This window comes from Robertkochia aurantiaca, assembly GCF_020166495.1.
Taxonomy (GTDB): Bacteria; Bacteroidota; Bacteroidia; order Flavobacteriales; family Flavobacteriaceae; genus Robertkochia; species Robertkochia aurantiaca.
Genome location: NZ_JAINZS010000005.1, coordinates 346,029 through 571,278, shown reverse-complemented (window position 1 = coordinate 571,278; position 225,250 = coordinate 346,029). Strand labels below are relative to the sequence as shown.

The following is a 225,250-nucleotide window of genomic DNA, read 5'->3' as shown; positions in this document are numbered from 1 at the left end:
CCGAACAGAGCAGTTAAGCCCGCCAGCGCCGATGGTACTACGCAAGTGGGAGAGTAGGTCGCCGCCTTCTTTGAAACCCTCATCATGAAAATGATGGGGGTTTTTTGTTTTAAGACCCCTCCGTTCTATTCCCTCCCGCCACCTGGCTCCTTCGCTAAATAGTACCACCGGCACTATTCTTAACGCTCGGCCCTCCTTTTCAAGGGGAGCTGGCCGAAGGCCTGAGGGGTTGAGCCTATGGCAGTAACTAAATTTTATAAAAGGGGAGCTGGCCGAAGGCCTGAGGGATTGTGCTTTAGGCCGGAACCAAGTTTTAATTTTAAGGGGAGCTGGCCGAAGGCCTGAGGGGTTGTGCTGATGTTTAAAGGAATGCCTATTCTTGCCTACCTGCCTACCTGCCTACCTGCCTACCTGCCTACCTGCCTACCTGCCTACCTGCCTACCTGCCTACCTGCCTACCTGCCTACCTGCCTACCTGCCTACCTGCCTACCTCACACCTCACCAAAAAAACTTATCTTCGAATCACCCTAACTATGACTCACATGAAACACTTCTTTGTTCTCTCTTTTCTGCTTGGTTTCCAATATGTATTTGCACAGGCCGGTCTTTTTACCTATCGGGCTGATGATAGAGCTAATTCCGTTAGCGGTTTGCGGGTACCCTATGAGGTGGAACGAAAGGTAGATTCCCTGGTAAATGACGCTGTACAGCAGGAGGCTTTTCCGGGAGCTCAGCTACTGGTCGCAAAAGAGGGAGAGGTGATTTTTCATAAAACATATGGATTTCATACGTACGATAGTTTGCAGCCCGTAAGTCATACCGATCTCTATGACCTGGCTTCGGTCACCAAGATCAGCGGTCCGCTTCCGGCCCTTATGAAATTGGTGGGAGAGGGGGAGATCGATCTTGATGTGCCCTTTAGTAAATACTGGAAGCCCTGGAAGCGGCGCAGCGATAAGCGTGATATCACCCTGCGAGAGATTCTGGCGCATCAGGCAGGACTCCAGCCGTATATCGTTTTTGTTAAGGAGTTGTACAAAAAGAACGGTAAATTCAAAAGAAGATTCATACGCAATGAGAGTTCAAAAAGGTTTCCTGTCAAAATAAGCGATACATTGTTTCTTCACAGAAGGTTTAAAAAGAAAGTATACCGAATTATCAATCGCTCTGAAGTGAGTGGAGAAAAGGAATACCGCTATTCAGGTCTTAGCTTTTTGATATTTCCGGAAATTATAGAGGAAGTAACCGGAGTTCCTTACGAATCGTATGTGAAAAATGAGATTTACCGGCCCATAGGAGCTGATGACCTGATCTTTAATCCGGAAGGACATTATCCAAACGACAAGATCGTGCCTACAGAAATAGACACCATTTTCAGAAAGAAACTGGTGCGGGGTTCAGTGCATGATGAAAATGCCAGTCTTATGGGTGGTGTTTCCGGAAATGCAGGACTTTTCGGAACAGCCGGAGACCTGGCAAAACTGATGCAGCTATACCTGCAGCAAGGGGTTTTCGATGGAGCACCGTTGATTGACCCGTTTGCCGTAAATGAATTCAGGGAGGTCCAGTTTCCTGATAATGATAACCGGCGTGGATTGGGCTTCGATAAGCCTTTGCTTGATAACAAAGACCGATCATTAGAAGATGCATACCCGGCTCCGGATAGCAGCATGCAAAGTTTCGGGCATGCCGGCTTTACGGGGACCTTTGTCTGGGCCGATCCTGAAGGGGATTGGGTTTTTGTTTTTCTTTCCAACCGGGTGTATCCTGACAGAGGTCATCGTTCTTTGTACACGCTCAAGATACGCGAAAAGCTGATGCAGGTATTTTATGATGGTTTCCCTGATGCAGACAGTAGGATCATACCAGCTCGTAAATAGCCTTATCCATTAACTTAACGATGCTTGAAGATGGTTCGACTCCGTAGGTTTCGGTCAATTTTTCGATTTCCTTACGAATGTCTCCCATAAATCTTTTTTCGGTGATGCTGCCCTGTTTGTACTTGATCAGCTTCGAGAACCAGTTGAAGTAGGGGTACCCGGTAAATTGGGTGAGTAGGAAGTTTTCCCGTTCCAAAAGGTTGTATTTCTTGAGAACCTTCCTTAAGGTCTGGTAATCTCTCAAATGTACAAGAGATTCAAAGTAATTTCTGAAGAATCTGTGCCAGTTGTGTTCCAGGATATCTTTTTCGTATAGCTGCAATTGATTTTCGGCATATCGCTTTGAACGCTCATACGCCTTATTTTCGTTGTATCCCCTGATCATAGAAGATATGAACAAGGTTCGGTTATACCGGTTCGACATATTTTTGATCGATGGCAAAGCATTCTGCATGATCTCCAAAGCCTTTTCGGTTTTGCCGAGACGCATCAGGTTGAAGGCATAATTCGTGAGATACATCACATAATCTGGTCCGTCTATATTGGTCGATAATTCGCCATAATGTAAAGCCAGATCGTATTTGTGCAACTTCATCAGAAGTAGTTGCTTGTTCCCGTAGTAATTGATCAGCAGTTTACGCGAGTAATAGGTGCCATTGATGATGTCTTCTTCAATTTCTCCGTAAAAATGCAGGGTTTCCTGTATCAGGCTTTCATCCATAAGGGCCAGATAGGTCAGTAGTACCAGGGATTGATATCTGTTTAGTCCGTCCAGCTGTTGGTCCTGAATATTCTTTTTAAGCCAGTTGCTCCATCTCAGGGCCTGATCAGATAATATGTTGCGATGGTAGTCATTGACGATGTCTGAACTGCATTGGGTCAGTCTGTCGTTAATGTCTTTTCCTCTCCGGTAGTCATCGTGGTACGCATGAATAAAATCATTGATGAGCTTGTAATCGTTCATGCGTACCCTGATGAGCAAAAAATTCAGATAGTCCTTAACTACTTCATAGAATCTGAGAAAATGATAATGATGCGTTTGATATTGCTTAAGGATCTTTAAGAGCTCCCTCTCTTCTTCGGTGTCGATAAGGTCTGCCTTGATCCTCGAATCAAGATAATTGAGTTTCTCATAAAAGTGATCGGTGCAGTTCTCTTCAAGTTTGCCCTGCATCCATTGCATGAGGTGAGAATACTTGCGTTTGTTGATATTCGCGCTGTATTCTTTTTTCGCATGCTGGGAAAGTGAGTTGTGATACACGGTCTGGAATATATGTTCCCTGTCCCTGTCCCTGAACTGACTTAATCGCTCCAGCAGCCTTACCTCGTGAGGAAGTAAAGATTCACTGTATTCTATGAACTTTTTCAGTTTCATTATAATACCAGTCCGCCGTCTACACTTATGGTGGTTCCTGTAATAAATGCTGCGTCGTCCGACGCAAGAAAAGCGTAAGTGTTGGCGATGTCTTCGGGTTTGCCAAGCCTTCCCAGTGGGGTTTTAGACTCGAGATTGGCAATAACCTTTTCGGGTATTGTATTGACCATATCAGTAGCGATAAAGCCCGGAGCCACAGCGTTGACCCTTATACCTTTTCTTCCAAGCTCTCTGGCCCAAACTTTAGACATCCCTATTACCCCTGATTTTGTGGCTACATAATTGGTTTGTCCGAAGTTGCCGTAAATACCCACTACCGAAGCAGCATTGAGGATTACGCCAGAACCGGCTTCTGCCATATGGGCAGCTACCACCTGAGTGCAGTTAAACACGCCGGTGAGATTCACATCGATCACCTGTTGCCAGTCTTTTTCTGTCATTTTTAGCAATGTCGAATCACGTGTGATACCTGCATTATTAATGAGTACATCGATCTTTTTGTATCGGTTGATTATTCCTGCTACCGCGCTTTCAACCTCCTGTCTGACCGTTACGTTTACCTGGAGAAATTCAAGCCTCCCCGTTTGATCATCATCCATGACCTTTTTACCCAGATCGGCATCGATGTCAAGTGCGATGACGGTTCCGCCTTTTTCAAGGAATACGTCAGTAGTTGCTTTTCCGATACCGTTAATTCCGCCGGTTATGATGATAATCTTATTGTCGAATGGTTTCATGTTAAAAGGATTTTTATCCAAATCTAAGCGTCATAATCTGTTACAATTATAGGTAAACATATTTATGCATGTCTGACAATTTTGACTTAATCTCAAATTATATTCATAATGAATTGATTTACAGTTGTTAGTGATTATGAAACAATAAGTTGACTTTTGTGTAATTGCTCTTTCTTTCCCTGAAATTTGCTATTTGTCAGTTCTCTTGTTTGTGTTTTTCAATATAATCGCATCCAAATATTTAAGTTTTAGTCGTTATTTGAGCTTTTTTTGAATTTCCGGGCTTAAAAAGTCAACCCCTATTATTGTGTTTTTTATTTCTTCGGTCTTTTATGAATATCCCTAATATTAGCCACTGAATGATCAAAATATTGATGTCAAAATTGTTGAATGCCTAAATTTTTGGTAGCTAAATTATCGTTTTAATTATATGGATGCTTTTTCTCGTAATATAATCACTGCTTCTCTGGTACTTTTTGCTTTATTCCTTATTGGAGTGGCCATAAAGTCAAGGAGTAAGTCTGACAATCTCAGATCGTATGCTGTTGGTTCTATTACCTTTACACCCCTGTCTGTAGCATTGGCTTTGGCTGCTTCTCTAACCAGTGCAGCCACTTTTATCATTAATCCCGGATTTATTTCTTTATATGGGCTGAGCGCCTATCTGGCTTTCGGGGTGGTTATGCCTCTCGCCATTTTTGTGGCACTCGCTTTTCTGATAAAGAGGTTTAGAAAATACGGTGTTAATGTTGGGTCATTGAGTATTGCAGACTGGTTGGGTAAACGTTATAATTCAAAATTCCTTCAAATCCTGTTCGGTTTTCTCAGCATTCTACTGGTGACATTTATTGTTCTTATATGTGTTGGGATTACCAAAGTAGTGGCTAAGGCATTAGATGCTAATGAGATTTATGTGCTTATTACGGTTGTGGCTATCGTTTTTGGATACATCATGCTGGGCGGGGCAAATGCCATGGTCTATACCAACTCCCTGCAGGCGGTTATCATGATCGTCGTTGCGGGAATCATGTTGACTTCCGGTGCCGAACAGCTCTTTGCCGGTGAAGGCAGCGATATGTTTTCGCAGCTGGCTGCCATCGATCCCGACCTGGTTAAACCATTTAATGAGAAAAGCCCCCTGTTCAGAGATTTCTTTGAAGTAGTGGTCTGTAATGCCATTATAGGTATTGCCATCGTTTGTCAGCCGCATATTCTTACAAAATCTTTATTGCTGAAGAAGGATGAGCAGGTGAATCGTTTTCTGATCTACTCAGTACTGATACTGATACTCTTCTTCTCTGTGGTCTTTACCGGGTTTTATGCCAGACTGCATTTTCCTGACCTGACCATGAACGGAGAGGCGCTTCAAATGGATGGTATTATCTCGGCCTATGTCGTTTCTAAGTTCTCTGTCTATGTTTCCATTTTATTGATCATAGGGCTTATAGCAGCTGGACTTTCAACACTTGAGGGTTTAATACAATCCATTCCAACCACCATAACCAATGATCTTATTCTGCCTTTGCTTGGTTCAGAGAGAGCTGACCGGTCTGCCATAACCATCAACAGATGGGTGGCAGTAGGGATTGCGGTTATGGCCGTACTCCTGTCTGTAGATCAGTTAAGATCGCCGAATTTGAGTGTTGGCATCTTCGCTCAAAACGGCGTATACGCATTCTTTAGTGCAGCTTTTGTACCGGTGCTGTTCGGGATCTTCACCAAGACGCAAAATAAATGGCTGGCCATCATTTCTTCCCTGATAGCTGTCGGAACGCATTTTTCGATCTATTACTTCGAACTGACTCCTTATATGAAAGGAGTTGATGTGAAAAACCCTGCGGTAGCTTCTGCTTTGGCTTTGATCTTATCAACGCTGGTCGGACTGGTGATCTATCTTGTTAAGCCGGCTAAATCAACTGTAAAAGTAAACAAGGACAAACCCGTAACGGCATTTTAATAAATAGTAACATGAAATATTATAGAAGCATACGATTCGCGCTGCATGCATGGATGCTGATTTTTTTCAGTTTTTCCGTGAGTCTGTGTGCACAAAATGAAGATAGCATGAAAAAGCTCAGTTTAAAGGGGCGTGATCTGGATATAGCCTACTTTGATCAAAACCCTGATAAAGAACAGGTGATTTTATTGATCCACGGCTTGGGAAGTAATGCGAAGGCTTACAAAAAAATGATGCCAAATTTCCCTGATAGCTACAGGGTAATCGCCCCGGACCTTCCCGGGTATGGTTCTTCCGAGCAGGGTGATGTTGAGCCGGGGATGCGATCATTTGCGGGCATTATCGATAGCTTCATCAACCAACTCCAATTGAGAAATGTTACCCTGGTCGGTCATTCCATGGGAGGGCAAATAGCCATGACCCTGGCTGTTTCAGACCTTCCGCAGGAAATAGAGCGATTGGTGCTGATAGCACCTGCAGGGATCGAGCAATTTGATGAAAAGGAGCGTCAATGGTTTTACAACACAGCAACCGCAGAGAATATGAAGATGCTAAGTGATGAACAGATACTGAATAATTTCAACGTCAACTTTTACGGGGCAAGAATTCCGGAAGATGCTGCTTTTATGTATAAAGACAGACTGGCGATAAAAAACGATACCGCTGCCTATGACGCTTATCTGGAATTAACCGAGGGGAGTATACGAGCCATGCTTCAAGAGCCGGTATATGATAAAATAGGAGATATTGAGATTCCTGTTTTGGTTCTATACGGCAAGGAAGACCTGTTGATCCCCAACAGATTTCTTCACGCCAATCTCACACAGGATGTTATGCTGAAAAAACTACAGGAAGACTATCCGTCTGTTGAGATTAAGACGGCAGAACGCGCGGGGCATTTTTTGCCCTGGGACAGGCCTGAATGGACCGCAGGGCAGATCATCGATTTCATGGAACCGAATAATTAATGAACAACTAAACATAACTATTTAAAACTACGTTAACCTTAAACTATAACCTTATGAGAAATAAAACTGGATTTTTATTAATGCTTGCGCTGTTTTCCTGTTTTGGGATCATGGCTCAGACCTTCAAGGTCACGGGTACTGTAAGCGACAACGAGGGAAATCCCCTTCCCGGCGCAACGGTATTCTCTCCAGACCGTAACACAGGAGCTACCACTCAGGGAGATGGTACTTATGAGATAGAAGTCTTAAAAGGGACTTTATTGCTGGAAGCCTCCTACGTAGGCTTTTCAACAGCCTCAAAAAAAATAGTCGTAACAGCTGATATGACCGGGGTAGACTTTTCGTTGAAACCCGGAGTCGATCTGGACGAGGTAGTGGTGTATTCAGGTCTGAAAAAGGCAGAGAAGCTTACTAATTCACCTTCTACCATTGTAACGGTGAGTCCGCGGGAGATAGAGCAGTTTGCCGGAAGCCCTGCTGAGCTCCTGGCTCGTAAAAAAGGGGTTGATTATTTCAGAGCCGGTATTGCAACACCTGCGTTTAACATTCGCGGTTTCAACTCCAACTTTAACTCTAAGAACCTGCAGGTGGTAGATAACAGATTTTCTTCACTGGTAGCAACAGGGCTTCCGCTGGGACCTCTCGTAACTACCATCAGGGAAGATACAGAGCAGGTAGAAGTGATACTGGGGCCAAACTCTACTCTTTATGGACCTAACGCGCATAACGGTTTGATCAACACTATCACAAAAGATCCCCGTAAATACGAAGGAACTACTATCGTTGGTAACCTCGGGGTGAATGGAGATGGAAATGCTTACTATTCCTTACGAGGTAGATATGCAGAAAAATTCAATGAGAAATGGGCATTTAAAGCCACAGCAGAATACACGCGTGCCGAGGAATTCGAATATAATGACTCTGTTTATATCGACAGGAATGCAGACGGAATCACAGAAGGATATCCTGAATTCGACCTGGATAACTCCGTGCGATTCTTTAAAACTGAGGCAAGTGCCTACTACTCCCCAAGTGTGGGAACAGACCTGATCGCCACCTACGGGCACAGTAACTCAACCTATCTGGCGCCTACCAATGTAGGTCGTAACCAGATCAAAGACTGGAAGATCAATATTTTTCAATTGCGTTTCAAAACAAAGAATTTCTTTGCCCAGGCTTACCTGACTACAAGTAAAACTGACAGTACTTACTCTATTGATGAGAGAACCAAACAATATTACAGGGGTATCGATGCAGGTTTGACACCAGAAGATGCCGCCGGTGACTTTTCGTACGCCAGTGGTGCCTTGTTTATAGATGATTCAAGAAGATGGAATGCAGAGGTGCAGTACAGCAACACTTTCTTAGATCAGAAGCTGGAAATGGTTACGGGTGCACAATGGCAGTTAGACCAGGCAAACAGTAAGGGTACCTACCTTCTTGATGAGAACGATGATGATTATATCAATGTAGGTCAGCTTGGCGGTTACTTACACCTTGATTACGAGCTTGGATCAGGATTCAGTGCCATCGGAGCGGCTCGTGTTGATAACCATGAGGTATATGGAACCAACTTCATTCCTAAGTTAGGAATTCTTAAAGAGATCGGTTCGGGAACTCTGAGACTGACCTATGGTCAGGGAATTGCAGCTCCAACCATTCTTAACCTGTATGGAAATTTGTTTTCAGGACTTATTCTGGGGAACGCCGAAGGATTTACCCTGGTCGATGGTACCGTTGTTGAGCCTCAGGATGTCGAGAAGCTTACAACCTTTGAATTGGGGTATCGTGGAAGCCTGGCCAAGAACCTGTATGCCGATGTGAATGCTTATTATAACATAAACAAGGATTTCCTTAGCCCTGTAACGGTCGTGGGTGTAGCCACCCAGCGTGGTGATACACCTATGTCTGAAGTACAGGATGGATTCGCTTTCTATAACGGTCTGGTAGCTACCTATATCAATTTTGGTGAGGTGAATACCTATGGTGCTGACTTCAGCCTGACCTATACTTTTACTCCCAAATTGAGTATGACCGCTAATTATTCTTATTTCGATTATTCTTTTGATGAAGACAATCTCGATAACGACTTCAACAATGACGGAGAGGTGAACTTCCTGGATTTTCTGGTCAATGCGCCAACACATAAGGCTAACCTTGGATTGAACTATTCAGGAGACCGATTCTACGGTTCTGTTTTTACAAGATGGGTTGAAGAATATAATTATTTCTCCAGCTTCCAGATCGCTTCTGAAACGATTCCGGGAGAGACTTACCGGGGAGTGCCTATTGTTGAAAACGCGAAAAGTGCTGATACCTGGAACTACGGTCCGCTGGGAGGCTTTGTTTCCTTCGACCTGAACGGTGGGTATCGATTCACAGATCATTTCAGTGTGGGTATCGCCATCACTAACCTATTCAATGAAGATCTTAGAGAATTTACTGCTTCGCCTCCAACCAGAGGACTCTATCTTCTTGAAACCAAGTTTACTTTCTAAGTAGTTTTCGAAGAGAACGTTTCGAAATACTGTGATTTGATTTTAGTTAAATAAAGAACCGGCGTGAAAGCAAAAAGACAGTCTTTCACGCCGGTTTAAACTCTAAATAAGCAAGGAATGACAAATGCAAAAATCATTTCCTCAGGGATGTATGTGCCTGAAAATATCGTTTCCAATCAATACTTTAATGAATTGTTGGGGGAAGACGTTGATACCTGGCTGAGGGAAAATGTACAGATATATAATCGACGATGGTGTACAGAGAATGAATCCACGGCCGACCTATGTGAAAAGGCCGCTCTAAACAGTCTTGAAAATGCAGGCATGAAAGCAGAAGATCTCGATCTGCTGATCATCGCCACTGATACACCCGAATATATTTCGCCTTCGACCTCTTCGGTTGTTCAACATCGTCTTGGCGCTAAAAATGCAGGTACCTTTGACCTGAATGCAGCCTGTGCTGGTTTCGTGACCGCAATGGAAACCGCCTCTCATTTTATACGAAGCGGTAATGTACGTAACGCAATGGTAATCGGTGCGTATGCCATGAGCAAACACCTTAACAAACACGATAAGAAAACGGTGACACTTTTTGCCGATGGTGCCGGTGCCGTTATACTGACCAAGAGTGCTGACCCTGTTAAAGGTTTCCAGGCCAGCAGCATGATCACCAAAGGTGAATATGCGACCTGGATGGGCATCTATGCCGGAGGTACACAGCAGCCGGTTAATAGGGAAGTTCTGGAGAATAACGACCATCAGTTAAAGTTTGTGAGACGGTTTCCTTCAGAGCTCAATCCTGACATGTGGAGTGATATGGCCAGGAAGCTTGCTTCAGATATGCAGATTTCCATAGATGAAGTTGATCATTTTCTTATGACTCAGATCAACATCAATGCTATTTGGGAGACCTTACGTATATTGGGTGTGCCGAAGGAAAAGGCTCATACTGTCATGCATGAGTACGGCTATACCGGGTCTGCGTGCATTCCGATAGCCTTTCACGAGGCATGGCAACAGGGCAAGGTAAAAGATGGAGACACCCTCTTTTTTATCGGTTCCGGAGGCGGTTTAGCCTTTGCAGCCAATTCATTCATTCTTTAAATTCTGATGATCCATGATCAATACGTTCGACTGGTTTTCGAAATGGTCTGAATACAATCCCGAAAGAACAGCCGTTAAGATCGGTGAAACAGGTTCGTCTTATTCGTATGCAAGCCTGAACCGGGCAGCTGCAAACCTGGTGGTATATCTTGAGAAAACCTATCAGCTCAATCGCGGTGACCGTATTGCCATTATAAGCGATAACAGCATTTACCAGATACTGCTTTTTATTGCGGCTCAAAAAAGCGGGTTCGTACTGGTTCCGCTTAATTACAGGCTGGCTTCTGAAGAGCTGGATTATATGATGCAGGACGCAGGAGTGTCTTTGATCTATTACAGGGAAGATTGTGCCGATGCCGCCAAGTTTCCTTCCGAAGTACCCGCTGTGATCATAGATGAGCTGGCAAAATTCTTTGAAATCACAGAAACACCGTCTTTGGCTGATCCCGGTCTGGATGAGAATGATCCGGTTTTCATTCTCTATACCAGCGGGACAACAGGCTTTCCCAAAGGTGCGATGTACACCCATAAAATGCTGTTCTGGAACAGCATCAATACAGCTTTAAGCCTTAATATGTCAGGCAGTACCACCACTCTTAACTGTATGCCTCTTTTTCATACGGGTGGATGGAATGTGTTCCTGACCCCCGTTCTGCATCACGGAGGTACTTTGATATTATTTAATAAATATGAGCCCAAGGAAATACTGAAACGTATTGAAGAAGAACGCCTTGATTTGTTCATGGCTGTGCCCACCATGCTGAGAATGATGACCGATCTTCCTGAATTTAACGAAACCGACCTTTCATCATTAAAATACCTGATCGTAGGAGGGGAAAGTATGCCGCTTCCGCTGATTGATCTCTTTCACAGGAAGGGAATACCGGTAAGGCAGGGTTATGGCCTGACAGAGGCCGGACCTAACCTCACTTCCCTGCATCAGGATGAGGCCAAGCGGAAGGAAGGTTCTATCGGTAAGCCAAACTTCTATGTTCAGATTCGTATAGTTAACGAGAATGATGAAGATGTCAAAGCAGATGAATCAGGAGAGCTGCTGATAGGAGGTCCCATGGTAACCCCGGGATACTGGAACAATAAGGAGGCCACAGAAAAAGCGAGACTTGACAACTGGCTCAGAACCGGAGACGTAGCTTACCGTGATGAGGAGGGCTTTATCTTTATCGTAGACCGCAAAAAAAACATGTACATCAGTGGCGGGGAAAATGTATACCCCGTAGAAGTGGAGCGTGTGCTTTTGCAACATGACGATATTAAGGAAGTCGTGGTGATCGGAGTACCTGACGAAAAATGGGGGGAGAGCGGAGCTGCATTTATTGTAAGTGATAAGAAATTTACCCCCGAAATGATCCTGGACTATTGTCGTGATAAACTGGCGAAGTTTAAGATTCCGGTTCATGTTCAAAACATTACGGAAATCCCTAAGAACGATACAGGGAAGCAGGATCGCAAAACATTGAAAAACCGCTACCTCGAGCAAACCGCATAATTTTCATGCAGTGATTTGATTTTAAGTGAACTGGAGGCTGTTAAGAAGTTGTTAGCAGCCTCCTTTTTTTATGCATGCATGGTATTTTTGGGTATCTTTGAGCCATGGAGCAGACAGTAAATGAAGAAAGGTGGAATGCGCTCTCCCATGGTTTTGGGGCTGCGCTTGGTATTTTAGGTCTTTTTGTATTGATTCATTTTGATACGGGTAAGTCTGAATTCAGCACCTTCAGTATTGTCTTGTACTCCTTTTCAATGATCGTTCTTTTTTTGTCTTCAACGATCTATCACGCGGTGAGTAACAAACATCTGAAAAATGTTTTCAGAAAGCTGGACCATATAAGCATCTACCTCCTTATAGCCGGTACGTATACACCTATTGCACTGATCACTCTGGAAAAAGGTTCCGGGTGGACCATTTTTTGGGTGGTGTGGTCGATAGCGATAGCGGGAACCGTACTTAAGATATTTTTTACGGGTCGCTTTGACAAGCTCTCCCTTCTCTTGTACCTGTTTATGGGATGGCTGATCGTTTTTGACCTGCAATCATTGCTGAGCTTCATGTCAGAGCCGGCGTTGTATCTGATGATGGCGGGCGGTGCCTTTTATACATTGGGTACCATATTTTACGCCATAGAAAGAATACCCTATAACCATGTCATCTGGCATTTCTTTGTTCTGGGGGGAGCTATTTCACACTATTTTATGGTGCTATTGGAAGTAGCTTGACAGGACTCTATTTTTTAAGGAACTCTTTAAAATCATCGAAAAATTCCTCAAACTTATTCATTGTTTCCACAAAAAAAACCATGGTCTCCTGCCAGGTGTTTTTATTGTGAATGCTAACGTTTTCTTTCAGGACGTATATCCTGGAGATCTCTTTCCCGTTCTCCAGAAAATAACTGTCGTCGTATACAGCTTCGGGCAGGTAGCTCTCCTTTAAAACGGCTTTCAAAGATTCCAGACGTTCCCAGTATTTGATTCGTTCTTCCAGGTCATTGCTTTCAACATCCAGAGCTACCAACGCCTTTTTGGTGTCGAAGTGAAACTTGAAGTTCAGGTCTCTGATGCCGGTGTTGTATAAGGTCCATTTTCTCGGAAAAGACTTTCCGAAGGCGGTCCAGAATTCCTGTCGCAGTCGTTTTGATTCTTCTTTACTGAACATATCAGATCATAAATGCGGTTATTATTCCCAGTACGATAACCATTAATTTACTGAAATTGAACTTATGCCCTTCAGAACTTTCAAAAAGGATAACGGTCGAAATATGAAGAAATATTCCCAGAACGAGGGCAGTGATAGCCCGATAGACATGCTCAGGCAGCTCGATCAGATGAGCCAGCAGGGTTCCCAGGGGAGTCATCAGGGAAAAAAGCATCATAAACAAAATGCTTTTTGTTCTGCTCATCTGTGACCTGATAAAGAAACCTGTGAGTATAATGGCTACGGGTACTTTATGAACGATGACTCCAAAAAGCACATCATGGTGCCCGTGCACAGGAAAACCTTCCAGGAATGAATGCAGCGACAGACTGATAAAGAGCAGCAGGGGAAAGGCCTTGTCTTCTGCGTGCAGATGTATGTGGCCGTGTTCGGCACCCTTTGAGAAAAATTCAAGGAAAATTTGCAGTAAGATTCCCAACATGACGAATATTCCGTAGGTCTTTCCCTGGCCGTCACTAAAAACAGCGGGCATCAGATTGAAAACCGTGATGGAAAGTAAAAAGGCGCCGCTAAAAGCAAGAAAAAGCTTGATTTTTTTCCTGTCTTCAGGCTGCAGCCACCAGCCAATCAACACCCCGGCTCCGACAGCAGCAACAGGTAACAGCAGGTCTGTTAAGAGAAAGCCACTCATCTGAAGATCATAATTAAGCGGTCACTGTCTTTCCTGTCGAATTCGTTCAACTGATAGTCTCCGAATGTCTGCAACAGGTTCATACCGGCAGTTTGAAAATATTGTTTGAAGTCTTCCAGCTCAAGAGCCCGCACCCTTTCAGTAAAATGATAGTCCTGTCCCTGGTGTTCGAAGCGTATTTCTTTATAGATGTATTTATCCTGAACGTATCTTTTCAGTCTGAAGGTAATCCCTCTGCGGGTTATTTCATTTTCAGGAATAAGATTGTTCAGCACCTTCTGTGTATTCATGAAATCGATAACGCCATACCCGTTGACGTTTAAGTTCTGCCTGATGGCCTTGATGGTTTTGAGATTGCTTTCTTCCTTTTCGAAGTACCCGAAGCTGGTAAAAAGATTAAAGACCGCATCATAGTTTTCGGTCATGGGTTCAGTCATGTCGTGTACCAGGAACCTGAGGTTTTCATTTTCTTTCTTCCGGGCATGCGTAATGGCATTTTCAGAAAGATCTATTCCGGTTACCCGGTATCCCATCTCATTGAGGTAGATACTGTGACGACCTCTTCCACAGGCCAGATCCAGAATATGTGCGCCTGGAGACAGGTTGAGATAGCCGGTAATATTATGCATGAATTCCTGTGCTTCCCGATGATTTCTGTCCTCATACAGGATAGGATAGAAGTCACTGTCGAACCAATGCAGGTACCAATTCTCGATCTGTTTGTCCATAAATTTATTTAGGCAGCTAAATTAACGTATTTTTGACTTTTCAGACGCTAACAGCTATGGCAAATAATTTTCAAATGCTGGCTAAGACCATGCATGGCTTTGAGGGAGTTCTCGCTGATGAACTCAGAAAGATGGGAGCCATCGATGTTAAAGAGGGCAAACGTAGTGTTCTTTTTAAAGGAGATGAAGGATTTATGTATAAGGCCAACCTGGGGCTGCGTACTGCTTTAAAGATTCTGAGACCGATCGCCTCTTTCAAGGTGAAAAATGAAGAAGGACTTTACCGACAGGTGAACAATATTTCCTGGGAAGATTATCTCGGTGTAAACGGTACACTGGCAGTAGATACGACGGTTTATTCAGATAATTTTACGCACTCAAAGTTTGTGGCCCTAAAGACTAAAGATGCCGTAGTTGACAGGTATAGGGATCTTTTTGGCAAACGACCTGATGTTGACGTAAAACATCCCGATCTCAGAATACATGTGCACATAAATCGTGATTATTGTACTATATCTCTTGATAGTTCCGGAAATTCATTACATCACCGGGGCTACCGGTCGGCCACGAATATCGCGCCGATCAATGAGGTAATGGCTGCCGGAATGTTGCTTTTGAGTGGTTGGGACGGAAAAAGCGATTTTATGGATCCCATGTGTGGAAGCGGAACCGTGCTTGTGGAGGCCGCCATGATCGCCTGTAACATCCCGCCCAATATCAATCGAAGAGAATTCGGCTTTGAGAAATGGAAGGATTATGATGCCGATCTTTTTGAGACCATTTTCGAAAGCCTGCTAAAAAAGAGCCGGGAATTCTCCTATAAGATTTTGGGTTACGATAAGGCACCCAGTGCAGTAAGTAAATGTCGTGAAAATATAAAGAATGCCAATCTTAGCGAGTTCATCACGGTGGAACAACGTGATTTTTTTGAAACCGAAAAGGAAACAAAAGGTCCTTTACATATGGTATTCAACCCTCCTTACGGAGAACGTCTTCGTCTTGAAGCTGAGGCGTTTTACAGTTCCATCGGCGATACCCTGAAGCAGGGTTATCCGGGAACCGAAGCCTGGTTCATCAGCTCAAATATGGAGGCGCTGAAACACGTCGGGTTACGTCCTTCCCGCAAGATCACCCTATACAACGGGAAATTGGAAAGCAAGTTCCTGAAGTACGAGATCTATGAGGGAAGTAAGAAAAATAAAAATAATCAATAGCTATGTGGACACCAAAGTTCAGAGCCCTGCTCTTCAACTTCCTTTCGTTTGTGGTGCTGTTTCTCTTTTTCAGATTTCTTCTGTTCTTTTTCTTTCCGGAGAAACTGCTTCCCGTTTTACTTGGAGCAGCCATTGTTGCAAGCCTGTTATCCCCCAAATTTGCAGCGGTTAAGCACCAGGGGAAAGAAACCGTGAAAATGAAATGGATCTTTCTTAAAGGAATAAGGGACCTTGGTTAAGATTGAGGGGTGTTCTCATCTTTCTTAGGAGGTTTATCTTTTTTAAAGATCGGAATAAGATAGCTTAGGGTGTAATTATATCCCACACCGAAACGGCTGTCGTCGGTAACCTTATTAAATCCTGGAATATACAGGTTGGGAAATTCAGAAGCTTCGGTTTGATTGACCAGATAATGAAGTCTCACACTGCCACCCAGGAAAAGATTGGTGAACAGCTCAACCTTTACTCCGACTACAACTTCTGCCCATTGTGCGCTCAGGCCGTCATATTCTCCCAGAAGCCTTGTGTTATCTGAAGTCCCGGTGTTTTCCTGCCAATACTGATTGGTGGTATAGATGGAATACTCATTCAGGGTCTGGCTAAAGGTGCTGATCCCGGCCCTCAGGCCTAAATTGATGATGTTCTGCATTCCATACCAGTTATCATACATGTTCCAGTCAGCTCCTATCTTAAGGTAGCTTCCTGATGTGGTGAAATCATACGTGTCTTCCAGGGTTGTTTTTTCTTCTGTTCCCAGTTCCCCGGCGATATACCATTTTTGTGAAATTCTGAAATCTGCCACCAGTTCCAGTCCCTGGTAATTCTCATCGAGGGTCGATCTGAGCGGTTTGCTCAGGTCAATTCCCACACGCAGGCCATACTTCTCTTTATAGTCAACGGGTAGCTGAATTGAATCACCGGTAATTTGGGCCGACAATATCATCGGCAGGCATATCAATAGGCTGTTAATGAAATATCTTAACATGTACGGTATCTTGGTTTGAGATCTGTTGTTGTTCTACCAGCAGGGCAGAGATCCAGCTGTCAGGGTCGTTCTGTCCCGGATTTTGTATAGCATCCAGACTGCTGTAATTCACAGCATAACCGCAACCACGTGAGACGAATACCTGGTTGGTTTGATACGTGAACTGAATGTTGTCGATATTCCCCGTTTCGGCTCCTGAAGAGTCTGAGGCAGATTCTCTGATGAAGAAGAACTCTGTACTTTGCTCATTGGTCTTTAAGGGGAGGTTGACCGTTCTCTGGTCTGTTCGGTCTGAAAAGGTGGGTACGGTGCTGTTCTGACCGGCTCCGACCACACGAAGTCTCGGAACAGCTTTGAGCTCATCCTGATTCTGAATATCGTAGAATCCCACTACCAGTAAAGGCGTGGTAGGTATATCAGGAGGGCAGATATCATCTCGTTCACAGGCAGATAATACCGCCAGGGCTATGGCTGAACAAAAAAAGAGGGTTAAAACTCTGTTCACAGTATTGTTTTTATGTTCTTTTTTCTAAAAGTACAACATTTTCCACATGGTGTGTTTGCGGAAACATGTCTACTGGCTGAACCCTGCTTACCCGGTAGATGTGATCCATCAGAGCCAGGTCACGCGCCTGGGTGGCGCTGTTACAACTTACATAGACCACTTTTTCAGGAGCTATATCGAGTATCTGGGCTACCACATCTTTATGCATGCCGTCTCTTGGAGGGTCTGTGATGATCACATCGGGCAATCCATGTTGCTTGATAAAAGCGGGGTTAAACACTTTCTTCATATCGCCTGCAAAGAATTGGCAATTGTCAATTCCGTTGAGTCTTGCATTTTCCTTGGCATCTTCTATGGCCTCGGGAACAGCTTCGACTCCGATGACCTTCCCGGCCTTTTTTGAAACGAACTGGGCGATGGTTCCCGTTCCTGTGTACAGGTCATAAACTGTTTCGTCACCTTTAAGTCCGGCAAAATCACGGGTAACCTTGTATAATTCATAGGCTTGCCTGGAATTTGTCTGGTAAAAGGATTTGGCATTGATCTTGAATTTCAGGCCTTCCATCTCCTCGAGAATATGATCTCTCCCCGCATAGCAGATAACCTCCTGATCGTAAATGGTATCGTTGGGTTTTTGATTTATCACATATAGTAAAGAGGTGATCTCTGGAAATTCATCCTTGAGAAAATCCAGGAGTAATCGTCTCTTTTCCTCGTCATCTTCAAAAAACTGTATAAGGACCATGATCTCACCGGTCGAACTGGTTCGTATCATCAGGGTTCTCAGCAGGCCATGTTGCTCACGTGTGTTGAAAAAGGAAAGATCGTGTTCCAGGGCAAAGTGCTTCACCGCCAATCTTATGGCGTTAGAAGGATCTTCCTGAAGATGGCAATGTTTGATGTCCAGGATCTTGTCCCACATGCCCGGGATATGAAATCCTAAAGCATTGCGATTGGAGATCTCCTTATCGCTTTCGATTTCATTTTCGGTAAGCCATCGGCTGTCTGAAAATGAAAATTCCATTTTGTTGCGATAGTAATAGATATCTTCAGACCCCAGGATAGGGCTTACTTCCGGCAGATCGACCTTACCGATTCGCATGAGATTGTTAACGACCTCTTTTTGCTTGAAATGCAACTGCGCGTCATAGGTCATGTTTTGCCATTTGCAACCTCCGCAAACGCCGAAATGCTCACATGGAGGATCGGTGCGATACTCAGATTCTTCCCGTACCTGAACAATTTTTCCTTCGAAATAGGCTTTACGTTTTTTAAAGGTTTGCACATCGATCACATCTCCCGGTACGGCAAATGGAACAAAGATCACTCTTCCGTCAGGGGCCTTGGCCACACCTTTTCCTTTCGCTCCGGCATCGATGACCTCTACCGCTTCGAAACGCTGTTTTCTGTTCTTTCTGGACATGCCGCAAAAATAATGTCTTTTTAGAGAATGCCGCATAAGACGACCTATTATTCCTCGCTTGCGATCATGTATAATTTCTATACTCTCAGTACCTTTTCACTGATCATATACGAAATCAAAAGGCGGCAAAGGAATGCTGTACGGTATGCAGGCATAAAGTCATAAGTTCTTGAGCTTCTGAAATTATCAGGATTAAGAGAGGGAAGAGTTCAAAATACCTCAAAAAATTAGTAACTTGCCGGCACTTCAAGGATGATTTCTCTCCACAAGCAGGAATTGTAAAGTATCACTTTTAAAATTCAAAAATGGCAACTTTGGAAAAATTATCATCAAAAGATGCAATCGCACTCGAAGAAAAGTATGGAGCTCACAATTATCACCCCCTTCCGGTAGTATTAAGCAAGGGAGAAGGTGTGTTTATGTGGGATGCCGAAGGGAAAAAATATTATGATTTTCTCTCTGCTTATTCTGCGGTGAACCAGGGGCACTGTCACCCCCGAATTGTAAATGCCATGAGCGAGCAAGCCAAAACGCTCACACTTACCTCAAGAGCTTTTTACAATGATATGCTTGGGAAATTTGAAAAATATGCGACCGAGTATTTTGGCTTTGACAAATTACTGCCTATGAATACCGGGGCAGAGGCTGTAGAGACAGCGATCAAGATCTGTCGTAAATGGGCTTATGAAAAGAAGGGTATTCCTGAAACCGAAGCCAAGATCGTGGTTTTCGAAAATAACTTCCACGGTCGTACCACTACGATTATTTCATTCTCTAACGACGAGAATGCCCGTAAGAACTTTGGTCCTTATACTCCCGGTTTTATCAAGGTGGCTTATAATGATCCCGCTGCTTTGGAAGAGGTGCTGAAAACCGAAAAAAATATCGCCGGGGTATTGATTGAGCCTATACAGGGTGAGGCCGGGGTGTTCCGTCCGGCTGAAGGTTATATCGCCAAGGTAAAAGAATTGTGTAATTCACACGGGGTTCTGTTTATTGCCGATGAGATTCAAACAGGTATTGCCCGAACCGGATCGCTCCTGGCAGTATGTGGTAATTGCAGTTGTGAAGGGCATTGCGAACGTCAGCAAACCTATCAGCGACCTGACATGCTTATTTTGGGGAAAGCCCTTAGCGGGGGTGCTTACCCGGTTAGCGCTGTTCTGGCAGATGATGCCGTGATGAATGTCATTAAGCCCGGACAGCACGGAAGTACTTTTGGTGGAAACCCGGTGGCAGCAGCGGTAGCCATGGAAGCACTCGAGGTGGTTCGCGACGAAAAGCTGGCTCAGAATGCAAGAAAGCTCGGTGAGCTTTTCAGAAGAAAACTGAACGATTATATCAGAAACAGTAATATTGTGACCCTCGTCAGAGGGAAAGGATTGCTCAATGCCATTGTGATCAATGACAGTGAAGACAGTTCTACTGCCTGGGATATTTGCATGGCTTTAAAAGAGAATGGTTTGCTGGCAAAGCCTACCCATGGAAATATCATTCGATTTGCGCCTCCCCTGGTAATGACCGAAGAGCAATTGCTTGATTGCGTTGATATTATTACCAAAACGCTCGAGAAGTTCGAATCGTAGGTAATTCAAGATCTCAAAATGAAAAAGCCATCTTCCATGAAGATGGCTTTTTATTTATGTTTAAATACGAAGCTTAAACTGTGAAGATTATTCGATCTCTATGCCGAGTTCTTCCATCATTCGCATCTGTTCTTCCATATAGGCATCCCAGCCTCCGTACGAAATAATCTGGAAAACCACGATAAGAATGGAGAGAACAGCCAGTGCAAGTCCGACGATAGCTACGATTCTCGCTGTTTTTAACTGGTTGTAGTTTGAGTATTGTTCCGGGTTCTCATTGTAGGTTTTCAGGTCTTTGTTGGCCAGGTAGAGTGCAATTCCTGAGAAAAGAACACCCCCTATTCCACTGGTGCAGCAACACGCCAGGAAGGAAATGATTCCCAGAACCAGGGAGGTGGTAACATTAGGTAATTTTCTTTGCTGAAGTTCTTCCATGATTAAAAGTTGATTAGTTTTAAAATGTAGTTTCCAATAATTACAATGCCGTTGACAACCAGTAAGATTACCAGGATACGGTTTCCTGAGCGTAAGCGGTAAAAGTGATTGATCACCAGAAAAGCGAAAAGCAATATAAGGGTGTAAATAGCGGGATACATATGGAAAGCCGCTGTAAATTCACCCCTGATCAACAGAGCAGCCGATCTTTGAAGCCCACACCCCATGCATTCCACCCCGAAGAATTTCTTATTCAGACAGGGTAGCATGAAGTCTTCCATGGTGATATCAGCAGTGTAAAACATGGGAACCGGTTGGTTTTACAGTAAACTTAACTAAAATCTTATTAATGAAGATACTACTCAAAACATTATTTTTGCAACTGAAAACACCGGTGGTAGCAAAAGCGCCACAGGTATAATTGTTAAAAATTTCATTCATGAAGGTCTTTTCATTTCTGTGTATCGTTCTTGGCGCGATACTCGTTTTCCTGTTTGATGACCAGGAGTCATATCATATGTATCTTAAAATTCTGGGCTTCATTCTTCTTATGTACGGACTTTTCCAATCGACCAGAATGTGGGTGAAAGATAATCCACGGGATGATGCCGATGATGTTTCTGAAAACTGATACTTATGGGCTTCAAACCGGGAACATATGTGTCTTTGATCGATGAGGCTATTTCAGGAAAGGTTGTCAGAATAGCTGACGGTCAATTGGAGATAGAAACTGAAGAGGGGTTTCTGATCAGGGTTTCTCCTGATGAGGTGATAGCTGAAGAGGGTTCCCTGGAGGTAACCAACATCGAGGCATTCAGAGCTTTTAAGGAAAAAAATAAGCACAGGCCCAAGCCCAAAAGATCTGTAAAACAGGATCGCAGTGCTCCCCCGATGGAGGTAGACCTGCATATCGATAAGCTTACCGAGTCAACCAGAGGTATGGAAAAGATCGATATGCTGAACCTGCAGATCGACACGGCAAAGCGCAAGCTTGAGTTCGCCATTGCCTCCAACATCAGAAGGGTTGTTTTTATTCATGGGGTAGGAGAAGGGGTGTTACGACAGGAGCTGGAATATCTTTTCGGCAGGTATGACAATGTGAGTTATTACGATGCCGATTACAGAAAATACGGGATGGGAGCTACCGAGGTGTATGTGCACCAGAATCCTAAATGATCATGATTAGATACCACTTTGGGTTACTTCACGGGTAACTGTTCCGAAGTCAAAGGAAGGGATGTCGTATTTGATCTCGTTCTCTCCGTTTTCCAACTGAAAACCATTGATGATAGTGATCGTACTCAGGTATATTTCAGTATACCTGTGACTTCGTCGAGATACATTGGTGTTAGCCGTTGTGAGTGAAGGGATCAGGTAATTGGGCTCTGTATTTCCCTGCTGAATATCGTTGGCAGGATTATTATCGCCGTTGAGGTCTTCCTGTATCGTAGGGATCCCGTCTCCGTCGTCATCAGGATCCAGGTAGTTGGGTATGCCATCTCCGTCGGTATCGGTATAGACGATTTCGCCGTCTACGATTTCGATCTCCTCTGAGGTGAGTACATTATCACCGTCGTCATCGAAATCAATGTAGTCAGGCAGCGCATCTCCGTCGGAATTTTGAGAAGCGGCGGCATCAATGCTGCCGTCTGCCGCTCTCACGATGCCTTCGAGTTCAGCAGGAAGGTTGTCGTTATCATCTTCTTCCAAACTTGTGCTGATCTGAACCGTTCCCCCGGTGGCGAACCATTCTTCATTTACCACAGGAGTAGTGGGAGGTATATCCCTGCAGAAATACAATGCAGAAACATTGTCGTTAAATATGCGGTATATGATCCTGTTTGAATTGTTGTTGACGGGAAATGATCTGGCGCTTCCATCGGCGGGAATGCTGCTGAATATATCCTGACTCTGACCATCGAGTTCGATCATCAGGGCTTCGGTTCCCCCTCCGCCGATCTTGAATATCAAGAGGTTTCCGCAAGGGTTTTGTACCGGCACATCATCGAAATTCAGACTTTCGACTGAGAAATCGCCATCGTCACAGCCAAGTAAAGCAAACAATAGCAGGAAGGAGCAGAATTTCTTCATAATAGGATCACTTCAATCCCAGCAAAAGTAAGATTTAGTGCCTTAACAGGAAATTTATTGCGGTTATTTTTATTTCGAGTAAATTTGACGCATGCAGAAAATTTATTTAGACAGTGCGGCTACCACCAGGTTAAGACCTGAAGTGGTACAGGTTATGAGCGAAGTTTTGGAAACTAATTTCGGTAACCCCAGTTCGACTCATGCTTTCGGACGTGAGGCCAAGTCGCGTATCGAAAGTGCCCGGAAGGCGATTGCCAAACTGCTGCATGCTTCCCCTGCAGAGATCATATTCACTTCAGGAGGTACAGAAGCCGATAATATGGTTTTACGCGCCGCAGTGAGGGACATGGGGGTAGAGCGTATCATCACTGCCGTGACTGAACACCATGCCGTACTTCATACCGTAGAACAGTTAGAGAGGGAATACGGTACAGAGATCGCCTATGTGGCACTTGATGAATGCGGAAACCCTTTGCCTGAAGACCTCGAAGGTCTGCTTCTGCGTTCTGGTAAAAAGACGCTTGTTTCTTTGATGCATATCAACAATGAGATTGGAAACATGATCGATGTGTCTCGTATCGGGGCCATATGTCACGAAAACAAGGCGCTCTTTCATACCGATGCTGTACAGTCGGTAGGGCATTGGGAATGGAATCTTAAAGATACACCTGTCGATTTTCTGGCGGCTGCAGCCCATAAGTTTCACGGGCCCAAGGGTGTGGGCTTTGCTTTCATCAGGAAGGAGCATCAGCTGAAACCCCTTATTTTCGGCGGTGAACAGGAGAGAGGGTTCAGAGCCGGTACAGAGGCCCTGCATAATATTCTGGGAATGGAAAAGGCGCTGGTTTTGGCGTATGAGAACCTGGATGAAGAGAGAGACTACATAAAAGAATTAAAGCGCTATTTTATCGAGCAGCTCGGTAGCCGGATTCCCGGCACACGGTTTAACGGGTATTGCGGAGATATGGAGCGCAGCACCTATAACCTGGTCAATGCCTGCCTGCCTGTTTCTTCAGATAAGGCTGATCTTTTATTGTTTCAGCTTGACCTTAAAGGTATCGCCTGTTCCCGTGGAAGCGCCTGCCAGAGCGGAAGTTCTCAGGGCTCTCACGTGCTGAATGCCATTCTGTCTGATGAAGACCTTAATAAGCCGTCACTGCGTTTTTCCTTTTCAAAATACAACACTAAAGAAGAGATCGATTATGTGATCGGGGTGCTGTCTGATTACGTGAACGATAACGCCTGAACGCCTTCTTATTCGTTTCCTTTGTGATACGGGAATTTACGGGTGGATTTTCGCATCATGGCTTCGATAATAGACTGGGTGTTCTTGCCTGCCTTTCGGTTAATGGTTTTCTCAAATTTCCAAAGCAGTTTTCCGGTAGCTCCGTCGCTGAGCTTTATGGCAATACGGCCATAGTCTGATTTGCCGGTAAGAAAGGAGATAAAGTCGAAATCGGTAGATACTCCCTGAGAAATCAGGGCATTCAGGGTAAGATCACCTGATATAATAGCGTCTACTCCCAGAAATTCACTCAACTCCTGAGCCGTGTAGATTCCCAGGTTTTTCAGATCGATACCGTTTTGTTCCAAAAGGGCATTGGTCTGATCGACATTCTGAAATTCGATTCGGTAATCTCTTCTTTTATCCCTTTTCAGAAAATAATTCTCCAGGGCATTCTGAACCTCATATCCTTCACGGTTTTCCAGGGCATCGAGATCGTTGTCGCTCAGAGCCTCTGAATTTTCAAGTTCCAGCCGTGCCTCAAAGGGCAAAATGGCGATTCGCTTGTGATCTGCACTGAGGCTTTCAAATGATTCACTTTGATAAACGGTTCTTTGGGAAAAAACAGACCATGTTGACCATACCCCTAAAATAAGGGTGATAAGAAGTGTTCGTTTCATTAAAATCTTGCGCTCATTTTTAAATTAAAGACTCTTTCGGTCATATAATTAGGGATGGCGTATTGTCTTTTGGTGTATACATCCCTGACCCAGGTGTTGGTAATGGCGTTTCGGATGTCAAAAATATTGAAAATATCGAACCCGACCGATAATTCGTCGAATTTATGCAGCCAGTGTCCCGGAGGTCGCGGTTGCATATTGTCTGTAAACACGTAAGAAATGCCCAGGTCCACCCGCTTGTAGTCCGGCAAACGGAACTGGAAATCGTAGGGGTCGGCATAGCTGGGAGAGCCACCGGGTAAACCGGTATTGTATACTCCGTTAAGGTAGAGTTTCAGACTGGGAATACTGGGAACATAATCCTGTAACAGTACAGCAAATTTCAGGCGCTGATCAGTGGGGCGGGAGATATAGCCCCGGTCATCGATATTCTCTTCGGTTTTCAGGTAACCGAAACTTACCCAGGAGGAGGTAGTCGGAATGAGCTCTCCATACAGCCTGCTTTCAAAGCCGTAAGCATATCCTTCAGCGTTGTTTCTGGCGCGGTATCTTATACGTACATTTTCAAGCGTGTATGGATTCAAATCATCCAGGCCTTTGTAAAACATTTCAGAAATGAGCTTAAAAGGTCTGTCCCAGAGCTTGAAACCATACTCATGACCGGCTATGAGGTGCCAGGATTTCTGAGCCTTTACCCCCGGCCGCGCAATACCTGATGAGTCGCGTAATTCCCGGTACAGAGGAGGCTGCTGGTACAGGCCGCCGGCAAGACGAAAGAGCATATCCCGCTCCCAGTTTGGTTTGAGAGCTACCTGTGCCCGCGGACTAAAAATGAAATGTCGCTCAGAACCATTCGCATCGGTTGAAACGTTCCACCATTGGCTTCGAACGCCTGCATTGGTCCATAACTGATTCTCGTTCCAGCTGTAGCTGCGGCTCCACTGAGCAAAAGCAGATAGTCGATTGGTGGTAACCTTGTTCCGGGTCTGAATATTCTGAAAAGGTTCGATGGGGGCGGTATAAGGGCTGTATGGCTGATCATTCACAAAGGCCGGTTCCGGAGGTCTGATGGAAAATCCGGCAGAGTCGATCACCTCATACTCTTCAAGCCGGTCTCTGATATCTTCGTGCGTGAATTTTACTCCCCAGGACCAGACCTGCTCGCCATCTTTTAAATTGCCGAGATGTTCCAGGTTGATGATCATGGCATCAAGGAGGTTTCTTGCGTGATTCAGTTGTGCGCCTATGCCTTCTGAGAAAGAAACATTGCCGAAGTTCTCATTCCCTATGTCGGTATTTACTTCTCCAAGCCTGTACTGCGCCAGGATATCAAAGAATTCCTGTTCGGTGGCGTGGTAAACAGAACTGATGAATTTAAGGTTGAGGTCGTCATTCACGAACCAGGTGCCTTTTAATGCACCGGTGGCAGTCTCATAGCGGTCTTCTTCCTCACCTCTGTAAAAGACCTGCAGAGCTATAGGGTCCTGAAGGGTGCCGAAGTTTGTCTGACGACTCAGCGGCTGAAAATTATAATCGTTCAGGGAGTAGTGCCCCAGCAGGTTCAGGTGAAACTTTGAAGTGAGTTTGTACGTTACAAAGCTTTGAGCGTCGATAAACCTTGGTCTGAAATTGGCCTCTGTCTGTCTGCTGTTCACCAGCAGGCTGTTATCTCTGTACCTGATACCGCTCACCGTTAATAAACGGCGGCTTTTGTTTGCAGTTTCCATAAAGGCTGATGCCCCGAGGAAGGAAGCCTGTACTCCCGCACTAAAACTTACCGGTTCGGAATAAGTGACATCGAGTACAGATGATAATTTGTCACCATATCGAGCCTGAAATCCACCGGCAGAAAACCTGACATTGCTTATCAGGTCGGTATTGATGAAGCTGAGCCCTTCCTGTTGCCCGGTACGAACAAGGAACGGGCGATAGACCTCTATGTCATTCACATAGACCAGGTTCTCATCATAATTCCCGCCACGCACCGCATATTGGGTGCTTAGTTCATTATTAGAATTGACGCCCGGAAGTGTTTTAAGCAGATTTTCAACCCCCGCGTTGGCTCCCGGAATCTTTCTGATGGTCTCGGGAGAGAGGGCCGTTATTCCCCTGACATTCAGTTGGCGGTCGGAGGTAAGTACGATCTCGCCGATCTGTTCGATTTCTTCAGAAAGAACAGGGTTGAACTCGACGGTTTCATTGACCGATGGTTGCAGGGTCAGAGTTACCGTTCGAAAGGAAATATGGGAAAAAGTGACGGTAGATTTTTTTGCTGCGGGCAGCCGTAGCAGGTAAAATCCGTTCTGATCAGATCGGGTGCCTGAATTTCCTGTGCTGATCGCGACATCTTCTATGGGGTCGTTGTTCTTGTCAAGAATCACGCCTTTCAGGGTGGCCGACTGGGAACTGGCTTTTTGAAATACCAGCAGAATAAGGATTCCTGAAAGCAATAAAAGAGACCTCAAACAGTGTTATTTTAAGTAGAATGTCGAATTAAAGATAGTACTATTCCCGACATTATCGGTCACTTCAACTTTCAGTTCGCATTTCTTTTCTTCGGTCTTGAGATCATCGAAGTTGAAAGTGATCGACTGATCTTTATATTCGTATTCCATCAATACCCATTCACCATTGATCCATGCATTGTAGGTGTTGATTCCGCTCAGATCATCTTCAATGCGCAATTTCAGGTACCTGAAATTAGAAAGATACTGCTCATCCCTGAAATTCATGGGTCTTACCGACGGGGACACGGTGTCTTTGGCAAGTGTGAAAGTGCCCTGTGCTTTTGTTCTGGTCGTATATATCTTCTCTTTTCGGTAGGTGCGGTTGTATGAAAGCCTGCCGTGATTATCGACGCCGGCGATAAAGTATTTGTCAGGATCATCACCGGGAATATCATTTGCGGTAATGCTCAGGGTATAGGAGTTTTTAATCGGAACACTGCTGTCATGAATGGTGTACTGATCTCCGTTCTGTTTCAGATCTAAAAATGTGTCGAAGTAGAGACTGTTTGAAGGAAAATAGACCCGTGCATCACCGATATCAAAAATGTTGTCCCGGTCTGCCTTCACGAAATAGGGAGTTCTGACCTGTTCTTCCTTATGCGCGATGTCGGCGTTTCGCCCTTCCACCGGGATAATAATGGTCGAGACATTGTCATGAAAATCGGCCACTCGGAGGCTTACCATATAGGTCAGGCCATTCTCTATATCGATCTTTCCGTCGTTGATATTTTCTTTGTAGATACTCAGTTTATTCCAGGGTTCCAGGAAACATTTCTGAATTCGCTCGTTACGAAAGGCGTATTTGCGGTAGTCGATAAGGGTATTTATATAAGAGGTCTCTGCAAATGAAAAAGTGGTAAAATTATATGAGAACCTCGGTTTTCCGTTTACCGCCAGGGAGATGCTGTAGGCGCCATTCTTATTATAGGCCAGGTCCTGTCGGTCGTAGGTGTCGATCCCGAACCCTATGGTGCCTGATGCATAGATCTTTTCCGCATAAAGGGTGTCGTTTTTTCTGCTGCCCAGTCGCAATTCCATCGAGCCGTTCCGACCCTGTACCTGGCTGCTGTCATCAAGGGTGTAGGCGTGTACTCCACGAACTCTGGGTGATTCGGTGTCTTCAACCTCGTAGCCGAAGAATAATGGATTGATGGGTTTTTGTTCCCGGTCTCTGATCTCAAAATGCAGATGCGGACCGGCACTGCTTCCCGTGTTTCCGCTATAAGCGATTACCTCACCTTCCTGAACACGGAGATCTGAAGGGTTGAGATAGATATCGGTTTCGTAAGACTTCTTGTCATACTGATCTTTCTTAATCAGGGCTTCTATTTCCGGTGAAAATTTCTTGAGGTGGGCATATACCGAAGTGTAGCCATTGGGGTGTTGAATGTATAAGGCTTTTCCAAACCCGTAATGCTGTACTTTGATGCGGGATATATAGCCCTCACCGATAGCTACGACTTTTAATCCTTCCCTTTGTTGTGTTTTGATATCAATACCTGAGTGAAAATGATTTGAGCGCAGTTCTCCAAAGGTTCCCGCCAGTACGATGGGTACCTCAAGAGGTGGTGAGAAGTAATCAGTGGGATAGGCGAGTTGCGCGCGTGCAACCCCGCCAAAAATCAGTAAAACAAAACAACATAGTAAATATCGCATAGGCCTTTTCATAGTAGGTGCTAAAATAAATATTTGATTTCTAAACATAAAGCCGATTAAAGTTAAAACGAAGGGATTTTTCTTTTCGTCTGCCAGAAATAATTTTAGAAGATTACCTTGCGAAGAACCTGCACGTATGTTAACTTTGTGAGCAATGTATTGAAATTAGCCGCGATGAGTAAAATGGTCGAACTTGTCGATTCACTCGAAGTAAAAGTGAGTAAACTTCTCCATCGCCTGAAAGTCCTGGAGCGAACTAACAGGAGACTGGAGCAGGAAGTGGCAGATGCGAACCAAAAGATTTCAGGTCTCGAGAAGACCGCTCAGGAATGGGAAGAGAAGTACCATTCGCTTAAAATGGCTAATTCAATGCTTGGCAGTAATGAAAATAAAACAGAAGCTAAGCTTAAAATAAATACTTTGATTCGGGAAATAGACCTGTGCATTGCACAGCTTTCCGAATAACGTTCTAAACTATATGACCAAACTGAAGATCAAGCTTTCCATAGCAGACCGGGTCTACCCGCTGAATATCGCCCCGGAACAGGAGGAAGGGTTGCGAAAAGCTGCGAAGAAGATCAATGGGATGATAAAAGGCTTTGAACAAAGTTATGCTGTGCGGGACAAACAGGATGTGCTGGCTATGTGTGCACTGCAGTTTGCCGCCCAGATCGAACAGGGGAGTTTAGACAAGCTTAATACAGATGAAGCTTTGCAGCAGCGGTTGACAGAGATCAACGAAATGCTGCAGGAGCATCTGAACACATAGAAGTTCTTTTAAATAGATATAATGTTACTGCCTACATTGGTTAATTTTTTGACAAACTCAACAAGTATTATTTAAAAAAGGTGAGTTCGGGCTGTAAAAGCATGCCGTTTCCCTAACAGGAACGACGGATCCTTGATCAGTTCGGTAGCCTTAAACCTGTCTTAAGGAGTTTGATACAAAACTTCACAACCGATGTAGGCTTTTTTTTTAAATAAACCAAAGATGGATGCACTAACAATAGGAATAATTGCAGTCGTGATCGGAGCGGTCATTGGCTTTGTGATTGCCAAGTCCCTTGAAAAAGGAAAGGGATCAAAACTTATTGCCGCCGCCCGAAAGGAAGCTGATGCGATCGTTAAGGAGGCAAAAAGTGAGGCAGAGGGAATTAAGAAAGATAAAATACTACAGGCGAAGGAGAAGTTTCTCGAACTCAAGGCAGAGCATGAGAAGGTGATCATAGCCAAAGACAAAAAGATCGCTGATGCTGAGAAAAGAACCCGTGATAAAGAGTCACAGGTTTCTTCAGAATTGTCGAAAAACAAAAAGCTTAACGCCGAAATTGAAGCTAAGATCAAAGACTACGATCACAGGCTGAATCTGCTGGAAAAGAAACAAAATGAGGTAGACAGATTGCATAAAAGCCAGGTGGAGCAACTGGAGGTGATCTCCGGACTTTCGGCCGAAGATGCGAAGGCTCAGCTGGTCGAATCGCTTAAAGGCGATGCGAAGAGCGATGCGATGACCTTCATTCAGAATACCATGGAAGAGGCCAAGCTTACCGCTCAGCAGGAAGCTAAAAAGGTGATCATCAATACCATTCAACGTATCGGTACTGAAGAAGCTATAGATAACTGCGTTTCGGTTTTCAACCTGGAGTCTGATGATGTTAAAGGTCGTATAATTGGAAGGGAAGGAAGAAATATTCGTGCTCTTGAAGCCGCTACAGGCGTAGAGATCATCGTTGATGATACCCCTGAGGCCATTATTCTTTCATGTTTTGATTCTGTGCGCCGTGAAGTCGCACGTCTTTCACTTCACAGACTGGTGACAGACGGAAGAATTCACCCTGCACGTATCGAAGAAGTCGTTAAGAAGACCACCAAGAAGATCGAAGAAGAGATCATTGAGGTAGGTAAGAGAACCGTTATCGATCTTGGTATTCACGGATTGCATCCGGAATTGATCAAAGCGGTAGGTAGAATGAAATACCGTTCCTCTTATGGTCAGAACCTTTTACAACACTCACGTGAGGTTGCCAAATTGTGCAGCCTGATGGCTGCTGAGCTCGGCCTGAACGCCAAGCTCGCCAAAAGAGCCGGCTTACTGCACGATATCGGGAAAGTTCCTGAAACCGAGACAGAAATACCTCACGCCATATTAGGGATGCAATGGGCAGAGAAATATGGTGAAAAACCGGAGGTTTGCAATGCAATCGGGGCGCACCATGATGAGATCGAGATGACTTCGTTGTTGTCTCCTGTGGTTCAGGTGTGTGATGCCATTAGCGGTGCGAGACCGGGGGCAAGACGACAGGTGCTCGATTCATATATTCAGCGTCTTAAAGACCTGGAGGAGATCGCCTTTGGATTTGGAGGTGTCAAGAATGCTTATGCGATACAGGCCGGCCGTGAACTTCGGGTGATCGTCGAAAGCGAAAAGGTCAATGATGACAGAGCTTCTCAGCTCTCATTTGAGATCTCTCAAAAGATACAGACAGATATGACCTACCCGGGACAGGTAAAAGTTACCGTTATCAGGGAAACAAGAGCGGTCAATATCGCCAAATAATAAGATTTCACAATTCTTACGTTTAAAAAGCCGGGTCTTCCCGGCTTTTTCTTTAACGATATGCTAACGCTGTAACAGGCATATTTTACGTATCTTTTTAATCTCTTGATTCCTGTTACCCCGGGATATTTAATACCTGCTGCTGATTAATAGCGACATCTATGAATACTACAGCAGTCGGGTTTTCCTTGAGAGCCTGTTTCCTTCTTACGTGTTTACTTGTGATTTCATGCAGTTCTGAAGATAATTTTTCCCAGGAGCAGCAACCACCCGTCTTACAGGAAGAGTCTCCTCCTGTGGAAGAAGATGAAGATCCACCTGAAAACAACGATCAGACTACAGATGAAACCAGCGACAACAGCAATGCTCCCATAAGCAGTGACTGTGAATGGAGAGAGCACAGCTCTTCACAAATGGAGCGGCTGGAATCTCAGACCGCCCTTATCGGTAGTCGCCTTTACACCTTTTCCGGTTTCACCCATGACCTTAAAATTACCGCTGAAACCGAGATCTATGATATAGCCACCGACAGCTGGAGCCTCGGGGCTCCCATGCCATTGCCTGTCACTCACATGGGGGCAGCCATAGCCTATGGTAAGGTGTGGATCGTCGGGGGTTTTGAGGGAGACCATCCCGGGAAGGCCACAGCAATGGTTCAGATTTATGATCCTGTGACCGATTCCTGGGAGGAAGGGCCGCCCCTGCCTGGTGCACGGGCCAGCGGGGCTTTGGTTTATAATGAAGGTTTGTTGCATTATTTCGGGGGGTTGGAACCTGACAGAAGAACTGATAAGAATGAACACCTGGTTATCGATCCTTCTGCGATCGATATGAACTGGCAGCAGCGTTCCGTACTTCCTGAAGGGCGTAACCATCTCAGCGCTGCCAGTATCGATGGATTGGTCTATGCCATTGGCGGGCAATTCGGTCATGATGGCGGTAAGGATGATCTGAACTATCTACACAGGTATGATCCGGTTACCGATACATGGGAGCGACTGGCAGACCTTCCAACCGACCGGTCGCATTTTGAACCGGGCACCCTTGTTTACAGAGACCAGGTCCTGATAGTCGGAGGAAGGAACCAAAATGTGTTTTACAGTGAGGTGCTGGTGTATAATCCTGAATCTGATGAATGGTCGATGCTTTGTGATCTGCCTGATAACCTGCTGGCCCCTGCAGCCGTGGTTTATGATGACAGGTTGATAGTGGCCAATGGTGGAATAGACGGAACCTGTTGTCCGATAAGTACGGTGCGATCGGTTAACCTGGAATAATTCCTGTCTGTTGTCAGGATGAACGAACTACGTTGTCACTGCTCTTTCCTTTCATAAAATCTTCGATATTTCCAATGGTGGTGGTTGCGATCTCGGTAAGGGCTTCTGCAGTCAGGAACCCCTGGTGAGCGGTAATAAGCACATTGGGGAAGCTGATCAGTCTGGTTATCTGGTCATCCTGAATAACACTCTCAGAAAGATCCTGGAAAAATAACTGCTCCTCCTGTTCGTAAACATCGATGCCGAGGTAACCCACCTTCCCGCTTTTTAAAGCTTCTATAACCGCAGAAGTGTCTATAAGACCACCCCGGCTGGTATTAATTAACATAACCCCGTCTTTCATGACCGACAACGTATCTTCATTGATCAGGTGATGTGTGTGTTCGTTCAGCGGACAATGCAATGAAATGATATCGGCCTGTTTAACCAGTTCAGATTGCTCAACATATTGAATGCCGTAACTTTTCAGTTCTTCTGAAGGGTAAAAATCGGTTGCCAGCACTTTGCAACCCAGTCCCTTTGTGATACGGCAGAAATGGGCGCCGATCTTTCCGGTGCCGATCACACCGACAGTTTTTTTGTGTACATCAAAGCCGATCAGTCTTTCCAGGGAGAAATTTCCTTCCCTGATACGGTTGTAGGCTTTATGAGTTTTTCTGTTAAGGGTGAGTATCAGTGCAAGGGCATGTTCTGCCACTGCTTCGGGTGAATAGGCCGGGACGCGTACTACTGTGATATCGTTCTTTTCGGCAGCCTTCAGGTCCACATTGTTAAAGCCGGCGCACCTGAGCGCGATCAGTCTTATGTTGTAAGAAGCCAGGGCATCAATAACCTCCCTGTCGAGGTGGTCGTTAACAAAAACACAGACGCCTTCGTATCCTTCAGCCAGGCTAACCGTATCTTTTTTCAAAGGAACATCAAAAAATTTGAGTTTAATGGCGTCTCTTCTTTCCACCTTGCTGAAATATTGCCTGTCGTAATCTTTCGTACTGAATACCGCTATTTTCATTTTAAATTATTTAAAAGGTTTTGAAGGCAGATCTGCGGGATGTAAAGTTACACAATGAGGGGTATGATTCCTCGTTGTGCAGGTTTTTAAACTGTTTTAAAAGGTTGTATTTTCACTGAAATTTATCGAATCATGGATCTCAAAGACTTTATAAGGGAAATTCCTGATTTTCCGAAACCGGGAATCTCCTTTAAAGATATCACCCCGCTTTTGCTGGATCCACAGGCTACCCAATATGCTTTGCAGGAATTGCTTTCGGAAGTGGAGGGACCCGTTGACAAGGTGGTAGCTATGGAGAGCCGCGGCTTTTTCTTCGGATTACTGCTGGCCAAAGAGCTGGGTGCCGGCTTCGTACCGGTTCGAAAACCCAATAAATTGCCGTTTCAAACCATCAGTAAGGGTTATGAACTCGAATACGGAATGGATACCCTCGAAATGCACATCGATGCCGTGAAGGCGGGTGAGAGGGTTCTTGTGCATGATGATGTGTTGGCAACAGGAGGTACAGCAGCAGCGGTCAGGCAGATGCTGGAGGAGCAGGAAGCACAAATAGTGCAGTTTAATTTCTTAATGGAACTCAGCTTTTTGAAGGGTAGGGACTACCTGGGAGATCATACCACTCATGCTGTGTTGAGATATTAGTCGAGAGCTCTTTTTGTTACCCAAGTTCTCCAGCCAATCAGTGCCATTTGCCATTTTGAAGCCTTGGCCAGATCGACCTCCTTTTTTGACAAAGAAGGAAGTAAGGCCCGGTTTATTTTTGCAAGGAGTTTGAAAAATTTCTTCTTCATGGTTGGTGTTTCCTACAAATGTATGAAATCTGTAGAGAAATAGCCTCTAATAAGAAAACCCTCCTATCGGAGGGCTTCTGTATCATATTTATGGTATTCCTTATTGGTTTATTTAGTGTATATGAGAATGGCAGAAGGCTTACCATATTTCTCCTGAGCCTCTTCGCCTTTAAGCACCTTCATTTTATCGATCTGATCAGGTTGAAGGGCCTTGAGTTCTTCCGGTCCGGCCTTTTTGTCGTCGATGTAAACCGCTGTTTCATCCCAGTCTACTAAGGATATATTTGGAAGTGCCGGGGGTGGGGCTACATCTGTTGAGCCTGATTTAATGGTTTTTGTGTGAACCTCTATCACTCCGTCACTACCTTTTTCTCCATACTTGTCTGTGGCCTGCTTCCCTTTTAATACAGTGACACTTTCTATTTGGTCAGGGTCAATGCTCTTAACTGTTACTGTAGTGCTTTCATTTTCATCAACTATAACAATGGGTTTTTTGCCACGGGACGTAGTACCTGTTATTTCATTTAAAACCACGTATTCTTTCTTTTCTACCCGATCACCTGACATTATGAATATACCACCGTCTGCTTTAACGCCAAAGCTGAAGGGTTCGATCCCGTTTTTATTGTCGTGAGTGGCAGAGGCGGTGCCGCTGGCATGAGTGAACGTGACCTGCATCTTGGTAATGACCCCCTGCTTATTACGGCTGAGTTGGTTCCAGACCAGTTTTCCGCCTTTTTCTGCGACCTGCTCTTTCAGTTCCTTTAATTCTGAATCGCTCATTTCATTGGTAATGATAAAATTGAATTCCTCCTGAGCTTCTGCGGCCGGGTTGATTTGAGAGCTTGGCTGAGGGCCTTTGGCAGATTCTGAAACCTGGTACTGTGCTACAGTTTTCAGATTGAATAAGAAAACAAATGCCGTTAAAAATGGCAGGGCCAGAGAGAGTTTCCAGATGTTCGTCTTCTTAGAAGGGTTTTGATGTAACATAACTATTCGTTTTTTGATTAATGAATTGATAAATGGATTGATGATTGATAATTGTTGTGTATTCAAATTTTGCTTGACCAGGATGTACTGATATTCCTTACTGCAAAGTTTTCGGGTGCTGGCTTCACGGTCTGCCAGATATTCGAGATTTTGCGCCACATCTTTACGGTACAGCCAGGCTATAGGGTTGATCCAGGCAAAGATGGTGAGCAGGTGATTGAGCATGATATCTGCTGAATGCCATTGTTTGACATGCACGAATTCATGAGAAAGTACTGCCACTTGCTCCTTTTGTTCGCTTTGGCGGTAAGGAAGTACGATGTAGTTAAAAAATGAGAAGGGTGCTTCGGCTTCTTTCGAACGAATAATCTTCATGCCTTTGATCACCCGTGCAGACCCCTTTCTTAATATTCTTCTGAGGGAAGCCAGCTGTATAAGTAGTTTAGTGCTGAATAACACGGTCCCACCCAGATAGATATAAAACAGTGCAGTTCCCAGGCTGGTCGCTAAATCCTGGGTCTCGGCCACAGAGGTACCACCTGAGGCGCTGATCTCCCGGGAACCCACAGCTATTTCAATGATTTCGGTTCTTTCTATGATGCATAACGGGAGTAAGATTGATATCACGATACCCGAAAGCAGGAAAAAACGGTTATGAGTGAAAAATGTTTCTTTCGAAAGCACCCATCGATACAGTAACCAGAAAACCGCCAGTAAGGCATTGGCTTTAAGAAAGTAGGGGAAGAATTCGGTATAACTCATGATTTCTCAATTTTGTCCAGGATTTCCCGGAGTTCATCTGCACTGATCTTTTCTTCTTTGGCAAAGAAAGATACCAGGTTTTTATAGGAGTTATTGAAGTAATCTCCCACGGCTGAAGAGATAAACCGCTTGCGGTAATCTTCCAGGCTGACAATTGGATAGTACTGATGGGTTTTTCCAAAAGCCTTGTGATCGACATATCCTTTTTCTTCCAGATTTCTTACGATAGTGGAAAGGGTGTTGTAATGAGGCTTTGGTTCAGGGATCTCCTCGAGTACTTCTTTGACGAAGGCTTTATTCATTCGCCAGAGAATCTTCATTACTTCCTCTTCTTTGTTGGTTAATTTTTCCATGATTTCTCGGTCTTGCTGATACAAATATAAACTAAAAAAATAGTTATACAACTAAATTTGTAGTTATTTAACTAAAAAGGTAGTTTTCGAAGGGCTGATCTCCCGGCTTCATCGTCTGGCCTGCTTTAGCTATCTTCGCCAAAAAATATTGTATGAACCTGCTTTTAATCATTTTGGGCCTTTCATTGCTGGTAGTTGGAGGTAATTGGTTGCTGAAGGCGGCAGTGGGACTGTCCTTGAGGCTGGAAATTCCAAAGATCGTTGTCGGAATGACCGTGGTCTCATTTGCTACCTCGGCTCCGGAGCTTATAGTAAGTGTTCAGGCGGCTTTAGATGGATTTCCTGATATCGCCATGGGTAATGTGGTAGGTTCCAATCTGGCAAATCTCGGTTTGGTACTGGGTATTACGCTTATGCTGGGAACAATAGAGGTGGAGCGCACCTTCTATAAAACCGACTGGCCGGTTATGATGGCGGCCTCGGTGCTGTTATACTTATTTGTGATCTTCGACGGCCGGCTGGTACGTTATGAGGGAATCATTTTTGTTGTGTTGCTGGTGGTGTTTTTGGTCTATTTGCTGAGATTTCAAAAGCCGGCAGTGATAGATGAAATGCCTGAGGATGATGAGTTACTTCCTCTGTATAAAACCGTTATTTACCTGTCGCTTGGCGGGGTTGCACTTTGGGGCGGCTCTGAGCTTCTGATCAATGGAGCGGTGGGCATGGCAGAGTATTACGGGGTAAGTGAAAGGGTCATAGCGGTAACAGTGGTTTCAGTAGGAACCAGTATTCCGGAGCTGGCCGCTTCTGTAGTCGCAGTGCTCAAAAAGGAAAAAGCCATCTCCATAGGAAACCTGCTGGGTTCTAACGTGTTCAATATTTTTGCCGTGCTTGGGATCACAGCCATCATTACCCCGATAGGGGTGAATGATCCCGGACTGCTGAATACAGACATCTACTGGATGTTACTGGTGAGCTTTATGGTTCTGCCATTAGTATTTATTCCTAAAGGGCTCAGGCTCGGATGGCGTGACGGAATAGTACTGCTGGGCCTCTATGCCGGTTTTGTTTATTTCGTGATCATATAATCTGAAATAAGAAAGCCACCCGGTGAACCGGATGGCTTTACTTGGTGAAACCTTAAATCTTCAATCTTATGGCGGTTTCTATTTGTCGGCCATTACGGCATTGTCTACTCCCTTAACGGTTTTGATGATTCTTCCTGCTACCTTGTATGGGTCAGCATTTGAAGCCGGACGGCGATCTTCCAGCCAACCTTTCCAGCCGCTTTCAACTGTAGCGATCGGAATTCTTATCGATGCACCACGGTCTGATATTCCGTATGAGAACTCATCGATAGACTGGGTCTCGTGATTTCCGGTAAGTCTTTCGTCATTGTGAGCTCCGTACACATCGATATGATGGGAAGCCACAGGTCTGAAAGCTTCACAGATCTCATCATAAACCTCTTTACTTCCTGCATTTCTCAGAGTGGAGTTCGAGAAATTGGCGTGCATACCTGAACCGTTCCAGTCGCCACGTACCGGTTTCGGGTGCAGTTCTATATAGTAACCATACTTTTCGGTAAGACGGTTTAAAAGGTAGCGTGCGATCCAGATCTCATCTCCTGCTTTCTTGGCTCCTTTGGCAAAGTTTTGGAATTCCCATTGTCCGGGTGCCACTTCCTGATTGATGCCTTCAATATTCAATCCTGCTTCCAGGCAAATATCAAGATGCTCCTCTACCAGGTTACGTCCCCAGGTGTAACGACCACCTACTGAACAATAGTATTGTCCCTGTGGTCCGGGAAAGCCTCCTCTTGGGAACCCAAGGGGAAGATCGGTCTTCGTATCCATGATGAAGTATTCCTGCTCGAACCCGAACCAGAAATCGTTATCATCATCATCGATCTGTGCTCTGGCGTTTGAAGGGTGCGGTGTTCCGTCAGGACTCAGAACCTCATTCATGACCAGCCACCCGTTCTTGCGTTCCGGGTCGGGATAGATAGCTACCGGTTTCAGCAGGCAGTCTGAGGAGTTTCCTTCGGCCTGCATGGTTGAACTTCCGTCGAAAGACCAGATAGGGCAGCTTGAAAGCTTGCCGTCAAAATCATCTACGATCTTTGTTTTGCTGCGTAATTCCTGCGTTGGAGTGTAACCATCCAGCCAGATGTACTCAAGTTTCGCCTTACTCATAATAGTGTCTTATTTTTAAGAAGAAATAATTTCTGGGGCAAAAATAAAATAATTTTCATTTTAGGGGTGTTAAAACAGGGGTGATTGATCAATAATTATCAAATGATTATTAACAACCCTGTTTTAATTAGGGGTGTTCAAAAATTATTGCAAATTTTGAACAACAAAGTATTATTTTTACTGCGGTATTTTTCTTTTTATGGTAATACCGATGAGTTTTAGTAAATTCAAAGCTGTAATCCAATCATTTTAAAACGTAAGAAATGTCAAGAATTCGATTCGACGCCTTAAGTGAGACCTTTTCCAGGAAGCCTGTGGAAGTGGTGTCAAGAGGCATGCGCTCTGAGGTTTTCGGGAGCAATGTTTTCAGTGAAATAGTAATGAGGCAGTATATGTCTAAGGAGGCCCTCAAAAACGTACTTGAGGTGACCCAGGGGAGAGGTACTATTGACCGAAAACTGGCCGATGAAATAGCGGCAGCCATGAAAAACTGGGCAATATCTAAAGGGGCCACGCATTATACGCACTGGTTTCAGCCATTGACGGGCTCAACAGCAGAAAAACATGATGCTTTTTTTGAGCCTGTGTCTAATTCACAGGCAGTCGAAAAATTCGGAGGCGATCAGCTGGTGCAGCAGGAGCCCGATGCTTCAAGTTTTCCGCACGGAGGAATAAGGAATACATTCGAAGCCAGGGGCTACACCGCCTGGGATCCGACCTCTCCTGCATTTATTTACGGGACCACCTTATGTATCCCCACGGTTTTTGTTTCCTATACGGGAGAAGCGCTTGATAACAAAGCTCCTTTATTGAGGGCTCTTCAGGCTGTCGATACTCATGCGACGGCTGTAGCCAAGTATTTTGATAAGAATGTAAGTAAGGTATATGCAACTCTGGGATGGGAACAGGAATACTTCCTGGTAGATAAGGCGCTCGCCTATTCCCGCCCTGATATTGTGCAGGCCGGAAGAACGTTATTAGGTCACGCTGCCGCCAAAGGGCAACAGCTGGATGACCATTATTTCGGATCTATTCCCGGACGTGTACTGAATTATATGCGGGATCTGGAGCAGGAATGTATGGCTTTGGGAATTCCAGTCAAAACAAGACACAACGAGGTGGCTCCCAATCAGTTCGAGCTGGCTCCGATCTTTGAGGAGGCGAACCTGGCAGTCGATCACAATTCGTTGCTGATGGATGTGATGGATAAAGTGGCAGACCGTCATAACTTCAAGGTGTTATTTCATGAAAAGCCTTTTGCCGGCATCAACGGATCCGGGAAACATAATAACTGGTCGCTGTCGACAGATACGGGCAGCAACCTGTTAAGCCCTGGTAAAACACCGATGAAGAACCTGCAGTTTCTTACCTTTTTCATCAATACCATCAAGGCTGTAAACGACAATGAAGAGCTTCTTCGTGCCTCCATCGCTTCGGCTACCAACGATCACAGGCTGGGTGCCAATGAGGCTCCTCCTGCCATTATTTCGGTCTTCATAGGTTCACAGCTCACCAAAGTGCTTGACGAACTCGAAGATGTGTCGAAAGGTAAGTTGTCGCCTAAGGAAAAAACAGAGCTTAAATTAAATGTAGTAGGGAAGATTCCTGAAATTTTACTTGACAATACCGACAGGAACAGAACCTCACCTTTTGCCTTTACCGGTAATAAATTCGAGCTTCGTGCGGTAGGTTCGAAATCGAACTGTGCCAAACCTATGACTGTACTTAATACGGTTATGGCTAAACAATTGAAAGAATTCAAGCAGGAGGTCGATGCGCTGATTAAAGGAAAAGGACTGAAGAAAGATGAAGCGATCTTCAATGTGCTTCGCGAATACATCAAGTCTTCCAAGCGTATACGTTTCGAGGGAGATGGGTACAGTGAAGAATGGGAAAAAGAGGCAGAGAAACGCGGACTAAGCAATAACAAAACAACGCCGGTAGCGCTTAAAGCCGGAGTTTCGAAGAAAGCCATCGATTTGTATGAAGAGATGAAAGTCATGAGCGAAACTGAGGTTAAAGCCCGTCACGAGATAGAGCTTGAAGAATACGCCATGAAGGTGCAGATCGAAGGTCGTGTGTTGGGTGACATCGCAAGAAACCATGTGATCCCGACAGCTATTAAGTACCAGAACACCCTCATCGATAATGTGGAGGGTCTGAAAGAGATCTTCAGCGACCGTTTCAAAGAACTGGCCGGAGAGCAGCTCGATCTGATCGAGGCGATCTCAACCCATATCGCTGAGATCAATTCACGCATCAATAAGATGATCAATGAGCGTCGAGAAGCCAATAAGATAGAAGAGGCTCAGGAGCGAGCCGATGCTTATTGCACTAAGGTGTTGCCTTACTTCGATGAGATACGTTACCACTGTGACAAGCTGGAACTGCTGGTAGACGATGATATATGGCCGCTCACCAAGTACAGGGAATTGTTGTTCACTCGATAAAATACCGCTTATTTCGGTATAGAAATTAAGGCAATTGTTCTTGGTCTGATTTTTTATCGAATTTGTCGAAATGTGAATAAAACTACCTGTAAATCAGCGGTTGAGCTCTATCTGTTTCGATCTAATAGCTATATTTGAAATGCTATTAATCAATTTAATCGTGTGATTTTGATCAGCTTAAAGCGGGATTCGTGAGAGCTGTAAAGATCACCAAAGGGGTAAGAGAGGTAAAACTCTCGGAGGCGCACAAACTTTTGTTTGTGCGCTTTTCTTTTATGGCTATTTTTGTGCAAACTTTCATTTTATGGGTTCTGAGATCAGCAAAAGGTATGCGCAGCGTGGAGTGTCTGCCTCTAAAGAAGATGTTCACAAAGCGATAGAAAATGTCGATAAAGGCTTGTTTCCGAAGGCTTTTTGCAAGATCGTTCCGGACTACCTTACCGGAGACCAGGACCATTGTATCATCATGCATGCCGATGGAGCCGGTACCAAGTCATCTTTGGCCTATATGTACTGGAAGGAAACCGGAGATCTTTCGGTTTGGAAAGGAATTGCTCAGGATGCCCTGATCATGAATATCGATGATCTTTTGTGCGTGGGAGCTGTAGACAATATCATGTTGTCTTCGACTATCGGCCGCAATAAGAATCTGATCCCGGGAGAAGTGATCGCGGCGATCATCAACGGTACAGAGGAGCTCATCGCAGAGCTCAGAGAGTTTGGAGTGAATATCTATTCGACCGGAGGTGAAACTGCCGATGTGGGGGACCTGGTTCGTACTATTATCGTTGATTCCACAGTGACCGCGCGAATGCCCCGGAAGAAAGTGATCGATAACGCCCGTATCAAACCGGGTAATGTAATCGTCGGGCTGGCTTCTTTCGGACAGGCTACCTATGAGAATGGTTATAACGGAGGAATGGGTAGTAATGGTCTGACTTCTGCCAGGCATGATGTGTTTCATAAAGAACTGGCCTCAAAATATCCTGAAAGTTATGACCATAGCGTACCCGGCGACCTGATCTACTCAGGCAGCATGTCTCTGACCGGGAAGGTTGAGGATGCCCCGATCGATGCCGGAAAACTGGTGCTTTCGCCCACCCGAACCTATGCCCCTGTAATAAAGGCGGTTCTTGACAAGGTAGGTGTGGAAAAGATCGACGGGATGGTGCATTGCAGTGGTGGTGCTCAGACCAAGATTCTACATTTCATAGGTGACCATCACGTGGTGAAAGACCAGATGTTCGAAGTTCCCCCGCTTTTCAGACTGATCCAAAATGAATCGGGTACCGGATGGAAAGAAATGTACCAGGTATTCAATTGCGGTCACCGTATGGAGATCTATACAGACCCGAAGACCGCAGAGGAGATAATCGGGATTTCAGAATCTTTTAATGTGCCGGCGAAAATAGTGGGTCGTGTTGAAGCAGCTGATCAAAAGGGGCTTACCATAGACAGCGAGTTTGGTACTTTCGAATATGCCTGATTTTTGTTGATTTTTCTTTTTTGTTTACAGCACTTTTCTAACTACTGAAAAATTGCAATTGTTGCAAGTTTCTGTAAACTTTTCATTTTTCTTGGAATTTTAATTAATTGCAAATCAGTTAATTAACAAGTTGTTATTGATAACTTTTTTTATTTTAACAGCTACCGGTTTGCTGATTTATTTACTTTTATTTCCGATTGTGAAGCTTACTACTAATTCTTAAAATTTATTACTGCTATGCCATCTGTCACTACAGTTATACCTGAAAAAACGTATACGCCTGATGAGGTGTACCAGGCAGCCCTGGAATACTTCAAAGGCGATGACCTGGCCGCACGGGTCTGGATGAATAAGTACGCTCTGAAAGATTCTGACGGGAATCTTTACGAGTTAACCCCCGACGATATGCACAGGCGAATCGCTGGTGAGATCGCACGAATCGAAGCGCGGTATGCGAACCCGATGAGCGAAGATGAGGTGTATGACCTCATAAAAGGATTTACCTATATCGTTCCGCAGGGAAGTCCCATGGCTGGAATAGGAAATCCGTTTCAGATCGCCTCGCTTTCGAACTGTTTTGTTATCGGTAATGCAGGGGATTCAGATTCTTACGGAGGCATTATGAAGATCGACCAGGAGCAGGTGCAGCTTATGAAACGAAGGGGAGGCGTGGGGCATGACCTTTCACACATTCGTCCGAAAGGCTCTGCCGTGAAAAACTCCGCTCTCACCTCAACCGGGCTGGTTCCTTTTATGGAGCGTTTCTCCAATTCAACCAGGGAGGTTGCTCAAGACGGGAGAAGGGGAGCTCTGATGCTCTCGGTATCTATTAATCACCCCGATGCCGAAGATTTCATCGATGCTAAAATGGAACAGGGTAAGGTAACCGGAGCCAACGTTTCGGTAAGGATCGACGATGGCTTTATGCAGGCGGTAGACAAAGGGGTAGACTATACTCAGAAATTCCCTGTTTTGAGCGATAATCCAAAGGTCAGCAAAGATATCAATGCCCGGAAGCTATGGGATAAGATCGTGCACAATGCCTGGAAATCTGCCGAGCCGGGTATCCTGTTCTGGGATACCATTATACGCGAATCGGTGCCGGATTGCTATGCCGATCTTGGTTATACTACAGTTTCGACCAATCCTTGTGGAGAAATCCCTCTGTGTCCGTACGACTCCTGTCGTCTGCTGGCTATCAACCTGTTCTCTTATGTGAGAAATCCGTTTACGAAAAAGGCCAGCTTTGATTTTGAGCTTTTCAAAAAGCACGCTCGTGCTGCTCAGCGAATCATGGATGATATCATTGACCTGGAGCTGGAGAAGATCGATAACATTCTGAAGAAGATCAATGATGATCCTGAAGGAGATGAGGTCAAAGGTGTAGAGCGCAGACTGTGGGAGAATATTCGTGAAAAAGCGTTAAACGGTCGTCGTACAGGAATAGGAATTACCGCCGAAGGAGATATGCTGGCCGCTTTGAATATGCAATACGGAAGCGAGGAAGCCACTGCTTTCTCAGTTGAGGTTCATAAAACCCTGGCTCTTCAGGCTTATGGCGGGTCGGTTGATCTGGCCGCTGAACGCGGACCATTTGAGATCTTTGACGCCGAGCGTGAAAAGAATAATCCGTTCATTCTGCGACTCAAGGAAGCAGACAGTGAACTTTATTATAAAATGCTGGAGCACGGAAGAAGAAATATCGCACTTCTTACGATCGCCCCAACCGGAACCACCAGTCTGATGACTCAGACCACCTCGGGTATTGAGCCTGTTTTCCTTCCAGTTTATAAACGAAGAAGAAAGGTAAATCCCAACGATAAAGATGTACATGTGGATTTTGTAGATGAGGTTGGTGACAGCTGGGAAGAATACGTGGTTTTCCATCACAAGTTCAAGGAATGGATGACCGTGAACGGGTATGATCCTGATAAGAAATACAGCAGCCAGGAACTCGATAAGATCGTAAAGGCTTCTCCCTATTATAAAGCTACATCAAATGATGTTGACTGGCTGAGTAAGGTTCGTCTTCAGGGGCAGGTGCAAAAATGGGTTGATCATTCGATCAGTGTAACCATCAACCTGCCGAATGATGTAAATGAAGAGTTGGTAGGCAAACTTTACCTTGAAGCCTGGAAAGCAGGATGTAAAGGAGTGACGGTTTATCGTGACGGTTCGCGCAGTGGTGTACTGATTTCAAACAAGAAGGAAGAAAAGGAAGAGCAGGAAATGCTAACCGAATTCCCGACCAAGAGACCTCAGGGCCTGGAGGCAGACGTGGTTCGTTTCCAGAATAATAAGGAAAAATGGATCGCCTTTATCGGATTGATCGATAACAAGCCTTATGAAGTGTTCACAGGACTTTCTGATGATGAAGACGGGATACTATTACCTCGTTCTGTTGAAAAAGGCTGGATTATCAAGAATAGAAATGAAGACGGAAGCAGCCGTTATGATTTTCAGTTTGCCAATAAGAGAGGGTACAAGACCACCATCGAAGGCCTTTCGCATAAATTCGATCCGGAGTACTGGAACTACGCGAAACTGATATCAAGTACTCTGAGACACGGGATGCCTATTGAGAAGATCGTTGATCTCATAAACAGCCTGCAGCTTGACAGCGAGTCTATCAATACCTGGAAGAACGGGGTTGTAAGAGCGCTTAAGAGGTACGTTCCTGATGGCACAGCCATCAAAGGGCAGCAGTGCTCGAATTGTAAGGGGCAGAACCTGGTTTATCAGGAGGGATGTCTGACCTGTAAAGATTGCGGTTCATCCAAATGCGGCTAAATCACTGAATATATATGAATATAAGGCCTTTCCATCGGGAAGGCCTTTTTTAATGCCTTCAAAAACCATAAATCACTATATTTAAAAAACTTTAACCCCAAGCAACTCTTTTAGTTAACCTCTTATGGAAAGGAAAGATTTTTTACGTTCACTGGGTTCTGCAGCCGCGCTGGCTCTGATTCTTCCCTGTGCTGCCTGCAGTTCGCCTGCAGGTGATACATCCGGACAGCCGGAAGACCAGGTTGAGGATCCGACATCTGAAAATGAATTAGATTTTACAATCGATCTGTCTTCTCAGGATGCCGAGCCTCTTCAGGAACCCGGAGGGTACATCATCATGAATGAAACCGTAGTAGTGCGTAATCTGGCAGGTGATTTTGTTGCTGCTACACGAAGATGTCCTCATGAGGGTAATTACCAGATCGTTTATGATCGCGTCAATAACACAGAACGTTTTTGGTGTGATGTGCATGGTTCCCGTTTTGATCTGCAGGGGAAACCGGTCAATGACATAACCACAAATACCTTACTGATCTACCAGACAGAACTCAGCGGTAATACTCTTCGCGTATTTAATCCCTGATGCAGCCCCTGTAAATCTGCTTATCTTTCTGAACATGAATAATGTTCAAGAATGTACGGGTGCTATAGTGATGTGTTCAAATTATCGTAAATTTGGGTCCTTATTCAGATCAAGATTATGATTGATAAACTTAATATAGTAAAACAGCGTTTCGACGAGATTTCAGACCTGATCATTCAACCAGATATCATTGCAGACCAAAAGCGTTACGTAGCCCTTAATAAAGAGTACAAAGAGCTGAAGGAGCTGGTAGATAAGCGGGAGGAATATGTGTTGCTGAAAGATAATATCGCCGAAGCGGAAGAAATCATCGCAGATGGTTCTGACGATGAGATGGTGGAAATGGCGAAAATGCAGCTTGAGGAGGCCAAGGAGCAGCTGCCCGCCCTGGAGGAAGAGATCAAATATCTTCTCATCCCGAAAGATCCGGAAGATGCCAAGAACGTGGTGATGGAAATACGTGCAGGAACCGGAGGTGATGAGGCGAGTATTTTTGCCGGAGACCTTCATCGTATGTATACCAAATATTGCGAGAGCAAGGGATGGAAGGTGAATGTGGTGGATTTCAACGAAGGTACAGCCGGGGGGTATAAGGAGGTCATCTTTGAAGTCAATGGTCAGGATGTCTACGGAACCATGAAATTTGAGGCCGGAGTTCACAGGGTTCAGCGGGTGCCGCAGACCGAAACTCAGGGGAGGGTACATACCTCCGCAGCTACGGTCATGGTTTTGCCAGAAGCAGAGGAGTTTGATGTTGAGCTTGATATGAGCGATGTCAAGATCATCAGAACCACATCTACAGGTCCTGGGGGGCAGTCGGTGAATACCACGTATTCAGCCATACAGCTGCAACACCTTCCTACGGGAATCGAAGTGCGTTGCCAGGATGAAAAGTCACAACATAAGAACCTTGAAAAGGCGATCAAAGTCTTACGCTCGAGGTTATATGAGAGAGAGCTGGCTAAAAAGCAGGAAGAAGATGCGGCCCGAAGAAAAAGCATGGTATCCAGTGGTGACCGAAGTGCGAAAATTCGAACCTACAACTACCCGCAGGGGCGTGTGACCGATCACCGTATCGGGCTGACCCTGTATGATCTTTCAAATATCGTCAACGGAGACCTGGATAAGATCATAGAAGAATTGAAACTGGCAGAGAACACCGAAAAGCTGAAGGAAGCCAGCGAGACCATTTAATATGCCTTAAACATTTCGCTGTTCAGGCGACTGTAAATACATTGAACAATGACCAACGATCAGCTTACCGCTGCTATCAGGAAAAAATCTTCTTTTTTATGTATCGGACTGGATACAGATCCGGAAAAAATTCCCGGTTTTCTGCTGAAGGAAGACGATCCTGTTTTTTCATTCAATAAACGCATTATCGATGCTACCCATGACCTGGCTGTGGCTTACAAACCCAATATGGCTTTTTATGAAGCTTTGGGACTGAAAGGCTGGGAGTCTTTAAAAAAGACTATCGACTACCTGAATGAAAGATATCCTGAGATATTTACCATAGCTGATGCAAAGAGGGGTGATATCGGAAATACGGCAAATATGTACGCCCGCGCTTTCCTGGAAGATCTGAATTTTGATTCCATTACGGTAGCACCCTATATGGGCAGAGACTCGGTTGAGCCTTTTCTGGAATTTGAAAACAAGCATACTATTCTTCTGGCCCTGACATCTAACCCCGGGGCTTTCGACCTGCAGACCGAAAGTGTCGAAGGGGTTCCTCTCTATCAAAAGGTATTGGAAACTTCCCAAACGTATAAGCACAGCGAACGACTGATGTATGTCGTTGGCGCGACCAAAGCAGACTATTTCAGGAAGATCAGAAAGGTCGTTCCCGACAGCTTTTTACTGGTGCCCGGAGTGGGGGCTCAGGGAGGAAGCCTGGAAGATGTTTGCCGGTATGGCCTGAATGAAAAGGTTGGATTGCTGGTGAATTCATCCAGAGGGATCATTTATGCCGGGCAGGGAGATGATTTTGATAGCAAAGCCAGGGAAGCTGCCCAGCAACTGCAACGCCAAATGGCAGAATTTCTTTAGAAGATGATCCTGACTGATCAGGTTGGCCGAGAAGTATCGCTACCCGGAACTCCCGGGAGAATCATTTCGCTGGTGCCTTCACTGACCGAAGCCCTATGTGACCTGAAGCTGGCAGACCAGATCGTAGGGAGAACCAGGTTTTGTCTGCATCCCCGCGCTATGCTGAGCCATGTGCCGGTGATGGGAGGTACCAAAAAGATCAATCCTGAGAAAATACGCCGGGCGAGGCCTGACATTATTCTTTGCAATAAAGAAGAGAATACGTTTAAAATGGTGGGTGAACTGGAGAAGATCGCCCCCGTTCATGTATCAGATGTCTCCACCGTTGACGATGCACTGGAACTTTTCAGGCATTATGGTGATATCTTCAAAAAGGAGGAAGAGGCAGAAAATCTCATTGAAAGGATCAGCAATAAACGGTCAAAGCTGCTGGATGACAACGGTCAAAAAAGCAAAAGAGCTGCCTACCTGATATGGAAAGAGCCATGGATGTTGGCAGGAAAGGGTACCTTTATAGATCATATGATGGGACTTTGCGGATTGCATAATGTGATTCAACAGCAGCGATACCCGGCAATTGATATTCATGAAATAAAGGCCACAGCACCTGAGGTCGTTCTGCTATCGTCAGAACCTTATCCGTTTCGAACCAGGCATCTGCATGAGTTAAAAAAATATTTTCCTGATTCAAGAATATTGCTGGTAGATGGCAGTTACTTCTCCTGGTACAGCGGGCGAATCGCAGATGCTTTTAATTATTTCACCCAAATTCAGTCTGTCTTATACAGATAAAGACTCTTAATCATTAACTTTAGGCCTTCGATTATGTTGAATTACCAGATATATAAAAAATCAGAAAACGCTCCATGGGTCACTTTTGTGCATGGAGCAGGAGGCAGTTCTGCTATTTGGTTCAAGCAGGTGCGCCCCTTCAGCAAGCATTTCAATCTGTTGTTGGTCGACCTTCGGGGGCACGGTTCTACAGGAAGGATCAAAGATGCTTTTGATAAGAAGTATACCTTTCCTTCCATAGCTAATGATATACTGGAGGTATTGCGTCATTTGCGTATAGAATCATCCCATTTTGTAGGTATCTCCCTGGGAACCATACTGATCAGGAAAATAGCCTGTGAACAGCCGGGGATCGTAAAGAGCATGATACTCGGAGGGGCAATCATGAAGCTGAACATGCGGTCTCAGTTGCTTATGCGGGTGGGAATGATCTGTAAGAATGTGGTGCCATACCTGTGGCTTTATAAGCTCTATGCTTTTATCATCATGCCGCGCGAAAGTCATAAGGAATCCCGGAACCTGTTTATAAGAGAAGCCAAGAAGTTGTATAAAAAGGAATTTGTAAAGTGGTTTCGGCTTACCTCAGAGATCAATCCTTTACTGCGTTACCTTCGTGATTTTGACTTTGATGTACCCACCTTGTTCGTAATGGGTGAGGAAGATTATATGTTTTTACCGGCTATCAGAAAAAGCATTGAGAATTCATCACTTTCTCAATTAAAGGTTATTCCGGAATGTGGTCACGTGGTAAACGTCGAAAAGCCCGCAAACTTCAATGCGGCTTCCATAGATTTCATACGTCGCTGGGCGTAAAAAAACCGATCTGATGACAAATCGGTTTTTCAAAACTAGCTAACTCAAACAATTCAAAGTATGAAAAATATTCTCCGCAAATATCTGTCAGCTTGATGTAATTAATGTTAAGGTCAAATTACCAAAGTATTAATTATGAACTTCGCTTGATGGAGCGGAGAACTTCGATGAATCCTAAATTGGTCCAGTAGAGAGGTGCTAATCTAAGTGTCTTAAAATTAATTAATTAGTTTTAATGATGCAACAGAATTAGGAAAATATTCACCATTAAATAACCTGTTTTCTATATACGGGCAGAAAAGCTCTTTTTATGGTATATCGTAACTGCTTCTTTTCCAAGAAATGCAAAAATAATTCCCGTATTCCGAGTCTGTTTGTATGCATGTCAATTCAGCGAAACTCCCAAGGTCAGGAAATTTTTATAAAACACCCTGATTGTCGTGGGTCAAAGGTAGACCGACTTTCTGAGAGCTTCGGTTTCCTTACGGTCTTTAAAGACGCTGAAGTCTTTTCCCTGAGTTCGCAGGGCACCTAGAATATTGGCGTATTGGGCTGCGATCACCGGGTCAGCATGAACCGCATGGCCGTAAGCGAGTCCGCCTGCGAATGAATCACCGCATCCTGTGGTATCGACCACATGATCGACCTTCATAGAGGGTATAAAGGTCTTTTCGGTCTTCCCGTTGTCTTTCCAGTAGACCACACAACCTCTTGAGTCAAGCGTCACATAAACGTACCGGGTTCCCAGTTCGAGGCAGGCATCGGCAAATGAATCAAGGTGGTCGGTGAGTTCCTCGTTGTATTCGGTGAGTATGTTCTCATCTTCAAACCAGCTGAATTGTGATTCTTCCAGGTTCATTTTTAAGACATCTATATAGGGAAGCCAGTCTTTTTTATCTTTCCAGATCTTTCTTAGACGCGTACCTTCCTCATCTACCCAGGTGGTGGGGCCATGTGCATCAAAGATGATCTGTGCCTTGCTGTTTTCCTTCAGATATTTCAGGGTGTCAAGGGCGATCTCAAAATCGGTTATGGGTACAAAAACAAAAACATCGGCATCCAGAAAGGGCTCCACATCTTCGGGAAGTATGGGAGACATGCTCGAACGCTGTTTTTCCATTCGGTTGTTCTGGTCAAGAAACCTGAGTTCGATAACCGTTCCCTTATCGTGATGGGTGTGTATCCCCTCAGTTCGTATATTCCCGTACTGACTGAACAACTTCTTAACGGGGGCTTCATCGACTTTGTTGATATGCGTTACAGGAAATACTTCTCCCCGGTCATCCAGTAGCTTGGCCAAAGCGATTGCCGGATGGGTCACACAACCATACTTTTCAATCGTTTCTCCCTTATGGGTAATAATGGTATCGCGGGGAATGGGACCCGCTACTGCAATCTTAACTTTTGACATATCTGTTACACTAACTTAGATGTTCTGAATGTCATGAATTTACAAAAAAATAAGCGCAAATCCCGTCAAGTTGCTTGCCTCAGGAGCAGAAGATTGCTTACAACTGACTTAAACAAAACTTTAACAAGGCGATTCTTTTCAATTATTCTGAATTCAGAAGCTCTTTTTTTGCATTTTCTGTAAATTGCACGCACTAAAAACAGAATCGATTAGCGATGAAGCAAACAGCTCCTTATATACCTGAAAACAAGATCAGAATCGTAACGGCGGCCTCCCTCTTTGACGGTCATGATGCCGCTATCAATATCATGCGTCGTATCATACAGTCGACCGGGGTGGAGGTGATCCACCTGGGGCATGACCGCAGTGTGGAAGAGGTTGTGAATACAGCCATACAGGAAGACGTGAATGCTATAGCGATGACCTCCTACCAGGGCGGACACATGGAATATTTCAAATACATGTATGACCTGCTGAAAGAGCGGGGAGCATCTCATATTAAGATCTTCGGTGGGGGAGGAGGAGTGATCCTTCCGGAAGAAATAGAAGAATTGATGGAGTACGGTATCACCAGGATCTATTCTCCTGACGATGGCCGGGAACTCGGATTACAAGGTATGATCAATGACCTGGTCAGGCAATCTGATTATCCTATCGGGAAAGAGCTAAATGGCGAGGCAGACAAGCTGGAAGAGAAGAATCCGGGGGCTATTGCCCGGCTGATCAGTTCGGCCGAGAACTTTAAAGAGCAGGCCAACGGGGTTTTTGAAGCCATCAGTGAAAAGGCCGGAAAGAAAAAGACCCCTGTTTTGGGTATCACCGGTACCGGCGGATCCGGGAAAAGCAGCCTGGTCGATGAGATCGTAAGACGTTTTCTGAATGATTTTGAAGATAAGACTATCGGAATTATTTCTGTAGACCCGTCGAAGCGTAAGACCGGGGGGGCATTGCTGGGTGACAGGATACGTATGAATGCGATCAATAACGAGAGGGTTTATATGCGCAGTCTGGCTACCCGCCAATCGAACCTGGCCTTGTCAAAACACGTGGCTGATGCGGTAGATATACTGAAAGCGGCAGACTATGACCTGATCATACTTGAAACTTCAGGGATCGGACAAAGCGATACTGAGATACTTGATCATTCAGATGTTTCTCTCTACGTCATGACTCCTGAATTCGGGGCAGCCACCCAGCTTGAAAAGATCGATATGCTTGATTTTGCAGACCTGGTGGCTATTAACAAATTCGATAAGCGGGGTGCACAGGATGCGCTCAGGGATGTAAAAAAACAGTATCAACGCAATCACGGGGCATGGGATACCAATGTTGATGACCTGCCTGTATTTGGCACTATTGCCTCTCAGTTTAACGACCCCGGTATGAATACCCTGTATCGGGCTATTATGAATACCATAGCTGAGAAAACCGAGGCAGACCTTTCTTCCTCTTTTGAGATCAGTGATGAGATGAGTGAAAAGATCTATGTGATCCCTCCCAAGCGTACCCGTTATCTTTCAGAAATAGCCGAAAATAACCGGTCTTACGATCAGAAGGCACAGGAGCAGGCAGAGATCGCGCAAAAGCTGTACGGTATTTTCAAAACGCTGGAATCGCTTACAGGTTCTGTACCCAAACTTGAAAAGAGCGGATTGGATACAGAGAGCATTCCTGAGAATGATGCCGTTAATAAAGAGTTGGTTTCCTTGCTGATAAAGGAATTTGACCGGGTAAAGATGAACCTGGATCCGTTCAACTGGGAAGTTATTCAAAACTGGGACGAGAAAGTAAACCGTTATAAGGAACCGGTTTACAGTTTTAAGGTCAGGGATAAAGAGATCCGTATTCAGACCCATACAGAATCTCTTTCTCATACCCAGATACCTAAAGTTGTGCTGCCGAAATACCAGGCCTGGGGTGATATACTGACCTGGGTTTTGCAGGAAAACGTACCCGGAGAGTTCCCTTACACCGCCGGTTTGTATCCGTTCAAGCGTACCGGGGAAGACCCCACACGTATGTTCGCGGGTGAAGGAGGTCCCGAAAGAACGAATAAGCGGTTTCATTATGTAAGTCTCGATATGCCTGCAAAAAGGCTGTCGACAGCTTTTGATTCGGTAACGCTTTATGGTAACGACCCTGATCTGCGCCCCGATATATACGGGAAGATCGGAAATTCAGGAGTCTCTGTATGTTGCCTTGATGACGCTAAAAAACTGTACTCGGGCTTTAACCTCGCCGATCCTATGACCTCGGTGAGTATGACCATCAATGGTCCGGCACCCATGTTACTTGGGTTCTTTATGAACGCAGCCATCGACCAGCAATGCGAACTGTATATCAGGGAGCACGGCCTGGAAGCTGAGGTTGATAAAAAGATCGAGGCCATTTATAAGGAAAAGGGAGTGGAGCGGCCTGCTTACCACGGATTTGACCGCGAAAAGGGAATGCAGAAAGGAAAGCTCCCTGAAGGGAATGACGGTCTTGGGCTAATGCTGCTTGGGGTAACCGGGGATCAGGTGTTGCCGGCTGATGTGTATGAAGAAATCAAGGCCCGAACGCTTACCCAGGTAAGGGGAACGGTGCAGGCTGATATATTGAAGGAAGACCAGGCACAGAACACCTGTATATTCTCTACTGAATTCGCCCTACGACTGATGGGTGATGTTCAGTCGTACTTTATCGAGCAAAATGTCAGGAATTTTTATTCGGTATCGATTTCAGGATATCACATTGCCGAAGCCGGGGCTAACCCTATAACCCAGCTGGCATTTACCCTGGCCAATGGTTTCACCTATGTTGAATACTATCTGAGCCGTGGAATGGATATCAATAAGTTCGGACCCAACCTGTCTTTCTTCTTTTCCAACGGGGTGGATCCTGAATACGCTGTAATCGGCCGGGTAGCCAGACGTATCTGGTCAAAAGCCCTGAAGCATAAATACGGAGCCAACAGCAGAGCGCAGATGCTTAAATATCATATTCAAACCTCCGGAAGGTCACTGCATGCGCAGGAAATAGATTTTAATGATATAAGAACCACTCTTCAGGCACTTTATGCCATTTATGACAACTGTAATTCCCTTCATACCAATGCGTATGACGAGGCGATCACCACGCCAACCGAAGAGTCGGTACGCAGAGCGATGGCTATTCAGTTGATCATCAACAAGGAGCTGGGTCTCGCCAAGAATGAGAATCCTCTCCAGGGAAGTTTTATCATAGAAGAGTTGACTGATCTTGTGGAAGAGGCCGTGCTCAGCGAATTTGACAGGCTCACCGAAAGAGGAGGGGTGCTGGGAGCCATGGAAACCATGTACCAGCGTTCGAAGATACAGGAGGAAAGCCTGCATTATGAAACCCTTAAGCATACAGGAGAATATCCTATAGTCGGGGTGAATACCTTTTTAAGCAGTAAAGGCTCGCCTACGATCATCCCCGAGGAGGTGATCAGGGCTACTGAGGAAGAAAAGAAGCTGCAGTTGAATTCTCTTGAGAATCTCCATAAGGTATACGAGCAAGAAGCGAAAGAGGCTTTGCAAAAAGTACAGTCAGCAGCTGTTCATAACCAAAATATCTTCGAAACCCTGATGGAGGCTACCAAAGTATGTTCTCTGGGGCAGATCACCCAGGCGCTTTTCGAAGTCGGGGGCCAGTACCGAAGGAATATGTAGCACCCTATAATTTACAAACTCCGGGATCACTTGTGATCGCGGTCCATAAAAAAACCGGCTTCATGATGGTATGTTCCATGAAGCCGGTTTTTTATGTTATGCTTTTTATCAGTTAACTGCAGAAATACGGATTGCCCATTTTTGCTGCAATTTTCCGAATTTATTGAGCTCCTTTTTGAGCAGCCGGGTAAATTCTTTTCGTGTTACACCCTGTTGTTCCAGTCTTTCACAGCAGTTCATCAGGTAATCGGTCGACTGGCGAATGGCCTCTATAGAATGAAACTTGACGTTCGGGTCTTTGGTGCTTTCGGCCATGGCGATTTTAGGAGCCAGCCCCAGGGAGGTCATGATCAGGTGATCTGACAATCTCACATCTGCATTTTCATGCCGGTATTGGTCCATGATATCAAGGCCTGAAAGGTTGGCAGAAGCTGTAATGCTCCGGCTTAGGCGAAAGATCTCCAGAGCCTTCTGGTAGACAGCCAGGCGTTTTACACTTTTTGATCTTATCTGAGAACCGAAACCTTTCATAAATGAGTGATGATTACTGTAGAATCAAATTTAATCTGTTTAAAGCCATTTCGTCTTTAACTATTTAAGTATATTAGCTACTTTCATTAAAAATTAAAGCTTTTAATTCTTTTTTCATTAAAATGAAGGTTGATAAGTTAAATTGGCAGATCCTGGAGCTCTTGCAGAAGAATGCCAGGCTGAGTAATGCCGAGATCGGACGTAAGGTCGGACTCTCGTCTCCGGCGGTGGCAGAGCGTATACGAAAAATGGAAGATACGGGACTGATCAAAGGATATACCACCAGTATCGATTATTCCCAGTCAGGCTACCAGCTTTTCGCAATCATCACCTTGCGTGCCTTTATGGGAAAATTGAAGCCTTTTCTCGATACGGTGAAACAGTTCGATGAAGTGATCAATTGTTACCGTATTACCGGTAATGAAAATATCATTATGGAAGTTGTTTTTACCGATCACTTTCACCTGGAGGAATTCATTGATAAGATGATCACCTATGGTGAAACCCGTACCCATATCGTGCTTTCTAATGTGGTCGAAGACCGGCCTATTATAAAGAGGTGATTCTATGGTCGTTTTTCGAGCAGAGCCAGCTTGAGATAACCGATATGCAAAAGGTCATCTTCCTGCTCTCCTTTTGACGGTGTTATTTCTATGGCATATTCAGATTTGGTCTCCTCGTTCAGAATGTCTTCGATTTCATAGATGTCGTCGACATCAATGCCATATTTATCATCGATATGTGAAGTAGCCCCTTCAAAACCACAATGCTTGTAGAAGCTGGTATTCATGGATGTTTTGATGGCTTTTGATCGCGTATCTGCAACCGTGACCACTTTATAATGATATTCTTCGAACTCTCCTCTCTTATAACCTCCGAGGTTGATAAAGAACAGTCGCTTTGCCGGCGATGCCTTTTGCTGGTTATCCTTTCTTTTTACAATACTGATCGAATGACCATCGATCTGGGTGATCTCCCGCCAGGCATCGATATGAATTTGCCCTTTGGCCTCCGGCCAGAAAGCTTTCATTTCGGGTATGAGGGCTTTCAGGCTTGGAGCGATCCCGAAAAAAATGTCGTGTTGTTCGGTCAGGCGGCCCTCCGGTTTGCATCCGAGCATGACCATAAAAAGTTTTTCCATCTTAACTGCCCGGTTGTTTGATTTCAAAATTTTCTGCATCCTTAGCCTTGTCTACCATAGCCTTAACTTCTTCAAGCAATAGTTTTGCATCGTAAATGATCCCGTCTTTAATGGTGTATTTTACGCCGCCTACACGTACGACTTCATTGTCTTCGGTAAGTTTTACGGCCCCGGTACCGTAAAGGACCTTCAGGTTTTCAAGTGGGTTTTCACCAACCAGTACCATGTCTGCCTTTTTACCGATACTGATGGTACCCAGCTGATCTGCCACTCCCAGGGCTTCGGCACCATTAAGCGTGGCGGCTCTTATGATCTCCAGCGGATGAAAGCCCGCTTCCCGTAAGAGTTCCATTTCCCTGATATAGGCAAATCCGTAGAGTTGAAAGATAAAACCGGAATCAGAGCCTACCGTTACCCTTCCACCGCGATTCTTGTATTCGTTAATAAATGTCATCCAGAGATCATAGTTGCGTTTCCATGCCACTTCCTGCTCGGTACCCCAGTAATGCCAGTAGGATCCATGGGAGACTTTGCTGGGCTGATAAAATTTCCAGAGTGATGGCAGGGTGTAGTCTTCATGCCATTCGGCCCTGCGTGCCCGGTGAAGGTCACGACTCGCCTCGTAAATATTGAATGTGGGATCTATGGTAAAATCCAGTTCGATGAGTTCGTTCATAACATTGTTCCAGTGCTCAGAGTAGGGTTCTGCAGCCTGTTCCCAAAGTTTTCCGGCTTCCTCGAACCGATGCTGTTCGTTATTGTAATTGTAATTCAGAGGGTAGTTCTGTACCGTTCTGTCTGTAAAGAGCGCTTCAGGAAGTCCGTACCAGTGCTCCATGCTGGTAAGTCCGGCACGAGCCGAATTCAGCACATTCCACCGGGCCACATCCATCTGGGCGTGATGACAGGCTGACCCGAGCCCAAGCTTATTGTTCTCGTCAAGTGCGGCAGTCATGATCTCGGGGTCTGCCCCAAAGAATTTGATACCGTCTGCTCCGCCTTTCGCATTCATTCGTACCCACTCACGGGCTTGTTCTGTGGTGCTGATCGGTTTATCGCTGCCCTGACCAAAAATAGTATAAGCGAAAATACGCGGAGCTACAATTTCATTGCTTTCGCTTTTCCTTTTCAGGTCAAGGGTATATTCAAGTCCCCGGCCTCCGGGCTCCCTGACGGAGGTGATACCATGGGCCATCCACAGGCGGAATACATAATCCGGGTCAGCCCCCTGAGCATCTCCGCCTATATGTCCGTGCATATTGATAAAACCAGGAAGCAGATACATACCTGAGGCATCGATCTCCTTTCCGTTTTCTTTGAGTTTGGGGCGATCCTTTGGTTTAATGGCAACCCCCGGATAACCTACCGTATGTATTCCGGTTATAATATCGTTCTCAATCACTACATCTACCGGCCCTGTCGGAGGTGCACCGTTCCCATTGATCAGCGTGGCTCCTCTGATGATCAGCTGGGAATAGGGTCCTTCAGATACCGCTTGCGCGTTCAGTGCGATAAAAGAAATTAAAAACAGAAAATTTACTACGGTTCTTATCATTATATTTTCTTTTTTTGTGGCCTAATCTTTGCCCAAGATACCATATCTGATTTTATTTTAATAACTTTTGAAAGAAAACGCTTAGTAACTTCATGAGGTACTCTTTCGTCACTATTTTTTTGTTGGTACTGTCTATGGTCAGGGCTCAGGGTGAAGACCCCAAAGCGGGACAGGTCACTGATTCCATCGCTATAGCAGGAACAGAGAATACGCTTTGTCTTTATCTGCCTGTTGCTTACGACGCCACCAAATCCTGGCCGGTGATCTATATTTTCGACCCTGCGGGGGAAGGAATCAAAGCGGTTGAAGCCTTTAAGGAAGGGGCCGATCGTTATGGATACGTGTTAGTGTCGTCGAATGGAATAAAAAATGATTATTACCAGGTCAATTTCAACAAGATAAGACTCTTGTTCGATCAGGTTGAAGGGATGGTGAATACGCGCAAAGAGTTAAAAGTTACTGCCGGATTTTCCGGGGGAGCCCGTTTGGCTGTCGCGGCAGCAGTGCTTGAACCTGCCATCAAAGGGGTGCTGGCCTTTGGCAGTTCCTTTTCAATAAGCGATACCTATACCCCAAAGGAAAACCGGTTCGTTTATGTGAGCGCGGTGGGTGATCAGGATTTTAATTACCGGCCCATGCAGGTAGCTGAACAATATCTGAACAAGCTCAAGTTCGAGACCTATAACCTGGTGTTTCCCGGGGCGCATCACTGGCCTCCGAAAGAAGCGGTCGACAGGTCAATGCGGTCATTGCATATGAAGCTGATGAATAAGGGGTTCTTTAAACCGGAAGAAACCGATATCGAGGGTTTTTATGATATGGAGTACCGGTACAGTGAAGAACAGTTAAGCAATACACAACATTATCATGCTTATGCTAACTGGCTGGACGTCATGGAAGATTATAGATTTTACATCGACCAGGATCGTTTGAAAGACAGGAGAAATGAGATCAAACGAAACAAAACCTACAGGCAGCAACGATCGAATCATGAGTATATCAGCTCGGTCGAAGGTTTTTACCTCGATGATTATGTGAAATATCTTCCTGAAGATATCAAGAAAGGAGAGTTGGAGGCCCTGGGATATTGGGAGGACGAGATCACGGGCCTGAAGAAGAACTTCGAAAAGAGCAACAAAAAGGCATACCGCAATATGTACATGCGTCTGATGAACCTGTTGAGTGCGGTTTCAGACGCCATGGCCCTGAATATGACAATGGAAGAGCATACCGAACAATTGTTGTTCATCAACATCCTTAAAACACTGATCAATCCAAAAGATTACGAGGCTTATCTCAATATACTGCCCCTTACGGTGAGGGAGGGGGAATACGGGATGTCGTATTATTATCTCGAGCAATTGCTTGAGAACGGATTCAGAGACAGCGACCGGCTACGTGACCTGGAAGGGATAGCCCTGCTTAGAATTCAGCCTGATTACGGGGCTCTTTTGGAAGAATACGGGATGAAGACCTTGTATTAGCACTTAAAAAAGGAAGCCTTCATGGAACCACCCCTGAACCACTTTTCTGATGAACCTGAAAAATATCGCTCTTCCCGTCCCTTTTTTCCGGAAGCCCTGATACAGGAAGTCATGAGTATGGCAAAGGGTCACGCACTGGCCCTTGATGCCGGCACAGGCAACGGTCAGTTAGCTGGCAGGCTGGTGCCGGGTTTTGACAAGGTCATAGGTTTGGATATCAGCCTGGAGCAAATCTCTGTCGCTTTTGAAAGAAACCGGGTAGAATACCGGCAGGGAAGGGCAGAAGACACCGGGTTACCGGAAGAGTCGGTTGACCTGATCACCTGCGCACAATCATTTCACTGGTTTGATCGGGATGCCTTCTATAAGGAGGTTCTTCGAATATTAAAGCCGAACGGTCTGCTTGCCCTTTTAGGATACGGACTGATTCAGGGTGATGACAGGTTCAATGCGATGATGGATGATTTTTATCATCAACAGATCTATGATTACTGGCCGGAGAGAAGAAGGTGGATCGAAGCCGCCTATCAAAATTTTTCCTTTCCTTTTGATGAGGTACAGCTTACAGATGATTATCAGATAGAGGTTAACTGGGATAAAGCCTCACTGATGAACTATCTCAGCAGCTGGTCGGCGGTAAAATGCTTTCAGAAGGCAAATTCTTTTGATCCGGTAAGAGCATACTGGGAGGGATATCAGATGAAGGGAAGTCGTAGGTTTACCTTTCCTGTTTTTTACAGGATCGGTTACAGACCTATTCGACCCTGAGATGCGGTACCGTCTCCAGATTCCAGTCTATAACCAATCCGCCGGCAAGGTCCCTGGCGATCTCAGGACCATAAAGCACCTCACATAAATACAAAGCGGCTTCGAAACTTTTCGCTCCTCCTGCGGAAGTGATAAATTTTCCGTCATGAACAAATAATACATCACTGACCACCTCCAGATCAGGAAACCTGGCCTTGTAGGTTTCGATGTCAGAGGGGAAGGTGGTAGATGTAACCGAATCTAAAAGGCCTGCCTGTGCCAGCACGAAAGCACCGTCGCAGTGCGAAGTGACCCATTGCGCTTTTTCAGCCGTATTCCTGACGAAATTGATCATGGTACTGTCCTGAAGATCGGTATCCAGGTGATGTTCGGCACTTGGAACCACCAGGATGTCAATCTTTGGCAGGCTGTCTTTGGTATAGTCGAAATCAGGAAGTATTCGTACTCCCTCAAAAGTAGTTACCGGATCAAGGGTATTGGCGACGGTAAAAACATTCATCGCTTTTATACTGTCTCTGAAAACAGTGTGTTGGAAAATGTCGTACGGGGCAGTAAATTCGGTATTGAAAGTCCCGTCCATGATCAGAAAGGCGACGTTGTAGCGACCGGGTTTCAGGTCGGGGTGAGCATACTTTCCGGTGAGATTATCTCCTTCGGTATTCTCCTTACCATCGCTGTTGCAGGAAATAAGCGGGAATAACAGAAAAAGGCTAAAAGCAATATTGATAATGGTTCTCATGGGTGATAATTTTAGGCTTTATACAGTAGTTTAGTTTTTCATCTGGTTCTGCAGATTCTGAAATCGTGCAAGCAATCCTTTGTCGTCAGGATTTCTTTCGATAGCCTCTTGATAGTAAGAGGCGGCCAGGGCAAGTTGCTGCAGTTTTTCAAGATTTTGAGCTTTGAGGTCGTATACTTCCCAGTCATCGGGTAAGGCCTCTATCATGATATCGCAGAGCTGGTTGCTTATTTGGTAGTGACCTTTTCCAAAGTGAAATCTTTCCAGCCAATAGATATCTACAATATCGTCAGCTTCCCCTGATTGTTTTAGTTCGTGGTACTGTTTCACCAGATCGTGCCCTTGATCCTGTTCAATAGACTGGGCAAGAGTATAAGCGATCGTTCTTTCAGGGTGTCTCAATTTAAAGCCGGGATACAGCAAATGAAGACCTAAATCATCTGAAAGACTGAGGGAGTTTGAAAGCACAACAATGCCTGTTTCAGAAGATTTATTGTAGCCTATGAAGGAGGAAAAACCACCCGTTCCACCATTGTGTATAAGGATCTCAGTGTTCGTGTCGGGCTTCCAGACAAACCAACCCTTTTTGTAAAAAAGTGTGTTCTTACCCAGGTCATCAATTCCGGTAGGAATGACATCACCTGTATCACCCGTGAATAGTGTATGGTGTTCTTTTAAAAATCTGAGATAGCAGGTAAGATCCCTGGTATTGCTGATCAGTCCGCCGGCATAATGACTGGGACCATCGAAATGCCAGTAACTGTTAGCGATTCCAAGATGTGTAGGGATCGCTATTTCAGCGGCTACCGATTCATGCGAAAGGCAGGTATGTTCCATTCCGATCCCTTTCAGAAAGGGACCCATGAGTTCCTCGTAGTTTTTTCCTGATTTTACCTCCAGAGTCTTTCCAAGTATGGCATATCCCAGGTTGGAGTAGCTCCACGCGGCCTCGTTTTCAGGATCAAGCGCTATCAATTCTTCGTAAAATTTATCTTCGGTGTAACCTTTAAAGGGATCTGCCCAGTTTTCCGGCTGGAATAATGGAGAAAGCCTTGGTATTCCTGCTTTGTGGTTTAAAAGATCCCCGATCGCGATCCTTTTCCAGGGTAACTCTGTTTTTCCTTCCGTCAAAAGAAACGTTTCTAACTCCTGGTCTGATTCCTCATTAAAATATTGGAGTACCTGATAGGCGGTGAAGGTTTTTGTCAGTGAACCAATTTCGAAAAGCGTAAGACTGTCGGGCGCCAGGTTGTTTGTTTCTCCAAAGTTGTGATAGGTCACCCTGTCATCGGGATGTAAAATTGCCATCGCAATAGCCGGATTGATATCTTTTTCAGTTCTTCTGTTGATCTCCGCGAGCATATCGGCAGGCAGATCCTGAGCCAGGGAGCACCCGGCAGAGTTCATAAAAATCAGTATAAAGAGAAAAAACAGGCGCTTAATAAGAAACGGGAGTTTGATATCAGGGGTTCCCTGTGAAGAAGGTTTTTGGTTCATCAGTTCTGAAGGTATAAAAGCATCAGGATATGTAGGAAGACAAATATAGTAATGAAGTGTTTGTCTTCAAAGCAACCATATGCAAGGTTGAAAACATAATGATCTTTTGATTTTTATAGTGTTCAAATAAGAATAGGAAAGGATGTTTGCTCACTCAGATACGACCAGAAGGTGTACCCTGGCCACACCCTTATCTATAATGCCCAATTCCCGGGCAGCGGCTTTAGAGAGGTCGATGATGCGGTTTTTAACATAGGGTCCGCGATCGTTAATCCTGACAACCACCGACCTGTTGTTGCTGAGATTGGTGACCTCCACCTCGGTACCAAAATCAAGGCTGGGATGGGCAGCCGTCATTTTCTCCGGGTCATAGATCTCACCGCTGGCAGTGGGGTTCCCGGCCAGGGAATCGCTGTAATAGGAAGCCATACCTTCCTCTACATACTGAAGGTTCATAGGTGCTGGAAATACCGAATAAAACAGGATGAAAAACGGTAAAATGGTTTTTGCTATCATGGGCTTCAGCCGGGAGTTTCAGTTTTTCCGGAATGAATTATTTTCTAAGATAGCGAATCCTGTTGAAAATAAAAGCAGGAGAGCAGGTAGATGGCAGATTTTAAGCATGATATAAATTCTTATAGATACAGGGCATCATTGCATCGAGATTTTCGATTTCCAGGGCGTAAGGGAGCTATGCACATGACGTACAGAATTAAGGCTACCCCTTAAACCCAAAAAAGGATTGGATTTCTTTTGAACAGTGTAGCCAGAACTTACTAATCATAAAAAAAGCTATATGAGCAAACAGAATTTGTTAGAGTCTTACGATATGAACGGACTTGAATTATCTAACCGGGTGGTAATGGCTCCTATGACACGAAGTCGGGCCGATAATCCTGATAATGCACCTACAGATGATCTTCATGGTTTGTATTACGAGCAACGGGCCGGTGCCGGATTGATCATCACAGAAGGATCACAGGTTTCGCCCGAAGCTGTAGGATATGTGAATACGCCCGGGATCTATACCGAAGCACAGGTTGAAGGCTGGAAAAAGGTTACTAAAAGAGTGCATGACCGAGGCGGGAAGATCTTTATACAACTGTGGCACGTAGGTCGCATGTCACATCCTGACTTTCACGGGGGAGCGCTTCCGGTCGCGCCATCAGCGATTAACCCAAATGCTCAGTCATATACTCCCGAGGGTTTTAAGGATACGGTTACCCCAAGAGAAATGACCGGTGATGATATCAAAAGAACCGTGAATGACTTTAAGAAAGCAGCAGCAAATGCCATGGAAGCAGGGTTCGACGGAGTTGAAATTCACTCTTCTAACGGGTATTTGTTTCACCAGTTCTTTAACGCGACTTCTAACAAAAGAACCGATGAGTACGGGGGGAATAAGGAGAATCGTGCCCGTTTCTTCTTCGAGGTCCTGGATGCGGTTAGGGAAGTAATGCCTGAGAATCGTATCGGGGTGCGTTTCAATCCGTCGCTGCACGGGATCTTCGGGATGGAAATGGATGAGGAGACGATTCCCACTTTCGATTATATCATCGGTAAACTGAATGATTACGACCTGGCTTATGTGCATCTTTCAGAACCCTTTAATGATGTTTCTGATGTGCCTATTGCCGTGCAGGAGATCGCCAGGCATTACCGGCCTATCTATAAAGGAACGCTTATGATCAACACAGGTTTTGACAGGGAAAAAGGAAACGCTGTGCTGGAAACCGGAGAAGCTGACCTGGTAGCCTATGGGAAACCGTTTATTTCTAATCCCGACCTGGTACATCGCTTTGAAAAGAAGGCTGAGATCGCTCCATGGGATGAAGATACCTTCTATGTGCCCGGAAAGAAGGGATATACCGATTACCCAACCCTCTAAGAGGTGAATGCCTGATGGGAGTTTTACTTTTGTTGCAATCAAATGCCGTGAGAGATCACGGCATTTTTTTTAGAAATGCGGCCCTTATGATAAGTGGAAATAAACCTGAAGTCAGACAAAATGATTGTTTTCGCAATGGAGCCTTCCTTTCAGGAAATTTATCCCTTCACGAATATCATGCAGTGCTGCCAGGGGAGGTTCCCGATATTTTCCTTGAGTTTAAATCCGGCTGCTTTCATTTCTCTGACAGCCTGTTTCTCGGTCATTTTATGCAGCTTCTTTATCGGGACGCTCTGATCTTCACCCCGGTATTCGATCAGGAAAACCTCTCCGTTTTTCTTTAAGGCTTTTTTTACCGAGGCCATCATTTCCACCGGAAACTCCAGTTCGTGATACACATCGACCATCAGGACCTTATCCAGAGTCGATGCAGGAATATTGATATCCTGGTCGCTGCCCTTGACCACCTCTACATTTTCTACCCCCAGCTCCTTTTTCTTTCTTCTCAGCGCCACGAGCATCTCGTCTTGTATATCTACTGCATATACGGTTCCCTCCGGAACCCTGGGTGCCATTCTGAACACATGATAGCCTGATCCTGCGCCGATATCGGCTACTACATCATCGGCCTGTAAATCCATGTTGTTAATGAGTTTCTGGGTGTTTTCCTCTTCCTGCCGGCTGCTTCGTTCCAGCCACCTGATGCCGAGATAGCTCATCACCCGGGCGATCTCCCTTCCCTGGTACCATTTGCCGATCCCGTTGGGATCATCACTTTTATACGAATAGGGGTTTTGGGTAACAGGGTCCTGTGCGGAAAGCGGCGAAATGAGTAGTAAACACCCCAAAAGGAGAATCAGCTTTACAAAGCGGTCGGGCATAACGAAAAATTTATTCATTTGGCTATTCTGCCGGAAAGTTCCGGTTAAACTTAATTATAAATTATTAGTATTTCGATCCATAAGCCGTTTTTCATGAGAACATGAAGCTGTTTTTTAAGCCACAAAGATCACACCAGTTCTGATTGCTGAAAAGAAAAAATGATGGCTACGCTTTATCAGCTGCCTGCAAAGGGGGTCCCGAAGATCCCGACGGCGAGTTCGGCCCATATCAGGAAAGAAAGAAATAGAATTAACAGGCAAAGTCCAAGACGAAATCGCAGCGATGTTACTCGTCTTAAAATAAATTCACAGAGCGGGCCTGTTGTCAAAAGGAGAATGCCCATAATGATGAAGTCTGAAGTTGTCCAGTTTACCTCATTGGTGAACTGCATGGCTACAAGAGGAAGTAATAAGATACATCCTATGGTCACCAGGATTCCCGTTAATCTTTGATTGGGTGTCATATTGATTTAGTTTAATGAATTAATATTTCAGTTGATGATAGGTGTTTTCTTTTTCATAGTCCGGCCAACTCAGCAAGATCTCCTACCGCAAGGGTTGCCCAGAGCAGTAATAGAGCAAAGATGAAACGCAACCAAAATGGAAAGGGCACTCCGAGTTTGTTGCAGATCATGTTGGTGAGCGGGGGCATGTATAACAGGCTGAAGACCAGATAAAAAATACCTGGTCTTGGGTCGATCAAAATCCAGTTCAGAATTCCCAAACAAACAAAAAGCACAAATAATATGTGATCAGTAAGTTTACTAATACCAGTGCCTGTTTTCATGATCTTCGGTTTTCAGCGATAAGTTGTTCAATGGCATTCAAATGGTCTTCAAAGGCTTTCTTACCTGCGTGGGTCTTGAAATACTTGGTGTGGGGCTTTCGGTCTACGAATTCTTTCTCCAGGGTGATATAGTTGTTCTTTTCCAGGTATTTGAGATGACTGGCCAGGTTGCCGTCTGTGACCTCCAGAAGCGCCTTTAGGGTATTGAAATCAAGGTGATCATTAACCATAAGCGCTGCCATGATACCCAGCCGTATCCTGTTCTCAAAAGCTTTGTCAAGATCTTTCAGAATGGCTTTCACGAACGACGCTTCTTGTAAATGATTATTCCGTAAATGAGATGCATTAATCCAAACCCGATTCCCCAGAGATAGACACTGAAAGAAATGAAATAAAAGGCCAGTAAGCCGGTTAGAATTTCGATCAGTCCCAACGTTCGTATTTCGTCGACCGTGTATTTACTGCCGTTGACCAGGGCACAACCATAAAAGATCAGGGTCAAAGCGGGTAACCATCCTATGTATCCTTTATCCAGTACCATCAGGCAGAATATACCTCCGCTCACTAAAGGGATTCCCAGGTTGATCAGTAGCCGTTTGCTTTGAAGGTCCCAGACCTTCTCCCCGTTTTTCTTTGTCTCTTTCCAGGTGAAGAATAGCACGAGACCTATTGCTGTAAACAGGGCAGCCAGTGCTGTTACCACTAACAGCAGTCGCTGTTCAGCATTTATGCTGACAGCCTGATATACCAGCCAATTTTCTGTGGTTAAAAAGTATTGCTCAAAAAACCATGCTGCGGCGATTCCGACTATTCCGGCAGCCACTCCTGAAATTCCGCTGAGAGACAGGAATCGGGAGGAGCGATTCATCAGTTGCCTGATCGTTTTCAGATCATCAAGATAATTTTCTTCCATTTAAAAGTACTTTGTGATTCAAAGTAAGTAATAATTCTTGTAATAAAGAAATAAAATTCAGGAAGTTATATCAATTCGGTAATGGAGCAGCCACCGGGATTACTTTTGTGCCTATTATTTATGAAGGTCACTTCTGCCGTCTTTGATCAATAACCAAACCGCCAGCGACATTTCTCCTAAAACACCGGGTATTGCCACGAGCATAAGGAATACCGATTCATAATCGGCGTAATTTTCCATTAGAAAATGCGCCGTTGTATCGGTGATGTAGGCAATCCCGGCCAGTGTTAACAATACGGTTATAAATAGCGGTTTTTTCATGACCCTGGCCAGGAGAATCAGGTGGATACCAAAAAAGAACAAGCCGATGAGCCAGATGTTATTAAAGAGCGTTATCTGATCCAGGATCTCTTTTGCTCCTTCAGCTTCAAAAACCGGAGGTAAGGCAAAAACGGCAGCCCCCATTACTATCGCATGAATAAGCCTGAAGCAGCTGCTTAGCAATGACAGAAAGCGGTCTTTGAAAAGTTCATAGAGTCCCCAGGCAACCACCACATCCAGAACTGCGGTGATCAGAAAAGCCATGATTCCCCACCGTACCACCATAGGGTGGTCTTCCAGGGTGGGCACCGGTGCCTGGATAAGCGATTCAAGTACGAAAAAGTTTGCGAAGATCGCCGCAAGGAAAATAATGATATAGCTGATTCCGGCTATCCGGGCAAAAGGGGGTGAACTTGTTTGTTTCATGCTGACTATTATAAGCCAATTTTCCAATAAATAAAGAAAGGTCAAAAAAAAGACGGGTATTTATCTTATTATAACGATTTCATACAGCAAATCAGATGGCTGTTACCTGCAATTTATTCAGGTATTTACGTATAGTTTTCCGAAGTGGGGTGTTCCATCCCGATAATAAAATAACCAGAAAAAGTATTGCCTCTTAACAGATCCTTTCCATGAGATCTGATGAAAAAACAGCCTCCTTTCTGATAAATTTGTGAGGAAAATAATTGAGAGCTGAAGTAGAAAAGGGTAAAACCGAAACCTCTGTTTTGTTACGGCTTTACCCATCATCCACCATCAAAATATCAATTTTGAACATTTGGGTCGTAGCGCTGGTAAAAGTCATGTTGTTCTTCCAGGAAATCCATGTATGACTTGCCTTCAGCAAAATCAATATTATCTCCGAACAATATTACGATTCCTTCGAGAGGTTCACTGTGGGGATTATAAATAACATGCTTCATGTAGGGGGGGACAAACACGCTCATTCCCGGTTTCAGCTCCACCGGGCCGTTGCCAAAATCAGCTTCTCCACGACCTTTGGTTATGATGAACAAATTGGGAACCTGGCCTTTATCGAGCCCGCGTTCTGCATTAGCAGCCTGCTCGGGTCCGATGCTGAACCAGCCGATTCGTTTGTCTTTCATGGTATACAATCCTACATGGTCTACACCATGGGTTGGTAAAGATCCGTCTCTGGAAAAATAGGTGATCTCTACCGGATCCTTTTTCCAGAAATGTTCCATGACTTCATAGACTATGGCATCTTCTTTAATCCCGGCGTCAAACCCTTCCATGTTTTTCACTTGCAGGGGAACCATATCATCTGCTGTTGACCTGGCTGAGGCGGTGGCGGCATTCCATTTTCCACTGTGAAGATTGGATAATGTATTCTCATCAGCAAGCTCAAAATACCATGTGGGTCTCTCTGGCTTTCCCTGTGCCAGACTTACTTTATGAGGCCCATAGCTGTGAAAGGTGTATTCCTTATTTTTGCCGACTTTATAGTCTTCTTGTTTTCTTTCCGACCACACATGCCACCATTGGTCTCCGATCTTAATTCCGAAGTAGGCAGAGTGTGCCATCGGATCGGTTTTATAGCTATCGACAAATTCCTGCAGCATTGAGGTTGAAGAAGGTTGTTGAGCGTAAAAGGTCATAATACTTCCCATTAGTAATAAAGTGACTAAAACAGAAGTTTTTCTTTTCAGGTGAATTAGAGTTCTCATAGGATTAAAATTTTTGTTTTTGATTAGAAATTGATCACATCTTAAAGACGCGGGGTATTCCCTGCAGTTACGGGAATAATGCGGCTTTGTGGTGAAAAATGTCTATTTGTGGTGAAAGGGTAAGAGAACTATCTATCGACGTTTCAACAACGACATAATGTCTGCTGTGTAGGAAGGAGAAACAGGTACTTCTGAGTCGAAAGGGGCTAATATCAAACGCATATTTTGATGATTTCCTTTAATGGTACGAACCTGTTCCAAATTGACCATAAATGATCTGTGACATCTGCGGATGGCAGGATCATTCAAAGAAGTTACCAGTTGGCCGAGGGTAGCCCGAATCACAAATTTTTGCTTTTCATTTTTCTCGATATAAAATAACTCTATATAATTATTCTGGGCCCTTCCGTATAAAAAACGGGAAGCAGCCAGGGAGATCCGGTCTTTGCTTCCACTGCCTATAAATGTCAGTAATCGTTCTGAATCCTTATAATTATGCTGTTCTTTTAAAATATAATTCACCCGGTCTTGTAATGAACGATACCTGAAAAAGAAAAATACAGCGATCAGGGGGAAGATCAATACAGCCGGGCAGTCCCTTAAGAATTCGAAATAACTGCTCAGATGAAAGTCATGCCAGTTTCCCAGAAAATTATAAGTGAAATAAACTGCTGTACTTAAGAAAAACAAAGTCCATAAGCTCCAAAGGATCACGTTTTTGGGTGAATTGCTCCTGATTATCAGCGGTTTTAAGAGAAACTCGTTAGCTGCGCACGTCAATAAAAGGATGATGAAAAAATAAAGCATCTCCAGCAGGAATTCAGTAGTATACTTATGATCAGGATCATAATTATCTACTCCAAAGGGAAGAAAAAAGACGATAAACAAGTAAAAGAATATGGCAAGTGAAAAGCACAGGGTTAGTTTATATGCTTTTGAGCTGAAAAAGGAAAGATCATTCTTCTTCATCGGTGTATAATAGAATTCTGAGGATATGCCTCTAACAGTATAAAGACAACTAAATATAGATAAAATTCGAATGGCAATACGATCGCGGCAGAATAGCCTGTTTTAAGATATCTCAGTGCCTACACGTACTGACTACTTACCCTGAACCGGTTTTTATATGAAATATTTAAGGGGTCATGTGACTTTTGTCACTTTTACTTTTTACAAAAGCTTTTATTTTTGCCATCGCAAAATTCAGAGCTATGACCGAGTCAGGAAAGATCGAACTAATGGCCCCCGCCGGGAATTTTGAATCTCTTCAGGCGGCGCTTGATAACGGGGCCGATTCTGTGTATTTCGGAGTGGAACAACTCAATATGCGCGCCAGAGCCAGCATTAATTTCACCATAGACGATCTGGCGGAGATCACCCGAAGATGCCGGGAAAAGCAGGTACGTACCTATCTCACCCTGAATACCATCATTTACGATCACGATCTGACCCTAATAAAGGTTTTGCTTGACAAGGCTAAAGAGGCAGAAATTACCGCTGTGATCGCGATGGATCAGGCTGTGATCGCTTACGCACGACAGATCGGGATGGAGGTGCATATCTCAACCCAGATCAACATTACCAATATCGAAACGGTGCGTTTCTATGCCATGTTTGCCGATACCATGGTTTTAAGCCGGGAACTGAGTCTGAGGCAGGTAAAAAAGATCTGTGATCAGATCGAAAAGGAGCAGATAAAAGGTCCGTCAGGGAATTTGGTGGAAATCGAAATCTTTGGTCATGGTGCCCTTTGCATGGCTGTGTCTGGTAAGTGCTACCTGAGTTTACATTCTCATAACTCTTCGGCCAACAGGGGAGCCTGCAAACAGAACTGCCGGAAGAAGTATACCGTGATCGACCAGGAGAGCGGTTTTGAGATTGAACTCGATAACGAATATATGATGTCACCCAAAGATCTTTGCACCCTGGATATTCTTGATCAGGTGATCGATTCGGGGGCTAAGGTACTTAAGATCGAAGGCCGGGGGCGTGCCCCGGAATATGTGGCCAGGGTAATCAAAACGTACCGGGAAGCGATCGATGCCTATGAAGCAGGAACCTACTCCAAAGAAAAGGTAGGGAAGTGGATGGAAGAGCTGAAAAAGGTTTACAACCGCGGATTCTGGAATGGCTACTACCTGGGGCAGAAACTCGGGGAATGGAGCGATGGTCCGGGTTCACAGGCCACTCAGAAGAAGGTATATATCGGAAAAGGCGAGCATTTCTTTCCGAAAGCCGGTATTGCCCAGTTCAAGATTGAGGCTTATGATATAAAGGTGGGCGACAAACTTTTGGTGACAGGTCCGACCACCGGAGTACAGGAATTCCAGCTTACCGAAATGATGGTCGATGATCAGAAGGCCGAACAGGCTAAAAAAGGAGATTCCTGCACTTTTAAAACAGACTTCAGAGTACGGCTTTCTGATAAACTGTATAAAATCGTTGCTGCCTGATGGTCGTGGTCACCCTGCAACGCGAAAAATGCATCGGCTGTAATTACTGCGTGGAGCTGGCGCCGCTGCAATTCCAGATGTCGAAGAAAGACGGGAAAAGCGTATTGCTGCATTCCAAAGAGAAAAAGGGCTTCCATACCCTGAAATCACATGATAATACCATCTTTGATGCGTGTAGTGAAGCCCAAAAGGCCTGTCCGGTGAAAATAATTACCACAAAAATGCTGTAGGTCCTTATCTACCATTCTTTTTTCTATTAAAAAGATTCGTTCAGCTTGGTTATCTTTAAGGGATTGAACCTTAAGCTAACGTTCCATGAATAAATTCTTCAGGATCTTCCTGATCGCAACAGGGTCTGTACTACTTATCCTTTTGGTTGGCGGACTTATAGGTTGGTTTTATCTGAAAGCAACCTTTATCGATTTTGAATCAGAATATCAGGAAATAAACGTTCCCGGGAAATTAACCGTGAACGGGCGTGAGTTCATTGACCGCAATCGTAATGGAGAGCTGGATGTTTATGAAGATGACCGATTGACTGTAGAGGCCAGAGCTGCTGATCTTCTGGATAAAATGACGGTGGAAGAAAAAATACATTTGCTCAAGGGATCAGGGTTGGCATCAGCTATGGGAAGAACCGAACCCGGGGAAGGCATTCCCGGTGCTGTAGGAACCATTGTACCCACTCCAAGACTGGGCCTGCCCACTCTTTATTTGTCAGATGGCCCCGCAGGCCTGCGAATCGAACCTACCAGGGAAGGCGAAAAACGCACCTATTACTGTACGGCTTTTCCCGTAGCCACTCAGCTGGCATCAACCTGGAATACGCCGCTGGTAAAAAGTGTCGGTAAAGCCATGGGAGAGGAGGCACTGGCATATGGAATCGATGTTATATTGGGACCCGGAGCCAATATTCACCGACATCCCTTTTGCGGAAGAAATTTCGAATATTACTCTGAAGACCCGGTACTGAGTGGCAAGACAGGGGCCGCGATGGTCAGTGGCATAGAAATAAACGGGGTAGGATCATCGGTTAAGCACTTTGTAGCCAACAACCAGGAGACCAACCGCAATTTTAACAACAGCATGGTATCAGAACGTGCCCTTAGGGAGATTTACCTGAAAGGTTTCCGGATTATCGTCGAAGAGGCGAACCCCAGTACGATCATGTCTTCCTATAATAAAGTAAACGGTACTTATACTGCTGAAAATGGAACGCTGCTGACAGGAATATTAAGAGATGAATGGGGTTTTGACGGACTGGTCATGTCAGATTGGTTTGGAGGCAATGATGCTCCCGCCATGATCAGAGCAGGGAACGATCTTCTGGAACCCGGTACCAAAAAGCAATGGGATGCCTTGACTGAAGCATATGAACAGGGCAATCTTGATCAGAAGCATATCGATACAGCAGCTGAAAGAATATTGAAACTGATCCTGCGGTCTCCTAAAATGAAGGGTCTGAAGCCTTCCAATAATCCTGATCTGAAGGCTCATGCCAGGGTGGCGCGTGAGTCAGCAGCCGAGGGGATGGTGTTGCTGAAGAATGAATCGACACTTCCATTGAAAGGATCAGAGAACGTGGCGCTTTTAGGAGTCACCTCGTATGACTTCATAGCCGGAGGTACCGGGTCGGGAGATGTCAATGAGGCTTATACCGTTTCACTGCGGGAAGGACTGGCTTCAACCGGTTTCACCATTAACAGGGAAGGTGTGGAAATCTTTGAACGGCACCGGGAATCGCATCAGGATGAGTTTATTAAACCGGAAGGCATCGAAGCCATGTTCACCCCATATGATCCGCCGGAGATCTACTACAGCAATGAGGTCCTATCGAATCTGGCCGAGACCTCTGATCTAGCCGTTTTAACAATAGGAAGGAACTCAGGAGAGGGAGGAGACAGGAGAGAGAAAGATGATTTTAATCTTACGGTTGAGGAATCTGACCTCTTGCAACGGGCATCTGAAATCTTTCACAATTATGGGAAGAGGCTTATCGTGGTACTAAATATCGGAGGGGTAATCGAAACTTCCTCATGGAAAGACCTTCCTGATGCCATTCTTCTGGCCTGGCAGGGCGGACAGGAAGGAGGGAATGCCGTGGCTGATGTGCTCAGCGGAAAAGTCAATCCAAGTGGAAAACTGCCCATGACCTTCCCGGTAAAGGTTGGTGACCACGCCTCACATCGCAATTTTCCTTTGGAAGGAGAGCCCATGAAAATCACCGATATGATATTCGCAGGAGAGGTCGAGCCGGAGAAACAGGTGAGAAACCGTGATTATACCCTTTACGAAGAAGGAATTTATGTAGGGTACCGGCATTTTGACAAGAATGACCTGCCCGTTTCTTACCCCTTCGGATATGGACTTTCATATACCGATTTTACCTACGGTAAGCCTGAGGTTACTTTTAACAAGGATACGATCAGTTTGAATCTGGAAATAACCAATACGGGCAGCCATACCGGCAAGGAAGTGGTGCAACTTTACGTTTCGAAGCCTGAAACCCGTATCGATCGCCCCGAAAAAGAACTCAGAGATTTTGTCAAGACGCCCGATCTTTCTCCGGGGGAGACCTTTAGGGTGCGCTTCAACCTCCCGGTAAGTGAACTGAGTTATTGGGATGAAATGAAGGGCAGATGGAGTCTGGAACATGGAGGTTACTTTCTGCGTGCAGGGGCTTCTTCAAGAGACATAAGGGCTGAGGTCAATCTGGATTTATGATCATTGAACCTGCGGATAAGGAAGTTAGAGGCGAAGCTTTTAAATGATTCTTGTTCAACAAAAGTTCCAACCAATCGATCGACCCGTTTCTACGGGCAATGAAGCCATCTAAAGAGGTGGCGATATACAAGATAATTTCTGCCATGACTTTCGTTCAAAATATTTACTCCTACTGAAATCCTCGGGACTTACCTTTTATTTGAGCTGAACGATCAGGGCCTGGTAGGGTTGCAGTTTCAATGAGCTGTCGTCATGGAAGGGAAGGGTTTGGTAATTATTTATAAGTACTTTTCCCGTCTTCAATCCATCGGGCAAAGCTGCTTCTGCCTGCTTATCAGAAAAATTCAATATAACCAGCATCTTATCGGCATTCAGCGTACGGGTATAGGCATAGATCTGCTGGTGGTCGTCTAAAATCATCTGGTAATCTCCGTAGATCAACACCTCATTTTCATTTCGCAGACGGGTCATATTCCTGAAATGGTTGAGCACACTGTTAGGGTCTCCTTCCTGAACGGCTACATTTATTTCCTTATAATTCTCATTGACCTGTTTCCAGGGCGTCCCGTCGGTAAAACCGGCATGTGCTGTTGTGTCCCACTGCATAGGGGTACGGCTGTTCTCCCGCGAACTGTAATTTAGTACCTGCATAAAGGCATCCATGTCTTCACCGGCCTTTTGCGCGGTTTTATATTTGCCTATTGCATCTATATCCACATATTCTTCGATGGTGGGCATATCGATATTGGTCATACCGAGCTCATCACCATAGTAGGTGTAGGGGGTCCCGCGCATCGACAGAAGAAAGGTATTGAGCATTTGCGTCGATACCCGCCTGAATTCGGGAGAGGGGTTGCCAAAGCGGTTGACCAGCCTGGCGTTATCGTGATTCGACAGGAATACTGCCAGCCAGCCTTCTTTGGCAAAAGCGCTGTCCCATTTGGAAAACACTTCCTTGAATTCAGACAGTTTAAAACTTTCAGGTGTTCTTGCCATGTCAACATATTCGAAATGATAGGCGGTCTGAAGTTCTTCCCGGTCTGCATCGACCAGATCATGGGCATCCTGCAGGGTACTTCCCGCACCTTCAGCCACAGCGAACACCTCATAAGGTTCTATTACTTCTTTATACATCTCTTTCAGGTACTCGTGCAGCTGAGGTCGCATTCCGTACCATTTGATAAATTCCTTTTCGTGCCCTTCAGGAAATTCAGGATAGGTAGTGTCTTTACTGGCAAACTGAAAAGCATCCATGCGGAAGCCGTCGACCCCTTTCTCAGCCCAGAACTTCATAATATCGTATACCTCCTGTCGCAGTTCGGGGTTTTCCCAGTTCAGATCGGGTTGTTGCTCTGCAAAAGTGTGCAGGTAATAAGCATCAACTGCTTCGACATAGTCCCAACCTCCCTCGGGATCAAAGAGACTGTGCCGGTAGGGCGGCTCGCCCTTTTCGGCCGGCCACCAGTGATAATAATCGAAGTATTTGCTTTCTCTTGAACTGCTAGCTTCTTTAAACCAGGGATGCTGATCACTGCTGTGATTCACCACCACATCAAGCACAAAGCGTATGTCGCGTTCTTTCATTCCGGACAGCATGGTTTCAAAATCTTCCATGGTACCATACCTGGGGTGGATGGCCCGGTAATCTGACACGTCATAACCATTATCTACCAAAGGGGATTCAAAGAAGGGGTTCATCCATACCATGCCTATTCCCAGACTCTCCAGGTAATCCAGCTTTTCAATAACACCCTGAAAGTCACCGAAGCCATCACCGTTTGTATCTTTAAAACTTTGCGGATAGATCTGGTATAATACTTTTTCCTTCCACCAGTTGCGATCGGTCATTTCTGTTTCTGTTTGAGCGGGTTTTTCCTCTTTACAGCCCAGGGTTAGAAGAGTCATCAAAAGTAATAGTGAGGTTCTTTTCATAAACGGGATTTTAAGTTGGTAATAATATGGAAGTCAGGTTTTATTTTCTATGATTTCATTCATTCTCCAGTCGCTCGATATATTTTTTCATCTCGGCGATCTCCTTTTCCTGGGCCCTGATGATCTCCTGAGCAAGCTCTTTCACTTTTGGATCTTTAATGTCAGCTCGCTTACTTGTAAGGATCGCAATGGAATGGTGGGGGATCATGGCCTTCATATAGCGCACATCTCCAATAGGAATTTGCCGGCGTACCAGGTAAGTTGAAAGCCCCATTAATAAGATGCTTCCTAAAACGATAGCGATGTTCTTCGTTTTGTTCTTGTACATCTGTTTCATAAAAAGGAACATGATGATCGCCATGGCACTGATTCCGATAAAAGTCATATACATTCGGGTCCAGCTGAAAAAGATATGATCGACCTGGTAGGTATGAAAATACATGGTGATGTACATGGCTATAGCAGAACAACCCAACATGAGGATATAGGTAGTGTAATTTGATTTATTCATTTCAGTCGTTTTTCAAGCGGGCTGAGACATGAAATCACTTATTGATATGAGTTAAGCGAAATTAAGAAATGAGGCTTATTATATTAAAGATACAAATTATAAGCGGAGTCAGTTTTCATTTTCAGCTGCTTGCATAAACAGAAAAATTTACGGTTCTGGTTTTTGCCTTGCCGGGAAGAGGTTGATTATCGATATACCAGCGAAAAACAGCTGGGAAAGGGTGAAGACTGCTAATGAGATACATATAGCCGGATTGATATAACCGGCATATGCTGATCGTGTTGAAAGCTCCAAATCCCGCTGCAGGTGACCCATGGCCAGGAGTAATACAACGGCAATCATAGACAGGTATATAAGGAGGTTGCCGGAAATTTTTTTACATGATTTTCCTTTTTTTTGAACTGTGATGTAGAACAGGAGGCTTAAAAAAAGTACGAAAGCAAGCAGCAGATTCAGGAAAAACTGATCCATGACGTAATAGGTGTCCAGCAGGTTTAAGAAAATCAACTCCTCTTTGAACAACCATCCGTGTACCAGAAGTAAGAAAAGCACAAGGAAGAAAAGAAAGGCAGGTTGTAACAGTCGTTTCATCATCAGTAAGGCTACTAGGATCCGGATTCTATTTGTTTTCCTATAAGTGCCAGAATAGCCTCGATTTCCTGTAAAAGTGGCTGGTAATGGTAGGTTTCTGTAGCAAAGCTGGTCAGCAGGAAATAGAGCACATTGTTTTCGAATGCCGGTGACTCCAGCATGGCCAGGTTAGTTCTCACTGAATTTGAAGGAGACAGCTGCAGTTGCTCACTGATACCTGTATCATCAAAGATCTGTCGTATGCTGCTGTTGTCATCTCGAAACATATCTAAAACATTTTCGCGCTGGAGGGCGAGATCTCTTTCTTGTTTGGCAATGTCTTCCAGGGTGGCGAACCAATTGGTAAGCCGGATACGCAATTCAGGGTTTGACAGGTCTTTGAGGCTTCCGGAACTTACCATTTCATTCAATAGAGAATTATTGGCATTGAAGGAGATGTCATAGGCGAATGTGGTATACAATAACTCAGAAAACCGGGTTTCTGATGGCTTGTTATTTCTGTTGTTGGTATAGTTCAGGATTTCCCTGGCTCCCTTCATGTTTTCGCGGTTTACCCCGATCAGCTCCCGAAGTTTGTTTTTGCTCATCTTAAATTCGGTTTCCAGACCGGAGAGGTAGGTGTTCTCTGTTTTTTTCAGGCTGTTTTTCGCGCTGGCATTGTTGATGGCCAGGGCGATCAGGATTCCGATCACGACAAGGGCGATCTCACCCAGGGCATAGAGCAGGTATCGTCTTAGCTTTTTGCTTTCAACCAGTTGTAACCGAATATTTCTGAAAAATCTGAGCATGAATGAATGACAAGTGGAAAATAAGTGAAATATAGTTTGGAAGCATATTTACAGGCTGACCAGAAAAAAATCAGCTTACAAATCCATCAGAAGCCATGAAAATTATAATTGGTTACCGGGTAGGTTTTCAGGTTTGAACATCTCTTCCATTTCTTCGAGAGTATACACACGGTATTCCATATCCATGCGGCTGGCATATTCTTCAATTGTACCGTTGAATCCCGCCTGTCGCCTTCTTTCATTTACTTTATCAGGATCTTTGATGGGCCAGATCACAAAAACCTGCTCTTCTTTTCCTTTGGGTTTTGCACCCCATACCTGGGTTCCGTAAAGTTGTTCCTTACCCTGGTCCATGAGGTACCGGTCTTCCATCTGCGCCACATATCGCATGGGTAATTCGCCCTTTTCGCCGGCTTCCCTGATCAAGGGGAGGTACTTTTCAATGCTTTCTGAGTGCTGCACAACATACCATGCTGCTCTGTTGGCGGGCTCACCGACCATGGATTTTCCGGGATACCCGTAAGTATCCAGTATTTCAAATACTTGTTGCTGGTTTATCGAGTCCTGTTTCACAGAGATCCCCCAGGGATTGCTGGTAAATTCTTTTTCAGAATATCCGATCAGCGCGAGCAACTCGTTCTTGCGTTCATCGGTAATGGAAGGATTCATCAATTCGCGAACCGCCTGGTCGCGTTTCAATATGGATTCAAGCTCCAGTTTTAAGGAGTCATTGACAGATTGAGCATTCATGCTGAAAGTCAGCAAGACAAACATTAGGGCGAAATGGTTAAATCTCATCAGGCAAAAAGTTGATTAAACATAGATATCATTAATGCTGTTTTGATAACAAAACGTTTGTTAAGATAAACAATTCAGGCGGTATCTTTTAAGAGTTTGCTTTTACCGATAAAAAAATCCCTTAAATGGTAACCCGGTTTTTTCAGGGGGCATCATGCCTTAAAGAATCGAGGTACGAATCGAAACTTTGTGTTTCCCTGTATATGGTTTCAGCATATTCAGGCAGGTGTTTTTCCAGGATCATGGCGATATTATAACCCAGCGGATAGTAATATCGATCATTATAGATGTTGTATAAGTTTTTGTCTTCCGCGACTTCATAGTCCTGAAACATTCCGGTGATCAGACCGTTATCGGTGTCAGCTAAAATAGAAGTGTCTGTTTGTTGCTCTGACAGATATCGTTTACATAAAGATTCAAAGTACCGCGCGTGCCCTTCTGTCAGGATCTCGTAATCTTCTATTTTTCGAATGTCGATACCATATTCTTTTTTGATCCTATCGATGCGAGCCGCTCGAATCGAGTCATATTTTTTTAATCCTTCTTTGAGATTCCTGTTTTCTCTCCAGATCCCTTTCAGCAACTCATTTTCCAATCGAACACTTTCTTTAAACCATTCCAGATCCCGGTGATAAGCACCGAGAAACTCATCCGGACCTCCCGGGATTTCAAGGTTTACGTAGTAGGCTTTGTGTTCGGGAATAGCACGCTGATAGCCATGAAAGAGTTCATGAATCACCATGATAGACCAATCCTGGATATCGGTAATGTCAGGGATAAATTTTTGGGTAAGATCGAAGCTTTGAAACAGCAGTACATTTTCACGATAATGCAATTGGGTACGGTCTTCATCACTGTAACTGGATGCAAATTGAAATGAGGTTGTATCGGTATAGGATGCCGACAGCCTGATGCGTGCCACTTCTTCCTGAAAGGGAGGTAGTTCACTGTGTTGGGTAATTGACCGTATGTGCTCATTGGGGTTTAAGACGAAGGTTCCGCTTCTGGTATAATATACGATCGGCTGATGAAAATTTTTATCCGCGAATTCGGGCCAGTGCTTCTTACCCACTTCATTCTTGATACTAAGCAGGTACTCCAGGTGACTGAAATCCCGGTGGTTACTTGACAAGGAATCAATTCCTGAATTTTCCTGAGCTGAACAAGTTAAACCCGGAAGAAAAAACACCATCAGAATTGATCTGTACAGAGCGTTTTTGATTTTTGAACCAGTCATCAATTATGCTTTTAGTGAATTAAATATAAGTCATTTATTATGAGGGCTTTCCATAGCCTTTAAGGGATTGCCATAAGCAACTTTCTTGCTTATGGATTTATCAGTAATCACTTTTAGCAAACGGGATGGCCTTCAGATAGCTGATAGCTTTCTCTAACTCCGGATCCCGGTCTTTCATGAAATCAGCGACCGTTTTTGTGACGTATATATCCGGTTGTATGCCCACCCCAACGAACTCCCGGCCATCGGGATACGTGTCTTTCTTGGTGCAGACCCGTGCAGCTCCGCCTCCCGGCAATTCAAAGATCATAGGCTGTCCGGTACTGCCATAGGTAGGTTCTCCGATCAGCGTCATATGTTCCTGGTTATCGGCGGCAATCAGAAAATCTTCGGCCGCTGAAGCGGTATGGTTTCCAATAAGTAAAACGGTGGGGATAACGAGACGTTCGCTTTGTAATGGCTCTGTAGGGGTGGGGTCGTTAGCGAATTCATGCATGTATTGATCCTGATAGGAAAGGAGTGCCTGTTTTTCCCAATTCCTGTCTTCACCCTTTACGGAGATGGTGTCGGCAGGCTTCACCCACATTCCCCAGGCTTTGTATGCAGGGATATGCAACCTACTTTGGGAAACCGAGCTCTGCAGCTGATCATCGTTGGTGAGGTATTGCAGGATAAAGGTTCCGATATCGGTGTTTCCACCTCCGTTTCTGCGCAGGTCGATCACCATTTTCTTTGCTTTTTTAAGTTCAGGTAGCTTTTCTAAAAACAGGGAATCTATTTCCGGATACCCGAAGCTGTTCAAAGCCAAATAAGCTGTTTCGCTATCGATCCATTTCAATTCCAGCAATTCTTGTTTTGCTACCGGGGGATGCATCTGATCATCTTCAGATTTCTGTCGGGTCAGGTGCAGATCGTATATACTATTGTCGGGTCTTTTGAGTGTCAGTTCAAACGAAGTGCCCAGCGGTGACTGTAGCAATCGGGAAAAGATCTTGTCTTCCAGTATGTAGTCGGTGGAAGATGAAATATAGGGCCTCACAAATTCCTCAGCATATTTCGGTACTGGAATACCGTTAACCGAAAGTATCTCTGATCCAATGGGAACTTCCTCTTTTTTATTTGTGTTAATACCCGTAACGATCGCCTTTCCATCGATGTTTTCCAGCCGTAGCCGATAGTTGCCAAACGAATTGGAATCGATCAGACTATCAATGCTTTCAGGCAGATATATTCCGGTGTGTCCATCTTTTAATATGGCACAGAACTTTTGTAACAGGCGATAGTATTCATAGTCATTTTCAGTTTCCTGAACCGCATCGATAAGGCGTATATATTCACTTTCCCAATGTTTTCGGTCTACTTTATCGAGATAAACAAAATTGTAGTTCACCTCCTGCCAGAATTTGGAGAGACCATAGACCTTTTCGGTTTTACTGAGGGTATTGGGTAACCGGACCTGCGCAAATAAGGTGGTCGATAAAACTGTGGTCAGGAGGGTCAGAAGTATTTTTTTCATAATTTTTCAAGTATGCCGCAGTGTTTTAAACAGCTATTTATTCATAGACTTGATATGCAGATTTTTGTTACATCGAAAAGGTTGATTTTAAATTCCAACCATTCTATTCGGCAACAAGGTTTTGGAGGAGAAGAGGCCGGGAGGTAAAATGCTGATTTTGAAATTGGTAACTTTACAAAAGGAGATATATGTCCAACTTAAAGACAGATCAAAATATTTGAAATTATGGCTATTACAATTGAGACGTCGCATACTGAAAAACTGAAGCAACACCTGAAAGAGGCCTTGTCAGGTAAGAACGCTCATATTACGCTGGAGGAAGTGGTGCGTGATTTCCCTTTGGATACTATTAATGAAAAATCTGCAGGCCTCCCTTATTCCCCCTGGGAGATTTTGGAGCATATGCGTTTTGCCCAGCACGATATATTGGAGTTTATCAGGAACCCGGATTATAAAGAGCCGGTTTGGCCTGATGATTACTGGCCTGAAGTGAACGGAGATCGTGAGAGATGGGAAGCGACGGTTAAGAGATTTCAGGCTGACCGTAATGAATTAACACGCATGATAGAGAAGGGAGATCCTGATCTCTTCGAACCCCTGCCTTTTGCTTCTGACTACACATTATTTCGGGAGATAACACTGATGGTGAACCATAATTCGTATCATACCGGTCAACTGATGCTTCTGAAACGAATATTGTCAGGGAATGAAGCTTAGCCTGCGATTTAAAATCGAATAGACAATTTACGAACTCACTATTTCTGCAGCATGCCTGTCTTTTGCAATGGGCAACATTCTTTTGTAAGTAAAGCATCTCCAGATCCATTCCAGGGGACCATATTTAAAGAATCTCAACCATAATTTACTGAACCCGATCTGGAACAGAAAAACCGTCACAGCGGTTGCCAGGGCTGCAGAAGGACTTAAAGTTTCATACATGCTGAACCCTACTGAAGAAAAAAGTATCAAGCCGACAACACTCTGCATGATGTAATTGGTCAGGGCCATACGTCCCGGGTATTGCAATACCCTTAGAATTTTCTGTGCTTTGGTATAGTGCCACAGCCAGCCGATCACCCACAGGTAGAAAAGACCCATTGCTATATCTGATAAAACCATCAGTTTTATGAAAACTGGTCGAAGTGTTTCATCACGGTAGATGTCAAAGTCAGGGAGGATGAAAAGAAATATTATGCGATACAAATTGGTGATGACAGCAATCGAAATAGCGGGCTTTTTTATAGTATCAATAAAGGTATCCAGCGATTCATAAATCCGGTTTTTCCCAAGGTAAAGTCCCAGTAAGAACATGGATACAGCTACAGGCGCAAGGAATCCGAACAGCATTGGGGTATTTGCAAGATACTCCTGAACCCTCAGTTGCATCCCCTGGAGATAAGACCCGTTTTTGATCACCTGGTTAACGGTTTCCCCGGTATGATCCCCCAGGTAGGAGTAGGGGGCAAAGCCTGTCAGGTTAAACAGAGCTTCCAGGAGCTGATCGTAAAATGGAAATACTAAAAAAACAACAGCCAGTGACAAAATGAGTCGGTCAGATTTCATGATCAGCAGGCTTGTAAACAGGCCGATGATAGCATAAAGATGAACGACATCTCCTGACCAGAGAAAAAGAATGTGAGCAGCACCGATCAGAAAAAGAAAAAACATGCGTCTGCCGAAAAAGGCGAATGATAATTGATCGTTCTGATATAGTTTCAGGGCCTGCATCGAGATTCCCAGACCAAAAAGCAGGGAAAATATGGGGAAGAATTTCGTATAGAAAAAGAGCTGTAGAATCTTTTGTGAAAGAATATCGATATCATCGGTGAATCCCTGCAGGAATTGGTCCTGGTTAAGATAAGTCGAGTTCATCACGGTGATATTGACCACGAAAATTCCCAAAATGGCAAATCCGCGATAGACATCTAACAGTTCAATTCTTTTTTTGGCTTTGGTAGGTTGCGTGTTCAAGATTTTTGATGCTTAAAGAAGTCGTTTTATCAGTTCCCGGCTTATCAGGCAAACAAATTTAAGTCCATTAAATGTAGTGGCAAACGAAAAAGACAGAATTTACTCACACAGACTCTTTTCCCAACGCCTACTTTTGATCGCTTTTCTTTTTGAGTATCATAATGATAGGTGAAGAAGTATCAATGCTTTCTTTTTCGAGTATGTTATTTAAGAATACCTGTCTTTCTCCGGGATCTGCTTCCGGCCATATCACCAGGTCGGTTCTGTCTGAAATTTTTTGTACCAGCGCTTCCGGCGTCGATTTTTCGTTATGAAAAATCTCGTAATCATCAACCCGGGCATGTATTAGTCCTAGCTGCTGCTCCAGGGCTTTTTTAAGCTGGGTTTCGTTAGAAGCGCCATCTTCTTTTTCCTCAGGGAAAAGCAGAACTTTGATCGTCATGGTTTTGTTTTCCTGCAGGTTATGTACTATGGTATTCAACTGATTGTTGATCTGAGTTTGGTTATAAATGGGGATGACGATCTGCTGAAGTTCTGACAACGGTTTCAGGGTTAAAATGAAGTTTGGGTCTTCGGTTTCGATCACCTGTTCGATCTGTGATTTAATATCGTTACTGAAGATCAGTTCTGATTCAAAATCATAATCGGCATCTTCCAGGTGTTTGGTGACACTTTTCAGCTTTTCTTTTCCTTCTTCACCATATTCTTCCTCTGATTGTTCTGACTCACTTTGCTCAGGAGTTTCTTTAAAACCCAGCAGCAGGAGCCTGGATTCGGGCATAGCTTTTAAAACAGGGTAGGGGAGGTCTTTCTTTTCGGCGGTGATATCTATCGGGACAAGTATATTCGGACTGAACAGACCGGGGTCGATATGAGGGGGGACAGGGGTATGCAGTTCCAAATTTATTTTTCTCACATAAACGAGATAATATATGGATGCCAGAACCAGGATACCGAGGCTGATGAGAATAGAGGTCTTTTGCATGAAAAAAACAAGTGAGAAGCAGCTTACCGCCCCAAATCCGGCTATGAACTCAGATCCCGGAACTTTGAAAGCGGGTACGTACCAGGTAGGGTTCTCCCTTCGCAACTTCAGGACCGAGAGGCATATGGCACCGTAGATCATTAAATGCAGAAAAGAAGCCACTTCGGCGAAAACCGCGAGATCGCTTCTCATGAGCATAACCGCCACCGGTAAACAAACCAGCAGGAGTGAAATGTGAGGAGTCCCGAAGCGTTTATTGATCTTACTTGCCTTTTTGCTGATCAACCGGTCTTTGCTTAACGCAAAAACACCCCTGGAAGCACTGATCACAGAGGCATTAGCACTGGAGAGGGCCGCAAGAAGCCCTCCGATAAGAATCACCACGGCCCCCCAGTTTCCCAGGATCTCACGTGCTACCTCAATGGTTGCCGTCTCCCCGAAATTTTTAAGTTCTTCCCGGGTAAAAGTGAACGTACATACGGTCATAACGAAGGCATAAAGAGCGGTGGCTATAAGAACACTACCTATAAGTGACCTGGGAAGATTTTTTGCCGGCTGCCTGATCTCAGCACTTATGTTGGCGATCTGAACAAAGCCAAGATATGAGGTGAATATGAGGGCAGTAGTAGTGAAGATAGTGAGTTTGGAATCCGGGAGGATATTATCAAAAGCGGCAGTTCGCTCATTGATCAGGAACAGATCTACGATACCGTACGAGAGCATGGTCACCAATATGGCGGTAAGTGAGATGATCATGATGTTTTGAATCCGGCCCACTTTTTTTGTTCCGAGTATATTCAGCAAGAGCAGAAGCAGGGTGAAACAAAAAGCCCATAGTTTTTTAAAACCAAGGCCGTTGATCCCCAGTTCTTCGAACAGGGTAACTGCATACTCTCCAAAACTAACCAGGTAAAAAGCGCATGCGAAGATCAGGCCTACCCATTGACCAATTCCGGTCAGGGTGCCCCAAAACCTTCCGAAAGATCTGGAAATAAAAAAATAACCCCCGCCGCTTTGCGGCATGGCCGTTGATAATTCGGCCGTACAGATCGCTGCTGCCAAAGCAATAGCGCCTCCGATAAGAAAAGAAATGATTGCCGCAAAACCCGCCTTTCCTCCAGCCAGACCGGGAAAAACAAATATTCCTGCCCCCAGCATGGCACCCAGGCCGATAGCAGTGGCAGCACTGAATCCGACGGTACGCTTTAAATTTTCAGTATTCAAAATGCAAGGTCATTTTTGAGTTGAATAGTGATCATCCCTAAATAAATACGGGTAACCAGGCGATTCATTTTAAATGTAAGCATGTTTCGGTAATTGTTAAAATAATGGATCATCGTATCATTGAGGGAAATATCTTTACTGGTGGATTTCAGAATATAAAATGGGCGGCAGACCATTTCACCATTCGTACGGAGTTAGTGTGACCCGGGGACGGCTGGATAAACCGTGATTCCTAAGCATTATTTGTCACGCTCTTACGTCTTCAGAGTCTAAAGGAATCTGCTTTTTAAAGTTGAGGTTTTGGTTTACAGATCGGATAGTTGTTAAAAAAGAAAACCCGGCCGTGGCCGGGTGGATAACATTAATTACCAAATTTTTCATTTTCTCCGATGTCAGGGACCGCTTCATCTTTCAGGTTCGCCTTTGCTATTTCAAATAGTTGTATTAGTTTGTTCTCATCGGCATTCCAGTGCTCCCCTTTGTTTATTTTTACCACAAGCATGGCTACCTCGGGATCTTCCTTGCCTTCTTCAAACCACGCGCTCACCCATGAATTCCAATATCGGTCGATCAGTTCCTGATCATGACTCAGCCGGGCTTTGCCGGTCAGTGAAACATACACCTGTTCATCGGGGTCGGAGAAGGTGATGCATACATCCCTGTCATTTTTGATCTCATAGACTTTGGCGTCTTTCTTAGAAGTATAAAAATACAAGGTGCCGTCATAGGCATCCTGTACCAGTGACATGGGGCGTGCCCGTAAGCGGTCACTCTCGTTATTTTCCTGAGTGACGAGCATTCCCGTTTTGATATCTTTTATTAAGTTCCACACTTTTTGTTTGTGTTCCGGACTAGACATAATTTTAATTTTTTTTTGATTATACATTTTTGAAAAACAGTACCAGATCATCACAATCGTACATTTATCATCACCAGAAGATTATAAATGAGTTATTGGGGATTGCATTTTGGGTACCGCAGTTTGAGATGGAAAAGCGTTCATTTCCAGAAATAAGTTCTTTGCGGGATCAGGGCCTCCATCCCTTTGAAGTCAGTGCTTCAGATGACAGGAAAGATTACTGGTCAATATTTCCTGAAGATATTCTCCTTAAAATAGCAAAAAATAGAGGAGTATTTCTCAAAGCTTTCTTAAAGTTCTGAAACTTACATAGTAAAGTTTTTTTATGACGATTTTAATGCGGCGAAGTAAAATTAAGGCATCACCTTCCTATGAAGGCATTATATTGATCATTCATGATTTTATCGGTGGTCATAACGCTGTAATAACGTTTCAGTAAATTACCTGCAAGTGGAATCAGGCTGCCGTACTTTCTAAACGATTGATCGTTCTGGGAATAGAGTTGATAATCGATGATGTTCATAACCGGATCATCCCGGAAATAGGACTTTGAGAATTGGTTTAAAGCCAGGGCCTGGTCAAATCCCTTTTCATTCAGTATTTGATAGATTCTGGATTGGAAAAAGGGTCTGTCGAGGAAGTAGGAAAGTTCTTCCTGAAGGATCAGATTGTTTATAATGTCTTCAGATTTTTTGAATTCATTATTTTGCAAAGCCAGCTCCAGACTATTTGCTGATGGAGGTAATTTTCTGAGAATAAGATCTGAATTATGGATTGTTAATTTGATATTTTCGCCTTTGCTGTCTTCCGGGATTAATTCGATCTGATATTTTCTGCTGTAAATTATGCTGTCATTTTGATATAAAGGGGTCGAGAGAAGCCCATCTATAGTCAACCACCAGATTTTGTCTTTTTTTACCAGGTTCAAATGACGCAGGGGTGAAAAATTGTATTTTCCCCGGAAGGAGTCCGGTAAATCAGCGTAACGATCAGAAGATGCTGCAAGGGTTATTTTATTGATCGAGTCAAGTACACGGTCTTTGAAATACCCTTCATTCATATAATCCTGGTTAATGGTAATTTGTGGTTCTAAGGCAGGCCTTTTATCGTGAAGATGCGTATGGAGAGAAAACAGGCTGGGTACGACCATTTTTATCCCAGAGTGTGTCAAGGTAAAATAGGTTGGGTCTGAGGTGGTGTTGGGTTTATCCATAGTCATTTCCCCTACCAGAATAGCTTCTGTAAGCCGTTCTGTATCTGCCGCGAATTTTATGGCAGCAGATCCGGTTCCGCGATCGATTAATGTAAAGAGTTTTCCGTAATTGTTAGATACCTTGTTGTTCTGAAGGCTGTTCAGAAAACGAATGTGGTTTTGGGTATCACCGCCAGGATTTCCCCGAACATCGATTATAGTTCTTAGCGGACGAAGCGAATCAATACCTCTGAGAACCTCGTCCCAAAAAGGCTGCAGGTCGCCCTGGTCGATACATAGTGCATAGCGAATATAAAATGTACTATCTTCTTTGAACCAGCGATGCCAATAGTTCTTATCAGTTTCCTGCACATAGAGAAGAGGGGTGGTTTTTGGAAATTTATCCTTCATTTGCAGATATCCCGGAGGTGGGTTTGCAGTGATATCATATGATTTGAAATTTAAAGAGGTGGTATCCCCGTTAATAGCTACCCGAAGGCGAATTTCGTTGCCCTTTTTTATAACGTCTTCAGCAAAGAGAATATCTGCTGAATTTATGATTGACTTCATAAAATAGGCTTCCCCTGCCTGGTTTGGTGCATTGGTATACTTACGTAAACGGTTAAATACTTCAATGCCGGGAATACCTTCAAAATCGATTATCTCAGCTCCAAGCCATTTAGGTTTCACCAGTCCACCTGTGAGGTAAAAGTTCCCGTCGTTCCAGGTAATCGATACCGGAAAGCGCTCCCTCAAAAAATCACTTTTATTAGCAATTGCCGTATGAGGATCCTTGAATGAAGCAACCAGTTTGAGCACGGTCAGATTGAAATCCTGATCAGATAGAGAAGGGTTTTTTTGAAGATCTGATTTTAACTTTTCCAGATGTTTTTCAAATTCTTCACTCCCTGATCTGTAGGTATGCTGAGGAAACTCATTTCTAAAAACATATTCGAGCCTATCCAAATCTTCCAGCTTTTTCTGTTGTTCACTCAGGAAGGGAGCCCGAATCTTTTCAAATAGTTTGGTTAGGCCGACAGGAATTATCACGACCAGGATCAGAACAATAAATGAAATGAAGATATATTTGATGATTTTAAAAAGTCGTTTCATACCGGAGAGTTATTCAGTTGTTACCAAGCATCACCTATGCTGAAGCAGGAAACAGTATAGGTTGAAGTGTTATAATTTAAGTCTCTTTAAGTGAGACGACTATGCTTGTGAAATGTTACTGGGGATGAAGTTTTTCAGGAAAAAGTAAACCTGCATTTTCGATCCTGTCAAAGGACCTGATGCACCTCCGTTTTAAGAATTAATCAGTAATTATACGCTCAAAGTATGTTATATAACTTCAAGGATTGGACCTGATATTGGCTGTTGAAATTTATAGCGGCATCTTTAAATTTTGGTTTTCCGAAGGGTTTGAAGTTATTTCCAAAGGCTATCGGTTCTTTCGGTATTCCCATGAAATTGGTGTCAAGTTCACCATTGCCATTTACATCCTGGTAGACAGAGATGGCATAGGTCCCATAAGGCACTTCGAAGGAAACCGTCTCAGCATCTTTATCCGTTTTTAATGTCTTTGTTTTAAAGGGTGTATCCATCCAGCCTGATTCGCTGTCATAAACAGCGATGTTAACCTGCCCTCCTTTGTTCTGGATATTGGTGATTTCAAATTCGAATTTTTTCTCTGGAGAATAATTTTCTTCAGCAGGATTCGAAATGTTAAGCAAAACGATCAGGATGAAAGGTATTTTCATTTTTTAGTTATTTATAATAAACGTTGCTGAATATGCAGATCGCTTATCATTCCTAATATCAGAAAAATTTACTTAACGCAAGAAAATTATTCAATAAACAAGACGCATATATGATCACGTATCCGATTTGTGGATAGCGTATTTTACCAATGCACCAAGGTGCTACTGTTCTGCAGGATCAATCATTTTTAATAACTCTGATAAAATTTCGTCTTCTTCATCGAGTAAAAAGTCCTTGATGTAAATTTCAGGTATTACCCCTTCTTCTGCAGTGCTTCCGTTGACTCTGATTATGTAACCTTTGGAAACACTGACCCGGATTCCCGTATTGGGCAGGGAGTAGTGATAAATGGAGGCATACAAGGAAGGAAAATCCCCGGTTTCTTCCCCTGCAATGGTGGCAAAACCATAATCCTGGATCTGGGCAGCGGCGACAGCCGACTGGGAATGCGACTGACGGTTGACCAAAACATAGACCCTTCCTTTGAATCTTTTATGCTCAGGCTGTGGTTGATAAGGTTCGAAGGCATACTCATAGATCTCTCCGTTCTTCCGATTTAATGCCTCCTTCCAGTAGGCATCGGTGGTGTCTTTTTCCTTTATGACATGATCTTTCAGAAACTGACTCGTCTTAAGGGTGAAACGTGAATTCCATGTAAAAGGCCGGTCAGCAAAATAGGAGATCAGATAGTTGCTGAATGAATCATCTCCACCCTGGTTATTCCTGAAATCGATTATGAGATCCTTGCTTTTTCTTTCTCTGATCACCGCAAATGAGGAGTCGATAAATGCCTGGTATTTTTGCTCGTCTCCTGAAAAGTTCCCGGGATTCAGGTAAGCAGTATCTTCGAAAAACCGCAGAGTCATTTTTGCGTTCAAAACTTCTTCCCGCTTCATTTCGTAACCTTCTAACGCATCGATCGCTTCGATTTGAAATCTTTCGATACGCTCACCTTGTCGAATCGCCACATCAAAGTTGTCTACCCGGCCAAAAACCTGCCAGTAATACCTTGGAAAGGAGAAGGCTTCGATCTTGGCATTTTTAAAATAGGGGCGTTCGGCAGAGACCAGTGGATAAATGCGTGATACGACCTCATTCATAGTCATACCATTGATACTTACGATCTCATCACCCGGAGTGATGCTGTCATTGGCAGACCAGTTTTTCCTGATAAGCGGGGTGCCCTTTTCGAAGGCAATCTCTAAAGGAAAAACAGTACCTCCGTTCCTGACATAGGCTATGTAAGAAGTTCCGGGGAAACCGATTTCGGTGTGGCCGTTATTGACCTTTGAGATAATATGTTGGAATAAAGAAGTGGCTTCGAGCAGGTCAAAACTGTCTTTTACCACAGTTGCTTTCAGTCGTTCATAGTTGTTATTGAAATCTTCTTTTGAGGTATAGGCATATAAGTTGTAATGCGCATCTGTCAGAGAAGATCTCAGGAAAGCCATGTCTTCAAGAATCTCTGCTTTTGAAAACGACGTCTGAGCCGAAACTTCAGACACATAAAACAGACTTATCAGAAGGCCGAATTTCAGTATGTCACCAAAGGCTCTTTGAAAATGTAACCACATAATAATCTTTAATGATTTCGCCGGCAAATGTAGTATTCGAAAGCGGTATGAGCGACCGAATGCTTCTATTCGGACTCCTTTTCCAGTTGATTGACATACTGAGTGGGGGTTTGACCGGTCATTTTTTTAAAGACATGGTTAAAAGTGGATTTCGACTTGAATCCACATTCATAAGCATGTCCTAAAAATGTCAGGCGGTCACTGTCGGTTTCCAGCATTCTTTCTTTAAATGCCTCTACCCGGTAGCCGTTCACAAATTCATAAAAGTTCTTGTGGAAACTTTGGTTGATGGTATGAGACACCTGTTTTTGATTGCATTTCAGCATTTCCGAGAGCCTTGCCAGATCCAGTTCAGGATCGAGATAGGGTCTTTGTTCTTTCATCAGAACCTCCAATTGCCGTGTGAGTTCAGGGTCGGTTGCTTTCTCTTCAGGGATCATCTTTTTCATACTCAGGGGAGTTTTCTGAGTGCGGGACATAAGATATCCCTTAAAACCGATCCAGCAGGTAACGACGGCAAGGCCTGTAAATGCGGGTAGGAAGTAGATCTCCCGGAGAGTCCGATCGAACAGAAACCGGTCGATTTCAGTGAGCAGGGTCCATCCGATCCAGAAGAGAGCAAAGATGATCACGGGAATTTTCAGCCAGTTCAATGAACGGTTTTCCAGTTCTGAATAGTGCTGTCTCAGGCTGTGCTGATAGGTAAAAAGCAGACGCAGTGAAAGCAGGGTATAAACTGTAATGGAGAAAATTCCCAGCCATTGTTCGGCCAGGTAGAGAGGGGTGTAGGGATGTGACGATTCCAGGTACATTCCCGATGCTCCCAGGCGGTAAAAGGCTGTACGGTAGAAAAAGAATTCAAGAACGACCGGAATAAAATGAAGAAGGTCTTTCCTTGAAAACCTGAACTCAGGATCGGTAATGCTTTTGGTATAGAAATAAAGGGCAGGTCCTATGCCGAATAACAATTCCAATTGTACATACCTGAAGACGTACATCAGGTCATAACTGGCCAGCACATTTACCAGGGCGATATTAAAGGCCATCAGGGCAAAGAAGAAAACGAGCAGAGCCAGAAAGATCTTCGCCTGTGTTCTGGGTTTGCTGAAGAGCAGCAAAGCACTTAACAAGATAGCCTGCAGGGCAAACACAAAAATGATGGTGGTCAAGATGGGATTAGGTGCTGACATATGCCTGGTTGCTTCCTTTTATTTAGGCTACTAACAGTTTAATTTTTCTATTCATCGCAGCGACAAAAGCCTTTACAAGACTTAGGTTTCGGTCGTCTAATCTATACATTATTCTTAAGAATCACAGGTTGAAAAGTTTTTAAAGACCCTGATACCTGATTTCCAAACCGAAGATTTGCTTATATGACAGAAGGAGGGAGTTCCGGTCTTACCCCATCATGATGATCATCTCCTTTTGTTCGAGTATTTTTTCAAGTTCCATGCTTCGAAAAAAGCCATTCAGAGAGTCTGCAGAGGTATCGACATTGATGACTGTTAATGAGTGCTGATGATCATTGATAATATTTGCCACTAGCGTAGCAGCAATTTTTTGCCTCCTGAAATCCTTTTTCACTCCGATCTGTTGCAGCCGACAACTTTCAGGGTCATAGATTAAATACCCAACCAGGGTATCTCCATACCATGCTCCCAGTCTCACTTTTTGTCCTGATTGGTCTTTTAATACAGCAGATGAATTTTGCCAGGTGGGTATCGTATCCCAAAACGAGTAGAGGTACTCCCAGTCAGCATCTATCAGGTCACCAATCCTGATATTTTCATTCAGTTGTTCCAATGAAACCTCACCCCGGTAGCAATTCAATGCCCTGGAGGTTTTAAAGCCACAGCTTTCATATGATCTGATCGCCGGGATATTGTCTGAAATAACCTCAAGGCGAATGCTGTAAACCCCTCTCTCTAACAATTGGGGCTTCAGGTAATCATACATGCGGCAGCTGAGATTTTCACCTCTGTATTCAGGAATAACCCCGGTACCGCCGTTGTACAAGACCGTTTTTCCGTTGACGTCATCTGCTCCATGTAGTATAAAGCCAACGAGTTGCGTACCGTCGAATGCGCCTACAGAAACCTCGGGGCGATACATATCAGTCTGTATTTTAGCAAGCAATTGTTCCTTTGATAACTGCAAGGGAATGGAATAGTCCCTGAATGAAAGGTTGAAACATTCCAGGAGTTGTTCTGTAGTAACCAAATCTAAAGGGCGAAAAAACATAACTATAAATCAGGATGTCTAAATTCTATATTTTGGTATGTATATACAAATCACAATATCCTTTCGTAAAGAAACTGCGCGCCCGCCCGGTATGAGCACCGGCACTTTTTCCATTAGTGGCTAAAGTGAATAATATGTTACGGCATTTTGCGTAAAATAAGACTCGTTTCCTAATTCAGATAACGGGTCTTGCCGCACTGCGCAAAAGGTTCCTCTCTTTTTATTCCGATCGAATGGTTTTGTGCGAAGGAAGCGATCAAATGGGCTAATTCTTCTTTTTTCTCTTCGGTTACCTCATTATTTATGACCCTGAAGAAATAGGTATTGATCTTCCCCTCAGGATTAAAGTAGATCTTCTGTACAATGGTGATCGTACTGTCTTTAACGCCCCAGTTGAAATCATTTTGAGATAGGTATTGCTCGAGGTCGTGATGCAGACCTTTCCACGATTGTACCACGGTATCATATTCAGATCTGGATATTTGAGGATTCAACAGGTTCGGATGAGTGCTGTCCAGGTTCATTTGGGTATAGGCAGCCAGCTCTTTTTTATTATCAAAATTAACAACCTTCACTGTTTCTACGGATTCCGAATTTTTCTTTTGTTCCCGATTCTCCCTGCAGCTTATTGTGATGAGGATTAAAATAATCAATACGAACGGGCTTAGCTTTTTCAGATATTTTGTCATAGAAAGGTGGTTTAATCAATGCTAATATAACTAAATAATTAGTTCAAACTAAGTTTTTAGTTTAAATGTCAGCAGAGAAGGGGTTTCATTAAAAAGGGGAGACCCGGAGTTTTGCCCGGCCCGGGATAATTGATTCTTTCTATGTCTTAAGATCTAAAACTGGTCGTTGATCCATTCAGATATGATATTCAGAGCCTCAGGCGAAAATGTCTGTTCGATCTTGTCATATTCATTCGGGAGTCCGGTTTGGCTGTTTTGAAACAAGTGATTCAGATTCTCCAGCTGAATGACTCTGATGTGATCATTATTGATCTCTTCCAGACAAACTGTGTTCAATTCTGCCGGAACCTGCAGATCTTTTTTCCCGAAGAGGGCAAGGGTTGGTATTTCAGTATTTTCCAGGGCTGTTCGGGGGTCGTACGACAAATAGTAGCGCATCCACGGGGAATTTACATATTGAACGATGCCGGTTATCTGTGGGTCTTCAGGGTTGGTATTGAAACTTTTACTGAAATAAGCAGTCAGAGTGTCACTCAGTGCCTTATCGTCCCCATCATACGAATCGATCAGGGCATAGGCCTTTTTAAAGATTTCCTGGCTTTGAGCTACCACAGTCTGACTAAAACCACTCTTCAATTCGATCAATTTCTTCTGGGCGAGCATTATTTCATCACCGCGCAGGCAGGGTCCGGCCAGCAGCACCATAAAATCTACATTCTTGTTCTTTGATGCCACTAAGGGTGCAATGATACCTCCTTCGCTGTGACCGATGAGTCCGATCTTATCCGCATCGATCTCCTGATTCGACCTCAGGTATTCTACAGCAGCAATCACATCACGAGAGAGGTCTTCAGTTGTGGCTTCGGAATAATTGCCCTCTGAAGCTCCTGTGCCCCGGTCATCAAATCTGAGTACTGCAATTCCTGATCTTGTGAGATGATCTGCAAGGACCAGGAAGGGTTTGTGCCCGGCGATCTCTTCATCGCGGTTTTGGGCGCCACTGCCGCTGATCAGTATCACCGTAGGAAAATCTGTGCTGTTTTCAGGGAAGGTCAGGGTACCTGCCAGAAGGATATTATCGTTTTGATTTTTGAAAGTAACATCTAATGAGCGATAGGGGTAGGGTTGATTAGGTTCCTGAGGTCTTATGACCTTTTTCTCGATCTTTTCTCTCGATAGATTCAGGGGAAAGCGCATGCCGTTCTGCTCGAAAGTACCGGATATCATCTTCTTGTCGTCTTCATAAGTGCCGGTATAGGTAACTCCTAATTGGGGTAATTTCAGGGTCAAAGAGGAATTTATATAGCTGGTTTCTTCAACCTCAATACCGAAAGCTCCTTGTTTCGGGCTGTCCATTGTTGAGATTAGTTCATCTCCTGTCTTTTCAATATGAAAAACCAATGGTAAATCTGTGCCCTGCACCTCCAGGCTCCCGTACCAGTCGCCCTGAATTTCCTGAGATACCAACGATGAGGTCATCAGGATGCTTAAAAGAAAACATGGAAGTATTTTCATATGATTTAAATGTGCTTAATTATGCATAGATATTAGAAAGATAAAAATATTTTGGATTGATGAGGATCAGGTCTGAAATATTTCAGGAACCGAATACTCACTATCCTTATGTCTTATTACGAGCCTGCTTTACATTGTTCTTTCACTTAAAGGAACTATGAAAACTGCTTGCATTCATGGAGTTTTATTATTTGTTCTACAGATGCTTTCAAATTCTTTGCGCTCCTTTAAATTATCAGAGACATTTCGATACCTTAAAGGTTTTAAGCACCTGTGTTGCAATGCGAACCTGTTCTAGGGGAATTTTGAAGGTCAGCCATGGAGACGTGCAGGTATTGCTTCCTGCCAATAGTTATGAAATATACCAGCACCATTATAAATGCCGGCCACAGGTATAAAAACGGATTGAATGCTGTGCTAATAAGGAATTTATACAGTATTAGGGGTATGAGACTGAGCAGAGTGATTTGCACACTGTACTTCAATGGCGTTAGTTCTGATCTTTAATTCGACGGGATTATATGAACCAATTTAAAGAGTCAGGCTGTAGGAGATTCAGGCTCCCTTTCCCCAGGCAAGAAATATGTATACAATCGGTTCTTCATTCTCATTCCAAAATACATGATCATGATGGGGAGGAATATAATAAGCCTCATTTTTTTTCACATTAATTGTATCTCTACCGATTTTCGCATATCCCTCACCTTGAGTGATTATGAAATACTGGGGAAAAGGATTGGTGTCACCGGGTTCATTTACCTGTTCTCCCTTATTTATCTGATACCAGGCACTTCTCACACCGATGTCATCGGTTTTTTGGTAAAAGATAGGAATCGCAAGTCCTCCGTGAACGATTCTAGCGTGTTCTTCACCAAGCCTCACAAGGTCATATGGATATCGGTTAAAAAAGCGCTGTGCGATAAACAGAAAATCATTGGTGGTATTGCCAGTGACCGAACTCTGAATATCAAAATTTAGAGGAATGGGATCAGTGGAGGTGGCCTGCCCCATAGAGGTCATGGCGGTAATATCCCCTCTGAATATCCTGTTATAATGATCTTTTGTAGCTGAAAAGGAGATATTGTATGAATCGGTTTCTCCTTCAATTATTTCAAATACATTATTCTTAACCTCTACCTGATAGACTTCTGACGAATCAGCAAGATAAAAGCTGAGCGATACCTGGTAGGTTGAATCAGTTTTTTCAATAAAAGATTCAGACCATTTTTCAAGCATGTATTTTAGCTCATAGTTTTTATTGTCTTCCTTTACACTGATTGAACTATCTACCCTCTTTTTTTCATTGGAGGAGCAGCTAATGATCAGGAACGATAACAGGCTGTAAAAAAATACCCTTTGGAAGGTGACAAACGCTGATTCAGATGGTTTTATGAGTATTGTATTCATCGGTGGTTGATTTAATAGGCTTTTTGATCGCCTTGTATTATACAGACGTTTCAGGGAATAAAATGTTACATTTATCAAGGGTTATATATCTGTAATTCAGAAAATTGAATCTGCTGTTCACCTTTGAAGAGTACATTGATAGTATTAGATAAACAGGCCATAAATGGAGATCAATTCTATAAGGCTTTCTCCTTATGGAAAATCCTGCTTTTAATTAAGAAGCCATATGAAACTCAGTTTTACTGATTTGCAGGTATCGTTTCCTGCCAATGGTAATAAAATATCCCGGCACCAGCATTAATACCGGCCACAGGTATAAAAACGGATTGAACGCTGTATTGACGAAAAAATTATACAGTAGTAAGGGGATGAGACTGAGTAATGCGATCTGCACACTGTACTTCAATAAGGCATTACTCCTGACTTCTATCTCCAGGGTTTCACCTTCGGCTATTTCGAAGCTCAGCCTGTTGCTTTGGCACCAGTCGATGGCAGCTTGTATTTCATGCAAACCCGGCTCCACATCGATAACAAGAGTTTCGCCACCGGCTATTTTATCGGTCTTATTGTTATTCAGATAAATACGGTATTTTCTAAGGAGATTGATATACTCTGTTTTCCGCTGGATGATTATTTGAGACATGATTTTTGTGCTGTTTCCTAATTGTTAATTGCTTTGAACTGATATACGATGCGATTAAAATAATGATTATTTTCTAAACTCCAGGTCGGTGCAATCTTTTACAAGTATTATAAGAACAGATAACAGTTAACTTTATTTTTTGCGCATTAATCAGGTTTATAAACTTCCATCTCGATCTCGATCATAAACTCCGGCAAGGCGAGTTCCTTAACCCCCAGCCATGAGCCGGCAGGGTATTGCCTGGTATAGATCGAATCGCGATAGGTCGAGATCTCCAAAAACTGCGGCATATGGGTCGTAAAGATATTTTCAACCACGACATCATCGAAAGTGCAGTCAAAATGTTGTAAGATCTGTTCGAGGTCGGCGTAGCAGTTTTTCATCTGTTGTTCCAGGTCACCAACCGCGGTGGGATTTCCCTGGTCATCCATACTCACGGCTCCGGAGATCTTGATGTCGTTGCCTATTTTTACAGCATGGGTATAACCATAGGCTTTTTCTACCTCCGGACGAAGCTGGAAATACTCCGGTTTTTCTGTTTCAACGCTTACCTCACGGTTTATGGGAGTAGCTTGTTCTTTCTCCTGATTTTGACAGGAAGAGAAATAAAGCACAGGGATGATAAAAGCAGCCATTGCCAACAGCTGCTTTAAACGTTTAATGGACTTTTTCATTGAATGAAAGGTTGGTTATAAGATTACAGTTATTAACTCAGTTGTTGCCTGACTATCTTCAATCCCAAAACAATAAAAAGACATTCTTGGGTTATCGGGGCGGTAAATATTTTTAAATCAGAGAGTTATAGTTTTAAAAATACAACTTATTTCCGTCGTTTATGAAGTAAAAACAGATTGTTGACAAAGAATTTACCGGCCGGTATCCTAGTTTCCATAGCTGATGTCAGTGATTTTCAGCTTCAGCCAGGTCCAGGTACTATCGTTCATTTTCCAGCTCGCTTCACACTCTACCGGTATTTTTACTCCGTTTCTTGTATCGGTTTTGGTGGCGGTGACGATCCATTCGGTAGGTTCCGCCTTTTCTGAATCCTGGAATCGCATGGCTGTAAATTTTTTAAAACGACCGCTATGGTCAAAATGAAATATACCTTCACCCCGGGTACCTTCATAGGTCATGATGGCTTTGGCTGAATACTCGTTCAGCGCTTCCCACTTGATATAATCGCTTAAAGCGGCCGAAGGGAACCATACGATCTCTGCCAGGTAACGTTGCAGGGTCGCCTGATTCACCTTCTCGTGATCTCTGGCGTTGGCCACGGGTATGAGAGAAAGCAGCTTTATGAGCATTTCTCCTTTCCCTGCTTCAAATTTATCTCTTCCGGCGACAGGCATAATCGGATTCATTTTCATGTCGATCGTCCATATGAAAGCCGGTGGCCTGACAGAAAAGAACTGTTCAGCTGATCCCCGGTACCAGGACTCCTGATCGGGTTTCATCTTCAGCAGCAATTCCTGGGTGAGATAAACCGTCGGTACCCTTTGTTTCCCGATCACCTCGCTGTTGGTAAGCCATTTTTTAACCACATTCGGTAAATGCGAAATGTCTTCCGCAGTGATAATTTCATCAGAAAATGTTTCAGAGTTTTGAATGATACCGGCTTTTTCCTTTTCGACTTTGGAAAGAAAAGCATGGTTCGACCAGGCCACCACCGAAGCGATGAGAATGATCAGGTTGATAAGGGTTCCGAATTTTGCATCAGACCAGAAAACCAGGATCAGAACCTGTGAGAGAATCACAGAGAATATTCCTGAGAGCCACCAGAAATCGGAGTGAGTAGCAAAGAGTACGAGTGTAAAGGCGAGCAGAAGAAATGCCAGCAGCCAAAGAAATCCGTATGTTTTTGAGACCGGTTGCGATAGTCCCTCAAATTCAGATATTCCAAAGCCTTTCAGAAATCCCATCAGGTGGATCAAAGCGTGAAGAGCGATGATAATGATAAAAGCTGTTCGCATGATTGTTTGTTTTCCGGTTTCGTCAGATGGTTCTTCCCTTTTATGTCTGAAGGACAGAAAAGCGGCAGTTCAAACGTCTGCTTTTCTGTATTCATCAATGAAACAGAAAGATAAAGGTCATACTGCCAGAACGTGCCGATCTTTATTTTACCGGTTGGTTGTTAGTACGTTCACACTTTAAATTTATTGCAAAAGAATGATTCAAGTTTACGCAACAGCAATTTTTTGTCTCATGAATGCAGGAGGTAAATGATATCGGTATATGTTCAGTAAATTGAAAGCGCTTTGCCCTTTAGAGGAATGAGGATGAGAATCAATTAATCATTAACCCTGCTTATGATCTCGAGTACGTTCCCTTCGGGATCGGTAAGATGTAACAGGTCAATCCCGAGTTCCTGATCCCTGAATATCCTGCCGGCTTTGCCGCTATTATTGTTCAGACAGTCTTTCAGATCGGTAAGCGATGCATCGGTAAATAACCCGATCTTCATAATGCCACCACCCGGTTTAGACCTTGTGTTATCCTTCTTTTCGTGTAATTCAGCTGTGTGATTCCTGAAGAATATTTCAACGATAAAATCGTCTTTTCTCATGATGATTCCGGTGGCGCTTCCGTCAGGAACTTCAAATTCTTTAACAACTTCCAGTCCGAAGGTGTTTTTATACCATTTGTCAAGTTCACTGTTTTTATGTGTATTAAAAGCGATAAAGGCCGGTTCCAGGGCCACGTTATAAAAACAACTATGCTGTTCCTGTGCGCTTGCCTTTAAACTTAGAGTCAGTGCTGCAAGCAGTAATACTATTTTTTTCATACGACGTTTTTCAGTACAGACAAATTTTCAAAAGCGAGTGAATCATTCTTCTGAAGTTGATTCAATTTTTTCTACTCGCAAATCAGTTTCTTTTTTAAGAACCTAAGTTCTGCTTTGTTTGGTTAACTGTTGTTTTCACCGGTGGCTGTTTGTGACCTGGACCCTCATGAAAGCAGGTATTACCTTTTCAGGGAGTGCCAGGTTTGGTTGATAGCCATTTGGCCGCGTTTACTGACATCGTTTTGTAATCATGGCCTACCTTGCTCACTGTATCGATTGCCCAGTTGAATTTCCAGTGATGCTTTTTTGTCAGCGCTTCATTTTCGATATAGAAATTGGAACCTCGGTCTAACCTGTTGCCTCCCTGTTTCATGGCCAAGTCGGTTGTTCTGAAAGTTCCTAATGCCGGATCGTTATCTAATTCTCCCAACAGTATGATCAGCTTTTTATTGTAAGACAATTGAAGATCGGGCAATGATTCGATACCGGAATTCTTTATTCCGTAAGGATACTCCAGGTCTTCATCAGGAAACGTATAAAAACCTGCATTCGCGGCGATAGCTGTTTCAATTCTTGATTCAGGCATAAGCATGATCATTCTGTGAACAAATTGCCCGCCTGCCGAATGCCCGAATATATCATAGGTTTCATTTGTAATATTATTCACCGACCTGATATGGTCGAAAATATTTTCAATAACTGTGTATGCCCATTCGCTTTTTGGGTTTTTGGTACCGAAAAAGGTAAACAGATTCCCTTCCTGATAGTCGTTGGTGGTATAATCAGAAAACTTGTTCCCGAATTCAGGTGCAATGATCAGTAGGTTGTTCTCGTCGGCTAATTGCGTCCAGGTGTTCAGGTAGTCTTCTGCGTTGCGTCCTCCTCCGTGCATGACGAACACGATTTTGTTTTGGTCGCGCCAGTTTTCAGGTTTGTAGGTCCATACCCTCACAGATTTTTTCTCACTTTCTTTATAGGCATACATGACAAAGGAGTCTTTACCGGTGGTAATTTTATCTGTTTCCGTGATGGCAGGTCCCTTTGGAAGGACGTAGAGGTAAACATAACCGGTCACAGTGAGCAGTAAAAGGGTTGTGAAAGTATACAAAAATACTTTCTTGATGACTTTAAGGGTTTTACTCATTAAGGTGATTAATTTGGGCCAAATATAATTCCGCTGACAGGATTTATGCAGAAAATAAGAGATGAGTCATCAATATTTTATGACGAATCGTGAATTTAGTGGGATCACTTTACTATAACAGCTGTTGTTCAGCACGGATTACGAGCTGTACTTTCCGGCCCCGGTCATTTTATAAATCGTCCAGAAATTCGAATATTCTCAGGTAGGCAGCTTCCAGTTCTTCCCCGGTCGGACTATGCTCTCCTTCCGGCACATAAACAAGTACATCTTTGCCTTCTCGAAACCTGGAAGTGAAATATGTAAATGTTTCAGGGGGGATTTGATCGTCCTTTCCTCCATGCCATAAAAAAACAGGCGGGTCATTCCCGTCGAAATAGGTGATGGGTTCGTAAACAGAAACGACATCTTTCTTTTCATAACCTTCCGAAGGGAAAAGCGCTTTACCGCCCAGGCTGAAGAGTTCATTTTCATGATCTACAAAGATCTTCTCTATAACGTCGAGGTCGTCTACCGGGCCTGAAAAATTAATGATACCTCTGATGATGAGTCCGCGTTTTAACTCATCGGGAAATGAAGGATTATTCTGGGCTAATGCCACATTGGTCGCTATTTGTGCTCCGGCCGAGAACCCTGTGACGATGATGTTGTCTAACCTCAGATCATATTCATTATTCCGGTTTTTTAAATAATTGAGGGCAAGGGTAAGGTCACTGGTAGCCGGGGCAATTCCTCGTTTAAGCCGATAGTTCATATTGATAACATTCAGTTCTTTTTTAAGGTAGGGATCAATATATCTTTCTTCTGCGGTCTTATCGCTTAGATAATAGGCTCCGCCGTGAATGAAAACAACCGTGTAATTATTCCTTCCGAAAGTTGCTGCATCTTTCGAAAGATAAATGTCCATTTTTTGCTCGGCATCTGTGCCATAAGGAACATTTTTCAGAACGGTATAAGTTTCAGCGATCTGATCAGTTTCCTTGTCCTGAACTGAAGTCAGTTTTTTAGAGCATGATGTAAAAATCAAAAAGCAAAGGAGGCTGAATAAGAGATGTTTATTCTTCATATAGGTTCATCTTGAACCCCGACTGCAGCATCCGGCATGAATACCCGGTATAACTCCACATTGTTGTCATATCCAAAGGTATAATGCCCCCTGGAATTGGTACGGCGTATAGCTGAGGTTCTCGGAATATTTAATGGATTATACAGGAGAAAATTCAGTTTCCGGCCTCTGCCAGCTTTTTGGTATCGACAAATTGCTGAAAGGCAGTGATCTTCCCCTCATCATCAAGTGTCCAAAGATGTGCCGCCTGCGCGTTATAGGCTTTGCCGGTGGCTTTTACCTTGCCATCATACCTCAAGGTAGCTAAGATCATGTTGTCATTCATACCGTGGATTTTAACATCCTGCAGCCCGAAATACTCATGATTGGCACCCAAAGGAGCGAAGACACCCTGGAGTACGGCATCCGGCCCGATGTACGGATTACCATCGGCAAGCGAATTACTTTCTGCTTCATTCCATTCTATTTTCGGATGCATTAATCCGAGAACAACCGGCATATCACCGGTTGAGAAAGCATTGTACAAGGAGTTAATAACCTGAATGTTCTGTTCTGTAGTCATTTTAGATAGAATTAATTGCCTACTCTGGTCGGTTTTCGGCTTTCCCTTTTTTTTCTTGATAAATACTGACCGGGGCGGTGAGCTTAAAGGCCGGTTATGAAACGATATGATATGGGGTGCACTGCGCGATATGTTATCTTCTCAGACCGATCTTTATAAGCGGTATGAGATTTTTTCAGAGTGCTTAAGAAATGGAGATCCAAACACAGCGTATGTCTAAGTTAGGGAATAAAATCGTAACGTGAAGGTGCCTGCTGTGGTTTAAATGCTTTTAAACCAGGACTATTGCTGTTTTATTTCAATTGGTCTCATGAACCTTACTCGCCGATCTTCAGAAAGCTTGGGCTAAGCGCTCGTTTAATTCTTTTTATAAAAGCAGTTTCCCTTCTTTCTGTCAACCAATTGACGCTCCGGATAAAAAGGTCAAAACGCTAAGGACTGATTGTTCTGCATGTTTCAATGCTCGGAACAGCTGTGTCGTTCGTCTGTTTTACGCTGATGATCCTGGAGAGTTGGTTATCTTTAATTATAACACTTTTTCATTTTATTCGTATGATACGTTGTCTTTTAGGCACATTGCTACTGCTGCTCTCGCCGGGTGTAAGTGCTTCTGACCGTGATACAGAAAAGCCTCCTGTCTGGGTATATCCTGAACACAGGGAGATCACAGCTATGGCTATTCAGCAATTAAGTCCGGAGTACAAAAGTATTTTGGAAAATATGTGGACTCAGGCTCGAAAGGGATATGAAAGCAGGCTCTCAGCTTTCATGGTAGACCCTGAGTATGGTTCTGATGCTGGAACCCTGGACCTGGCATCGTGGCCGGCTATTGCCGGGGACCACAGCTGCTCCCCTCAGCAGATGATGGAAATCATACTCAGCAGTGACTGGATCTTAAAGGTTGACCAGGTGGCAGAGCGTTTACGAAATGATCTGGCTGAGGCTGAAAGGCCTGATCAGATAATTAATGCGATCAGAAATTCAGACATACGGTTGCAACGTGCTGATCTGGAATATGCCACCCGTGCAGGAGCCAATAATGTACATTTTTTACTGGCAAGAAATTCTGTGGATGAGACGGCAGAAGCGTATTTTATGCGCTGTCTCAGGGAAGGGGCTCCACTGAATGCTTTAGGGGCTTATTCTTTTTTTCATACACAGGCCTTGGAAATGGTAGTCCAGTCAAAAAAGCCAGACCTGAGGGAAGAACAACGATCATCGATACTGAGGGCAGCCCTGGCCAATGAAACTTTTGCGCTCCATTTCATCGAAGACGTATATGCAGCCGGGCATGTTGCCGGCACCTGGGGATCGGCGGCCCAGCGCAAGGGTACTCATGATCACTATAACGAAGCAGGATTAGAGATCGAAACCTGGGATGATCAGTCTGCGGTGCTTACCGGGGATGCCTATATGCGAGTGGAAGATGCCGACCTGGCAGCCAGGGCAGTACAGACAAGCCTGGAACAATTTTGTTCGGTGATGCTGCAGGAAATGAATTCTAAAGTAAATTCTGCGACAGACAAAGAGATTTCACCGAGCACATTCGATGTCTGTTCTAATACTGACATGCCTGAAGCGGAATTTGACCTTAATTTATTGCATGAGGTGCTAAAGGGCACTCCGAAACCGGGATTGAAGGAAGGATTGGGAGAATTGGAACGATTCAGGGCAGAATTGGGTCCCTTCATCGGAGTATCATCTTCCCTTGAGGGAGGTTCCCTGAACGGCGGTTTCGGTCCTGATCAAAATCAGACCACTTTTATAGGAAGCATTGAAGCCAACCTGATCATCGGTCTCGGACTGGATGGAGTGATGAATAAGGCCGGAGACGGACTAACATTCGTTCAGTTAGGCTGGAGGCAGGATTCACCCACGACCAGCCAGTTTACTGATCCTGAATTAAACTACCAGGGAAGTTCTGTAACGTCAACCATTCCGGGCCGGTCTGCTTTCAACTTTCGAATGCGAATGCCTTTCTGGCTCATTCCCGGCGACTTAATTCTTGTCGCGCCCATTCTGGCCTGGGCTTCCCCTCAGACGTATCAGCGAATGGCGGTCACCGCTGGTAACGGAGGGCTTATTCCATGGCAATCAGGAATATCAACTCCGATAGGTCGGTTTCAATTTGTGCTGGGAAGAGAAGTAGGGGTTTCTCTGTATGGCAGAGGCAGGGTAAGGGAGTCTCTCATTGTACCGGTAACAAGTTTCACGGATCCTTACCTGCTTGCATACCGATCTACCAAATGGGATTTTCCGTTCCTGGAATATCAGCCCACCCGCATTTTTTCAAATACCCAAAGTGCCACCCTGAAATTTCAGTTCTCATTTGGGGTTGATGTGCCCTCTAAAGTAGAGGTGCTGTCTCCCGAAATTGCCGAAGAAGTGGTTTTAGAGAATGTCTGGTATATGGGATTGAGAATGGTGTTCAACTGGAGACGGTATTTGTGAACGTCCCCCTGTGAGAGGTGGAAGATACCTCTAAGGTTTAATAATTGAATTGATTTCTTTTCTTGTTTCACCAAAAACGGAGAAATAGTTCAGGCAATGAGGAGAAGACTATTGATGCCCGGAACCTGGTTTCAGCCAGCATAATTTTAGCGATTGTTATTCAGTTATTTATTGACCCGTTCCAAAATCAATGAAGAAAATGCCTTTACACCTGTTCTTATACATTCTTCATCAACCCTAAAGTCAGGTGCGTGATTCATGGCAATCAATCCTTTCTCCGTATTTGATCCCCCCAGCAGGAAATACACTCCGGGTATTTTTTGCTGAAAATAAATGAAGTCATCGTTGAAATAGGGAATTTGCCCGTAAGCCCTGAGAACCGAGTTACTTCCATAAAGATCTTTCAGTATACTAATGGCATCATTTGTTAATGATTCATCATTTAAAACCGTTGGATTTCCCTGAATAAATGATGTTGAGATGAAGTGATCTTTATAGGTAGACCTGCTTATTACCTGCTCTATTTTTGGTAATATATCAGTCAAATTTGACTTATTGGTTTCGTAGGCATACGCTTTTATTTTAAGCTGAGCGCTGTCTTCTTCGATGACAAAATTTTCCTCCGGAAAAAAATAATCGCTGAAAGCAGTATTGGGGAACAAAATGAATTTCACTTATTGACGGTTCCCCCATTTGAGTAATGAGAAGCTGGCTATAGCGTTTGTATCCATTCAGCAATCAGACCCAAAGCTTCTTTAGAAAAAGTTTCCTTATTAAAGTATACATTTTCGATCTTGTCGTCTTCACTGCTTTGGAAGAAATGATTGACATCTCTTAATTTTATTGTTTTAAAGCTCTTATTCCCGGATCGATTCAATGTTCTCTCTATACCATTTAAATTAAAATCAGCTTCCACTGAAATATCTCTATCTCCGTTTAAAGCTAAAATTGGAATTTTCAACTGCTCCAGGTATTTGGTAACGTCAAATTGAAGATAATAATGGTACCACTCACTAGTGTGAGCTTCTATCTGACCATTTACAAAGCTGTCGATCCCTCCGTACATGGAAACTTCCTCCTCATCAAGCACGTTAGCGTATCTTCGGAATTTTGAGGTCAGACTGTCTTTTAAAATTTCTTTTTTACTGATCTCTGACATGTCTTTATATACCGATTTATAAAGCTCAAAATCCCGATCATAGGTCTCGGGATAATCTTTTAGCAATAAATCTAACGACACTAAATATGATTCATAATTTGAAGTGCCGGGCGCTGCTAATAAAACTATAAACTCAATATCTTTTCGATTAGCAGCCACCATGGGAGCAATATTTCCCCCTTCACTATGGCCAATAAGACCAATAGAGCCAATCGAAACCTTATCGTATTTTTTTAGAAAATTAATTGCACCAATTACATCATCGGCATAATCTTCAGTTGTTGCCGGTCGAAATTTCCCTTCCGATTTAGCATAGCCCCTGTCATCATATCTCAGTACGGTAATTCCTTTTCTTGTTAAGTGATCTGCCAGGATCTTAAAGGGTTTATGGCCTAAAATTTCACTGTCTCTGTTCTGCGGCCCGCTTCCTGAAATTAGTATAACAGCTTTTTGGGAGTTATTTTCGATTGGATAAGTAATTGTCCCTGTTAGTTTAGTGTGGTCTGAATTATAAAAAGAGATCTCTTCACTTCTGTAAGGAATGGGTTTTTTAATAGTTTGTATCCTCTCTGCGGCTGGGTTTCGGCTAAGAATAATTGAATCCTGAAATGTATCTCTCTTTAAAACAGCATGAATCTGATCTGTATTATGAGTATAAATACCCGTGATTGCGAGATTCATACCCTTGTGAGCGAGATAAATCTCCTGGTCTTGAAAAATAATGCTATCTAATTCTAATCTGAAGATTTTGTCGGAAGGAAGATCTAAGTACGCACTGGATTCTTTCTGCTTGGGGAGGTCCAGAATATAATGCTTTTCGCTCCCATTACTATGAGTTTTAAAATACCATTTTCCAGTAGGTTCTTGACTGAAAGCATTTTGAAAGTAAAATGTAATAATTACGAGAAGTAATATTCTTATCATTTTTAATGGGCAGGTATTTGGAATTCCGATGAAAAATTGCGCTAAAATAATTCTTTTATCAGAGTTAAATAATTTCCATTAGCATTATTAATGAAGATGTTGAAACTGTAATTGATTTTAAGTAAAGATTTGACTGCGGTAATACAAATAATATTGTAGCCATGGGTCTGTGCCATGATCTGTAGCTTCCCAAAAGCTATCGGGATGGTGGCGGGAAGCTTGAGTCACTGGAACCAAAGGGTCAATTTTTAGATCTGGTCTATTCCATGGGAAAGTTTGGAAACCTGACAGATCCTGGAGAAGGCTTTTTAGAACCTAATTTATCTTCATTATGTTAAAGTTCTATACATCACCATGATGAGCCCAACGATAAAAATGGAAGTAAAGATTAATTTGTTATGCCTGGCCAACCAATTTGGTAAAAAAATGTCAAAGTTATCTTTCTGTGAGTCAGAGTATTTGCGGGCAACAACAGTTAACGGGCAGGACATTTTAAACAATAATAAAATGAGACCCTCAATAATAATTAAGCTGATCCCTATCCATGTGTAAATCGTTACCGTATCTGTAAACCCTGTATATACGATGTAAAATATTACGGCAACGAAGAAGGCCCAGATTAAGGTATGAATGAATTTGATGGTATAGAGCTTATTGGCTTGGGTCATTCTTTAATTTCCTGATATATCGTTTTGAAATAGACTGCACATGGGTTCAGTATAAATTGAATGGTAGCTACCTTGAAAATAGATTGAAAAAATGTTCTGTGTCTTTAATGTCGTCTAAACCCAGAATCCAGCACACTTCTGAAAGGTCTGAGAAGTCCAGTCCGCCTGATGAAATCGCTTCATTGTGATATCGGCCTTCTTTTCCATTATACCTGTTTGACAGATCGATGGCTAACTGCCAGATCCCAATCAATTCGGGGTCATTTAATTTCTCTTTCAAATTGGTGAATTCAGGAGATCGAAATCCGGGAGTGCCATTTCCAACGGCATTGCCATCAGGAATCTTGTGATAATCAGTGTTGATCTTTACAAATTCCAGAGACGCGGGAGATGTAACTTCTTCATTCCAGTCGCTGTGCTGTACGAGGTGAATGCGCTGAGAAGTATTAATTTCAGGTAAATCGGTCTGTATTGATTTTATCAGCCCGGCAGAAAAATCAGATTGACCGGCATCTGCAATCCAAATATCACCATTATTCTCGAGCGTTCTTATTGCAATCTTTTTAACAAGGGCAACGGCGTTTTCAAAATTTTCATGAGCATCTGACAAGTTATTTTCAAAAGCCAGTTCAAATAATTCGTTGGGGGGTACATATAATCCCTCCTGAATGCCATAAGTACCGGCAACGGCATGATAATTTATTTTAGAAAATCTGGGATCAGACAGGAGTGTTGCAAAAGCAGCCACCGATTGGAGATCATCTACATCGGTTTTACAATCGTACTGAACCAGTAACAGATCTTTCTGCATATTGAACTTTCCGTACTTTAAAGATTCCTGGGCTTTACCGGAGGAAAAGAAAAGTATGGAAGCCGTTATAATGGAAACTAAGGTTTTTGATCTCATACGGCAAGTGTGTCGAAGATTTCTTATCAATTTAATGAAATCTTTTGGGTTTTTCTGTTGTATTAATTGTAGCCTAAATTCGGACAGTACGATATCGTGGAAGGCGATTCCGGAGTAAGATTGCATTTTTCAATCAATACAATCGTCAGAAGTCAATGCTTGTAACGATCAGGCTGTGCATACCTGCCTGCCTGACGCCAGGTTGACAGGGGGGCGGTAAGGGCCGCTGACTGCCCTTTTGAACTTTGACTTTCCTGCTTTGCGGAAGGCAGGGAAGGAGGCCGAAAACCTGGAAGGAATCTTTTCTTTATTGTTTTATACTGGAGTTCAATATATGAAAACGGGCTAATTCTCGTAGAAAAGACTACTAGGGTAAAGTCATTGTTGGGGGATGTTTTTTTATTCGTAATCTGGAATGTTCAGTCCCAAAATTATATCTCTGTTTGCTGTCCAAATACCGTTTTTCATTTCGAGTTTTACAATACCGTTTCCACCACGATTTTTTAGGTTTTGTATTTTTTCTTCTGTCAAATTCGGGTCGCTTTCAAAAAGGTAGCTATCCAGATAATATGGAATGGTATTCGGCTCTTTTACATAGATATGGATGTGTTCAGGTTCTTCTGCTTCAGGATATGATGCCGGTCGGAAAGTGAAAAAGGTAAATTTTCCATCTGTTCCTGTTTTTAGCCAGCTACGATGTTGTCCGTGGGTTTTTTCCCAACCAACAGGTTTTTCGCTTGGTTGGTAGATTCCATTTCGGTCAACGTGATAAACGTAGAGGATTATATCTTTCGCCGGTGTTTTTCCGTCATTCTGAAAAACAGTACCAGTAATTTTAATTTTAGGTTCATTGTCTTGAAATCCAGGTAAGGTGTCGATGACCTTCGGCTCAATGTTGAGTTTTTGATAATCCAAAGTTGCCTCGCAATCTTGGCAAGGCCCGCCAACAGATCTTTCCGTTTCTGCATTCGCTTGTCCTTTGCAAGAGGTCGCAATTAAGCTAATCAGGAGTATTGCTAAGTGTTTTTTCACGATTCTGGTTTAAATGTTGCACAACGGCAGGGTTATGCGCAGTTGTGGTTGGTTGGCCTGAGGCTTTGGAAAGGGCCAGGGAAGCATGTATGGTACCTAAAGGATAGTTTATAGATTCATGAAAGCATCCCGAATTTTTCTGGTATCGATTGAATGTTGATATTTTTTGAAGCAATTAAAAGTTGCCTTTTTTTAATTTTTACTGAGTTCGAATAATTTTAATACAGTTTTCCAATTCCTTGTGGTCGCACCGACTTTGAGCTTCTTCTCAAAAAAGTTGTTTGTCAGTTTCGATTGGTGATATTTCCCTTCGCAGTAGATAAATATATCTCTTCCTTTTATTTTAAATCTATCCGGTTCGTAATTGTATGATTTTGCCTTATCCTGATTTTCATCAGTTGGTTCTTCCTTCAGGAAGGTCAGGTGTAAATGGCCAATATCACTATCATTCCTGTAAAAGGGATTTTGACTAATTGCGGTCTCTATTTCTTTGGGTGTTCTTACAATTACCGGAACTTCTAATCCAAACGCCTCCTTTAACGCTTCCTCTATATTTTTCGACAATTCTATGTTATCAATGTCGTTTTTCGATTCAAAAAACACATTTCCGCTTTGGATATAGGTGTGAACATTCGAAAACTTCATTTTCTCAAACATTGATTTTAAATCGGCCATCAGGATTTTTCGTTTTCCTCCGACATTGATACCTCTTAAAATTGCAATTCTTTTGTGCATTTTTCAGTTTTTTCTTGATTACCGCCAACGCTCAGGCTATGAGCCCCCTGCATACCAGGCCTTAGGCAGGGTGTACGGAGCTGGCAGAACTGGGGGCTACTGAGTAGGCCAGGCTCAACTTTTACAATTGGTCTAAAGTAATGAAAATATGCTAAGCTTGTAAGAAACGAACTATGGCTTATGCACGATGTGGTAGCCAGTTTATTTTTTCCAGGTGATTTTTACAGCGGAAATTTTACCAAGCTCAAACCTTTCACCGGAAATAATTTGGAAGTTATTTTTCAAATAAAATTGTAATGGAGACTTATAAACCGCCCCATTCTTTTTTCGATCTTTATCATGGTCAATGACCCAGCCATTTAATACAGGCTTATTTTCTTTAGCGAGGTTAAGAATTATTCGTCCAAGACCTTTTCCTTGAATTTTTGAGTCAAGGATAATTACAAACCACTTTTCGTTGTCTCGGTCGAAATCGACATACCAGCCTTTTATCGACCGATTATTATCAATTAAGAGGATATATGATGGATTCTCTAAACTTTCAAGCCATGTTTCAAAATCAGAAATGGAGCCGTGAAATAATTTCTCGGGATATTCATTGTTCCAGAGATTAAGAACTTCGTATTTCTGAAGAGAAGTTAATTTTTTCGTGCGGATAGATTTCAAGTAAAAAGGATGATTTTTAAAATTGGTTGCAACGGTATGGCTATGAAGCGTTGTGATGAGTTGTTCTGAGCCAGTGGCGTGGACCTTAAACTCTGGCTAAGGCTCAAAAAAACAGTGAAAACGAAATGCTTCATGCGGGTTCTTTGACGTTCAATTTAAGGATATTTTCTAAACGGTGTAAGATGCTGAAATGCTTTATAGCCCTTTGCTGGCAACATTTTTTACTTCGTATGTGATTTAAGCGTTTTCATCTTTTTCTATCCTAAGTTGGAATAATCGGGGCCTTTTAATCTTTACCTCTGTTCACCTGCCAAAAAGAAACCAAACCACATTTACTTACATTTGCTGTTGGCAAAAAATCAATAATTATTTTCTTTGCTTTTCATGCAAAAAGTTCAATTCTTTCTTACAATATTGTTAAAAAGCAATTCTAGCGTTGACAATTTGCATCTAACCTGGCTCTTAAGAGTGCTATCAACCTGAATTAACTCTAATCAAATGAGAATAATACCACTACTATTGTTTCTGACATTTTTTTCCTTTCATTCTCCCGCAATCAGTCAAACACTGATTGATAATTACAGCCCTCCCAATAAACTCGGGGTGTTTATCGATGGTTGTGAACGAAGAGATGGAGGCTGTGATTTGGATTTTATTCGAACGGAAATTACGGCCGTTGACTTCTATAGGGATAATCAAAAGGCTGATGTCTTTCTGCTGATTAACACGAACAGATCTGGTGGAGGTGGAAGACAATATCAACTGATTTTTATTGGTCAACAAAACATTCATGCTGGAAGATCAGACACTCTTTATGTAAATAATAAACAGACAGATACCGACTTTGAAGTGCGGGAAAAACTAACTCGGTTTATCAAATTGGGATTAGCACCGTTTGTTGCAAAAACCAAGGTTGGAGAGGAGATCGAAATCAATATGAAGACTGACTCTGATATTCCGGAAGATACAATACAGGAAAACGTTGATCCCTGGAATTTCTGGGTTTTTAATGTGGGGAGTGATGCGAACATTGAATTAGAGGAATTGAGCAGTGAAATCAATTTTGGCGGAGACATCAATATTAACCGTATCACCGATGAATGGAAAATATCCATATCCGGGAGAATAGATGAAAGGCTGAGAAGAACGATTCAAAAGGTACCTAGAGTTGATGATAATGGCAATCCGGTTCTTGATGAAGACGGTAACCAGTTCATCGATGAAGTTGAGAATAATTTTGATATTTCAGAATTTGGCTTTAGTCACCAGCTTGTAAAGTCACTCACCCCCCAATGGTCTTATGGATATGATATTGCCGGTCGTCAGAACACCCGCCTTAATTATAAGTTTCAAAGCAGCTTCAGACCAGCTGTAGAGTACAATTTTTTTCCGGAATCAGTGCAGAATTCCAGATTTCTAAGAGTGAACTATGGGGTTGAAGTCAGAAATAATAATTATGTCGACGAAACGATTTACGGTGCTATTGAAGAAACCAGGGTCCTCCATAGTTTGAGAGCTAGTCTGGGACTAAATAAACGTTGGGGAAACCTGGAGCTGGGATATCGTCTTAGAAATTATCTGGATGATTTTAGCTTTTGGTCCACAGGTTTGAATATCAGGGCAGAAGTCCGTGTCACCGGGAATTTTTCTTTTTATGTAAGGGCAGAAGGCAACTACGTAAAGGACCAGATTTACCTCGCATCCGGAGATTTCACCGAACAGGATATTTTGAGCGGGAGAGTCAACCTACCCTCAGCTTATAACATCGATACGAGATTTGGATTTAATTACCGGTTTGGTTCGAATCTCAATAACTTCGTGAATCGAAGATTTTTTGGAAGGGCCAATTTTGTTGGGAATGATTAAGGTGTCATTCCTTGCTTTATAGGATCAAACTAACTGAAATCCTACTCGAATTAGGATTTGAATGTATTCATTTCTTTTTGGGGATCAGGTTACCATGCAGAGCTTTTTCAGCTCAATGTTCCTGTCAAAGCTCAAAATCCACCTGCAGTAATTGAGGTATCTTCCGGATCTGGAGCAGATGCAACTACCGGGCCTGCCAATATGGTAACATTCCAATCAAAAAGTTTTTCTTTGTTTACTTTGATTGAAAACCTGTTGGTAACACCAATTCGATATATATGGGAAAGTGGTCAGAGTCAATATCAGACTGTCGCTCTAATTTTACTACTCGAAATTCTTTGGTAACCAATATGTGGTCCAAAGGCCAGCGCATCAAAGCATTCTCTGCATTATAACTATTGAAAAAACCTCTCCCAACTCTTACATCATTTAGCAAGTCATTTGTTTCTGTGAGTTCGTCGGTTGCCCCCCAACTTACATCATTAAAGTCTCCGGCGACTATTATGGGTAAATTACTGTTTTTGATTTTTTTGCCGAGTGTTTTCATTGCGGTCTCTTGTTGACCTTCATTGTCCGGGAAATATTCAGAATGCTTAGGAGGTACCGGATGCATTGAATATAAAAGTATGTCCTCTCCGTTTTTAAGCTGAATAGTACATTCAAAAGAGGGTACTTTCTCGTTATTTAAATAATTTACGTCAACGTCTTTCAAAGGGGATTTGCTATATAGGGTCATCCCATACGCTACATTATTGATGGTTTCTTGTGTATACGGGTAGTCTGTCTCAATCTGTTCCAATTGTTGATCCCACCAATCATCAATTTCCATAGCAATAATTATATCGGGATTTTTAAGTTGGATTAAATTTAAAAATGGTTGGGCATTCCGATTAGTCATCTTTACGTTTGCCAATAAAATACTGATTTGGTTATCAGGTGATACATCTTCTTCTGATGCTGTAGGAACTGTTTTGGAAACTATAGTTGTATAATTCACCAGATAGCTACCGTTAATGATCAGTCCTCCGGCTAAACCTAAGACCAGAAGATAATCGTGCCATTGCCATCTTTTTGCAACTATTAAAAACAGGATCAGGCTGATAATAGAGGCAATAAAGAATTGTATTCTGGAAAAATCGAGCATTTTTAAGAATCGACTTTCTGTATTTCTTAATATGGAGAGGAGGGAGCATACCGCTAGAATTATTGTGGCTGTGGCTACAATATAATATATTGTTTTTCTGAGTTTTTCCATGTTATAATGTTTATCAAAATTGGTTGTTATATGCTTCTTTAATTTAGCAGCATACAACAAAAACTTCGCAGCCAATTCTGTGATTGAAAAGTTCGTTTAATGGATGTTTTTCTCACTGGAGAGAACGAGCTTAATAATATGAACAGGTGTTTTTTCATCATTGCCACTAACGGTTGGTGCACGAGCCTCAGCCTACCTGGCGTTAGGCAGGCAGTGTTGAGAGTAAGTGGATTAAGTTTTGTGGTAATACCGTCCGTAGGGCAGGGGCTTTTGACGGCTGTTAGCTTGAGCCACTGGAACACTGGACTCATTTTTTACGTATTGTCTAATTTAGGGATTATTTTCGAAACTTGTAGGAGGGAAGCAATGGCTTATACACGGTGTTGTGGTTAGTTGTTTAAGTTTGAACAAAATATAAGATTTCGATTATTTTGTTGGTATTTGAATCAACTTTGATGGAGATGGGGCAACAATCAGCGTTACCTAATGTAAATTTATAATAATTATAACCGTCATATTGATTGCCAATAACCAAATTTGGGCCCAATGTTTCAATATTATCTCCAATTTTAGCCCGTTTCCCATCTATAGATATCGACTTTGATTCTAACCTGCCTATTTCGGGAGTTTGATTCTCTGATAAGCCATTGAAGAATATTATCAAGCCATCACTGGTATAGAAGGATCTCCATTTTTCACCAATTTCAATGCCACCCTCACATACTTTATCAATTGCTAAAAGCTTTTGCATTTCATTAATTACTCCATTTGTTGCTTTTAATTCAGAGAGTTTAACTCCATGAAATTCAATTGCATGGTATTGATTGGGTGGCAGCTCATTTGACTTTACTTGGGCATTGACTTCGATTTGTATGGATATGCTGAGGAAAAGGAGGATCCCGGTGTAAAGTTTTGATATTCTCATTTTTGAAGAAGAGTTTTTGCAATTACTCACGACGGTAAGGCTCTAAGTCCATGCCTACCTGGCGTTAGGCAGGCATCGTTGCAGGTGAGTGGATCGAGCCAAGCGTTCCTGCCTGCGGGCAGGCAGGGGTTATTACCTCTGGCCGGGCTCGAGCCACTGTGTTGCCAGGCTCATATTAGTTATGATTTTAAATATAGGAAAATAGTCAAAACTTGTAGGAGCCAAGCATTGGCTTATAGCCATTGTTACAAGCAGTATTTATCTTTTAATTTTTTTCTTTCTTAATCTTAATTTCCTTTTTCGGTTTTTCTCCAACCTGAATTGTTCCAAAATTTCCACTTTTCATCATTTCTTTAAATTGCTCAAAAGCACTCCAAAAATTTCTACTTAATTTTCCTTCTTCAATTTCTTTATCGATTACAGGTTTAAAATAATTCCATACGTAATTATCTTCTCCGTATGTTCCTCTTTGATGCCATAATATAATCCAAGCTCTTTCTTGCCAACCGTGTTGTTCGGTTATTTCCATCAATCTTGCAACGTTCAAAGAGTCAACTCTTTTCATTAGGTCAGAAGTTGTTTTCTTGTATTCTTCTTTTGTTTTGTGAAATAAAATTTTCTTTAATTCTTTTACCTTTATTGTATCATTTTCTTTTTGTGCTTTAAAAAAAGCATCTCCGGCATTTTGATAATCAATTTCGCTATAGCCATCCAAATACATTCCTGTTTTTCTTACGAATTGGTCTCTTGCTGTTAATTCTTCTATTTCCAAATACAAATCAATATCTTCAATTGACGAGAAGTATTTTTGACGTAGTTTGTTATAATCTGAAATTATCTGTTTGTAAAATTCTTTTTCTTGAATATCGGTAAAGCCTTTGTAATCCTTTAAATAACTTTTCGGAGCTCCGCCAACTGAAACACCTTTTCTAATCCATTCGTCAGCAAGAGTTAAATTATTCAGGTTTAGCGCACATTCTGCCAAATTAAAAAATGGCGTGCTTGAATTTGGTATTAAAATTTCAAGCGCATTCTTATATTTTTCGATTGCCTGTTCACAATTTCCATTTTTTCTCAAAGTATTCGCTTCGGAAATAAGCCTATCGTGTTTATCGTATTCCGTCTGTCCATAACTGAAAGATGAAATCATTAATAGAAGTAATAGCATTTTTCTCATATTGATTGTAACGGTTGGTGTATGAGCCGTTGCGGGTGAGTGGATCAAGCTGAGCGTTGGCCTTTGGCGGTTGGTAGCTTGAGCCACTGAAACGCCAGGCTCAACTTTTAAGATTTGTCTAATCTAGGGAATATTTTCGAAACTTGTAGGAACCTAGCAATGGCTTATACACGATCTTGTAAGATCGTTGTATTAATTTCTGCTTTTGATGGAGTAGCTTTTATTTTCTTTCACTTAATCGATGGTTCAATTTTTCAATTAACTCATTCTTTTCCCGAACCTCAATCTGATAATATCTCATTGATATGAATAGATATGATAAAACCAGAACAAGCCTTACATCAGCATTATCAAAAATACTTATGCTTGTTGTTTTACTGAGTATCCATAGTAAAAAGAACAGTGAGATGGATAGTATGGAAGTAATTCTAAATACTCTTTTCATCAGGTTTTTTTATTGATGTTGATTTTAACAATGAACCACAGCTGTCAGGCTAAGAAGCGGAGTTATGTGGCTTAGAACAGCGCTGAAACGCAACATCGTATATTATTCTTCGAAGCTTAATATATGAATATTTTCTAAATTCTGTAAGTTCATAGTCATAGTTTAACACGGGTTTTTATAGAAGCTAGCATTAAGACTGTATGGTCGGTATCCCGGTAAGATTTGCGTCGGGTTTTGCAAAATCACATGGGGTAGTAATGGGATTACCTGAGGAGCATAGTACAGAAGGGTAGCCCAGGTCGTAGTCGTTTTTGAATGACCGGTAAACTACCTGTTGATGATTTTCAATTTTATCTTTTTAAGGTGAAATGACCGGAAAAAATCGTGCCTTCACCAAGATTGGCCTTAAACCAGTAATCATTAGAAAGCATTTCCCTTCCATTGAAAAATCCGTCCCAACCAACATCATTATATCTTAATTGAGCTAACAATTTACCATATCTGTCATAGATAAAAACTTGTGAATTTGGGAATTCTTCAATTCCATAAATGTGCCAGTAATCGTGTTTCCCATCTTGGTTGGGGGTAAAGAATTTCGGGTAGTCTACCAAATTGATTTGCCTGCTATCTTCACCGCAGCCTTTCCGGTCCCGCACTATCACCACATAATTACCTCCGCGAAGGTCATGAAAATAATTGCTCTCCTGAAATGTGATTCCATCAACGGAATATTCAAATTCTCCGTCACCGGTAGCAATGATCTCAATGAAATTATTATCAGATAATTCACCTTTTCGAATCTCAAGAATATTTGGTGGTTCAGACCGGATTAATTCAAATTCATACCTGTTTTCACAATACAATCCATTTAAGGTTTTACCAATGGTAAGAGAATAAGTTCCGGCTTCGACTAACTCTGCTTTGAAGCTGGTTGAGATGACCTCATTGTTCTCGTACACCCATTGGTAGTGGTCGAAATCTTTCTCTATTTCAACAGATTTGGAAGGCTCAAGATCACATATTACATATTTCGATTCCAGAAGAGCAGAGGAAGGCGCTTCATTGACAAACAGATCAAAGCTTGTTTCAGCATAGCAAATGTCGTTTAATTCATTTTCTACCCGTACAAAGATGGTTTGACTCCAGGGAGTGGTGTTTTCGAAATTTTCAGGAAGGGGTTGGGGTAATTCTAAACCGTCGTCGGTGAACAAACGAACTTTTAAACCCGTTTGATCAGCAATGATCTGATTTTTGATGTGAGAAATGTCAAAGCTGGAATATCCTTCCCCTGCATTACAGGCATAAACGGGAAGAGGTTCGTTGATTTGGGGCTGTTCGGATGTACGCAATACCAGTTGGGTTTCAGCAAAACAGTACGTTTGTTCGTTGGTTACTCTTACCGTTATAGTCTCTTGATATGTTTTGCTATTCGTATAAGGATTTGGAAGCGGACTGGGCAGTTCGTTACCGTATTCATCAAAATAAGATACTGTCATTCCCATTTGACCATTCAGAACCTGAGATTCAATTTCTGAGGTGTCGAAATACTCAGATATGCCGTCATTGTTATCATCACAACCAATTAATGCTACTGGTTCATGAGCAAGCGGAAGCGGGTTGACCACCAACTTAAACGAAGACTCAGTGTAACAGGCATTCAGATCGTTGAAGACTTGTACTCTAATCACCTCTTCGTTGGCAATTTTGTTTTCAACCGAATGTAAAGGAGGCTGTATAAGATTCCCATTGGTTCGAATAAACCGGACAGAGGCCGCATTACTTTCCGTCAGGATGTTTTTCTGTACTTGTTGGAGATCGAAAGTGGAAAATCCGTCAGTCTCATTGCTGCACGAATAAAGATCGGGAACGGCAGAAATCGATGGAGTGGACTGGACAATCAGATCAAAGGTCGTTTCAGAATAACAGCAGGGCTGATCCCTGTGGGCTACCCTGACAATGATGGTCTCTCGGTCGGTTACTTTATTGGTATAGGGATTGGGCAGGCTATCATATTGATTCCCCAGACCATCAATATAAGTGACTTTCATATTATTTTGACCCCCCAGGACCCTTTCGGTTACTTCAGAAATATCAAAACCAGAGGAAATCCCTGTATCTGATATATCTTCACACGCATAAATGTTATCGATGACATAGGCATTGGGGGGTTCAATGACGTCAATTATTTCTGATAGCACCTCTGTACTGCCATCTTGTGCGGTAATTGTAGCGGTAATGGTATAGGTGCCATTGGCAGTAAAATCGTGAAAAGGAGAAAGATCTTCAGAAAAATTGTTTATGCCTGAGGCATTATCTCCGAAATCCCATACCACGGAAGCAACATTTGCGATAGGCTCCAGCGTAAATTCTTTTAAGAATTCTGAACAAATATTCGAAGTGTTAATCTCGAAATTGTTTGTTACGTGACGGGTATTCCCCGTTACGTTGATATAATAGTTAATGTCAGGATCTTCAACCGAAATATATTCTTTATAGGGGGTGCATCCTCCTGATTCTGAACGCAGCCAGGACTCACCGGTATTCTGAACCCCTCCTGCGATAAAAATATATCCGGAGGAACTTGCGCTTCCCAGATTAAATACCTCCACAAGAATTTTATCAACATGTGCAGGCACAACAACAGGGGTTCCGAATACGATGTCAAATACTTTGGGTTTCGAGTGGTTTCCGGAACCGAAATACGGTATGGAGATCACCTGACTGCTTCCGATTAAATCATCTTCTGAATATGAATCAGGAAAGTTGTCATCAATACTATAAATATTAAATTGAATCTTCGCATCCCAGACCCCGACACTAGAAAGGGCTACCTGTGCTCTGTCTATGATAAATTCTTCATTGTTTGAAACACCAAAATCTTCCAGGACGAAAGTTCTGCCAAATTTTAATCCTCCCCCGCTACAGGTATACTGTCGGGTTTTGATAACGTCATCGCAGGCGTTATGCGTCAAAAGAATTTCAGGGCCCAGGTGGTTTGTGTCTATTGCCGTTCCCGTAATATTGATAAAAAAGTTGGCGTTTGGTACGGGGGTACTGAGTTCTGCGGTATTGGTATAGGCGTATACGTCATGACAACCCCAGTACCAGGAAATATCATTGTCGTTTTCTGTTCCGGAAATGTACGCAATAGATTCGTCGTGATTATTGATATCGTAAAACTTTCTGACCTCCACCATGATCCGTTCTGTTCCGTCAGGAATCACTATCGGATTCTGAAATGCGACATCAATAATTTCCGGAACGTCGCCAATAACAGGAAGTTTTACTTTTTGACTACTGCCAATCAGGGTCGTTATTGAAAAAGAGTCAGGGAAATTTGAGTCTATTTGGTAAACACGAAATTGTATGCTTGCTCCGCCCCCGGAATTATAAATGGCAACCTGACCGGAGTTGATGGAAAATTTTTGGGTCTCAGAAATATTAAATTCAGAAAGCGTGAAGGTTCTTGCCCAGGATTGAGCATACTCGCATGAAGACATGTTGGTTCTTACCGCATTTCCGCCGACGTTATGGGTTAAAGTGATTTGTGCTGAAGTCAGGGTGCACAATAAAAAAGACAATACAATCAGGAAGCTTCTATGCATACGGTAATCAGGTTATTCAGGGCAACGGTTTTAGCTATCATGAGGAGTAAGATCCGGGCTTTTTATTCCAATAGGAATACTTGATACTTCGTGATTATACTGCTATAAATGGCGATTAAGCTTTATTTCATTAACAGGATAAAAATTTTACTTTCGGCTAATCTAGGGAATATTTTCGAAACTTGTAGGAGCCGGGCAATGGCTTATACACGGTGTTAGTATTCGTGATTTTACTTTCTAAGAAGAGTATTTATCTATTAATGATTTATAGAATTTTATAATAGGATCTATAAAATGTTGCCAATCATCCATTTGAAGATGATAGGTCGTTTTCACTACGAATGAATTTTCTTCAGGCTTTCCGGTTATGGTAGGTTCGAACCTGGTAGTTTTAACCAATTTTTCGATATGCCTGAAAGTCGGAAGACTCATAATTTCTTCTATTGTTTTTTTATCATCTCCCTTGGTTTTAAAATACCTGTCTCTCATAGATATTAATCGGAAAATATCCTCTCTGGCATTGATTTCGAACGATTGCATTAGGGTGCAATTTTTAAGTTCACAAAAGGTATTTGCTGCATATGCAGTACCCACCGTATTCTTGATTGATATCAAACAGTTTTTATAAACTATTTTTAGATAGAAAATGGTATGAGGGCTTCGGATAGCTAAGTCGACATTGGGAATATCTCGATCTGTCAGGGAGAAACTTCCACCCTCCTGGTTGGCTATCTTTTCGAAATGCTTGATTATATGGTTCATGAATGCTAATGGTTGGTTAATGAAGTATTGTGGTGTGTGGGTCTGATCCCGTGGCGTTGGCCATTATCCCGGAGCTTCGGGAGCAAGAACCAAGGCAGCAAGTACAATAATTTTGGTTTTTAATGCTGATCAAGATACAGAAAATAGTCTAATCCTTATTGGAATGTAGCGCTCCTGCCTGCCGGCAGGTGGGTGGGGATAGCAATGTTGGCAAATAGCTTTATTTTACCACTTTCAGTCCATTAATGTTTATTTTTAGTATTACATCCTTGCGACTGCTATAACTGCCATATTCAATTTGAACTTCTCTTTCATATTCTTTTATATCATTCCATTTTATAAACTTTGGATTGTAGAATGGACCGACTTCGAAAAGATTTTGATTCGGTTCTTCATCAAATTCGGAAACTGCAATGAGTAAATTATGAGAAACCTCGTGTCCCTCCGGGATTCCAGCGCTTCCACTTCCATTATCAATTTTGTAAATTCTAACAGACAAATAACTCGCTCTATTCTCTCCGATTAGTTCAGAACTATTCAAGACCTCAACTAGTCTCTCGTTTTCAGATTTCTCTATTTTCAACTCATTTTGTCCAAAAGCTGCTGGGATAAAACATATGGTAAAAATTAGAAGGAATGTTGATTTTATGTTCATTTTTTCAGCTTTTGCCTAACGGTTAGTGTATTAAGCTTTGTGTGAGGGTGTTCCAAGCCTTTGGCGTTGGCAGTTATCCCGATCCTTAGGGAGCAAGGGCCAGGGCAACAAGCATGATAGCTTTGGTTTTTAATATTTATCAAGATACAGAAAATAGTATAATTTTAATAGGAATGTAGTGCTCCTGCCTGCCGGCAGGTGTGTGGGTATAACCAGTTTTACCTGCTGACTTTTTTAATTCAACAGTTTATTCAATCCTTCTTTTTCAAATAAAATTCGACCAACTTTTATCTCCGACCATCCTTTTTTAAGTTGATATTTAAAAGTTGGCTTATTTTCAGTCAATTCACAATCGATATAATAGTTTTCTATTTGACCGTTTGAAAAATGTTTCAGGTCTTGAATGTGAGTAGAAATAAAGAAGTATGAATTAACGAATTTACTCAATCCATTTATTGTTGTCTTACAAATTTCTAAGCCATCCTCTACATTAGTCCCGCTAAATAGCTCATCAAAAACTGCAAAGCATTTTCTTCCATTTGTTGCTTGTACAGCTACGTTTTTTAGATTCAGAATTTCAGTCATGAAGTGGCTATAACCATTTAAAATATCATCTCTTCTGTTTATTTCTATGGAAAAATAATCGCAAAAAGGAATTTCTGCTTCGGATGCAGGTATACCAACCCCTAAATGACCAAAATAAATACAAAGGCTAATAGCCTTAAGGCAGGTTGATTTTCCGGACATATTCGGACCATTTAATACGATTACGTTACTACTGGTTTCAAGATTGTTTTTGACCGGATTTTCTAGTAATGGATGATAAAAATTATGAAGCTTAATATGACCTTCAGTAAAGGTCGGATAGGAAAAATTATGCTTAGTTATTCCGGAACTAATTGATAGGTAAGCCTCGAATAGAAAAAAATCTTCCCAAAAAGGTTTCAATAATTTCTTTTGTCTTAACGAATTGATTATTTGAGTCAGCTCAATTATGTGGTTATTCTTTAATCTTTTTTCTCGGATTAAGCCTTCATATTTATGAAGGTTGAATTTTGAAAAGAACTGTATTATTCTTCTAATATTTGAAGCATACTCCTTTGGGAAAGACGCTAATTTTAGCCTGGTGAAATACCTGGACTCCAATCGATGGAAAAACAGAATCAATTGATTGAACTTACTTATATATCTTGCTTTTTCTTGTTTGGATCCAAACAATTTGTATTTAAGTCGGTTTTGAGATAAGTCATCTATTTTTCCATCATTCAGGAAATAGTAGACTTCGTTTAGATATAAAACCGTGTAAGAATAGTCATTTAATATTTTACTATTAAGGGAGTAGCCTTTTAATATATTTTGACGTTCAGATATTTCTTCTGTTGACTTTAATGGGTTTTTAAGAATCTCAAGAATTTTATTTTTTGTGAATATATTCAAGGAATAATCGAATAAAGGCAAAATTTCTTGATCAATATTTAGGTCATTCAGATTATTCATTGTCTTATTCAGGCTTGTGTTTTTCAAGATTACAGGTGATGGTCTAGCTATGAAGGTTTATGGAAGCTTGTTCTGAGTCCGTGGCGTTGGCCTTTATCCCGACGCTTCGGGAGCCGGGGCTCAGAGCTACATTGAAAACTTGACGCTTCATTTTTGTTATAGGAGTTCAATATAAGAAAATAGTCTGATTCTTACAGGGATGTAGCCCTCCTGCATGCCGGCAGGCAGGTGGGTATGGTCAGTGTTGTAGCACGTTTTTTTATTCAGTTAAGTTTATTTCAGATATAATTCTAAAAAATGCTCTAATCGATTTCCCGGAATTATCATTTTCCAAATATCTTTTTTGGAAATTATTTTTTATCAGCAAGTCTTTTTCCGTCAGTATAAGTGCGGTAGATTAATGAGTAAAAAACTAAAAGTCCAACAAATAAATCTCCATTAATCAAGTCGAATTTATACAACCATAATAAAATTCCCAGCGGTGCTAAAATAAAGATGTAAAAGGTTAATAGATTTTTCATTTGCATTCTGTTTTTATTGCTTACGGTTGGGCTATGGCCCGTTGCCGGCGGGTTGATTGATGCGTCCGATGGAAACTAATAAACTGGTTGAGTTCATGATTTCTTTTTCTTTTTTAGAAGTATTGCACTAGGCATGAGCTATAGCCGATGTGAGTCCAAGTTTTGTTTATCAGTAATGTCATGGTGAAATTCATATAGTGCTTTTCCGTTTTCTACTTTTCGCCATTGTTTTCGGATTAATCGAGATTCCAGTGTCATTTTTTCAGAGTTAAACATTCGACTTTTATAAATTCGTTCAATTAATTCTTGTTCCGATAATATTATCCATCTTCCATTAAATTTATACCCTCCGTGATTGCCCAGTCTCGCTTTAAATTCAGTTTTGTCTTTACGAACTTCTGTAAATGCTCCTGAATCCCCAAGAGTTACAGGTAATTGATTAGGCTGTAATCCAAAATAAGCATCATAAAATTTCAAAACACAACGATTATCAAGTTCGGAAACGATAGTTTTCAATCTGTTGAAAGTCGTTTCATTGTTCAATTCCAAATCCACAATAGTTTTTTTGCCGTATTTCACGCCTTTAATTTTGTCACATATGACTTCAATGAAGTTTTTAAAAGAATTGATTTTCGTATTCATTTTCAAATTTGTGCTAACGGTTGGTGTATGAGACCCTGTCTACTTGCCGGCAGGCAGGGGCCTTGACGGCTGAAAGCTTGAGTCACTGGAACGCAAGGCTCAACTTTTACGTTTAGTCTAATCTAATGAATATTTTCGATAGTTCTAGGAGAGAAGCAATGTCTTATACATGTTGTTATGCACGGGCTTTTACTTTTCTCTTTTCATTTTTTCAGGATTTTGACGGGTATCGAAGACATCATTTATTTCAATTCTATTTCTCGATAAATCAATTCTGTAAATGATATTATAGTTCTTGTGAACGAGGTATCTGAAGTTTAAAATCCGGTCTTTAAGTAGAGGTTCCTCAGGGCCAATTTCTGGTTGACCTTCTAATTTAGTAGTCTCTTCGAAAATGCCGTTCACAATTTTCCGGGCAACCTTAAGGCCTGCTTTTTCCTTATGATAGTCGAAAATAGATTTGAGTTCGTCTGTAGCGAAGGGGGTCCATTAAATTTCTAAGCCCATTTATCGATTTCAGATTTGAGGTCTTTGCTTGATTTTACACGACCTTCTTTTGAGTCTTTTAAAGACTGGTCAATCCTTTTGTTGAACTCTTCGATGGACATAGGAGACATTTCATTCTCTTCAGCTGAGTTCCTTTCTTTTTTCAAAAGTTTTTCCAACTTAGAAATTGCTTCTTCACTTTGAAGTTTAAGGAACTCCTGGATAAATTCTATTTTTCGAGATTGAAGATCCATCATATTGGGCTTTATTCAAAGATAAGGATATTATGTTTTTTGGTAAACGTGTCTTTTTCTCGCTTGTGCATAACGGTAAGTGTATGACCCGTGGTGGGTGAGTGGATCGAGCCGAGCGTTGGCTCCCGATCCTTCGGGATACCTCTGGCAAGGCTCAGAACAACAATGAATGCGGTACGCTTCATGTTAGTTCTTAGACGCTCAATTTAAGAATATTTTCTAAACGGTGTAGGATGCAGCAATGCTTTATAGCTGATGTTAGCCATTGTCATTATTTTTTAGCCAAGTATTCTTTGGATGTCAGAACAGGAAGTTTTGAGCCTTTAAAGTCTTTTTTATTACGTGTTATGATAAGCTCAATATCGTTTTCTATTGCTGAATAATATTGCAAACCATCTTCAAAATCTTTGAAATTCGTATCGCTTAAAGCGAGTTCAATTATTTTGTCATCAAGATTTAGGATCTCAATAAGGACTTTAAATTTTCTTAAAATTTCACGTGATTTTTTAACAGAGGTCAGTTTAGCAAGAATGTAATTCGTATTAGCGAAAGTTAAAGAAGAAATAGCCAGTGTGATTTTGTTTTCATCGGCGAGAGTAAATAATGTCGCAGCGTCTTTGTAATAAGGCTCCCTTTTTGCCAATAAGTCAATTATAACATTGGTGTCTATCGAAATGCGACTCATTTATATTTCTCGATTAAGTAGTCGGTATAATCATTTTGCTCGTCGAAGTCTTGGTCTAAATTAATGACACCGCTTAAGCTTTTAACTAAAGGAGAGATTTCTTCTTTTTTTGAAGATGGTTTGGTTAGTGAGGACAAATAAGATTCAATCAACTTTGAAAGGCTGATATTATTTTCTTTTGCGTAAGATTTAGCTCTTTCAATAATTGATTTATCCAGACTTAAAGTTAGTTTCTTATCCATGATAAAAAGGTATTACGTGTAAAATTAATAATAATATACGTAATAAAAAAGAGGGAGGATTTAAAGCTTGTTGCTAACGTTCGGTGTATGAGCCGTTGCGGGGGAGGGGATCAAGCTGCGTGGTGGCCTTTACCTCTGGCCGGGGCCAGGGCAGCGAGTCACATAGCGTTGGTTTTGTTATGGGGGTTAATATAGAGGAAATAGTTGAAACTTTTCAGAATTTTAGCGCTTGCGTATAGCCTGATGTTGTAGCCAGTTCTTTAATTTTTCTTTTCTTAATTCAAAAGGTTGTCTCCTATTTATTGAATATTGGGAACTGGGGACATTTCCTTCTGACTTCTCTTCTTCCTCATGCCATTGCTTATTATTTTCGAAAAACTCATAGGCTTCTTTCCATTTCTCTTGAAGGATATAGAAGTCCACTATTAGTTCAAGGTTTTTTATCGGATACTCTTTTAGTTTTTCTATTGCCGAATTGAGCGAAGTATAGTTTTGGAAAAAGTTAAAGCCTGCCTTTTTGGTATTCTCAACGACTTTTTCCATCAGTTTGATATTGTCATATTTTACTAAATCATACCAACCTAAATTGTAGAATTCTTTATCCCATCCATCAATATAATCTACTCTTGTTCCGTCAATAGCATTTCCCCAATTTTTTTCAAGTTTATAATATTCGGTCTCCCACTTTCGGTATTTCGGAGAAAATGAATTAATGAATATATCGAACTCGACGCTTCTATTTCCTTCGTTATATTTCCTTCCAAACCAGCTAAGATGAAAATCAAAGAACTCTCCTTTTTTCTTGAACTTTCTTTTTGACTTCAAGTATTTAAACCCTTTCGGTTCAAGAACGGGAGTTAAAAACTCAACCATTAAAGCGTCGATTCGAGGTCCTGGTTTGAGATCATCATAAAGATGAACAGTTTTCTTATTGAATAGATTAAGTTTCATTTGCTCAATTGGCTACAACGGTAAGGCTATGCACAGGCGTGGGTAGCTGGCCTGGCCCGTGGCGTTGGCCTTTACCTCTGGCCGGGCTCGAGCCACCAAAACCCCAGGCTCAATTTTTTCGTTTGGTCTAATCTAGGGAATATTTTCGAAACTTGTAAGAACCAAGCAATGGCTTATACAAGATGTTAGGCATTAGTATCTTTTTGTTTTTACAGGATTTGGTTTAAATCTTGTCTTCCTATTATTGCCATTATTTCCACATAGTCCTCATTTATTTTGTAGTAAATAGAGTCAACACCGCAAACACATCTTCGGTATCCTTTCCTGATGTAACTAACGGATTCAAATGAGAATGGTTGTTCTGCGATCAATTCAAAATGTTCGAAAAGTGCGTCAAAGTATTTGTCAGCCTGGTTTACTCCGAATTTTTTTACGCCATATTGATGGATACAAATCAAATCCTCTTTGGCAACATTACTCAATTTGAATTTAGCCATTAAGCAAAGCCTTTGATTGTTTTAGAATATCCTCTTTGCTATCCGAGGTAAATCCACTTTGTTCGGCTTTTTCTAATTTGGCATTGATCCAATCAATTCGGATTTGTTGTTTTCTAGCCTGACGAATTAAATCGTTAACCAATTCACTCTTGCTTGAATACTCTTTTTTATCAATTTGAGCTTTCAACCATTCGTCATTTGGTTCGGTAAATGAAATGCTTTGTCTTGCCATGATAATTGTATTTGATGTAAATTTACACCAAAAATGAATCAAAGGCAATATTTTCAGATATTATTGCTAACGGTTGGTGTATGAGCCGTAGCGGGTGGGTGGGTCAAGCTGCGTGTTGGCCTTTGGCGGTTGGTAGCTTGAGCCACTGAAACGCCAGGCTCAACTTTTACGTTTTGTCTAATCTAGGGAATATTTTCGAAACTTGTAAGAACCGAGCAATGGCTTATACACGATGTTATGCTGCGTTATTTTCTATGGGTTTAATATTATTAAGCTCTTTTTGCTTTAATTCTTTTTCTTCTTCAATGTCATAATCGTCTTGAAGACCTAGCCAGAATTTGGCAGAAGTACCAAAGTATTTGGCTAGCCTTAAGGCAGTATCTGCAGTTATTCTTCTTTTCCCTTTAATGATTTCACTTATTCTGGTTTGAGGAATAAAGGTTTCTTTGGAAAGTCTGTAGGCAGATATTTCCATAGGATCAAGAAATTCTTCTTTGAGAACTTCCCCTGGGTGTATGTTTTTTAGCTTACTCATCCTTCCTTATTTAATGGTAATCAACAATTTCTACGTTAAAGGCGTTGTCGTTTTCCCAATTAAAAATAATTCTCCATTGTTTATTTACTCTTATACTGTAAAAGTTCTCTAAATCACCAGATAGTTTTTCAAGCCTATTTGCCGGAGGGATTCGCAGATCATCTATGTTTTGAGCATTGTTGATCATTCTTAATTTTCTACGAGCAACATTCTGAATATCAGCCGGCAATTTTCTGGACTGAATACCATTCCAGATTTTTTCTGTTTCCTTGCCGGAAAAGGTCTTAATCATTTATATAACGCTTTACGTTACTAACGCCAAAGATAAGTAATGTTTTTAAATGTGACAAGAACGCTTTCAATGCAGCATAACGGTTGGTGTATGAGCCGTTGCGGGTGAGTGGATCAAGCTGAGCGTTGGCCTTTACCTCTGGCAGGGCTCGAGCCGCTGTGTTGCCTGGCTCATTTTGGTTACGATTTTAAATATAAGTAAATAGTTGAAACTCATAAGAATCAAACCATGGCTTATAGCCCTTTGTTATGTGCTGTTAGCTTTCTCTTCAATTTTTGCTAATAAATTATTATACACTTTTCTAACCTCAGGAAGGTTGTCTAATGTAAATTGATAATCTTCCGTATCAATATAATTTTTTCGGAAAATAAGATTTCTCCACTCAAACTTATCTTTTGGGTCCTTCTCCCATAATTTATCATATTCTCCAAGAATGATGAACCCAGAATTATATGCATTTTCTCTCAATACCATTCTCGGGAAACTTTTAAAAGGAAAGCTTTTAATTATTTGATCTCTACGATTGTCATAAATGATTAATCTTTTATTGGTGATGAAGTATTCGGTTCTAAAGTTTCGAACCCAACGTTTTATGAGAGAATAAATTGAATTTAAAATCATTAATAAACCACTGAGAAGTGGCCATGCTAAATCCTGATTTCCGTTTTTAAATGCAGGTATAATTTTGGTAAGCACGAATGCGGCAAATAGGATTAAAAAAAGGTGCAAAAAGTCTTCATTTCTTAGCTGGAGTCCTATTTTTTTATGGATCTTATCTTCTATTACTTCATCGGGTTCTAGTTCTTGGTTTAGGACATGAGTTTGAGATACCATGATTAAAAAGTTTAGAAGATGGCCTTTGCTAATTGCACATAACGGTTGGTGTATGAGCCGTTGCGGGTGAGTGGATCAAGCTGCGTGGTGGCCTTTAGTGGCTGGGAGCTTGAGCCACTGAAACGCCAGGCTCAACTTTTACGATTTGTCTAATCTAGGGAATATTTTCGAAACATGTAGGGATCTAGCAATGGCTTATACACGTTGTTGTGTGCTGGCTTTGTATTTTTTAATGTCGTGCTTCATGACATTGTTTGCAAATGGATACTAGCCATTTAATGGGTTCCCTTCCGATATTACGTTTGGCATATCTCTTATGATGGATTTGCGTAGCCCTCGCTCCGCAGTATACGCATTTGTAGTTGTCTCGCTTTAATACCACATGTCTTTTCCTTTTCCAATCGTTAGATTTAAGGTAGACATTCCTATAGTAATTTCTGCGGTGTTTTCGCTTTGCTTCAAAAATTAGACGCTTAAGGCCGAACTTAGCTAAGAATAGAATTCCTAAGATTATGATTAATTCCATTTCTAACATGGATTAGCTTGCTCACAACGGTCGGGCTATGCACCGGTGCGGTATGGGGTAGCTGGGCGACCTTTTGGCCTTTGGCGTTGGCGGAGACCAGCAACCTTAACGAGGTGCATTTTTTCTTTTTTGTTCAGGAGATTAATCTAAAGAAAATAGTCTAATTCTTGTAGGATCTAGCACTGGGGTATAGCCGATGTTAGAGAGTGTTATTAATTAATTCTTTAACATCTATCGGTAATTCATCAAATTTGCCAACCATGAGTTCTTTAATCTGAATACTATCATTGATATAAATATTTTGTTCAAATTTGATTGTCCAGAAATCTTTATTAGGTTCAGTATTCACGAAACTATATTTAATATTAATGAATACGACTTTTTCCTCCTCAAAATATGAAGATATTGCCGTGTGTGAAATAGGTTGCAAGGTATCAGAATTATTGTTGATTGGATAATAGAACAATATGCTCTTTATTTTTCGGTCAGTTGAATCGTGAATTAATTCATGTGAGAATTTAGTGCCACATGAAATTCCACCAAAAGTTTTATTCTTTTTTATTAGTGAATCTATCCTGTTTTTAATGCGTAATGATTCTTCTTTGATTGCTGTCGTATCAATCGATTGACTTATATTCATCGAAGGCTTAATCTCCGGTCTACAAGAGTATATTGTCAATACAATTGATATTATAAGAAGGCAATTTTTCATAATACTCTCTAACGGTCAGGCTATGGCTCGTGGCGGGCGGTTTTAATGCTGGATCCGACAGTGATGGAAGGCCTGGTTGGGTTCATGAATTTATTATTTTTTGAAGTGCGAAACTAGCCATGAGATATAGCCAGTGTTAGCACGTGTTATTTAGAGTTGCAGTAATTCAATTACAACAATTCTTTTGACGAAATAGTTTTCTAGATCAAAGCCATTGAATAATGATCTTTTTGACTTTTCAAGTATCCAACCTGCCATAGTGGTATAGAATATCTGTCTTCCATCTGCCTCTGCCAGTTCATTAATGGTCTTTAAATATCCTGTTATAAAATCATTATCACTTGAAATGTCCTCCAATGCTTCAAAAAATTCACTTTCCAAATTAATAAGAGTTGTATTTTCAGCAGTGCTGAATCTGTTTTCATAACCACTGTATTTCAGAAAGTGCTTTCTAAGGGTTCTTTTTTCTGTTGCAATTAATTCTCTTTTATTATAAAAGTTATATGTTAAGTTTAATGTACTGTCCACTTCCTTAATGTGAGTTGGAGGGGTTCTCAACATTCTTTCTAAGCCTGGCGACTTAATTTCATTAATTACTTTAAAAAAGCCATTTGGATAAAATTCATGAGCATTACCTTCTCTAGATATAATAATCAAATTCCTATAGGCCTCATTTAATTTAACTGAAGGGTATTTCACTTTTAATAAAGAATCTAACTCTTTGACTATGTTTGTCAAACTTTCTGCATTTTCTACTCCAATAGAAGTTTCGAATTTTTCTATTTGATTTTTTTCTTGAGTTTTTGAAATATTGTTACAGGATAAAATTATTAAGCAAAGTAAGAGAGTTAGGAATTTTTTCATAATACGTGCTAACGGTAAGGCTATGCACAGGCGCGGTTGGGGCCGCTGGCCGACCTTTGGGCCTTTGGCGTGGGCGGAGGCCAGCAACCTGGGCGGGACCTTTTCTTTATTATTTAGTACTGGAGTCCAATATAAGAAAATAGTCGAAATCTTGTAGGATGTGAGCGCTTGGGTATAGGCAGTGTTATGTGCAATTAATTAGTGTATTTTAACTTAACACTTTTTCTGTTTTTACCAGTTCAGACAATTTTTCCGCAACTATTGACATGGAATCTTCTATTGTGCTTAATCCACTTCTTGAACCAAGTAACGGACTTACTTCACGCAAGTCTTCAAAAGTGGTGTTATGAACAATTGGAACAAGTAAGTCACGTGCTAATAAAGCAGATAGCTCTTTGTCCGCTATTCCCTCATTTTTAATACGCTTTAGAAATAAGGGGGTAACTAAAACAATGCCTACTCGTGATTTTGCTAATCCTTTGTCAATTTCACGAAGGAGAGGAGAACCCAGCAATACGTCCTTTTCACTAAACCAAACTGAAACACCTTTAGATTCAAGTAAATCATGTAATTCTTTAGCACAATCCTTTCGGTCATCCCAAGAATGGCAAAGAAAAACATCTCTTAAATCTGGTAGATCTGCACGTTTCTCAACATTTTCACGAATAGGTGTTAGGGTTCGAATTTCAGAGGGGGTGTATAAGACCGTAGAATTTATTGAAGACCATCTGGCTTTTCTTTTGGAGCCTCCTCCACTACTAGAACTACTTCTTGTATTGTAAGAGGAATATGGATAGGGTGAGGTATATGTTGGATAAGAGCTATATCCTCGGTTTCTTCCTCCACAAGCTGGGCAGTTGGCTCTCCCGCTTGCTGTACGGTGGCCATTTCTTGGGGCTGTGCATCTTGCCATTTTCTTATTTTTAAAGAATTAATAATATAATTCCAAAATTATGGAAATATTCCAATTATTAATTTGTCCCACCTAAGTACTTATTAACTAATTTGTTAACAGTCGTCCATTAGCAATTGCACATAACGGTTTCGGCTATGAACAGTTGCGTGGGTTAGCGCGGACTTTTGCAAGTACACGACAAGCTGAAAATTCCGTAGGAATTTTCAGGATAAGCCTGCAATAGCAACTGTTTATAGCCATTGTTGTGGTTAGTACTTATTTCAATTCGTTTTTTAGTTTATTTTTAATATCCTCATCTTGAATAGCTTCTATGCATTTTTCTACGATTCCTTTGAGTTGCTTATAGTTTTTTTCCAATTGGTCGTTAGTAAATGATTCATAACCGTGAAGCATTTGATTCCTGACTTTTCTTAATTGATGAATTTGATTTATTTCCTTTTGTGTCAAATGAGAAACTTCTCTTACAATGTCCAAGTTTGGAATGAAATTCTTTCTGTTTTTATTTCCGTTTTCTTGGTTGAGTTGGGCAATAACTTTTTCGAAAACAATCCAGGTTTTTGTAAATAATTCAAAGCCAGAAACTTTCTTTTTATCTGTTGTTATTTGACTATAATATTTTTTCAAATTGTCATTATTCTCATTGAGAGACATAATGTTTAATAAAAGTTGGTCAGAAAACGATTCTTTAATGTTCAAATTAATTTTACTTATCGCTTCGGTCAATTTTTTGGTGTCGATTTTGTCAATTGCTTTTAAGTAGTTATTTAAGTATTCAGTATTTCCAAAATTCATTTTTTTGAAATTGTTCTTGTAGTTATAGAACATAAGATTAGTTAAATCATACTTATCCGTAATTTCCGATTGTTGTTTTGTTCTCTCGGTAATTGCTTTTTGTAATCTCTCTAATGCTATTTCGCCCGTTAAGACCAATCCATTAATTTCATCTAGTATAGAAAGTTCTTCTTCTGTTAAGTTTCCAGAAAAAGGTTTATAAACAAGGTCGTGTTCAACTTCTGACCAAGCGTGCATAAGAACACTGGCTACTTGAATTTCGAAAACGGTTGATGTAAATCTTTTATCTATTTCTTCCGATTTCTTTAGTCGAACTCTATAATGGGTTGCCCAATAGCCACTAAATCTCTTGTTGTGCTTGGGTTTGTGAGGATTTTCAGGAAATGTTTTAGTTTCTTCAATGTCAAAAAGCTCTTCTATTACTTGTCCTACTATTTCACGTTCAGACGGGAAATATAGAGCGACTCTAATACCTGCTAAATCGACAATATCTTTTTCAATCGCACGCTTTGATTTGTAGTTTTTCTTTTGATTTCGCTGAATTACCTTTTCTTTCAGTCTATCAATTCGTTTTGCTCGATTGGATATGATTGCTTTTATACCACGATTTATAATTTCATCTTCCAATACATCGTGTCCTATTCTCGCAAGTTGCTTATAGAAATCGTATTCTTTTTCGTATTGTTTTATGAAATTATCAATTATACTCATTTAGTGTTTTTGTATTAACCACAACGGTTGGTGTATGAGCCGTTGCGGGTGGGTGGATCAAGCTGGGTGTTGGCCTTTGGCGGCTGGTAGCTTGAGCCACTGGAACGCCAGGCTCAACTTTTACGAATGGTCTAATCTAAGGAATATATTCGAAACTTGTAGGAACCGAGCAATGGCTTATACACGATGTTAGCGGTATGTTTCACTTTGAGCTTACAGTTATGGCTTTATTTTTACGCGTCCAGAAAATAAAAGTTTTAGGTAGTTGACAAAGCCATGGTTTTTATTCTTAACCTCTTTTAAATCGATTCCTGCCATTAGTTCATCAAAATTGGAATAGAACTGGCCGTTTATTTTTCCAGCTGTTGTCCATTTTTTATCGATTAAATATAGAGATGTGGTTTCTCCTGAAAGACTGTATTCCGTTGTTTTCATCACGCCTCTATAATTTTCGAGATTGATTTCTTTACCTAATGGTGCTAGAATGGAGAACCAAATCAATTTTCGACTATTAGTAATGATTCTGATGTATTTAAAATCTTTTAAAACACCTAGAATTATGATGAACATAAAAAGGAAGAATAGACTAATTAATGAGGTTGTTATCTCCGTTTTTTCATAAAACAAAGAGTAAATCATTTCTGCTAAACCGAGATAGAAGAGTATTAATAAGCCTAGCATTAATAAAAACCATGGGATGTATTGGAGTTTAAATTTACTATAAATCATGCTCTTCGAAATTACCGCTAACGGTTCGGCTATGAGCCGTGGTGGGTGAGTGGATCGAGCAGAGCGTTGGCCATTACCTCTGGCCGGGCTCGAGCCACTGTGTTGCCAGGCTCATATTAGTTATGAATTTAAATATAGGAAAATAGTCGAAACTTGTAAGAAGTAAGCCATGGCTTATAGCCTCTTGTTAGCCACAGTACTTTTAAATTTCTGGTTTTAAAATATCTATATGAGATTTCGAATTATGTATTTTTCCAATCCATTTCATTGTAAACTCATCTGCCTCTAATTCGTTTACTCTGTCCAATACAAACTCTTTTAATTCCTTTAATTCCATGGTTTTTGTTGTAGGGGTGAAGATTATTTCCCCTTTTTTAGAGCCGGGTAGAAAGGATAAAATTGATTTCCAAAATCCACCAATTGGATTTAATCGATTTGCTACAAAAATATTCCCGTTAGAATCACAGTATCGTTGATTTAGAAAGTAAGTTTTTAAAACCTTTTTATTGTTTGTACAGTAGTACGGATCTTCTAGGATAAAGGTTAAAACATCCTCAAAATCTTGCCAGTTATTATTTGAAATATTTATAATTGGGTATTTCATTTTTTATAATTGTGGCTAACGGTCAGGCTATGGCTCGTGGCGGGCGATTTTAATGCTGGATCCGACAGCGATGGAAAGCCTGGTTGAGTTCATGAATTTATTATTTTTTGATGTAAGAAACTAGCCATGAGCTATAGCCAGTGTTGTGCTTTCGTGCTTTTTTTATTCAATTTCAATTCCTTCTTTTTCAGCCGCAATTATTAACGATTCTAATATCTTTTTTTGAATCTCGGTTGAAGTAGTGTTGTCTGATATTTTATTGAAGATTGATTGATAATTAAATCCATCATGTACTGGATTTTGAATATTAATTAATATCAAATCATGGTCAGGTATTTTTTCAAGAACACTTAGGACCAAGGCAGGATTTCTTTCCAAAATCGTGTACAACGTTTCATTGCTCCATTCTGAATATTCAACCACTGTTTTACATGCTTCATCAAATGTGCATAGAAAGTCTGAAACTAATTTAAAGTCCAGTTGATCCAAATTATTATTTATCACTTTTGCTTTTTCAATTTCACATTTCTCACAATCGTTTTGCGAGAATACGTTTGAAAGGTTAAAGATCAATATTAAAGTTAATAAAGCTTGTTTCATTATCGGTTTTAGCATGAAGCACAACGGTTGGTGTATGAGCCGCTGCGGGTGAGTGGATCAAGCTGTGTGGTGGCCTTTACCTCTGGCCGAGCTTGAGCCACTTGAACGCCAGGCTCAATTATTACGAATGGTCTAATCTAGGGAATATTTTCGAAACTTGTAAGAGCCGAGCAATGGCTTATACACGATGTTGTAGTGCGTTTTTTTATTTTTTATTCTTTCCGAATGCAATTTCAAAAGAAGAATAACCTTTAGCTTTCAATTTCATTTTTTTCAAAAGTTCTTTATTTTCATTCCTATACTTATTGTAAGAAATATGATCGTAAATTTTAATCAGGTCATTATAATCCCATTCTTTTCTTTTATTAATGACATGAGTTCTTTCAGAAAGATAGATTTTTAGATAATACTCGACATTTCCTCTTCCAAATCCCTGCGATTTAATTCTGATTGAAGTGTTTTCAATTTTGTCTGAATCGCTCCATTTTGTGTCAGTTTTTGTGCCATAAATTGAAATATCACCATTATTTATTTCAATCCGATTTACAGTATTCCTTACAATAAAATGAGTGATAATTCCCCAAATAATTGAAAAGCCAAGAATTGTAAAGAGAATAATATTCAAGTCAGTTAGTATATAGCTAATCAAGGCTATAATCGTAACTGCAATAAGTGTTGGGAAGAATTCGCTATTGAATCTTGCAGAATAATCCTTGTCTTTTATTGGTTTATATTCTACTTCCATTTTTTCTCGAATGCACTACAACGGTCAGTGTATGAACCGTTGCGGTTGGGCGGATCAAGCTTTTGCGCGTTGGCCTTTGGCGCTGGCAGAGCTTGAGCCGCTGTGACGGGTTGGTTCATTTTAGTTCTTGAGACTAATCTAAGAAAATATTCTAAATGAAGTAGGATGGGAGCAATGGCTTTATACACATATGTTATACGGCGTTTACTGCTGGACTCCCTGGGAAATGGCAAGTACACCCCCGCAAGGCGTGGAGATTTTTAAGGTTGTAAAGGAGTAGAAGCCTTGCGGTTTTAACCTGGTAAGCTTTGCCCAAGCAATGGCTATTTTTATTTTTTGAGTAACCAAAGAAGCACTTGCCATTTTCCAAACATACCAAACTTTTCTGATCATGTTTTTTTCTGTAAATGACGTATAACGGTTGGTGTATGAGCCGTTGCGGGTGAGTGGATCAAGCTGTGTGGTGGCCTTTGGCGGCTGGTAGCTTGAGCCACTGAAACGCCAGGCTCAATTTTTACGATTGGTCTAATCTAGGGAATATTTTCGAAATCTGTAGGAATCTAGCAATGGCTTATACACGATGTTATGCGGCGTATTTTTTTATTATTTTGGTTTTCTCTGTAAAAAGTAAGGCCAAAAATCTTTTTCGGTTATTCTTTGATTTACCAAGTCTCCTAATTTAGGTTCATTGCTATTATTTCTGATGAATCTAAAGATCTTACCTGACATCTCTTCTACTAATGTATGGAACTCCAAAGTATCGTTCTCTAACTGTATTATTGCTAGTTCAGGTGATTTTTCACCGGTGTAATTGTTATAGTAATATAATTTATTAGTGATGGGATCAATCTCATATATAATAGGTTCTGTTAACCCTAGAGCCTCATGAAAAACCCACATTAGAGAATCTGTTATGTGAAACTCCTTATATGCTTGATTATCTTCATACTCTACCCTTAACCAATCCCCATTGATTTGAGAATTGATATTTTGACTATAACAATTAACAGATAGAAGCAATAAGATTGAAATAAATTTTAATTTCATCAAGTTTCGGGTTTTATGACGCATAACGGTTGGTGTATGAGCCGTTGCGGGTGAGTGGATCAAGCTGTGCGTTGGCCTTTACCTCTGGCCGAGCTTGAGCCACTGAAACGCCAGGCTCAAATTATATGGTTTGTCTAATCTAGGAATATTTTCGAAACTTGTAAGAACCGAGCTATGGCTTATACACGATGTTGTAAGTCGTTTTTATTTTATTTCTGAGATAACTCGTGCATTTTTTATTGCACCGCTCCATTGATTCATATTTTGCATATCGAATGTTCCTTCGACAGTAATAACTGCAGATTTCTCATTTAGTTCATTTAAACTTTGACCTTCTGAATACTCAATCCACAAACCATTTTTATAAATATAATTTTCACAATCATCTTGTTGAAAGAAGATGGTTTCAATACTGTCTCCAACACATCGATAACCCCTGATGGTTACTTTTTTACCATGGTATCTTTCAGGTGTCGAAATAAGATTCAGTATAGAAACCAGGTTGTCCTTAGCTGGTTCAACTGTCAGGATTTTGTCTTGGGATTGAGCATTTAAATATAAAGTGAAAAAGAAGGTGGAAAGAATTAGTACATTTCTCATAAGACGTGATTTCTTTTAAATGACTTACAACGGTTGGTGTATGAGCCGTTGCGGGTGAGTGGATCAAGCTGAGCGTTGGCCTTTGGCGGTTGGTAGCTTGAGTCACTGAAACGCCAGGCTCAATTTTTACGATTAGTCTAATCTAGGGATTATTTTCGAAATTTGTAGGATCTAAGCTATGGCTTATACATAATGTTGTGGGTAGTTGTTTTTATGTTTGGACGAAGTATATGATTTTAATGATATTATTTGTGTTACTACTCACTTCAATCGATACCAGGCAGCAATCTGAATCTTCTGAAGTAAATGAATAGAAAACAGATTTATCATTTTTATTGCTAATAACAATATTTTGCCCCAGAGAGTTAATACCATCCCCAAGTTTTACTTTTTTATTCTTTATGGTTATTGAATTGGCTTCTATCTTGGTAATATGGGGTTTTTGGCTTTTTGAAAGGCCACTGAAATAGACACTTAGTCCATCATTATAATGGAAAGACCTCCATTTTTCTCCAATTTCTTTACCACCTTCACAAACTCTATCCGCTTGTCTTAACTTTTGCATTTCCAATTCATCTCCCTTTGTCTTTTTTAATTCAGAAAATTTGAGATCATTAAAAGTAATTGAATTGAAATGAGCAGGTGTTAAACGATTGGATTTCCACTGTGCCCTTGCATTAGTAGAAATGAACAAAAAGAGCAGTATAGCCGCAGAAATATTTATGAATTTTATTCTCATCTTAAGGTTAGTATGGTTTTTCTCCAATTACCCACAACGGTAAGGCTATGGCTCGTGGCGGGCGGTTGCAATGCTGTGTCCGACGGAGATGGAAGGCCTGGTTGAGTTCATGAATTTATTATTTTTTGGAGTAAGAAACTAGCCATGAGATATAGCCAGTGTTGTGCTACGTTATTTTTTTTATAAGCTTATCATATTCATATTCAATTTCCTCTCTATTAATAGCCTTCCCTTTGATTAGCCCGTAAACTGTGTTGGATTCCGGTTTGTATTCTATCGAAGTTTCTGAGCATCCCCACATAAAGAAATCATCTTCTTTTTCATTTGAAAATCTGTCAAAAGAGTACTTAGATAATGTTGGTGCAATCAAATAACTGTTACCCTTTTCAAAGTGTTCAATTCCTGATCTGCAAACAGCACCTCCGAATGAACCAAATAGTCGTATTTTTTTCTTTTTCAGGACACCTTTAATAACAGATAAAATTTCTAAATCTACAGATTTCCAAATTTCTGCAGATCCCTTATAATCTAATTTCAATGTTTCATTAATTGATTCTTTAAGCGAAGGAAACGTTTTACCATTGTCAAGATGGAAATTTTCTTCAATAACTTTTACTAGAATTACTAATTCCGCATTTTTACCAGTTCGAATAAAATTCCCTCCCCATTCACAAGTACAAGCAAGTCCGTTTAGGGAATTAAGCATTACAAAAAGTATGAGAATCTGTTTTTTCATAATGGAGCACAACGGTAAGGCTATGCACAGGCGTGGGTGGCTGGCCTGGCCCCGTGGCGCTGGCCGTTACCTCTGGCCGGGGCCAGGGCAGCAAGTACGATAGCTCTGGTTTTTAATGCTGATCAAGATAAAGAAAATTGTCTAATTCTTACAGAAATGTAGCGCTTGGGTATAGCCAGTGTTAGCATTCGTGATTTTATTTTTCTTATCCGACCTTTAATTTTTTTGTTTTTAATTTTTTCAAAGATTGTATTTGATTATCACAGTTGCCAATATGAAGAAGAATATACCACCAATTATGGAGTTATTTGTTCGATGTGCAAAATCATCATAATAGTCGGATGATTTCTTTGGGCCATATAAATATTCTTGAAAAGTGAATTTTGGTTTTCTTTTTATTGTTCTTACGATACTTCCGTAGATTCAACGTAATGATGCCCCAATAAAATTAAAGATTGTGTGAATTATAATTATTCCAATGAATTCTTCCATTTCAATGTGGTTCTTGTGGTGCCTCAAAGTTTATCCATGAATGCTAACGGTAAGGCTATGGCTCGTGGCGGGCAGTTTTAATGCTGGATCCGACGGAGACGGAAAGCCTGGTTGGGTTCATGAATTTATTATTTTTTGGTGTAGGAACCTAGCCATGAGCTATAGCCAGTGTTGTAGTGCGTTTTTTATTTTTTCTCGGATAATAGTTTTACCATATTCACTCGATATTCTTGGTCCTTTTCATTCAATTCAACTGTTCCGTTTTTTAAGTCAGGATTTAGAAATATTTCCGCGTATAAATTTCGTTCATCGTTTTTATCAAAAAACAGCTTGAAATGAAATCGACCATTTTCCAAAATAGCCTTTTCTTTATTTAATGGAAAGGCTGTAAAAGTCAGTTTTTCTCTTGTAAACTCAGTTGTTTTCGGTTGACCATAAAGTTTAGAAATGATTTCGATTAGTTTATCACTTTCTTTTCCAATTGATTGTATTTCCACTGCGTTAGGTGCGAAACTTGTACGGTCAATCTCTTCGTTTACAATTCCTGGTGGTAAACCGTCAGCGATAATGATTTTTAGTCCGACAATTTGATTTTCGTATTTTGCTTTACAAGTCAATCTCCAAAATCCGGTTTCTAATTTTTCTTTTTCCGTTATTGAGAAAATCAAATCTTGCCAACCTTCTGCATCTTCTTGTTGGGATGTCAATTCAATTAGATTATTACCTTGACTAAAACTGAAAAGGCTACTTAAAAATCCCATTATTAGTATTATCCTTTTAATTATCAATGATTGTTTTGAAATGCACTACAACGGTCTAGCTATGAAGCGTTGTGTGAGGTTGTTCTGAGCCTGTGGCGTTGGCCTTTACCTCTGGCAAGGCTCAGAACAACACTGAAAACGGGACGCTTCATTTTAGTTCTTCGACGCTCAATTTAAGAATATTTTCTAAACCTTGTAGGATGCAGCAATGCTTTATAGCTTTTTGTTATGTGGCGTGCCTTTTTCATGGCTGCATGGCCCAGGCCGTAGCAAACACACCGCCGCAAAGCGACATTTTTTTACTAGAGAAGGAGTGAGGTCGCTTTGGGGACTTATTGCTGCAGGGCAGGGGAGGCCTTGGCCATTTTAAGGATGACTTTTAAACATCGAGACCCTTTAGGCGACTAAAAAAAGTCCCGGAGGGACTATTTCTTTGCATGACACATAACGGTTGGTGTATGAGCCGTTGCGGGTGGGTGGATCAAGCTGTGTGGTGGCCTTTGGCGGTTGGTAGCTTGAGCCACTGGAACGCCAGGCTCAATTTTTACGTTTGGTCTAATGTAATGAAAATATTCTAAGCTTGTAGGAATCTAGCTATGGCTTATACACGTTGTTAGCCAACGTTTATTTTTATAATGGCCAAGAGCAGGATTAAAATTACAATCGAAGCGAAGATGATTAATTTCTTGTTTTGAGCCTTTCTTTCTTTAATTGACTTTTCAATTATTTGTTTTGCTTTTTTTGGATCCTTGATGGGGTATGTACCACCTTGAATTAAATTTTTATTAGATCTAGCCCTTGAAAGCTTTTCTCTGCTCTTGGTGATTAAACTTCGGTTTTGTTTGGTGCGATTCATTGCATCGCGGGAAAATCCAGCTCCTCCTGTCATGATTTTTCTAAATGGTGGCTAACGGTTGGTGTATGAGCCGTTGCGGGTGGGTGGATCAAGCTGCGTGGTGGCCTTTGGCGGTTGGAAGCTTGAGCCACTGAAACGCCAGGCTCAACTTTTACGATTTGTCTAATCTAAGGAATATTTTCGAAACTTGTAAGAACCAAGCAATGGCTTATACACGATGTTAGGCATAGTTTTGAATATTCTTTTCTATTTGATTCAAAATGTAAATTATCGTATTTCCTTTATTTGATGCATTGGAGTAAAGCTTTTTACCGGTTTCTGTTAGGCCATATTTATTTTGATTACCCGTTATCAGCTTTTTATCAATTAGCCAATTTATAGAAGATTGCATTTCTTCTTGGGTAGGGATGGAATGATTAATATAATCTGCAGCATCGGAAATAGCTTTGACATTTGCCAGCTCAATTTTAGAGGAAAATGCGATTGCTAAAAAGATCCATGATTTTGTTTGTAAATCAGCCATTACAAATTATGCCTAACGGTCAGTGTATGAGCCGTTGCGGGTGAGTGGATCAAGCTGAGCGTTGGCCTTTGGCGGTTGGTAGCTTGAGCCACTGGAATGACAGGCTCAACTTTAACTATTTGTCTAATCTAGGGAATATTTTCGAAACTTGTAGGAGTCAAGCAATGGCTTATACACGTTGTTACATACTGGTTTCACGATTGTATACTTCTCAGGTGTAAAGTCAAATTAGATTTATCAACTCTTTTATGCCTTTAAAAAAGTCCTGATTTCACCCTACCCAGGAAGCTTTAAGAGAAATAGATGTTCAACTTGTATATAATTGGGTGGTAATACTTACCAATCGAAGCGTTTATGATCAAACCATGTATAAAGCTTTTGTTTTATTCTTGCTTTATGCATTTATTGAGTACTTAAATATTGTAGAAGGCTAGGAAACTTGTATGTAACGGTAAGGCTATGAGCCGTGGTGGATGAGTGGGTCGAGCCGAGCGTTGGCCTTTACCTCTGGCCGGGATCGAGCCACTGAGTTGTCAGGCTCATTTTAGTTAGGATTTTAAATATAAGTAATTAGTCTAAACTTGTACGAATCAAGCCATGGCTTATAGCCATTGTTACCACACGTTTTTTATTCCCAAAATTCATATTTAAAATATCTTGGCACGTATCCACTAATACTTTTCAAAAGTCCATTGTCAAAATATTTATACGTCAGTTGGTATTCGTTTATTCTATCATTCATAAATATTGAATAGGTTTCAGATCTTATTAATTGACCATTTTCGTTGAAGAAATTCCTAATGGTCTTGTCGTCTTGAAATTTTTCCAGATCCTTGTAGTCTTTGTAAGCGGTTGTATTAGGAATCCCGTTAATTGTATCAATCACTTTTTTAAGTTTTGGCTCAAGATAATATCCGTAGGATCTTTTCACGTAGAAGTTTTTGTCGTATTCTTTAGTCTTATGGTATAGAATTATAGAATCGTTTCTCCTTATTGTCAATGCTTCAAGAGGTTTATGACTAAACGATGTTTCATAGATAAAACTTCCCAAATTCTTTCTTGAAGAAATTAATTCCCCATTTGGATTGTATTTAAAAGTGATAGAATCTTGACCAATAGAGTCTACTATTTTAGTCAGCAAGTTTTTATTGTTATACTCAAAGAAATTGATCTTGTCTATAATTTTATACTTCCGAGTTCTCCGGTTATATGATGCGCTATATTTTCTTGATCGTATTCTTTTTCCAGTTCTGTCAAATTCGATGATTTCTGACAAGTCCTTTGGCGTATTCAGATAGACAAATATTTTTTTCACTTTTCGATGAACATAAATGCTATCCGGTTGCCATCTATTTTCAATTTGCCCAAATCCATGTAATGGAATAGAAATAAATATTACTATAAGAAATCTATTGACTTTATTTAATCTCATTTTCTTAAAATGTGTGGTAACGGTTGGTGTATGAGCAGTTGCGGGTGAGTGGATCAAGCTGCGTGGTGGCCTTTGGCGGCTGAAAGCTTGAGTCACTGGAACGCCAGGCTCAACTTTTACGATTGGTCTAATCTAGGGAATATTTTCGAAACTTGTAAGAACCAAGCAATGGCTTATACACGATGTTATGTGCTGTTCTATTTTATTTTTCTTTAAATATTTGTTCCAATAAGCTCTCAAGTTCAACTGCCTCTTTTTCAGATGTTATAAAGAACTTTAATCGATAGCTTTTGTTATCATGCTCAAAAGTAATCAAACCAGTGGGTAGCCAGCCATTTTTGAAGGTTACTATGTTAGAAATAATATTTCTGTACCATTTATTTGAATTTGGAATCTGCACTTTTCTGTTGGACATATCTTTAAAGTATAGATGCTTTGTAGTACTAGATTTTGGGAGCGTTATTTTCTCTTTATCAATACCAAGTATCAAGGATTTAGGTTTAAATCTGAAATAGGATAGAAAGATATATTCGGAGTAATGAAAGATAAGGATTAAGAGCATATAGGGTAAAGCCAATAGAAAAGGATTGACTTCTTCTGTACTAAAGTTTGAAGTCATACTCACTATATAAATGAAGAACCCAAAATAAAGCATCACAAATATTGCTATGTGAAGGAGAAGATAATTCTTAGGCAGATAAATTAGATTCATTTGGAGCAGAACGGATTACAAGAATTGCACATAACGGTTGGTGTATGAGCCGTTGCGGGTGAGTGGATCAAGCTGCGTGTTGGCCTTTGGCGGCTGGTAGCTTGAGCCACTGAAATGCCAGGCTCAACTTTTACGATTGGACTAATCTAAGGATTATTTTCGAAACTTGTAAGAACCGAGCAATGGCTTATACACGTTGTTACATACTGGTTTCACGATTGTATACTTCTCAGGTGTAAAGTCAAATTAGATTTATCAACTCTTTTATGCCTTAAAAAAGTTCTGATTTCACCCTACCCAAGAAGCTTTAAGAGAAATAGATGTTCAACTTGTATATAATTGGGTGGTAATACTTACCAATCGAAGCGTTTATGATCAAACCATGTATAAAGCTTTTGTTTTATTCTTGCTTTATGCCTCTATTGGGTACTTAAATATTGTAGAAGGCTAGGAAACTTGTATGTAACGGTTGGTGTATGAGCCGTTGCGGGTGGGTGGGTCAAGCTGAGCGTTGGCCTTTGGCGGTTGGTAGCTTGAGTCACTGAAACGCCAGGCTCAATTTTTACGATATGTCTAATCTAGGGAATATTTTCGAAACATGTAGGAATCTAGCAATGGCTTATACACGGTGTTGGCTATAGTTTTCTTTCGAATTCTTCTATGGAAAGGATAGACTCAACTTTGTAATTAACTTCTTTTCCGTTTTCCATATTTTTCATTGATATAAAGCCTATACCATCGCCGAAATAGGTTTTACCTGATAAATGGTTTTGTTGTAATACCGATTGATTACCAATGTCTTCGATTTTTATATCGGTTTCTACGATATACTTAATGCAAGCAACCTTTCTATTTCGAAATTCCACTTTTTCTTTCCCCACCATCTGAGCATCCGTTTTAATGGAAACGGAAATATTTTCCCCTGGACTATACGTTACCTCAGATGTTAATTGAGTGTCCTGTGGATTGAAAGACAGTACGTCAGGCTCTATTATATCCACAGCCATTAATTCTTTTTTACTGTTCAGTAATTCTTGTTTTTTTAAAAGCCATTTATCAGGCTTAATTACCATTACGTCTTTGCGGACAATATTCAGATCTTGATCGTATCGAATTAAAGTAATTTCTTTTCCATCTTTTTTAATCATGTCATAAATGATGGTTTTATCAGAGCCCGAACTAACAGAAATTTCTTTAACAAAACCTTCATCCAATAAGTTCATTGAGGGATTTGATTCTCTTAAGTCTTTTTCGGTAATTCTGTTAGTAGGAGAGGAGCAGCTAACGACAGATAGAAGTAAAAGGATAATCGTTTTGTTCATTTTTTTAAAATTATAGCCAACGGTCAGGCTATGAGCCGTGGTGGGTGAGTGGATCGAGCCGAGCGTTGGCCTTTACCTCCGGCCGGGCTCGAGCCACTGTGTTGCCAGGCTAATTTTAGTTCTGATTTTAAATATAGGTAAATAGTCGAAACTTGTACGAATCAAGCCATGGCTTATAGCCATTGTTAGCCTTAGTAAGTTCCTTTTTATGTCAATTTTTCGATTAATGATTCTTTAAATTATTCCAGTATAAATTTGATAAGCGTAATAAAAATTAATTGCTGTGCCTAATAGTGTTATTACCCATCTGTATTTGACAGTATATTTAAAAGAGATAAAATAGGCAATCAAGGTAAGTATACCGAAAAAAGTTGGAGATAACAGGTTTATAAATCCCGCTTGTGCTGCGGCATTAATACCCGGAGCGGACATTGTCCAATAGGTTAAACCTATTATTGTGATGATAACAACCACAACCGTAATTTCATAACTATTAATTTCTTCAATTATTTTTTTCATCCTTATTAAGGCTAACGGTTGGTGTATGAGCCGTTGCGGGTGAGTGGATCAAGCTGCGTGTTGGCCTTTGGCGGCTGGGAGCTTGAGCCACTGAATTGCCAGGCTCAACTTTTACGAATGGTCTAATCTAGGGATTATTTTCGAAACTTGTAAGAACCGAGCAATGGCTTATACACGATGTTATCTGTAGCTTTTGTCATTCAGACTGAAATTCTGCTTTAATTTTTTTAGAGTTTAATTTAAATATGATCCAAACAAAAAGGCTACATAAGCCAATGATGAGTATTAAGCTTAAAATCATAAACGCACGTGCAAATGAATCCAGATTTCGAATGTCAAATATTTCATTGAGTGAATAGAATGAAATAAAAGAATAAAAGTTATAAGCTACAGCTAGAGCTAGTAAGCCAATAATAGAAATTCGAGCCCAATTTTTTCTCTTCAATAAACCAATGGAACTGATGAAAGAATAGACTATTAAAACAAGCGTAATTGTGAGGATGAGACCGAAGTTTGAAAAGAAAAAATTTTCAAATGAAGTGTCTGAATTTAGTGAGGCTTCCGAGTTGAATTCATTTTTAATCAAGAAGTGATAAATTATATTTTGAATAACACTTATCAGTGAGGCAAATCCTGATAGCACAATGAATATCCAGGATAATACAGTAATAAAAGTAGATTTTTGCATCTATAGATTAGGTTTGTTTAAGTTACAGATAACGGTTGGTGTATGAGCCGTTGCGGGTGAGTGGATCAAGCTGTGTGGTGGCCTTTGGCGGTTGGTAGCTTGAGCCCCTGAAACGCCAGGCTCAACATTTACGATTGGTCTAATGTAATGAAAATATTCTAAGCTTGTAGGAATCAAGCTATGGCTTATACACGTTGTTAGCGGTAGGTTTCACTTTAAGCTTATAATCATGGTTTTATTTTCATTCGGCCAGAATATAAAAGTTTTAGGTAGTTGATAAAGCCATGGTTTTTATTCTTAACCTCTTCCAAATCTATCCCAGCCATTAGTTCATTAAAATTGGAATAAAATTGGCCGTTAATTTTTCCCGCAGTTCTCCATTCTTTGTCGATTAAATAAAGCGAAGTAGTTTCTCCTGATAGGCTGTATTCAGTTATTTTCATTACACCTACATAATTTTTGAGATTGATTGTTTTACCAAATGGGGCTAGAATTGAGAACCAAATCAATTTTTGACTGTTCATATGGACTTTGATGTATTTAAATTCTTTTAAAACACCTAGAATTATGAGGAAAATTAAAAGGAAGAATAGACTAATCAATGAAGTTGTTATGTCAATTTCTTCATAAATCAAAGAGTAAATTCTTTCAGCTAACCCGAGATAGAAAATTATTAGTAAAACTACCATTAATAAAAACCATGGGATGTATTGGAGTTTGAATTTGCTCTTGATCATGCTCTTCGAAATTACCGCTAACGGTTGGTGTATGAGCCGTTGCGGGTGAGTGGATCAAGCTGTGTGGTGGCCTTTGGCGGCTGAAAGCTTGAGCCACTGAAACGCCAGGCTCAACTTTAACGATTTGTCTAATCTAGGGAATATTTTCGAAACTTGTAGGATTTAAGCTATGGCTTATACACGTTGTTACATACTGGTTTCACGATTGTATACTTCTCAGGTGTAAAGTCAAATTAGATTTATCAACTCTTTTATGCCTTTAAAAAAGTTCTGATTTCACCCTACCCAAGAAGCTTTAAGAGGAATAGATGTTCAACTTGTATATAATTGGATGGTAATACTTACCAATCGAAGCGTTTATGATCAAACCATCTATAAAGCTTTTGTTTTATTCTTGCTTTATGCATCTATTGGGTACTTAAATATTGTAGAAGGCTAGGAAACTTGTATGTAACGGTTGGTGTATGAGCCGTTGCGGGTGAGTGGATCAAGCTGGTGGTGGCCTTTGGCGGCTGGGAGCTTGAGCCACTGAATTGCCAGGCTCAACTTTTTACGATTGGTCTAATCTAGGGAATATTTTCGAAACTTGTAAGAGCCGAGCAATGGCTTATACACGTTGTTACATACTGGTTTCACGATTGTATACTTCTCAGGTGTAAAGTCAAATTAGATTTATCAACTCTTTTATGCCTTTAAAAAGTTCTGATTTCACCCTGCCCAAGAAGCTTTAAGAGAAATAGATGTTCAACTTGTATATTATTGGGTGGTAATACTTACCAATCGAAGCGTTTATGATCGAACCATGTATAAAGCTTTTGTTTTATTCTTGCTTTATGCATTTATTGAGTACTTAAATATTGTAGAAGGCTAGGAAACTTGTATGTAACGGTTGGTGTATGAGCCGTTGCGGGTGGGTGGATCAAGCTGTGTGGTGGCCTTTGGCGGTTGGTAGCTTGAGCCACTGGAACGCCAGGCTCAATTTTTACGTTTGGTCTAATGTAATGAAAATATTCTAAGCTTGTAGGAATCTAGCTATGGCTTATACACGTTGTTAGCCAACGTTTATTTTTATAATGGCCAAGAGCAGGATTAAAATTACAATCGAAGCGAAGATGATTAATTTCTTGTTTTGAGCCTTTCTTTCTTTAATTGACTTTTCAATTATTTGTTTTGCTTTTTCTGGATCTTTGATGGGGTAGGTACCACCTTGAATTAAATTTTTATTAGATCTTGCCCTTGAAAGCTTTTCTCTGCTCTTGGTGATTAAACTACGGTTTTGTTTGGTGCGATTCATTGCATCGCGGGAAAATCCAGCTCCTCCTGTCATGATTTTTCTAAATGGTGGCTAACGGTTGGTGTATGAGCCGTTGCGGGTGGGTGGATCAAGCTGCGTGGTGGCCTTTGGCGGCTGGTAGCTTGAGCCACTGGAACGGCAGGCTCATCTTTTACGGCGTGTCTAATCTAGGGAATATTTTCGAAATTTTTAGGTACCGAGCAATGGCTTATACACGTTGTTGTAATGCGTTTTTATTTTTGCCAAATCTTACGGAAAATCAAACCCGCAGTTAAAATGGGTAATGCAATGCACCATAACCATTCAAGACTATTATTAAAAGCAGAATGAGACTTATGAAAAGTACAATCTTAATAAAGATTTTAAGGCCAGCTCTCAGCATTGAATATTCCTCTTTTATTCCTTAATAAATTTTTCAATTCTGGACATTGTTGTTGTATTCTTTAAGGTAGATTCTGAGCTTTTTGAAAAGTCCTTTTTCCTGAATTCGATAAACCCACCAAAACCATAAAAGTCCAAGAGGGAAAAGTGCAAAAGTCCATGCGGGCCACGATTCATTTGAAAAAAGTCCAATCGCTATAAGTATTATTGAATTGACTAAGAAAAAATACAATTCGATTCGGATTTTTGTCCACATCTCCACAATTGTTTTTCCGTTTTCCAGTTCAGTCATCTTAGCAAACCCTTTTATTCCCTCAACGGGAAAGTAGTTTACGATTAGTGTTCCAAGAGAAGATTCTGATATAAACTTGAATGTCGAATCATCAATCCATTCCAAACGAAATCCACGGTCTCTTTTAATCCGAATCAATTCTTTCAACTCAGATTTAGTTCCATTAAATTCCAGAGAATCTTTAAGAATTAATTTATCCAGCAAATTCAGTTTGGTTTAAATGCATTACAACGGTCTAGCTATGAAGCGTTGTGTGAGGTTGTTGTGAGCCTGTGGCGTTGGCCTTTACCTCTGGCTGGGCTCAGAACAACACTGAATACGGTACGCTTCATGTTAGTTCTTCGACGCTCAATTTAAGAATATTTTCTAAACGGTGTAGGATGCAGCAATGCTTTATAGCTGTTGTTAGCAGTAGTTTTACGTATGAATGATTATTTTATTTTGTTTAATCTGAATGTGACCTTCTCTATTTTGGTTTTCAAAAAGAATATATTTTTCACCGTTATTACTCTCAAGTACATCGTATCTGAAATCTTTATTATCAAACAGAGTATGTATTGATTGAAAAGTTTCATTCTTTATTTCTGCCAGTTGAATCTTTTTATTCCTTAAAATAATATGGTATAAACTATTTTTATAAATGAAAGAAGTGATCACTCTGGTTTCGCTGGCATAAATAATTCTTCTTGTTCCCTTTTTTGATTTAGATTCAAGATCACCAGGGAAATATCTAGGAATATTTGAATCTAATTCAATTGAATCAAGTTCTAAATCTTCATCAATAAAATAAACTGGATTTCTAGGAGAGGGCTTTTTGAAGACTTCCATATCTTCTGGGTCTTTAATTTCAAATATCTCTGAGCTCCAATCTAGGTTCCAATTCACCGCAGTCACATAATAATTTTGGTTTAGTTTATTGATTTCTCTTGGATAGAGCTGACTTTCACAGGAATATGTTATTCCAGTTTCTTTATTTTTAAACCACAGTGATGAGCCCCATTCGCCAGAATTTGTTCTTTTTACCGTATAGTTTTCATCTTCAAAAAAGGGAGCATTTTTTACTTTAGAATATTCTTCTTTTAAACTGAGATTACTCTTTTTCTTCTTTTCTGTGGAGATTTTAAATTCAGGTTCAACTTGAAAGATACCGAAACTAAGACACAAGAAGAGTAAGATGAAAGTTGTGGATATGTTCATTTAAAATTACTGCTAACGGTTGGTGTATGAGCCGTTGCGGGTGGGTGGATCAAGCTGCGTGGTGGCCTTTGGCGGTTGGAAGCTTGAGCCACTGAAACGCCAGGCTCAACTTTTACGATTTGTCTAATCTAAGGAATATTTTCGAAACTTGTAAGAACCAAGCAATGGCTTATACACGATGTTAGGCATAGTTTTGAATATTCTTTTCTATTTGATTCAAAATGTAAATTATCGTATTTCCTTTATTTGATGCATTGGAGTAAAGCTTTTTACCGGTTTCTGTTAGGCCATATTTATTTTGATTACCCGTTATCAGCTTTTTATCAATTAGCCAATTTATAGAAGATTGCATTTCTTCTTGGGTAGGGATGGAATGATTAATATAATCTGCAGCATCGGAAATAGCTTTGACATTTGCCAGCTCAATTTTAGAGGAAAATGCGATTGCTAAAAAGATCCATGATTTTGTTTGTAAATCAGCCATTACAAATTATGCCTAACGGTCGGTGTATGAGCCGTTGTGGGTGAGTGGATCAAGCTGCGAGCGGGCCTTTACCTCTGGCCGAGCTTGAGCCACTGTAATGCCAGGCTCAACTTTTGCGATTGGTCTAATCTAGGGAATATTTTCGAAACTTGTAAGAACCGAGCAATGGCTTATACACGATGTTGTACACTGTACTTTAGGTCCATTTTTTTATTAACTCATTTAAACCAAGAAGGACTCCATCATAATAATTTTGATTTTTGAATTCAGGAATCATGTACTCATCAATAACTTTTTTACAAAATTCGTCAGACAAAAAAAGTTCTCTTGTTCTATCAGTTGTTGTTATTCTTATTCTTTTTAAGCTCTTGCTTAAAACCACGGTAAGGCCATTCCCGTTATTGTTACTACCAACTTTCCAGTTATCAGAAAGTTCAATTGCAAATTGGTTAAATTCCAAATCTTTTGGGATTGAATCTATTGTAATAACCGCAATGTCATGGTTCATTGTAGTTTTATAATACTCAAGTAAATTTTCCAGAAATTGAATTTCTTTCTTGGTAAAAATTTCTTCAAAATCGTTAACGTAACCAATTTGCTTTGGAAACTTACCCTTACTTAATTCTAATTCTTGCAGTCCAATTTGAGTTTCCAAATTGGAACTCTTACAGGAAACTAAAATTAAAACTACAATTATAATTACTTTACGGAATGTCATTTTCGTATAGTGTACAACGGTCTAGCTATGAAGCGTTGTGTGAGGTTGTTCTGAGCCTGTGGCGTGGGCCTTTACCTCTGGCGAGGCTCAGAAGAACAGTGAATACGGGACGCTTCATGTTAGTTCTTCGACGTTCAATTTAAGAATATTTTCTAAACGGTGTAGGATGTAGCAATGCTTTATAGCTCTTTGTTATGTGGCGTGCCTTTTTCATGGCTGCATGGCCCAGGCCATGGCAAACACACCGCCGCAAAGCGACAAATTTTCTCCAGCAAGAGTGAGGTCGCTTTGGGGACTTATTGCTGCAGGGCAGGGGAGGCCTTGGCCATTTTCGGAACACCTGTTAAACATCGATACCCTTTAGGCGACCAAAAAAAAAGTCCTGGAGGGACTATTTCTTTACATGACACATAACGGTTGGTGTATGAGCGGTTGCGGGTGGGTGGATCAAGCTGCGTGGTGGCCTTTGGCGGCTGGTAGCTTGAGCCACTGAAACGCCAGGCTCAACATTTACGATTGGTCTAATCTAAGGATTATTTTCGAAATTTGTAAGAGCCGAGCAATGGCTTATACACGTTGTTACATACTGGTTTCACGATTGTATACTTCTCAGGTGTAAAGTCAAATTAGATTTATCAACTCTTTTATGTCTTTAAAAAAGTTCTGATTTCATCCTACCCAAGAAGCTTTAAGAGGAATAGATGTTCAACTTGTATATAATTGGATGGTAATACTTACCAATCGAAGCGTTTATGATCAAACCATCTATAAAGCTTTTGTTTTATTCTTGCTTTATGCATCTATTGGGTACTTAAATATTGTAGAAGGCTAGGAAACTTGTATGTAACGGTCTAGCTATGAAGCGTTGTGTGAGGTTGTTCTGAGCCTGTGGCGTTGGCCTTTACCTCTGGCTGGGCTCAGAACAACACTGAAAACGGGACGCTTCATTTTAGTTCTTCGACGCTCAATTTAAGAATATTTTCTAAACCTTGTAGGATGCAGCAATGCTTTATAGCTTTTTGTTATGTGGCGTGCCTTTTTCATGGCTGCATGGCCCAGGCCGTAGCAAACACACCGCCGCAAAGCGACATTTTTTACTAGAGAAGGAGTGAGGTCGCTTTGGGGACTTATTGCTGCAGGGCAGGGGAGGCCTTGGCCATTTTCAGGATGACTTTTAAACATCGATACCCTTTAGGCGACCAAAAACAAAATCCCGGAGGGACTATTTCTTTGCATGACACATAACGGTTGGTGTATGAGCCGTTGCGGGTGAGTGGATCAAGCTGCGTGGTGGCCTTTGGCGGCTGAAAGCTTGAGCCACTGGAACGCCAGGCTCAACTTTTACGATTGGTCTAATCTAGGGAATATTTTCGAAACTTGTAAGAGCCAAGCAATGGCTTATACACGATGTTATGTGCTGTTCTATTTTATTTTTCTTTAAATATTTGTTCCAATAAGCTCTCAAGTTCAACTGCCTCTTTTTCAGATGTTATAAAGAACTTTAATCGATAGCTTTTGTTATCATGCTCAAAAGTAATCAAACCAGTGGGTAGCCAGCCATTTTTGAAGGTTACTATGTTAGAAATAATATTTCTGTACCATTTATTTGAATTTGGAATCTGCACTTTTCTGTTGGACATATCTTTAAAGTATAGATGCTTTGTAGTACTAGATTTTGGGAGCGTTATTTTCTCTTTATCAATACCAAGTATCAAGGATTTAGGTTTAAATCTGAAATAGGATAGAAAGATATATTCGGAGTAATGAAAGATAAGGATTAAGAGCATATAGGGTAAAGCCAATAGAAAAGGATTGACTTCTTCTGTACTAAAGTTTGAAGTCATACTCACTATATAAATGAAGAACCCAAAATAAAGCATCACAAATATTGCTATGTGAAGGAGACGATAATTCTTAGGCAGATAAATTAGATTCATTTGGAGCAGAACGGATTACAAGAATTGCACATAACGGTAGGTGTATGAGCCGTTGCGGGTGAGTGGATCAAGCTGTGTGGTGGCCTTTGGCGGCTGGAAGCTTGAGCCACTGGAACCCCAGGCTCAACTTTTACGATTGGTCTAATGTAATGAAAATATTCTAAGCTTGTAGGAATCTAGCAATGGCTTATACACGTTGTTGTAAAGCGTTCATTCTTTACTTTTTAAAATAATTAAGCCATTTTTTGCTCTGGTTCCATACAGCGCCATGGCTATTGTATCATTTTTAAGGTAAACTCTTTTAACATCGACATTTGAAAGATTATACTTGTTCAATTCTTTCAGTTCAATACTATTTGAATCAAGTAAAATTAAAGTCATTGGATTCGGCGGGAGAGAACTAACTGTTGGAGGCATTCCATTACGCTCTTCCGGATCCCATTTATGGATAGGAATTTTGTTTGTAGTTGAATCAACTTCATATCCAATTTGATATTTTAATATTGAATCCACTTTAACCATTAAATCAGATTTTTCAGTATTCGATTGACCTGAAAGACTATGCACAGATATTAGTGAAATTAATATGATTAAGACTCTCATTTTTTTTAGGAATGCTTTACAACGGTTGGTGTATGAGCCGTTGCGGGTGAGTGGATCAAGCTGCGTGGTGGCCTTTAGTGGCTGGGAGCTTGAGCCACTGAAACGCCAGGCTCAACTTTTACGATTTGTCTAATCTAGGGAATATTTTCGAAACATGTAGGGATCTAGCAATGGCTTATACACGTTGTTGTGTGCTGGCTTTGTATTTTTTAATGTCGTGCTTCATGACATTGTTTGCAAATGGATACTAGCCATTTAATGGGTTCCCTTCCGATATTACGTTTGGCATATCTCTTATGATGGATTTGCGTAGCCCTCGCTCCGCAGTATACGCATTTGTAGTTGTCTCGCTTTAATACCACATGTCTTTTCCTTTTCCAATCGTTAGATTTAAGGTAGACATTCCTATAGTAATTTCTGCGGTGTTTTCGCTTTGCTTCAAAAATTAGACGCTTAAGGCCGAACTTAGCTAAGAATAGAATTCCTAAGATTATGATTAATTCCATTTCTAACATGGATTAGCTTGCTCACAACGGTAAGGCTATGAGCCGTGGTGGGTGAGTGGATCGAGCCGAGCGTTGGCCTTTACCTCTGGCCGGGCTCGAGCCACCGTGTTGCCGGGCTCATATTAGTTGTGGATTTAAATATAGGAAAATAGTCGAAACTTGTAAGAACCAATCCATGGCTTATAGCCATTGTTAGCCACAGTACTTTTAAATTTCTGGTCTTAAAATATCTATATGAGATTTCGAATTATGTATTTCTCCAATCCATTTCATTGTAAACTCATCTGCCTCTAATTCGTTTACTCTGTCTAAAACAAACTCTTTTAATTCCTTTAATTCCATGGTTTTTGTTGTAGGGGTGAAGATTATTTCCCCTTTTTTGGAGCCTGGCAGAAAGGATAATATTGATTTCCAAAAGCCACCAATTGGATTTAATCGATTTGCAACAAAAATATTCCCGTTAGAATCACAGTATCGTTGATTTAGAAAGTAAGTTTTTAAAACCTTTTTATTGTTTGTATAGTAGTACGGATCTTCTAGGATAAAGGTTAAAACATCCTCAAAATCTTGCCAGTTATTATTTGAAATATTTATAATTGGGTATTTCATTTTTTATAATTGTGGCTAACGGTTGGTGTATGAGCCGTTGCGGGTGAGTGGATCAAGCTGCGTGGTGGCCTTTTGCGGTTGGTAGCTTGAGCCACTGAAACGCCAGGCTCAATTTTTACGATTTGTCTAATCTAGGGAATATTTTCGAAACTTGTAAGAACTGAGCAATGGCTTATACACGTTGTTACATACTGGTTTCACGATTGTATACTTCTCAGGTGTAAAGTCAAATTAGATTTATCAACTCTTTTATGCCTTAAAAAAGTTCTGATTTCACCCTACCCAGGAAGCTTTAAGAGAAATAGATGTTCAACTTGTATATAATTGGGTGGTAATACTTACCAATCGAAGCGTTTATGATCAAACCATGTATAAAGCTTTTGTTTTATTCTTGCTTTATGCCTCTATTGGGTACTTAAATATTGTAGAAGGCTAGGAAACTTGTATGTAACGGTTGGTGTATGAGCCGTTGCGGGTAGGTGGATCAAGCTGTGTGTTGGCCTTTGGCGGCTGGTAGCTTGAGCCACTGGATCGTCAGGCTCAATTTTTACGATTTGTCTAATCTAGGGAATATTTTCGAAACTTGTAGGAGGGAAGCAATGGCTTATACACGTTGTTGGCAGCTGTGTGTTTTTTTAAGGAATTGTTAGAATTAGATAAAGCCAAATTGTAGACCAACAAATACCAATTGAGTTTATGATTAAGAAATCTAAGCTTTGACTTAAACTCTGCTTGAATGACAGTAGAGCAGGAATTATAAAAATAATTATAGAAAGTGAAATAGGAACGAACAATAGACCAGTTCCCATCGGCCCTCCACCTTGCCATAGAGTGATTATCGTGGTTGGTATAAAATAAATATTAATTAAAATTAATAATCCAGAAATTATTCGGTTTGAAATTTTCATTTACGCGAATATCGTTTTCACATTGATGCCAACGGTAAGGCTATGCACTGGCGTGGGTAGCTGGCCTGGCCCGTGGCGTTGGCCTTTACCTCTGGCCGGGGCCAGGACAGCAAGTACGATAGCTTTAGTTTTTAATGCTGATCAAGATACAGAAAATAGTCTAATTCTTACAAGAGTCTAGCGCTTGTGTATAGCCGAAGTTGGCTACCGTTTTTCTTTTATTACTCTGTTACTTTCTTTAAATAATATTTTGTTTTATGCCTTCCGTTTTCATCATCATAATGATCAACCTTTTTAACTAATTTTCCGTTGTCAATTCTATATACAAATAGTTTGTTTGCATCAATGAGATATTTGTAATGGTAAGCAATCCCGTCTTCTTTTTTTAATTCATATGACTCGAATGCCTTTTTCTCAGTCCAAGTCAAGGCTTCTAAAATTGAGTCATTTATTATTGTATTTCTTGGTTCTATAAATCTTATGTACAAATTATTCTTTCTAATTTGATAGGTGCCGACTAACTCGACAGAGCCCGATAAATGAGTTGAGATTTTGAATGTACATGAGTCATTCTCTTTGAAATTCACTTCATAGGATGACAACCCAAATGGGGAAATATTGTTTTTATATTTACCAGTAATAAATTTATTCGAAGTACAGGAAGTGACTATTGTTAATACTAATAGCAGTAGATAATATATTTGTTTCTCTGTCATTTCAAATGGTAGCCAACTTGTTTATATGCAGATCAATATTGCTTATAGGCGGCTTCATCCGGTGGGGAATCAGCAGATCGCTATGTTGGTTTGATCCGGTAGCAATATAGATTAAATGTTCAATTTGTCAAAAGGATTCTGAACCTTTCGCAAACTGCTGCTGCTGACATGTGTGTAGATCATGGTGGTTTTCGGACTGTTATGCCCCAGTAATTCCTGTATTAACCGTATGTCTGTGCCGTTCTCCAGCAAATGCGTGGCGTAACTGTGCCGCAAGGTGTGCAGGGTTACCTGTTTCCGAATCGAAGTGCGCGAAAGTGCCTTGTTCAATACCGCCCGTGCACTCGAGGCGGAATAAGGCTGCCCCGGACTGCCTTCAAAAACGAATCGCTGCGGACAGTAGATTCCCATATAATGCTCCAGCATCACGATCGTTCTTGTGCTCAAGGGAAGAAACCGGTCCTTCGCTCCCTTGGCATGCCTGATATGCACAAAGCCCCGGCCGGTGTCGACATCAGGCAGCTCCAGGCTCAATGCTTCCCCGACCCGCAAACCGCAGGCATAGATGAGCGAGAGCAGGCTCCGGTGTTTTTCATTCCGAAGGCTTCGCAATAGTGACTGCACCTCCTGCATCGATAAAACCACTGGCAAACGTTTTGCCTTTCGCGGACGCTCCAGCTGTTCCATATACGTATCACTTCCCCCGAAAACACGGTGATAAAGCTTTAAAGCGCTGATCAGCTGGTTCTGGTATACCCGGCTGAAGCCCTGTTTCAAGATGTGCTCCCTGTTGAATGCTTCGAGATCGTCTGTAGTAAGCAGGGCAGGGTCCTTAGCGGGAAAATGACGCCAGTATACCCTTAAAAGACCTGTGTAGGTGTTGATGGTATTCCTGCTGTAACGCTGCTGCTCCATCCATTGTTCCAGCCTCCCCAGGTGTAAGTGGTCATCGCTGGGAATATCCTTTGGGTGGTCCGCTCTTAAAGGCGGCAGATTGACGGGGTCAGGAATTCCCCTGAAGGCCGAGTAATCCACATAATACCTCTGCTCCCGCAAATACCTGAATATGGCATCCATGTTGCGACTGGAAAAAGGAAGGGTGTACTCCTGATTTGCAGGATTAAAGAATATAAAAGGGAATCGTGAAAGAATATCCGACAGTTTCCTGTCACCATCTACCCTGATGCAGATATAAAGCTCTTCGCTCATCATCTTTCGTTCCAGAACAATCGTTTTCATTTCAGCAAAATACGATAAATAATAGAAAATATTCTACAACTGTATCTGATTCTTTTGATGTATTGCAGTAGGGAATATGTTATTGGTCACCACCTTTCAGTGAAAGTTACTCGTTATTTCAGCCGTGAGGGGCCATAACGTAAATATCTTACTGTGAGACAGCTTCAGGCGTGCTCAGTACTTTGTCTGATCGTTTTTGCACGACATACAATCTGATCAGCAGGGCGCAACACACCAGCCCCAGTATCGTGAGGGCGTACCATAAGTTGCGATATCCGAAGATACCCGCCGTCTGCATTCCGGCATTATGACCGAATACATGAGACAGTGAAAAGGCGATGCTGTACAGCGCCATATAGGCTCCCTGTTTGCCTCTCCGGGAGCGTTTCAATGCATAGGCGTTAGAGAAGGGAAATACGAGCATTTCACCAACCGACATCAGCAAAATACCTACGATCACCATACCTGTCCAGGTCGAAAGGTTCAGTACCAGAAAGCTCAGCAGGGTGAGAAGACATCCGATAGTGGTATTGATAAGGCCCGACCAGGGCTTGGTCTCGAAATAGCGTATCAGCGGCATCTCCAGAACAAAGATCAGCAGTCCGTTCAGGCCGAAAATGAGCCCGATGCTTCCTTCTCCCAGCAGGTGTATCTCTTTGTAATAAATTGGAATGGTCGAGAAATACTGTAAAAAGATAAAGCCGTAAAGTACCATGGCTGCAATGAAAAGCAGGTACTGACGATCTTTGTATGGGGAGATATTGGCTGCTTCATCATGCAGGTCGATAATACGGGCTTTTTTAGGGTTCAGCCTCCAAAGCAACAACAGCCCGGCTATACCACAGGTCAGACCATCGGTCCAGAACAAGCCACTGTAGCTCATCTGACTGATGATGAAACCGCCGGCTGCAGGACCAAAGGCAAATCCCAGGTTTATGGCCAGCCTGATAAGGGTTACCGAGCGCGTTTTATTTTCGGGTTTGCTGTAAGCGCTTAAGGCTACGAACACTGCAGGCCGAAACAGGTCTGCCATCAGCATGACCAGGAATATACCCCCTGCCAGCATCCAGAAGCCTTCTGCAAATTGTAAAAGCACGAACAACAGGCCCGAGCCCAGCAAGCTGACAACCATTACCTTGTAATACCCGATGCGGTCGGTTAATTTGCCGCCGAGCCACGATCCGATCAATGAACCGAGACCAAACGAAGTCATGATCCAGCCGACCTCCTTCAGGTCAAAACCCATGCTTTGGGTCAGGTAGAGCGACAGGAAAGGGATCACCATGGTGCCCGCACGGTTGATCAGCGTGATCCACGCCAGCCACCAAACCTCTGCCGATAACCCGGAGAAGGAGTGAATATAACTTTTGAAAAATGATTTCATAAGGTTCGATCTATACCCAATTCTCAGTCCTCAGTGGCCCGTTCAATAATTCCGGCTCATGTATCAGGAACGAATTCAGGAGCACGAATTTAGCTGAAAATCTGATATGTATTATTTTTGTCTTGAAAATTCAACGGCTTTGAAACAAATACCCTCTTTATGCCTTTCGGTTGTCTTATTTATTTTTCTTTTTGCCTGTAACGACGGGAAGCGCTATCATGATAAACAGACAGACCGTGCTGATCTCAATATGGAGAAGGGCACCTCTGCTCAAAGTGTTATGGAAAGAAGGAAGGAAAAGGATAAACGCTTTCGCGATCCGGCCCTGAGTCCACTGAAAACTGAAGATCTTTCTGATTTTGAAGGCTTGTCTTATTACGAAGTGGACTCTGCTTACATTGTTCCGGCAGTTTTTGAGAGAACGCCTGATACCGACCCTTTCTACATGCCCACAACTACCGACAGGTATTCGAGGGAAAAATTATACGGAAAACTTCATTTTCAATTACAAGGGAAAGACCTTACTCTCAACCTCTACCAGAACGAAGAGCTCAAAAATACCGAAGGCTACGAAAATTACCTGTTTCTGCCGTTTGCAGATCTTACCAATACCACCGAGACCTACGCCGGTGGAAGGTATCTCGATATGAGCATCCCGGAAGGGGATACGGTTATGCTTGATTTTAACAGGGCCTACAATCCGCTTTGTGTGTATAACGAAAAATTCTCATGCCCCCTGGTCCCGCAATCCAATATGTTGAATGTTGCTGTCGAAGCGGGAGAGAAGCGTTTTGAAAAATAAATGCAGCCCCGTTACGGAGCTGCATCTGCTTATAGTTGGAAAGGAAAAAATATCTTAGTGTTCTACGCTGAAGTCTGCATAGGCTTCCAATTCATGGTCATAGGCTTCCATGCCGTGTTCGTGGGTATCAAGCCCCTCAAGTTCTTCTTTTTTGCTGACCCTGATGCCCATGAGTTTTTTCAATGAGTAAATGATCACAAAAGAACTGCTCAGGCAAAAGAATGCGTATACGGCTACGCCGCCGAGTTGCGCCAGAAATTGCTCCCAACCGGCCAGGCTTCCGAAGATACCTACAGCCAGGGTTCCCCAGATCCCGCAAAATAAGTGAACGGCTACCGCCCCTACAGGATCATCGAGTTTAATTCTGTCGATCAGTGTCACCCCGAGAACCACGATTCCTCCGGCTACGGCACCAACAGCTATGGCATCGACAGGTGACATTACATCGGCACCGGCAGTAATACCTACCAGCCCGGCGAGTATTCCGTTGAGAAACATGGTTAGATCCATATTTTTATATATCACCGTAGAAACTATAGAAGCGGTTACGCCTCCTGCCGCAGCAGCAAGACAGGTGGTTACCAGTACCAGGGAAGTGGCTGCAGGGTCTGCTGAAAGTACCGACCCGCCATTAAAGCCGAACCACCCCAGCCAAAGAATGATCACCCCTGCCATGGCCAGGGGGATATTATGTCCGGGAATCGCTCCGGAAGAACCGTCTTCCTTGAACTTTCCGATTCGTGCTCCCAGGAGCGCGATGGCTACCAAAGCGGCCCATCCGCCAACCGAATGTACCAGTGTAGATCCGGCAAAGTCATAGAAGCCGAGATCTTGCAGAAACCCGCCTCCCCATTTCCAGGAACCTGCGATCGGGTAGACCAGCCCCACGTAGATAATGGTGAAGATCATAAAAGGCAATAACTTCATGCGTTCAGCCACAGCCCCGGAGACAATGGTTGCTGCCGTGGCGGCAAACATGCCCTGGAAAAGAAAATCGGTCCAGTAGGTATACCCGCTGTTGTATGAAAGGTCCAGGCTTCCGTTAGCCAATGGTGCTTCCAGCCCAAAACCGGCAAAACCGAGGAATCCGTTGAAAGAACCCGGATACATCAGGTTAAAGCCGATCAGAGCATACAGCAATAAACCCGAAGTGATAATGAATACGTTTTTGAAAAGAATGTTGATGGCATTCTTTTTTCGGGTAAGCCCGATTTCCAGAAAGGCAAACCCGAGGTGCATGAAAAATACCAGGCCGGTACAGATCATCATCCACACATTGTTCGTTGTTAAAATTGGATCCATGTTTTAATGTTTAATTCAGTGAAGTGGTTCCGGTTTCCCGTGTTCTGATACGGTAAGCTTCTTCGATAGGTGAGACAAAGATCTTTCCGTCTCCTACATTTCCGGTATGTGCTGCTTCCAGTATGGCTTCAATGGTCTTTTCAGCAAAGTCATCTGAGACCACTATCGACAGGTAACGGCGCTGAATATCGGCAGTACTGTAGCTAACCCCCCTGTAGACATGCCCCTTTTTTTCATTTCCGACGCCTGTCACATCCCAGTAACTAAAGAAATTCACCCCTATATGATGAAGAGCATCTCTGACCTCTTCAAACTTTGATTTTCTGATAATCGCTTCAATTTTTTTCATTTTAATATAGGTGTTATGGTTGTAAATCTACTTATTATTGAAATATACCCCAAAATTACATGGGTGCATCTGTTTATTTTTACTAATCTAGCAAATATACCCCTTGTTTTTAGGGGGTCATTGTGAATTTATTAAATATTTTTCATCAGGAATGTTGAAAAGACGGCTTAAGCCAATTCGGGCTGAGGGGAGAGGAGGAATAGAGCAATAATTTGAATTACCTGGCGAGCCAGAAACCAAAGGCAGCTACAGAAAGTGCAATGATGAGGCTGGAGAGGCTGTATAACAGAAATAACTGTATTTGTCCGTTTTTGAGAAACATCATGTTCTCATAACTAAAGGTAGAGAAAGTGGTAAAGCCACCACAGAATCCGGTAGCCAGAAAGAGTACCTGTCCGTGAGTGAGCGTATTTGATTTCATGCTCAGTCCAAGAATAAGGCCGATCAGAAAACTGCCCGTGACATTGGCCAGGAAAGTGCCCAGGGCGAACTGTTCAAGAGAACGCTGAAACAACACGCCAAGGCCGTAGCGGCAAATACTGCCGAGACCGCCACCGAGAAATATCAAGATGAGACTTTTGAGCATATATCTGTGAAGCGCTTATGTTTGATCTTCCATACCGGCATCAGGTGCCTTTTTAACCGGGACATAGATCTCGGTTTTCCATTCTGCCGGATTGGGCAACTGATCTGAATCATTCAGATACACTTCAAAGGGTTTGGCGCCGGGGTCGATCATATAGCCTGCCGCTTTAAGGGCTTCTTCGGTTTTGGTCCAGGCTTCTTCCAGGTTGTCATAATGTCCTGTTAATCGTGATTTGAAATACATGCCAGACTCCTGAAAACCACATAAGATCTCACTGCCCGGGGTAGTGATCACCCTGTCAGTGACAGGAATGCTCGCCGATATAATGGCGCTCATGTTTTCTTCGTCCCACTTTTCGATCAGCAGAAAGGGGTTTCCGGAAGATGAAATATTGTTGTTTTCCATATAAGCTTCGACATCTTCGAACAGGGGTGCAGCCACTTCATCAACCTGCTGGGTGCTGCTTCCCGCGGTCTTATACATATAATAACCACCTCCGTAAGTGGTTTCACCAATGATCTCGATCGAATAGGCCTGCATATCGGCGGTCACAAGGCTGTCCAGGTTGTTTAGGCCTCGCTCATAATCGGGACCTATCAGGGTGTTCATATCGCCCTGGAACACCATAAAGGCGCGTTCTGTAAAAGAAAGGTCGCCTTCCATTCCCCAGGTCACCTCGGTTCCTTCAGCAACAGAATCAAGAGTCCAGAAAACATCTGCTCGCGACTCATAGGGTTCGATGAATTTGATTTCCTGCAGTATGGAGTCGGGTGAAATAAACAGCGTTTTCATGCTGCCCTTTCCCAGAACTTCTCCGTTCCAGGAATAACTGCCCTCAGGCCCTGATGCAGGATCGCCATATTCAATGGCCGCATTGGGATCCTGAGATTCCCAGGGAGACCATTGCGTCCATTTCCTGTAATCGGTGATGTAATTGTCAATAACGGAAGGGGGTGCCTGAATGGTTTGTGAACGGGTCACCTTGTAGTGATCGGGTTCAAGAGCGACGTAAAGCGCAAATCCGATCAGGATGATGGCGATCAGTATCAGGATGTATTTCAATATTTTCATACCCGGTGCAGTTTGTTTTTAACAAACTAAATGTACAAAAATAATTACAAAATTATCCCGGTAAAGAAACGTATAGCCTTTGCTTTCAGATCGCTTTCTTGTAAACCGAAGGGAAAGCTGTTTCCTCAGAATTCTCTTTCTCCACACGGTACACTTCACGCTCTGAAGCATATTTTCTACGCGTTGATTTTGCTTTGGGAAGTTTGTTTACACTGAACAGTAATAGTAAAATATTGACTATCAGTAAACTGATTAGTATTGAAAAAAAGGTCATCATTGCTTATGGTTGCTTGCTTACCGCAAATGTATGAGATTTTATATAAAATTTCCTATATAAACAGGAGAAAATAAATTTTAATATGCAGTAAAACAGCAAAAAGTAGCACCCGCTACTGGCTGAGAAGAAACTTAATAATAACCAGGAGGGTAACGAAAATAAGGAATCCGAGCAGAATCTTCAGACTGCCCTTGTATTGCTTGAGATGAATTCCCTTGTCCTGGCGGTAACTGTAAACCATGATGATGATAAAGCCGATCGCGAAAAGGACGGCGAAAATTAGTTGCCCCTTTGAAAGCATATGCTATTTTTACGCGAAAATAAATAAAAAGATCGGTTTCTGATCTTTTCAGCTTTCATTAAACTACCAGCTTATGACCGATAAACTCGATGCGGTAAAAGAATTTCACAAGGCCTTCGGATTGGGGGTCGCTGATCGCCCCGTGGCCGGCCTGCCGGAACGTGTGATCGATCTCAGACACCGGCTGATGGCCGAAGAAAATGATGAATATCTCGAAGCTGCCAAAAACGGTGATCTTGTTGAGGTGGCTGATGCGCTGGGCGATATGCTCTATATTTTATGCGGAACCATACTCGAACATGGTATGCAGCATGTTATCGAAGAGGTTTTCGAAGAGATTCAGCACAGCAATATGAGCAAGCTCGGAGACGATGGAAAACCCGTCTACCGGGAAGATGGAAAGGTACTGAAAGGACCGGGCTATTTTAAACCCGACATCAGCGCAATTCTCAAGCAAAAAAAATCCCGGAATAACCGGGATTAACTATTGTCAGGCGACCCTGTATCGCCAGCCGTGCTTGTCTTCTGATTTGTTGTACTGAATATCGGTGATCGCCTTTTTCAGCGTAGTCGCATAGGGTGCGTCGAGCTCCGGCAGTTCCCATCGCTCTCCCTTATATCCAAAGCCTTTTACCGGGTTGATCACTGTGGCGGTTCCGCTGCCGAAGATCTCCTTCAGGGCACCTTTGTTGGCAGCATCGATGATCTCCTGAACTTTTATAGGTCTCACCTCCACCTTAATGCCATGGTCTTCGGCTACCTGAATAACGCTTTTGCGGGTAACACCGTCGAGTATGCGGTCGCTTACCGGACAGGTGATGAGCGTGTCATCGATCCTGAAAAAGATATTCATGGTACCGGCTTCTTCTAAATATTCATGAGTATTGGCGTCGGTCCAGATCACCTGTTGAAAGCCTTCTTTCTGGGCCAGGCGTGTCGGGTAGAACTGTCCGGCGTAATTACCGGCTGCTTTGGCATATCCAAAGCCTCCGCTGGCCGCCCTGCTGTAATGGTCGGCAATTTTCACCCTGACCTCTCCGCTGTAATAAGCCTGGGCGGGTGAACATATGATCATGAATTTATACTGGGTAGCAGGAGCTGCAGAAACACTCGGTTCTGTTGCGATCACAAACGGTCGAATGTACAGGGAATTTCCATCGCCCGCCTTGATCCATTCACTGTCGATCTTAAGGAGTTGGGTGAGCCCGTCGAAAAAATATCTTTCGGGAAACTCGGGCATGGCCAAACGCTCACTTGACTTGTTGATACGGTGAAAGTTCTGTTCCGGCCTGAAAAGCCAGATACCGTCCTGATCATCCCTGTAGGCTTTCATTCCTTCAAAAACCGCCTGTCCGTAATGAAATACCCTGGCCGAAGGTTCGAGGGTAAGCGGCTGATAAGGAACAATGCGCGGGTTTTCCCATTTCCCGTCTTTATAATCACATTCGAACATGTGATCGGTGAAAACGGTTCCGAAAACCAGGTTGTTGAAATCTACCTGGTCGATTTTTGAAGACGTGGCCGTTTTTATGGTTAGATCTGTCAGTGTTTCGTTACTCATGATATGCGTATATTTTCGGTAAAATTAAGAATAATGAAGCAGTGGGTATAATCTCACGGCTAAAAAACTTTAAATTTGTTTGATAACCGAAAATTGTGAATTTCATGATACCAAACTGGAAAACCTCGTTGCTTCTTATCGCTGTGCTGGCGGTTTCCTGTAAGAGCAAGACAACCGATAAATCCGATGATCAAATGGCTGCTGCCACAGTGGTGGGTGAGACGTTCGACCGTGCCGGAGCCGAAGATGTTGAGAGCCTTGCCCTGATCTTTGAAGATGCCCGGATGGGAGATACCCTGCAGGGAACGTTTAAGGTGAAAGTGAAGGATGTTTGTCAGATGAAGGGCTGCTGGATGACCGTGGAACTGCCCGGAGGAGAAGAAGCACGCATTACCTTTAAAGATTATGGTTTCTTTGTTCCGAAAGATCTCGGTGGAAAAGAAGTGATCATCAATGGTAAAGCATTTGTTGAAACGACTACCGTTGAAGACCGCAAACACCTGGCCGCCGACGCAGGTAAATCTGAAGAAGAGATAGCCCTCATCGATTCACCGGTCAAAACCTTCGCTTTTGAAGCCGAGGGGGTGGCAATACCCGAGTAGATGATACGCAGGATCGTAAAAACGGCCGATGGTTCTTCCACCATTTTTCTCGAGGAATGGGATGAACACTACCATTCGAAACACGGAGCGGTACAGGAGGCCTATCATGTTTTTATAAAAAGCGGTTTTTTTGAGAGCTTCCCCGGTATCAAGAACCGAAGGCTGCGAATACTGGAGATAGGCTTCGGAACCGGACTTAATGCGTTTATCACCTTGCTGGAATCAGATAAATTAAAGGTTCCTATTCATTATGAGGGGGTGGAGGCTTACCCGGTTACCGAACAGGAGTGGGAGCTTTTGGAATATCCTGAGCAACTGCAAAGGCCGGCCATGAAGCCGCTCTTTGAGCATATGCACCGTCAGGAATGGGATCAGACCCTTGAACTGACTCCGTATTTCTCCCTTCGGAAGCGGAAGCAGTTTTTTAATGAAATTACAGATGAAGCAAGGTTCGACCTGATCTATTTCGATGCTTTTGGTGCCCGGGTGCAACCCGACCTGTGGGAAGAAGATATCTTTGCCGCTATGTACCGGGCCCTCGATCATGACGGCATACTCACTACGTACTCCTCGAAAGGAAGTGTCAGGCGAGCCATGATGCATGTGGGCTTTGAAGTGGAGAAACTTCCGGGGCCACCGGGGAAACGCGAAATGTTAAGAGCACGCAAAAATTCCTGAAACCGCTCCTCTCACTGTTAAACCTTAATTAAATTCCATCGTTCAGGCGTTCAAATTCCCTAAATTTAAGGTAAATACCTAACAGAACGGAAAATGAAACTTTTGATAACCGGGGCAACCGGAATGGTAGGATCAGCACTGGTGGAGCTTTGTCATAAAAATGATATTGGCGTTCACTATCTGACAACCTCCAAAGGAAAGATCGAACAACAACCCGGATATACCGGATTTTACTGGAACCCTGCAGAAGGGGTGATCGATCCTGCATGTCTCGATGGTGTCGATGGTATTATCAACCTGGCAGGGGCCAGTATTGCTCAGCGATGGACCGATGAGGCCAAAAAGGAGATTCTGCAAAGCAGAACCCGTTCTCTATCCCTCTTAAAACAATTGCTTGAAGATAACGATCACGGAGTGAAGGCGCTGGTAAGCGCTTCTGCTGTAGGGATCTATCCGTCTTCAAAAACCCGATTCTATGAAGAAGACTTTTCAGGATCTGCAGATACGTTCACTGCTACGGTGGTTAATGCCTGGGAACAAAGCGCAGACGAAATAGCCTCTCTTGGCATTCCGGTGGCAAAATTGAGAATAGGTTTGGTGTTAAGCGATGAGGGGGGTGCCCTGGTGAAAATGGCCAAGCCGGTGCGCTATTATGCAGGGGCTGCTTTCGGCGACGGAGAGCAATGGCAAAGCTGGATTCATATAGACGACCTGGCAGAAATGTTCCTTCATGCCGTAAAACTGAGACTTGAAGGGGTGTACAATGCGGTGGCACCGAACCCGGTAACCAATCAGAAACTGACCCAGGAGATCGCAGCAGTGCTCAAAAAGCCGCTCATACTGCCAAATATCCCCGAGGCGGCCATGAAGCTTGTGCTCGGTGAAATGGCATCCATATTATTTGTAAGTCATCGCGTGTGTTCGCGAAAAATAGAAGACACAGGCTTTTTCTTTCATTACGTAAATATTATCCCCGCTTTACAGGATCTGCTGAAAGAAAAAAGCCAGCTCAAAGAAGAGCTGGCCTGATAAATTCTTAAATCTGTTCCTGGATTGATTAGGCAGAAGCCTTCTCAGCCTTAACATGAACAGTTAGTTCCATGTCATCGTAGATGAATTTGTCACCAAGATTATCGAAAACCGATTTTGAACCATAGTTCACGTCCCATTTGGTACGGTCAATAGTAAATGGCTCACTGTCGATAGAGATCATATCACCTTCTTCACTTACAGTAACAGGGAAAGAAATGTTATTGGTCTTACCCTTGATGGTCAGGTTACCCTGCATCATGGTTTTGCCGTTCTCTTCGGTAATTCCGGTCATCTCGAAAGTCGCATCAGGATATTCGGTCACATTAAAGAAGTCACCTTCTTTTCCTTCAACGGTTCCTTTCAGGTGTGCTTCAAGATCTTCTTTTCCATCACCTGCTTCCAGGTCCTGAACAGTGATCGAAGTCATGTCGATTACGAAGTCTCCGCTTTGTGGAGTACCGGCCTCGACCATGATCTCACCAGATTCAACCATTACAATACCGTGGTGGGTACCGGTTGGTTTTTCACCTTTCCATTCGATCATGCTGCTGTCTGCCACCACATATTTCATGGCGGTTTCATTAGCAACGGCTACTTCCTGCGCTTCTTCTGCAGTTGTTTCGTTCTTTTTTTCTGATTTACATGAGGTGGCAAAGATCGCCAGAGCCACTATACTCACTTTAAAAAGATTCTTTTTCATGATATTTGCAAATTGATTTATGATTTTACTGCCAAATGTAATACATAATTAAGGCTCGAATATTAAAATTTTATTAAATCATTTTGATGACATTTTGACATTTTAACCGAAATGGCAGTAATTTTGCCGATTCTATAAAGATTTTAAAACCTAAAGCTTAATGGCGAAGAAAATGAAAGACGAAGAACTAAAAGATACCGTTTCAGAAGAGCAGCAAGCAGAACAAAAAGCGGCAGATACAGAGAACGACCAGAAGCAGGAAAATACTCAGAACGAACAGGGTATTGAAGAAGAGCTTAAGAAGGAAAGAGATAAATTCTTGAGGCTTTTCGCCGAATTCGAAAACTATAAAAAGCGAACCTCCAAAGAAAGAGTTGAATTGTTTAAGACAGCAGGTCAGGACATCATGGTGGCCATGCTGCCGATCCTGGATGATTTCGACCGTGCCCTGACAGAACTTTCTAAAAAGGAAGAAGGTGAAACTCTTACCGGGGTAACGCTTATCAGCAATAAATTAAAAGATACCCTGCGTTCCAAAGGGCTGGGCGTGCTTGAGGTGAATGAAGGTGATGCCTTTGATGCCGAGATTCACGAAGCCGTAACGCAGATTCCGGCTCCTTCAGATGACCTGAAAGGAAAGGTGATCGATGTGATCGAAAAGGGGTATAAACTGGGAGACCGTATCATAAGACACCCGAAAGTGGTGGTAGGGAAGTAAGATTCCTGCATGGTATAATAATTGCAACCAACCTTCAAAGAAACAAACGATACCTTTAACAGGCAGGCGAAGGCCTTAAATTATACTATTTAATGAAGCAAGACTATTACGAAATACTGGGAGTTGATAAAGGAGCCTCTACCGCAGAGATCAAAAAGGCATATCGAAAAATGGCCATAAAGTACCACCCTGACAAGAACCCGGGTGACAAAGAGGCTGAAGAAATGTTCAAGAAATCTGCTGAGGCCTATGAAGTGTTGAGCAATCCTGACAAAAGGTCGCGTTATGACCAGTTCGGTCATGCCGCCTTCGATGGAGCAGGAGGCCCCGGAGCCGGAGGTATGAATATGGATGATATATTCAGTCAGTTCGGTGATATCTTCGGAAGTGCTTTCGGAGGTGGTTTCGGAGGTTTTGGTGGCTTTGGCGGCGGAAGAGCCCGTGTAAAAGGCGGAAACCTTCGCATACGGGTCAGACTGAACCTGGAAGAGGTCGCCAACGGAGTCGAGAAAAAGGTGAAGGTGCGAAGGAAGGTGCAGGCAGAAGGGGTGACCTATAAGACCTGCGGTACCTGTAACGGAACCGGGCAGGTGACACGGGTGACCAATACCATCCTGGGTCGCATGCAAACAGCTACGGCTTGTACAACCTGTGGGGGTACCGGGCAGATGATCGATAAACGTCCCGCTGATGCTGACGCGCAAGGTCTTAAAGTTCAGGAAGAGACGGTTTCGATTAAAATTCCGGCTGGAGTTGTAGACGGTATGCAGTTGAAAGTTACCGGAAAAGGTAATGAGGCGCCCGGAGACGGGATAGCAGGTGACCTGCTGGTACTCATCGAAGAGCTTGATCACCCTACCCTCAAAAGAGAAGGGGATAACCTGCACTATGACCTGTATGTAAGTGTTGCAGAAGCCGTGCTGGGAACCTCCAAAGAGATCGATACCGTGAGCGGAAAAGTGCGTATCAAACTGGAAGAAGGCCTGCAGTCAGGTAAAATTCTCAGATTGCGCAATAAGGGTATTCCAAGCATAAACGGTTATGGTAACGGAGACCTGCTGGTTCACGTGAACGTATGGACTCCGAAAACCCTCAACAAGGAACAACGGGAGTTTTTTGAGCGCATGCTCGACGATGAGAATTTCATCCCCAAACCTGAGAACAGTGACAAATCGTTTTTTGAAAAGGTAAAAGACATGTTTTCTTAATTTAAGAAACAGTTAAACGAAAAATATATATCTTTGTATAGCGCTAGTATCTGGCTAGTGTTAATTTTTTCTTTTTCATAGCAATTTTTTCCCATCCTTGATTCCTTATTAAGGGTGGGTTTTTATTTTACAGGGTTCCAATTTCCGGAACCATCATTTTTATATACCTACTTGCCTGATTCCTTCCTCCTAAATCAATATATTTGAGAAAAGTACATTCAGAATGGAGGAACTGCTGGTAGCAGAACATGTGTCAAAGAAGTATGGGCAGCACCTGGCTCTTGATGACGTAAGTATACGAATCCCTAAAAATTCGATCTTTGGGTTGCTCGGTCCGAACGGTGCCGGGAAAACCACCCTGATACGTATTATCAACCAGATCACCTATCCCGACCATGGTAAGGTGCTTTTCGACGGAGAGCCGCTGGAACGAAAACATATCGCACAGATCGGCTACCTCCCTGAAGAACGCGGACTCTACAAGAATATGAAGGTAGGGGAGCAGGCCATCTATCTCGCCAGGCTGAAAGGCTTGTCTAAAAGCGATGCCAAAAAGGAACTGGAATACTGGTTCGACCGCTTCGGAATCGTAGATTGGTGGCACCGGAAAGTACAGGAGCTTTCAAAGGGAATGGCTCAGAAGATTCAGTTCATCGTTACCGTACTCCATAAACCGAAACTGCTCATCTTTGATGAGCCCTTCAGCGGTTTTGACCCGATCAATGCCAATCTGATCAAAGATGAGATACTCAACCTTCAGAAACAGGGTGCCACGGTGATCTTTTCAACCCACCGGATGGAATCTGTGGAAGAGCTATGCGAATATATAGCCCTGATCAATAAATCCCGAAAGATCCTTGACGGTAAACTGATCGATATCAAACGAAAACACAAGAGCAATACCTTCGATATAGGGCTGGAACTGGCAGATAAGGATAAGCTTCGGGCCGATCTTGACGAACGGTTTACGGTCAGTGATGCTTTTTTCAGGTCGGTTGGTGATGAGCTGAAGGTGCGTGTGCAATTGCATAACGGTGCCACAGCAAATGATCTGCTGGAGTACCTCTCTAAAAGAGCCCTGATCACTCATTTCGTAGAGGTGATTCCTACGGCCAATGATATTTTTATACAGACCATCAACGAAGATTAAATGGAGAAATTACTGCTCATTATAAAAAGGGAATACCTGGCGAAGGTTCGCAATAAGTCCTTTATCGTGCTTACCATCCTGAGCCCTTTGCTCATCGTGGGAATGATCGCCCTTATCGTATTTCTTACCCAGATCAACAATGATGAAAAACGCACCGTTGTCGTTCTTGATGAAAGTGAATTCTTCACAAACGAATTCATAACCACACCTGAACTGTCGTTTGTGGATTTCGAAGGAATCGGTGTCGAAAGCGCGAAAGATTCAGTAGCCGGCCTGGGTTATTACGGCCTGTTGCATATACCGGGGGGAAACAGTATCGATGAGGTGGCAGAACAGATCAGGTTCTATTCAAAAGGTTCTCCCAGTTTCAGTGTATTGGGGCCTCTCGAAGCCCGTATAGAAAATAAGGTGCGGGAAGAGAAGCTTAGAAACCTTGGGGTAAAACCCGAAAGCATCGATGACATATCTTCTTCGTATGAGATAAGCACCTCCAGCTTTACGGGAGAAAGAAGCCTGAAAGGGGTGAATGAGATCAAGGCGGCCATCGGTGGAGGCTTGGGATATCTGATCATGATGTTCATTATTATATACGGGGCTTTTGTCATGCGAAGCGTAATAGAAGAAAAGACCAGCCGTATCATCGAAGTGATTATCTCGTCGGTGAAGCCCTTTCAGCTTATGCTGGGAAAGATCATCGGCACCTCTCTGGCAGGTATCACCCAGTTTATCATCTGGATACTTTCGGCCGGGGTATTGCTTTTGGTGGTATTCACCATGATGGGGGTTGACCCGCAGGCGCTGCAGGCAGGTACACCCGTAAGCAGCGAAGCGATGGAAACCCTCGAGGCCACCACAGCTTCTGCCGAAACCGTGAACCTGTATTTCAGAGAATTTATGAAGATTCCCTGGATCACCCTCTTTGTTTCCTTTATTCTGTATTTTACCCTTGGGTACCTGATCTATAGTTCGATCTATGCAGCTATCGGCGCAGCGGTAGATAACGAGACAGACACCCAGCAGTTTATGTTCCCGGTTATTATGCCCTTGATGCTGGCCATTTACGTGGGGTTCTTCTCGGTCTTTGATAACCCTCACGGGCCCATAGCGGTTGGCTTTTCTCTCTTTCCGCTCACTTCTCCCATAGTGATGCTTATGCGTCTTCCGGCAGGAGTCGGGCCAGACGGTGTACCCTGGTGGCAATTGATCACCTCTGTTCTGATACTTGCTGCTTCTTTTCTGGCGGTGGTATGGCTGGCGGCCCGTATCTATCGTGTAGGTATTTTGATGTACGGTAAAAAGGCGAGTTACAAAGAGATCTATAAATGGCTTAAATATCAATAATTACCAAACATGAAGATAATTAAAGATCTACTGGAAGATATCAGGAGGTTCTTCAGCATCCCTTTATACGAAGGGAATGATGTGAGTATTCAGATCGGCACCATTCTGACCATCCTGGTCGGCTGTTTGGTGGCCTATTATTTGCTGCGCCTCATACGCAAGCTGATAACGGCCAAGCTTCCGGCCACCGACAAGAATAAGTTCATAAGTATTTTTAAGTTTATACAGTACCTGGTATATCTGCTGGTGGTGATCACCGTGCTCAATACTTCAGGAGTTGACCTTACCGTACTGCTTACGGCTTCTGCAGCCTTGTTCGTCGGTTTGGGTTTTGCCCTGCAATACCTGTTTCAGGATATTATCTCAGGTATCATGATCATTCTGGACCAGTCGTTACACATCGGTGATATCATCGAGATCGAAAATAAGGTGGGGAAGGTGACCGATATCAAACTGCGAACCACCCGGGCCATAACCCGTGATGATAAAATACTGGTGATTCCCAATCATAAATTTTTAACCGACAGCGTTTTTAATTATACTCAAAATCACCGAACGACAAGAGAATTGGTCAGGGTGGGTGTGGCCTATGGCAGCGACACCAAACTGGTGACGCGGTTGCTGCTGGAGGCTGCCTCTGAAAGCCCGGGCGTATTGAGTGACCCTGAACCTTTTGTGATGTTCGAAGACTTTGGCGATTCTGCCCTTATCTTTTCGGTGAATTTCTTTATCAGAGACAGCTTTGTCGATCCGCGAATTAAAAGTGATATTCGATATAGTATCGATGCGAAGTTCAGAGAGAATAATGTGACCATACCATTCCCTCAGCGCGATGTGCATCTTTTTAATAAGACCTCATGAAAATACCGGTGTACGATCATATACGCATACTGTTTATTTTACTGGCCGGCATCTGTTTTTTAATGCCGGTGCAGGCTCAGTTAACCGATATAGCCAGGGTTGAGTACACCTATTTTCCGCAGTCTTCTTCAGAGAATTCCTTTAAACGGTTTCGAACCCTTTTTAATTATCCCATAAAGGTAGGGAGTGATAAGTATATCGTAACGGGGGTTGAATACAGCAACGTAAATATGGAGCTCAATGACCCATATCCTTTTCAAACCGGTGAATTCGACAGGTTGCAACGGGTGCAGTTCTCAGTGGGCTATACCTTTGTGATGAAGAACGGATGGCGATTCGGAGCGGTGCTGGCTCCACAGGTGGCTTCAAACTTTCAGGGCGGTATCGTACCTGATGACTGGCTGCTGAACGCTTCGGTCTACTTTTTACGGCGAAAAGATACCATTGGAGATTTCGACCGCAGCGGACAGCTGGTACTCGGTATAGAATACAATACCAATTCAGGAATACCCTTTCCGTTGCCTTATGTGAACTTTCATAAAGATGTAGGGCAACGCTGGGCTTATACCCTGGGGGTGCCTAAGACCAACCTCAAGTATAAGCTCGACCAGAAGAATGTATTACAGGCTTTTGTTACCCTCGATGGTTTTTTTGCCAATATCCAGCAAAATTTTGCAGTCGATGACCGAACCGCCCACAATATCTCTATGACCACCGTGCTTTCGGGCGTGGGGTATGAGCACTTTTTTTCAGAACATATTTTGTTTTACCTCTATACCGGATATACGTTCATAAATGATATCGAACTCAGGGATAAGAACTTTAACAGGGTATTCACCATCAATGATTCAAATACATTATATTTAAGAACAGGACTAAAATTAAAATATTAAATGCCTAAAATTCTAGTGATTGAAGATGAGGACGCAATAAGGCGGGTGCTCGTAAAAATTTTAACCGAAGAGAGTAAGGACTATGAAGTGAGTGAGGCCGGCGACGGCTTGAACGGGATCAATATGATCAGGGAGGAAGACTATGACCTGGTGCTATGCGATATAAAAATGCCGAAGATGGATGGTGTTGAAGTCCTGGAGGCAGCACGTAAGATCAAGCCTGAAATTCCGTTTGTGATGATCTCCGGTCATGGTGATCTCGATACCGCTGTGAACACTATGCGTATGGGGGCATTCGATTACATTTCGAAGCCACCTGATCTTAACCGCTTACTGGGAACGGTGCGAAATGCGCTTGACCGGAAAAGCCTGGTTACCGAAAATAAGATTCTTAAGAAAAAGGTCAGTAAGAACTACCAGATGATCGGTGATAGCGAGGCTATTACCAATATCAAGGACATTATAGAGAAAGTTGCCCCCACCGATGCGCGGGTGATGATCACCGGTCCGAATGGAACAGGAAAAGAACTGGTGGCACACTGGATTCATCAAAAGAGCGAACGGTCAAAAGGCCCCATGGTAGAGGTTAATTGCGCAGCCATTCCTTCAGAATTGATAGAAAGTGAGCTTTTCGGGCATGTGAAAGGAGCTTTTACTTCAGCCGTAAAAGACCGGGCCGGTAAGTTCGAGACTGCCAATAAGGGCACTATCTTTCTGGATGAGATAGGAGATATGAGCCTTTCTGCCCAGGCCAAAGTGCTTAGGGCGCTGCAGGAGAACCGGATATCAAGAGTGGGTAGCGATAAAGACATTAAGATCGATGTAAGAGTGATCGCTGCAACCAACAAAGATCTTCAGAAAGAGATTGAAGAGGGAAAATTCAGGGAAGATCTTTACCACCGACTTGCCGTGATCCTCATTAAGGTGCCCCCTTTAAATGAAAGGCGTGAAGATATCCCTTTACTCATCGATCATTTCGCAAAAAAGATAGCAGGGGAACAAGGCAATGCCGAAAAGAAATTTTCAGATAAAGCGATAGGTCTTTTACAGCAATACGACTGGACAGGGAATATCAGGGAGCTGCGCAATGTAGTGGAACGTCTGATCATTCTGAGCGATAAGGAAGTGACCGAAGATGACGTGAAGCTTTTTGCCAGTAAATAATAAAAAAGCGGCCTTTGATCAAAGGCCGCTTTTAACTTTTATAAGGGATGATATCTTTATTTCGCCGCGTGACAATTCTGTAACGACTTTATTGCTGCCTGCTGAATTTCGATAAAACTATTCATATAATATTCCCGGGTCTGATTCAGGTTTTCCTGCTCCAGAACCTGCGGACTTCGAGATGGTGCAGCGGGGATATGACGACTTGCTTCTTCGCATCCCAGGGTGATGGCCATATTTTTGAGGGTACGGTGTAATTCGCGAATCTGACTCTCTGCTAACTGCTGCAGCTTACGCTGCTCTTCCAACTCCAGCTCCCGTTGTACTCTGGCCTGTTCGGCTTTGCGCTTCTGTTCAGCGATCTTTTTCTGTAGTTCCTGCTGTTGTGCCAAAAGCTTTTGCTGTTCGGCCTCCAGTTGCTTTTGTTTTGCGATCAGATCACTATCACCCGCATTTCCCGCAGAAGATGAGTTGTTTACCTGATAATCGGGCTGATCAGAAGCCGGTATATCTGTTGTATTGCTGGCGGTATCATAACTTACCTGTGAAGTGCCTTGTGTTGTACAGATGTCCATGATATTGATCAGGGACCGGGCTTCTGCCAGTGCTTTTTTTACGTAAAATCTCCCGGTATCCCAATCGGCCGGGTCAACGGCATTGTTCAGATTGATCAGGCCTTCCTGTATAGGCACCAGGGCATCATCACAGCCACAAGCCGTAACCAGGTCCCGGGTCTTTTCAAAGGCCTCGATCGCTCTTCCGGCGTAATATTTTTGATGGTCGAAATTATCAGACTCCATCGATCGCTTGGTGTGTGAAAGGGCGTAGGTTGCCGACGAATAGGCTGCGGTACAATTCGCGAATATGCCTTGTTGAAATAGGCATCCAATCAATAAGAGAATGGTACTTATTTTCATAATAGGGTAGCTTATGGTTTATTAATTTGGGTAAAGCAATATTACAACTTAAATTGTGTAAACAAAAAAAAAATGTGGTGACCCCCGATATTACTGTGGTTTAGATCGACTGTCATAAGGTGAATTCGAATGAAAAAAATCAAAGATTCAGATTACAGAGTAGTGTCAGGTGTCGACCTGGCTTCTTTTCCAACCCTGGCCGGGCTGGAGGCAGATGAAGAGACGCTTAAGTCCCGGCTGGAAGAAACACGTGTTAAATTAGGCGAGTTTCAGGATGTGTTGTATGCCCATGGTAAATACGGGGTTTTGGTATGTCTGCAGGGTATTGATACAGCAGGCAAAGACAGCCTCATCAGGGAGGTGTTTAAAGATTTTAACTCCCGTGGCGTGGTCGTGCACAGCTTTAAGAAACCTTCTGAAAGGGAATTGCGGCATGACTATCTGTGGCGCCATTGGCTGGCGTTACCGGAACGGGGTAAATTTTCGGTCTTCAACAGAACACATTATGAAAATGTGATCGTAACCAGAGTGCACCCCGAGTTCATTCTTAATGAAAGGCTTCCCGGTATCGATACCGTAGCCGATATAGATGGTGCCTTCTGGCACCGGCGATTTGAACAGATCAGGAACTTTGAAAAGCATTTGGTAGAGAACGGGTTTATCATTTTTAAGTTCTTCCTGCATCTCTCGAGGAAGGAACAGAAAAACCGACTTTTACGACGTATTGAAAAGAAGGAAAAGAACTGGAAGTTCTCACCCGGAGATCTGGAAGAGCGCAAACACTGGGATGCCTACCAGCATTTTTTTGAAGATGCCATCAATCGCACCTCCACTCATGAGGCACCCTGGTATGTCATTCCTTCAGACAGTAAAGATGAAGCCAGATGTATCGTGGCCGATATCATGTATGACCAGCTGAAAAAGTATAAAGATATAAAGGAGCCTGAACTTTCACCCGAGATCAGAAAAAACCTTGATGATTACATCAGACAACTTGAAGGAGAGTGATATTTAGTGATCTTTTAACATAATTAGACATGATATTTAAGCAACTTAGCCAACAAATCTTACTTATGAAATCATTTTTAGCCTTACTGTTTTTATTTCCCCTGGCAATAATCGCCCAGGTTTCTGATGAGGAACAACTCAAAAGTTTCTATGATACTTCTCTATTGGAAGGGCAGAGCTATGAATGGCTCGACCACCTGTCTAATCAGATAGGAGGAAGGCTTTCAGGCTCGTACAATGCAGAGCGTGCGGTACGGTACACCGAGAGCGAACTGAAGAATATGGGGCTTGATCGTGTCTGGCTGCAGCCGGTGATGGTACCGAAATGGACGAGGGGGCCGAAAGAGTATGCCTATATAGAAAGTAAGCCGGGAGCGGTAAACGCTGTTAATATCTGCGCACTGGGCGGTTCGGTGGCAACCCCTGACGGCGGACTGAAAACAGGAGTGATCGAAGTGAAAGGTATCGAAGAGCTTGAAAAATTGGGCCGTGAGGCTATTCAGGGAAAGATCGTCTTTTACAACAGGCCCATGCAGGCGAACCTGATCAATACTTTTGAAGCCTATGGAGGCTGCGTTGACCAGCGATATTCAGGGGCTGCGGAAGCTGCCAAATACGGTGCCGCAGGCGTGATCGTGCGCTCGATGAACCTGAGAATAGATGATCTTCCACATACAGGGAGTATGAGTTATGGCGATCTGCCCGCTGAAAAGCGAATTCCTGCGGCTGCGATCAGCACACAGGATGCAGAACTTCTCAGCAGTATGCTCGCCCTCGATGATTCGATCAAATTTTATTTCAATCAGAAATGCCAGGTATTTCCCGATGTACAGTCTTATAATGTGATCGGAGAGATCACCGGTTCAGAGTTTCCCGGTCAGATCATTACGGTGGGTGGTCACCTTGACTCCTGGGATCTCGGCGATGGGGCGCACGACGACGGCGCCGGATGCGTGCAAAGCATGGAGGTACTGAGGTTGTTCAAAGAAACAGGATATCGCCCTAAGCGCACTATCAGGGTCGTACTGTTCATGAACGAAGAGAACGGTCTCAGAGGTGGTCGCAAGTATGCAGAGGTGGCAAAAGAAAAAGGCGAGCAGCATATTTTCGCTCTTGAAAGCGATGCCGGTGGTTTTACCCCCAGGGGATTCTCATTCGATTGCAGCGATGCCGATTTTGAACGTATACAATCATGGAAGTCGCTGTTTGAACCCTACCTGATCCATTATTTCGAGCAAGGCGGCAGCGGTGCCGATATCGGTCCGCTTAAGGGTGAAGGAGTGGTACTGGCCGGTCTGCGTCCCGATACCCAACGATATTTCGACCACCATCATGCGGCAAATGACACCTTTGAACATGTGAACCGAAGAGAACTAGAGTTAGGGGCGGCAACCATGGCTTCTCTCGTTTATCTGATCGATAAATACGGTACGGCCTCCCTTCAGAAGATCAAGGGGTAAAAAGGGATTAACAAAACTTTATAGCCATGGCGACCTCCCGTTTCTGGGGTTTGCTCAAAAAAATAGTATTTTTATAAGGCTATGAAGAACAGAAAGAGTAAAGGATTCGTATTTACCGGGTACCAGGCTCCCGATCAATCTCCCTTTGAAAAGCTTTTCGATATTTTCAAGGAACTCATCACCCATACGTCGGGAGATTTCGATGAGGCTATCGATTGGTTGCGTGAACTTGATAAGGAATACAGCCTGACCGACGAAGATTACACTATAGAAGATTTTATTGAAGACCTGAAGCGAAAAGGGTATATAAGGGAAGAGATCGATCCCGATGGTGAGGGTGATGGTGAGGGCGACGGAAGTGGCCGTATTTCGATCACCGCCAAGACCGAACAGATGATTCGTAAACATGCCCTGGATCAGATTTTCGGAAAGCTGAAGAAAAGTGCCGCAGGAAATCACCGTACCAACTATACGGGCCGGGGCGATGAGCATACAGGAGATTACCGCGAGTACCGTTTCGGAGATCCTCTTGAACGGATTTCCATGACAGAAAGTATGCGAAACGCCTATATCAATCACGGAGTGGATGGTTTTTCCTTGCGCGAAGATGACCTGGTGGTTGAAGAAACGCACCTAAAGGCCCAAATGAGTACGGTACTCATGATCGATATCAGTCACTCCATGATACTCTATGGGGAAGATCGTATCACTCCGGCAAAGAAAGTTGCCATGGCCCTGGCCGAACTCATCACGACGCGCTACCCGAAAGATTCACTCGATATCCTGGTATTTGGAAACGATGCCTGGCCTATCGCCATTAAAGACCTGCCTTATCTCAAGGTCGGGCCGTATCATACCAATACCGTTGCCGGTCTGCAGCTGGCCATGGATATGCTCAGGCGTAAGAGGAATTCCAATAAACAGATCTTTATGATCACAGACGGAAAGCCCAGTTGTATCAGGAAACCTGACGGAGAGTATTATATGAACAGCGCCGGTCTTGATCCGTATATAGTTGATAAGTGTTATACCATGGCCAGACAGGCCAGGAAGCTTCATATTCCCATAACCACCTTTATGATCGCCCAGGATCCATACCTGATGCGATTCGTAAGAGAGTTCACCGAAGCGAACCGTGGAAAGGCATTCTTTACCGGTCTGAAAGGACTGGGGGAAATGATCTTCGAAGATTACGAAAATAACCGAAAGAGAAGAATCAAAGGTTGATTAAAAAAAAATGCTAAAATGAAACATCAGGAAATAACCACACTCGGGGCGTTGAAGCGTTCCGGCTATACACCCAGGTCAATAAAGGAAGAACTTCGTCAGAACCTCGTTCGCTCCATCAGGAACGCAGAGGCGCCTTTCGAAGGAATTCACGGATACGACAATTCGGTCATTCCCGAACTGGAAAGAGCGATCTTATCAGGACATAATATCAATCTTCTGGGGTTACGTGGGCAGGCGAAAACAAGGCTGGCACGCCTTATGGTTAATCTGCTTGATGAGTGGGTTCCGGTTGTCGAAGGCTCTGAAATGAACGATGATCCCATGCAGCCACTGTCGCGCTATGCCCGCGAACTGATCAAAGAGAAGGGAGACGATACCCCGATATACTGGATGCACCGACAGGAACGCTTTTACGAAAAGCTGGCTACACCCGATGTAACGGTAGCCGACCTGATAGGCGATGTGGATCCCATCAAGGCTGCGAACCTGAAATTGTCTTACGCCGATGACAGGGTGATACATTTTGGGATGATACCCAGGGCCAATCGAAGCATTTTTGTGATTAATGAGCTGCCCGATCTGCAGCCACGCATACAGGTGGCCTTGTTTAATATACTGCAGGAAGGCGATATTCAGATTCGTGGATTTAAACTGAGACTGCCGCTGGATATTCAGTTTATTTTCACTGCGAATCCGGAAGATTATACCAATCGAGGCAGTATAGTAACGCCTTTGAAAGACCGTATTGGGTCCCAGATATTAACGCATTATCCTGAAGACATCGCCGTGGCACGAAAAATCACGGAACAGGAAGCACGGGTTACTGAAGAACAGAAAGATCATATCTATGTTCCCGACCTGGCCAGAGACCTGCTCGAACAGATCGGATTCGAGGCCAGAAACAGTGAATACATCGATCAGAAGAGTGGAATCAGTGCTCGTATGAGTATTACTGCCTTTGAAAACCTGCTCAGTACTGCAGAGCGAAGAATTCTCAGAACGGGAGCAGAGACCACTTCCTTGCGTCTGAGTGATTTTATGGGCGTCATTCCGGCTATTACAGGAAAGGTGGAGCTCGTTTATGAAGGAGAACAGGAAGGAGCTGCCTTCGTGGCGGAGCACTTGATAGGGGAAGCTGTGAAATCGTTGTTTTCTGCTTATTTCCCTGCGATTGAAAAGTTACAGAGACCTGATGAACCCTCTCCATACGATGAATTGGTAGGATGGTTTTTTGAAGGAAGCGGGTTTGAACTACTCGATGAAACAGATGACGAGTCGTATAAATCCAAATTAGATGCCATTGCACCCCTGGAAAAGTTGATACAGGAGTATCAGCCTGATGCCGATAAGCGGGATCGTCACTTCTTAAAAGAATTCCTGTTGTGGGGGCTGGTCGAGTTTAAAAAGCTCAGCAAGAAAAGGTTTACCGAAGGTTATCAGTTTAAAGATCTCTATGGTAGCTATATAAGCAGGTTGTAGGTTTTTAGCAGAACTCACATGTTTTGCGCCATCAGAACAATGTTGCTTACCGGCGCCTGAAACAGCGTATTTTTAAAGGTGTTCAAAACGAAGACCGACAGGTATGCCAGTACGGTGCCGACTACAAAGGCTGAGAATACGTAAGAAACAGCGATGGCCAATTGGTACAGTTGCTTTTGTTTTACTGAAGTTTTCATAATATCGATGGTTAATGGTTGTTGTTTTACAGACAGGTTCTAACCGCTTGAAAGGTAAACGCATTGTAATATCATCGGGATGGGAGAAAAAGACCTGGAGTTTTTAAAGGCCGGGAGATATGCTAACAAAAGCAAGATATGAAAACATAAAGAGCTGATAAAGAGGATATTTCCCCTTTTCAGGAGGGTTTAGAAAGATGCCCTGGCGATCGTTCGAAAGCCTGAACGCCCGGGATCAGGGAGTGCTGACATACGCTGTAAGCTCGAGGTTTCCGAAAGCTTCTGTCAGAACATCATAGATCATTGCGGCGATCAGTAAAAATAGAAATAGAACGATACCGGTTAAAAGAATGGTTGCCAGTGCTGAGAACCACTCTCTTGCTTCATTAAAAGTGCCTGCAGTTTCCATCTTGGTTAGTGTTTAATTAACATAAAGTTAACAAATATTAACCAAAATTCAAAAAAATTAACACTCAATGAGGCCTTTTAAAAATTGTTGTTACTGCCTGTTAATAGCTAATTACCTTATCGATTGTAAATACAGGCATGGCCTCACCTGGAGACAGTTTGTACTGTAACTGTGTGGTCTCTCCCGTCTGTGTTTTTTCAGAGCCATTAAGATTGTATCGGGGAAATCGCCTGACAAGAGTCGTTTCAACAATAGCAAATTCATCACCTCCTGCGTAGCCATATTCCTTTCGTTCTTCTTCGCTGAACTGAGGCCAGTTGATCATGGTTGCTGATTTTCCATTTAACACAGAATAACCGATAACACGTCCTTCCGGTAATTCTCCGCTGTCTGTAGTGTAGATAACTATCTCGGGCCAGCTGTCACCATTAAGGTCTCCGATCTCGGCACCTGAGATCTCCCCACGAAATTCCGCAACATAGTTTTGCTGTTTGTTTTCAAAGCCGGGAAATTCGACCTCCACCATATTCTCCGAGTTTGTTCTTATTATGGCGGTAACCGGATTCGGACTGTATTCCCATTCAAGTGTTTTCTTGAAGTCAGAAGCTGCAGTGTCGTCCATTCGGTAATATTTGCCTGCGAGATTGCCTCCCCCTGAACAATAAAACATAAGTTTATCGCTTTCCTCTTCGTTTTCGGTCTTCAGGGTAAGTTCTCCGTTCTTGTGCACTTCCAGCAGAAAGGGAGCCAGGGTGTCTGCTACCCTGAGCGTGGAATCGTTTACGATCACAGCAACGGAATTATAAGTGCAGGTAGGTCTTTTTTTATCTTCCCGTGAAGTAATCTGAACGTGGGCAGTGCCCTCTTCCTTTTCAGTCAGCGATACCTTCACCCAATCGTATCCCTGTTCTCTTTTTTCATTACTCTCGGTAAAATAGGAGCCGTAGTGATCAAAGCTCACGGCATCCTTTGGTTTCCCTTCAGCGTTGTAATTGGCATCACTTTTATTTTCTTTACAGCTTATAAAAGCAATAAGAAGGAGCCATACCGGCAAATGGTTTTTCATTTATTTACTTTTTATCTACTGCGTTAATATTCAAGATATTGGTATGATACAGCGAAGCAGAAAAGGTGGTTCTCATATGTTTTTGTAGCTTTCTTTTCAGTCGTCTGCGAAGGGGTAGTCGGTATATCCTTTTTTGCCCGGGGTGTAAAAGGTTTCCGGATCCGGTTCGTTCAAGGCAATTCCTTCCTTGAATCGGTAGACCAGGTCAGGATTGGCAAGGAAAGGTCTCGCAAAGGAGATGAGTTCTGCCTTTTCTTCTTCGAGAAAGCGCTCAGCTTTTTCCTTATCAAATCCGCCACTGGCAATGACAGGTCTTCCAAAGGCATTTCTGATGAGCGATTTGATGCGCCAGGGTACTTCAGGAGCTCCCATCGAAGAATGATCGACTATATGGATATAACATAATCCCAGACTTCCCAGCTCTTCCGCCAGGTAAACATAAGTGTTCTCTATATCTTCAAAGCTTTCCATATCATTAAAAACCCCGTAGGGAGAAAGTCTGATCCCCAGTTTATCAAATCCGATTTCTTCACCTATAGCCTTAGCTACTTCAAGGGCAAACCTGCAGCGGTTTTCCGTGCTCCCTCCGTAGGAGTCATCCCGTTTATTGGTGCAGGGATTAAGGAACTGATCAACTAGGTAACCATTGGCACCGTGAATCTCAACCCCGTCAAATCCTGCAATCATGGCATTGGCGGAAGCGACCCTGTATTCTCTGATGGTATGTTCGATATCGTTCATGGTCATGGGAGTGGCTGTGGGGTAGGGCTGCTCTCCATTCTCATCGGTATACATGGTACCACTTAACGGAACCGATGAAGGAGCGAGAACCCTTGCCCCTTCAGGCATGTTATCGGGATGTGCGACCCTTCCCGTATGCATGAGCTGAACAAAGATCTTGCAGCGGCTCTTATGAACTTCATCGGTAATTCTTTTCCAGCCGTTGGTTTGCTCTTTATTGAAGATGCCCGGTATGCGGGGGTAGCCGAGGGCATTTGGAGAGGGTGCGGTACCTTCGGTAATGATCAGCCCGGCTCCGTTTCGCTGTCTGTAATAAACGGCCATCAAGTCGTTGGGAATATTATTCAGGGCCCTGGAACGGGTCATGGGAGCCATCACCATCCTGTTTTCCAGAACCTGGAACCCCAACTGAAATCGCTCTGTTAACTTCATACGATATCTTATAGTTGGTTGATTATCTGTCTGTTATAAAAATATGGTAATAAATACAAAAACCTAAAATCTGATGGGGATTATTTGACAAATCAGCATTTTAAAGAATTCTCAGAGAATATTTTCCATGATCTTCCAGTCAGTTTTCATGGCAGGACGGCAGCAGATAATTATCTTTATGTCAAAAATCACGATATGCCGAAAAAATACCGAACCAGGGTCAACGATGAGCATTCCTTTGACTTTGACGAAAAGGAGATCGACGACCTCGATCTGAGTCGTCTCGGGGAGAACGATTATCACATTCTTGAGAAGCACAGATCTGTAACCGCGCGATTGGAAAAATCTGATTTTCCCCGTAAAACCTATACGGTAAGTATCAATAACAATCCTTACGAAGTTTCTATTTTTAATGACCTTGACCTGCAGATCGAAGGGCTTGGCTTTTCTCTTTCTCAGGCAGCAGAGGTAACAGAGATCAAGGCTCCCATGCCGGGTATGTTGCTGGAAATGTATGTGAAACCGGGTGATTCGGTTGAAGAAGATCAGCCTCTGCTCGTTCTTGAAGCCATGAAAATGGAAAACGTTATTGTTTCACCTCGTACAGGAACCATAGCAACTGTAACCGGAAAAAAGGGTAAATCTGTTGATAAAGGTTCCATTCTTATAACATTTGAATAACATGAAGAAATTATTGATAGCTAATCGCGGAGAGATCGCGGTACGTGTAATTCAGAGCGCCAGGAAAATGGGCATTCAGACAGTGGCTGTTTATTCGACAGCAGACAGGAATTCCCCTCATGTGAAAATAGCCGATGAGGCCTACTGCCTTGGCGGACCGGAGTCTTCCACATCATACCTGGCACAGGATAAGATCATCGCGGTAGCGAAGGAATCCGGAGCGGAAGCCATTCATCCGGGATATGGATTTCTCAGTGAGAATGCCGGCTTTGCGAAGAAGGTGACCGATAATGGTTTGGTGTTCGTCGGTCCTTCTCCCACTTCGATAGAAACCATGGGAAGCAAACTGGCGGCGAAAGCAGCGGTCTTAAAATATGATATTCCACTGGTACCGGGTACCGAGGAGGCGGTAAAAGATGCAAAGCAGGCGATGGATATCGCCCGGGAGATCGGATTTCCTGTTCTGATCAAGGCATCAGCCGGAGGAGGTGGAAAGGGAATGCGTATCGTTGAAAAGGAAAAGGATCTGGAATCTCAGATGTCACGTGCCATCAGTGAGGCGGAAGCTGCTTTTGGTGACGGTTCTGTTTTCATCGAGAAGTATGTGACATCTCCGCGTCATATCGAAATTCAGGTGCTGGCAGATCAGCATGGTAACCGCGTACACCTTTTTGAAAGAGAGTGCAGTATTCAAAGAAGACATCAGAAGGTGGTTGAGGAAGCACCCTCCAGTGTGCTCACTCCCGCCCTAAGGGATCGTATGGGGCAGGCTGCCCTCAGGGTGGCAGAATCATGTGATTATGTGGGAGCAGGTACCGTTGAGTTTCTTCTCGATGCCGATCACAGTTTCTACTTCCTGGAAATGAATACCCGATTGCAGGTGGAGCATCCGGTTACTGAAATGATCACCGGACTCGACCTTGTAAAACTGCAGCTGGAGGTTGCTATGGGAAAAGAACTGCCATTTAAACAGGAAGATCTGACTATTGATGGTCACGCCATCGAACTAAGGGTGTATGCTGAAGATCCGGTAGACGGATTCTTGCCCAGCACGGGAACCCTGGAGACCTACCGCTTGCCGGAAGGCCCCGGGATCAGGGTTGACAACGGTTTTGAAGAGGGAATGGAAGTGCCTATTTATTACGATCCTATGTTGGCTAAACTGGTTTGTCACGGAAAGAGTCGTGATGAAGCCATTCAGTTGTTACTGGAGGCCATCAGGCAATACCGTGTGAAAGGAGTGGCTACGACCCTGCCTTTCGGAACCTTTGTTCTGAAGCATGAGGCTTTTGTAACAGGTGATTTCGATACGCATTTTGTTAAAGATCACTACAGGGGAGAATTGCTGGAGGAACAGCACCGGGAAGAAGCAAGGCTGGCAGCCCTGCTCGCACTCAGACAATATCGGGAAGACCAGAAAAAATTACGTTTACCAATAGCTTAGATCATGCAGGAAAAAATAGAAGAATTAAATAAAAGAATAGCTGAAGCAAAACTAGGCGGTGGTGAAGAACGCATCGCCAAGCAGCATAAAAAGAAAAAATTAACAGCACGGGAACGAATCGAATACCTGCTCGACGAAGGATCTTTCGAGGAGATGGGGATCCTGGTCACTCACCGTACCACAGACTTCGGAATGGAAAATGAGCAGTATTACGGCGATGGTGTCGTGACCGGTTACGGTACTGTCGAAGGGAGGCTCATTTATATTTATGCCCAGGACTTTACGGTATTTGGTGGTGCTCTTTCAGAGACCCATGCAGAAAAGATCTGTAAGGTCATGGATATGGCTGTAAAAGTGGGTGCGCCCCTCATCGGGCTGAATGACTCAGGGGGTGCCCGTATTCAGGAAGGAGTGCGCTCTTTAGGAGGATATGCAGATATCTTTCACCGCAACGTGCAGGCCTCGGGTGTGATACCTCAGATCTCAGCCATCATGGGGCCTTGTGCGGGAGGAGCGGTATATTCACCGGCTATGACCGATTTCACTATTATGGTCGAAAACTCGAGTTATATGTTCGTAACCGGGCCCAATGTGGTAAAGACGGTGACCAACGAGACGGTCACAGCCGAAGAACTGGGTGGTGCCCAAACCCACGCTAGTAAATCAGGGGTGGCACATCTAACGGCCACCAACGATGTGGATTGCCTGGAAAAGATTAAAAGACTGATCTCTTACATGCCACAGAGCAATAAGGAGAAGCCGGAAAAATATCCGTTCGAACCTGCGGAGGAAATACGTGAAAAGCTTACTGAACTCATACCTGATAATCCGAACAAGCCATATGATATGCATTCGGTGATCAGCGAGATCATCGACCGGGAAAGCTTTTATGAGATCCATAAGGATTTTGCCCAGAATATCATTACCGGATTTGCACGCCTGGGTGGCCGCAGCATCGGTATTATTGCCAATCAGCCCATGCACCTGGCGGGTGTACTGGATGTTGAAAGCTCTGTGAAGGGAGCGCGTTTCGCCCGTTTTTGCGATTGCTTTAATATTCCTTTACTGGTACTGGTTGATGTTCCGGGGTTTCTGCCCGGTACCGACCAGGAATGGAACGGGATTATCGTTCATGGAGCAAAATTGTTATATGCCCTTAGTGAAGCTACGGTTCCCAAGGTCACCGTCATTACTAGAAAGGCATACGGAGGGGCTTATGATGTGATGAATTCAAAACATATAGGAGCTGATCTGAACTTTGCCTGGCCTTCAGCCGAGATCGCCGTGATGGGAGCAAAGGGTGCCAGTGAGATCATTTTCAGAAAAGAGATCAAGGCTGCCGATGATGCAGAGGCGAAACTGGCCGAAAAGGAAAAGGAATATGCCGAAAAATTCGCAAATCCCTACCGGGCTGCTCGCCGGGGCTTCATAGATGAGGTGATCCACCCGAAAGATACCCGCCGTAAGTTATTGAAGGGTTTTAGCATGCTTGAAAATAAAAAGGTAGACAGACCCGACAGAAAACACGGTAACATCCCCCTGTAATAACAAAAGGTCCGGAATGCGCTCAGGCGTTCCGGACCTTCCTTTATAAAAAAGTGGTTGGTTACTGTATTATTCCATGATCACGCCACCACAACTTACACGGGCACCTGCAGCGCCACTTGGTTGCGAAGTGAAGTCATCGGTTCCCTGGTGAACGATCACGGCCTTACCAAGAATATCCTTGTTGGTGTCGCCGCATCCGATACACCATTCATCTGTTTCAAAGGTGATGGTTCCGTTTCCGTTCTCATCTGCTGTAAAGTTTCCGATGTCACCTTTGTGGTAACCTTCGGCATCACCCCATTTTCCGTGCTGAGCATAGGTCGGATTCCAGTGGCCACCTGTCGAGGTAGCGTCGTCTGCTGAACAGTCGGCTTCCTCATGCAGGTGAATGGCATGTTCCCCGGGCTCAAGACCGTCAAAAACAGCGGTCATATTAACCTCTCCGTTTTCCTGGGTGAATACCACATTACCCTTGACATCACTACCGCTCTTAGACATCATTTCAACGGTCACCTTTTTGGTATCCTCCATTCCCATCTTGCCTTCGGTGGCTGCAGATTCGGTGGTCATGGTGTCTTCAGCGGGTAATTCGTCTTTCTTTTCTTCTTTTCCCTTGCAGGATGTCATTGCTAACATCGCTGCAATGGCTGTTATTCCTATGATTCTTTTCATGTTGGTGTTTTAATTGTTTCATACTAAGATAGTAAGTCTGCCAATACCTGCAAAATATCAATCTTCGACAAGTCTTGTTTTTACAGCATTATCTGAGTGCAACGTGCGGTGAACCGGACATTTATCGGCGATCTCCAGGATTTTATCAAGCTGTGCTTTGTCGGTGATGCCCTTTACAATGATCTCCCTTTCGAACACATCGATCTGAGGGTTTTTTCCCGATTCTGCTTCCTGAGAATCTTTTTTATGCTCCCTGGAATAACTCACATGCACTTCGATGCTTTCCAGCGGCCACTTCTTTCGGTCGGTATACATTTTAACGGTCATGGCCGTACAGGAGGCAAGACTCGCCGAGAGGAAGTCATAGGGGGTAGGGCCGAAATCATTTCCACCCACCGATACAGGCTCATCGGCTGTGATATAATGTCGTCCCAGCTTCATGGTGGTCGTGAATTTGTTCTCGGCTTCAAGGCGGGCCACTACCTCATGCCTGGAACTGATCTCCGGTTCTTTAGGATAATCTATGTACCTGGCCGCCCATTCAGCGATCACGTTCCCGGTATAGGCTGAGTCCTCAATATCGGTAAGTAAGTGATCAGCTCCGTCTAAAGAGATGAAGCTTTTCGGGTGAAAGGCAGCTTCATAGATCGCTTTTGCATTTTCAATGCTTACAATGGTATCCTGAGGGGAGTGAAGCAATAATAAAGGCTTTCTCAATTTCTTCAATACATCAGGCATGGAAACCGACCTGAGATCTTCAAGAAATTCTTTTTTGATCGTAAAATTCCGTCCTCCGATATTCACATCGGCCTTTCCTTTTTTTTCGATCTCACCGAGGTCTTCCCTGAAGAGATTTATAACGTGATCAGGACTTGAAGGAGCGGCGATACTTGCGACGGCTTCGATATTATCCAGTTTTGCAGCGGCATAAATGGCGGCTGCACCACCAAGGGAATGGCCTATCAGCAGTCTGGGCGCCATAAATTCTTTTTGAAGAAAGTCTGAGGCCGCTATAAGGTCTGAGATGTTTCCTGAGAAATCGCTTTCGCTGAAATCACCCTCGCTGTCACCTAGACCGGTGAAATCAAATCGTAAGACACCAAAACCAAAAGAGTTGAGTGCCCTACTGATATTTCTTACGGCTGTAAGGTTCTTTGTACAGGTGAAGCAATGTGCGAAAATGGCGTAACTGTGCGGGTGACGGTCTGCAGGCAACTCGAGTCTGCCGGAGAGTTCAGCACCGTTCCTGTTTTTGAACCTGATGACTTTAGGAGGCATAGACTTTAATTTTTGGTGAAATCGGTATTGAAAAATACGGCCAGCTGAAGGCGATCAAAATCGATACCTGAGAAGTGATTTTTCAAATAACCCAACTGCACATTCAGGTTGTCTTTAATTTTGTATCCCAGTGCAGCAAACAGACGATTCTGATTGAAAATGGGATCCTGTAAGTTAATAAATATTTCATCATATGCCGACAGGAACCATTGATCATCAAGCGGATATGTCAAAAGGAGCCGGTATCTCGCACGATGCTGTGTCTCGTTGACCTCGTTCAGGTGCAGGAAGCGTTGTTCCAGCCGGTAGCGGTGTTCAAAAGCGAAATTCCCAACTTCATTCTTAAGAATGAACTGTTCAAAAATCCTGTTTTCAAGACTGTTGGGTTCTCCCTGAAATTCTTCAAAAAGCAGGTCGGTTTCGATAAACGCATAACCCAGGGTGGCAATGGCGTTGTCAGAGATATGATAGTTCATTCCCGTACGAAGCAGCATCTGATTGAAATTGGTGGTGACTTCGTAATAGCGAAACTGGGCTTCGGTATGAATACTCCATTTTTCAGCGATCTTATTCGTTCCGAAATACATGTACCAGGCGCCCCAGTTCTCATCGCCCCGTTCCTGGGCAAACAGCGTCGAAGACAAGCAGGTTATGGCTATCAGGGTAATAAGAGTGATGGTGAAATTTTGTTGCATAAATGAGGTGTTTAAAAAAAATTCCTGTCCGCAAAAGCTGAACAGGAATTTATGAAATACTATAATTGTTGATCAATTGGCTGATACATCCTTTTGTTCGGTCATATCAGGATCATCGCTTTCTTTTTTCAAATGGGTGTTCAGGAATTTCAAGATGCTCTCATAGGCTTTGATTTGATTTTCCTTCTTGGCAAAACCATGACCTTCATCTTCGAAAAGCACATATTCTACAGGTACCCCATTAGCTCTGACTCCTTCAACGATCTCATCTGATTCAACCTGTAGTACCCGTGGATCTTTTGCTCCCTGAAGTACGATAAGCGGTTTTTTCACCTTATCGGTATGAAAGAGGGGAGATATTTCCCGCAGTCTCACTGAATCGGCACTATACGGGTCACCGAGTTCTTTATACAGGGCGTCTTTAAATGATTCCCACCATGGCGGGATGCTTTTCAGGGTTCTGATCCAATTGGTTACGCCGAAAAGATTGACCCCTGCCTCGAACTCGTCAGGTGCATAGGTCAGTGCCGCCATGGTCATATACCCTCCGTACGATCCACCAATGATTCCGATCTGATCAGGGTTTATAACGTCCTGCTGGGCCAGCCAGTCTTTACCGGCGATACAGTCTTTCAGATCCTTGTCGCCATGATTCTGATCATCCATCTGATAGAAGGTCTTTCCGTATCCGCTGCTGCCACGATTATTAACGGCAAGCACGGCATAACCGTGATTGACAAGGTACTGAATGAATGCGCTGAAGTTCTGTCTCGATTGTCCGCCGGGGCCTCCGTGAACCCATACCAGGGCAGGAACCTTATTTTCTACTGAAGCCTGTTTGGGCTCATAGTAGATGGCAGGGATTTCAAGAGAATCGAATGATCGGAATCGAACCACTTCTGAACGAACCAGATCATCTGCCTCAATTTCAGGATTAAGTACCTCGGTTAATTTGTGTAGTTCCCGGTTTTCCAGCGAATACGAGTATGCATTGGTCGGAGTATGCGAACCTCCTACGCTAAGAAGCGCTTTGCTTTCATCTCTGGAGAACGAGATATTTGCCACGTATGCGTTTTGAAATTCAGGAAAGGCTATTTGATCTCCTGTTTTATTATCGGTGACCTCCAGGGTGTTTTTTGCATCTTCATTGATCATCATCACCCGGTACTTTCCGTCGTGGGTGAAATAAAAGTTCATGATATCCCAGTCTTTTTCGGCTACCTTCTCCTTTTCGCCGGTCTTCAGGTTGTACCGCATCAGGTAGCTGAATTCAGCACCTTCGTCGGTGGTGTAATAGAACCACTCACCTTCAGGCCCGAAGTCCTGAGAATAATTCCCTGACAGGGACTCGTTGATCTGCTTTTGCTCTCCGGTTTCCAGGTTCAGAATGAAGAGGTCTGTATCGTTGGTGTTAACCGGCTTGACCAATGAAAGGAACTGCTTGTCTGGTGAAAGATCGGCAGCCTCGAAACCATCTTTAACTTCGTAGATCAAACGACTTTCAAATGTTTGGGCATCCATTTCGTACAGGTCCATGTACCTGCTGTCTCTTTCATTGCTTTGGTAAAAGAATGAATCGCCGTCCTGTGACCAGCCGTAGAAGGTGGTACGCACATTTTCTGCAGGAGTGAGGCGTTTAATGCCCGAACTGTCTTTAACAAAGAGTTTGTATACTTCATCTCCGTTGTCATCCATTCTGAACAGTATCCTTTTGTCATTCGGGAAATATGAAATTCCCCATACTGAGGCACTGTCTGACTGGGTTACAGGCTGTAATTCTCCTCCTTCGGCAGGAACCGTGTACATGTTAAAGATACCGGAGCGATTGCTGGTGACAAGTACGGTCGAGAGATCAGGTGAATAGCCGTTAGGCCAGGCATTCTCGTTATCCATGAACTGCTCTATGGAATATTTTGCGACTTCAGCATCTTCCGGCACTGAATTGTCTTTATCAGAACGGCAGCCGCCCAGAAGGGTGGCTGCCATTATGAAAATTGCGGTGTTTTTGATCATTTTAATCGGTTTTTGGTTGGTTTCGGCCTTCTATTCAGCCGTAAATGTTTTGGTTTCTTTGAACGGTGAAATTTCAACCGCCTTCATCGCCTTTTCATAAGCCGGCCATTCGTTTTGGTAGAAGGCATTGGTTTTTTCCAGAGCCGCATCAAGTTCATTTTTGGCTTGTTGCATAAGCTGCTCTTCAGTGGCGGTTACTCCGGTCTTTCTGCTTTGTACATAACGGCTTGCCAGACTCAGACGGTTGGTAACGTTAGGCTCCTGACTTCTGGTGATACCTTGTCTCTCATCCACTTCACCGAGATAGATGGCCAGCAGCTTGTCGATCTCCTTCACGATCGCCTCTGAGCTGTCTATCTGAGCTTTGAACGCTTCTTTGTCTTTTGCTTTAAATCTTGATTTCAGCGTATTGGCGGCCTGTTTGCTTTCTGCCAGTTGTCTTACGGCATCTGCCGCGGTCTGAGTCCACCCTTCTATCTTTTTACCTGCATTATAAACCTCGATGAGGTCTTCTTTGCGGTACTCGATTCTGGGGTCTGATTTCACAGTGATGCTACTGGTAGCAGTCTGATCTCCATAGATCATTTCCAGGCGATAGGTTCCGGGAAGTACGTCAACACCTGAAGGCTCTCTTCTGCGTTCTCTGAGACTTCTGGAAGGATAATCAGCTCCTTTTTCATTCATGTACCAGTACGTACGATGAAAACCGTTCTCTTTCGGAGCTTTCTCTTTAAGGGTTCTTATGAGTCGCTCTCCGTCATAGATATTAAGGGTCAGCGAGTCCCATTTCACCTCTTTTTCTTTCATTTCTTCTTCAGATTCATCCCCTGAGGTTTCGTCCTCTGCTTTATCAGTATCTGCCTTTTTCTTATTAAGCAGGTAAGTGATCATGGCTCCGCGTCGCTTATTTTCACCCTGGAACAAGGCATCAGCTCCGAAACGGCTTCCCGTGGGTTGCTGGTAGGAAGCCTGGTAGGCTGTCGGCGGATCAAAGAGAGCCAGAGTTGAGCTTAAGAGTTCTTTGTCTGCTGCAATGGTGCGTAAAGGGTTAAGATCATCAAGTACCCATGCGGCACGACCGAAGGTTCCTATAACCAGATCACCTTCTCTTTCCTGTACGGCCAGGTCTTTGGTTGAAACGGTAGGATATCCGTTGGTCCACTTTTGCCAGTTTTCAGCACGGTCGAATGATACATACAGCCCGTCGTCGGTTCCGAGGAACATCAGGTTTGGCTCTGCCGGGTCCTGTATGATCGACAATGCATACCCATGAACATCTTCTTCATCGACGATGCGTTCCCACGATTTCCCGTAATTGGTGGTTCTGTAGGCATAGGGTGTGTAGTTGTATCTTCTGTAGTCATTGGCTACGAGCAGGGCTTCGCCCTTGTTGTATTTACTGGCCCTGATCTGAACGATCCAGCTTCCCTCCGGCAATCCTTTGATGTTCTTCGAAACATCGGTCCAGTTTTCACCACCATCAGTGGTGTAATGTACGCGACCGTCGTCAGAACCGGTCCAAAGCATGTCTTTCTCCAGGGGAGAGGGTTCGATCACCAGTATGGTGGTATAATTTTCAGCACCCGTAGCATCGATCGTCAGTCCGCCACTCTCGCTTTGCTTTTGTTTTTCCGGATCATTTGTGGTCAGATCGGGAGAGATCACTTCCCAGGTGAGTCCCAGGTCAGTGCTTTTGTGTACGAACTGGCTTCCGAAATATATGGTATTGGGATCAAAGGGATCCTGCCCGATAGCAGCGTTCCAGTTAAAACGCAGTCTCACATCAGGATCGGGGTGAGTAGGTCTCACGGTATAATTATTTCCGGTTTCGGCATCATAACGTGAAACATAACCCTGCTGGCTCATTGCAAATCCGAACCTTGGATCTTTTTGGTCAGGCACCACATCAAATCCATCACCAAAGGCGATCTCCTGCCAGTAAGAGTTGCGAATTCCCTGGTCTTTCCAGACATAGGCGGGACCTTTCCAGGAACCATTATCCTGCATACCTCCATATACGTGGTACGGATAATCGTTATCGGTGCTGATGTGATAGAACTGGGCTACCGGCAGGTTGCCTACGAAACGCCAGGTCTTACCTCCGTCGCGCGTGATGTTTAAGCCCCCGTCATTCCCGTCTATCATGAAGCTTCCGTCTTCAGGGTGGATCCACCAGGCATGGTGGTCAGGGTGAACCCCGTTATCAACACCATAGGCGGGCATCAATTCTTCGAAATTCTTTCCTCCGTCTTGTGAAACGTTCACGTAGGTGAAAATCGAAAATACACGGTTTTCATTCTCCGGGTCTACGTAAATTTCAGAATAGTAGAACGGGCGGTTTCCGATGTCAGACTTGTCGTTGATTTTCTTCCAGTTGAACCCACCGTCTTCGCTTTTATACAGCGCATTTTTTTTCGACTCGATGAGCGCATAAACAATGTTGGGCTTGTTTTTGGAGACCGCAATACCTATTCTTCCCAGGTCTCCCTTTGGCAGGCCGTCTTTTTCGGTGAGTTCTTTCCAGGTCTCACCGCCGTCATGAGTCACATACAGACCGCTGCCTTCACCTCCTGATTTGAAAAACCACGGATCACGCTTGTGTTCCCACATGGCAGCAAATAATTTATTCGGATTTGTCGGGTCCATAACCAGATCGGCCGCACCTGTTCTTTCATTGACATAGAGTACTTTTTTCCAGGTTTTACCCCCATCGGTGGTTTTGTAAACCCCACGCTGCTCATGCTCTCCCCAGGGAGAACCGATAGCACCTACGTATACTGTATTCGGATCGGTGGGGTCGATGATCACCCGGTGAATATGACGGGTTTCTTCAAGTCCCATAGATGTCCATGATTTACCGCCATCCAGGGATTTGTAGACTCCGTAACCGCCGTTAAGGCTGTTTCTCGGGTTACCTTCACCGGTACCCACCCAGATTACGGAAGGATTCGATTGCTGAACGGCCACCGCTCCGATCGAGGCAGTAGGCTGCTCATCGAAAATCGGTTTCCAGTCAACCCCTCCTGAGGTGCTTTTCCACAATCCGCCCGAAGCAGTACCTACGTACATCACATCGGGGTCATCGGTTACCACATCGATAGCAGTAACCCGGCCACTCATTCCCCCGGGGCCTATGTTACGGGGTTTCAGATCCTGAAACAGTTCTTTGTTGATTTCCTGTGAAAAGGTAAAAAGGGACGACAGGAGCATCCCCAACACAAGTAGATTTTTCATTACGGTTTGAAAGTTAGCTTAGAATTAGGTCTAAAATTAAATAAAACTGACAGACGAACTCTTAAAGGCTTGTTAATAACGTCACTCCGGGTTTATTCCACCTTACTGCTTCGTATATAGAAATCAGGATCGACCTGAAGGGTTTTTATATCATTTTCGCTATTAAGCTTTTGCCAGGTCGAATCAGGATAGAGCCATTTTTCTTCTTCGTCGATCTTCACCATTACCGGCATGTCGAAATCTTTTACCACATCGGTATAGCGGTAGAACAGGCGGTTGCCTTCTATTCTGTATTGGAGCATCGGTATTCTGGTATCACGCAGGTACTGATCGAAAAATGCGCTGAGATCCTTTCCTGCTTTTTCACTGATATAGTTCTCGATCTGTCTGCTGGTGACCGTCTGATGATAGAATTCTTCATTGAGACCTCTGAGAATCGCCCTCCATTTTTCATCATCATCGATGAGCTGCCTGAGCGTATGTAACATATTAGCACCCTTAGGATACATGTCTGACGATCCCTCTTTATTCACTCCGTAGGGCCCGATGATCGGACGGTTATTCGCTATGTTTGCACGGGTGCCGATAAGATATTCTGCACCAGCCTGTTTGCCGAAGTGGTATTCCAGGTAGAGCCCTTCTGAATAGGCGGTAAAACTTTCGTGGATCCACATATCAGCGATGTCTTTGTAGGTGATATTGTTGGCGAACCACTCATGGCCCGTTTCATGAACGATGATAAAATCAAATTTCAGTCCCCATCCGGTACCTGAAAGATCAGAACCTAGGTATCCGTTCTGGTAGCCATTACCATAGGTCACCGAGCTCTGGTGTTCCATACCCAGATAGGGAACTTCGACCAGTTTGAATCCATCTTCATAAAAGGGGTAGGGGCCAAACCAGTGTTCGAAAGCTTCAATGGTCATGGGAGCCTGCTTGAATTGTTCTCTGGCCTTTTCAAGGTTATAGCTGAGTACATAATACTGCATATCAAGCGCTCCCTTTTCGCCCTGGTAGGTTTCACCAAAAGTCACATAATCACCGACGTTCGCATTAACCCCATAGTTGTTGATGGGGTTGTCAACATACCAGCTCCATGTTTTGGTATCGTCGGAGTGTTCGGTGACTTTCGTTAATCTTCCGTTGGAAACATTCATAAGCTTATCGGGAACCCTGACACTGATCTTCATGCTGTCAACTTCATCATACATATGATCCTTATTGGGCCACCAGACGCTGGCACCCAGTCCCTGGCAGGAAGTGGCGATGAAATGATTCCCGTTCTTATCTTCCTCCCAGGAAATACCTCCGTCCCATGGAGCCCGTACGGCTTCTTTCGGTTTTCCGGAATAATGCACGATCACCTCATGAACCTTATCGGCTTCGGGTATTTCATCGAAATAGAAAAACCAGGCATTGCCATCCCTTTTGAAGGTTAATTCATCATCCTGGAAGGTGACTTTATTGATCTTCATAGGTCGTTGCAGATCGACCTGCATGACCTTGCCGGGATTAACCGGGGTGAACCTGATCGCATTAGTGCCTTTAATGGTGCGTGCCTGAGGATCGATCTGAATATCGAGATGGTAATAATTCAGGTCCCACCAGGCCCTTTCAGGAGTGATGCTTCCTCTCAGCGTATCTTGCCGGGTAAATTTCTGGGCATGCAGGTTGGCAGCCAGAAGGATCAGCAGGAGAACGAAAGTTTTCTTCATGGATTCAAATTTTACCAAAAATAAGAAAACCTCTGTTTTGTATAAAGTGTCCGGCTACGGCTCATTCAGGCTTCAGAATTGATAGCAGCCTGTCCCATGCCTTGTCATGGGCTTCCTTATTAGCCGGCTCGGCATCACTCTGGGCACCGCGTCTCATAAAGGCATGACCGGCTCCCTCGTAGATCACATATTCATAGGTGAGACCGAATTCTTTCATCGCTTCTTCGGTGGCTGGAATCGTACTGTTTACACGGTTGTCATCGCCGCCGTAAAATCCGTATACCGGGCATTTGATGGTTTGCAGCTCACTTTTATCATCAGGAGCGGTACCATAGAATACCAGGGCTTCCTTGATATCATCGTTGTTGGTGGCATAGCGGAATGTCTGGGAACCTCCCCAGCAAAAACCTATAACAAAAACAGTTCCGCTTGAAGCAGGATCGTTCTTGATATAATTATAAGCTGCGTTCAGGTCTTTGGTCACCTGGTCAGGGTCAAGGGCATAGATCGCTTCCCGCGCCTTATCAGAGTTTTCGAAATCAGTGGTTTTTTCGATGCCTTCGACCGTATTTGAAATAAGATCGGGAGCGATCACCAGGTAGCCTTTTGCAGCAAGTTGGTCGGCAAAGGAACGGGCCCAGTCATTAAGACCGCGATTTTCATGTATTACCACGGCTGCTTTTGCAGGCTGGTCGGTTTCAGGGTATACCACAAAGGCTTTAAATGTGCCGTTCTCGCGTTCGAGATCTATCCATTCATGGTGACGGGGTGATTGAGAGAGCTGATCGCTCTCTGCCGATGCCATCGATGATTTCTCTTTCGGCTCTTCCTGTTTTTTTGATTCCTGCTTGCAGGAAAAGGTGAAAAGCAATGTTACCAGGAGTAGGGTGAAGGTTGGTTTCATATCGAGAAGGTTGGTTTCATATCGAATTGATTTCTTTAAAAATACGAAAAGTATTTCACGGAAATAGCAGAAAAAAAATGCCGGATCGTTAATCGTCCGGCATTTTTCAATGTTATAAATGGTTCAAAATCTTAATCTCTGATGATCCCGGAGGGAAAGCTCACCACGCTTTCGTGTCCCTGTTCGTCTACGGCTACCACTCCGAAAAAATAATTATCGATAACAATACCTTCGAGGGTATAGGCATCGACATCTCCCACATATCGGGAATGGTCCCAGGTAGGGGAGGTGGTATCTCTCCAGTAGATCTTATATCCGGCAGCTCCATCCACCTTTTTCCAGGATAGTTTAGCAGAGGGCTCTACGATACCACCGATCTTAACTTCCTCGGGGGCAGGAGGGGCCCAGGCGATCCCGGCCAGGGTAATGGCATTTACGGCCGTGAGCTTGGCTGCGTAATCGAAATTCACGTGATCGATCACATCACCATAGTCAATACCATCTTCGGTACGTATGTCCTGATGTTGCTGAGTGTAATTCTCATGAGCCTCCATGATACGTACCCCTGCAAAACCGGCATCGTTGAACGGACGGTGGTGACCGCCACGCCCGAATCGGTCTAAACGATAGATAAGCATCGGATTCATTTCAGGCATGTAAGTACGGGTCATTTTATGTACGTAACGCGCAAGCTGACGGGATATGCCGTCGACTTCCCCGCCATAAAAACGGCGGGCTCTTCGTTCGCCTTCTGTTTCGGTGGGAGGAACCGGCTCAGAGAAAATCCTGAAATCGCGATTGCTGATCACCCCGTCGACACCTCTGATATTACCGATCATATCGTTGTTGAGAATGCCAATGATCTCCCAGCCCTGTTCTTTAGCGTATGCGGCAAGACCCTGGCCTCCGAAAAGGCCTTGTTCCTCTCCCGAAAGTCCGGTGTAGATAATGCTGTTCTCAAACTCGTATTCGCTGAGTACCCGGGCCGCTTCAATCGTACCTGCCATTCCGCTGGCATTGTCATTGGCACCGGGAGAATCTGAGGTGAAATCGTTAGGGTCTGAAACCCTTGAATCGATATCACCACTCATAATGATAAAGCGGTTGGGGTATTTGGTCCCCCGCTGTATGGCTACTACATTGACCACCTCGACATCTTTGACGATGCGGCTGTTTGCTCCTTTTTCAACTGAATTTCGCTGGTAAAATACTTCCAGGCAATTTTCACAGCCGGCAGAAATACGATCGAACTCACTCTTGATCCACCGTCGGGCAGCACCGATACCTCTTGTTTCAGACAGGGTGTCACTCAGGGTATGTCGGGTGCCGAAATCGGCCAGGGTTTGAATATCATTTTCGATGCGGTCTGCAGATACACCGGCTATAATCTCATACATTCTGGGGTCTGTTTGCGAAAACCCGAATTGCATGATCGCTAAAGTTAAAAGGAGTAGGTATTTTTTCATTTTTCAAAATTTGTAGCTAAAGGTACCAAAATATAAAAAACCCGGAAACAGCTTTTTATTCCCGGGTGGTTAGTCATTTTAAGTGAGACTCCCTATTCCAGCTCGTTAAATGAGCTAAGCATCTCTCTCACTTCTTCATTGCTGTTCACATAGAACCTCGCTTTGGTCTTTTTAAACCCGACCTTTACGGTGTAAGCATCTGATGGCATTTCTTCAAACATGTATTCGTCGGTCCAGTCATCACCGATACAAAAAATGAAATCATAGTGTTTTTCAGCTAAAACACGGGAAACAGCGGTTCCTTTATTGACCCGGCTGCTTTTGATCTCCATGACCTTATTGCCGTCTAATACGCTGAGATCGTCGTTGGCAATAAGCCCGGTGAGCACGGTCTGTAATTCCATGGTCCTGATCTGGGCCAGTTCGGGATCTGCCTTGCGGTAATGCCATGCGAGTGAATATTTTTTTTCTTCGATAAATGTACCGGGGGTGCGGTCAACGAAGGTTTCCAGGATCGGCCTGATGTTGTCCATCCATTCTGTTTTCAACCTTTCCAGGGGTTCCCAGTCTTTGTGGTGACGCTTCAGCCATACCCCGTGATCGGTGATCAATGAATAATTTTTATCGCCGAACCATTTTTCGAAAGTTTCCTTATCCCTTCCGCTAACGATGATAATATCGGTATTGTCATGGTCATAAAGACTGTCGAGCAAGGTGAAGAGATCTTCATCGGGAAAGGCGCTCTGCGGATTGTCTTTAAAGCCTGTAAGGGTTCCGTCATAGTCAAGAAGCAAAAGCCTTGAGCTGGCATTTTTATAAGCCTTGAACATCTTTTCCTTTCTTTTTTTGGTAAGTCTTTTGGAAACGATGCGTTTTTTGATCTTTTTGGTTTCCTGCAGTGATCGCATGAATTCAGAGGCCCATTTTTCGACGCTGTACCTTCTGAGTCGTTTTTGCAGAATGGCATTCCTGCTTTGTTGCTCAGCTACCGGCATCTCTATGGCCCGTTTCAGGGTGTCGGCGATCTCCTCAAAATTATTAGGGTTTATGAGCAGCGCCTCGTTCATTTCTTTCGAAGCTCCGGCCATTTCACTGAGAATGAGTACTCCATCCTGTTTGGTGCGGGTAGCCACATATTCTTTGGCGACCAGGTTCATCCCGTCTCTTACCGGGGTGATCAGTGCAACATCGGCAGAAGTGTAGAGATCTATCAGGTTGTCAAAAGGCAGAGAGCGGTAAAAATACCAGATGGGGGTCCAGCTAACCGTAGCGAACTCACCATTTACCCGGCCCACAAGCTCATCGGTTTCCCGCTTAAGCCTCTGGTACTGCGGAACATTTGAGCGTGAGGGAACAGCAAGCATGACTAGGCGAACCCGTTGTTTGAATTCCGGATATTTATTCAGAAAGTATTCGAAGGCTCTGATGCGGTTTGGAATGCCCTTGGTATAGTCCAGCCTGTCGATCGAAAGCACCAGCGTACTTTTTGCGCCTTCCTCAATATGGTCGTCCAGTCGTTTTTGCAGGTCAGACTTCTCTTTTTCAGTCTGCTCCATATGTTTTTTGGCGGCATTTTCGAACTTGGCATAATCGATACCCATGGGGAAAGAGTCGACCTTGATGATTCGGTCGTGATAAGTGATCTGATTAAACTTCACGTCCAGACGCAGTATACGTTTTACCGAACTCAGAAAATGACGTTCGTAATCGTAGGTGTGAAAACCGAGCAGATCGGCACCCAGCATTCCTTCGAGTATTTCTTCCCTCCACGGAAAACTTCTGAATATCTCGTAAGACGGGAAAGGGATGTGTAGAAAGAAACCTATTGAGGTTTCCGGATGTTTGTCTTTGATCAGTTTTGGCAGTAATAACAATTGGTAGTCGTGAATCCATACGTTGTCACCTTCTTCGATATTTTCAAGCACCACCTCAGCAAATTTTTCATTGACCCTTTTGTAGGCTTCCCAATAGGTGTTTTCGAATTCGGTGAATTCCATAAAATAGTGGAACAACGGCCAAAGGGTTCGGTTGCTGAAACCATAGTAATAATTATCGATATCATCTGAATTAAGGTTTACGGCCGCACAGCCTTCCCTGGCTACGGCTTCATCTACCCTTTTTTCCAACGATTCGTCCAGTTCCTCTTCCGTTAGTCCGGACCAACCGATCCACACCCCGTCTCCCTCTTTATGCACAGAGCGCATTCCGGTAGCGAGACCTCCTACACTGGGAACAACCTCCAGTTCGTTATTATCAAGCTTTACCTGCAGGGGCAGACGGTTGGATACGATAATGGTTTTATTCATAGAGCTATCTTGGTTTACCTCAGTTATTTTCGTTAATTTAATGAAATATTGACGGTTAAAAGTTATTAAATCTATATTAATGAATAATTTGGATTATGGAATCATTGGAAATTGTCGCAGTGCAGCACTGATTTCCAAGACGGGATCTATAGATTGGTGTTGTTTGCCACAGTTTGATTCATCTTCGGTTTTTGCGAGGATCTTAGATAAGGATATCGGGGGAAGTTTCTCCTTTATGGTGGCCGACAACTATCGCATCAGCCAGCATTATCTCTGGAATACGAATATTTTGGTGACACAGTTCAGCAATGGGGAAGACACTTTTGAGGTGTATGACTTCATGCCGAGATATAAAAAGGAAGGGGCAGACGGTCACCATTCGCCACCCGACATCATACGCTATATAAAGTATATATCAGGGAAACCAAAGTTTCGTGTGCATTACGATCCGAGGCTCGAAAATGCCAGGGATATCACTCACACCTATGTCAAGGAAGATTTTATCGTTAGTCTCACCCGAACCGATCGTTTCGATACAGTATTTCTTTATACCGATTTCGATAAACAAAAAGTGGTTGACGGAGAAGAGATAGAACTCGAAAAAGACGGTTTTTTCAGCCTGGGATATAATGAAAAGATCATGAGGATTGATACAGAAAGGGCCCACCTGGAGTTAAACCGTACCATGGTCTACTGGATGAACTGGACCGAACGCACCCCCAGCTACCGCAAGTATCAGGAAGAGATCAAGCGCAGCGCGCTGACCCTTAAGTTATTGAGTTACGACAAGACCGGGGCCGTTTTGGCTGCGGCCACGACCTCACTTCCGGAGACCATAGGAGAGGTTCGTAACTGGGATTACCGTTTTTGCTGGATTCGCGATGCTTCGATGGTGATCAAGGTGGTCACCGAACTGGGGCATAAGAATATGGCGATGCGGTTTCTACGTTTTATCATAGACCTGGTGCCCGATAAAGATGAGAAGATACAGATCATGTATGGTATCAATAAGGAAAAGGAACTCACAGAATATACCCTCGATCACCTTTCGGGCTATGAGAATTCCTCCCCGGTTCGTATCGGAAATGCCGCCTATAAACAACAACAGAATGATATCTACGGTATTCTGATGGATGTGATCTATCAGCAATTCGTGAAGTTTCCCAATGATATCGAAAATGCGGAAGACCTGTGGACCATTACCAAGGGCATTGTTTGGGTAGTGGGACGTCACTGGAAGGAACCCGATAAAGGGATCTGGGAATTCAGAACCGAAGAGCGGCACTTTACCTTTTCAAAGGTACTTTGCTGGGTGGCAGTTGATAAGGCCTTGCGGGTGGCTCAGATACTGGGGAAATATAAAAAGCTTGAAAAATGGAGGCCGCTCGAACGCGAGATCAAGGAAGATATTATGGAACATGCCTGGAGTGAGAAAGTGCAGGCTTTCACCCAGTCTTACGGTTCAGAAGACCTTGACGCTTCTGTATTGCTGATGGAAGATTACGGATTCATCTCGGCTAAAGATCCGAAATACGTCAGTACGGTAAAGGCTGTTGAAAAAGAACTGAGTTATGACGGATTGCTGTTCAGGTATAAGAACAAGGACGATTTCGGGCTGCCTTCCTCCTCATTTACCATCTGTACGTTCTGGTTTATCAACGCTCTTAACAAGATAGGTGAAAGGGAAAAAGCGGTAGATCTGTTTGACAGGTTACTTTCCTACAGTAACCACCTGGGCTTATTCAGTGAAGACATCGATTTTAAGACCAAGCGTTTGCTGGGTAATTTTCCGCAGGCATACTCCCATCTGGCCCTTATCGAAACAGCCATTAATCTTTCCAATTTCATCACTGATGAAGAGAGGGTGCTGGAAAACGTGCAGCACAGGTAAAGCGTGCGTTTTATTTGTAGCGCTTCCCGTGTTTGATGACCAGATCAACATCGCTGAGCAATGAAATATGCCGTAACACATCACCTTTTACCGCTATGATATCGGCATACTTCCCTGGAGTGATGGTTCCGGTTTCATGGTCAACCCCCATCCATTTTGCAGGCCAGTAAGTGGCACTTTTGATGGCATACATGGGAGAAATGCCGAATTCATTGACCCATACATCTAATTCGTGCCAGGTAGACTGACTGTGGAATTTCATGGGAATACCGCTGTCTGTACCGATCATGAGCACCACTCCGGCATTTAAAAGTTGCTTGATCTTTCGTTCCAGGGTAGGTTTGCGGGAGGGGGTGAGCTGAAAATAAGGCAGACGTTCAGGATGTTGTATGCTTTGTTTGATATCTGTGATAATACTGTCAGGGAGTCCCAGATGCCAGCTGTCATTGTCGAGCATTTCCGGGTTATCACGGGTGTATTCATAATTGTAAAGGCCTTCTACAGTCGGGCACCAGAATAGCGGACCCAGATCCATCTTCGCTGTTCTTGCCTTGATCAGGTTCATGATCTGATCGGGATATTCAGGCGCAGAGGAAAGCCCTGTATGTTCGAAAGAATCTGCTCCTGCCATAAGTCCGTATTCGATCTCCTCTGGTCTGTGGGCATGTGCCACCACTTTCAGGTTTCTTTTATGCGCCTGCTCAACCAGGGCCTTAAAAACTTCATAGGGCATTTGATCCTGATCGACTACTTTGATCATGTCGACGCCTGCATCTGCCAATTTGTTCACTTTATCCCTTGCCTCTTTTTCTGAGGCAACACCCCATCTGAAGTGATCGGTTCCGGGATAAGGCTCGTGCTGAAGAAAAGGACCGGAAACATATAAGGTGGCTCCGGGAATTTCCCCGGAATTGATCTTATCCCTTACTGCAATACTCGGTTCAAGGGGGGCACCAAGATCCCTGGCACTGGTAACACCTGCCAGTAGCAACTGCTGAGCCGAGGCCGGCATGATCACTTCTTCAAACAGAGGCGGATAGGTCTGATCCCAGTAAGTGTAATCAGCATGCCCATTGATCATGGTATGCACATGCATATCCCAGAGCCCGGGTAATACACTCATCCCTTCAGTTGAAATAATCTCCGCATTTTCAGGAATGACGACACTTTGCTGGTTTCCCACTTCCAGGATTTTATCATTTTTAATGAGAATAACACTGTTCTGTATCGGTTTCCCGCCGAATCCATCGATCAGGGTAACGCCGACCAGAGCCGTAATGGTATCATTTTGACTGTAGCTTAAAAGAGGGAAGCAAGTAACTAAGACGAGAAGGAGTCGGTAAAGCATAGGAAAAACTTTACTGACTAAGTTACTGAATAGTTTTATCAGGTTCAAGATAAAATACGGATGAAAAAAACCCGGGACCTTTCAACATAACGTTTAAAAAATCCTAAGCAACCAACGACCCCGGGTTTCACCCTATTTTAATGATTCTCAAACTGATCTGAATTATATAAAACCTGCATCCCTGCTTAGGTAGGGATACAGGTTTTTTAATATTCTAATAATATTGACCTCCTGTTCTCTATTGAATTCCGGATCCGGAGTTATCCAGCGTTACATAGCCAACCCAGGTGTGATTTTGTGAACTTTGATCCGGTGAGAAAAAGTTTTGTGTAAACATTTCGCCAATAGCATTCGAGTATTTTCCGGTTCCTCCCTGAATAAGAAGTTTGTTCCTGGAGAATTGCTTTAAACCATCGTCCGAATCTTTAACTTCGTCTATAACGGTATTTTCATTATCAAGTGCGAAAAAAAGTTGGTGACCATCTATATCAGTGATGGAACCTGATAGCAATGATATTTCAAGGTTTACAGGATTATAACACAGACTCATATCTATAGTAAAGTTTCCAATAGCATTGCTGGATCCCTTTCCTCTTAATGTGGTAAATGTATTTCCTGCTACAGGACAATCTATACTGGAGTTAGTACTTGAGATCACGTCGGTGCTAAAGTTGGTTGTTAAGTCTAAATCTTCAGAAGATGAATTATTTCCATTGTCAAATACACGAGGCTGAGGTGTCTGCTGTATGTCGTTAAAATCGTCGTCGTTGCTACAAGCGACTAAGAATAACAACAATAAGGGCGTGATGAGTTTAATCTTTAAAGTTTTCATGATTTTAGGATTTTTTGATTAATGAATGATTAAAGAACCCGTATACGAGTTCCAACTTTGATTACCATAAAATTCTGTAAAAACAACGACTGAAGGTGGCAATCATGTTGAAAATCAATGCAATTATGGAGTGCAACTATGTTGTATGTGCACTTATGTTGTTTATTTAAGAAGGGTTTAAGAAGAATTAAGAATTCGTTGAGGTTTGACCTGATTTGGCCTCCTCCAGCAATTGTTCAAGGCGTACTTTTCCGATCGTTTTCAGCAGGAAGTGATCGGCTAAAAAATCAGGTCGCAGGGTGCCTGAACGCAAGGCTTCATTCAAAAAAGTAAAGGTGTTTTCAGGATCATCGATCATGGCATAGCAAAGTGCTTTTTCGTAGGCTTGGTCACTCAGGGAGATTTTCTTTTGAAGTAGTCCCTCAATCCCTGAACGTTGAAAGATCGAATCTGCCTCTTCGGGAAAAAATTCACCGGTGATCAATCCATAATCCTTAAATGCTTCCAGTGCCCTGTTTTCTTTGTCTAAGGCATAATTAATACGAAATTCCAGCCAGGCAGTGAGCGGATGGTCAGCGATCAGTCCTGCCGCTTTGTGGTTTTCATTCAGGGCCTGCTCGAATTCACCGTGATTAAAATAGGTTTCTGCGCTGTAGTTGTTAATGACGAAAGACAGAGGATCCAGTTCCTGCGCTTTGTTCAGATGGTGACGCGCCTGCTCAGACCGGCCTGAGGCGTTGAGCAATGCTGCATAGTGATGATGCACCACTGAATAACTGGGATTGAAATCGATTGCCTGAAGGAAAGCATTTTCTGCCTTTTCCCAATCCCAGTCCAGGCGAAAATAAATATTTCCCAGAACGGTGTAAGCCTCAGACAGAGATTGGTCAAATGAAAGAGCATTCAAAGCAAGTTCGTGCGCCTGCTCTCTGCCAACCCTTCTGTCTATATAACCCTGGCAAGCCATAATACGATAAACACTGGCCATACCGGCATAAGCCAGACTGAACGACGAATCGGCCTCGATCGCATTTTCAAAATGGTTGATAGCACTTACGTAACCTTCTCCCGTTCCCTTCTTTAAAGCAATGGTTCCCAGTTGATAATATTCCAAGGCCTCGAGATTTGTGGTCCGGTTTTGTCTCAGGGAAACGGTCTCTGCTTCAGTGAGCACTTTCTTGAGTTCTGAAGCGATATCGACCGCTATTTCTGATTGAGCACTGAACAGATCGTTCACATCACGGTCATAGGTGCTTCCCCATACCTGACTGTCTGTTCCTGCATCGACAAGTTGAATGTTGATGCGAACCTTCTCAGCGTTGCGCTGAACACTGCCTTCCACGATATAGTTCACACCCAGTTCACCGGCTATCTGGGCGAGACTCTGATCTTTGCGGTCCCTGAAACGGTCTGAAGAGGTACGTGAAATCACGGTAAAACTGTCTACTCCCGATAAACGGTTGATCAGGTCTTCAGCCAGGCCATCGGCAAAATACCGGTTTTCCACCTCGTTGCTGAGATTGGTAAGGGGCAGCACTGCAATGGAGTTATCTTTAGTTGCATCTTTCTTTCCGAAATAGAACAGCCCGGCTGTGATGATGATGGCGAGCAGTAAAAGAACGGTCAGAAACATGCGCATGGCTGCAGCTGAAAAACGTTTCCGGGAAATTTTATCTGCCAGTGGACCAGGTGTACCTTCTTTTTCAGTTTGCTGAATCTCAGCAACAATATCTTTTAGGTCGAGCGTGGTGCCCAGTATGTGATCGTGAATCAGCTGGGGACGAGTACGGTACATTTCTTTCATCTCCCCGGGAGTATACCCGAAATAGTCGTGAAAACATTTGTGAAAATACGAAGGGCTGCTAAATCCTACCTTATAAGCGATTTCTGAAGTGGTCAGGCTGTCGTCGAGCAATAACTCAAGCGATTGTTTTAATCTGATCTCTCTGATAAAACGACTGACTGACTGACCCTTTAATTGCTTTAATTTTCGGTGCAGGTACGAGCGGCTAATGCCGGCCTCTTCCGATAGCTCTGTTACAGAGAAATCTTCGTTGTCCAGATTTGACAGCACGATCTCCCGCAGTTTGCGTAATAATGATTCATCCTTACTTTCCGGCATGGATATGTGCATGGATTTTCTGATTGATGATGATACTCATAAAGATACTAATTACTCTGCGGTTTACATCTTTTATAATTCTGTTTATCAGGCTGTTAACATAATTCCTGCCAATCGATGCCAAAGGGATGTCCTGATAAAGCCACTAGTATATGGACGTGATTTTCACACTATTGTTACAATTTTAAGCCTCCTTATGTAATTATTATAAATTAAAACTGTAATAATATAGATTATATTCTATATATTGAAGGTTCTTTTGAATCTAATTGAAACGCTTAATGATATACCTGGGGTTAACAGCCTTGTTTCTTGCACAGTTACGGGCACAATCTATCCGGCTCGATGAGCTGGGAGAAGATCGCCAATGGTTTCAATATAAAGGAATGCTTCGCGCGGGAGCTGTAATTTATGAGGGCACAGCCATGCGCCAAGCGTTCACTTACCTCTTACAAGGTAGCCTGAACATTACTCTGGGAGAGCTGTATCAGATTCCGCTTTCCTTCAGCTATTCGCAACAAAAATTTCAGACTCCGAACCCTTTCAGATTTAACCGTTTTAGTCTGAATCCGTCTTATAAATGGGTAAGTCTTCACCTGGGTGACGCCGTTATGAACTATTCCCCTTATACCCTTGGAGGGCACCGATTCACAGGGGTGGGTATAGATCTGGCACCTGTTGAAAAATGGAAGTTCAGTGCTATGTACGGCAGGTTGCTGGAAGGCGTTTCACCAACGAAAGTACAGCCGGGAGTATTTGAAAGAAAGGGATATGCCATGATGGGGCAATATGCCGACGCCGGAAATGAAATTAAGATCACCTATTTCCATGCATGGGATGTAACAGAGCCTCATTACAGGCAGGAAGCTTACATCGACCGTGCGAAATCGAATAAGGCGATCAGCCTTCTTGCGGCGACCCGTGTTTTAAAGAATATCGACCTGCAGCTGGAATACGGCGTATCGGCCCTCCGCAGAATGGAAAGTCTGATGGTTACCCAATCAGACCGTAATGATTCGATCGCAGAACGGCAGGGAGTTTCGTATTTCAAAGCATTGAACAGTCGCATTTCCTATGCCCTCGACAAGGGAGCTGTCGCACTTGCTTATGAACGGGTTGATCCGGAATATGAGAGCCTTGGAGCGTATTATTTTAATAATGATTTAGAGAACATCACTCTTAATTTCTCCCGTCAGCTTTTCGGAGATCGTCTCCGGTTTTCAGGTTCTGCGGGACTTCAGCGGGATAATCTGAAGGACCAAAAAAGCAGTCGCATGAACAGACTCGTTTCAGCGGTAAATACATCATTTACGATCTCCGATAAACTCAGCCTGACAGCCGGATACAGTAATTTCAAAGCCTACACCAACCTGAGAAAACCCGAAGAATATGCCGGGCAGGCGAGTCGCTTCGAGTCTCTGGACACCTTAAACTATTACCAGATCTCTCAGAACGGGCAGGTAAGTATCAATCGTTTATGGACTGATAAGGCAAAGCATGCCCATAATCTGTCGTATCAGTTCAGCATGCAGTCTTCTGCTAACCAACAGCAGGGAAGAAACATTGAAAATGGCGAAGCCTCTTTTTATAATCACAGTATCGCCTATGGAATTACCTATCCTGAAGTTGCAGTCTCCGCCGGGCTTACCGGCAATCTGACAATTGACAGAAGTCAGATCGGGGGAGGAACGGTCTATGGCCCTGCCTTTCATGCTGCAAAAAGGTTTCTGAAGACCATCAACAGCCGACTCTCCTTAGCCTGGAATCATACTCGCCGGTCAACTCAATCCGGCAGCAATATAAGTCTGTGTTGGTCGAATGACTGGACTTACAGGGAACGTCATCAGATCTCTTTGAACCTGTCAAGCCTTTTCAGGCGGTCGGCAGTTGTTCAAAATGACATTACCCTGGCGCTGAACTATGCCTACAGTTTTGATAATCTTAAACTACCGTCTGTTGATTTACCACCAACAGCCCGGGAGACATCAGCGACCGAAACGCCTGAAATTCGCATAGTTTACCGAGGGCTTCTTTTCGAAGGTTTACTGCCTGATGTCAGTCTTCAGTTGACAGTATTGAGAGACAGTACCGTGTTCAGGGAATTGTCGTTTTCGAGACTCAGCAGCGTTAACCTGAAGCTTGCATTGGTAAAAGAGCAGAAAGAACGGGAGTCTTATAGAATCAGGGCTTTGGATTATCTCGATGAGCTTTTCGGATATCTTGATTTCAGGGAAGCCTACGAAGGGTGGTATCTCGATGCCATCAGCCGTATCGTTGAAGCCATGCCGAGAACAGACAGGGTATTGGAATCGAGATTTGTTAACAGCCGCTCCGATCTGAACCTTGTCAGTAAGGAGTTGCAACCTGAAGAACAAACGGCCTTGCTGCGTTATCAGGAAGCTCGCTTGCGACTTGTAGCACACCGGTGGTTAGAGTCTGAGATCGGAGGTTTATCTGATGTGAAAGATTTCAGAAAACAGCAATTATTATTTGAATTTTTCCGGCTTGCTGAGCCGGAAATACTGGAAATGGTATCAAATGACGTCGACTCCGGAAAAATAATTTCCTATCTCGAAACGTCGCTGATCGACCATTTCTACCGCTGGTTCCGAACCGCCAAAGATTTTCCGGATCCTGTCCTGCGATATCATAAACTAACCCATTAGCATATGTCGATAAAGCGATCATTGATAGTATTCATTTGTTTCCTGAACATGCTCCCGGGCTTATCACAGATATACCCGGTGCGTACCACCGCCATTTTCAAACAGCCTGTACCCATCTATTTGTCGGCCTTTGCTGATCCAGTAAGGGCTGATCAGCTTCGATTACAGATCCTGCTCACTGATCTGGGTATAGAAAGTCGTGAAATACGAATTAAAATGTTTTTTCAGGGCAATGGCATTCGATTTCAGTCATACGAAGCGCTCCCTCTCACCTATGAGATACAAGGAGGGATACCCCTGATGCTCGATGCCTTCCAACTCGCACCCTATTTCAACCCTGAGAACACAGAGGGATTGATACAAGAGCACCTGGGAAAATCTGTTCCGGAAGGTCCCTATCAGGTATGTTTTGAAGTTTACGACCATGCCACCGGAAAACGAATTTCAGGCAAAGACTGTCAGAACCTGATGGTATTTCATAATGAACCACCGTTTCTGGTTCATCCTCAGCGCAATGCCATCGTACAGGTGCAGGATCTTCAGAATATTCTTTTTCAGTGGACTCCGCGTCAAATAAATGTGAGTAAGGTTTTATATGAATTGAGTATCGTTGAAGTATGGGATCACGGGATAGATCCTCAGACGGCGTTTTTGGGATCTGTTCCTGTATTCAGAACGGTAACCGACCGGCCATTTTATAATTACGGTCCATCTGATCCCTTGTTGCTTCCTGATAGAAGGTATGCCTGGCGCGTGCGCGTATTTCCCCGGGAAGGGGCGGAAGAGATCGGATTCTTCAAAAACGAAGGATACAGTGAGATCAACTGGTTTGATCATGTGAGCCCCTGCGAACCGGCACTCAATTCCTCCCATGAGGTAAAAGGTCAGCGGGAGGTTAATGTTTACTGGGAGAATCCCTTATCTGCACCTTCGGTACATATCGTTCGTTACCGGGAGCCCGGAGAGGGAAATCATTGGTTCTATGCCCGGTCAGCAGCCTCTTTTGTTACTCTTTGGGATCTTCGCCCGGGCACCGTATATGAATACCAGGTTTCCAGGAAATGTGAATTTTCTGAAAGTCGCTTCAGTGAACCAAGACATTTCACCACAGCGATCAATACTGTCAGTGACCTTTCTGACTGCGGTTTTTCTCCTGCCATAAAGGTAGCTACCCAGGTGCCGGTGAGCAATCTCAGGGCTCATGACGTATTTCATGCGGGAGATTTCCCTGTAAAGATTTTAGAGATTAGTGAGAGCGGTGGGCGTTATACAGGTCATGGTTATGCCACCATTCCGTACCTCGGCAACCTGAAGGTTCCGGTGAGATTTTCGAGGATAAAGGTGAATAAGGAATTTCAGCTCTACGACGGAATGGTCGTGACCGGATATGATAAGAACTGGACGAATGTGGCCGATATCGATGCTATTGCAGACGGAATCGAAGATCTTTCAGATATTCTTACCGGTGATGATCACCATGCGCTTCCTGTACTCCCCGGAGATATCTCAACAGAAGATATTCAGATCGATGAAGGTTCGATAATTATTCGTCTTAATGATGGTAAAGAGATACGGCTGGATCACGATGAAGGTGACACCTACCTCGTAACCGATGCTTCAGGCGACCAGTGGGAGATCGATGAAGAAGGAAATATCACCCAGGTCGGAGAAGGTGCGGAAGGCGGACCTGTGAGCGATTCCAATACAGAAGGGGTCTTTGAGGCCGATGGAGAAACCGAGATTGCTACGATCTTTGAAGATCAGGTTACGTTCCGGTTTCAAACAGACGAACGTTCACATTTTGCTTTTGATCCGGCTGAGAGTCTGAGAAATCCTTCAGCTTATCGGTATGTGCAAGATCAGAAGGGGGATAAGGTGTTTCCGCCGCATAAAGCCCTGGTCAGCGGAAAGGAAGAAGTGTTTTATGCTGATTATACCCTTAAGGATAGCACATTTTCCACGGAAAATTTGGTGGTCAAGACCAAAAGCGGGCGTGCAGTTGATATTACCATCGATACGATCAGATCAAGGATAAGCTTTAGAATGAGAGGACTTAATTCCCTTCTCAGCGAAGAACTCCTGATAACTTCCGGGTCTGACTCTATCAGCAAAAACAGGATCCATGCTGTATGTTTTCTTCACCATCTGAAGCAGCACAGACCGGTCAAAGTGCAGATGGTTTATGTGAATCAGCCTCATGGTCTTACCGGCCTAGAACCTGCACTCAATACGATTTTTTCCCCGGTCGGGGTGAATCTGCAGCTTGAGGAAGACAAAAGAATGCAGCTGTCTCCGTCTCAGTGGGATACTGAAGACCCCAATGGTATTATCGATCTTGGTAACAGTGGCCCTTTGGCCGATTATGCTCCTGAGCTCAGAAACTTCTTCAGGCTGTTCAAAGAATCCCATCCCGATTATGAAAGCGATGCATACCACATTTTTGTTCTCGGAAAGGACTTCAGAAACTCAAAAGCCCTGAAAGGATATATGCCCGTAGGCCGCCGATGGGGTTTCATTTTTCAGGAATCGTTACGGGATACTGATCAGGCGGATATCTCTAAAATGATCGCTCATGAACTGGGCCATGGAGTATTCGGTTTGGAACACAGCTTCTCAGGTCCCGGGGAGGCCGAAAGCGGACAGCATCTTATGGACTACGGGAAGGGGATATTTATCACACAGCAAGAGTGGGGGAAGATCAGTGAGGCAGAGCAGGTGATCAGTCTTTTTGAAGATGATACCAGTCAGGAGATCGGAAAGAAGATCTGGTTCACACCAAACTGGGAACCTTTTACCATTGAAGGAACAAGAACCATTTCTTCTGGCAGCATGGAAGGCGTTCCTCCAGGTACTATTCCGGGATTCAGGTACCGGGGCACTTATTATAATGCCCGTTTTGAAGAGGGCGTATTCACGGGTTACTGGTCAGACGATGATGATCTGTTTGAATACGAGGTGTTTAGTGGGCTTGCAGAAGATCAGAAGGTGTATCTTTTTGAGAACAGAGGCGGTTGCGGATTTAACCGTTACTACCAGTCTGAATACCGCCATTTGGAGATTTTCAGGGATTTGGATGATTTTGCGCAGACTGCAGAACTCCGGTTTATAGATGTGATTCCCTGCGCTGATAAGGAAGGAGCGCGCCTGATGCTTTTTGATACCCCGGTTTGTGATCTTACGGGAGAATCGGTGACCCTGGATTCGTTGGGCATCCGAAGGTCTTCAGAAATGATACGTGCTCACCTGAAGGCTCAGCCTGAGATACCTCAGTCCGTCGAAAGAAAACCAGGGGAGTACTACCATCTTGTCGGAACCCGGGAACATAATCTGGATGGAAAAGCCGACATCCTGGAAGATAAGTTCAGATTGCTTTATGAAAAAACCGGTGTCAGGGTGCTGGTGGTATTCTCTGAAGTGGATCAGAAAATGCATCCGGGTATCCGGGACAACTTTGCCGAGAGGGTACTGGAATCGGTCAGAGAGGAAATTACCGGCGACCTGCTGCTCATAACGGTACCGTATTTTAATCTGTATGGAAATTTCACAGAACAGCAATGCCTGCAACCCGGTTTTGCCCAGAGTAATGCAGAGGTAATTCCTGCCGAATTCATGAGCTTCAGGAAGGCTGCAGATCTGTACACCTATCTACTGGGTATTTTTGCAGCCGCTGAAAAACCGATGATGCTCAAGCGCTATTTTCTGAAGGCCGATGGGAGTCTTATCGATATGATCAGTCAGACAGACGAGGTAAGAGGTTTTCCCTTTATCAGTAAGATGGAGTTTTACGAGAGTCAGCGCCTGCAGGAAGCCGAGAAGCTCCGGGAAACCATCAGGTTGTGGAAGCAACGGGAAGAAGATTTTGCCGAAAACCCGCTTTATTTCAGTGAATTTATGCGTCTGAGAAATCAGTGGACGGCTCAGTACAATGCGATTTTGTTGAAAGCAGAGGAAGAGGAAACCGCCTCCTTTCGAAACAATGACCTGGCGTGGTGGAGTACAGGCGATTTCAAGCTGGGAAAACTGCGGGAAGTATTCATCGAAGACAGCCTGCTGGCTAATACCTATGTGGCGGCGCAGGTAAAAGGCGATTACCTTGAACGCTGGAAGGTTCTTTTTGCAAGATCCAGCCTGGAGGAAGATCATTTCTATGATTATGATCCGTGGATCCTGGTAGATACCCATTTATACCCGCTTTTCGATCTGGCCTCGCTGATCCCCGTGCTGGAAAGACCTGTGGAAGTGTTCGGACTGACCTATGCCAGTTACAGGAATGACCTGGAAGCCCAGGCCTTATATGCCACCTCCCTGGTGATTCCTTTCGGCGGATCGGCAGTGGTGCGCAACGGGGTAAAGAAGTTGGCAGACACTCCCGCTTCCTATGCAGCCGTGGGTTACAGAAACACCGATGAGGTGGTGATCGATCTTAAGAGTATCAGGAAAATCGGAGCAGGGGAGGTGCAGCTCACCCCTGTACTTACCTCTAATGCAGAAGCGGTTCCGTATGTCAGACAGAAGGTTGTTAATGATGAAGCGCTCAAAAAGCTGACCGCTTCATTGTTGAGAGAAACCGATATCCTGACCGAACGGGCCGCTTTCTGGAAACGAATAAAGGATGAACATTTTCCGAATGAAGACTGGAGTCAGACCGTTTTTGAGACGCATGGGCTTGTTTATGAGGAAATTGAAGTAAATAATTTTGACCTGATTAATGAAATGAGAGTTGTTGCGTCTAATGATTTTATTTTGAAAAAATTACCTGAAATAATAGAATCAGGATCAACGCTACCCGTTAAGACAAATGTTGAAGTTGGAAAGGAATTTTATAAATTAGTTCCTAAGGGTAATGAATTTAATTATTATTCACCTTATTACCTGGACCAAGAAACACTGGAATATTTACAGCATAATCCTTCTCAAATAGAATCGGTATTGGGGTTGCCTTTGAGTTCAGTATCATCACATTACGATGTTTATCGTGTAATATCTATTGGAGAAAGTTATTTTTATAGATCAAAGATAGCTTCAACCTCTCAATCAAGAATGACACCAAAAACAGACCCTTATAGGACTAAAGGGGGTGCTATTCAAAATATCATTTTGAATATAGACAACGATAATCTTTGGAAAAAGGAGTTTGAAAGTCCTCTATTTGTACTTGAACCTAGTGAGCTGCCAAATACATTTTAAAATGGGTAAAATAATAAAAATAGAAGAAAAAGCTTGGGAGTATGGACTATTCAAAGTTGATGAGAAATACTTGATTCATGTACCGATAGGTTCTCCAAGCCCGGGCTTTGACATAGTACATGAATTAAATACCGAAGAGATAGAATTGTACAATAAAGTAGGGATTAACGGTCTTATGAAGAGAATCGAAGATATGAAAGTCAACTACTATGATTATGAGATGCGATCCTGGAGATAGATATTTCGATTTCCCGTATTACGTTCCGGTATTGATCTTTCTCACCTCTTTATTTCACTTACCGGAAAGTTTGTGAACCTTATCAGCTTTTTTCACCAAAGAAAATCTCCCGAAACAGCTGGTTTTAATTTCTTTTCATTCGATTACTTCCCTGCTTTGTTGTAATTTTGCCCTTCGGTAAAAAAAATCAGGTATGAGAACGAAGTCGCTGAAAAAGAATAAGATCAATGTAGTTACCCTGGGCTGTTCCAAGAACGTGTATGACAGTGAGGTGCTCATGGGGCAGCTCAAGGCCAGCGGTAAAGAAGTGGTGCATGAAGAAGAAGGGAATGTGGTGGTGATCAATACCTGCGGCTTTATCAACAATGCCAAAGAAGAAAGCGTCAATACCATTTTGGAGTTCGTGGAAAAGAAAGAACAGGGACTGGTCGATAAGGTTTTTGTGACCGGCTGCCTGAGTAAACGTTACAAACCCGACCTGGAAAAGGAAATTCCTGACGTTGATCAGTATTTCGGAACTACCGATCTGCCGGTACTTCTCAAAGCTCTCGGCGCTGATTACCGCCATGAGCTGATCGGTGAACGGCTTACCACCACCCCCAAGAATTACGCTTACCTCAAGATCGCTGAAGGTTGTGACCGGCCCTGCAGTTTTTGTGCCATTCCCCTTATGCGCGGGAAACACCGCAGCACGCCGATCGAAGACCTGGTGACCGAAGCAGAAAAACTGGCTGCCAAAGGGGTAAAGGAACTCATCCTTATCGCACAGGACCTGACCTATTACGGGCTCGACCTGTATAAGAAAAGACGCCTGGCCGATCTCCTGAAAGCGCTCGTTAAGGTAGAAGGTATTGAATGGATCCGTTTGCATTATGCCTTCCCTACCGGATTTCCCATGGATGTGCTGGATGTGATCAAAGAGGAGCCTAAGGTTTGTAATTATATAGATATTCCCCTGCAGCATATCTCAGATAGTGTTCTCAAGTCGATGAGACGGGGTACGACTTATGAAAAAACCACCAACCTGCTCAAAGAATTCAGAAAAGCGGTACCCGGAATGGCCATACGTACAACTCTTATCGTGGGATATCCCGGAGAGACCGAAGAAGATTTTCAGTTACTGAAAGACTGGGTAACCGAAATGCGCTTTGAGCGTCTGGGATGTTTCGCGTACAGCCACGAAGAGAATACTCATGCCTATACGCTTGAAGACGATGTTCCGGAAGAGGTAAAACAACAACGGGCTTCAGAAATAATGGATATTCAATCCCAGATCTCCTGGGAACTGAACCAGGAAAAGACAGGAAAAACATTTCGTTGCCTGATCGATCGTAAGGAGGGTAATTATTTCGTGGGAAGAACCGAATACGATTCTCCGGATGTCGATAATGAGGTCCTGATAGATGCTGAGAAATACTATGTGAAGATCGGTGAATTTACCGACGTGATCGTGGAAGAGGCCGGAGACTTCGACCTGTTTGCGAAACCGGTTAACGCATAACATTCTGTAGTTCAGTTTTTTACGTATTAATAATGGAATTTGGTGTATCTTAGGTTTAACAACCAACCAATTTCCATTTATGTATTCCACCTCAGAAATTAAGGCTGCCCCGGTACGGCAACAGAAGCGTATCATTACCCTTGATGTCGTCAGGGGAGTGGCCCTTTTGGGTATATTACTGATGAATATTGCAGGTGTGGGTCTGGTCTATGCCTATGGAGACCCTTCTGTGTCAGGAGGTGATCAGGGACTGAATCTGCTGGTCTACAACATCTCAGATCTTTTATTTGAAGGAACCATGAGAGGCCTGTTTACCATGCTCTTTGGTACGGGTTTCATACTGCTGGTGAGTCGTATCGAAGCAAAAGGTCTTGGTGTGGTCAGTGCCGATATTTATTACCGGCGGGTGATCTGGCTGTTTTTATTCGGACTCTTTCATGCATGGGTAATACTTTGGTCAGGCGATATACTTTATCATTACGGTTTGTTTGGATTGTTTCTTTTTCCCCTGAGGAATACAAAACCGTTATACCTGTTTGCAGGAGGATTATTCCTGCTTTTTGTAGGGGTGTTTAATGATATTAGCCATTACCGGGATGCGGTTGATCTGCAGAAAGAGATCTCGGAAATCCAACAGGTGAAAGCTGCCGGTACCACCTCCTTAAACTACCAACAGGAGACCTCTGTAGCAAAATGGGAGGCCTTAAACCGGAAACCCACAGAACAGGAAATCAATTCGGCCCTTGAAAACCTGCGGGGTGATTATTTTTCTGCGCGTAAGCAGACAGCAAAACTGACCACCAAGCTGGAATCAACCTTTACGTATAATTTCTTTGTTTGGGATGTGATGAGCTTTCTGCTGATAGGGATGGCCTTCTTTAAGTGGGGAATTATTCAGGGGAGAAAAAAACACCGTTTCTACCTGATAATGATGCTGGCCGGATATCTAATAGGCTTATCCCTGAATTACTACGAACTGCAGGTCAAAACCGATAATAACTTTGATTCGTTGGCTATGTTGGAAGCTAACCGTACTTACCAGATTGGCCGGTTCTTTGTAACCATGGGCCACATAGGTCTTATCATACTTGTCATCAAATCAGGATTTCTTGGGTGGATCCAGCGATCCCTGGCTGCGGTGGGAAGAATGGCGCTGACCAATTATCTCATGCAGTCGATTCTGTGTACCTTCTTTTTTTATGGGTATGGCCTTGGTATGGTGGGAAGGCTGGAGCGTTATGAATTATATTACGTGGTCTTTGCAGTATGGATCCTACAGATGATTTACAGCCCTGTATGGTTGAAGTATTTCCGTTACGGGCCTGCAGAATGGCTGTGGCGCAGCCTTACCTATAAAGAAAAACAACCCTTCAGGAAAGCTGCCTGATCAAAGCTGCATTTTATAGTTTGTGTTTTGATGAAGATCGTTCCGGAATTGCTCGGCCAGCTCTTCATCACCTGCTTTTTCGGCAGCGTTTAACGCTCCCTTCAATGCATTGGTGCGGCCCGGAGCACGCTTTAAGGCCTTTTTATATTGTTTAAGTGCTTCGGTGTATCTGCCCCGGCTCATCAGCCAGTCTGCATATAATTCATGAGGGGGTTTTTGAACCACCGGCGGACCGTAACTGTAGCTCATGCTTTCGGCTACCAATATCGATCGTTTCAGTCTGTCTTCCGTTTCTTCCTGATCTCCTTTGGTCCAAGCCAGAAGACCCTGTAGCTGGTATAACATTACTTTGCTGAGATTCAGGCTGCTTTCATCTGTTGCTTCTCTGGTTATGTTGGAGCAGGAAACAAAACCTTTGCTCTCGTTTTCAAGCTGAAGGGATTCTTTCTGATAATCTTTTTCCTGAGACCTGATTACTTTCGCCAGCGTATTCTCATCCTTTCTTATAAAGGCTTTCATTCCTTCCAGAAAGCGATATTGAGATCGCACCGCCACATTGAGATCGGCAGTTTTAACATTGATATCGGCCACAGGATTTTCCCAGTCGTTGGTTTCGACCAAATAGGTGCCTTTCAGGAAGACCATATGGCTGCGCGCTCTTTTTGAAGGGGTGCTCGACATATAACCTTTCATGTCACGAACCATTTCTTCAGCTTCCCCGAAACGGCCTTGTTGCAGCAAACCGTATTCCAGCCAGTGGAAGGCGTGATAACCCCTTGCATCATCACCCAGAGACTTATCATTCATTCGTGTAAGACTGGCCTGATACGAATCCTCATTCGAATTAACCACTTGCTCCCACATACCCATGGCGACATAGATATGAGAAGGCATATGAAGGGCATGACTGGCATCGGGAGCTACCCGTGCATAGGCGTCTGCGGCATCGAGTGCTAAATGGGCGTGACCGGGATCATCATATGAGTGGATCAGGTAATGCAGTGCTCCCGGATGCTCAGGATTCTCTTCTAATATCTCTGAAGCGATATTCGCACCCTGTTCATACACTTCAACATCTCTTCCGTTCTCAACAGAACCCAGTAATGAGAGTGCATAGAACGCGCCCACTTCATGATTATCAGGATACTTATCATAAAGTTCCTTCATGAACGCGGCATAGTTTTTATCTCTTTCCGCCTTGGTTCGATCTTCTTCATACAAAACAGACAAAGATCGGATCAGGTCTTTTTCTAAGGGATGTTCGGCTTTAATCTTGTCATTTCCATAGAGCTTACTGAGCACTTCACGGGCCTTTTCCGTTTCCTGTTCTGACCATAAAGGATGATTGTAAGTCATTGCTTCACCCCAGTAGGCCATTCCCATCAAAGGGTCTTCTTCGATGGCTTGCCTGAAAGCTTGCCTGGCATCTTCATACTCAAAACTATGCAGCAAAAGCAGCCCTTCTTCAAAAGTTTCAGCAGCCATTTCATCACCGCTCACCTCGAAGGAAACGGAGCCCAGGAAAATCGTTTTCATATTATTTTCCTGTTTACAGGATGTCGCTATACATAAAATAGCGAACAGAAGAAGGGGGAATTTCATTTTCGTATGTGATTTTTGTCAACCAGATCTTACAAGGTTCAGTAAGGTGCTTGGGGAAAGTTTTACAGGCTGTATAACTATAACAAAAATATAATAAAAGTTTCGGTAATTGAAAACTTTAAGGCCTGGAAATCAGGTTGGTTGACTCATTCACAGGCCGAAAGCTTTTTCCACGGCTTCTTCGATGTCTTTGGGAATGTTTTTTTGGTTTTCTGTGATGACTCTTGACACACTTCTTTGCCAGACAAGCTCCCCGATCCGGGTATCAACCAAATGAATATCAAGCGTACCTTTTTTATAGGTTCCAACCGGGATCTCTTCACTTTCCCATTTGTAGTTCCGCTGCCCGATATACCTGGGTGCGTCGGTGATGAAGTCGGTTTGACGTGTTTGTACCTGCTCAGAAACTGCGATTCCAAGGTTTACCAGAAGTTCGGGATTGTCGTTTACCCGGCTTAGTCCCTTAGATTCCAGGGCTTTGGTGATCTGGCTTTTGATCAGCTCGATCTTCGGGTCGATGGTTTCAGCTACGATATCACCGGAGGTCTGCGTATCTGCGAAAGCAAAGGTCTCATACTGCTCAAAAGAGAAGTTGCGTTCTGTATAGCTATGAGTTATCTCTGAACCACTTGCGCATGACTGGAGAACCAGTATTATTAAAAACAGTTGGCAGAGAAACAGATGATGAGCGAATCGTTTCATTTACAGATGATTTTATTATGTTGATATTAAGTCTTTCTCAAATGTTGGGTTCTCTGTTTAAAGTTAAATTTTTTAGTGTTTACTCAGTTAACATGGAGTGTCTTTTTTGATGTGTGTTTCAAATGAGATATATATCTTTTTTTGTTTTTTCGGGAAATTAGTCGACCGTTCGTCACAATTATTTGTTTGGTTTAACATAATTTTTCATTTTTAGACAATGAATCAGAAGCGTCTCCCTCCTCAGCCACATTTTTTCATATCCTATCTCAGGGTTGGGCGTTTACTGTACTATTCCCTGGTGCTTTTTATTCTGGAGTCACTGGTATACTGGTTCTTTTTAAAAAAATCCTATCTGAGCGGCGGATGGAATATCATCACGGTATTCTGGTTTTGTTGTTTTCTCTTTTCATTCGTACACATATTTCTGGTTATGGCCGATGGCTGGTCGCGTTATCAGAACTATAAACGCGCCAAAGACCAGTTTTTCGAACACGGTTTTAAAACGCGAATCGCATCCTTGTATCTTGAGTCAAAGTGCCAGCGGAATGCTTGTATCGAAGCCGCTCGCGAACTGGGTCTCCATAATGAGGTCATCAGCTTCTATCACTCCAGGGGGGTGAGATGGTATCACTATATACCCTATTTCATGTTGAAGGATCCGTTCTTCATTATTCGTAAGAAATTTTGGGACCGTACCTTTCTTGAAAAAAATTACACCTCAAAATATGATTACCGGAAAATACAAATCGACCTCGCCCTATGATTATTGAGGGGATTGATCTTTCCAAATCTTACGGAAAAACAACTGCATTGAAGGGGGCTTCACTTCGATGTGAAAGAGGAAAGGTCTATGGTATTCTCGGCGTAAACGGAGCGGGAAAAACCACCTTGTTTAAGATTTTGCTGGGATTGCTCACCCCTGATACGGGGAAGGTTATCTACGACCAAAGCCACGTAAAACCATTGGGCGGGATCATTGAGAAGCCGGCCTTTTATGATTACCTGAGTGCCGGTGAAAACCTGAAGCTTTTTGCAAGGATACAGGGGGCCGCCTCATCAGAAGGGCATCTCGATGGTTTGTTGGAACAGGTGGGACTTCCTGTTACCCGAAAAGATCCTGTTCGTAACTTTTCAATGGGAATGAAACAGCGGCTGGGTATCGCCATCGCGTTGCTGAACGATCCCGGAGCTTTGATCCTGGATGAGCCTTTTTCAGGGTTGGATCCCAGGGGTATTAAAGAGCTCACTGTACTGGTCAGGAAACTGGCGGTTGAAAAGGGCTTGGCAGTACTGATATCCTCCCATATGGTTGAACAGATTCAACAGGTCAGTGATGAATTATATGTGATCAATGACGGAGAGATCATTAAATCAGGTAAAACGGCTCAATTGATAGAAGAGAGTATCAGGAGTTATAGAATTTGCGCGCCTCATCTCGAGATTTCAGCTTTGTTAAAATCTTATCAGCATGAATTTCGAAGTGAAGATTGCG

General features: G+C 43.0%; 206 protein-coding genes, 1 rRNA gene, 1 other RNA gene and 1 pseudogene (1 of these 209 running past the window's edge). 67 read left to right on the top strand and 142 right to left on the bottom strand.

What is annotated here, in order from left to right; all coding sequences use genetic code 11:
* Window positions 1-70 (top strand): 5S ribosomal RNA (gene rrf / locus K7R10_RS15370); the annotation flags it as partial.
* A 473-nt stretch (window positions 71-543) separates the two neighbouring features.
* Complete coding sequence (locus K7R10_RS11260) at window positions 544-1,881, top strand: serine hydrolase domain-containing protein (protein WP_224484813.1); 1,338 nt, start codon at window positions 544-546, stop codon at window positions 1,879-1,881.
* On the opposite strand, the gene K7R10_RS11255 is transcribed toward K7R10_RS11260, so the two are convergent.
* Together K7R10_RS11255 and fabG are read right to left on the bottom strand one after the other, a co-directional pair.
* Window positions 1,862-3,256 (bottom strand): tetratricopeptide repeat protein, encoded by a 1,395-nt coding sequence (locus tag K7R10_RS11255; RefSeq protein WP_224484812.1) that lies wholly within the window; start codon window positions 3,254-3,256, stop codon window positions 1,862-1,864. The genes K7R10_RS11260 and K7R10_RS11255 overlap by 20 nt on opposite strands.
* Complete coding sequence (gene fabG / locus K7R10_RS11250) at window positions 3,256-3,993, bottom strand: 3-oxoacyl-ACP reductase FabG (RefSeq protein WP_224484811.1); 738 nt, start codon at window positions 3,991-3,993, stop codon at window positions 3,256-3,258. Before fabG ends, K7R10_RS11255 begins: the two co-directional genes overlap by 1 nt.
* Before the next feature lie 430 nt (window positions 3,994-4,423).
* Between fabG and K7R10_RS11245 the strand changes: the two genes are divergently transcribed.
* From K7R10_RS11245 to trhA, 6 genes are all read left to right on the top strand, one after another.
* Window positions 4,424-5,950: a sodium:solute symporter family transporter gene (locus K7R10_RS11245; RefSeq protein WP_224484810.1), complete on the top strand. Its 1,527-nt coding sequence runs from the start codon at window positions 4,424-4,426 to the stop codon at window positions 5,948-5,950.
* Window positions 5,951-6,057: 107 nt separating this feature from the next.
* Window positions 6,058-6,918 (top strand): alpha/beta fold hydrolase, encoded by an 861-nt coding sequence (locus K7R10_RS11240; RefSeq protein WP_224484809.1) that lies wholly within the window; start codon window positions 6,058-6,060, stop codon window positions 6,916-6,918.
* A 53-nt stretch (window positions 6,919-6,971) separates the two neighbouring features.
* Window positions 6,972-9,416: a TonB-dependent receptor gene (locus K7R10_RS11235; protein WP_224484808.1), complete on the top strand. Its 2,445-nt coding sequence runs from the start codon at window positions 6,972-6,974 to the stop codon at window positions 9,414-9,416.
* A gap of 117 nt (window positions 9,417-9,533) precedes the next feature.
* A complete protein-coding gene (locus K7R10_RS11230) occupies window positions 9,534-10,520 on the top strand; it encodes a 3-oxoacyl-ACP synthase III family protein (protein ID WP_224484807.1) in 987 nt (328 codons plus the stop codon).
* 13 nt (window positions 10,521-10,533) lie between these two features.
* The gene (locus K7R10_RS11225) at window positions 10,534-12,027 is read left to right on the top strand and encodes a class I adenylate-forming enzyme family protein (RefSeq protein ID WP_224484806.1); all 1,494 of its coding nucleotides are present in this window, start codon (window positions 10,534-10,536) and stop codon (window positions 12,025-12,027) included.
* Window positions 12,028-12,131: 104 nt separating this feature from the next.
* Window positions 12,132-12,755, top strand: a complete 624-nt coding sequence (gene trhA / locus K7R10_RS11220; RefSeq protein WP_224484805.1) for a PAQR family membrane homeostasis protein TrhA — start codon at window positions 12,132-12,134, stop codon at window positions 12,753-12,755.
* 7 nt (window positions 12,756-12,762) lie between these two features.
* Here trhA and K7R10_RS11215 read toward each other — a convergent pair whose 3' ends face one another.
* From K7R10_RS11215 to K7R10_RS11205, 3 genes are read right to left on the bottom strand one after another with little or no spacing between them, the layout of a single operon-like run.
* Window positions 12,763-13,191 carry a DUF4268 domain-containing protein gene (locus tag K7R10_RS11215; protein WP_224484804.1) on the bottom strand — a complete coding sequence of 143 codons (429 nt, stop codon included), beginning with the start codon at window positions 13,189-13,191 and terminating at the stop codon, window positions 12,763-12,765.
* Between the two features lies 1 nt (window position 13,192).
* A complete protein-coding gene (locus tag K7R10_RS11210) occupies window positions 13,193-13,882 on the bottom strand; it encodes a ZIP family metal transporter (protein ID WP_224484803.1) in 690 nt (229 codons plus the stop codon).
* Window positions 13,879-14,610 (bottom strand): class I SAM-dependent methyltransferase, encoded by a 732-nt coding sequence (locus tag K7R10_RS11205; RefSeq protein WP_224484802.1) that lies wholly within the window; start codon window positions 14,608-14,610, stop codon window positions 13,879-13,881. Before K7R10_RS11205 ends, K7R10_RS11210 begins: the two co-directional genes overlap by 4 nt.
* A gap of 56 nt (window positions 14,611-14,666) precedes the next feature.
* Here K7R10_RS11205 and K7R10_RS11200 point away from each other — a divergent pair, with 56 nt between their 5' ends.
* Both K7R10_RS11200 and K7R10_RS11195 read left to right on the top strand, forming a co-directional pair.
* Window positions 14,667-15,824 carry a THUMP domain-containing class I SAM-dependent RNA methyltransferase gene (locus K7R10_RS11200; protein ID WP_224484801.1) on the top strand — a complete coding sequence of 386 codons (1,158 nt, stop codon included), beginning with the start codon at window positions 14,667-14,669 and terminating at the stop codon, window positions 15,822-15,824.
* A 2-nt stretch (window positions 15,825-15,826) separates the two neighbouring features.
* A complete protein-coding gene (locus tag K7R10_RS11195; RefSeq protein WP_224484800.1) occupies window positions 15,827-16,063 on the top strand; it encodes a hypothetical protein in 237 nt (78 codons plus the stop codon).
* On the opposite strand, the gene K7R10_RS11190 is transcribed toward K7R10_RS11195, so the two are convergent.
* From K7R10_RS11190 to rlmD, 3 genes are read right to left on the bottom strand one after another with little or no spacing between them, the layout of a single operon-like run.
* Entirely contained in the window at window positions 16,060-16,809 is a 750-nt protein-coding gene (locus K7R10_RS11190; RefSeq protein WP_224484799.1) for a DUF6048 family protein, read from the bottom strand. The two genes, K7R10_RS11195 and K7R10_RS11190, sit on opposite strands and share 4 nt — an antisense overlap.
* Entirely contained in the window at window positions 16,790-17,314 is a 525-nt protein-coding gene (locus K7R10_RS11185; RefSeq protein ID WP_224484798.1) for a DUF6452 family protein, read from the bottom strand. Before K7R10_RS11185 ends, K7R10_RS11190 begins: the two co-directional genes overlap by 20 nt.
* Window positions 17,315-17,324: 10 nt before the next feature.
* Window positions 17,325-18,737: a 23S rRNA (uracil(1939)-C(5))-methyltransferase RlmD gene (rlmD, locus tag K7R10_RS11180; protein ID WP_224484797.1), complete on the bottom strand. Its 1,413-nt coding sequence runs from the start codon at window positions 18,735-18,737 to the stop codon at window positions 17,325-17,327.
* A 305-nt stretch (window positions 18,738-19,042) separates the two neighbouring features.
* Between rlmD and rocD the strand changes: the two genes are divergently transcribed.
* Window positions 19,043-20,323, top strand: a complete 1,281-nt coding sequence (gene rocD / locus K7R10_RS11175; RefSeq protein WP_224484796.1) for an ornithine--oxo-acid transaminase — start codon at window positions 19,043-19,045, stop codon at window positions 20,321-20,323.
* A gap of 87 nt (window positions 20,324-20,410) precedes the next feature.
* Here rocD and K7R10_RS11170 read toward each other — a convergent pair whose 3' ends face one another.
* Both K7R10_RS11170 and K7R10_RS11165 read right to left on the bottom strand, forming a co-directional pair.
* Window positions 20,411-20,758: a CCC motif membrane protein gene (locus K7R10_RS11170; RefSeq protein ID WP_224484795.1), complete on the bottom strand. Its 348-nt coding sequence runs from the start codon at window positions 20,756-20,758 to the stop codon at window positions 20,411-20,413.
* A gap of 2 nt (window positions 20,759-20,760) precedes the next feature.
* Window positions 20,761-21,063: a DUF2752 domain-containing protein gene (locus K7R10_RS11165; RefSeq protein ID WP_224484794.1), complete on the bottom strand. Its 303-nt coding sequence runs from the start codon at window positions 21,061-21,063 to the stop codon at window positions 20,761-20,763.
* A 134-nt stretch (window positions 21,064-21,197) separates the two neighbouring features.
* On the opposite strand from K7R10_RS11165, the gene K7R10_RS11160 reads away from it, so the two are divergent.
* Both K7R10_RS11160 and K7R10_RS11155 read left to right on the top strand, forming a co-directional pair.
* Complete coding sequence (locus K7R10_RS11160; RefSeq protein ID WP_224484793.1) at window positions 21,198-21,389, top strand: hypothetical protein; 192 nt, start codon at window positions 21,198-21,200, stop codon at window positions 21,387-21,389.
* Between the two features lie 5 nt (window positions 21,390-21,394).
* Window positions 21,395-21,934 (top strand): DUF8465 domain-containing protein, encoded by a 540-nt coding sequence (locus K7R10_RS11155; RefSeq protein ID WP_224484792.1) that lies wholly within the window; start codon window positions 21,395-21,397, stop codon window positions 21,932-21,934.
* Window positions 21,935-21,940: 6 nt separating this feature from the next.
* Here K7R10_RS11155 and K7R10_RS11150 read toward each other — a convergent pair whose 3' ends face one another.
* On the bottom strand, window positions 21,941-22,849 hold the full coding sequence (locus K7R10_RS11150; protein WP_224484791.1) for a hypothetical protein: 909 nt from the start codon (window positions 22,847-22,849) through the stop codon (window positions 21,941-21,943).
* Window positions 22,850-22,940: 91 nt separating this feature from the next.
* On the opposite strand from K7R10_RS11150, the gene K7R10_RS11145 reads away from it, so the two are divergent.
* Window positions 22,941-24,095 carry a cysteine desulfurase family protein gene (locus tag K7R10_RS11145; protein ID WP_224484790.1) on the top strand — a complete coding sequence of 385 codons (1,155 nt, stop codon included), beginning with the start codon at window positions 22,941-22,943 and terminating at the stop codon, window positions 24,093-24,095.
* 8 nt (window positions 24,096-24,103) lie between these two features.
* Here K7R10_RS11145 and K7R10_RS11140 read toward each other — a convergent pair whose 3' ends face one another.
* From K7R10_RS11140 to K7R10_RS11130, 3 genes are read right to left on the bottom strand one after another with little or no spacing between them, the layout of a single operon-like run.
* Complete coding sequence (locus tag K7R10_RS11140; RefSeq protein WP_224484789.1) at window positions 24,104-24,754, bottom strand: hypothetical protein; 651 nt, start codon at window positions 24,752-24,754, stop codon at window positions 24,104-24,106.
* On the bottom strand, window positions 24,754-27,219 hold the full coding sequence (locus K7R10_RS11135) for a TonB-dependent receptor (protein WP_224484788.1): 2,466 nt from the start codon (window positions 27,217-27,219) through the stop codon (window positions 24,754-24,756). The genes K7R10_RS11140 and K7R10_RS11135 overlap by 1 nt, the downstream gene beginning before the upstream one ends.
* A gap of 6 nt (window positions 27,220-27,225) precedes the next feature.
* Window positions 27,226-28,917, bottom strand: coding sequence for a M23 family metallopeptidase (locus K7R10_RS11130; RefSeq protein WP_224484787.1), 1,692 nt, complete (start codon window positions 28,915-28,917; stop codon window positions 27,226-27,228).
* 174 nt (window positions 28,918-29,091) lie between these two features.
* Here K7R10_RS11130 and K7R10_RS11125 point away from each other — a divergent pair, with 174 nt between their 5' ends.
* The 5 genes from K7R10_RS11125 (at window position 29,092) to K7R10_RS11105 (ending at window position 32,751) form a co-directional block, all read left to right on the top strand.
* The gene (locus K7R10_RS11125; RefSeq protein WP_224484786.1) at window positions 29,092-29,382 is read left to right on the top strand and encodes a coiled-coil domain-containing protein; all 291 of its coding nucleotides are present in this window, start codon (window positions 29,092-29,094) and stop codon (window positions 29,380-29,382) included.
* Between the two features lie 13 nt (window positions 29,383-29,395).
* Complete coding sequence (locus K7R10_RS11120) at window positions 29,396-29,686, top strand: cell division protein ZapA (protein ID WP_224484785.1); 291 nt, start codon at window positions 29,396-29,398, stop codon at window positions 29,684-29,686.
* A 55-nt stretch (window positions 29,687-29,741) separates the two neighbouring features.
* A non-coding RNA gene (gene ssrS / locus K7R10_RS11115) (6S RNA) lies at window positions 29,742-29,858 on the top strand.
* A gap of 50 nt (window positions 29,859-29,908) precedes the next feature.
* Window positions 29,909-31,474 (top strand): ribonuclease Y, encoded by a 1,566-nt coding sequence (gene rny / locus K7R10_RS11110; protein WP_224484784.1) that lies wholly within the window; start codon window positions 29,909-29,911, stop codon window positions 31,472-31,474.
* Between the two features lie 161 nt (window positions 31,475-31,635).
* Entirely contained in the window at window positions 31,636-32,751 is a 1,116-nt protein-coding gene (locus K7R10_RS11105; RefSeq protein ID WP_224484783.1) for a Kelch repeat-containing protein, read from the top strand.
* Between the two features lie 13 nt (window positions 32,752-32,764).
* On the opposite strand, the gene K7R10_RS11100 is transcribed toward K7R10_RS11105, so the two are convergent.
* Window positions 32,765-33,760, bottom strand: a complete 996-nt coding sequence (locus K7R10_RS11100) for a 2-hydroxyacid dehydrogenase (RefSeq protein WP_224484782.1) — start codon at window positions 33,758-33,760, stop codon at window positions 32,765-32,767.
* A 132-nt stretch (window positions 33,761-33,892) separates the two neighbouring features.
* Here K7R10_RS11100 and K7R10_RS11095 point away from each other — a divergent pair, with 132 nt between their 5' ends.
* Entirely contained in the window at window positions 33,893-34,402 is a 510-nt protein-coding gene (locus K7R10_RS11095) for an adenine phosphoribosyltransferase (protein WP_224484781.1), read from the top strand.
* On the opposite strand, the gene K7R10_RS11090 is transcribed toward K7R10_RS11095, so the two are convergent.
* The 3 genes from K7R10_RS11090 to K7R10_RS11080 all read right to left on the bottom strand — a co-directional run bounded on the left by K7R10_RS11090 (window position 34,399) and on the right by K7R10_RS11080 (window position 36,656).
* Window positions 34,399-34,551: an SsrA-binding protein gene (locus K7R10_RS11090; protein WP_224484780.1), complete on the bottom strand. Its 153-nt coding sequence runs from the start codon at window positions 34,549-34,551 to the stop codon at window positions 34,399-34,401. The two genes, K7R10_RS11095 and K7R10_RS11090, sit on opposite strands and share 4 nt — an antisense overlap.
* Window positions 34,552-34,659: 108 nt before the next feature.
* On the bottom strand, window positions 34,660-36,303 hold the full coding sequence (locus K7R10_RS11085; protein WP_224484779.1) for a M56 family metallopeptidase: 1,644 nt from the start codon (window positions 36,301-36,303) through the stop codon (window positions 34,660-34,662).
* Window positions 36,300-36,656: a BlaI/MecI/CopY family transcriptional regulator gene (locus K7R10_RS11080; RefSeq protein ID WP_224484778.1), complete on the bottom strand. Its 357-nt coding sequence runs from the start codon at window positions 36,654-36,656 to the stop codon at window positions 36,300-36,302. Before K7R10_RS11080 ends, K7R10_RS11085 begins: the two co-directional genes overlap by 4 nt.
* Before the next feature lie 152 nt (window positions 36,657-36,808).
* On the opposite strand from K7R10_RS11080, the gene K7R10_RS11075 reads away from it, so the two are divergent.
* A complete protein-coding gene (locus K7R10_RS11075; protein ID WP_224484777.1) occupies window positions 36,809-37,744 on the top strand; it encodes a calcium/sodium antiporter in 936 nt (311 codons plus the stop codon).
* A gap of 78 nt (window positions 37,745-37,822) precedes the next feature.
* On the opposite strand, the gene K7R10_RS11070 is transcribed toward K7R10_RS11075, so the two are convergent.
* Window positions 37,823-38,851 carry a glutamine synthetase beta-grasp domain-containing protein gene (locus K7R10_RS11070; protein ID WP_224484776.1) on the bottom strand — a complete coding sequence of 343 codons (1,029 nt, stop codon included), beginning with the start codon at window positions 38,849-38,851 and terminating at the stop codon, window positions 37,823-37,825.
* 263 nt (window positions 38,852-39,114) lie between these two features.
* Between K7R10_RS11070 and K7R10_RS11065 the strand changes: the two genes are divergently transcribed.
* From K7R10_RS11065 to K7R10_RS11030, 8 genes are all read left to right on the top strand, one after another.
* The gene (locus tag K7R10_RS11065; RefSeq protein WP_224484775.1) at window positions 39,115-41,301 is read left to right on the top strand and encodes a glutamine synthetase III family protein; all 2,187 of its coding nucleotides are present in this window, start codon (window positions 39,115-39,117) and stop codon (window positions 41,299-41,301) included.
* A gap of 304 nt (window positions 41,302-41,605) precedes the next feature.
* A complete protein-coding gene (locus K7R10_RS11060) occupies window positions 41,606-42,787 on the top strand; it encodes an AIR synthase related protein (protein ID WP_224484774.1) in 1,182 nt (393 codons plus the stop codon).
* A gap of 237 nt (window positions 42,788-43,024) precedes the next feature.
* Complete coding sequence (locus K7R10_RS11055) at window positions 43,025-45,577, top strand: adenosylcobalamin-dependent ribonucleoside-diphosphate reductase (RefSeq protein ID WP_224484773.1); 2,553 nt, start codon at window positions 43,025-43,027, stop codon at window positions 45,575-45,577.
* A gap of 124 nt (window positions 45,578-45,701) precedes the next feature.
* A complete protein-coding gene (locus K7R10_RS11050; RefSeq protein ID WP_224484772.1) occupies window positions 45,702-46,160 on the top strand; it encodes a QcrA and Rieske domain-containing protein in 459 nt (152 codons plus the stop codon).
* 117 nt (window positions 46,161-46,277) lie between these two features.
* Window positions 46,278-47,354 carry a peptide chain release factor 1 gene (gene prfA, locus K7R10_RS11045; RefSeq protein ID WP_224484771.1) on the top strand — a complete coding sequence of 359 codons (1,077 nt, stop codon included), beginning with the start codon at window positions 46,278-46,280 and terminating at the stop codon, window positions 47,352-47,354.
* A gap of 48 nt (window positions 47,355-47,402) precedes the next feature.
* Complete coding sequence (gene pyrF, locus K7R10_RS11040; protein WP_224484770.1) at window positions 47,403-48,212, top strand: orotidine-5'-phosphate decarboxylase; 810 nt, start codon at window positions 47,403-47,405, stop codon at window positions 48,210-48,212.
* A gap of 3 nt (window positions 48,213-48,215) precedes the next feature.
* Window positions 48,216-49,004 (top strand): ABC transporter substrate-binding protein, encoded by a 789-nt coding sequence (locus K7R10_RS11035; RefSeq protein ID WP_224484769.1) that lies wholly within the window; start codon window positions 48,216-48,218, stop codon window positions 49,002-49,004.
* Window positions 49,005-49,037: 33 nt separating this feature from the next.
* The gene (locus tag K7R10_RS11030; RefSeq protein ID WP_224484768.1) at window positions 49,038-49,817 is read left to right on the top strand and encodes an alpha/beta fold hydrolase; all 780 of its coding nucleotides are present in this window, start codon (window positions 49,038-49,040) and stop codon (window positions 49,815-49,817) included.
* Between the two features lie 445 nt (window positions 49,818-50,262).
* On the opposite strand, the gene K7R10_RS11025 is transcribed toward K7R10_RS11030, so the two are convergent.
* Window positions 50,263-51,228: a carbohydrate kinase family protein gene (locus K7R10_RS11025; protein WP_224484767.1), complete on the bottom strand. Its 966-nt coding sequence runs from the start codon at window positions 51,226-51,228 to the stop codon at window positions 50,263-50,265.
* A gap of 215 nt (window positions 51,229-51,443) precedes the next feature.
* Between K7R10_RS11025 and K7R10_RS11020 the strand changes: the two genes are divergently transcribed.
* Window positions 51,444-54,902 (top strand): methylmalonyl-CoA mutase family protein, encoded by a 3,459-nt coding sequence (locus K7R10_RS11020; protein ID WP_224484766.1) that lies wholly within the window; start codon window positions 51,444-51,446, stop codon window positions 54,900-54,902.
* A 108-nt stretch (window positions 54,903-55,010) separates the two neighbouring features.
* On the opposite strand, the gene K7R10_RS11015 is transcribed toward K7R10_RS11020, so the two are convergent.
* On the bottom strand, window positions 55,011-55,433 hold the full coding sequence (locus K7R10_RS11015; RefSeq protein WP_224484765.1) for a hypothetical protein: 423 nt from the start codon (window positions 55,431-55,433) through the stop codon (window positions 55,011-55,013).
* A gap of 122 nt (window positions 55,434-55,555) precedes the next feature.
* Between K7R10_RS11015 and K7R10_RS11010 the strand changes: the two genes are divergently transcribed.
* Window positions 55,556-55,996, top strand: a complete 441-nt coding sequence (locus K7R10_RS11010) for an Lrp/AsnC family transcriptional regulator (RefSeq protein ID WP_224484764.1) — start codon at window positions 55,556-55,558, stop codon at window positions 55,994-55,996.
* Window positions 55,997-55,998: 2 nt separating this feature from the next.
* Here K7R10_RS11010 and K7R10_RS11005 read toward each other — a convergent pair whose 3' ends face one another.
* Window positions 55,999-56,574: a DUF1543 domain-containing protein gene (locus K7R10_RS11005; protein ID WP_224484763.1), complete on the bottom strand. Its 576-nt coding sequence runs from the start codon at window positions 56,572-56,574 to the stop codon at window positions 55,999-56,001.
* Window position 56,575: 1 nt separating this feature from the next.
* The gene (locus K7R10_RS11000; RefSeq protein WP_224484762.1) at window positions 56,576-58,129 is read right to left on the bottom strand and encodes an amidohydrolase family protein; all 1,554 of its coding nucleotides are present in this window, start codon (window positions 58,127-58,129) and stop codon (window positions 56,576-56,578) included.
* 92 nt (window positions 58,130-58,221) lie between these two features.
* Here K7R10_RS11000 and K7R10_RS10995 point away from each other — a divergent pair, with 92 nt between their 5' ends.
* Window positions 58,222-59,613, top strand: a complete 1,392-nt coding sequence (locus K7R10_RS10995) for an alpha/beta hydrolase (protein WP_224484761.1) — start codon at window positions 58,222-58,224, stop codon at window positions 59,611-59,613.
* 21 nt (window positions 59,614-59,634) lie between these two features.
* Window positions 59,635-60,381 (top strand): class I SAM-dependent methyltransferase, encoded by a 747-nt coding sequence (locus tag K7R10_RS10990; RefSeq protein WP_224484760.1) that lies wholly within the window; start codon window positions 59,635-59,637, stop codon window positions 60,379-60,381.
* Here the strand turns inward: K7R10_RS10990 and K7R10_RS10985 are convergent.
* From K7R10_RS10985 to K7R10_RS10975, 3 genes are all read right to left on the bottom strand, one after another.
* A complete protein-coding gene (locus K7R10_RS10985; protein ID WP_224484759.1) occupies window positions 60,368-61,120 on the bottom strand; it encodes a DJ-1/PfpI family protein in 753 nt (250 codons plus the stop codon). The genes K7R10_RS10990 and K7R10_RS10985 overlap by 14 nt on opposite strands.
* 30 nt (window positions 61,121-61,150) lie before the next feature.
* Complete coding sequence (locus K7R10_RS10980; RefSeq protein WP_224484758.1) at window positions 61,151-62,617, bottom strand: serine hydrolase domain-containing protein; 1,467 nt, start codon at window positions 62,615-62,617, stop codon at window positions 61,151-61,153.
* Window positions 62,618-62,767: 150 nt separating this feature from the next.
* Window positions 62,768-63,073: a septal ring lytic transglycosylase RlpA family protein gene (locus tag K7R10_RS10975; protein WP_224484757.1), complete on the bottom strand. Its 306-nt coding sequence runs from the start codon at window positions 63,071-63,073 to the stop codon at window positions 62,768-62,770.
* A 340-nt stretch (window positions 63,074-63,413) separates the two neighbouring features.
* Between K7R10_RS10975 and K7R10_RS10970 the strand changes: the two genes are divergently transcribed.
* The gene (locus K7R10_RS10970) at window positions 63,414-64,505 is read left to right on the top strand and encodes an alkene reductase (protein WP_224484756.1); all 1,092 of its coding nucleotides are present in this window, start codon (window positions 63,414-63,416) and stop codon (window positions 64,503-64,505) included.
* Window positions 64,506-64,663: 158 nt separating this feature from the next.
* On the opposite strand, the gene K7R10_RS10965 is transcribed toward K7R10_RS10970, so the two are convergent.
* The 8 genes from K7R10_RS10965 to K7R10_RS10930 form a co-directional block, all read right to left on the bottom strand.
* Entirely contained in the window at window positions 64,664-65,404 is a 741-nt protein-coding gene (locus K7R10_RS10965) for a class I SAM-dependent methyltransferase (RefSeq protein ID WP_224484755.1), read from the bottom strand.
* Window positions 65,405-65,562: 158 nt separating this feature from the next.
* Entirely contained in the window at window positions 65,563-65,850 is a 288-nt protein-coding gene (locus tag K7R10_RS10960; protein WP_224484754.1) for a hypothetical protein, read from the bottom strand.
* A 53-nt stretch (window positions 65,851-65,903) separates the two neighbouring features.
* The gene (locus K7R10_RS10955) at window positions 65,904-66,173 is read right to left on the bottom strand and encodes a hypothetical protein (RefSeq protein ID WP_224484753.1); all 270 of its coding nucleotides are present in this window, start codon (window positions 66,171-66,173) and stop codon (window positions 65,904-65,906) included.
* Window positions 66,170-66,475: a winged helix-turn-helix domain-containing protein gene (locus K7R10_RS10950; protein WP_224484752.1), complete on the bottom strand. Its 306-nt coding sequence runs from the start codon at window positions 66,473-66,475 to the stop codon at window positions 66,170-66,172. The genes K7R10_RS10955 and K7R10_RS10950 overlap by 4 nt, the downstream gene beginning before the upstream one ends.
* Entirely contained in the window at window positions 66,472-67,086 is a 615-nt protein-coding gene (locus K7R10_RS10945; RefSeq protein ID WP_224484751.1) for a hypothetical protein, read from the bottom strand. The genes K7R10_RS10950 and K7R10_RS10945 overlap by 4 nt, the downstream gene beginning before the upstream one ends.
* 114 nt (window positions 67,087-67,200) lie before the next feature.
* Window positions 67,201-67,833 carry a DUF4386 domain-containing protein gene (locus tag K7R10_RS10940; RefSeq protein WP_224484750.1) on the bottom strand — a complete coding sequence of 211 codons (633 nt, stop codon included), beginning with the start codon at window positions 67,831-67,833 and terminating at the stop codon, window positions 67,201-67,203.
* 341 nt (window positions 67,834-68,174) lie between these two features.
* Window positions 68,175-69,098 (bottom strand): cupin domain-containing protein, encoded by a 924-nt coding sequence (locus K7R10_RS10935; RefSeq protein WP_224484749.1) that lies wholly within the window; start codon window positions 69,096-69,098, stop codon window positions 68,175-68,177.
* A gap of 132 nt (window positions 69,099-69,230) precedes the next feature.
* On the bottom strand, window positions 69,231-70,067 hold the full coding sequence (locus K7R10_RS10930) for a LytTR family DNA-binding domain-containing protein (RefSeq protein WP_224484748.1): 837 nt from the start codon (window positions 70,065-70,067) through the stop codon (window positions 69,231-69,233).
* Between the two features lie 242 nt (window positions 70,068-70,309).
* Between K7R10_RS10930 and K7R10_RS10925 the strand changes: the two genes are divergently transcribed.
* The 3 genes from K7R10_RS10925 (at window position 70,310) to K7R10_RS10915 (ending at window position 74,275) form a co-directional block, all read left to right on the top strand.
* Complete coding sequence (locus K7R10_RS10925) at window positions 70,310-71,551, top strand: peptidase U32 family protein (RefSeq protein ID WP_224484747.1); 1,242 nt, start codon at window positions 70,310-70,312, stop codon at window positions 71,549-71,551.
* A complete protein-coding gene (locus K7R10_RS10920) occupies window positions 71,551-71,781 on the top strand; it encodes a ferredoxin (protein WP_224484746.1) in 231 nt (76 codons plus the stop codon). Before K7R10_RS10925 ends, K7R10_RS10920 begins: the two co-directional genes overlap by 1 nt.
* A gap of 85 nt (window positions 71,782-71,866) precedes the next feature.
* Window positions 71,867-74,275: a beta-glucosidase gene (locus K7R10_RS10915; protein ID WP_224484745.1), complete on the top strand. Its 2,409-nt coding sequence runs from the start codon at window positions 71,867-71,869 to the stop codon at window positions 74,273-74,275.
* Between the two features lie 195 nt (window positions 74,276-74,470).
* Here K7R10_RS10915 and K7R10_RS10910 read toward each other — a convergent pair whose 3' ends face one another.
* From K7R10_RS10910 to K7R10_RS10880, 7 genes are all read right to left on the bottom strand, one after another.
* Window positions 74,471-76,207, bottom strand: coding sequence for a glycoside hydrolase family 13 protein (locus K7R10_RS10910; protein WP_224484744.1), 1,737 nt, complete (start codon window positions 76,205-76,207; stop codon window positions 74,471-74,473).
* Between the two features lie 55 nt (window positions 76,208-76,262).
* Window positions 76,263-76,718 carry a DUF305 domain-containing protein gene (locus K7R10_RS10905; protein WP_224484743.1) on the bottom strand — a complete coding sequence of 152 codons (456 nt, stop codon included), beginning with the start codon at window positions 76,716-76,718 and terminating at the stop codon, window positions 76,263-76,265.
* 147 nt (window positions 76,719-76,865) lie between these two features.
* Window positions 76,866-77,312, bottom strand: coding sequence for a hypothetical protein (locus K7R10_RS10900; protein WP_224484742.1), 447 nt, complete (start codon window positions 77,310-77,312; stop codon window positions 76,866-76,868).
* Between the two features lie 11 nt (window positions 77,313-77,323).
* A complete protein-coding gene (locus tag K7R10_RS10895; protein ID WP_224484741.1) occupies window positions 77,324-78,097 on the bottom strand; it encodes a DUF6090 family protein in 774 nt (257 codons plus the stop codon).
* A gap of 102 nt (window positions 78,098-78,199) precedes the next feature.
* Complete coding sequence (locus K7R10_RS10890; protein ID WP_224484740.1) at window positions 78,200-78,871, bottom strand: DUF6624 domain-containing protein; 672 nt, start codon at window positions 78,869-78,871, stop codon at window positions 78,200-78,202.
* Between the two features lie 166 nt (window positions 78,872-79,037).
* A complete protein-coding gene (locus K7R10_RS10885; protein ID WP_224484739.1) occupies window positions 79,038-80,027 on the bottom strand; it encodes a hypothetical protein in 990 nt (329 codons plus the stop codon).
* A 205-nt stretch (window positions 80,028-80,232) separates the two neighbouring features.
* Complete coding sequence (locus K7R10_RS10880; protein ID WP_224484738.1) at window positions 80,233-81,648, bottom strand: S41 family peptidase; 1,416 nt, start codon at window positions 81,646-81,648, stop codon at window positions 80,233-80,235.
* A gap of 225 nt (window positions 81,649-81,873) precedes the next feature.
* Here K7R10_RS10880 and K7R10_RS10875 point away from each other — a divergent pair, with 225 nt between their 5' ends.
* Window positions 81,874-82,365 (top strand): DinB family protein, encoded by a 492-nt coding sequence (locus K7R10_RS10875; protein ID WP_224484737.1) that lies wholly within the window; start codon window positions 81,874-81,876, stop codon window positions 82,363-82,365.
* Between the two features lie 27 nt (window positions 82,366-82,392).
* Here the strand turns inward: K7R10_RS10875 and K7R10_RS10870 are convergent, their stop codons facing one another.
* The 18 genes from K7R10_RS10870 to K7R10_RS10785 form a co-directional block, all read right to left on the bottom strand.
* Window positions 82,393-83,619, bottom strand: coding sequence for a DUF418 domain-containing protein (locus K7R10_RS10870; RefSeq protein ID WP_224484736.1), 1,227 nt, complete (start codon window positions 83,617-83,619; stop codon window positions 82,393-82,395).
* Between the two features lie 127 nt (window positions 83,620-83,746).
* On the bottom strand, window positions 83,747-85,828 hold the full coding sequence (locus tag K7R10_RS10865) for an APC family permease (RefSeq protein WP_224484735.1): 2,082 nt from the start codon (window positions 85,826-85,828) through the stop codon (window positions 83,747-83,749).
* 361 nt (window positions 85,829-86,189) lie between these two features.
* Window positions 86,190-86,687: a pyridoxamine 5'-phosphate oxidase family protein gene (locus K7R10_RS10860; protein WP_224484734.1), complete on the bottom strand. Its 498-nt coding sequence runs from the start codon at window positions 86,685-86,687 to the stop codon at window positions 86,190-86,192.
* Window positions 86,688-87,048: 361 nt separating this feature from the next.
* Window positions 87,049-88,992, bottom strand: coding sequence for a S41 family peptidase (locus K7R10_RS10855; RefSeq protein ID WP_224484733.1), 1,944 nt, complete (start codon window positions 88,990-88,992; stop codon window positions 87,049-87,051).
* A 218-nt stretch (window positions 88,993-89,210) separates the two neighbouring features.
* A complete protein-coding gene (locus K7R10_RS10850) occupies window positions 89,211-89,639 on the bottom strand; it encodes a DUF2141 domain-containing protein (protein ID WP_224484732.1) in 429 nt (142 codons plus the stop codon).
* A gap of 162 nt (window positions 89,640-89,801) precedes the next feature.
* Window positions 89,802-91,214 carry a S41 family peptidase gene (locus tag K7R10_RS10845; RefSeq protein ID WP_224484731.1) on the bottom strand — a complete coding sequence of 471 codons (1,413 nt, stop codon included), beginning with the start codon at window positions 91,212-91,214 and terminating at the stop codon, window positions 89,802-89,804.
* 65 nt (window positions 91,215-91,279) lie between these two features.
* A complete protein-coding gene (locus tag K7R10_RS10840; protein ID WP_224484730.1) occupies window positions 91,280-92,404 on the bottom strand; it encodes an AraC family transcriptional regulator in 1,125 nt (374 codons plus the stop codon).
* A gap of 208 nt (window positions 92,405-92,612) precedes the next feature.
* Window positions 92,613-93,455: a GNAT family N-acetyltransferase gene (locus tag K7R10_RS10835; RefSeq protein WP_224484729.1), complete on the bottom strand. Its 843-nt coding sequence runs from the start codon at window positions 93,453-93,455 to the stop codon at window positions 92,613-92,615.
* A 170-nt stretch (window positions 93,456-93,625) separates the two neighbouring features.
* Window positions 93,626-94,144, bottom strand: a complete 519-nt coding sequence (locus tag K7R10_RS10830; protein ID WP_224484728.1) for a hypothetical protein — start codon at window positions 94,142-94,144, stop codon at window positions 93,626-93,628.
* A 153-nt stretch (window positions 94,145-94,297) separates the two neighbouring features.
* Window positions 94,298-95,659 carry an alpha/beta hydrolase family protein gene (locus tag K7R10_RS10825; protein WP_224484727.1) on the bottom strand — a complete coding sequence of 454 codons (1,362 nt, stop codon included), beginning with the start codon at window positions 95,657-95,659 and terminating at the stop codon, window positions 94,298-94,300.
* A 555-nt stretch (window positions 95,660-96,214) separates the two neighbouring features.
* Window positions 96,215-97,066, bottom strand: a complete 852-nt coding sequence (locus K7R10_RS10820) for a cupin domain-containing protein (protein WP_224484726.1) — start codon at window positions 97,064-97,066, stop codon at window positions 96,215-96,217.
* Window positions 97,067-97,280: 214 nt separating this feature from the next.
* Window positions 97,281-97,709, bottom strand: coding sequence for a hypothetical protein (locus K7R10_RS10815; RefSeq protein WP_224484725.1), 429 nt, complete (start codon window positions 97,707-97,709; stop codon window positions 97,281-97,283).
* Between the two features lie 146 nt (window positions 97,710-97,855).
* Window positions 97,856-98,383 carry a RidA family protein gene (locus tag K7R10_RS10810; protein WP_370631311.1) on the bottom strand — a complete coding sequence of 176 codons (528 nt, stop codon included), beginning with the start codon at window positions 98,381-98,383 and terminating at the stop codon, window positions 97,856-97,858.
* 207 nt (window positions 98,384-98,590) lie between these two features.
* The gene (locus tag K7R10_RS10805) at window positions 98,591-99,679 is read right to left on the bottom strand and encodes a DUF6920 family protein (protein WP_224484724.1); all 1,089 of its coding nucleotides are present in this window, start codon (window positions 99,677-99,679) and stop codon (window positions 98,591-98,593) included.
* A gap of 317 nt (window positions 99,680-99,996) precedes the next feature.
* The gene (locus K7R10_RS10800) at window positions 99,997-100,491 is read right to left on the bottom strand and encodes a VOC family protein (protein WP_224484723.1); all 495 of its coding nucleotides are present in this window, start codon (window positions 100,489-100,491) and stop codon (window positions 99,997-99,999) included.
* A 187-nt stretch (window positions 100,492-100,678) separates the two neighbouring features.
* The gene (locus tag K7R10_RS10795; protein WP_224484722.1) at window positions 100,679-101,635 is read right to left on the bottom strand and encodes an alpha/beta hydrolase family protein; all 957 of its coding nucleotides are present in this window, start codon (window positions 101,633-101,635) and stop codon (window positions 100,679-100,681) included.
* A gap of 169 nt (window positions 101,636-101,804) precedes the next feature.
* The gene (locus tag K7R10_RS10790) at window positions 101,805-102,698 is read right to left on the bottom strand and encodes an alpha/beta hydrolase (protein ID WP_224484721.1); all 894 of its coding nucleotides are present in this window, start codon (window positions 102,696-102,698) and stop codon (window positions 101,805-101,807) included.
* 154 nt (window positions 102,699-102,852) lie between these two features.
* On the bottom strand, window positions 102,853-103,260 hold the full coding sequence (locus tag K7R10_RS10785) for a nuclear transport factor 2 family protein (RefSeq protein WP_224484720.1): 408 nt from the start codon (window positions 103,258-103,260) through the stop codon (window positions 102,853-102,855).
* A 552-nt stretch (window positions 103,261-103,812) separates the two neighbouring features.
* On the opposite strand from K7R10_RS10785, the gene K7R10_RS10780 reads away from it, so the two are divergent.
* Window positions 103,813-105,711 carry a hypothetical protein gene (locus K7R10_RS10780; protein ID WP_224484719.1) on the top strand — a complete coding sequence of 633 codons (1,899 nt, stop codon included), beginning with the start codon at window positions 103,813-103,815 and terminating at the stop codon, window positions 105,709-105,711.
* 164 nt (window positions 105,712-105,875) lie between these two features.
* On the opposite strand, the gene K7R10_RS10775 is transcribed toward K7R10_RS10780, so the two are convergent.
* The 6 genes from K7R10_RS10775 to K7R10_RS10750 form a co-directional block, all read right to left on the bottom strand.
* Window positions 105,876-106,385, bottom strand: coding sequence for a M20/M25/M40 family metallo-hydrolase (locus K7R10_RS10775; RefSeq protein ID WP_224484718.1), 510 nt, complete (start codon window positions 106,383-106,385; stop codon window positions 105,876-105,878).
* Between the two features lie 38 nt (window positions 106,386-106,423).
* The gene (locus tag K7R10_RS10770; protein WP_224484717.1) at window positions 106,424-107,794 is read right to left on the bottom strand and encodes an alpha/beta hydrolase family protein; all 1,371 of its coding nucleotides are present in this window, start codon (window positions 107,792-107,794) and stop codon (window positions 106,424-106,426) included.
* A gap of 735 nt (window positions 107,795-108,529) precedes the next feature.
* Window positions 108,530-109,369 (bottom strand): hypothetical protein, encoded by an 840-nt coding sequence (locus K7R10_RS10765; protein ID WP_224484716.1) that lies wholly within the window; start codon window positions 109,367-109,369, stop codon window positions 108,530-108,532.
* Window positions 109,370-109,768: 399 nt separating this feature from the next.
* Window positions 109,769-110,401 (bottom strand): peptidase associated/transthyretin-like domain-containing protein, encoded by a 633-nt coding sequence (locus K7R10_RS10760; protein WP_224484715.1) that lies wholly within the window; start codon window positions 110,399-110,401, stop codon window positions 109,769-109,771.
* A 192-nt stretch (window positions 110,402-110,593) separates the two neighbouring features.
* Window positions 110,594-111,136: a DUF1697 domain-containing protein gene (locus tag K7R10_RS10755; protein WP_224484714.1), complete on the bottom strand. Its 543-nt coding sequence runs from the start codon at window positions 111,134-111,136 to the stop codon at window positions 110,594-110,596.
* 201 nt (window positions 111,137-111,337) lie between these two features.
* Window positions 111,338-111,802, bottom strand: a complete 465-nt coding sequence (locus K7R10_RS10750; protein ID WP_224484713.1) for an N-acetyltransferase — start codon at window positions 111,800-111,802, stop codon at window positions 111,338-111,340.
* A gap of 498 nt (window positions 111,803-112,300) precedes the next feature.
* Between K7R10_RS10750 and K7R10_RS10745 the strand changes: the two genes are divergently transcribed.
* The gene (locus K7R10_RS10745; protein ID WP_224484712.1) at window positions 112,301-113,668 is read left to right on the top strand and encodes a hypothetical protein; all 1,368 of its coding nucleotides are present in this window, start codon (window positions 112,301-112,303) and stop codon (window positions 113,666-113,668) included.
* Between the two features lie 235 nt (window positions 113,669-113,903).
* Here the strand turns inward: K7R10_RS10745 and K7R10_RS10740 are convergent, their stop codons facing one another.
* From K7R10_RS10740 to K7R10_RS10495, 50 genes and pseudogenes are all read right to left on the bottom strand, one after another.
* Complete coding sequence (locus K7R10_RS10740; protein ID WP_224484711.1) at window positions 113,904-114,923, bottom strand: endonuclease/exonuclease/phosphatase family protein; 1,020 nt, start codon at window positions 114,921-114,923, stop codon at window positions 113,904-113,906.
* A 397-nt stretch (window positions 114,924-115,320) separates the two neighbouring features.
* Window positions 115,321-115,848 carry a hypothetical protein gene (locus tag K7R10_RS10735; RefSeq protein ID WP_224484710.1) on the bottom strand — a complete coding sequence of 176 codons (528 nt, stop codon included), beginning with the start codon at window positions 115,846-115,848 and terminating at the stop codon, window positions 115,321-115,323.
* 265 nt (window positions 115,849-116,113) lie between these two features.
* The gene (locus K7R10_RS10730) at window positions 116,114-117,112 is read right to left on the bottom strand and encodes a tetratricopeptide repeat protein (protein ID WP_224484709.1); all 999 of its coding nucleotides are present in this window, start codon (window positions 117,110-117,112) and stop codon (window positions 116,114-116,116) included.
* A 708-nt stretch (window positions 117,113-117,820) separates the two neighbouring features.
* On the bottom strand, window positions 117,821-121,075 hold the full coding sequence (locus tag K7R10_RS10725) for a T9SS type B sorting domain-containing protein (protein WP_224484708.1): 3,255 nt from the start codon (window positions 121,073-121,075) through the stop codon (window positions 117,821-117,823).
* 237 nt (window positions 121,076-121,312) lie between these two features.
* Window positions 121,313-121,615, bottom strand: a complete 303-nt coding sequence (locus K7R10_RS10720) for a hypothetical protein (RefSeq protein ID WP_224484707.1) — start codon at window positions 121,613-121,615, stop codon at window positions 121,313-121,315.
* 442 nt (window positions 121,616-122,057) lie between these two features.
* Window positions 122,058-122,492 (bottom strand): hypothetical protein, encoded by a 435-nt coding sequence (locus K7R10_RS10715; RefSeq protein WP_224484706.1) that lies wholly within the window; start codon window positions 122,490-122,492, stop codon window positions 122,058-122,060.
* Window positions 122,493-122,726: 234 nt separating this feature from the next.
* Window positions 122,727-123,989, bottom strand: a complete 1,263-nt coding sequence (locus K7R10_RS10710) for a MutS-related protein (RefSeq protein WP_224484705.1) — start codon at window positions 123,987-123,989, stop codon at window positions 122,727-122,729.
* A 659-nt stretch (window positions 123,990-124,648) separates the two neighbouring features.
* A complete protein-coding gene (locus K7R10_RS10705) occupies window positions 124,649-125,152 on the bottom strand; it encodes a hypothetical protein (RefSeq protein ID WP_224484704.1) in 504 nt (167 codons plus the stop codon).
* 189 nt (window positions 125,153-125,341) lie between these two features.
* Window positions 125,342-125,629 (bottom strand): annotated as a pseudogene (locus tag K7R10_RS15350) (type II toxin-antitoxin system RelE/ParE family toxin); the annotation flags it as partial.
* Between the two features lie 20 nt (window positions 125,630-125,649).
* On the bottom strand, window positions 125,650-125,895 hold the full coding sequence (locus K7R10_RS10695; protein ID WP_224484703.1) for a hypothetical protein: 246 nt from the start codon (window positions 125,893-125,895) through the stop codon (window positions 125,650-125,652).
* A 268-nt stretch (window positions 125,896-126,163) separates the two neighbouring features.
* Window positions 126,164-126,577 carry a type II toxin-antitoxin system VapC family toxin gene (locus K7R10_RS10690; protein WP_224484702.1) on the bottom strand — a complete coding sequence of 138 codons (414 nt, stop codon included), beginning with the start codon at window positions 126,575-126,577 and terminating at the stop codon, window positions 126,164-126,166.
* A complete protein-coding gene (locus K7R10_RS10685) occupies window positions 126,574-126,819 on the bottom strand; it encodes a DUF6364 family protein (protein ID WP_224484701.1) in 246 nt (81 codons plus the stop codon). Before K7R10_RS10685 ends, K7R10_RS10690 begins: the two co-directional genes overlap by 4 nt.
* Window positions 126,820-127,041: 222 nt before the next feature.
* Window positions 127,042-127,770, bottom strand: coding sequence for a hypothetical protein (locus tag K7R10_RS10680; RefSeq protein ID WP_224484700.1), 729 nt, complete (start codon window positions 127,768-127,770; stop codon window positions 127,042-127,044).
* A gap of 209 nt (window positions 127,771-127,979) precedes the next feature.
* A complete protein-coding gene (locus K7R10_RS10675; protein WP_224484699.1) occupies window positions 127,980-128,267 on the bottom strand; it encodes a type II toxin-antitoxin system RelE/ParE family toxin in 288 nt (95 codons plus the stop codon).
* Entirely contained in the window at window positions 128,260-128,499 is a 240-nt protein-coding gene (locus K7R10_RS10670) for a ribbon-helix-helix domain-containing protein (protein WP_224484698.1), read from the bottom strand. Before K7R10_RS10670 ends, K7R10_RS10675 begins: the two co-directional genes overlap by 8 nt.
* Window positions 128,500-128,734: 235 nt before the next feature.
* On the bottom strand, window positions 128,735-129,034 hold the full coding sequence (locus K7R10_RS10665) for a HigA family addiction module antitoxin (protein WP_224484697.1): 300 nt from the start codon (window positions 129,032-129,034) through the stop codon (window positions 128,735-128,737).
* A 10-nt stretch (window positions 129,035-129,044) separates the two neighbouring features.
* A complete protein-coding gene (locus K7R10_RS10660) occupies window positions 129,045-129,326 on the bottom strand; it encodes a type II toxin-antitoxin system RelE/ParE family toxin (RefSeq protein ID WP_224484696.1) in 282 nt (93 codons plus the stop codon).
* 246 nt (window positions 129,327-129,572) lie between these two features.
* Window positions 129,573-130,160 carry a hypothetical protein gene (locus K7R10_RS10655; RefSeq protein WP_224484695.1) on the bottom strand — a complete coding sequence of 196 codons (588 nt, stop codon included), beginning with the start codon at window positions 130,158-130,160 and terminating at the stop codon, window positions 129,573-129,575.
* 725 nt (window positions 130,161-130,885) lie between these two features.
* Window positions 130,886-131,326 carry a hypothetical protein gene (locus K7R10_RS10650; protein WP_224484694.1) on the bottom strand — a complete coding sequence of 147 codons (441 nt, stop codon included), beginning with the start codon at window positions 131,324-131,326 and terminating at the stop codon, window positions 130,886-130,888.
* Between the two features lie 222 nt (window positions 131,327-131,548).
* Window positions 131,549-132,262: a hypothetical protein gene (locus K7R10_RS10645; RefSeq protein WP_224484693.1), complete on the bottom strand. Its 714-nt coding sequence runs from the start codon at window positions 132,260-132,262 to the stop codon at window positions 131,549-131,551.
* Window positions 132,263-132,470: 208 nt separating this feature from the next.
* Window positions 132,471-133,175 carry a toll/interleukin-1 receptor domain-containing protein gene (locus K7R10_RS10640; protein ID WP_224484692.1) on the bottom strand — a complete coding sequence of 235 codons (705 nt, stop codon included), beginning with the start codon at window positions 133,173-133,175 and terminating at the stop codon, window positions 132,471-132,473.
* Between the two features lie 258 nt (window positions 133,176-133,433).
* Entirely contained in the window at window positions 133,434-134,681 is a 1,248-nt protein-coding gene (locus K7R10_RS10635) for a GTP pyrophosphokinase (protein ID WP_224484691.1), read from the bottom strand.
* A gap of 219 nt (window positions 134,682-134,900) precedes the next feature.
* Window positions 134,901-135,116, bottom strand: a complete 216-nt coding sequence (locus K7R10_RS10630; protein WP_224484690.1) for a hypothetical protein — start codon at window positions 135,114-135,116, stop codon at window positions 134,901-134,903.
* A gap of 496 nt (window positions 135,117-135,612) precedes the next feature.
* Window positions 135,613-136,014 (bottom strand): hypothetical protein, encoded by a 402-nt coding sequence (locus K7R10_RS10625; protein WP_224484689.1) that lies wholly within the window; start codon window positions 136,012-136,014, stop codon window positions 135,613-135,615.
* A 162-nt stretch (window positions 136,015-136,176) separates the two neighbouring features.
* Window positions 136,177-136,614 (bottom strand): hypothetical protein, encoded by a 438-nt coding sequence (locus K7R10_RS10620; RefSeq protein WP_224484688.1) that lies wholly within the window; start codon window positions 136,612-136,614, stop codon window positions 136,177-136,179.
* A gap of 205 nt (window positions 136,615-136,819) precedes the next feature.
* On the bottom strand, window positions 136,820-137,359 hold the full coding sequence (locus K7R10_RS10615; RefSeq protein ID WP_224484687.1) for a hypothetical protein: 540 nt from the start codon (window positions 137,357-137,359) through the stop codon (window positions 136,820-136,822).
* A 204-nt stretch (window positions 137,360-137,563) separates the two neighbouring features.
* The gene (locus K7R10_RS10610; RefSeq protein ID WP_224484686.1) at window positions 137,564-137,752 is read right to left on the bottom strand and encodes a hypothetical protein; all 189 of its coding nucleotides are present in this window, start codon (window positions 137,750-137,752) and stop codon (window positions 137,564-137,566) included.
* A 210-nt stretch (window positions 137,753-137,962) separates the two neighbouring features.
* Entirely contained in the window at window positions 137,963-138,406 is a 444-nt protein-coding gene (locus tag K7R10_RS10605; RefSeq protein WP_224484685.1) for a tudor domain-containing protein, read from the bottom strand.
* Between the two features lie 204 nt (window positions 138,407-138,610).
* Complete coding sequence (locus tag K7R10_RS10600; protein WP_224484684.1) at window positions 138,611-139,006, bottom strand: hypothetical protein; 396 nt, start codon at window positions 139,004-139,006, stop codon at window positions 138,611-138,613.
* 211 nt (window positions 139,007-139,217) lie between these two features.
* Window positions 139,218-139,745, bottom strand: a complete 528-nt coding sequence (locus tag K7R10_RS10595) for a hypothetical protein (RefSeq protein ID WP_224484683.1) — start codon at window positions 139,743-139,745, stop codon at window positions 139,218-139,220.
* Window positions 139,746-139,911: 166 nt separating this feature from the next.
* Window positions 139,912-140,481, bottom strand: coding sequence for a hypothetical protein (locus K7R10_RS10590; protein WP_224484682.1), 570 nt, complete (start codon window positions 140,479-140,481; stop codon window positions 139,912-139,914).
* Between the two features lie 677 nt (window positions 140,482-141,158).
* On the bottom strand, window positions 141,159-141,734 hold the full coding sequence (locus K7R10_RS10585; protein ID WP_224484681.1) for a hypothetical protein: 576 nt from the start codon (window positions 141,732-141,734) through the stop codon (window positions 141,159-141,161).
* Window positions 141,735-142,347: 613 nt separating this feature from the next.
* Window positions 142,348-142,623, bottom strand: a complete 276-nt coding sequence (locus tag K7R10_RS10580) for a hypothetical protein (RefSeq protein WP_224484680.1) — start codon at window positions 142,621-142,623, stop codon at window positions 142,348-142,350.
* Window positions 142,624-142,810: 187 nt separating this feature from the next.
* The gene (locus K7R10_RS10575; protein WP_224484672.1) at window positions 142,811-143,113 is read right to left on the bottom strand and encodes a hypothetical protein; all 303 of its coding nucleotides are present in this window, start codon (window positions 143,111-143,113) and stop codon (window positions 142,811-142,813) included.
* Between the two features lie 628 nt (window positions 143,114-143,741).
* Window positions 143,742-144,545, bottom strand: coding sequence for a hypothetical protein (locus tag K7R10_RS10570; protein ID WP_224484679.1), 804 nt, complete (start codon window positions 144,543-144,545; stop codon window positions 143,742-143,744).
* A 202-nt stretch (window positions 144,546-144,747) separates the two neighbouring features.
* Window positions 144,748-144,960, bottom strand: coding sequence for a hypothetical protein (locus K7R10_RS10565; RefSeq protein ID WP_224484670.1), 213 nt, complete (start codon window positions 144,958-144,960; stop codon window positions 144,748-144,750).
* 932 nt (window positions 144,961-145,892) lie between these two features.
* Window positions 145,893-146,579, bottom strand: a complete 687-nt coding sequence (locus K7R10_RS10560; protein ID WP_224484678.1) for a hypothetical protein — start codon at window positions 146,577-146,579, stop codon at window positions 145,893-145,895.
* A gap of 234 nt (window positions 146,580-146,813) precedes the next feature.
* Window positions 146,814-147,098 (bottom strand): hypothetical protein, encoded by a 285-nt coding sequence (locus K7R10_RS10555; protein ID WP_224484677.1) that lies wholly within the window; start codon window positions 147,096-147,098, stop codon window positions 146,814-146,816.
* Window positions 147,099-148,013: 915 nt separating this feature from the next.
* Entirely contained in the window at window positions 148,014-148,523 is a 510-nt protein-coding gene (locus tag K7R10_RS10550; protein WP_224484676.1) for a hypothetical protein, read from the bottom strand.
* A 1,051-nt stretch (window positions 148,524-149,574) separates the two neighbouring features.
* Entirely contained in the window at window positions 149,575-149,850 is a 276-nt protein-coding gene (locus K7R10_RS10545; RefSeq protein ID WP_224484675.1) for a hypothetical protein, read from the bottom strand.
* 382 nt (window positions 149,851-150,232) lie between these two features.
* Window positions 150,233-150,694 (bottom strand): hypothetical protein, encoded by a 462-nt coding sequence (locus K7R10_RS10540; RefSeq protein WP_224484674.1) that lies wholly within the window; start codon window positions 150,692-150,694, stop codon window positions 150,233-150,235.
* A gap of 213 nt (window positions 150,695-150,907) precedes the next feature.
* Window positions 150,908-151,687 carry a hypothetical protein gene (locus tag K7R10_RS10535; RefSeq protein WP_224484673.1) on the bottom strand — a complete coding sequence of 260 codons (780 nt, stop codon included), beginning with the start codon at window positions 151,685-151,687 and terminating at the stop codon, window positions 150,908-150,910.
* A 181-nt stretch (window positions 151,688-151,868) separates the two neighbouring features.
* Entirely contained in the window at window positions 151,869-152,171 is a 303-nt protein-coding gene (locus K7R10_RS10530; protein WP_224484672.1) for a hypothetical protein, read from the bottom strand.
* Window positions 152,172-152,367: 196 nt separating this feature from the next.
* Window positions 152,368-152,889 (bottom strand): TPM domain-containing protein, encoded by a 522-nt coding sequence (locus tag K7R10_RS10525; RefSeq protein ID WP_224484671.1) that lies wholly within the window; start codon window positions 152,887-152,889, stop codon window positions 152,368-152,370.
* Window positions 152,890-154,316: 1,427 nt separating this feature from the next.
* On the bottom strand, window positions 154,317-154,529 hold the full coding sequence (locus K7R10_RS10520) for a hypothetical protein (protein WP_224484670.1): 213 nt from the start codon (window positions 154,527-154,529) through the stop codon (window positions 154,317-154,319).
* Window positions 154,530-155,036: 507 nt separating this feature from the next.
* Window positions 155,037-155,429: a hypothetical protein gene (locus K7R10_RS10515; RefSeq protein ID WP_224484669.1), complete on the bottom strand. Its 393-nt coding sequence runs from the start codon at window positions 155,427-155,429 to the stop codon at window positions 155,037-155,039.
* Window positions 155,430-156,142: 713 nt separating this feature from the next.
* Window positions 156,143-156,544, bottom strand: a complete 402-nt coding sequence (locus tag K7R10_RS10510; RefSeq protein ID WP_224484668.1) for a hypothetical protein — start codon at window positions 156,542-156,544, stop codon at window positions 156,143-156,145.
* Between the two features lie 1,129 nt (window positions 156,545-157,673).
* Window positions 157,674-158,168 (bottom strand): hypothetical protein, encoded by a 495-nt coding sequence (locus K7R10_RS10505; protein WP_224484667.1) that lies wholly within the window; start codon window positions 158,166-158,168, stop codon window positions 157,674-157,676.
* A 111-nt stretch (window positions 158,169-158,279) separates the two neighbouring features.
* Window positions 158,280-159,407, bottom strand: coding sequence for a tyrosine-type recombinase/integrase (locus tag K7R10_RS10500; RefSeq protein WP_224484666.1), 1,128 nt, complete (start codon window positions 159,405-159,407; stop codon window positions 158,280-158,282).
* A gap of 148 nt (window positions 159,408-159,555) precedes the next feature.
* Window positions 159,556-160,791, bottom strand: a complete 1,236-nt coding sequence (locus K7R10_RS10495; protein ID WP_224484665.1) for an MDR family MFS transporter — start codon at window positions 160,789-160,791, stop codon at window positions 159,556-159,558.
* Between the two features lie 139 nt (window positions 160,792-160,930).
* On the opposite strand from K7R10_RS10495, the gene K7R10_RS10490 reads away from it, so the two are divergent.
* Complete coding sequence (locus tag K7R10_RS10490; RefSeq protein WP_224484664.1) at window positions 160,931-161,593, top strand: DUF1684 domain-containing protein; 663 nt, start codon at window positions 160,931-160,933, stop codon at window positions 161,591-161,593.
* A gap of 54 nt (window positions 161,594-161,647) precedes the next feature.
* Here the strand turns inward: K7R10_RS10490 and K7R10_RS10485 are convergent, their stop codons facing one another.
* The 6 genes from K7R10_RS10485 to K7R10_RS10460 form a co-directional block, all read right to left on the bottom strand.
* Window positions 161,648-162,895 carry an ammonium transporter gene (locus K7R10_RS10485; protein WP_224484663.1) on the bottom strand — a complete coding sequence of 416 codons (1,248 nt, stop codon included), beginning with the start codon at window positions 162,893-162,895 and terminating at the stop codon, window positions 161,648-161,650.
* A gap of 10 nt (window positions 162,896-162,905) precedes the next feature.
* Window positions 162,906-163,244: a P-II family nitrogen regulator gene (locus K7R10_RS10480; RefSeq protein ID WP_224484662.1), complete on the bottom strand. Its 339-nt coding sequence runs from the start codon at window positions 163,242-163,244 to the stop codon at window positions 162,906-162,908.
* Window positions 163,245-163,461: 217 nt separating this feature from the next.
* Window positions 163,462-163,812 (bottom strand): fluoride efflux transporter CrcB, encoded by a 351-nt coding sequence (gene crcB, locus K7R10_RS10475; RefSeq protein ID WP_224484661.1) that lies wholly within the window; start codon window positions 163,810-163,812, stop codon window positions 163,462-163,464.
* A 33-nt stretch (window positions 163,813-163,845) separates the two neighbouring features.
* Window positions 163,846-164,901, bottom strand: a complete 1,056-nt coding sequence (locus K7R10_RS10470) for an SRPBCC family protein (RefSeq protein WP_224484660.1) — start codon at window positions 164,899-164,901, stop codon at window positions 163,846-163,848.
* 85 nt (window positions 164,902-164,986) lie between these two features.
* The gene (locus tag K7R10_RS10465; protein ID WP_224484659.1) at window positions 164,987-165,178 is read right to left on the bottom strand and encodes a hypothetical protein; all 192 of its coding nucleotides are present in this window, start codon (window positions 165,176-165,178) and stop codon (window positions 164,987-164,989) included.
* Window positions 165,179-165,290: 112 nt separating this feature from the next.
* Window positions 165,291-165,479 (bottom strand): hypothetical protein, encoded by a 189-nt coding sequence (locus tag K7R10_RS10460; RefSeq protein ID WP_224484658.1) that lies wholly within the window; start codon window positions 165,477-165,479, stop codon window positions 165,291-165,293.
* Between the two features lie 73 nt (window positions 165,480-165,552).
* Here K7R10_RS10460 and K7R10_RS10455 point away from each other — a divergent pair, with 73 nt between their 5' ends.
* Complete coding sequence (locus tag K7R10_RS10455) at window positions 165,553-165,963, top strand: pyrophosphohydrolase domain-containing protein (protein ID WP_224484657.1); 411 nt, start codon at window positions 165,553-165,555, stop codon at window positions 165,961-165,963.
* A gap of 6 nt (window positions 165,964-165,969) precedes the next feature.
* On the opposite strand, the gene K7R10_RS10450 is transcribed toward K7R10_RS10455, so the two are convergent.
* A complete protein-coding gene (locus K7R10_RS10450) occupies window positions 165,970-167,040 on the bottom strand; it encodes a branched-chain amino acid aminotransferase (protein WP_224484656.1) in 1,071 nt (356 codons plus the stop codon).
* A 104-nt stretch (window positions 167,041-167,144) separates the two neighbouring features.
* On the opposite strand from K7R10_RS10450, the gene K7R10_RS10445 reads away from it, so the two are divergent.
* The 3 genes from K7R10_RS10445 (at window position 167,145) to K7R10_RS10435 (ending at window position 169,349) form a co-directional block, all read left to right on the top strand.
* The gene (locus K7R10_RS10445) at window positions 167,145-167,642 is read left to right on the top strand and encodes a DUF4920 domain-containing protein (RefSeq protein ID WP_224484655.1); all 498 of its coding nucleotides are present in this window, start codon (window positions 167,145-167,147) and stop codon (window positions 167,640-167,642) included.
* Entirely contained in the window at window positions 167,643-168,320 is a 678-nt protein-coding gene (gene mnmC2 / locus K7R10_RS10440; RefSeq protein WP_224484654.1) for a tRNA (5-methylaminomethyl-2-thiouridine)(34)-methyltransferase MnmC2, read from the top strand.
* A 93-nt stretch (window positions 168,321-168,413) separates the two neighbouring features.
* Complete coding sequence (locus tag K7R10_RS10435; RefSeq protein ID WP_224484653.1) at window positions 168,414-169,349, top strand: TIGR01777 family oxidoreductase; 936 nt, start codon at window positions 168,414-168,416, stop codon at window positions 169,347-169,349.
* A 28-nt stretch (window positions 169,350-169,377) separates the two neighbouring features.
* On the opposite strand, the gene K7R10_RS10430 is transcribed toward K7R10_RS10435, so the two are convergent.
* Window positions 169,378-170,052, bottom strand: a complete 675-nt coding sequence (locus K7R10_RS10430; RefSeq protein WP_224484652.1) for a YceI family protein — start codon at window positions 170,050-170,052, stop codon at window positions 169,378-169,380.
* 160 nt (window positions 170,053-170,212) lie between these two features.
* Between K7R10_RS10430 and K7R10_RS10425 the strand changes: the two genes are divergently transcribed.
* From K7R10_RS10425 to K7R10_RS10395, 7 genes are all read left to right on the top strand, one after another.
* Entirely contained in the window at window positions 170,213-170,770 is a 558-nt protein-coding gene (locus tag K7R10_RS10425) for a nucleotide exchange factor GrpE (protein ID WP_224484651.1), read from the top strand.
* Window positions 170,771-170,862: 92 nt separating this feature from the next.
* A complete protein-coding gene (dnaJ, locus tag K7R10_RS10420) occupies window positions 170,863-171,978 on the top strand; it encodes a molecular chaperone DnaJ (RefSeq protein WP_224484650.1) in 1,116 nt (371 codons plus the stop codon).
* A gap of 232 nt (window positions 171,979-172,210) precedes the next feature.
* Window positions 172,211-173,128 (top strand): ABC transporter ATP-binding protein, encoded by a 918-nt coding sequence (locus K7R10_RS10415; protein ID WP_224484817.1) that lies wholly within the window; start codon window positions 172,211-172,213, stop codon window positions 173,126-173,128.
* Window positions 173,129-174,469, top strand: coding sequence for an ABC transporter permease (locus tag K7R10_RS10410; protein ID WP_224484649.1), 1,341 nt, complete (start codon window positions 173,129-173,131; stop codon window positions 174,467-174,469). It begins immediately after the preceding gene.
* Window positions 174,470-174,478: 9 nt separating this feature from the next.
* Window positions 174,479-175,330, top strand: coding sequence for a mechanosensitive ion channel family protein (locus K7R10_RS10405; protein WP_224484648.1), 852 nt, complete (start codon window positions 174,479-174,481; stop codon window positions 175,328-175,330).
* Window positions 175,327-176,223 carry a DUF6268 family outer membrane beta-barrel protein gene (locus K7R10_RS10400; RefSeq protein WP_224484647.1) on the top strand — a complete coding sequence of 299 codons (897 nt, stop codon included), beginning with the start codon at window positions 175,327-175,329 and terminating at the stop codon, window positions 176,221-176,223. Before K7R10_RS10405 ends, K7R10_RS10400 begins: the two co-directional genes overlap by 4 nt.
* Window positions 176,224-177,387: a sigma-54-dependent transcriptional regulator gene (locus K7R10_RS10395; protein WP_224484646.1), complete on the top strand. Its 1,164-nt coding sequence runs from the start codon at window positions 176,224-176,226 to the stop codon at window positions 177,385-177,387. It abuts the gene before it with no gap.
* A gap of 56 nt (window positions 177,388-177,443) precedes the next feature.
* Here K7R10_RS10395 and K7R10_RS10390 read toward each other — a convergent pair whose 3' ends face one another.
* Window positions 177,444-178,304, bottom strand: a complete 861-nt coding sequence (locus tag K7R10_RS10390; protein WP_224484645.1) for a hypothetical protein — start codon at window positions 178,302-178,304, stop codon at window positions 177,444-177,446.
* 129 nt (window positions 178,305-178,433) lie between these two features.
* Between K7R10_RS10390 and K7R10_RS10385 the strand changes: the two genes are divergently transcribed.
* From K7R10_RS10385 to K7R10_RS10370, 4 genes are all read left to right on the top strand, one after another.
* Window positions 178,434-179,312, top strand: a complete 879-nt coding sequence (locus K7R10_RS10385; RefSeq protein ID WP_224484644.1) for a PPK2 family polyphosphate kinase — start codon at window positions 178,434-178,436, stop codon at window positions 179,310-179,312.
* A gap of 65 nt (window positions 179,313-179,377) precedes the next feature.
* The gene (locus K7R10_RS10380; protein WP_224484643.1) at window positions 179,378-180,772 is read left to right on the top strand and encodes a M20/M25/M40 family metallo-hydrolase; all 1,395 of its coding nucleotides are present in this window, start codon (window positions 179,378-179,380) and stop codon (window positions 180,770-180,772) included.
* Window positions 180,773-180,853: 81 nt separating this feature from the next.
* Window positions 180,854-181,999, top strand: coding sequence for a vWA domain-containing protein (locus tag K7R10_RS10375; RefSeq protein WP_224484642.1), 1,146 nt, complete (start codon window positions 180,854-180,856; stop codon window positions 181,997-181,999).
* An 18-nt stretch (window positions 182,000-182,017) separates the two neighbouring features.
* Entirely contained in the window at window positions 182,018-183,481 is a 1,464-nt protein-coding gene (locus K7R10_RS10370; protein ID WP_224484641.1) for an AAA family ATPase, read from the top strand.
* Between the two features lie 14 nt (window positions 183,482-183,495).
* On the opposite strand, the gene K7R10_RS10365 is transcribed toward K7R10_RS10370, so the two are convergent.
* The 4 genes from K7R10_RS10365 to K7R10_RS10350 form a co-directional block, all read right to left on the bottom strand.
* Window positions 183,496-183,678 carry a hypothetical protein gene (locus K7R10_RS10365; RefSeq protein ID WP_224484640.1) on the bottom strand — a complete coding sequence of 61 codons (183 nt, stop codon included), beginning with the start codon at window positions 183,676-183,678 and terminating at the stop codon, window positions 183,496-183,498.
* Window positions 183,679-183,913: 235 nt separating this feature from the next.
* Window positions 183,914-184,087 carry a hypothetical protein gene (locus K7R10_RS10360; RefSeq protein ID WP_224484639.1) on the bottom strand — a complete coding sequence of 58 codons (174 nt, stop codon included), beginning with the start codon at window positions 184,085-184,087 and terminating at the stop codon, window positions 183,914-183,916.
* Between the two features lie 100 nt (window positions 184,088-184,187).
* Entirely contained in the window at window positions 184,188-185,153 is a 966-nt protein-coding gene (locus K7R10_RS10355) for a hypothetical protein (protein WP_224484638.1), read from the bottom strand.
* Window positions 185,154-185,249: 96 nt separating this feature from the next.
* Entirely contained in the window at window positions 185,250-186,326 is a 1,077-nt protein-coding gene (locus tag K7R10_RS10350; protein WP_224484637.1) for an alkene reductase, read from the bottom strand.
* A 195-nt stretch (window positions 186,327-186,521) separates the two neighbouring features.
* Between K7R10_RS10350 and K7R10_RS10345 the strand changes: the two genes are divergently transcribed.
* From K7R10_RS10345 to K7R10_RS10335, 3 genes are read left to right on the top strand one after another with little or no spacing between them, the layout of a single operon-like run.
* Window positions 186,522-187,007 carry an acyl-CoA carboxylase biotin carboxyl carrier protein subunit gene (locus K7R10_RS10345; protein WP_224484636.1) on the top strand — a complete coding sequence of 162 codons (486 nt, stop codon included), beginning with the start codon at window positions 186,522-186,524 and terminating at the stop codon, window positions 187,005-187,007.
* A gap of 1 nt (window position 187,008) precedes the next feature.
* Entirely contained in the window at window positions 187,009-188,451 is a 1,443-nt protein-coding gene (locus K7R10_RS10340; protein ID WP_224484635.1) for an acetyl-CoA carboxylase biotin carboxylase subunit, read from the top strand.
* Window positions 188,452-188,454: 3 nt separating this feature from the next.
* Window positions 188,455-189,996 carry an acyl-CoA carboxylase subunit beta gene (locus tag K7R10_RS10335; protein ID WP_224484634.1) on the top strand — a complete coding sequence of 514 codons (1,542 nt, stop codon included), beginning with the start codon at window positions 188,455-188,457 and terminating at the stop codon, window positions 189,994-189,996.
* Window positions 189,997-190,065: 69 nt separating this feature from the next.
* Here the strand turns inward: K7R10_RS10335 and K7R10_RS10330 are convergent, their stop codons facing one another.
* From K7R10_RS10330 to K7R10_RS10290, 9 genes are all read right to left on the bottom strand, one after another.
* Window positions 190,066-190,671 carry a superoxide dismutase family protein gene (locus K7R10_RS10330; RefSeq protein ID WP_224484633.1) on the bottom strand — a complete coding sequence of 202 codons (606 nt, stop codon included), beginning with the start codon at window positions 190,669-190,671 and terminating at the stop codon, window positions 190,066-190,068.
* 57 nt (window positions 190,672-190,728) lie between these two features.
* Window positions 190,729-191,949: a bifunctional alpha/beta hydrolase/OsmC family protein gene (locus tag K7R10_RS10325; protein WP_224484632.1), complete on the bottom strand. Its 1,221-nt coding sequence runs from the start codon at window positions 191,947-191,949 to the stop codon at window positions 190,729-190,731.
* 5 nt (window positions 191,950-191,954) lie between these two features.
* The gene (locus K7R10_RS10320) at window positions 191,955-192,644 is read right to left on the bottom strand and encodes a DUF2490 domain-containing protein (RefSeq protein ID WP_224484631.1); all 690 of its coding nucleotides are present in this window, start codon (window positions 192,642-192,644) and stop codon (window positions 191,955-191,957) included.
* A gap of 72 nt (window positions 192,645-192,716) precedes the next feature.
* On the bottom strand, window positions 192,717-194,657 hold the full coding sequence (locus K7R10_RS10315) for a S9 family peptidase (protein WP_224484630.1): 1,941 nt from the start codon (window positions 194,655-194,657) through the stop codon (window positions 192,717-192,719).
* 30 nt (window positions 194,658-194,687) lie between these two features.
* Window positions 194,688-197,891: a VPS10 domain-containing protein gene (locus K7R10_RS10310; protein WP_224484629.1), complete on the bottom strand. Its 3,204-nt coding sequence runs from the start codon at window positions 197,889-197,891 to the stop codon at window positions 194,688-194,690.
* Between the two features lie 92 nt (window positions 197,892-197,983).
* Window positions 197,984-199,606 carry a M1 family metallopeptidase gene (locus K7R10_RS10305; protein WP_224484628.1) on the bottom strand — a complete coding sequence of 541 codons (1,623 nt, stop codon included), beginning with the start codon at window positions 199,604-199,606 and terminating at the stop codon, window positions 197,984-197,986.
* Window positions 199,607-199,667: 61 nt separating this feature from the next.
* Window positions 199,668-200,510: a dienelactone hydrolase family protein gene (locus K7R10_RS10300; RefSeq protein WP_224484627.1), complete on the bottom strand. Its 843-nt coding sequence runs from the start codon at window positions 200,508-200,510 to the stop codon at window positions 199,668-199,670.
* A 131-nt stretch (window positions 200,511-200,641) separates the two neighbouring features.
* On the bottom strand, window positions 200,642-201,976 hold the full coding sequence (locus tag K7R10_RS10295) for a M28 family peptidase (protein WP_224484626.1): 1,335 nt from the start codon (window positions 201,974-201,976) through the stop codon (window positions 200,642-200,644).
* 92 nt (window positions 201,977-202,068) lie between these two features.
* The gene (locus tag K7R10_RS10290) at window positions 202,069-204,282 is read right to left on the bottom strand and encodes a bifunctional alpha,alpha-trehalose-phosphate synthase (UDP-forming)/trehalose-phosphatase (protein WP_224484625.1); all 2,214 of its coding nucleotides are present in this window, start codon (window positions 204,280-204,282) and stop codon (window positions 202,069-202,071) included.
* Between the two features lie 79 nt (window positions 204,283-204,361).
* Here K7R10_RS10290 and K7R10_RS10285 point away from each other — a divergent pair, with 79 nt between their 5' ends.
* Window positions 204,362-206,173 (top strand): glycoside hydrolase family 15 protein, encoded by a 1,812-nt coding sequence (locus tag K7R10_RS10285; protein ID WP_224484624.1) that lies wholly within the window; start codon window positions 204,362-204,364, stop codon window positions 206,171-206,173.
* A gap of 10 nt (window positions 206,174-206,183) precedes the next feature.
* On the opposite strand, the gene K7R10_RS10280 is transcribed toward K7R10_RS10285, so the two are convergent.
* The 3 genes from K7R10_RS10280 to K7R10_RS10270 form a co-directional block, all read right to left on the bottom strand.
* Window positions 206,184-207,521 carry an amidohydrolase family protein gene (locus K7R10_RS10280; RefSeq protein ID WP_224484623.1) on the bottom strand — a complete coding sequence of 446 codons (1,338 nt, stop codon included), beginning with the start codon at window positions 207,519-207,521 and terminating at the stop codon, window positions 206,184-206,186.
* Between the two features lie 238 nt (window positions 207,522-207,759).
* Window positions 207,760-208,353: a hypothetical protein gene (locus K7R10_RS10275; protein WP_224484622.1), complete on the bottom strand. Its 594-nt coding sequence runs from the start codon at window positions 208,351-208,353 to the stop codon at window positions 207,760-207,762.
* A 187-nt stretch (window positions 208,354-208,540) separates the two neighbouring features.
* Window positions 208,541-210,487: a helix-turn-helix domain-containing protein gene (locus K7R10_RS10270; protein WP_224484621.1), complete on the bottom strand. Its 1,947-nt coding sequence runs from the start codon at window positions 210,485-210,487 to the stop codon at window positions 208,541-208,543.
* A gap of 269 nt (window positions 210,488-210,756) precedes the next feature.
* On the opposite strand from K7R10_RS10270, the gene K7R10_RS10265 reads away from it, so the two are divergent.
* The 5 genes from K7R10_RS10265 to K7R10_RS10245 all read left to right on the top strand — a co-directional run bounded on the left by K7R10_RS10265 (window position 210,757) and on the right by K7R10_RS10245 (window position 221,454).
* The gene (locus K7R10_RS10265) at window positions 210,757-213,141 is read left to right on the top strand and encodes a hypothetical protein (protein WP_224484620.1); all 2,385 of its coding nucleotides are present in this window, start codon (window positions 210,757-210,759) and stop codon (window positions 213,139-213,141) included.
* A 3-nt stretch (window positions 213,142-213,144) separates the two neighbouring features.
* Window positions 213,145-218,328, top strand: a complete 5,184-nt coding sequence (locus K7R10_RS10260; protein ID WP_224484619.1) for a fibronectin type III domain-containing protein — start codon at window positions 213,145-213,147, stop codon at window positions 218,326-218,328.
* Window position 218,329: 1 nt separating this feature from the next.
* Window positions 218,330-218,566: a hypothetical protein gene (locus K7R10_RS10255; RefSeq protein WP_224484618.1), complete on the top strand. Its 237-nt coding sequence runs from the start codon at window positions 218,330-218,332 to the stop codon at window positions 218,564-218,566.
* A 193-nt stretch (window positions 218,567-218,759) separates the two neighbouring features.
* Window positions 218,760-220,067 carry a 30S ribosomal protein S12 methylthiotransferase RimO gene (rimO, locus tag K7R10_RS10250; RefSeq protein ID WP_224484617.1) on the top strand — a complete coding sequence of 436 codons (1,308 nt, stop codon included), beginning with the start codon at window positions 218,760-218,762 and terminating at the stop codon, window positions 220,065-220,067.
* Between the two features lie 79 nt (window positions 220,068-220,146).
* Entirely contained in the window at window positions 220,147-221,454 is a 1,308-nt protein-coding gene (locus K7R10_RS10245) for a DUF418 domain-containing protein (RefSeq protein ID WP_224484616.1), read from the top strand.
* Here the strand turns inward: K7R10_RS10245 and K7R10_RS10240 are convergent, their stop codons facing one another.
* Together K7R10_RS10240 and K7R10_RS10235 are read right to left on the bottom strand one after the other, a co-directional pair.
* A complete protein-coding gene (locus tag K7R10_RS10240; RefSeq protein ID WP_224484615.1) occupies window positions 221,455-222,990 on the bottom strand; it encodes a tetratricopeptide repeat protein in 1,536 nt (511 codons plus the stop codon).
* A 216-nt stretch (window positions 222,991-223,206) separates the two neighbouring features.
* Window positions 223,207-223,758: a DUF4136 domain-containing protein gene (locus tag K7R10_RS10235; protein ID WP_224484614.1), complete on the bottom strand. Its 552-nt coding sequence runs from the start codon at window positions 223,756-223,758 to the stop codon at window positions 223,207-223,209.
* A gap of 217 nt (window positions 223,759-223,975) precedes the next feature.
* On the opposite strand from K7R10_RS10235, the gene K7R10_RS10230 reads away from it, so the two are divergent.
* On the top strand, window positions 223,976-224,521 hold the full coding sequence (locus K7R10_RS10230; protein ID WP_224484613.1) for a hypothetical protein: 546 nt from the start codon (window positions 223,976-223,978) through the stop codon (window positions 224,519-224,521).
* Window positions 224,518-225,250 carry the 5' portion of an ABC transporter ATP-binding protein gene (locus tag K7R10_RS10225; RefSeq protein ID WP_224484612.1) on the top strand. It continues 125 nt past the right edge of the window, so 733 of the gene's 858 nt are visible here — the first part of the coding sequence; the start codon lies at window positions 224,518-224,520; its stop codon lies off the right edge, out of view. Before K7R10_RS10230 ends, K7R10_RS10225 begins: the two co-directional genes overlap by 4 nt.

Bases quoted from the DNA above. Each gene is read 5' to 3' on its own strand.
- K7R10_RS10335 (WP_224484634.1), top strand. From the start codon at position 188,455: ATGCAGGAAAAAATAGAAGAATTAAATAAAAGAATAGCTGAAGCAAAA.
- K7R10_RS10500 (WP_224484666.1), bottom strand. From the start codon at position 159,407: ATGAAAACGATTGTTCTGGAACGAAAGATGATGAGCGAAGAGCTTTAT.
- K7R10_RS10705 (WP_224484704.1), bottom strand. From the start codon at position 125,152: ATGAATACGAAAATCAATTCTTTTAAAAACTTCATTGAAGTCATATGT.
- K7R10_RS10265 (WP_224484620.1), top strand. From the start codon at position 210,757: ATGATATACCTGGGGTTAACAGCCTTGTTTCTTGCACAGTTACGGGCA.
- K7R10_RS11200 (WP_224484801.1), top strand. From the start codon at position 14,667: ATGGCAAATAATTTTCAAATGCTGGCTAAGACCATGCATGGCTTTGAG.
- K7R10_RS10745 (WP_224484712.1), top strand. From the start codon at position 112,301: ATGAGAATAATACCACTACTATTGTTTCTGACATTTTTTTCCTTTCAT.
- K7R10_RS11215 (WP_224484804.1), bottom strand. From the start codon at position 13,191: ATGTTCAGTAAAGAAGAATCAAAACGACTGCGACAGGAATTCTGGACC.
- K7R10_RS11195 (WP_224484800.1), top strand. From the start codon at position 15,827: ATGTGGACACCAAAGTTCAGAGCCCTGCTCTTCAACTTCCTTTCGTTT.
- mnmC2 (WP_224484654.1), top strand. From the start codon at position 167,643: ATGATACGCAGGATCGTAAAAACGGCCGATGGTTCTTCCACCATTTTT.
- K7R10_RS10230 (WP_224484613.1), top strand. From the start codon at position 223,976: ATGAATCAGAAGCGTCTCCCTCCTCAGCCACATTTTTTCATATCCTAT.
- K7R10_RS10975 (WP_224484757.1), bottom strand. From the start codon at position 63,073: ATGAACCTTCAGTATGTAGAGGAAGGTATGGCTTCCTATTACAGCGAT.
- K7R10_RS11085 (WP_224484779.1), bottom strand. From the start codon at position 36,303: ATGAGTTATACCGAATTCTTCCCCTACTTTCTTAAAGCCAATGCCTTA.
- K7R10_RS10455 (WP_224484657.1), top strand. From the start codon at position 165,553: ATGACCGATAAACTCGATGCGGTAAAAGAATTTCACAAGGCCTTCGGA.
- K7R10_RS10565 (WP_224484670.1), bottom strand. From the start codon at position 144,960: ATGTCCAACAGAAAAGTGCAGATTCCAAATTCAAATAAATGGTACAGA.
- K7R10_RS10640 (WP_224484692.1), bottom strand. From the start codon at position 133,175: ATGGCAAGATGCACAGCCCCAAGAAATGGCCACCGTACAGCAAGCGGG.
- K7R10_RS10515 (WP_224484669.1), bottom strand. From the start codon at position 155,429: ATGAGAGTCTTAATCATATTAATTTCACTAATATCTGTGCATAGTCTT.
- pyrF (WP_224484770.1), top strand. From the start codon at position 47,403: ATGACCAACGATCAGCTTACCGCTGCTATCAGGAAAAAATCTTCTTTT.
- K7R10_RS10300 (WP_224484627.1), bottom strand. From the start codon at position 200,510: ATGAAACCAACCTTCACCCTACTCCTGGTAACATTGCTTTTCACCTTT.
- K7R10_RS10425 (WP_224484651.1), top strand. From the start codon at position 170,213: ATGGCGAAGAAAATGAAAGACGAAGAACTAAAAGATACCGTTTCAGAA.
- rimO (WP_224484617.1), top strand. From the start codon at position 218,760: ATGAGAACGAAGTCGCTGAAAAAGAATAAGATCAATGTAGTTACCCTG.
- K7R10_RS10285 (WP_224484624.1), top strand. From the start codon at position 204,362: ATGAATAATTTGGATTATGGAATCATTGGAAATTGTCGCAGTGCAGCA.
- K7R10_RS10385 (WP_224484644.1), top strand. From the start codon at position 178,434: ATGAAAAAAATCAAAGATTCAGATTACAGAGTAGTGTCAGGTGTCGAC.
- K7R10_RS10505 (WP_224484667.1), bottom strand. From the start codon at position 158,168: ATGACAGAGAAACAAATATATTATCTACTGCTATTAGTATTAACAATA.
- K7R10_RS10245 (WP_224484616.1), top strand. From the start codon at position 220,147: ATGTATTCCACCTCAGAAATTAAGGCTGCCCCGGTACGGCAACAGAAG.
- K7R10_RS10660 (WP_224484696.1), bottom strand. From the start codon at position 129,326: ATGATTAAGACCTTTTCCGGCAAGGAAACAGAAAAAATCTGGAATGGT.
- K7R10_RS10460 (WP_224484658.1), bottom strand. From the start codon at position 165,479: ATGCTTTCAAAGGGGCAACTAATTTTCGCCGTCCTTTTCGCGATCGGC.
- K7R10_RS11015 (WP_224484765.1), bottom strand. From the start codon at position 55,433: ATGAAAGGTTTCGGTTCTCAGATAAGATCAAAAAGTGTAAAACGCCTG.
- K7R10_RS10840 (WP_224484730.1), bottom strand. From the start codon at position 92,404: ATGTCAGCACCTAATCCCATCTTGACCACCATCATTTTTGTGTTTGCC.
- K7R10_RS10795 (WP_224484722.1), bottom strand. From the start codon at position 101,635: ATGAGTAAAACCCTTAAAGTCATCAAGAAAGTATTTTTGTATACTTTC.
- K7R10_RS11055 (WP_224484773.1), top strand. From the start codon at position 43,025: ATGCCATCTGTCACTACAGTTATACCTGAAAAAACGTATACGCCTGAT.
- K7R10_RS10545 (WP_224484675.1), bottom strand. From the start codon at position 149,850: ATGACAGGAGGAGCTGGATTTTCCCGCGATGCAATGAATCGCACCAAA.
- K7R10_RS11020 (WP_224484766.1), top strand. From the start codon at position 51,444: ATGAAGCAAACAGCTCCTTATATACCTGAAAACAAGATCAGAATCGTA.
- K7R10_RS11030 (WP_224484768.1), top strand. From the start codon at position 49,038: ATGTTGAATTACCAGATATATAAAAAATCAGAAAACGCTCCATGGGTC.
- K7R10_RS11230 (WP_224484807.1), top strand. From the start codon at position 9,534: ATGACAAATGCAAAAATCATTTCCTCAGGGATGTATGTGCCTGAAAAT.
- K7R10_RS10235 (WP_224484614.1), bottom strand. From the start codon at position 223,758: ATGAAACGATTCGCTCATCATCTGTTTCTCTGCCAACTGTTTTTAATA.
- K7R10_RS10345 (WP_224484636.1), top strand. From the start codon at position 186,522: ATGCCGAAAAAATACCGAACCAGGGTCAACGATGAGCATTCCTTTGAC.
- rny (WP_224484784.1), top strand. From the start codon at position 29,909: ATGGATGCACTAACAATAGGAATAATTGCAGTCGTGATCGGAGCGGTC.
- prfA (WP_224484771.1), top strand. From the start codon at position 46,278: ATGATTGATAAACTTAATATAGTAAAACAGCGTTTCGACGAGATTTCA.
- K7R10_RS10380 (WP_224484643.1), top strand. From the start codon at position 179,378: ATGAAATCATTTTTAGCCTTACTGTTTTTATTTCCCCTGGCAATAATC.
- K7R10_RS10960 (WP_224484754.1), bottom strand. From the start codon at position 65,850: ATGACACCCAATCAAAGATTAACGGGAATCCTGGTGACCATAGGATGT.
- K7R10_RS11070 (WP_224484776.1), bottom strand. From the start codon at position 38,851: ATGAGTAAGGCGAAACTTGAGTACATCTGGCTGGATGGTTACACTCCA.
- K7R10_RS10925 (WP_224484747.1), top strand. From the start codon at position 70,310: ATGACCGAGTCAGGAAAGATCGAACTAATGGCCCCCGCCGGGAATTTT.
- K7R10_RS10315 (WP_224484630.1), bottom strand. From the start codon at position 194,657: ATGATCAAAAACACCGCAATTTTCATAATGGCAGCCACCCTTCTGGGC.
- K7R10_RS10815 (WP_224484725.1), bottom strand. From the start codon at position 97,709: ATGTCTCAAATAATCATCCAGCGGAAAACAGAGTATATCAATCTCCTT.
- K7R10_RS10400 (WP_224484647.1), top strand. From the start codon at position 175,327: ATGAAAATACCGGTGTACGATCATATACGCATACTGTTTATTTTACTG.
- K7R10_RS10915 (WP_224484745.1), top strand. From the start codon at position 71,867: ATGAATAAATTCTTCAGGATCTTCCTGATCGCAACAGGGTCTGTACTA.
- K7R10_RS10715 (WP_224484706.1), bottom strand. From the start codon at position 122,492: ATGAACATAAAATCAACATTCCTTCTAATTTTTACCATATGTTTTATC.
- K7R10_RS11065 (WP_224484775.1), top strand. From the start codon at position 39,115: ATGTCAAGAATTCGATTCGACGCCTTAAGTGAGACCTTTTCCAGGAAG.
- K7R10_RS10720 (WP_224484707.1), bottom strand. From the start codon at position 121,615: ATGCAATCGTTCGAAATCAATGCCAGAGAGGATATTTTCCGATTAATA.
- K7R10_RS10995 (WP_224484761.1), top strand. From the start codon at position 58,222: ATGAGGTACTCTTTCGTCACTATTTTTTTGTTGGTACTGTCTATGGTC.
- K7R10_RS10410 (WP_224484649.1), top strand. From the start codon at position 173,129: ATGGAGAAATTACTGCTCATTATAAAAAGGGAATACCTGGCGAAGGTT.
- K7R10_RS10430 (WP_224484652.1), bottom strand. From the start codon at position 170,052: ATGAAAAAGAATCTTTTTAAAGTGAGTATAGTGGCTCTGGCGATCTTT.
- K7R10_RS10290 (WP_224484625.1), bottom strand. From the start codon at position 204,282: ATGAATAAAACCATTATCGTATCCAACCGTCTGCCCCTGCAGGTAAAG.
- K7R10_RS10985 (WP_224484759.1), bottom strand. From the start codon at position 61,120: ATGAGAACCATTATCAATATTGCTTTTAGCCTTTTTCTGTTATTCCCG.
- K7R10_RS11140 (WP_224484789.1), bottom strand. From the start codon at position 24,754: ATGAAACGAACACTTCTTATCACCCTTATTTTAGGGGTATGGTCAACA.
- K7R10_RS11090 (WP_224484780.1), bottom strand. From the start codon at position 34,551: ATGAAGAAGAAATTTTTCAAACTCCTTGCAAAAATAAACCGGGCCTTA.
- K7R10_RS10485 (WP_224484663.1), bottom strand. From the start codon at position 162,895: ATGGATCCAATTTTAACAACGAACAATGTGTGGATGATGATCTGTACC.
- dnaJ (WP_224484650.1), top strand. From the start codon at position 170,863: ATGAAGCAAGACTATTACGAAATACTGGGAGTTGATAAAGGAGCCTCT.
- K7R10_RS10680 (WP_224484700.1), bottom strand. From the start codon at position 127,770: ATGAAACTTAATCTATTCAATAAGAAAACTGTTCATCTTTATGATGAT.
- K7R10_RS10435 (WP_224484653.1), top strand. From the start codon at position 168,414: ATGAAACTTTTGATAACCGGGGCAACCGGAATGGTAGGATCAGCACTG.
- K7R10_RS11060 (WP_224484774.1), top strand. From the start codon at position 41,606: ATGGGTTCTGAGATCAGCAAAAGGTATGCGCAGCGTGGAGTGTCTGCC.
- K7R10_RS11075 (WP_224484777.1), top strand. From the start codon at position 36,809: ATGAACCTGCTTTTAATCATTTTGGGCCTTTCATTGCTGGTAGTTGGA.
- K7R10_RS10875 (WP_224484737.1), top strand. From the start codon at position 81,874: ATGGCTATTACAATTGAGACGTCGCATACTGAAAAACTGAAGCAACAC.
- K7R10_RS10555 (WP_224484677.1), bottom strand. From the start codon at position 147,098: ATGAAAAAAATAATTGAAGAAATTAATAGTTATGAAATTACGGTTGTG.
- K7R10_RS10320 (WP_224484631.1), bottom strand. From the start codon at position 192,644: ATGCAACAAAATTTCACCATCACTCTTATTACCCTGATAGCCATAACC.
- K7R10_RS10990 (WP_224484760.1), top strand. From the start codon at position 59,635: ATGGAACCACCCCTGAACCACTTTTCTGATGAACCTGAAAAATATCGC.
- K7R10_RS10765 (WP_224484716.1), bottom strand. From the start codon at position 109,369: ATGAGATCAAAAACCTTAGTTTCCATTATAACGGCTTCCATACTTTTC.
- K7R10_RS10470 (WP_224484660.1), bottom strand. From the start codon at position 164,901: ATGAAAATATTGAAATACATCCTGATACTGATCGCCATCATCCTGATC.
- K7R10_RS10665 (WP_224484697.1), bottom strand. From the start codon at position 129,034: ATGAGTAAGCTAAAAAACATACACCCAGGGGAAGTTCTCAAAGAAGAA.
- K7R10_RS10940 (WP_224484750.1), bottom strand. From the start codon at position 67,833: ATGAAACAAACAAGTTCACCCCCTTTTGCCCGGATAGCCGGAATCAGC.
- K7R10_RS10890 (WP_224484740.1), bottom strand. From the start codon at position 78,871: ATGTTTGTCTTGCTGACTTTCAGCATGAATGCTCAATCTGTCAATGAC.
- K7R10_RS10365 (WP_224484640.1), bottom strand. From the start codon at position 183,678: ATGAAAACTTCAGTAAAACAAAAGCAACTGTACCAATTGGCCATCGCT.
- K7R10_RS10900 (WP_224484742.1), bottom strand. From the start codon at position 77,312: ATGATGAAACGACTGTTACAACCTGCCTTTCTTTTCTTCCTTGTGCTT.
- K7R10_RS10615 (WP_224484687.1), bottom strand. From the start codon at position 137,359: ATGGAAGTAGAATATAAACCAATAAAAGACAAGGATTATTCTGCAAGA.
- K7R10_RS11255 (WP_224484812.1), bottom strand. From the start codon at position 3,256: ATGAAACTGAAAAAGTTCATAGAATACAGTGAATCTTTACTTCCTCAC.
- K7R10_RS10275 (WP_224484622.1), bottom strand. From the start codon at position 208,353: ATGAAAACTTTAAAGATTAAACTCATCACGCCCTTATTGTTGTTATTC.
- K7R10_RS10725 (WP_224484708.1), bottom strand. From the start codon at position 121,075: ATGCATAGAAGCTTCCTGATTGTATTGTCTTTTTTATTGTGCACCCTG.
- K7R10_RS11120 (WP_224484785.1), top strand. From the start codon at position 29,396: ATGACCAAACTGAAGATCAAGCTTTCCATAGCAGACCGGGTCTACCCG.
- K7R10_RS10930 (WP_224484748.1), bottom strand. From the start codon at position 70,067: ATGAAGAAGAATGATCTTTCCTTTTTCAGCTCAAAAGCATATAAACTA.
- K7R10_RS10690 (WP_224484702.1), bottom strand. From the start codon at position 126,577: ATGAGTCGCATTTCGATAGACACCAATGTTATAATTGACTTATTGGCA.
- K7R10_RS10330 (WP_224484633.1), bottom strand. From the start codon at position 190,671: ATGAAAAGAATCATAGGAATAACAGCCATTGCAGCGATGTTAGCAATG.
- K7R10_RS10945 (WP_224484751.1), bottom strand. From the start codon at position 67,086: ATGGAAGAAAATTATCTTGATGATCTGAAAACGATCAGGCAACTGATG.
- K7R10_RS10825 (WP_224484727.1), bottom strand. From the start codon at position 95,659: ATGAAAATACTTCCATGTTTTCTTTTAAGCATCCTGATGACCTCATCG.
- K7R10_RS11155 (WP_224484792.1), top strand. From the start codon at position 21,395: ATGGGCTTCAAACCGGGAACATATGTGTCTTTGATCGATGAGGCTATT.
- K7R10_RS10645 (WP_224484693.1), bottom strand. From the start codon at position 132,262: ATGAAAAAATTCCTAACTCTCTTACTTTGCTTAATAATTTTATCCTGT.
- K7R10_RS11240 (WP_224484809.1), top strand. From the start codon at position 6,058: ATGAAAAAGCTCAGTTTAAAGGGGCGTGATCTGGATATAGCCTACTTT.
- K7R10_RS10770 (WP_224484717.1), bottom strand. From the start codon at position 107,794: ATGATAAGAATATTACTTCTCGTAATTATTACATTTTACTTTCAAAAT.
- K7R10_RS10465 (WP_224484659.1), bottom strand. From the start codon at position 165,178: ATGATGACCTTTTTTTCAATACTAATCAGTTTACTGATAGTCAATATT.
- K7R10_RS10895 (WP_224484741.1), bottom strand. From the start codon at position 78,097: ATGCTCAGATTTTTCAGAAATATTCGGTTACAACTGGTTGAAAGCAAA.
- K7R10_RS10445 (WP_224484655.1), top strand. From the start codon at position 167,145: ATGATACCAAACTGGAAAACCTCGTTGCTTCTTATCGCTGTGCTGGCG.
- K7R10_RS11100 (WP_224484782.1), bottom strand. From the start codon at position 33,760: ATGAAAATAGCGGTATTCAGTACGAAAGATTACGACAGGCAATATTTC.
- K7R10_RS10360 (WP_224484639.1), bottom strand. From the start codon at position 184,087: ATGGAAACTGCAGGCACTTTTAATGAAGCAAGAGAGTGGTTCTCAGCA.
- K7R10_RS11010 (WP_224484764.1), top strand. From the start codon at position 55,556: ATGAAGGTTGATAAGTTAAATTGGCAGATCCTGGAGCTCTTGCAGAAG.
- K7R10_RS10820 (WP_224484726.1), bottom strand. From the start codon at position 97,066: ATGAATACAATACTCATAAAACCATCTGAATCAGCGTTTGTCACCTTC.
- K7R10_RS10620 (WP_224484688.1), bottom strand. From the start codon at position 136,614: ATGAAACAAGCTTTATTAACTTTAATATTGATCTTTAACCTTTCAAAC.
- K7R10_RS11105 (WP_224484783.1), top strand. From the start codon at position 31,636: ATGAATACTACAGCAGTCGGGTTTTCCTTGAGAGCCTGTTTCCTTCTT.
- K7R10_RS10520 (WP_224484670.1), bottom strand. From the start codon at position 154,529: ATGTCCAACAGAAAAGTGCAGATTCCAAATTCAAATAAATGGTACAGA.
- K7R10_RS10630 (WP_224484690.1), bottom strand. From the start codon at position 135,116: ATGAAAACAACGGAATACAGTCTTTCAGGAGAAACCACATCTCTATAT.
- K7R10_RS11025 (WP_224484767.1), bottom strand. From the start codon at position 51,228: ATGTCAAAAGTTAAGATTGCAGTAGCGGGTCCCATTCCCCGCGATACC.
- K7R10_RS11125 (WP_224484786.1), top strand. From the start codon at position 29,092: ATGAGTAAAATGGTCGAACTTGTCGATTCACTCGAAGTAAAAGTGAGT.
- K7R10_RS10805 (WP_224484724.1), bottom strand. From the start codon at position 99,679: ATGCGAACAGCTTTTATCATTATCATCGCTCTTCACGCTTTGATCCAC.
- K7R10_RS10610 (WP_224484686.1), bottom strand. From the start codon at position 137,752: ATGATCAGAAAAGTTTGGTATGTTTGGAAAATGGCAAGTGCTTCTTTG.
- rlmD (WP_224484797.1), bottom strand. From the start codon at position 18,737: ATGTCCAGAAAGAACAGAAAACAGCGTTTCGAAGCGGTAGAGGTCATC.
- K7R10_RS10370 (WP_224484641.1), top strand. From the start codon at position 182,018: ATGAAACATCAGGAAATAACCACACTCGGGGCGTTGAAGCGTTCCGGC.
- K7R10_RS10675 (WP_224484699.1), bottom strand. From the start codon at position 128,267: ATGGCTAAATTCAAATTGAGTAATGTTGCCAAAGAGGATTTGATTTGT.
- K7R10_RS10835 (WP_224484729.1), bottom strand. From the start codon at position 93,455: ATGTTTTTTCGCCCTTTAGATTTGGTTACTACAGAACAACTCCTGGAA.
- fabG (WP_224484811.1), bottom strand. From the start codon at position 3,993: ATGAAACCATTCGACAATAAGATTATCATCATAACCGGCGGAATTAAC.
- K7R10_RS10880 (WP_224484738.1), bottom strand. From the start codon at position 81,648: ATGAAAAAAATACTTCTGACCCTCCTGACCACAGTTTTATCGACCACC.
- K7R10_RS10655 (WP_224484695.1), bottom strand. From the start codon at position 130,160: ATGGTATCTCAAACTCATGTCCTAAACCAAGAACTAGAACCCGATGAA.
- K7R10_RS10560 (WP_224484678.1), bottom strand. From the start codon at position 146,579: ATGAACAAAACGATTATCCTTTTACTTCTATCTGTCGTTAGCTGCTCC.
- K7R10_RS10590 (WP_224484682.1), bottom strand. From the start codon at position 140,481: ATGAAAAAACAGATTCTCATACTTTTTGTAATGCTTAATTCCCTAAAC.
- K7R10_RS10580 (WP_224484680.1), bottom strand. From the start codon at position 142,623: ATGACAGGAGGAGCTGGATTTTCCCGCGATGCAATGAATCGCACCAAA.
- K7R10_RS10845 (WP_224484731.1), bottom strand. From the start codon at position 91,214: ATGTGGTTACATTTTCAAAGAGCCTTTGGTGACATACTGAAATTCGGC.
- K7R10_RS10390 (WP_224484645.1), bottom strand. From the start codon at position 178,304: ATGAAAATAAGTACCATTCTCTTATTGATTGGATGCCTATTTCAACAA.
- K7R10_RS11235 (WP_224484808.1), top strand. From the start codon at position 6,972: ATGAGAAATAAAACTGGATTTTTATTAATGCTTGCGCTGTTTTCCTGT.
- K7R10_RS11080 (WP_224484778.1), bottom strand. From the start codon at position 36,656: ATGGAAAAATTAACCAACAAAGAAGAGGAAGTAATGAAGATTCTCTGG.
- K7R10_RS10295 (WP_224484626.1), bottom strand. From the start codon at position 201,976: ATGAAAAAATACCTACTCCTTTTAACTTTAGCGATCATGCAATTCGGG.
- K7R10_RS11000 (WP_224484762.1), bottom strand. From the start codon at position 58,129: ATGATAAGAACCGTAGTAAATTTTCTGTTTTTAATTTCTTTTATCGCA.
- K7R10_RS11095 (WP_224484781.1), top strand. From the start codon at position 33,893: ATGGATCTCAAAGACTTTATAAGGGAAATTCCTGATTTTCCGAAACCG.
- K7R10_RS11035 (WP_224484769.1), top strand. From the start codon at position 48,216: ATGATCCTGACTGATCAGGTTGGCCGAGAAGTATCGCTACCCGGAACT.
- K7R10_RS10270 (WP_224484621.1), bottom strand. From the start codon at position 210,487: ATGCACATATCCATGCCGGAAAGTAAGGATGAATCATTATTACGCAAA.
- K7R10_RS10375 (WP_224484642.1), top strand. From the start codon at position 180,854: ATGAAGAACAGAAAGAGTAAAGGATTCGTATTTACCGGGTACCAGGCT.
- K7R10_RS11170 (WP_224484795.1), bottom strand. From the start codon at position 20,758: ATGGAAGAACTTCAGCAAAGAAAATTACCTAATGTTACCACCTCCCTG.
- K7R10_RS10755 (WP_224484714.1), bottom strand. From the start codon at position 111,136: ATGCACAAAAGAATTGCAATTTTAAGAGGTATCAATGTCGGAGGAAAA.
- K7R10_RS10305 (WP_224484628.1), bottom strand. From the start codon at position 199,606: ATGAAGAAAACTTTCGTTCTCCTGCTGATCCTTCTGGCTGCCAACCTG.
- K7R10_RS11160 (WP_224484793.1), top strand. From the start codon at position 21,198: ATGAAGGTCTTTTCATTTCTGTGTATCGTTCTTGGCGCGATACTCGTT.
- K7R10_RS10480 (WP_224484662.1), bottom strand. From the start codon at position 163,244: ATGAAAAAAATTGAAGCGATTATCAGAAAATCAAAGTTTGAAGAGGTC.
- K7R10_RS10340 (WP_224484635.1), top strand. From the start codon at position 187,009: ATGAAGAAATTATTGATAGCTAATCGCGGAGAGATCGCGGTACGTGTA.
- K7R10_RS10585 (WP_224484681.1), bottom strand. From the start codon at position 141,734: ATGGGATTTTTAAGTAGCCTTTTCAGTTTTAGTCAAGGTAATAATCTA.
- K7R10_RS11210 (WP_224484803.1), bottom strand. From the start codon at position 13,882: ATGAGTGGCTTTCTCTTAACAGACCTGCTGTTACCTGTTGCTGCTGTC.
- K7R10_RS10965 (WP_224484755.1), bottom strand. From the start codon at position 65,404: ATGAATAAATTTTTCGTTATGCCCGACCGCTTTGTAAAGCTGATTCTC.
- K7R10_RS10575 (WP_224484672.1), bottom strand. From the start codon at position 143,113: ATGGCTGATTTACAAACAAAATCATGGATCTTTTTAGCAATCGCATTT.
- K7R10_RS10535 (WP_224484673.1), bottom strand. From the start codon at position 151,687: ATGAACATATCCACAACTTTCATCTTACTCTTCTTGTGTCTTAGTTTC.
- K7R10_RS10280 (WP_224484623.1), bottom strand. From the start codon at position 207,521: ATGCTTTACCGACTCCTTCTCGTCTTAGTTACTTGCTTCCCTCTTTTA.
- K7R10_RS10790 (WP_224484721.1), bottom strand. From the start codon at position 102,698: ATGAAGAATAAACATCTCTTATTCAGCCTCCTTTGCTTTTTGATTTTT.
- K7R10_RS10255 (WP_224484618.1), top strand. From the start codon at position 218,330: ATGGGTAAAATAATAAAAATAGAAGAAAAAGCTTGGGAGTATGGACTA.
- K7R10_RS10325 (WP_224484632.1), bottom strand. From the start codon at position 191,949: ATGCCTCCTAAAGTCATCAGGTTCAAAAACAGGAACGGTGCTGAACTC.
- K7R10_RS10740 (WP_224484711.1), bottom strand. From the start codon at position 114,923: ATGGAAAAACTCAGAAAAACAATATATTATATTGTAGCCACAGCCACA.
- K7R10_RS10350 (WP_224484637.1), bottom strand. From the start codon at position 186,326: ATGAAGTTAACAGAGCGATTTCAGTTGGGGTTCCAGGTTCTGGAAAAC.
- K7R10_RS11225 (WP_224484806.1), top strand. From the start codon at position 10,534: ATGATCAATACGTTCGACTGGTTTTCGAAATGGTCTGAATACAATCCC.
- K7R10_RS10495 (WP_224484665.1), bottom strand. From the start codon at position 160,791: ATGAAATCATTTTTCAAAAGTTATATTCACTCCTTCTCCGGGTTATCG.
- K7R10_RS10855 (WP_224484733.1), bottom strand. From the start codon at position 88,992: ATGAAACGACTTTTTAAAATCATCAAATATATCTTCATTTCATTTATT.
- K7R10_RS10625 (WP_224484689.1), bottom strand. From the start codon at position 136,014: ATGAAATACCCAATTATAAATATTTCAAATAATAACTGGCAAGATTTT.
- K7R10_RS10570 (WP_224484679.1), bottom strand. From the start codon at position 144,545: ATGAGATTAAATAAAGTCAATAGATTTCTTATAGTAATATTTATTTCT.
- K7R10_RS10695 (WP_224484703.1), bottom strand. From the start codon at position 125,895: ATGATGGATCTTCAATCTCGAAAAATAGAATTTATCCAGGAGTTCCTT.
- K7R10_RS10395 (WP_224484646.1), top strand. From the start codon at position 176,224: ATGCCTAAAATTCTAGTGATTGAAGATGAGGACGCAATAAGGCGGGTG.
- K7R10_RS11260 (WP_224484813.1), top strand. From the start codon at position 544: ATGAAACACTTCTTTGTTCTCTCTTTTCTGCTTGGTTTCCAATATGTA.
- K7R10_RS10850 (WP_224484732.1), bottom strand. From the start codon at position 89,639: ATGAAAATACCTTTCATCCTGATCGTTTTGCTTAACATTTCGAATCCT.
- K7R10_RS10860 (WP_224484734.1), bottom strand. From the start codon at position 86,687: ATGTCTAGTCCGGAACACAAACAAAAAGTGTGGAACTTAATAAAAGAT.
- K7R10_RS10530 (WP_224484672.1), bottom strand. From the start codon at position 152,171: ATGGCTGATTTACAAACAAAATCATGGATCTTTTTAGCAATCGCATTT.
- K7R10_RS10310 (WP_224484629.1), bottom strand. From the start codon at position 197,891: ATGAAAAATCTACTTGTGTTGGGGATGCTCCTGTCGTCCCTTTTTACC.
- K7R10_RS10240 (WP_224484615.1), bottom strand. From the start codon at position 222,990: ATGAAAACGATTTTCCTGGGCTCCGTTTCCTTCGAGGTGAGCGGTGAT.
- K7R10_RS10550 (WP_224484676.1), bottom strand. From the start codon at position 148,523: ATGATCAAGAGCAAATTCAAACTCCAATACATCCCATGGTTTTTATTA.
- K7R10_RS11130 (WP_224484787.1), bottom strand. From the start codon at position 28,917: ATGCGATATTTACTATGTTGTTTTGTTTTACTGATTTTTGGCGGGGTT.
- K7R10_RS10635 (WP_224484691.1), bottom strand. From the start codon at position 134,681: ATGAGTATAATTGATAATTTCATAAAACAATACGAAAAAGAATACGAT.
- trhA (WP_224484805.1), top strand. From the start codon at position 12,132: ATGGAGCAGACAGTAAATGAAGAAAGGTGGAATGCGCTCTCCCATGGT.
- K7R10_RS10980 (WP_224484758.1), bottom strand. From the start codon at position 62,617: ATGAACCAAAAACCTTCTTCACAGGGAACCCCTGATATCAAACTCCCG.
- K7R10_RS11050 (WP_224484772.1), top strand. From the start codon at position 45,702: ATGGAAAGGAAAGATTTTTTACGTTCACTGGGTTCTGCAGCCGCGCTG.
- K7R10_RS10600 (WP_224484684.1), bottom strand. From the start codon at position 139,006: ATGAGAAATGTACTAATTCTTTCCACCTTCTTTTTCACTTTATATTTA.
- K7R10_RS10780 (WP_224484719.1), top strand. From the start codon at position 103,813: ATGATACGTTGTCTTTTAGGCACATTGCTACTGCTGCTCTCGCCGGGT.
- K7R10_RS10605 (WP_224484685.1), bottom strand. From the start codon at position 138,406: ATGAAATTAAAATTTATTTCAATCTTATTGCTTCTATCTGTTAATTGT.
- K7R10_RS10595 (WP_224484683.1), bottom strand. From the start codon at position 139,745: ATGAGAATAAAATTCATAAATATTTCTGCGGCTATACTGCTCTTTTTG.
- K7R10_RS10800 (WP_224484723.1), bottom strand. From the start codon at position 100,491: ATGAAAAAAATAGTATTACTGCTTGCAGCACTGACTCTAAGTTTAAAG.
- K7R10_RS10405 (WP_224484648.1), top strand. From the start codon at position 174,479: ATGAAGATAATTAAAGATCTACTGGAAGATATCAGGAGGTTCTTCAGC.
- K7R10_RS10710 (WP_224484705.1), bottom strand. From the start codon at position 123,989: ATGAATAATCTGAATGACCTAAATATTGATCAAGAAATTTTGCCTTTA.
- K7R10_RS11145 (WP_224484790.1), top strand. From the start codon at position 22,941: ATGCAGAAAATTTATTTAGACAGTGCGGCTACCACCAGGTTAAGACCT.
- K7R10_RS11245 (WP_224484810.1), top strand. From the start codon at position 4,424: ATGGATGCTTTTTCTCGTAATATAATCACTGCTTCTCTGGTACTTTTT.
- rocD (WP_224484796.1), top strand. From the start codon at position 19,043: ATGGCAACTTTGGAAAAATTATCATCAAAAGATGCAATCGCACTCGAA.
- K7R10_RS10355 (WP_224484638.1), bottom strand. From the start codon at position 185,153: ATGAAAAACCATTTGCCGGTATGGCTCCTTCTTATTGCTTTTATAAGC.
- K7R10_RS10260 (WP_224484619.1), top strand. From the start codon at position 213,145: ATGTCGATAAAGCGATCATTGATAGTATTCATTTGTTTCCTGAACATG.
- K7R10_RS11190 (WP_224484799.1), bottom strand. From the start codon at position 16,809: ATGTTAAGATATTTCATTAACAGCCTATTGATATGCCTGCCGATGATA.
- K7R10_RS10935 (WP_224484749.1), bottom strand. From the start codon at position 69,098: ATGAGAACTCTAATTCACCTGAAAAGAAAAACTTCTGTTTTAGTCACT.
- K7R10_RS10955 (WP_224484753.1), bottom strand. From the start codon at position 66,173: ATGAAAACAGGCACTGGTATTAGTAAACTTACTGATCACATATTATTT.
- K7R10_RS11205 (WP_224484802.1), bottom strand. From the start codon at position 14,610: ATGGACAAACAGATCGAGAATTGGTACCTGCATTGGTTCGACAGTGAC.
- K7R10_RS10920 (WP_224484746.1), top strand. From the start codon at position 71,551: ATGGTCGTGGTCACCCTGCAACGCGAAAAATGCATCGGCTGTAATTAC.
- K7R10_RS10670 (WP_224484698.1), bottom strand. From the start codon at position 128,499: ATGGCAAGACAAAGCATTTCATTTACCGAACCAAATGACGAATGGTTG.
- K7R10_RS10830 (WP_224484728.1), bottom strand. From the start codon at position 94,144: ATGACAAAATATCTGAAAAAGCTAAGCCCGTTCGTATTGATTATTTTA.
- K7R10_RS10510 (WP_224484668.1), bottom strand. From the start codon at position 156,544: ATGAAATACCCAATTATAAATATTTCAAATAATAACTGGCAAGATTTT.
- K7R10_RS10905 (WP_224484743.1), bottom strand. From the start codon at position 76,718: ATGAATAAATCAAATTACACTACCTATATCCTCATGTTGGGTTGTTCT.
- K7R10_RS10685 (WP_224484701.1), bottom strand. From the start codon at position 126,819: ATGGATAAGAAACTAACTTTAAGTCTGGATAAATCAATTATTGAAAGA.
- K7R10_RS10650 (WP_224484694.1), bottom strand. From the start codon at position 131,326: ATGAATATAAGTCAATCGATTGATACGACAGCAATCAAAGAAGAATCA.
- K7R10_RS11005 (WP_224484763.1), bottom strand. From the start codon at position 56,574: ATGGAAAAACTTTTTATGGTCATGCTCGGATGCAAACCGGAGGGCCGC.
- K7R10_RS10910 (WP_224484744.1), bottom strand. From the start codon at position 76,207: ATGAAAAGAACCTCACTATTACTTTTGATGACTCTTCTAACCCTGGGC.
- K7R10_RS10970 (WP_224484756.1), top strand. From the start codon at position 63,414: ATGAGCAAACAGAATTTGTTAGAGTCTTACGATATGAACGGACTTGAA.
- K7R10_RS10450 (WP_224484656.1), bottom strand. From the start codon at position 167,040: ATGAGTAACGAAACACTGACAGATCTAACCATAAAAACGGCCACGTCT.
- K7R10_RS11165 (WP_224484794.1), bottom strand. From the start codon at position 21,063: ATGTTTTACACTGCTGATATCACCATGGAAGACTTCATGCTACCCTGT.
- K7R10_RS10525 (WP_224484671.1), bottom strand. From the start codon at position 152,889: ATGACATTCCGTAAAGTAATTATAATTGTAGTTTTAATTTTAGTTTCC.
- K7R10_RS10735 (WP_224484710.1), bottom strand. From the start codon at position 115,848: ATGAGAATATCAAAACTTTACACCGGGATCCTCCTTTTCCTCAGCATA.
- K7R10_RS11150 (WP_224484791.1), bottom strand. From the start codon at position 22,849: ATGAAGAAATTCTGCTCCTTCCTGCTATTGTTTGCTTTACTTGGCTGT.
- K7R10_RS10785 (WP_224484720.1), bottom strand. From the start codon at position 103,260: ATGACTACAGAACAGAACATTCAGGTTATTAACTCCTTGTACAATGCT.
- K7R10_RS10810 (WP_370631311.1), bottom strand. From the start codon at position 98,383: ATGAAAAAGTCCATTAAACGTTTAAAGCAGCTGTTGGCAATGGCTGCT.